Origin of the sequence: Mucilaginibacter ginkgonis, assembly GCF_009754905.2 — a bacterium.
GTDB lineage: Bacteria > Bacteroidota > Bacteroidia > Sphingobacteriales > Sphingobacteriaceae > Mucilaginibacter > Mucilaginibacter ginkgonis.
In genome coordinates this window covers 1,095,231-1,325,916 of record NZ_CP066775.1, presented here as the reverse complement: position 1 = coordinate 1,325,916, position 230,686 = coordinate 1,095,231, and the positions used below count along the sequence as shown (strand labels likewise).

At 42.8% G+C, this 230,686-nt stretch carries 215 protein-coding genes, 3 tRNA genes, 2 other RNA genes and 2 pseudogenes (2 of these 222 only partly in view); 107 read left to right on the top strand and 115 right to left on the bottom strand.

What is annotated here, in order from left to right; genetic code table 11:
- The 11 genes from GO620_RS06190 to GO620_RS06140 form a co-directional block, all read left to right on the top strand.
- Nucleotides 1-635, top strand: partial view of a hypothetical protein gene (locus GO620_RS06190; RefSeq protein ID WP_157523612.1) — the final stretch only. Its footprint begins 877 nt before the window's first position; only the last 635 of its 1,512 coding nucleotides appear in the window; the start codon falls outside the window, past its left edge; its stop codon occupies nt 633-635.
- Nucleotides 636-837: 202 nt separating this feature from the next.
- A complete protein-coding gene (gene hisG / locus GO620_RS06185; protein WP_157523611.1) occupies nt 838-1,689 on the top strand; it encodes an ATP phosphoribosyltransferase in 852 nt (283 codons plus the stop codon).
- A 96-nt stretch (nt 1,690-1,785) separates the two neighbouring features.
- Nucleotides 1,786-3,072, top strand: a complete 1,287-nt coding sequence (hisD, locus tag GO620_RS06180) for a histidinol dehydrogenase (RefSeq protein WP_157523610.1) — start codon at nt 1,786-1,788, stop codon at nt 3,070-3,072.
- A gap of 1 nt (nt 3,073) precedes the next feature.
- Complete coding sequence (locus GO620_RS06175; protein WP_157523609.1) at nt 3,074-3,769, top strand: hypothetical protein; 696 nt, start codon at nt 3,074-3,076, stop codon at nt 3,767-3,769.
- Between the two features lie 32 nt (nt 3,770-3,801).
- Complete coding sequence (hisC, locus tag GO620_RS06170; protein WP_157523608.1) at nt 3,802-4,848, top strand: histidinol-phosphate transaminase; 1,047 nt, start codon at nt 3,802-3,804, stop codon at nt 4,846-4,848.
- Nucleotides 4,845-5,993: a bifunctional histidinol-phosphatase/imidazoleglycerol-phosphate dehydratase HisB gene (gene hisB / locus GO620_RS06165; protein ID WP_157523607.1), complete on the top strand. Its 1,149-nt coding sequence runs from the start codon at nt 4,845-4,847 to the stop codon at nt 5,991-5,993. Before hisC ends, hisB begins: the two co-directional genes overlap by 4 nt.
- 103 nt (nt 5,994-6,096) lie before the next feature.
- Entirely contained in the window at nt 6,097-6,729 is a 633-nt protein-coding gene (gene hisH / locus GO620_RS06160) for an imidazole glycerol phosphate synthase subunit HisH (protein WP_157523606.1), read from the top strand.
- A gap of 3 nt (nt 6,730-6,732) precedes the next feature.
- Nucleotides 6,733-7,482, top strand: a complete 750-nt coding sequence (locus GO620_RS06155) for a 1-(5-phosphoribosyl)-5-[(5-phosphoribosylamino)methylideneamino]imidazole-4-carboxamide isomerase (RefSeq protein WP_157523605.1) — start codon at nt 6,733-6,735, stop codon at nt 7,480-7,482.
- Nucleotides 7,482-8,234, top strand: a complete 753-nt coding sequence (gene hisF, locus GO620_RS06150) for an imidazole glycerol phosphate synthase subunit HisF (protein WP_157523604.1) — start codon at nt 7,482-7,484, stop codon at nt 8,232-8,234. The genes GO620_RS06155 and hisF overlap by 1 nt, the downstream gene beginning before the upstream one ends.
- A gap of 8 nt (nt 8,235-8,242) precedes the next feature.
- The gene (hisIE, locus tag GO620_RS06145; RefSeq protein ID WP_157523603.1) at nt 8,243-8,854 is read left to right on the top strand and encodes a bifunctional phosphoribosyl-AMP cyclohydrolase/phosphoribosyl-ATP diphosphatase HisIE; all 612 of its coding nucleotides are present in this window, start codon (nt 8,243-8,245) and stop codon (nt 8,852-8,854) included.
- 6 nt (nt 8,855-8,860) lie between these two features.
- The gene (locus GO620_RS06140; RefSeq protein WP_157523602.1) at nt 8,861-9,763 is read left to right on the top strand and encodes a WD40 repeat domain-containing protein; all 903 of its coding nucleotides are present in this window, start codon (nt 8,861-8,863) and stop codon (nt 9,761-9,763) included.
- On the opposite strand, the gene GO620_RS06135 is transcribed toward GO620_RS06140, so the two are convergent.
- Nucleotides 9,760-10,530: a C40 family peptidase gene (locus tag GO620_RS06135; protein WP_157523601.1), complete on the bottom strand. Its 771-nt coding sequence runs from the start codon at nt 10,528-10,530 to the stop codon at nt 9,760-9,762. The genes GO620_RS06140 and GO620_RS06135 overlap by 4 nt on opposite strands.
- A 139-nt stretch (nt 10,531-10,669) precedes the next feature.
- Nucleotides 10,670-11,023, bottom strand: coding sequence for a 4Fe-4S dicluster domain-containing protein (locus tag GO620_RS06130; protein ID WP_157523600.1), 354 nt, complete (start codon nt 11,021-11,023; stop codon nt 10,670-10,672).
- A 90-nt stretch (nt 11,024-11,113) separates the two neighbouring features.
- On the opposite strand from GO620_RS06130, the gene GO620_RS06125 reads away from it, so the two are divergent.
- The 5 genes from GO620_RS06125 to dnaJ all read left to right on the top strand — a co-directional run bounded on the left by GO620_RS06125 (nt 11,114) and on the right by dnaJ (nt 15,136).
- Entirely contained in the window at nt 11,114-12,136 is a 1,023-nt protein-coding gene (locus tag GO620_RS06125) for an acyl-CoA reductase (RefSeq protein ID WP_157523599.1), read from the top strand.
- 19 nt (nt 12,137-12,155) lie between these two features.
- The gene (locus GO620_RS06120; RefSeq protein ID WP_157523598.1) at nt 12,156-12,359 is read left to right on the top strand and encodes a fructose-6-phosphate aldolase; all 204 of its coding nucleotides are present in this window, start codon (nt 12,156-12,158) and stop codon (nt 12,357-12,359) included.
- A gap of 1 nt (nt 12,360) precedes the next feature.
- Nucleotides 12,361-13,044: a cell division ATP-binding protein FtsE gene (locus GO620_RS06115; protein ID WP_157523597.1), complete on the top strand. Its 684-nt coding sequence runs from the start codon at nt 12,361-12,363 to the stop codon at nt 13,042-13,044.
- Between the two features lie 171 nt (nt 13,045-13,215).
- Nucleotides 13,216-13,830, top strand: coding sequence for a nucleotide exchange factor GrpE (locus GO620_RS06110; RefSeq protein ID WP_244139469.1), 615 nt, complete (start codon nt 13,216-13,218; stop codon nt 13,828-13,830).
- Between the two features lie 142 nt (nt 13,831-13,972).
- Nucleotides 13,973-15,136: a molecular chaperone DnaJ gene (dnaJ, locus tag GO620_RS06105; protein WP_157523596.1), complete on the top strand. Its 1,164-nt coding sequence runs from the start codon at nt 13,973-13,975 to the stop codon at nt 15,134-15,136.
- 102 nt (nt 15,137-15,238) lie between these two features.
- Here dnaJ and GO620_RS06100 read toward each other — a convergent pair whose 3' ends face one another.
- From GO620_RS06100 to GO620_RS06090, 3 genes are read right to left on the bottom strand one after another with little or no spacing between them, the layout of a single operon-like run.
- A complete protein-coding gene (locus GO620_RS06100) occupies nt 15,239-16,165 on the bottom strand; it encodes a Ppx/GppA phosphatase family protein (RefSeq protein ID WP_157523595.1) in 927 nt (308 codons plus the stop codon).
- Between the two features lie 4 nt (nt 16,166-16,169).
- Nucleotides 16,170-17,423: an ABC transporter permease gene (locus GO620_RS06095; protein ID WP_157523594.1), complete on the bottom strand. Its 1,254-nt coding sequence runs from the start codon at nt 17,421-17,423 to the stop codon at nt 16,170-16,172.
- 6 nt (nt 17,424-17,429) lie between these two features.
- On the bottom strand, nt 17,430-18,338 hold the full coding sequence (locus tag GO620_RS06090) for an ABC transporter ATP-binding protein (RefSeq protein WP_157523593.1): 909 nt from the start codon (nt 18,336-18,338) through the stop codon (nt 17,430-17,432).
- Between the two features lie 141 nt (nt 18,339-18,479).
- Between GO620_RS06090 and GO620_RS06085 the strand changes: the two genes are divergently transcribed.
- Complete coding sequence (locus GO620_RS06085) at nt 18,480-20,459, top strand: M1 family metallopeptidase (protein ID WP_157523592.1); 1,980 nt, start codon at nt 18,480-18,482, stop codon at nt 20,457-20,459.
- Here GO620_RS06085 and GO620_RS06080 read toward each other — a convergent pair whose 3' ends face one another.
- The 4 genes from GO620_RS06080 to GO620_RS06065 form a co-directional block, all read right to left on the bottom strand.
- Complete coding sequence (locus GO620_RS06080; RefSeq protein WP_157523591.1) at nt 20,460-21,806, bottom strand: lipopolysaccharide biosynthesis protein; 1,347 nt, start codon at nt 21,804-21,806, stop codon at nt 20,460-20,462. It lies immediately after the preceding gene.
- A 35-nt stretch (nt 21,807-21,841) separates the two neighbouring features.
- Nucleotides 21,842-22,630: a glycosyltransferase family 2 protein gene (locus tag GO620_RS06075; protein WP_157523590.1), complete on the bottom strand. Its 789-nt coding sequence runs from the start codon at nt 22,628-22,630 to the stop codon at nt 21,842-21,844.
- Between the two features lie 26 nt (nt 22,631-22,656).
- Nucleotides 22,657-23,544 carry a glycosyltransferase family 8 protein gene (locus GO620_RS06070; protein ID WP_157523589.1) on the bottom strand — a complete coding sequence of 296 codons (888 nt, stop codon included), beginning with the start codon at nt 23,542-23,544 and terminating at the stop codon, nt 22,657-22,659.
- Nucleotides 23,545-23,712: 168 nt separating this feature from the next.
- Nucleotides 23,713-24,561 (bottom strand): alpha/beta hydrolase, encoded by an 849-nt coding sequence (locus GO620_RS06065; RefSeq protein WP_157523588.1) that lies wholly within the window; start codon nt 24,559-24,561, stop codon nt 23,713-23,715.
- 101 nt (nt 24,562-24,662) lie between these two features.
- Between GO620_RS06065 and lepB the strand changes: the two genes are divergently transcribed.
- From lepB to GO620_RS06045, 4 genes are all read left to right on the top strand, one after another.
- A complete protein-coding gene (gene lepB, locus GO620_RS06060) occupies nt 24,663-25,763 on the top strand; it encodes a signal peptidase I (RefSeq protein ID WP_157523587.1) in 1,101 nt (366 codons plus the stop codon).
- Between the two features lie 91 nt (nt 25,764-25,854).
- A complete protein-coding gene (locus tag GO620_RS06055) occupies nt 25,855-26,043 on the top strand; it encodes a cold-shock protein (RefSeq protein ID WP_157523586.1) in 189 nt (62 codons plus the stop codon).
- A gap of 82 nt (nt 26,044-26,125) precedes the next feature.
- A complete protein-coding gene (locus tag GO620_RS06050) occupies nt 26,126-26,326 on the top strand; it encodes a hypothetical protein (protein ID WP_157523585.1) in 201 nt (66 codons plus the stop codon).
- A gap of 120 nt (nt 26,327-26,446) precedes the next feature.
- Nucleotides 26,447-27,556, top strand: coding sequence for a putative sensor domain DACNV-containing protein (locus GO620_RS06045; protein WP_244139468.1), 1,110 nt, complete (start codon nt 26,447-26,449; stop codon nt 27,554-27,556).
- On the opposite strand, the gene GO620_RS06040 is transcribed toward GO620_RS06045, so the two are convergent.
- Nucleotides 27,557-28,093, bottom strand: coding sequence for a DinB family protein (locus GO620_RS06040; protein WP_244139467.1), 537 nt, complete (start codon nt 28,091-28,093; stop codon nt 27,557-27,559).
- A 253-nt stretch (nt 28,094-28,346) separates the two neighbouring features.
- Between GO620_RS06040 and GO620_RS06035 the strand changes: the two genes are divergently transcribed.
- The 3 genes from GO620_RS06035 to GO620_RS06025 all read left to right on the top strand — a co-directional run bounded on the left by GO620_RS06035 (nt 28,347) and on the right by GO620_RS06025 (nt 31,428).
- Nucleotides 28,347-29,354: a glutamine synthetase beta-grasp domain-containing protein gene (locus GO620_RS06035; RefSeq protein ID WP_157523582.1), complete on the top strand. Its 1,008-nt coding sequence runs from the start codon at nt 28,347-28,349 to the stop codon at nt 29,352-29,354.
- 161 nt (nt 29,355-29,515) lie between these two features.
- Nucleotides 29,516-31,066, top strand: coding sequence for a PAS domain-containing sensor histidine kinase (locus GO620_RS06030; protein WP_157523581.1), 1,551 nt, complete (start codon nt 29,516-29,518; stop codon nt 31,064-31,066).
- Nucleotides 31,063-31,428, top strand: a complete 366-nt coding sequence (locus GO620_RS06025) for a response regulator (protein WP_157523580.1) — start codon at nt 31,063-31,065, stop codon at nt 31,426-31,428. The genes GO620_RS06030 and GO620_RS06025 overlap by 4 nt, the downstream gene beginning before the upstream one ends.
- An 11-nt stretch (nt 31,429-31,439) precedes the next feature.
- On the opposite strand, the gene GO620_RS06020 is transcribed toward GO620_RS06025, so the two are convergent.
- Both GO620_RS06020 and GO620_RS06015 read right to left on the bottom strand, forming a co-directional pair.
- Nucleotides 31,440-31,775 carry a gamma-glutamylcyclotransferase family protein gene (locus tag GO620_RS06020; protein ID WP_157523579.1) on the bottom strand — a complete coding sequence of 112 codons (336 nt, stop codon included), beginning with the start codon at nt 31,773-31,775 and terminating at the stop codon, nt 31,440-31,442.
- Between the two features lie 1,334 nt (nt 31,776-33,109).
- A complete protein-coding gene (locus tag GO620_RS06015; protein WP_157523578.1) occupies nt 33,110-34,165 on the bottom strand; it encodes a nucleoid-associated protein in 1,056 nt (351 codons plus the stop codon).
- A 578-nt stretch (nt 34,166-34,743) separates the two neighbouring features.
- Between GO620_RS06015 and GO620_RS06010 the strand changes: the two genes are divergently transcribed.
- Both GO620_RS06010 and GO620_RS06005 read left to right on the top strand, forming a co-directional pair.
- Nucleotides 34,744-35,016 (top strand): hypothetical protein, encoded by a 273-nt coding sequence (locus GO620_RS06010; protein ID WP_157523577.1) that lies wholly within the window; start codon nt 34,744-34,746, stop codon nt 35,014-35,016.
- Nucleotides 35,013-35,702 carry a hypothetical protein gene (locus tag GO620_RS06005; RefSeq protein WP_157523576.1) on the top strand — a complete coding sequence of 230 codons (690 nt, stop codon included), beginning with the start codon at nt 35,013-35,015 and terminating at the stop codon, nt 35,700-35,702. The genes GO620_RS06010 and GO620_RS06005 overlap by 4 nt, the downstream gene beginning before the upstream one ends.
- 69 nt (nt 35,703-35,771) lie before the next feature.
- Here the strand turns inward: GO620_RS06005 and GO620_RS06000 are convergent, their stop codons facing one another.
- Both GO620_RS06000 and GO620_RS05995 read right to left on the bottom strand, forming a co-directional pair.
- Nucleotides 35,772-35,912 (bottom strand): hypothetical protein, encoded by a 141-nt coding sequence (locus GO620_RS06000; protein ID WP_198173512.1) that lies wholly within the window; start codon nt 35,910-35,912, stop codon nt 35,772-35,774.
- A gap of 662 nt (nt 35,913-36,574) precedes the next feature.
- Entirely contained in the window at nt 36,575-37,120 is a 546-nt protein-coding gene (locus GO620_RS05995) for an REP-associated tyrosine transposase (protein ID WP_200230752.1), read from the bottom strand.
- A gap of 463 nt (nt 37,121-37,583) precedes the next feature.
- On the opposite strand from GO620_RS05995, the gene GO620_RS05990 reads away from it, so the two are divergent.
- Nucleotides 37,584-37,949, top strand: a complete 366-nt coding sequence (locus GO620_RS05990; RefSeq protein ID WP_157523575.1) for a hypothetical protein — start codon at nt 37,584-37,586, stop codon at nt 37,947-37,949.
- 110 nt (nt 37,950-38,059) lie between these two features.
- Nucleotides 38,060-38,435, top strand: an RNA gene (gene rnpB, locus GO620_RS05985) — RNase P RNA component class A.
- Between the two features lie 226 nt (nt 38,436-38,661).
- Here the strand turns inward: rnpB and GO620_RS05980 are convergent.
- Complete coding sequence (locus GO620_RS05980) at nt 38,662-39,444, bottom strand: class I SAM-dependent methyltransferase (RefSeq protein WP_157523574.1); 783 nt, start codon at nt 39,442-39,444, stop codon at nt 38,662-38,664.
- A 62-nt stretch (nt 39,445-39,506) separates the two neighbouring features.
- Here GO620_RS05980 and GO620_RS05975 point away from each other — a divergent pair, with 62 nt between their 5' ends.
- Entirely contained in the window at nt 39,507-40,388 is an 882-nt protein-coding gene (locus GO620_RS05975; protein ID WP_157523573.1) for a polyphosphate kinase 2 family protein, read from the top strand.
- An 8-nt stretch (nt 40,389-40,396) separates the two neighbouring features.
- Here the strand turns inward: GO620_RS05975 and GO620_RS05970 are convergent, their stop codons facing one another.
- The 4 genes and pseudogenes from GO620_RS05970 to proS form a co-directional block, all read right to left on the bottom strand.
- Nucleotides 40,397-40,816, bottom strand: a complete 420-nt coding sequence (locus tag GO620_RS05970) for an SMI1/KNR4 family protein (RefSeq protein WP_157523572.1) — start codon at nt 40,814-40,816, stop codon at nt 40,397-40,399.
- Between the two features lie 10 nt (nt 40,817-40,826).
- Nucleotides 40,827-41,966: a cystathionine gamma-synthase gene (locus tag GO620_RS05965; RefSeq protein WP_157523571.1), complete on the bottom strand. Its 1,140-nt coding sequence runs from the start codon at nt 41,964-41,966 to the stop codon at nt 40,827-40,829.
- 39 nt (nt 41,967-42,005) lie between these two features.
- Nucleotides 42,006-42,374: pseudogene (locus tag GO620_RS17475) on the bottom strand (four helix bundle protein).
- Between the two features lie 48 nt (nt 42,375-42,422).
- On the bottom strand, nt 42,423-43,895 hold the full coding sequence (gene proS, locus GO620_RS05950) for a proline--tRNA ligase (RefSeq protein ID WP_157523570.1): 1,473 nt from the start codon (nt 43,893-43,895) through the stop codon (nt 42,423-42,425).
- Between the two features lie 96 nt (nt 43,896-43,991).
- Between proS and GO620_RS05945 the strand changes: the two genes are divergently transcribed.
- Together GO620_RS05945 and GO620_RS05940 are read left to right on the top strand one after the other, a co-directional pair.
- Nucleotides 43,992-44,951 (top strand): hypothetical protein, encoded by a 960-nt coding sequence (locus tag GO620_RS05945; RefSeq protein ID WP_157523569.1) that lies wholly within the window; start codon nt 43,992-43,994, stop codon nt 44,949-44,951.
- A gap of 22 nt (nt 44,952-44,973) precedes the next feature.
- The gene (locus tag GO620_RS05940) at nt 44,974-46,464 is read left to right on the top strand and encodes an OmpP1/FadL family transporter (protein ID WP_157523568.1); all 1,491 of its coding nucleotides are present in this window, start codon (nt 44,974-44,976) and stop codon (nt 46,462-46,464) included.
- Between the two features lie 69 nt (nt 46,465-46,533).
- Here the strand turns inward: GO620_RS05940 and GO620_RS05935 are convergent, their stop codons facing one another.
- Complete coding sequence (locus tag GO620_RS05935) at nt 46,534-47,013, bottom strand: Dps family protein (protein WP_157523567.1); 480 nt, start codon at nt 47,011-47,013, stop codon at nt 46,534-46,536.
- A gap of 79 nt (nt 47,014-47,092) precedes the next feature.
- On the opposite strand from GO620_RS05935, the gene GO620_RS05930 reads away from it, so the two are divergent.
- From GO620_RS05930 to GO620_RS05915, 4 genes are read left to right on the top strand one after another with little or no spacing between them, the layout of a single operon-like run.
- Complete coding sequence (locus GO620_RS05930) at nt 47,093-47,848, top strand: DUF4905 domain-containing protein (RefSeq protein ID WP_157523566.1); 756 nt, start codon at nt 47,093-47,095, stop codon at nt 47,846-47,848.
- A gap of 15 nt (nt 47,849-47,863) precedes the next feature.
- Entirely contained in the window at nt 47,864-49,009 is a 1,146-nt protein-coding gene (locus GO620_RS05925) for a LysM peptidoglycan-binding domain-containing protein (protein ID WP_157523565.1), read from the top strand.
- Nucleotides 49,002-49,649 (top strand): uridine kinase family protein, encoded by a 648-nt coding sequence (locus GO620_RS05920; RefSeq protein ID WP_157523564.1) that lies wholly within the window; start codon nt 49,002-49,004, stop codon nt 49,647-49,649. Before GO620_RS05925 ends, GO620_RS05920 begins: the two co-directional genes overlap by 8 nt.
- Nucleotides 49,650-49,706: 57 nt before the next feature.
- The gene (locus GO620_RS05915) at nt 49,707-50,165 is read left to right on the top strand and encodes a hypothetical protein (RefSeq protein ID WP_157523563.1); all 459 of its coding nucleotides are present in this window, start codon (nt 49,707-49,709) and stop codon (nt 50,163-50,165) included.
- Here GO620_RS05915 and GO620_RS05910 read toward each other — a convergent pair.
- Together GO620_RS05910 and GO620_RS05905 are read right to left on the bottom strand one after the other, a co-directional pair.
- On the bottom strand, nt 50,162-51,256 hold the full coding sequence (locus tag GO620_RS05910) for an SGNH/GDSL hydrolase family protein (RefSeq protein ID WP_157523562.1): 1,095 nt from the start codon (nt 51,254-51,256) through the stop codon (nt 50,162-50,164). The two genes, GO620_RS05915 and GO620_RS05910, sit on opposite strands and share 4 nt — an antisense overlap.
- Before the next feature lie 80 nt (nt 51,257-51,336).
- On the bottom strand, nt 51,337-52,149 hold the full coding sequence (locus GO620_RS05905; RefSeq protein WP_157523561.1) for an energy transducer TonB: 813 nt from the start codon (nt 52,147-52,149) through the stop codon (nt 51,337-51,339).
- Nucleotides 52,150-52,303: 154 nt separating this feature from the next.
- On the opposite strand from GO620_RS05905, the gene GO620_RS05900 reads away from it, so the two are divergent.
- Nucleotides 52,304-54,475: a glutamine synthetase III family protein gene (locus GO620_RS05900; protein WP_157523560.1), complete on the top strand. Its 2,172-nt coding sequence runs from the start codon at nt 52,304-52,306 to the stop codon at nt 54,473-54,475.
- 31 nt (nt 54,476-54,506) lie between these two features.
- Here the strand turns inward: GO620_RS05900 and GO620_RS05895 are convergent, their stop codons facing one another.
- Nucleotides 54,507-55,904, bottom strand: a complete 1,398-nt coding sequence (locus GO620_RS05895) for a chloride channel protein (protein ID WP_157523559.1) — start codon at nt 55,902-55,904, stop codon at nt 54,507-54,509.
- Nucleotides 55,905-56,018: 114 nt separating this feature from the next.
- On the opposite strand from GO620_RS05895, the gene GO620_RS05890 reads away from it, so the two are divergent.
- Nucleotides 56,019-57,200 carry an AIR synthase related protein gene (locus GO620_RS05890; RefSeq protein WP_157523558.1) on the top strand — a complete coding sequence of 394 codons (1,182 nt, stop codon included), beginning with the start codon at nt 56,019-56,021 and terminating at the stop codon, nt 57,198-57,200.
- A 101-nt stretch (nt 57,201-57,301) separates the two neighbouring features.
- On the opposite strand, the gene GO620_RS05885 is transcribed toward GO620_RS05890, so the two are convergent.
- The gene (locus tag GO620_RS05885; protein WP_157523557.1) at nt 57,302-57,805 is read right to left on the bottom strand and encodes a hypothetical protein; all 504 of its coding nucleotides are present in this window, start codon (nt 57,803-57,805) and stop codon (nt 57,302-57,304) included.
- A 27-nt stretch (nt 57,806-57,832) separates the two neighbouring features.
- Nucleotides 57,833-61,153, bottom strand: coding sequence for a TonB-dependent receptor (locus GO620_RS05880; protein WP_200230736.1), 3,321 nt, complete (start codon nt 61,151-61,153; stop codon nt 57,833-57,835).
- Between the two features lie 304 nt (nt 61,154-61,457).
- Between GO620_RS05880 and lpdA the strand changes: the two genes are divergently transcribed.
- The 9 genes from lpdA to smc all read left to right on the top strand — a co-directional run bounded on the left by lpdA (nt 61,458) and on the right by smc (nt 72,064).
- Nucleotides 61,458-62,849, top strand: a complete 1,392-nt coding sequence (lpdA, locus tag GO620_RS05875; RefSeq protein ID WP_157523555.1) for a dihydrolipoyl dehydrogenase — start codon at nt 61,458-61,460, stop codon at nt 62,847-62,849.
- Nucleotides 62,850-62,955: 106 nt separating this feature from the next.
- Entirely contained in the window at nt 62,956-63,795 is an 840-nt protein-coding gene (locus tag GO620_RS05870; protein ID WP_157523554.1) for an MBL fold metallo-hydrolase, read from the top strand.
- Nucleotides 63,796-63,912: 117 nt separating this feature from the next.
- A complete protein-coding gene (locus GO620_RS05865) occupies nt 63,913-64,773 on the top strand; it encodes a sigma-70 family RNA polymerase sigma factor (RefSeq protein WP_078348167.1) in 861 nt (286 codons plus the stop codon).
- A 110-nt stretch (nt 64,774-64,883) separates the two neighbouring features.
- A protein-coding gene (locus GO620_RS05860) for an IS3 family transposase (RefSeq protein WP_200231067.1) occupies nt 64,884-66,121 on the top strand; the annotation gives its coding sequence in 2 pieces (ribosomal slippage) (nt 64,884-65,217 and nt 65,217-66,121; 1,239 coding nt in all).
- A gap of 103 nt (nt 66,122-66,224) precedes the next feature.
- Entirely contained in the window at nt 66,225-66,386 is a 162-nt protein-coding gene (locus GO620_RS05855; RefSeq protein WP_157523552.1) for a hypothetical protein, read from the top strand.
- Between the two features lie 5 nt (nt 66,387-66,391).
- Nucleotides 66,392-66,868, top strand: a complete 477-nt coding sequence (locus tag GO620_RS05850) for a nucleotidyltransferase (protein ID WP_200230735.1) — start codon at nt 66,392-66,394, stop codon at nt 66,866-66,868.
- Nucleotides 66,869-67,573, top strand: coding sequence for a deoxyribonuclease V (nfi, locus tag GO620_RS05845; RefSeq protein WP_157523551.1), 705 nt, complete (start codon nt 66,869-66,871; stop codon nt 67,571-67,573).
- 23 nt (nt 67,574-67,596) lie between these two features.
- Nucleotides 67,597-68,385, top strand: coding sequence for a PhzF family phenazine biosynthesis protein (locus GO620_RS05840; protein ID WP_157523550.1), 789 nt, complete (start codon nt 67,597-67,599; stop codon nt 68,383-68,385).
- Nucleotides 68,386-68,527: 142 nt separating this feature from the next.
- Nucleotides 68,528-72,064, top strand: a complete 3,537-nt coding sequence (gene smc, locus GO620_RS05835) for a chromosome segregation protein SMC (RefSeq protein ID WP_157523549.1) — start codon at nt 68,528-68,530, stop codon at nt 72,062-72,064.
- A 55-nt stretch (nt 72,065-72,119) separates the two neighbouring features.
- Here the strand turns inward: smc and GO620_RS05830 are convergent, their stop codons facing one another.
- The 4 genes from GO620_RS05830 to GO620_RS05815 form a co-directional block, all read right to left on the bottom strand.
- On the bottom strand, nt 72,120-73,685 hold the full coding sequence (locus tag GO620_RS05830; RefSeq protein WP_157523548.1) for a S41 family peptidase: 1,566 nt from the start codon (nt 73,683-73,685) through the stop codon (nt 72,120-72,122).
- Nucleotides 73,686-73,776: 91 nt separating this feature from the next.
- Entirely contained in the window at nt 73,777-74,394 is a 618-nt protein-coding gene (locus tag GO620_RS05825) for a haloacid dehalogenase (protein ID WP_198173509.1), read from the bottom strand.
- Nucleotides 74,391-74,693 carry an ATP-grasp domain-containing protein gene (locus GO620_RS05820; protein ID WP_157523547.1) on the bottom strand — a complete coding sequence of 101 codons (303 nt, stop codon included), beginning with the start codon at nt 74,691-74,693 and terminating at the stop codon, nt 74,391-74,393. Before GO620_RS05820 ends, GO620_RS05825 begins: the two co-directional genes overlap by 4 nt.
- Nucleotide 74,694: 1 nt before the next feature.
- A complete protein-coding gene (locus GO620_RS05815; protein ID WP_157523546.1) occupies nt 74,695-75,348 on the bottom strand; it encodes an ABC transporter ATP-binding protein in 654 nt (217 codons plus the stop codon).
- 122 nt (nt 75,349-75,470) lie between these two features.
- Between GO620_RS05815 and sucC the strand changes: the two genes are divergently transcribed.
- The 3 genes from sucC (at nt 75,471) to GO620_RS05800 (ending at nt 78,108) form a co-directional block, all read left to right on the top strand.
- Entirely contained in the window at nt 75,471-76,664 is a 1,194-nt protein-coding gene (sucC, locus tag GO620_RS05810) for an ADP-forming succinate--CoA ligase subunit beta (protein WP_157523545.1), read from the top strand.
- Between the two features lie 178 nt (nt 76,665-76,842).
- Complete coding sequence (locus GO620_RS05805) at nt 76,843-77,373, top strand: YceI family protein (protein ID WP_157523544.1); 531 nt, start codon at nt 76,843-76,845, stop codon at nt 77,371-77,373.
- Between the two features lie 114 nt (nt 77,374-77,487).
- On the top strand, nt 77,488-78,108 hold the full coding sequence (locus tag GO620_RS05800) for an L-threonylcarbamoyladenylate synthase (protein ID WP_157523543.1): 621 nt from the start codon (nt 77,488-77,490) through the stop codon (nt 78,106-78,108).
- 128 nt (nt 78,109-78,236) lie between these two features.
- Here the strand turns inward: GO620_RS05800 and trpA are convergent, their stop codons facing one another.
- From trpA to trpD, 4 genes are all read right to left on the bottom strand, one after another.
- Entirely contained in the window at nt 78,237-79,010 is a 774-nt protein-coding gene (gene trpA, locus GO620_RS05795) for a tryptophan synthase subunit alpha (RefSeq protein ID WP_157523542.1), read from the bottom strand.
- Nucleotides 79,011-79,116: 106 nt separating this feature from the next.
- A complete protein-coding gene (gene trpB / locus GO620_RS05790) occupies nt 79,117-80,298 on the bottom strand; it encodes a tryptophan synthase subunit beta (protein ID WP_157523541.1) in 1,182 nt (393 codons plus the stop codon).
- Nucleotide 80,299: 1 nt separating this feature from the next.
- Nucleotides 80,300-80,923 (bottom strand): phosphoribosylanthranilate isomerase, encoded by a 624-nt coding sequence (locus GO620_RS05785; protein WP_157523540.1) that lies wholly within the window; start codon nt 80,921-80,923, stop codon nt 80,300-80,302.
- Entirely contained in the window at nt 80,923-81,915 is a 993-nt protein-coding gene (trpD, locus tag GO620_RS05780; protein ID WP_157523539.1) for an anthranilate phosphoribosyltransferase, read from the bottom strand. The genes GO620_RS05785 and trpD overlap by 1 nt, the downstream gene beginning before the upstream one ends.
- Before the next feature lie 209 nt (nt 81,916-82,124).
- Here trpD and GO620_RS05775 point away from each other — a divergent pair, with 209 nt between their 5' ends.
- A complete protein-coding gene (locus GO620_RS05775; RefSeq protein ID WP_157523538.1) occupies nt 82,125-83,081 on the top strand; it encodes an ion channel in 957 nt (318 codons plus the stop codon).
- On the opposite strand, the gene GO620_RS05770 is transcribed toward GO620_RS05775, so the two are convergent.
- From GO620_RS05770 to recR, 3 genes are read right to left on the bottom strand one after another with little or no spacing between them, the layout of a single operon-like run.
- A complete protein-coding gene (locus GO620_RS05770; RefSeq protein ID WP_157523537.1) occupies nt 83,082-83,897 on the bottom strand; it encodes an SDR family oxidoreductase in 816 nt (271 codons plus the stop codon).
- Nucleotides 83,881-84,690 (bottom strand): glycosyltransferase, encoded by an 810-nt coding sequence (locus GO620_RS05765; RefSeq protein ID WP_157523536.1) that lies wholly within the window; start codon nt 84,688-84,690, stop codon nt 83,881-83,883. The genes GO620_RS05770 and GO620_RS05765 overlap by 17 nt, the downstream gene beginning before the upstream one ends.
- A gap of 4 nt (nt 84,691-84,694) precedes the next feature.
- Nucleotides 84,695-85,312 (bottom strand): recombination mediator RecR, encoded by a 618-nt coding sequence (gene recR, locus GO620_RS05760; protein WP_157523535.1) that lies wholly within the window; start codon nt 85,310-85,312, stop codon nt 84,695-84,697.
- A 96-nt stretch (nt 85,313-85,408) separates the two neighbouring features.
- Here recR and GO620_RS05755 point away from each other — a divergent pair, with 96 nt between their 5' ends.
- The 4 genes from GO620_RS05755 (at nt 85,409) to GO620_RS05740 (ending at nt 90,351) form a co-directional block, all read left to right on the top strand.
- On the top strand, nt 85,409-86,893 hold the full coding sequence (locus GO620_RS05755) for a sodium:solute symporter (RefSeq protein WP_157523534.1): 1,485 nt from the start codon (nt 85,409-85,411) through the stop codon (nt 86,891-86,893).
- An 11-nt stretch (nt 86,894-86,904) separates the two neighbouring features.
- Nucleotides 86,905-87,612 carry an LOG family protein gene (locus tag GO620_RS05750; protein WP_157523533.1) on the top strand — a complete coding sequence of 236 codons (708 nt, stop codon included), beginning with the start codon at nt 86,905-86,907 and terminating at the stop codon, nt 87,610-87,612.
- 172 nt (nt 87,613-87,784) lie between these two features.
- A complete protein-coding gene (locus tag GO620_RS05745) occupies nt 87,785-89,059 on the top strand; it encodes a TCR/Tet family MFS transporter (RefSeq protein ID WP_157523532.1) in 1,275 nt (424 codons plus the stop codon).
- A gap of 17 nt (nt 89,060-89,076) precedes the next feature.
- Nucleotides 89,077-90,351, top strand: a complete 1,275-nt coding sequence (locus GO620_RS05740; protein WP_157523531.1) for a TCR/Tet family MFS transporter — start codon at nt 89,077-89,079, stop codon at nt 90,349-90,351.
- Here the strand turns inward: GO620_RS05740 and GO620_RS05735 are convergent.
- Both GO620_RS05735 and GO620_RS05730 read right to left on the bottom strand, forming a co-directional pair.
- The gene (locus GO620_RS05735) at nt 90,320-90,916 is read right to left on the bottom strand and encodes a DUF502 domain-containing protein (RefSeq protein ID WP_157523530.1); all 597 of its coding nucleotides are present in this window, start codon (nt 90,914-90,916) and stop codon (nt 90,320-90,322) included. The genes GO620_RS05740 and GO620_RS05735 overlap by 32 nt on opposite strands.
- Before the next feature lie 14 nt (nt 90,917-90,930).
- Nucleotides 90,931-93,393 carry a bifunctional UDP-N-acetylmuramoyl-tripeptide:D-alanyl-D-alanine ligase/alanine racemase gene (locus GO620_RS05730; protein ID WP_157523529.1) on the bottom strand — a complete coding sequence of 821 codons (2,463 nt, stop codon included), beginning with the start codon at nt 93,391-93,393 and terminating at the stop codon, nt 90,931-90,933.
- A 58-nt stretch (nt 93,394-93,451) separates the two neighbouring features.
- On the opposite strand from GO620_RS05730, the gene GO620_RS05725 reads away from it, so the two are divergent.
- Nucleotides 93,452-93,931, top strand: coding sequence for a regulatory protein RecX (locus GO620_RS05725; protein WP_157523528.1), 480 nt, complete (start codon nt 93,452-93,454; stop codon nt 93,929-93,931).
- On the opposite strand, the pseudogene GO620_RS17205 reads toward GO620_RS05725, so the two are convergent.
- Nucleotides 93,864-94,043, bottom strand: a pseudogene (locus GO620_RS17205) (hypothetical protein); the annotation flags it as partial. The gene GO620_RS05725 and the pseudogene GO620_RS17205 overlap by 68 nt on opposite strands.
- A gap of 145 nt (nt 94,044-94,188) precedes the next feature.
- Nucleotides 94,189-94,392, bottom strand: a complete 204-nt coding sequence (locus tag GO620_RS05715) for a DUF2683 family protein (RefSeq protein WP_157523527.1) — start codon at nt 94,390-94,392, stop codon at nt 94,189-94,191.
- A gap of 131 nt (nt 94,393-94,523) precedes the next feature.
- On the opposite strand from GO620_RS05715, the gene GO620_RS05710 reads away from it, so the two are divergent.
- The 5 genes from GO620_RS05710 (at nt 94,524) to GO620_RS05690 (ending at nt 96,116) form a co-directional block, all read left to right on the top strand.
- Nucleotides 94,524-95,090: a dihydrofolate reductase family protein gene (locus GO620_RS05710; protein WP_157523526.1), complete on the top strand. Its 567-nt coding sequence runs from the start codon at nt 94,524-94,526 to the stop codon at nt 95,088-95,090.
- Complete coding sequence (locus GO620_RS05705) at nt 95,090-95,452, top strand: VOC family protein (RefSeq protein ID WP_157523525.1); 363 nt, start codon at nt 95,090-95,092, stop codon at nt 95,450-95,452. Before GO620_RS05710 ends, GO620_RS05705 begins: the two co-directional genes overlap by 1 nt.
- A 150-nt stretch (nt 95,453-95,602) precedes the next feature.
- Nucleotides 95,603-95,675: transfer RNA gene (locus GO620_RS05700), tRNA-Gly, on the top strand.
- A gap of 54 nt (nt 95,676-95,729) precedes the next feature.
- Nucleotides 95,730-95,814 (top strand) — tRNA-Leu (locus GO620_RS05695).
- A 128-nt stretch (nt 95,815-95,942) separates the two neighbouring features.
- Nucleotides 95,943-96,116: a CsbD family protein gene (locus GO620_RS05690; protein WP_157523524.1), complete on the top strand. Its 174-nt coding sequence runs from the start codon at nt 95,943-95,945 to the stop codon at nt 96,114-96,116.
- A 50-nt stretch (nt 96,117-96,166) separates the two neighbouring features.
- Here the strand turns inward: GO620_RS05690 and GO620_RS05685 are convergent, their stop codons facing one another.
- Both GO620_RS05685 and dinB read right to left on the bottom strand, forming a co-directional pair.
- The gene (locus tag GO620_RS05685) at nt 96,167-98,581 is read right to left on the bottom strand and encodes an AsmA family protein (RefSeq protein WP_157523523.1); all 2,415 of its coding nucleotides are present in this window, start codon (nt 98,579-98,581) and stop codon (nt 96,167-96,169) included.
- Between the two features lie 67 nt (nt 98,582-98,648).
- Nucleotides 98,649-99,827 (bottom strand): DNA polymerase IV, encoded by a 1,179-nt coding sequence (gene dinB / locus GO620_RS05680; RefSeq protein WP_157523522.1) that lies wholly within the window; start codon nt 99,825-99,827, stop codon nt 98,649-98,651.
- Nucleotides 99,828-99,903: 76 nt separating this feature from the next.
- Here dinB and GO620_RS05675 point away from each other — a divergent pair, with 76 nt between their 5' ends.
- The 7 genes from GO620_RS05675 (at nt 99,904) to GO620_RS05645 (ending at nt 105,630) form a co-directional block, all read left to right on the top strand.
- Nucleotides 99,904-100,476, top strand: a complete 573-nt coding sequence (locus GO620_RS05675) for a 2'-5' RNA ligase family protein (RefSeq protein ID WP_157523521.1) — start codon at nt 99,904-99,906, stop codon at nt 100,474-100,476.
- 77 nt (nt 100,477-100,553) lie between these two features.
- Nucleotides 100,554-100,653: signal recognition particle sRNA small type (gene ffs / locus GO620_RS05670), an RNA gene on the top strand.
- 86 nt (nt 100,654-100,739) lie between these two features.
- Entirely contained in the window at nt 100,740-101,018 is a 279-nt protein-coding gene (locus tag GO620_RS05665; RefSeq protein WP_157523520.1) for a GNAT family N-acetyltransferase, read from the top strand.
- A 6-nt stretch (nt 101,019-101,024) separates the two neighbouring features.
- Nucleotides 101,025-101,993, top strand: coding sequence for a YpdA family putative bacillithiol disulfide reductase (locus tag GO620_RS05660; protein WP_157523519.1), 969 nt, complete (start codon nt 101,025-101,027; stop codon nt 101,991-101,993).
- Nucleotides 101,994-102,090: 97 nt separating this feature from the next.
- Complete coding sequence (locus GO620_RS05655; RefSeq protein WP_157523518.1) at nt 102,091-102,513, top strand: response regulator; 423 nt, start codon at nt 102,091-102,093, stop codon at nt 102,511-102,513.
- A gap of 7 nt (nt 102,514-102,520) precedes the next feature.
- The gene (locus GO620_RS05650; protein ID WP_157523517.1) at nt 102,521-103,099 is read left to right on the top strand and encodes a TMEM175 family protein; all 579 of its coding nucleotides are present in this window, start codon (nt 102,521-102,523) and stop codon (nt 103,097-103,099) included.
- Between the two features lie 101 nt (nt 103,100-103,200).
- Nucleotides 103,201-105,630 carry a S9 family peptidase gene (locus GO620_RS05645; protein ID WP_157523516.1) on the top strand — a complete coding sequence of 810 codons (2,430 nt, stop codon included), beginning with the start codon at nt 103,201-103,203 and terminating at the stop codon, nt 105,628-105,630.
- Between the two features lie 593 nt (nt 105,631-106,223).
- Here GO620_RS05645 and GO620_RS05640 read toward each other — a convergent pair.
- The 3 genes from GO620_RS05640 to ppk1 form a co-directional block, all read right to left on the bottom strand.
- Complete coding sequence (locus tag GO620_RS05640) at nt 106,224-106,784, bottom strand: UbiX family flavin prenyltransferase (RefSeq protein ID WP_157523515.1); 561 nt, start codon at nt 106,782-106,784, stop codon at nt 106,224-106,226.
- Between the two features lie 175 nt (nt 106,785-106,959).
- Nucleotides 106,960-107,838, bottom strand: a complete 879-nt coding sequence (locus GO620_RS05635) for a Ppx/GppA phosphatase family protein (RefSeq protein ID WP_157523514.1) — start codon at nt 107,836-107,838, stop codon at nt 106,960-106,962.
- Between the two features lie 4 nt (nt 107,839-107,842).
- On the bottom strand, nt 107,843-109,894 hold the full coding sequence (gene ppk1 / locus GO620_RS05630) for a polyphosphate kinase 1 (RefSeq protein WP_157523513.1): 2,052 nt from the start codon (nt 109,892-109,894) through the stop codon (nt 107,843-107,845).
- Nucleotides 109,895-110,078: 184 nt separating this feature from the next.
- Here ppk1 and GO620_RS05625 point away from each other — a divergent pair, with 184 nt between their 5' ends.
- Together GO620_RS05625 and GO620_RS05620 are read left to right on the top strand one after the other, a co-directional pair.
- Nucleotides 110,079-110,570: a YajQ family cyclic di-GMP-binding protein gene (locus tag GO620_RS05625; RefSeq protein ID WP_157523512.1), complete on the top strand. Its 492-nt coding sequence runs from the start codon at nt 110,079-110,081 to the stop codon at nt 110,568-110,570.
- 58 nt (nt 110,571-110,628) lie between these two features.
- On the top strand, nt 110,629-110,931 hold the full coding sequence (locus tag GO620_RS05620; protein WP_157523511.1) for a GIY-YIG nuclease family protein: 303 nt from the start codon (nt 110,629-110,631) through the stop codon (nt 110,929-110,931).
- A gap of 170 nt (nt 110,932-111,101) precedes the next feature.
- On the opposite strand, the gene GO620_RS05615 is transcribed toward GO620_RS05620, so the two are convergent.
- Entirely contained in the window at nt 111,102-111,542 is a 441-nt protein-coding gene (locus GO620_RS05615) for an Hsp20/alpha crystallin family protein (RefSeq protein WP_157523510.1), read from the bottom strand.
- A gap of 361 nt (nt 111,543-111,903) precedes the next feature.
- Here GO620_RS05615 and GO620_RS05610 point away from each other — a divergent pair, with 361 nt between their 5' ends.
- The 3 genes from GO620_RS05610 to GO620_RS05600 all read left to right on the top strand — a co-directional run bounded on the left by GO620_RS05610 (nt 111,904) and on the right by GO620_RS05600 (nt 115,857).
- Nucleotides 111,904-112,602, top strand: a complete 699-nt coding sequence (locus GO620_RS05610; protein ID WP_157523509.1) for a 3'-5' exonuclease — start codon at nt 111,904-111,906, stop codon at nt 112,600-112,602.
- Between the two features lie 124 nt (nt 112,603-112,726).
- Nucleotides 112,727-114,865 carry a ribonuclease R gene (gene rnr / locus GO620_RS05605; RefSeq protein WP_157523508.1) on the top strand — a complete coding sequence of 713 codons (2,139 nt, stop codon included), beginning with the start codon at nt 112,727-112,729 and terminating at the stop codon, nt 114,863-114,865.
- 17 nt (nt 114,866-114,882) lie between these two features.
- Entirely contained in the window at nt 114,883-115,857 is a 975-nt protein-coding gene (locus tag GO620_RS05600; protein ID WP_157523507.1) for a polyprenyl synthetase family protein, read from the top strand.
- A 188-nt stretch (nt 115,858-116,045) separates the two neighbouring features.
- Here the strand turns inward: GO620_RS05600 and rpmA are convergent, their stop codons facing one another.
- From rpmA to GO620_RS05580, 4 genes are all read right to left on the bottom strand, one after another.
- Nucleotides 116,046-116,495, bottom strand: coding sequence for a 50S ribosomal protein L27 (gene rpmA, locus GO620_RS05595; protein ID WP_157523506.1), 450 nt, complete (start codon nt 116,493-116,495; stop codon nt 116,046-116,048).
- 32 nt (nt 116,496-116,527) lie between these two features.
- Nucleotides 116,528-116,836, bottom strand: a complete 309-nt coding sequence (rplU, locus tag GO620_RS05590) for a 50S ribosomal protein L21 (protein WP_157523505.1) — start codon at nt 116,834-116,836, stop codon at nt 116,528-116,530.
- 79 nt (nt 116,837-116,915) lie between these two features.
- On the bottom strand, nt 116,916-117,419 hold the full coding sequence (locus tag GO620_RS05585; protein WP_157523504.1) for a hypothetical protein: 504 nt from the start codon (nt 117,417-117,419) through the stop codon (nt 116,916-116,918).
- Between the two features lie 209 nt (nt 117,420-117,628).
- Nucleotides 117,629-119,026: a dicarboxylate/amino acid:cation symporter gene (locus GO620_RS05580; protein WP_157523503.1), complete on the bottom strand. Its 1,398-nt coding sequence runs from the start codon at nt 119,024-119,026 to the stop codon at nt 117,629-117,631.
- Between the two features lie 60 nt (nt 119,027-119,086).
- Between GO620_RS05580 and GO620_RS05575 the strand changes: the two genes are divergently transcribed.
- From GO620_RS05575 to GO620_RS05565, 3 genes are all read left to right on the top strand, one after another.
- The gene (locus tag GO620_RS05575; RefSeq protein WP_157523502.1) at nt 119,087-119,617 is read left to right on the top strand and encodes a hypothetical protein; all 531 of its coding nucleotides are present in this window, start codon (nt 119,087-119,089) and stop codon (nt 119,615-119,617) included.
- 591 nt (nt 119,618-120,208) lie between these two features.
- Entirely contained in the window at nt 120,209-120,706 is a 498-nt protein-coding gene (locus GO620_RS05570; RefSeq protein ID WP_200230732.1) for an RNA polymerase sigma factor, read from the top strand.
- Complete coding sequence (locus tag GO620_RS05565; protein WP_157523501.1) at nt 120,693-121,283, top strand: hypothetical protein; 591 nt, start codon at nt 120,693-120,695, stop codon at nt 121,281-121,283. Before GO620_RS05570 ends, GO620_RS05565 begins: the two co-directional genes overlap by 14 nt.
- Before the next feature lie 122 nt (nt 121,284-121,405).
- Here GO620_RS05565 and GO620_RS05560 read toward each other — a convergent pair whose 3' ends face one another.
- Nucleotides 121,406-121,981 (bottom strand): hypothetical protein, encoded by a 576-nt coding sequence (locus GO620_RS05560; RefSeq protein ID WP_157523500.1) that lies wholly within the window; start codon nt 121,979-121,981, stop codon nt 121,406-121,408.
- A gap of 76 nt (nt 121,982-122,057) precedes the next feature.
- On the opposite strand from GO620_RS05560, the gene GO620_RS05555 reads away from it, so the two are divergent.
- Nucleotides 122,058-123,278 (top strand): serine hydrolase domain-containing protein, encoded by a 1,221-nt coding sequence (locus tag GO620_RS05555; protein WP_157523499.1) that lies wholly within the window; start codon nt 122,058-122,060, stop codon nt 123,276-123,278.
- 3 nt (nt 123,279-123,281) lie between these two features.
- Here the strand turns inward: GO620_RS05555 and GO620_RS05550 are convergent, their stop codons facing one another.
- Entirely contained in the window at nt 123,282-124,961 is a 1,680-nt protein-coding gene (locus tag GO620_RS05550) for a DUF5060 domain-containing protein (protein ID WP_157523498.1), read from the bottom strand.
- A 112-nt stretch (nt 124,962-125,073) separates the two neighbouring features.
- On the opposite strand from GO620_RS05550, the gene GO620_RS05545 reads away from it, so the two are divergent.
- A complete protein-coding gene (locus GO620_RS05545) occupies nt 125,074-126,702 on the top strand; it encodes a M28 family peptidase (protein ID WP_157523497.1) in 1,629 nt (542 codons plus the stop codon).
- Here GO620_RS05545 and GO620_RS05540 read toward each other — a convergent pair whose 3' ends face one another.
- Nucleotides 126,703-127,125 (bottom strand): secondary thiamine-phosphate synthase enzyme YjbQ, encoded by a 423-nt coding sequence (locus GO620_RS05540; RefSeq protein ID WP_157523496.1) that lies wholly within the window; start codon nt 127,123-127,125, stop codon nt 126,703-126,705.
- Nucleotides 127,122-127,259: a hypothetical protein gene (locus GO620_RS05535; protein WP_198173508.1), complete on the bottom strand. Its 138-nt coding sequence runs from the start codon at nt 127,257-127,259 to the stop codon at nt 127,122-127,124. The genes GO620_RS05540 and GO620_RS05535 overlap by 4 nt, the downstream gene beginning before the upstream one ends.
- Before the next feature lie 100 nt (nt 127,260-127,359).
- Between GO620_RS05535 and fabF the strand changes: the two genes are divergently transcribed.
- Nucleotides 127,360-128,604: a beta-ketoacyl-ACP synthase II gene (gene fabF, locus GO620_RS05530; RefSeq protein WP_157523495.1), complete on the top strand. Its 1,245-nt coding sequence runs from the start codon at nt 127,360-127,362 to the stop codon at nt 128,602-128,604.
- A gap of 308 nt (nt 128,605-128,912) precedes the next feature.
- On the opposite strand, the gene GO620_RS05525 is transcribed toward fabF, so the two are convergent.
- The 6 genes from GO620_RS05525 to GO620_RS05500 all read right to left on the bottom strand — a co-directional run bounded on the left by GO620_RS05525 (nt 128,913) and on the right by GO620_RS05500 (nt 134,775).
- The gene (locus GO620_RS05525; RefSeq protein WP_157527017.1) at nt 128,913-129,785 is read right to left on the bottom strand and encodes an IS3 family transposase; all 873 of its coding nucleotides are present in this window, start codon (nt 129,783-129,785) and stop codon (nt 128,913-128,915) included.
- A gap of 2 nt (nt 129,786-129,787) precedes the next feature.
- Nucleotides 129,788-130,096: a helix-turn-helix domain-containing protein gene (locus GO620_RS05520; RefSeq protein WP_200229806.1), complete on the bottom strand. Its 309-nt coding sequence runs from the start codon at nt 130,094-130,096 to the stop codon at nt 129,788-129,790.
- Nucleotides 130,097-130,459: 363 nt separating this feature from the next.
- On the bottom strand, nt 130,460-131,815 hold the full coding sequence (locus tag GO620_RS05515) for a Gfo/Idh/MocA family protein (RefSeq protein ID WP_157526587.1): 1,356 nt from the start codon (nt 131,813-131,815) through the stop codon (nt 130,460-130,462).
- A 7-nt stretch (nt 131,816-131,822) separates the two neighbouring features.
- Complete coding sequence (locus GO620_RS05510) at nt 131,823-133,202, bottom strand: 3-keto-disaccharide hydrolase (RefSeq protein WP_157526588.1); 1,380 nt, start codon at nt 133,200-133,202, stop codon at nt 131,823-131,825.
- 59 nt (nt 133,203-133,261) lie between these two features.
- A complete protein-coding gene (locus tag GO620_RS05505; RefSeq protein WP_157526589.1) occupies nt 133,262-133,951 on the bottom strand; it encodes a Rossmann-fold NAD(P)-binding domain-containing protein in 690 nt (229 codons plus the stop codon).
- Nucleotides 133,951-134,775, bottom strand: coding sequence for a ThuA domain-containing protein (locus tag GO620_RS05500; RefSeq protein WP_157526590.1), 825 nt, complete (start codon nt 134,773-134,775; stop codon nt 133,951-133,953). The genes GO620_RS05505 and GO620_RS05500 overlap by 1 nt, the downstream gene beginning before the upstream one ends.
- Before the next feature lie 81 nt (nt 134,776-134,856).
- On the opposite strand from GO620_RS05500, the gene GO620_RS05495 reads away from it, so the two are divergent.
- Entirely contained in the window at nt 134,857-135,000 is a 144-nt protein-coding gene (locus GO620_RS05495; protein WP_157526591.1) for a hypothetical protein, read from the top strand.
- A 2-nt stretch (nt 135,001-135,002) separates the two neighbouring features.
- Here the strand turns inward: GO620_RS05495 and GO620_RS05490 are convergent, their stop codons facing one another.
- Entirely contained in the window at nt 135,003-136,442 is a 1,440-nt protein-coding gene (locus tag GO620_RS05490; protein ID WP_157526592.1) for a phytoene desaturase family protein, read from the bottom strand.
- A gap of 8 nt (nt 136,443-136,450) precedes the next feature.
- Nucleotides 136,451-136,966: a hypothetical protein gene (locus tag GO620_RS05485; protein WP_157526593.1), complete on the bottom strand. Its 516-nt coding sequence runs from the start codon at nt 136,964-136,966 to the stop codon at nt 136,451-136,453.
- A gap of 225 nt (nt 136,967-137,191) precedes the next feature.
- Here GO620_RS05485 and GO620_RS05480 point away from each other — a divergent pair, with 225 nt between their 5' ends.
- On the top strand, nt 137,192-138,685 hold the full coding sequence (locus tag GO620_RS05480; RefSeq protein WP_157526801.1) for a malate:quinone oxidoreductase: 1,494 nt from the start codon (nt 137,192-137,194) through the stop codon (nt 138,683-138,685).
- 470 nt (nt 138,686-139,155) lie between these two features.
- On the opposite strand, the gene argS is transcribed toward GO620_RS05480, so the two are convergent.
- The gene (gene argS / locus GO620_RS05475) at nt 139,156-140,922 is read right to left on the bottom strand and encodes an arginine--tRNA ligase (RefSeq protein ID WP_157526594.1); all 1,767 of its coding nucleotides are present in this window, start codon (nt 140,920-140,922) and stop codon (nt 139,156-139,158) included.
- Nucleotides 140,923-141,000: 78 nt separating this feature from the next.
- On the opposite strand from argS, the gene GO620_RS05470 reads away from it, so the two are divergent.
- The 3 genes from GO620_RS05470 (at nt 141,001) to GO620_RS05460 (ending at nt 144,088) form a co-directional block, all read left to right on the top strand.
- On the top strand, nt 141,001-142,440 hold the full coding sequence (locus tag GO620_RS05470) for an arginine deiminase family protein (protein ID WP_157526595.1): 1,440 nt from the start codon (nt 141,001-141,003) through the stop codon (nt 142,438-142,440).
- An 83-nt stretch (nt 142,441-142,523) separates the two neighbouring features.
- Nucleotides 142,524-143,438, top strand: coding sequence for a citrulline utilization hydrolase CtlX (gene ctlX / locus GO620_RS05465; protein WP_157526596.1), 915 nt, complete (start codon nt 142,524-142,526; stop codon nt 143,436-143,438).
- Between the two features lie 71 nt (nt 143,439-143,509).
- Nucleotides 143,510-144,088: a CAP domain-containing protein gene (locus tag GO620_RS05460; RefSeq protein ID WP_157526597.1), complete on the top strand. Its 579-nt coding sequence runs from the start codon at nt 143,510-143,512 to the stop codon at nt 144,086-144,088.
- Here the strand turns inward: GO620_RS05460 and gpmA are convergent, their stop codons facing one another.
- Nucleotides 144,089-144,778, bottom strand: a complete 690-nt coding sequence (gene gpmA, locus GO620_RS05455; RefSeq protein WP_157526598.1) for a 2,3-diphosphoglycerate-dependent phosphoglycerate mutase — start codon at nt 144,776-144,778, stop codon at nt 144,089-144,091.
- A 50-nt stretch (nt 144,779-144,828) separates the two neighbouring features.
- Between gpmA and GO620_RS05450 the strand changes: the two genes are divergently transcribed.
- Nucleotides 144,829-145,209 carry an SRPBCC domain-containing protein gene (locus GO620_RS05450; protein WP_200230719.1) on the top strand — a complete coding sequence of 127 codons (381 nt, stop codon included), beginning with the start codon at nt 144,829-144,831 and terminating at the stop codon, nt 145,207-145,209.
- Between the two features lie 68 nt (nt 145,210-145,277).
- On the opposite strand, the gene GO620_RS05445 is transcribed toward GO620_RS05450, so the two are convergent.
- From GO620_RS05445 to GO620_RS05435, 3 genes are all read right to left on the bottom strand, one after another.
- On the bottom strand, nt 145,278-146,777 hold the full coding sequence (locus GO620_RS05445; RefSeq protein ID WP_244139466.1) for an OmpA family protein: 1,500 nt from the start codon (nt 146,775-146,777) through the stop codon (nt 145,278-145,280).
- Nucleotides 146,778-146,918: 141 nt separating this feature from the next.
- Nucleotides 146,919-148,097: a trans-sulfuration enzyme family protein gene (locus GO620_RS05440; protein ID WP_157526599.1), complete on the bottom strand. Its 1,179-nt coding sequence runs from the start codon at nt 148,095-148,097 to the stop codon at nt 146,919-146,921.
- Nucleotides 148,098-148,111: 14 nt separating this feature from the next.
- Nucleotides 148,112-148,549: an OsmC family protein gene (locus tag GO620_RS05435; protein ID WP_157526600.1), complete on the bottom strand. Its 438-nt coding sequence runs from the start codon at nt 148,547-148,549 to the stop codon at nt 148,112-148,114.
- A gap of 124 nt (nt 148,550-148,673) precedes the next feature.
- Between GO620_RS05435 and GO620_RS05430 the strand changes: the two genes are divergently transcribed.
- The 7 genes from GO620_RS05430 to GO620_RS17360 all read left to right on the top strand — a co-directional run bounded on the left by GO620_RS05430 (nt 148,674) and on the right by GO620_RS17360 (nt 160,118).
- Nucleotides 148,674-149,153 carry a GNAT family N-acetyltransferase gene (locus GO620_RS05430; RefSeq protein ID WP_157526601.1) on the top strand — a complete coding sequence of 160 codons (480 nt, stop codon included), beginning with the start codon at nt 148,674-148,676 and terminating at the stop codon, nt 149,151-149,153.
- A 21-nt stretch (nt 149,154-149,174) separates the two neighbouring features.
- Nucleotides 149,175-150,413, top strand: coding sequence for a nucleoside recognition domain-containing protein (locus GO620_RS05425; protein WP_157526602.1), 1,239 nt, complete (start codon nt 149,175-149,177; stop codon nt 150,411-150,413).
- 258 nt (nt 150,414-150,671) lie between these two features.
- Nucleotides 150,672-156,491 carry a PKD-like domain-containing protein gene (locus tag GO620_RS05420; protein WP_157526603.1) on the top strand — a complete coding sequence of 1,940 codons (5,820 nt, stop codon included), beginning with the start codon at nt 150,672-150,674 and terminating at the stop codon, nt 156,489-156,491.
- A gap of 4 nt (nt 156,492-156,495) precedes the next feature.
- A complete protein-coding gene (locus GO620_RS05415) occupies nt 156,496-157,521 on the top strand; it encodes a PorP/SprF family type IX secretion system membrane protein (protein WP_157526604.1) in 1,026 nt (341 codons plus the stop codon).
- Between the two features lie 64 nt (nt 157,522-157,585).
- Nucleotides 157,586-158,380, top strand: a complete 795-nt coding sequence (locus GO620_RS05410) for a glycosyltransferase family 2 protein (RefSeq protein ID WP_157526605.1) — start codon at nt 157,586-157,588, stop codon at nt 158,378-158,380.
- Nucleotides 158,381-158,489: 109 nt separating this feature from the next.
- Nucleotides 158,490-158,894, top strand: a complete 405-nt coding sequence (locus GO620_RS05405) for a response regulator transcription factor (protein ID WP_157526606.1) — start codon at nt 158,490-158,492, stop codon at nt 158,892-158,894.
- Between the two features lie 6 nt (nt 158,895-158,900).
- Entirely contained in the window at nt 158,901-160,118 is a 1,218-nt protein-coding gene (locus tag GO620_RS17360) for a sugar transferase (protein WP_157526607.1), read from the top strand.
- A 4-nt stretch (nt 160,119-160,122) separates the two neighbouring features.
- Here the strand turns inward: GO620_RS17360 and GO620_RS05395 are convergent, their stop codons facing one another.
- The 3 genes from GO620_RS05395 to GO620_RS05385 are packed head-to-tail and all read right to left on the bottom strand — an operon-like array spanning nt 160,123 to nt 162,838.
- Nucleotides 160,123-160,746 carry an acyltransferase gene (locus tag GO620_RS05395; protein ID WP_157526608.1) on the bottom strand — a complete coding sequence of 208 codons (624 nt, stop codon included), beginning with the start codon at nt 160,744-160,746 and terminating at the stop codon, nt 160,123-160,125.
- Nucleotides 160,747-160,748: 2 nt separating this feature from the next.
- Nucleotides 160,749-161,921, bottom strand: coding sequence for a glycosyltransferase family 2 protein (locus tag GO620_RS05390; RefSeq protein WP_157526609.1), 1,173 nt, complete (start codon nt 161,919-161,921; stop codon nt 160,749-160,751).
- A complete protein-coding gene (locus GO620_RS05385; protein WP_157526610.1) occupies nt 161,921-162,838 on the bottom strand; it encodes a glycosyltransferase family 2 protein in 918 nt (305 codons plus the stop codon). The genes GO620_RS05390 and GO620_RS05385 overlap by 1 nt, the downstream gene beginning before the upstream one ends.
- 65 nt (nt 162,839-162,903) lie before the next feature.
- Here GO620_RS05385 and GO620_RS05380 point away from each other — a divergent pair, with 65 nt between their 5' ends.
- Genes GO620_RS05380 through GO620_RS05365 form a run of 4 tightly spaced genes read left to right on the top strand, consistent with a single transcriptional unit; the run spans nt 162,904 to nt 165,460 of the window.
- The gene (locus GO620_RS05380; protein WP_157526611.1) at nt 162,904-163,476 is read left to right on the top strand and encodes a hypothetical protein; all 573 of its coding nucleotides are present in this window, start codon (nt 162,904-162,906) and stop codon (nt 163,474-163,476) included.
- A complete protein-coding gene (locus GO620_RS05375; protein WP_157526612.1) occupies nt 163,455-164,597 on the top strand; it encodes a PP2C family protein-serine/threonine phosphatase in 1,143 nt (380 codons plus the stop codon). The genes GO620_RS05380 and GO620_RS05375 overlap by 22 nt, the downstream gene beginning before the upstream one ends.
- A gap of 3 nt (nt 164,598-164,600) precedes the next feature.
- Nucleotides 164,601-164,933 (top strand): STAS domain-containing protein, encoded by a 333-nt coding sequence (locus GO620_RS05370; protein ID WP_157526613.1) that lies wholly within the window; start codon nt 164,601-164,603, stop codon nt 164,931-164,933.
- Between the two features lie 8 nt (nt 164,934-164,941).
- Nucleotides 164,942-165,460 carry an ATP-binding protein gene (locus GO620_RS05365; protein WP_157526614.1) on the top strand — a complete coding sequence of 173 codons (519 nt, stop codon included), beginning with the start codon at nt 164,942-164,944 and terminating at the stop codon, nt 165,458-165,460.
- Here the strand turns inward: GO620_RS05365 and GO620_RS05360 are convergent.
- Nucleotides 165,450-166,796 (bottom strand): lipopolysaccharide biosynthesis protein, encoded by a 1,347-nt coding sequence (locus tag GO620_RS05360; RefSeq protein WP_157526615.1) that lies wholly within the window; start codon nt 166,794-166,796, stop codon nt 165,450-165,452. The two genes, GO620_RS05365 and GO620_RS05360, sit on opposite strands and share 11 nt — an antisense overlap.
- 85 nt (nt 166,797-166,881) lie before the next feature.
- Here GO620_RS05360 and GO620_RS05355 point away from each other — a divergent pair, with 85 nt between their 5' ends.
- Nucleotides 166,882-167,667, top strand: a complete 786-nt coding sequence (locus GO620_RS05355; RefSeq protein ID WP_157526616.1) for a glycosyltransferase — start codon at nt 166,882-166,884, stop codon at nt 167,665-167,667.
- A gap of 12 nt (nt 167,668-167,679) precedes the next feature.
- Nucleotides 167,680-168,462 (top strand): glycosyltransferase, encoded by a 783-nt coding sequence (locus tag GO620_RS05350; RefSeq protein WP_157526617.1) that lies wholly within the window; start codon nt 167,680-167,682, stop codon nt 168,460-168,462.
- Here GO620_RS05350 and GO620_RS05345 read toward each other — a convergent pair.
- From GO620_RS05345 to GO620_RS05315, 7 genes are all read right to left on the bottom strand, one after another.
- Nucleotides 168,457-169,665: a glycosyltransferase gene (locus GO620_RS05345; protein ID WP_157526618.1), complete on the bottom strand. Its 1,209-nt coding sequence runs from the start codon at nt 169,663-169,665 to the stop codon at nt 168,457-168,459. The two genes, GO620_RS05350 and GO620_RS05345, sit on opposite strands and share 6 nt — an antisense overlap.
- Nucleotides 169,662-171,236: an O-antigen ligase family protein gene (locus GO620_RS05340; protein ID WP_157526619.1), complete on the bottom strand. Its 1,575-nt coding sequence runs from the start codon at nt 171,234-171,236 to the stop codon at nt 169,662-169,664. Before GO620_RS05340 ends, GO620_RS05345 begins: the two co-directional genes overlap by 4 nt.
- Nucleotides 171,236-171,385 (bottom strand): hypothetical protein, encoded by a 150-nt coding sequence (locus GO620_RS05335; protein ID WP_157526620.1) that lies wholly within the window; start codon nt 171,383-171,385, stop codon nt 171,236-171,238. Before GO620_RS05335 ends, GO620_RS05340 begins: the two co-directional genes overlap by 1 nt.
- Entirely contained in the window at nt 171,375-172,586 is a 1,212-nt protein-coding gene (locus GO620_RS05330; protein WP_244139465.1) for a glycosyltransferase, read from the bottom strand. The genes GO620_RS05335 and GO620_RS05330 overlap by 11 nt, the downstream gene beginning before the upstream one ends.
- The gene (locus GO620_RS05325) at nt 172,555-174,720 is read right to left on the bottom strand and encodes a GumC family protein (RefSeq protein WP_157526621.1); all 2,166 of its coding nucleotides are present in this window, start codon (nt 174,718-174,720) and stop codon (nt 172,555-172,557) included. The genes GO620_RS05330 and GO620_RS05325 overlap by 32 nt, the downstream gene beginning before the upstream one ends.
- A complete protein-coding gene (locus GO620_RS05320) occupies nt 174,721-175,464 on the bottom strand; it encodes a TolC family protein (RefSeq protein WP_157526622.1) in 744 nt (247 codons plus the stop codon). It lies immediately after the preceding gene.
- A 159-nt stretch (nt 175,465-175,623) separates the two neighbouring features.
- The gene (locus tag GO620_RS05315) at nt 175,624-177,573 is read right to left on the bottom strand and encodes a polysaccharide biosynthesis protein (protein WP_157526623.1); all 1,950 of its coding nucleotides are present in this window, start codon (nt 177,571-177,573) and stop codon (nt 175,624-175,626) included.
- A gap of 234 nt (nt 177,574-177,807) precedes the next feature.
- On the opposite strand from GO620_RS05315, the gene GO620_RS05310 reads away from it, so the two are divergent.
- The 6 genes from GO620_RS05310 to GO620_RS05285 all read left to right on the top strand — a co-directional run bounded on the left by GO620_RS05310 (nt 177,808) and on the right by GO620_RS05285 (nt 183,098).
- Nucleotides 177,808-177,881 (top strand) — tRNA-Pro (locus tag GO620_RS05310).
- 76 nt (nt 177,882-177,957) lie between these two features.
- Nucleotides 177,958-178,881, top strand: a complete 924-nt coding sequence (locus GO620_RS05305) for a glycosyltransferase family 2 protein (protein WP_157526624.1) — start codon at nt 177,958-177,960, stop codon at nt 178,879-178,881.
- Between the two features lie 19 nt (nt 178,882-178,900).
- A complete protein-coding gene (locus GO620_RS05300) occupies nt 178,901-180,292 on the top strand; it encodes an O-antigen ligase family protein (protein WP_157526625.1) in 1,392 nt (463 codons plus the stop codon).
- Nucleotides 180,289-180,978 (top strand): acyltransferase, encoded by a 690-nt coding sequence (locus GO620_RS05295; RefSeq protein WP_157526626.1) that lies wholly within the window; start codon nt 180,289-180,291, stop codon nt 180,976-180,978. Before GO620_RS05300 ends, GO620_RS05295 begins: the two co-directional genes overlap by 4 nt.
- 1 nt (nt 180,979) lies before the next feature.
- Nucleotides 180,980-181,945: a GDP-mannose 4,6-dehydratase gene (locus GO620_RS05290; protein WP_157526627.1), complete on the top strand. Its 966-nt coding sequence runs from the start codon at nt 180,980-180,982 to the stop codon at nt 181,943-181,945.
- Between the two features lies 1 nt (nt 181,946).
- Entirely contained in the window at nt 181,947-183,098 is a 1,152-nt protein-coding gene (locus tag GO620_RS05285; protein WP_157526628.1) for a glycosyltransferase family 4 protein, read from the top strand.
- Here GO620_RS05285 and GO620_RS05280 read toward each other — a convergent pair.
- Both GO620_RS05280 and GO620_RS05275 read right to left on the bottom strand, forming a co-directional pair.
- Nucleotides 183,095-184,198 carry a glycosyltransferase gene (locus GO620_RS05280; RefSeq protein WP_157526629.1) on the bottom strand — a complete coding sequence of 368 codons (1,104 nt, stop codon included), beginning with the start codon at nt 184,196-184,198 and terminating at the stop codon, nt 183,095-183,097. The genes GO620_RS05285 and GO620_RS05280 overlap by 4 nt on opposite strands.
- Before the next feature lies 1 nt (nt 184,199).
- Complete coding sequence (locus GO620_RS05275; RefSeq protein ID WP_157526630.1) at nt 184,200-185,153, bottom strand: SDR family oxidoreductase; 954 nt, start codon at nt 185,151-185,153, stop codon at nt 184,200-184,202.
- 362 nt (nt 185,154-185,515) lie between these two features.
- On the opposite strand from GO620_RS05275, the gene GO620_RS05270 reads away from it, so the two are divergent.
- The 4 genes from GO620_RS05270 (at nt 185,516) to GO620_RS05255 (ending at nt 191,817) form a co-directional block, all read left to right on the top strand.
- Nucleotides 185,516-186,589: a glycosyltransferase family 4 protein gene (locus tag GO620_RS05270; protein ID WP_157526631.1), complete on the top strand. Its 1,074-nt coding sequence runs from the start codon at nt 185,516-185,518 to the stop codon at nt 186,587-186,589.
- Nucleotides 186,590-186,674: 85 nt separating this feature from the next.
- Complete coding sequence (locus GO620_RS05265) at nt 186,675-188,336, top strand: capsule assembly Wzi family protein (protein ID WP_157526632.1); 1,662 nt, start codon at nt 186,675-186,677, stop codon at nt 188,334-188,336.
- Between the two features lie 52 nt (nt 188,337-188,388).
- Entirely contained in the window at nt 188,389-190,740 is a 2,352-nt protein-coding gene (locus GO620_RS05260; RefSeq protein ID WP_157526633.1) for an SLBB domain-containing protein, read from the top strand.
- A gap of 9 nt (nt 190,741-190,749) precedes the next feature.
- Complete coding sequence (locus tag GO620_RS05255; protein ID WP_157526634.1) at nt 190,750-191,817, top strand: hypothetical protein; 1,068 nt, start codon at nt 190,750-190,752, stop codon at nt 191,815-191,817.
- Here GO620_RS05255 and GO620_RS05250 read toward each other — a convergent pair.
- The 35 genes from GO620_RS05250 to neuB form a co-directional block, all read right to left on the bottom strand.
- Nucleotides 191,814-192,707 carry a glycosyltransferase family 2 protein gene (locus GO620_RS05250; RefSeq protein ID WP_157526635.1) on the bottom strand — a complete coding sequence of 298 codons (894 nt, stop codon included), beginning with the start codon at nt 192,705-192,707 and terminating at the stop codon, nt 191,814-191,816. The genes GO620_RS05255 and GO620_RS05250 overlap by 4 nt on opposite strands.
- Nucleotides 192,704-194,146, bottom strand: a complete 1,443-nt coding sequence (locus GO620_RS05245; protein WP_157526636.1) for a flippase — start codon at nt 194,144-194,146, stop codon at nt 192,704-192,706. The genes GO620_RS05250 and GO620_RS05245 overlap by 4 nt, the downstream gene beginning before the upstream one ends.
- A 22-nt stretch (nt 194,147-194,168) precedes the next feature.
- Nucleotides 194,169-195,872 (bottom strand): capsule assembly Wzi family protein, encoded by a 1,704-nt coding sequence (locus GO620_RS05240; protein ID WP_157526637.1) that lies wholly within the window; start codon nt 195,870-195,872, stop codon nt 194,169-194,171.
- A gap of 2 nt (nt 195,873-195,874) precedes the next feature.
- Nucleotides 195,875-197,584: a capsule assembly Wzi family protein gene (locus tag GO620_RS05235; protein ID WP_157526638.1), complete on the bottom strand. Its 1,710-nt coding sequence runs from the start codon at nt 197,582-197,584 to the stop codon at nt 195,875-195,877.
- On the bottom strand, nt 197,581-198,243 hold the full coding sequence (locus GO620_RS05230; RefSeq protein WP_157526639.1) for a hypothetical protein: 663 nt from the start codon (nt 198,241-198,243) through the stop codon (nt 197,581-197,583). The genes GO620_RS05235 and GO620_RS05230 overlap by 4 nt, the downstream gene beginning before the upstream one ends.
- Before the next feature lie 22 nt (nt 198,244-198,265).
- Nucleotides 198,266-199,228 carry an MraY family glycosyltransferase gene (locus tag GO620_RS05225; protein ID WP_157526640.1) on the bottom strand — a complete coding sequence of 321 codons (963 nt, stop codon included), beginning with the start codon at nt 199,226-199,228 and terminating at the stop codon, nt 198,266-198,268.
- Between the two features lie 107 nt (nt 199,229-199,335).
- Nucleotides 199,336-201,972: an SLBB domain-containing protein gene (locus GO620_RS05220; RefSeq protein ID WP_244139464.1), complete on the bottom strand. Its 2,637-nt coding sequence runs from the start codon at nt 201,970-201,972 to the stop codon at nt 199,336-199,338.
- Between the two features lie 95 nt (nt 201,973-202,067).
- The gene (locus GO620_RS05215; RefSeq protein WP_157526641.1) at nt 202,068-202,979 is read right to left on the bottom strand and encodes an NAD-dependent epimerase/dehydratase family protein; all 912 of its coding nucleotides are present in this window, start codon (nt 202,977-202,979) and stop codon (nt 202,068-202,070) included.
- A complete protein-coding gene (locus tag GO620_RS05210) occupies nt 202,963-204,171 on the bottom strand; it encodes a glycosyltransferase family protein (protein WP_157526642.1) in 1,209 nt (402 codons plus the stop codon). The genes GO620_RS05215 and GO620_RS05210 overlap by 17 nt, the downstream gene beginning before the upstream one ends.
- Nucleotides 204,153-205,202 carry an NAD-dependent epimerase/dehydratase family protein gene (locus GO620_RS05205; RefSeq protein ID WP_157526643.1) on the bottom strand — a complete coding sequence of 350 codons (1,050 nt, stop codon included), beginning with the start codon at nt 205,200-205,202 and terminating at the stop codon, nt 204,153-204,155. Before GO620_RS05205 ends, GO620_RS05210 begins: the two co-directional genes overlap by 19 nt.
- 285 nt (nt 205,203-205,487) lie before the next feature.
- A complete protein-coding gene (locus tag GO620_RS05200; RefSeq protein ID WP_157526644.1) occupies nt 205,488-206,615 on the bottom strand; it encodes a glycosyltransferase in 1,128 nt (375 codons plus the stop codon).
- Nucleotides 206,616-206,628: 13 nt separating this feature from the next.
- Nucleotides 206,629-207,714, bottom strand: coding sequence for an acyltransferase family protein (locus tag GO620_RS05195; RefSeq protein ID WP_157526645.1), 1,086 nt, complete (start codon nt 207,712-207,714; stop codon nt 206,629-206,631).
- Nucleotides 207,683-208,876 (bottom strand): hypothetical protein, encoded by a 1,194-nt coding sequence (locus GO620_RS05190; protein WP_157526646.1) that lies wholly within the window; start codon nt 208,874-208,876, stop codon nt 207,683-207,685. Before GO620_RS05190 ends, GO620_RS05195 begins: the two co-directional genes overlap by 32 nt.
- Nucleotides 208,863-209,609 carry a glycosyltransferase family 2 protein gene (locus GO620_RS05185; protein WP_157526647.1) on the bottom strand — a complete coding sequence of 249 codons (747 nt, stop codon included), beginning with the start codon at nt 209,607-209,609 and terminating at the stop codon, nt 208,863-208,865. The genes GO620_RS05190 and GO620_RS05185 overlap by 14 nt, the downstream gene beginning before the upstream one ends.
- Nucleotides 209,609-210,736, bottom strand: coding sequence for a glycosyltransferase (locus tag GO620_RS05180; protein WP_157526648.1), 1,128 nt, complete (start codon nt 210,734-210,736; stop codon nt 209,609-209,611). Before GO620_RS05180 ends, GO620_RS05185 begins: the two co-directional genes overlap by 1 nt.
- On the bottom strand, nt 210,733-211,833 hold the full coding sequence (locus GO620_RS05175; protein WP_157526649.1) for a glycosyltransferase: 1,101 nt from the start codon (nt 211,831-211,833) through the stop codon (nt 210,733-210,735). The genes GO620_RS05180 and GO620_RS05175 overlap by 4 nt, the downstream gene beginning before the upstream one ends.
- Nucleotides 211,830-212,933: an N-acetyl sugar amidotransferase gene (locus GO620_RS05170; protein WP_198173609.1), complete on the bottom strand. Its 1,104-nt coding sequence runs from the start codon at nt 212,931-212,933 to the stop codon at nt 211,830-211,832. The genes GO620_RS05175 and GO620_RS05170 overlap by 4 nt, the downstream gene beginning before the upstream one ends.
- Before the next feature lie 38 nt (nt 212,934-212,971).
- Entirely contained in the window at nt 212,972-213,727 is a 756-nt protein-coding gene (locus GO620_RS05165) for an AglZ/HisF2 family acetamidino modification protein (protein ID WP_157526651.1), read from the bottom strand.
- Nucleotides 213,727-214,347 (bottom strand): imidazole glycerol phosphate synthase subunit HisH, encoded by a 621-nt coding sequence (hisH, locus tag GO620_RS05160; protein ID WP_157526652.1) that lies wholly within the window; start codon nt 214,345-214,347, stop codon nt 213,727-213,729. The genes GO620_RS05165 and hisH (GO620_RS05160) overlap by 1 nt, the downstream gene beginning before the upstream one ends.
- 149 nt (nt 214,348-214,496) lie before the next feature.
- Nucleotides 214,497-215,516 (bottom strand): Gfo/Idh/MocA family protein, encoded by a 1,020-nt coding sequence (locus GO620_RS05155; RefSeq protein ID WP_157526653.1) that lies wholly within the window; start codon nt 215,514-215,516, stop codon nt 214,497-214,499.
- 5 nt (nt 215,517-215,521) lie between these two features.
- Nucleotides 215,522-216,100 (bottom strand): acyltransferase, encoded by a 579-nt coding sequence (locus GO620_RS05150; protein ID WP_157526654.1) that lies wholly within the window; start codon nt 216,098-216,100, stop codon nt 215,522-215,524.
- Complete coding sequence (locus GO620_RS05145) at nt 216,100-217,254, bottom strand: DegT/DnrJ/EryC1/StrS family aminotransferase (protein WP_244139463.1); 1,155 nt, start codon at nt 217,252-217,254, stop codon at nt 216,100-216,102. Before GO620_RS05145 ends, GO620_RS05150 begins: the two co-directional genes overlap by 1 nt.
- The gene (gene lhgO / locus GO620_RS05140) at nt 217,235-218,437 is read right to left on the bottom strand and encodes an L-2-hydroxyglutarate oxidase (RefSeq protein ID WP_157526655.1); all 1,203 of its coding nucleotides are present in this window, start codon (nt 218,435-218,437) and stop codon (nt 217,235-217,237) included. The genes GO620_RS05145 and lhgO overlap by 20 nt, the downstream gene beginning before the upstream one ends.
- 6 nt (nt 218,438-218,443) lie before the next feature.
- Entirely contained in the window at nt 218,444-219,715 is a 1,272-nt protein-coding gene (locus GO620_RS05135; protein WP_157526656.1) for a nucleotide sugar dehydrogenase, read from the bottom strand.
- Nucleotides 219,708-220,805: a Wzz/FepE/Etk N-terminal domain-containing protein gene (locus GO620_RS05130; protein WP_157526657.1), complete on the bottom strand. Its 1,098-nt coding sequence runs from the start codon at nt 220,803-220,805 to the stop codon at nt 219,708-219,710. Before GO620_RS05130 ends, GO620_RS05135 begins: the two co-directional genes overlap by 8 nt.
- Before the next feature lie 518 nt (nt 220,806-221,323).
- Nucleotides 221,324-222,604: a lipopolysaccharide biosynthesis protein gene (locus GO620_RS05125; RefSeq protein ID WP_157526658.1), complete on the bottom strand. Its 1,281-nt coding sequence runs from the start codon at nt 222,602-222,604 to the stop codon at nt 221,324-221,326.
- On the bottom strand, nt 222,604-223,893 hold the full coding sequence (locus GO620_RS05120; protein WP_157526659.1) for a hypothetical protein: 1,290 nt from the start codon (nt 223,891-223,893) through the stop codon (nt 222,604-222,606). The genes GO620_RS05125 and GO620_RS05120 overlap by 1 nt, the downstream gene beginning before the upstream one ends.
- Nucleotides 223,894-223,915: 22 nt before the next feature.
- Nucleotides 223,916-224,653, bottom strand: coding sequence for an oxidoreductase (locus tag GO620_RS05115; RefSeq protein ID WP_157526660.1), 738 nt, complete (start codon nt 224,651-224,653; stop codon nt 223,916-223,918).
- A 30-nt stretch (nt 224,654-224,683) separates the two neighbouring features.
- Complete coding sequence (locus GO620_RS05110; RefSeq protein WP_157526661.1) at nt 224,684-226,009, bottom strand: glutamate-1-semialdehyde 2,1-aminomutase; 1,326 nt, start codon at nt 226,007-226,009, stop codon at nt 224,684-224,686.
- Entirely contained in the window at nt 226,009-226,779 is a 771-nt protein-coding gene (locus tag GO620_RS05105; RefSeq protein WP_157526662.1) for a cytidylyltransferase domain-containing protein, read from the bottom strand. Before GO620_RS05105 ends, GO620_RS05110 begins: the two co-directional genes overlap by 1 nt.
- The gene (locus GO620_RS05100) at nt 226,773-227,783 is read right to left on the bottom strand and encodes a Gfo/Idh/MocA family protein (RefSeq protein WP_157526663.1); all 1,011 of its coding nucleotides are present in this window, start codon (nt 227,781-227,783) and stop codon (nt 226,773-226,775) included. The genes GO620_RS05105 and GO620_RS05100 overlap by 7 nt, the downstream gene beginning before the upstream one ends.
- Nucleotide 227,784: 1 nt before the next feature.
- Nucleotides 227,785-229,227 carry an aminotransferase class I/II-fold pyridoxal phosphate-dependent enzyme gene (locus GO620_RS05095; RefSeq protein WP_157526664.1) on the bottom strand — a complete coding sequence of 481 codons (1,443 nt, stop codon included), beginning with the start codon at nt 229,225-229,227 and terminating at the stop codon, nt 227,785-227,787.
- Entirely contained in the window at nt 229,209-230,066 is an 858-nt protein-coding gene (locus tag GO620_RS05090) for a sugar phosphate isomerase/epimerase family protein (RefSeq protein WP_157526665.1), read from the bottom strand. Before GO620_RS05090 ends, GO620_RS05095 begins: the two co-directional genes overlap by 19 nt.
- The gene (locus GO620_RS05085) at nt 230,059-230,502 is read right to left on the bottom strand and encodes a GNAT family N-acetyltransferase (RefSeq protein ID WP_157526666.1); all 444 of its coding nucleotides are present in this window, start codon (nt 230,500-230,502) and stop codon (nt 230,059-230,061) included. The genes GO620_RS05090 and GO620_RS05085 overlap by 8 nt, the downstream gene beginning before the upstream one ends.
- A protein-coding gene (neuB, locus tag GO620_RS05080) for an N-acetylneuraminate synthase (RefSeq protein ID WP_157526667.1) crosses the window boundary here: on the bottom strand, nt 230,496-230,686 show its 3' portion. It continues 829 nt past the right edge of the window; only the last 191 of its 1,020 coding nucleotides appear in the window; its start codon lies off the right edge, out of view; it ends in the stop codon at nt 230,496-230,498. The genes GO620_RS05085 and neuB overlap by 7 nt, the downstream gene beginning before the upstream one ends.

Here is a 230,686-nt window from a genome sequence, read left to right as displayed (position 1 = left end):
GAAAAGCTAACAAATTAGTTACGCTGGCAACAGCATTCGCTGTTGTTTATGGTTTGTTTATCGTCGTGTCATCCACATTTTCAAGATACGAGCAGATCAATAACCGCTTGCTATCACCGATGTATATTTCACTATTTATCGCACTCACCTGGTGGATAATAAGCGTACCTGTTTCATGGAAGCCACTTTTAAAATGGGCGTTATATTTACCGCTGATAGCCATCATTTTATGGACAGAGTTTAGATTGTACCAAATAGATTACCAGCGTTATGATGATCAATACGATTATGGTATGCCGGGCTACACAGACGATAGCTGGAAAGAATCGGGAATGATCAATTATTTAAAAAGCCACCGTCAGTTCTTTAAAACTGATGTGCCGATCTATTCCGACGCGTACGAAGCGGTTTATTTCTTTACCGGCGAGCGCACTGTTAAATTGCTTCCGCATGTTTACTTTGATAACGACATCGATCAGTTTTACCAGTTGCCCCATTACTACCTTATTTGGTTTAAAGATTTGGCAAACCCCGAATTGATTGGCCTGAAAGATATTCGTCAAAAACAAAACTTAAAGCTCGTAATGCACTTTAATGATGGCGATATTTATCAGTATGATGTGCCCGAAAGGTAACAAGCCTGAAACATCATTTTGATTTAACGAATTACTGTATATATTTGCGGCAGCTCACCACAAGTTTGCTATAAAATGAAGGATTTATATACACACCAATTGCATCTGCATCATCACCACCATGTGGTGTTGAATTAATTGTGTTGTTTCTACGCGAAACGTGTATCCTTTATTTATTTTATAGCTTAATAATCTTCCAATCTTGAAAACATTAAAAATAGCGATCCAAAAATCGGGTCGGCTTAACGAGAAATCTGTTGAACTGCTAAAAAATTGCGGGCTCAACTTCGAGAATTACAAAAGTTCGCTGATATCACCTGTATCAAATTTCCCTTTAGAAATTCTCTTTCTTCGCGATGACGACATTCCTGAATATGTGCAGGATGGTATTGCCGATTTAGGCATCGTAGGCGAAAACGTGATCCAGGAAACCGAAGTCGAGGTTGCTTACCTGCAAAAACTGGGTTTTGGGAAATGCTCATTAAAGATAGCCATTACCAATAACAGCGATATTGAGGATATTAAGCAACTGGAGGGTCGCTCCATTGCTACCACTTATCCTGTTATCCTTGACAAATTTTTAAAGGATAACAGCATTAGCGCTGATATACGCACCATTTCGGGCTCTGTAGAAATATCACCGGGATTAGGTTTGAGCGATGCGATTTGCGACTTGGTTTCGACTGGCGGGACACTTAAAAGCAACGGATTAAAGCCATTTGCGGATGTAATGTCGTCGGAAGCGGTATTGATAGGCCGCAAAGGTTCTGAAAATGAATTGCTGATTCAGGAATTGATACAGCGCGTACAATCAGTATTGAGGGCGAAGGAAACTAAATATGTAGTGCTGAATATCAATCGCGACAATCTTGATAAAGTTTTAGACCTGCTTCCGGGCGTAAAAAGCCCGACGGTTGTTCCCTTGGCAGAAGCAAACTGGGTAGCAGTGCATACCGTTATCCCCGAACGCGATTTTTGGGAACGGATTACCGGTTTAAAACAAGCCGGTGCGCAGGGAATTGTAGTAATGCCGATAGAGAAGATAATATTGTAATTTTTGTCATTGCGAGGCACGAAGCAATCCCAGCATAAAATTGTCCTTTGAGATTGCCGCGTCGCTTCGCTCCTCGCAATGACATGATTGTTAATAATGAAAACATACAAATACAGCGACTTAAGCAAAACAGATATCACAACATTGGTTCAACGTAATGTTGATCCGGCTAACGAGATCCGCCAGGTTGTTGAAGATATCATTGCAAACGTACGCGACAACGGTGATGCTGCTTTGTATAGCTACGCCGCGCAATTTGATAAGGTGGATCTTGATAAACTGTACCTGGATGGTAGCGAGATAGCTGAACTGGCTTCGACGGTTTCCACAGAACAAAAAGACGCACTAAAGCTTGCTTACGATAATATTTACAAATTTCACCAAACCCAATTAAAGGCTGAAGAGAAGGTTGTGACCATGCCCGGCGTTATTTGCTGGCGCGAAAACCGTCCAATCGAAAAGGTTGGTTTGTACGTGCCGGGTGGCTCGGCGGTGCTGCCTTCTACCCTGCTGATGCTCGGCATTCCGGCGCGTATTGCGGGTTGCCGTGAAATTGTGGTTTGCTCGCCGCCGCAAAAGGATGGTAAGATAAACGCCTTCATTGCTTTTGTTTCTACACTTTTAGGGATCGACAAGATTTATTTAGTTGGCGGCGCCCAGGCTGTCGCTGCTATGGCTTACGGAACTGAAAGTATCTCGAAAGTTGATAAGATATTTGGCCCCGGAAACCAGTTTGTTACAAAGGCCAAGACCATCATCCAGTCAACCACGCTTGCGGCCATTGACATGCCGGCAGGGCCATCCGAAGTTTTAGTAATCGCCGATGAAACCTCAAACCCGATTTTTATCGCTGCAGACCTGCTTGCACAATGTGAGCACGGACCCGACAGTCAAGCCGTTTTGGTGGCAACTTCTCAGCAAATTATTGATAATGCAATTGCCGAAGTAGAAAAGCAGATTAGCACGCTTCCGCGTGCTGAGATAGCCGCAAAGGCTATCGCTAATTCGTATGCTATCCAGGTCGATGATTTGAGCCAGGCTATAGACTTCAGCAATCTATACGCGCCGGAGCATTTGATACTGGCGACTGAAAACTGGCAGCAAATAACTGATAAGATCATAAACGCAGGCTCGGTGTTTTTAGGTAACCTGTCGCCCGAAAGTGTTGGTGACTATGCATCGGGCACCAACCATACCTTGCCAACCAGTGCTTATGCAAAAGCCTACTCGGGTGTATCGGTCGACTCGTTTTTAAAGAAGATCACCTTTCAATATATCAATAAAGAAGGCATTATTAACATTGGTCCGGCGGTTGAACTGCTTGCGGAACTGGAGGGACTAGATGCGCATAAGAATGCGGTGAGTGTGAGGTTAAACAGTTAATATGAAAAGCATCGTGGTTATATTTTCATGTTTGATTATTTTATCCTGTAACAGGCAACCATCCAAAAATTTATCTAAGGTTCCGAGAAACATAAAACCACAACGGGGCAAATTAAAGACCTTCAAGCCATATTATTTGGCTGAAGGTTATTTAGTTATTGATACAGGAGAATTTGAAAATGGGCCGATGGGCGGAACGTACGCGATCGTAAGAAATCGTCAAAACATAGTAGACACGATATCTTTGGGGTATGGCATAGAAAGAGTAGCACCGGGCATTTTCTTTTATGAATTGTTAACGATGTCCAAGTATGATTTTGAGGCGTCAGATAAGCGGAAAAATTTTTTGTTTTTAAATCTGTCCGATTATGTCATTACAGATAAAAATATCAAAAAAAGATTAAAGGATATTGCTCCAAATTTCGACAATTATTTTTCATCCCCAAGCGTTATTAACGGCAATATTTACTACTGGCAACATACTAAAAGTGATTCTATTGGCAAGGAAAAAATTTTTGCATCAAAGCTGGATCTTGCAACCAGGCAAACCAAAAGTATTTATTTGTATGATGATGATATGGGAACTGATGATAGCGGTTATTTTCTCGATCCCTATCTAAAAAACGACACTATATATTATTACGGTGGCGACGACAAAATTAAAAAGTTCTCCGTCGATTTTAAGCCATACAATTAACGTCCTGCGACTTTCAATATTGGTAATTTATCATGTTCGACATAAATAAAATTCTTCGCCCAAACATAAAAAACCTGGTGCCTTACTCATCCGCACGCGACGAGTTCAAAGGCGAGGCCAGCGTTTTTCTGGATGCTAACGAAAATGCCTACGGTTCGCCGTTAGAGCAGCAATATAACCGCTACCCCGATCCGCTGCAGCATAAAGTAAAGCTGCGTTTAAGCGAGATCAAAGGTGTTCCTGCACGAAACATCTTTTTAGGAAACGGCAGCGATGAGGCCATCGACATTCTTTTTCGTGCGTTTTGTAATCCCGGCATTGATAACGTGATACTGGTACCACCGACTTACGGAATGTATGAAGTGTCGGCAAATATTAATGACGTTGCCACCAAGAAAGTGCACCTTACTGAAGAATACCAGCTTAACCTGGAAGGTATAGCCGAGGTTATTGATGAACATACCAAACTGATTTTCATTTGCTCGCCAAATAATCCTACAGGTAATTCCATAAATCGCGATGATATCGAAACCCTCCTCGCAAACTTTAATGGCATTGTGGTCGTCGATGAGGCATATATCAATTTCAGTCGGCAGAAGACCTTTATTCAGGAACTGACAGAATACGCCAATCTGGTAGTATTGCAAACATTATCAAAAGCATGGGGCCTGGCCGCCTTGCGTGTAGGTATGGCATTTGCTAGTCAAGAGATCGTCGAAGTGATGAATAAGGTTAAACCGCCCTACAACATCAATGAAGCTTCGCAGCAGCTGGCATTGCAGGCCTTACAGAATACTGATCTCGTAAACCTTTGGATCAAAGAAACTTTAGCGCAACGGGATAATCTTGTTCTTCAACTGAAAAACCTCGAATTTGTAGTGGACATCTACCCGTCTGATGCCAATTTTATCTTGGTTAAAACTACAGACCCTAACGGCATTTACCGGTTTTTAGTGGAGCATGGTATCATTGTTCGTAACCGTACTAGTGTGGAGCTTTGTGAAGGTTCGCTGCGAATAACAATAGGTACGCCCGATGAAAACAAAAAATTATTAGAAACTTTACAGCAGTATAGATGAGCGGCTTAAAGAAAATATTATTTATTGACCGGGACGGTACGCTGATAAAAGAAAGCGCAGACCAGCAGATCGATTCTTTTCACAAGCTGGAGTTTTACAATAAAGCCCTGCAATACTTGCCACGCATCGCTCAGGAACTGGATTTCGAAATGGTGATGGTAAGCAACCAGGACGGTTTGGGAACCATAAGCCACCCGGATGAAAACTTTTGGCCGGTGCAAAACCTGGTCATCAAAACGTTTGCAAATGAAGGCGCTGTATTTTCCGCCGTTCATATAGACCGCACTTTCCCAAAAGATAACGCCCCTACACGCAAGCCGGGCACGGGAATGTTGACCGAGTATTTTGACGATGCAAAATATGACCTGGCCAATTCTTTTGTTATTGGCGACCGTAAAAACGATGTGTTGCTGGCAAAAAATTTAGCCTGTAAAGCCATTTGGCTAAATAACAATAGTGGCCTAGGCAATGCCGAATTTTCTGCTGAAGAAAATGCGGCCATTAAGCAAACTGTAGCCCTGGAAACTACCGACTGGCAAAAGATATACGAATTTCTTAAGCTGGGTGAAAGGGTAGCCGAACGCCGTCGCACCACTAAAGAAACTGACATCTATATCAAGATAAATTTCGATGGCACCGGCGAGGCAAAGGCAAAAACCGGGCTGCATTTCTTTGATCACATGCTGGATCAGATCGCACGTCACGGCAGTATTGATCTGGAAATTGACGCCAAAGGTGACTTGCATATAGATGAGCACCACACTATAGAAGATACAGCAATTGCTTTAGGCGAAGTATTCGCTACTGCGTTAGGAGATAAGCGTGGTATTGAGCGTTATGGTTTTTGCCTGCCAATGGACGATTGCCTGGCGCAGGTTGCGATAGATTTTGGCGGTCGCAGCTGGCTGGTTTGGGACGCTGATTTTAAACGCGAAAAAGTGGGCGATGTGCCGACAGAAATGTTTTATCATTTCTTTAAGTCGTTTAGCGATGCGGCTAAGTGCAACCTTAATATCAAAGCCGAAGGACAAAACGAACACCATAAAATAGAGGCAATATTCAAAGCATTCGCCAAAGCCATTAAAATGGCCGTACGTCGTGACGCGAATAATATGGTAGTACCGAGTACAAAGGGCTTACTTTAGAAAGTCTAAACAAATTTGTCATTGCGAGGCACGAAGCAATCTCAGCATAAAATTGTCCTATGAGATTGCCCCGCCGCAAGCGGCTCGCAATGACAAGATGGATATGGAAAATATTAGAAACCATAATAAGGATTCCGCCTCTGGCGGCATAGGTATTATCAATTACGGCGCCGGTAATATCTTCTCGCTTACTTCTGCGTTAGACAGGCTGGGCATCAGCTATGGCATGATTAACCGCGAGGAAGATTTTGATCAGTTTGATCGCTATATAATTCCTGGTGTAGGTCACGCAGGTGCTGCCATGGCAAAGCTTCAACAAACAGGATTAGTGCCTAAAATTAAATCGCTCACCAAGCCAACTTTGGGTGTATGTGTTGGCATGCAATTGCTTACTGCCCACTCAGAAGAAGGTGACGCCGATCTTTTAAACATCATCCCTGTTAAAACTTTGAAATTTAAAGACACCGAAGGTTACAAAGTACCTCACACGGGATGGAACAACGTTTCGCAGCAACAAGACAATCCACTGTTTGCAGGCATACCCAACGGTACACATTTTTATTACGTGCATTCATATTTTATAGAACATACAGATGCATATACTTTAGCATCAACAAATTACATCGATAAATTTTCGGCATCAATTTGGTATAACAATTTTTATGGCGTTCAATTTCACCCCGAAAAATCGGGCGAGTACGGTGAAATGCTGTTAAAAAACTTTTCAAAACTTTAACCTATGTACATCATTCCGGCAATAGATATATTAGATAAAAAAGTGGTGCGCCTGCGCGAGGGCGACTATAACCAAATCACCAATTACGATGTCACGCTTGAAGAAATGATAGAGCGGTATCAATCGCACGGCACCAACTTTATCCACATCATAGATCTTAACGGCGCCAAAGGCGATTTCAGCAACCAGGAATATCTGTTTAATATCATCAAAAAAACAGATATGAAGGTACAATACGGTGGCGGCGTGCGGACAATCGAAAAAGTTAAAGAGTTGATCGGCGCCGGCGTCCACAGGGTTATTGTCGGCACTCAAGCCATTACAAACCCCGCTTTTTTAGGTGAGTTGAGTGAGGCGCTGTGTGTGAAAGAGAAACAGGCAAACCAGGTAGTTATCGCTATTGATGTGTTAGACGAAGTGATCAAATATTCGGGCTGGATGGAAAGTTCGCCCGTTAAATTGATCGATTATGTAGATAAATGCTTGTCTTTAGGCTTTTTTAGATTCTTATGCACCGATATTGACAAAGACGGGAAATTGGGTGGTGCCGGGATTGAACTTTACGAGAAATTGCTCGACCACTCCCCTTTTATAAAACTGATCGCGTCCGGCGGTGTGAGTTCTATGAAAGACATAGAACAATTAAACAAAATTAGGGTGGAAAGCTGTGTGGTTGGAAAAGCCATTTACGAAAACCGGATCACCATAGAAGAAGTGAAAAACTGGAACTTGCAGGCTTTGGTATCTATATAATGCTTGCCAAACGAATCATTCCCTGCCTTGATGTAAAGGATGGCCGCACTGTTAAAGGTGTAAACTTTGTTGACTTGCGCGATGCCGGCGACCCCGTTGAACTGGCATGGAACTATTCGCATCAGGGTGCCGACGAACTGGTATTTCTGGATATAACCGCGACCCACGAGCGCCGCAAAACAATGGTCGATTTGGTTAAAGCCGTTGCCAGGCAAATAAACATTCCGTTTACCATTGGCGGAGGCATCAACGAGATCGCAGATGCAGACGCGCTATTAAATGCGGGGGCGGATAAGATTTCGATCAATTCTGCAGCAGTACGCAACCCGCAATTGATAGATGATCTGGCAAAAGCATTTGGGGTGCAATTTGTAGTTGTAGCGGTTGATACCCGACACGACGGTAACAGCAATATTGTTCATCTAAACGGCGGCCGCGTGCCCACAGATAAAGAAACTTTAAGCTGGATTAGAGAAGCTGAGAATCGTGGTGCGGGCGAAATCCTGCTTACTTCTATGGATCACGATGGCACAAAAGCAGGGTTTGATAATAATCTGCTAAAGGTGGTTAATGACGCGGTAAATATTCCGGTTATTGCTTCCGGTGGTGCAGGCACCGTGCAACACTTTGTAGATGTGTTTGAGAAAACGAATGTGGACGCGGCGTTGGCTGCTTCTGTGTTTCACTACGGCGAAATATTGATACCTGACTTAAAGACCACGCTTAGCCAACACAACATTAATGTTAGATAATAATTTCAATGCAAATAGACTTTAATAAAGCCGGCGGACTTGTGCCAACCGTTATACAAGACGCGCAAACCTTAGAAGTGCTGATGGTGGGCTATATGAACGCCGAAGCATATGATCAAACGGTTAAAGAGCATAAGGTCACGTTCTTTTCGCGTACTAAGAACCGCCTGTGGACAAAGGGTGAAACAAGTGGTAATTTTTTGCATGTGCAAAGCATTGATATTGATTGCGATAACGACAGCCTTTTGATCAAAGTAAAACCCGATGGGCCAACCTGCCATACAGGGTCGCGCAGCTGTTTTAATACCGGTTATAACCAAAACTTTATCCTGAAATTAGAACACATTATTGCCGACCGCTTTGACAACCCGGTTGAAGGCTCCTATGTGAATAAGCTGCACGGCAAAGGCTTAAATAAAGTTGCGCAAAAAGTGGGCGAAGAGGCGGTAGAGACGGTTATAGCTGCGCTGGCAGAAACTGATACCGACTTGATCAATGAGTCCTCAGATTTGGTTTTTCACCTATTAATGCTCCTGCGCGAAAAGGGTTTAACCTTAGAGACCATTGCTAAGAACCTTGAGGCACGCCACGCTGTAAAGGCACCCAAAAGCGGGCACTGATCTTAAATGGAAGCCAAATTAGCCTTTGAGCTTAGCGGGCATCAGAACCCGATATTTGCTGCGTCACTTTCACAAAAGCCAGGCATCTTATTTACTGCAGGCAATGACAAAGGACTGGTAGAATGGAGCTTAGCTAAGCAACAATTTATTAAAGTGATGTTCCCGGTGCGGGCGTCTGTCTATGCTATTTGCTGCCCCGAAGGTTTGCCACTAATGATTACCGGGCTTCGCAGCGGCGAAGTTCTAGTTTTCAACTTTATTGAACAAAAGGTAGTTATGCAATTGAGGCATCACACCAAATCAGTATTTGATATTAAATACCTTGCCCACAAGAAAGAATTGCTGATCGCATCCGAAGATGGCACCGTTTCCATCTGGGATATTAACAAGCTAAATCTGCTGCACGTATTAAAAGTTTCTGCGGATACGGTGCGCTCAATCGCTATTTCACCTGATAATAAACTTATGGCTTTAGGCTGCCGCGACAATATTGTACGTATTTACCACACCGAAGATTATTCATCTGTGGCGGAATTAACGGGTCACACCATGGCGGTTTTTACAACAGAATTTAATAATACAGGCCAGTACATTCTTTCGGGGGCACGCGATGCGCAAATCAAGATTTGGGATGTGAATACTTTTGAGCCGGTTAAAAATATTCCTGCGCACCTCTTTGCGATAAATCACATAATGCAACATCCAACCCGGCCATATTTTGCCAGCGCCAGTATGGATAAAAGCATTAAGATATGGGGCAGCGACGATTTTAAACTATACAAGATCATCAGCCGCGAAAAAGGATATCCAAGTCACCATTTATCGGTCAATAAACTTGCATGGAACGGCGATCAGCTCATCTCTGTAGGCGACGACAAATTGGTAAAAGTTTGGGATATCGGCTTTTAAGCAAAACGTTTAATAATGCGCAGCTTGTGCGTATACTTCTTAAACTCTTCAGAATAGATGCCCTGCGTGTCGATATGCTCGATCTTAACACGCCCCGATGAATGTATGATCTTATCCTGGCTCATCAGGATGCCCACGTGGGTGATGCGCCCCTCATCATTGTCAAAAAATGCAACATCACCGGGCTTAACTTCGGCTAAAAAATCAACTGTTGAGCCTTCTTCGGCTTGCAGGTAAGCATCTCTTTTAAGGTTGATCCCTTGCTGACGGAAAACAGCCTGCACCAATCCCGAGCAGTCTATGCCAAAGTGTGTTCGGCCACCCCAAAGGTAAGGTGTGTTTAAGAATGTTTGCGCTAGCGATAAGACATCGCCTTTGTTAGCGTCAACGTTACTAACATCATACTGCTCAGTCGCCAATGCTAATTTATTTTCATTAAGCCCGGACAGAGAACTGCCAAAAGGGATATAGATCAACGAGCCATCGCTCTGTTTTACCAGGGCGCTAACCGGCTTTGTTGTAAGCACATTGCTATTTTGGTAACTATCATAAGCAACGGTATCAGCTAAAGTTACCTGGTTGCGGCTGATCCAGCCCTCGTACCCATCGTGCAGAGCACTCACGTACACCCAGTTCTTCTGCTCACCTTCTGTATGCGGAATTAGCTGGTAAATTTCACCAAAGAGCAGTTGCGAAACCATTTCGCTTTTCTCTGAAGGGGCCGCCCGCATCGGGATAATAGGTAATGTGCAAATGCCGTATTCCATAGGGCTAAGTTATAGAAACAAGAAGTAACGGACAAGAAGCAGGACAAAGGCAAACCTCGAGAAACAAAAAAGGGAACACAAATTGTGTTCCCTTTAAATATCAACTCCCTCTCTTTCGGAGACGGCTGAGGTGAGGCTATTACTCGCCCATGTGCAGCCAATCTTTCTTGGCCAGCAGTTCTTCCTTGCTTTCGCGAATATCTTCGTCGTCTACGCAGCAGTCAACAGGGCAAACAGCAGCACACTGCGGTTCGTCATGGAAGCCAACACACTCTGTACATTTGTCCGGAACTATGTAGTAAATATCGTCGCTTAACGCAGCCTGTGTCTCGCCGGCATCAAGGGTATTGCCATCGCCAAAGTCTATCACACCCCTTAAACCGGTGCCGTCAGAAAAGCGCCATGTAGCACCAGCATCATAGATGGCATTGTTAGGGCACTCGGGTTCGCAAGCTCCGCAGTTTATACATTCATCGGTGATTTTAATCGCCATATTATTCTTAAAGTCTTATATTCTCAGTTACCTTTGCAGCCGCAAATATAACAAAAAAGCCCGTTAAGGGTTTCAACATACTTCGCCGTAATGTCAGCCACAGATAAAAATTACCTCGTACAAGCCTTCAGCCAGTTGGGTAACAGGCTTTTATTGCCCGATGATAACTTGTCGTCGCTTATTCAAAACGAGGCTTTTCGTAATCCTTGGTTTACGACAGAAAACGTTGAGCATGCAATCACAGCAACAGGCAAAATGCTCAATGAAGCAGACTTGCAGCAATGGTTACACAGTTTCGATATAAAAGACCACGTACCTAAAAAAGTTGGCCTCATCCTGGCAGGAAACATTCCGCTGGTAGGGTTTCACGATATCTTGTGCGTATTGGCCAGCGGCAACACCGCGCTAATCAAACCATCATCGCAAGACGACCGCCTAATTAAATATGTTCTTCAGTTATTATTTGAGATCGCACCGTTACTAAAAGATCGTGTCATTTATACTGACCGGTTAACCGGTTTCGACGCCGTGATAGCCACCGGCAGTAACAACACCAGCAGGTATTTTGATTATTACTTCGGCAAAGTGCCGAATATCATCCGTAAAAACCGCAACAGTGTGGCTTTACTTACGGGTTTTGAAGCCGCCGAAGATTTTGCAGCGCTTGGTCATGACATATTCGACTACTTTGGTCTGGGGTGCCGCAACGTATCTGCCTTGTTGGTGCCTAAAGATTATAAATTCGATTCCTTTTTTGAGGGGATACAACAATTTGAGACTGTTGCTATGCACAGTAAATACAACAATAATTACGACTACAATAAAGCCATTTACCTGGTGAACCGCGACAAACATCTCGATAATGGCTTTTTGCTGTTAAAAGAAGATGAACGTATAGCCTCGCCCCTTGCGGTGGTTTATTTTAGGTATTATGAAACCCTTGACGATGCGATAACCATCCTTCGGGAACAGGAAGACCAGATCCAGTGTGTTGTGGGTAAAGTTGCAGGTGGAATTAGCAACCAGGTGGTCGACTTTGGTAACAGCCAGGCACCGCGTTTATGGGACTATGCAGACGGTGTAGACACCATGCAATTCTTGTGCAGTCTTTAAAATAACAATATCTTTGGGCATGTACATCATTAAAGTAAAAGGCGTAGCCAAAATACCTGATTATGTACAATTGCGCGACGACAAGTTCACTTTGCTGGCCTACTTTAGGGTAGACAGGCCCGAGAAATCGTTGGACAAGATAGGTTTGGCTGACAAGGCCGAGCAGATCATGAGCCTGGTGAATGAACTGCCATTTGGCCGCATATTAAAACTCGAATTGTAAGATGATTGGAAATTCTATTATAAAACTACAGGGCGTCGATATTTTTCAGCAAAAGCACCTGGTGCTTTCAAACGTCGACCTGCATATAGACAAAGGCGATTTTGTTTGGCTGATCGGTCAGACCGGCTCTGGTAAAAGCAGCTTGCTTAAAGTGATCTACGGTGACCTGCCTGTTTCTGCCGGCGACGCGCACGCGGGCGGCTATCAGTTGAAGAATTTACCATCAAAGGAGGTGCCGTTTCTGCGCCGCAAACTGGGTATAGTTTTCCAGGATTTTCAGTTACTGACAGACCGTACCGTTGAGCAAAACCTGGAGTTTGTGATGAAAGCCACCGGCTGGAAAGACAAGGCAGAAATTGCCAAGCGCACGCTCGACGTGTTGGAAAAAGTGGGCGTTCGTTCTAAATTAAAAAAGATGCCTCATGAGCTTTCGGGCGGTGAACAGCAGCGCGTGGTTATTGCCCGTGCATTGATCAATGACCCTGAAATCATCCTGGCTGACGAACCTACGGGTAACCTGGACCCTGATACATCCGAAGAGATCGTAATGCTGCTGAAACAGATCAGCCAGTCAGGCACCGCTGTGCTGATTGCCACACATGATTACCATATCATACGTGCTTTTCCATCGCGTATCATCAAATGCGAAAACGGTAAAGTATTGGAGGATGTTCAGTTTAATTAGTGGGAGTTTTTAATAGCAATCGTAATAAGACCAGTTTCCTGAACTGACACTACTACCTTATAGTTGCCAGATGGCATATTACTACTGCCACGCTGCCACTGCAACTTTTCTAACTCTGCCAACGTGGCAAGATTTACCCGGTGGCAGGAAACTTGATTAGCAACAATTACCATGAATTTTAAGGACATGCTTAACCGCAACAAAGCCGGTAAGGCATCAAATAAAAATACAGTGAATACAGAAAATAACGAATACGAACAAAACCCGGCAGAAGAAGAGTTGAACGTTGATCCGCAAGCACCTGTTGCTGATGAGCAACCGGAAACTGAGGGATTGTCTGCCGAAGATAAATTGAAAGCCGACCTGGTTAGCGCGAATGACAAATACCTGCGCCTGTATGCCGAGTTTGACAATTTCCGTCGCCGTACCAACAAAGAGCGTGCGGATGAAAGGCTTAATGCCGGCAAGGATACCATTACAGCTTTATTGCCGGTATTGGATGATTTTGAGCGCGCTATAAAAGCAATGGATACCGCGACAGACATCATCCCGGTTAAAGAAGGTGTGGCGCTTATTCAAAATAAATTAAAGAAAGCTTTAGCTGCAAAAGGCCTTACAGAGATGGAGGCCAAGGGTGTACCTTTTGACGCTGATATCCACGAGGCGATAACCAGCATCCCCGCCCCTTCTGACGACCTTAAAGGTAAAGTTGTGGATGAGTTAGAAAAAGGTTATTACTTAAACGAAAAGGTGATACGCTTTGCCAAAGTTGTTGTTGGAGCGTAGAAAATGAAAGAATGATTGAATTAGTGAATGATAGAATTTTCACTATTTATCATTTAAAGATACTGGAAAAGATGACTGATGTAGCGATGATAGCTTTTTAATTCTATCATTCTATCCTTCGCTCATTCTATCATTAAATAAGATGGCAAAAAGAGATTATTACGATATTCTTGGCATAAGCAAAGGTGCCAGCGCGGACGAGATTAAAAAAGCGTACCGCAAAATGGCTATAAAATACCACCCCGATAAAAACCAGGGTGATAAAGAAGCCGAAGAGCATTTCAAGGAAGCTGCTGAAGCTTACGAAGTGTTAAGCAACAACGATAAGCGCGCACGTTACGATCAGTTTGGCCATGCGGCAAACGCCGGCTCTGCTGCAGGTGGCGGTTATGGCGGCGGCATGAATATGGAGGACATATTCAGCCAGTTTGGGGATATATTCGGCGGCGGCAGTCCGTTTGGCGACTTTTTTGGTAACAGCGGCGGTCGCCAGGGCGGCGGCGGACGAAGGGTTGCCCGTGGCAGCAATCTGCGCATAAAGGTTAAGCTAACTCTGGAAGAAATTGCTAATGGTGCAGAGAAAAAGATTAAAGTTAACAAACAGGTTGTCTGTAAAACCTGCGATGGTACCGGTGCCAAAGATAAATCGGCATTTCAAACCTGTTCTACCTGCGGCGGCCAAGGTTCTGTACGCAGGGTGACCAATACTATTTTAGGCCAGATGCAAACTACCAGCACCTGCCCTACCTGTAATGGCGAAGGCTCCGTTATTACATCAAAATGTAATGTATGCCATGGCGACGGTGTTGTTCGCGGCGAGGAGACCATCAGCATAAACATTCCGGCCGGTGTAAGCGAAGGCATGCAATTAAGCATGAGCGGCAAAGGCAATGCGGCCCCACGGGGCGGTGTGCCGGGTGATTTGATCATCCTGATAGAAGAGATCCCTCATGAAACATTGAAGCGCGACGGAAACAATGTGATCTATGATCTGCATATCAGTTTTGTGGACGCGGCTTTAGGATCAAGCGTAGAGGTGCCAACCATCGATGGTAAAGCTAAGATCAAGATAGATGCCGGCACCCAGGGGGGTAAAATATTACGCCTGAAAGGTAAAGGCGTGCCTGAGGTTAACTCATACCATCGCGGTGATCAACTGGTACATATCAACATTTGGACACCAAAGGCACTGAATAAAGAAGAACGCGACCTATTGGAGAAATTGCAGGATTCGCCAAACTTTAAACCCGCGCCCGGCAAGAACGAGAAAAGTTTCTTTGAACGGATGAAGGAGTACTTTGAGTAGACTCAAGAATCAAGAGACAAGAATCAAGATGCGTCATATAGAGGCTCTTGAGATATAAGCATATTACAACTAAAACGCCCGCTGAATTAGCGGGCGTTTTAGTTATCGAAGCATCTCAGCCAACACGCCTTCTTTTAAGGAGTATACCGACATTGCTGTGCTTCTGATATTTAATTTTTGGATAAGATAACGCGTTACTACAGACGAAACCACTATCATGTCGGTGCGTACATGCGGAATGTGTTTGTTCGCGGCCCGTTCCGGATGCGTCGAACAAATAAGGTCGGCCAGCTGCCGCATCAATTCGTTTTGATCAAACCTACATGCTTTAATTGTCGCCATGTCGAAGTCATTGCCCTTTTGTGACTCAATCAATTCTGCAAATGTTTCAAACGCGCCTGATGATCCCACCAGATTGGTAACATTGTGTTCGGTTGTTGCAGCATACATATCCGGCAATACCTCATCCAGATACCTTTCCAGATCGGCGATCTCATCAGCACTGATCGGGTCTGAGTGATGAAATTGCTTCATCAGCCGGGCTGCTCCTATTTCGTAACTGCGTTTCCAGAAAATACTTTGGTTATCGCAAATGATAAACTCTATACTTCCGCCGCCTATGTCAAGTATCAGGCTAATATCAGAAGGCAAAATTCCGGTCGACCGTACCCCTTGATAGATATAACCGGCCTCTGTCTCGCCATCAACAGAAACGATCTCGATGCCGGTTTCGCTTTTTACTTGCTGGATAAAGTCAGTCCCGTTTTTAGCACTGCGTAACGCCGATGTGCCGATAGCCTTGATATCGGTTACACCAAACTTGTCGATTGCTTTCTTAAAGTTCACTAAAGCTGCAACGCCCCGTTCAAAAGCCGACGCTTTGATATAACCGTCGGGCATGCCATCCTCACCTAAACGCGTAGAGTTTTCCAGGTGGCACCGGGTTTTAAAATGGGCACCATCTTTTTCTGCAATAAGCAGATGAAAAGTGTTGGTGCCCAGATCCATTACGGCAATGCGGCGCGGCATGCTGCTATTCTTTGTAGAAGAACCATTTGCTTAGTTCCTTGTAGCTTGCTTTTTTGCCGTACATTAAAATACCTACACGATAAATTCGGGCAGCCACCCAAGCTGTAAATAAAAATCCGACAACCATTAAACACATCGATATGGCTAACTGCCATACCGGAACGTTAAATGGCAGACGTACCATCATTGCTACAGGCGCTGTAAATGGTATCATAGACAGCCATACTGCCAGCGGACTGTTCGGCGCCTGGAATAGCACAGACACAGATAAGAAATAGGTAAACAGCAATGGCAAAGTTATGGGGAACATAAATTGTTGTGTCTCTGTCTCGCTGTCTACTGCAGAACCAACGGCGGCAAATAAGGCACTATACAACAAATAGCCGCTTGTAAAGTAAAACAGAAAACAGCTTAATATATAACCAAATTGGATTGTTTTAAGTCCGTTGATTAAAGTCATGATGGCACCACCTTGCGGGCCAACCGCGTGGCCTGCAATTTTGCTGGCAACTACTGAAAGTACGATCCACGCCGCAAACTGCGTTAAGCCAACCAGACCTACGCCAATGATCTTGCCCAGCATTAATTGAAAGGGCTTTACCGATGAAATAATTACTTCTATAATACGGCTGGTCTTCTCCTCTATTACACCACGCATTACCTGCGCGCCATAGATGAATAAAGCCAGGTAGATTAATATCGAACACGCGATGGCCACGCCGACGTTTGCGCCGATGTTGGCATCTTTATCGCCGGTTTCTGTGATCTCAATCGCTTTTAACGAAATATCGCTTTTGCTGATCACCTGCACCAGCGACGCATCTATGTGATGTTCTGCAAAGTTGTGCTGAATGGCGATATCATTCATTTGCTTTTCAATAGATGAGGTCATCTTTACAGAAGGTTTCTTGGCAGAAAATATCTCCACAGAATCTTTCGCGCTATAGTTAGCTGGTATATATAATACACACACGCCTTCCTTTTTATAGGATTGCTTCTTAGCCTCTTTTAAAGACAGATTGGATTTCTCGAATTTGATGTTCGGCTCGTTGTGAAATTTATCTTTAAAAATATTGCTTTGATCTATTACCTTTACGGTTTGCTGGGTATCAAGGTCGCTGCTGTTTTTAGCAATAAATGCCGTTAACGCGCCCATGCCAATGATAAGAAGGGGCACAACGAAGATCATGATGATGAATGATTTTTTGCGCACGCGGGTAAGGTATTCGCGGCTTATGATAAGTAAGATTTTGTTCATGGGGTCTTAGGCTATTTGATTTACTTTCTGAATAAAGATCTCGTTCATGGTCGGTATCACTTCTTGCAGCATGCTTACACGGGCTTTAGGCATAAAATAACCCAATATATCGTTAGAGGTGCTGCCGGGTTTAAGCTTAAGCTTTACCGTGTACAAACCTTCGTCTTCAGATACGTTTTGCTGCAATTCAAAGGGCTCAGTCCCGTTAACTACAATTGGTTCTCCTGCATACTCTAGTAGGTACACATCATTACGGTACGACCGGCGGATAGCTTTAACCTTGCCGTCTAATATTTTATGCGATTTATTGATCAGCGCAATGGAATCGCAAAGCTCTTCTACAGACTCCATGCGGTGAGTAGAGAAAATAATGGTTGCGCCTTTTTTATTAAGGGCAAGTATTTCATCTTTTATGATCTCGGCATTAACAGGGTCAAATCCACTAAAGGGTTCGTCGAGGATCAGCAACTCTGGTTCGTGCAGAATGGTCGCAACAAACTGGGCCTTTTGCTGCATACCTTTAGAAAGTTCTTCTACCTTTTTATTCCACCAGCTTTCCATACCCAGTTTTTCAAACCAATATTTGATGCGAGTACGGGCTTTATCGCGGCTAAGGCCTTTTAATCTGGCCAGGTAGATCATCTGTTCGCCGATCTCCATCTTTTTGTACAAGCCGCGCTCCTCCGGTAAGTAGCCGATACGGTCGATGTGCGATTGATTAAGTTTTTCTCCGTTGAAAAGTACCTGCCCCGAGTCGGGCGCGGTAATTTGATTGATGATACGGATAAGTGAGGTTTTCCCTGCGCCGTTGGGCCCAAGCAGGCCAAACACTTTGCCGGTTTCTACTTCCAGGCTTACATCATCTAAAGCGGTATGGCCTGCATAACGCTTCACAATGTGATTAACACTAAGCATAATTGTGGGTCAAATAGTTTATGGGTTTTAAATTAGATAAAATTGTTCTTAAAATGTTACCGGCTATAAAAAAAATAGAATATCTACGCTTTAGACCGCTTTTGCGCAAATGCTCTATATTAGCTGATCTATCTGCTGCTTATGAAATTTATCTACACCTGCGTTTGCGTTGCATTGTTATTTTCAGGGACTGTAAACGCGCAACAGGCCAACCGTCAGGATACCGTGATCTCATCTTACAACCCGGCCGAACTGTTCGCACCTTTGTTTTATAAATATCGCGGCAGTCAAAACCATTCGGCCAATGGTGCGCCGGGGCCAAAATATTGGCAAAACCGTGCTGACTACATTTTAAACGCCACTATCGACACCATCGCTAACACGCTTACCGGCAATGCCACTATCAACTACAAAAATAACAGCCCGGACAAACTGGACTTTCTATGGCTACAGCTTGACCAAAACACCTACAAAGCAGACGCGCTTTCAAACAGCTTTACCAGCTATGTGGCGAAAGAGCGCACCAGGGGCTACGAAATATCTTCTGTAACGGTTACAGTAAACGGCAAGACACAAAAAGCCAATTACCTGGTAACAGATACCCGCATGCAGATTAAACTGGCCTCACCACTTAATGCAGACGGGGGTACAATTTCGATCAATATTGCCTACAAATACACCATCCCCGGAACATTTGGCAACCGCACCGACTGGAACCAAACTAAAAACGGTAAGATTTATGAAATAGCCCAGTGGTACCCGCGCATGTGTGTCTACGATGATGCACAAGGCTGGGATACGCTGCCCTTTTTAGGCTCGGGAGAATTTTATTTAGAGTACGGCGACTTTGATTACAAGGTTACAGTACCTACGGGAATGATCGTTGCCGGTGCAGGCGAACTGCTTAATCCGCAGGAAGTATTGAACGCCTTGCAACTTGCGCGCCTTGCAAATGCACGAAAGAGCGACAAAACTATAATGATCCGCACAGCGGATGAAGTATTAACGGCAACAAAAACATCATTAAAGGGCACTAAGACGTGGCACTTTAAAATGCTGAACACCCGCGACGTGGCCTTTGGTGCGTCGTCGGCATATATATGGGACGCGGCTAAAGTAAATCTGCCCAACAACAAGCCTTGCCTGGCTATGTCTGTCTATCCTGTTGAAAGTGCCGGCAATGATGCGTGGGGGCGGGCGACGGAATACCTGAAAGAATCCATCGAATACTTTTCAAAGAAATGGTTTGTGTATCCGTGGCCGGTTGCGATTAATGAAGCCGGAACCGCTGCGGGCATGGAGTATCCCGGTATAGTGTTCGATGGCATTACCGACAAAGGCAAAGAACTGTATTGGGTAACGGCGCACGAGATCGGCCACAACTGGTTCCCTATGATCGTAGGCTCAAACGAACGCCGCTTTGGCTGGATGGACGAAGGCTTCAATACATTTATTGATGTTTATGCCTCTGATAATTTTAATGGAGGAGAATATGCGCCGAAGCGCGACGATGAATATGCGCCTAAAGGTGGCTATCCTGCTGACGAAATTGTGCCTACAATTTTAGATCCTAACGCGCCTACGATTATGTCGATACCCGACGCCACGCCCGAGAAATACCGGCACCCGATCACCTATTTTAAACCCGCGTTGGGTTTGGTCATGCTGCGCGAGCATATCTTAGGGCCGGCCCGTTTCGATTACGCGTTTAAGCATTACATAGAAACCTGGGCGTACAAACATCCACAGCCTGAAGATTTTTTCAGGTCGATGGAAAATGCCGCCGGAGAAGACCTTAGCTGGTTTTGGCGAAGCTGGTACTATAACAACTATAAGCTTGATGTGGCGGTGATCGATGCACGGTATGCGGATAAAGACAAGAAGCGAGGACTTAACGTTACCATCGCCAATAAAGAACAAATGGCTATGCCCGTAAAGGTGGCTGTAAAATTTAAAGACGGCGGCATCATGTATAAACGATTACCGGTTGTTACCTGGATACAAAATAAGATTGCGGTGATAAACTTAGAGACCATAAAGGAAATCGCGTCTGTAGAATTGGACCCGGATCACGAGGTACCGGATATCAACCGTGCAAACAACTCGATAAAAGTGAAGTGATTAAACAGTTTGCTTTTTACGCAGCATATTTTTGGCGCCTCGCAATAACTTCAGCGTCTCGTCCCAGCCGATTTTGTAAGTGTCTTTAAGCGTGAACTGCGTGTATTTCTGAAGGTAAACGTAGGCTATGCCGTAGCCTATTAATACAGGGATAATGGTGCCAAATGCTATGCCGTACACGCTTTTAAAAATGTAGACACCAAGGAAATCGCCGACCAGGTTACCTATCACCATAAAGAACAGCTTTATCATATTAACCCTCGGCTGGTTTATGGCATCAAGCGTAAGTGCCATGTAACGTTCTATTGGATATAAAAGCGCGAAGCTCATGAAAATACGCAACACGTTGGCCGCCGGGGTGCTCAGGTAATGTTTGTCAACAATCCATACGCCTACTTCGGCAAAGGCCAGGGAGCCTGCAACAATAGGCAGCAGTAAAATAGTTGTCATGCCGGCATATTTTTTCAGCAGGTAGATACAGTACGACTTCTCTCCCCTGTTGTAAGCTGCTGCAAGCGGCGCGATGATAGTCGCGGCGAAACTGCGGAGCGGTATCTCCACCAGTTCCATTAGCCTTAAACCCAAATTGTAAATAGCTAATGCGCTCGGCCCAAGGGTAAAGTTTATAATGTAGGTATCCGTGGTGCTAAACAGGTTTGTCCCCAATGCCGTGCCAATGCTGTACTTACCGTAATTAAATAAAGCCCTTACTGTAGTGCCTGTTTTGTTGATCAAAGTATTAATACGCGACCAGCCTGTAACAACTGTCATCAACCCGGTAACACCGCCGGCCACAAACCCGATGTAGATCACGTTCATTAGTGTTACCTTTTTTAATGCGATGAAAACAATGATGAGAATGATAGAGATTGATGTGCTTACCGACCTGATAATCAATAACCTATCAAAACGCTGTTCTGCCTGCAGGACGCAGCTGGCAATAAACGATGGCAGGGTAATAATGAATACCACACCTATCCATTTAAGTATGAGGTCTGTACCTGCATCTTTCACATGCCAGGGGCTAAATATGTAGCCAATGTTCACCATCACAATAATGGCGGTTATAATGAGCGAAAGATACCATGCCGACCCGGCAACGTCTGCCGCACGTTCTTTAGTAGTGCCCGCGTAACTGGTAATAAAAGCCGTACTTAAAAACCCCGCGCGTGATGTATCCACTAAACTAATAGTCCCCTGGAAGAAAAACCAAATACCCATATCGGGCATAGAGAGATAGTTGAAGAGGATGGCTACCTGTATCATGTTAAGCAAAGACATAATGGCGTTGCCAACCAGGTTTATAAAGTGCGGGTTTCTTAATTTTTGAAGAACTGCTTTAAACACAGATGGTAGTTATAAGTTAAATATTTTGCGGCAGCCTATTTTTTAAACCTTAGTTTGTAGGTGCTGTTAATTACCTTTCCTTTTAGGTAAACATAACGCAAAAATCTTATAAAAGCAGAATTGCTTAACTTCCAGGCACTGCGTACCATAGTGCTTGGTTCAACCTCGTCATGTCGGTGGGTAAACAATTCGCCGCGGTTGTAAATGAGTGCGCGGCCTTTTGCACGCAAAAAGCGCAGGCACATGTTGTATTCCGTAATGTCGCCTTTAATGCCTTCATCATAGCGACCGAATTTCTCAAAGAAGTTAGCGCGCCGTATGTGTGGATGGTCGCTATATACCCTGAATTTTAAATGGTCTGTATGCCACAACTGCGGCCTGAAGATCATTTCAGCAAAACCTAACTTGTAATCTTTAAGGTAGGGAAACGGCGCCCAAGGGAAGGTGTAAAACCGGATGATATCCCATTGGTGCTCTTCATTCATCAATTTTACGGCGTTCCTGAAATTTGGCACAAAGTCTGGCGTGGGTTCAAAGTCTTCCTGTACATAAAGCGTGTACTCGCTTTTCACCGCGTCCTGCCCCTTGTTAAGGTTATTACCTAAGCCCTTGTTTACAGGTGTGGTTACTAAAGTAAAGTTGTATTTCTGCTGCAATTCTTTTACAATGTCCAGATGTTCGGGGCGGCTGCCATCGTCAGAAACTACAATGTCATGAAACTTAAGCCCTTCCTTTACTACATCGCCCAAAAGCAAGCCCAAAGAATTACTGCGGTTGTAATGCGTAATAAGTAGCGTTACCTGGTCGAATGTATTATCAGACATCTTATTAAAATGATTTGATTGCGTAGTTAACCGGTGATCTTCCTTATAAAACGCTTTACCATTTGTATTTGGCGCTGAAGTTTGGTTACCGGTTTGTGATCTTTAAGCAGGGTCTGATTTAAATAACTGAAGAAGATATCCTGGTACGCTTTACTGTAAGGATAATTATCGTAAATAGGTTTATTGCCTATGTAATGGATCAATTTTCCACCCGGATTATTATTATCCACCAGGTGGTTCCATTCCGGGTCTAAGTGTAGCCAGCGGTTAGCCAATACAACGTTCAAACAGTACTGGTCGCCCCATTTGATATAACGCTGATACTTGGCGGCAGCCTCGAGCGCTTTGCTGGTCACGTCAAACTCAACCCACTTTTTGAAGTTGATAAGCAGCAGCCCCGCGTTAAAATACGGGTCGTCTGACTGGTAGCCCAGCGCTTCCCAGTTTTGCACACCTCCACCCCAAGAGCAGCCTAAGGTTACGATATTTGGGTCTTGCACCGCACCAATTATGTGGTTGCTTAGGTCCAGATCAAACAACTCTTTCAGGTCGCCGAGAACGATCATGTCCGAGTCGAGGTACAAAACCTTTTCAGTATCTGCCGGCATAAAGCTGGCGATGAACAACCTGAAGAATGTGGTTACCGGTAATCGCGGATTGTTAAAATATGGGATGTTAACGTTCTTCCCCATTACATCCTTTACCAAATGAAAGTGAAGTATGATCTCTGGTGATGTAAATGACTGCTTTATCTTTTCAACGTTCTCCGGCTTAATGCCATCATCAATGATGTAGATGTTTTTTATGGAGCCGGGAGAATTTATTTCGACAGATTTTATAGACGCCGCCAGCAAAGGCGCAAAGTTGTTATCACAAGCGTAAACAATGTTGTACTGCGGTTTTTCAACTGCCATAAACTATGGTATCGGAGTTTAATTGCAAGCCTCATATATCTATCAGGCCATTTCAAATATATCGATTAATATAAGGAAATTTTGATAAGGTTTACTTTTTCGCCTGTGGGCATCCGCAAACGGGCACTTATAGCATAATAGTTAAAAAATTAATCGCGCAATAAAGTCCTATTGTTTAAAGTACTTGTAATCGGCAAACCAATTAGCCAATAACAATGGCCATTCTTTCAGCGATTTAAATTCAGAGCGTTTACCCATATTAAACGCGTGGTTTCCTTTTGCAAAAATATGCAGCTCAGCATGCGCTCCAACCGCGCGATAAGCATTCAGTATCTTGATCAGCGGCAGCGAGCAGCATTCATCATCATTAGCGGCTACCAAAAATGCAGGTGGTGCACCTTTGGTAACTTTTTCGGGCACATATAACGGGCCGGGATAAGTCTCAATTACAAAGTCGGGTTTAGAGCTTAGCCTGTCTACCGGCTCTGTAGCGTTTGGTTTAGAGGGTGTGTTATCATACGCCACCATATTTGTTATCTCGCCGCCGGCAGAAAAACCCCAGATACCTATTCTGTTCGCGTCAATCCCCCATGCCGCAGCATTACTGCGGATTAGCCGCATAGCGCGGTTGCCATCTTCACGGCCATGAACCTCTATCTTATAATATGGCGTAAGCGTATCGCGGCCAAGGCGGTACTTCAGAACAATAGCTGCCACGCCAATGCTATTAAGAAACTTTGCAGGGTCATGCCCCTCAGACGTCATCACCAGCATGCGGTGACCACCACCAGGGCAGATCAATACTGCCGCACCTGTGGCCTTCTCTTTTGGCGGCAGGTAAACGGTTACAGACGGGTTGTTAATGTTGCTTGCATACACCGGGCCTTTTTCGGGAATATCTTTCTTTGACTCAAAGCCGGGTGCCCCGTTTTTCCAAAGAGAAATTACTGTAGAATCGCCTTGGGCAAAGGCGCTGATAGTAACAACCGATAACACTATCGACAAGAGATACTTCATAACTGGTGGCTGGTTAAATTTTCAAGATAAATGTAACAAAAGCGACAACACAAAATCAAATAGCAACACATGTTGCTCACATTCAACCAAAAACAGCTTTTATGAAATTAAAAGATCTATTTAAAAAAAGAGACACCGGCGGCAAGCCAAAGAAAACAAAATTGCGTGAGTGGATAGACGCGTTAGTTTTTGCCGTGGTGGCAGCTACGATCATCCGCGGATTGCTTTTTTCGGCGTACGCCATACCATCGGGCTCTATGGAAGGCACGCAGATGACGGGCGACTACCTATTTGTAAGCAAGTTTGACTACGGCGCACGCATGCCCATCACTCCTATCACCATCCCTTTTCTGGAACCGACGCTTGCCAACGGAAGCGTTAAGACATATTGGGACGGTTTGCAGCTACCTTATTTTAGGCTGCCCGGATTTTCGCATATAAAGAATGGCGACATAGTGGTGTTTAACATTCCGACGGATTCGATAAACAAGCCAATAGATATGAAAACTACGCTCATTAAGCGTTGTCAGGCTATCCCGGGCGATGAATTGAAGATCGTAAACAGTCAGGTTTATATTAACGGCAAAGCCGCTAAAAACGCTCCTAAGGCGCAGACATCTTACATAGTTACAACAGATGGGACAGATCTTAACCCGCAAGTAATACAAGACCTGCACATCGAGATCTATCAGCAAGGGCAAGCCAACAGCTATTTGATGATCATTCCCACAGATAGCTACAACACCTTTAAGAGCTTCAGTAACATCAGGTCGATCACTCCGGTGGTTACACCCGGCGGGCAATACGATCCCAGTGTTTTCCCGCACAGTCCGTTATACAAATGGAGTATAGATAATTACGGGCCATTGCTGGTGCCGAAAAAGAATTTGACCATTGCGCTTAACGATTCTACCGTGGCCCTGTATAAAAGCATCATCACCAACTACGAGCATAATACACTGAGCGGTTCGGCAAATAATTATACCCTTAACGGGGCAAAGGCAACCACCTACACCTTTAAAAGTAATTATTACTGGATGATGGGCGACAACCGCCACAACAGCGACGACTCGCGTTACTGGGGTTTTGTACCCGAAGAAAATGTGGTAGGCAAAGCCATGTTTACCTGGATGAGCATAGACAGCAGCGCCACATTTTTTAACAAAATACGCTGGAACCGTGTGCTGCGAAAAATAGAATAACGGCCTGTGCGCATCGTATTGCAGGCTAGAGAATAATTATAGCAGATATATGGTTTTAATTGACTACCTTGCGAGCTTAGTAACAATATAAATGAATACAGGAACAGTAAAATTTTACAATGAATCAAAGGGCTTCGGCTTCATCAAATCTGAAGATGGCGAAGAGATCTTTGTTCACGTAACAGGTCTGGTTGACAAGATCAGAGAGAATGACAGCGTAACTTTCGAAGTAAAAGACGGCAAAAAAGGACTAAACGCGGTTAACGTAAAGTTAGCTTAACCTTTTATAAATCATTCATGGAGCATCCCGGCAATACCGGGGTGCTTTTTATTTATTACAAGAATTTAAAAGAGAATACGAAATGGCAAAGTCGCAGGCGACATTTATGAAGAAGCAACTGGAGAAAAACCGGTTAAAGAAAAGAGAAGAAAAAGAAGAACGCAAGCAACAACGCAAAGAGAATTCAGCCGGTGGCGGTTTAGAAAATATGATGGCGTATGTTAACGAGTTTGGCGAAATAGTTGATACCCCGCCCGAGCCTAAAAAGCCAGCAAAAGATTAACATTGTTTAGTTGCAGTAAAAATATGTTCTTGTAAGCCGGCCGTTTTGACCGGCTTATTTTTTTAATGATAGTTTTGTATACCAATTATGTTGTCAGAGCCGTCATACCTAGCCGCGCGCATGGTTGCTTCTACTATTGAGAAGCATTTTGAAGATAATTTAGCTACAGCCCGCGATACAGGCGCCGAATGCCTTGCCACTATGCCACCACTTCATATTATAGAAGCCGTTATAGATGCCGCCTTTTGGGCCAGCTTGCAAAAAGAAGAAGGGCATCCTCCAAAAATATCTATCGCTTTGTTGCACCCTTCACAGGCAAGATTGCACTTGAAGTTTGGGACGCCGCTAAGGCTTACGCCGCATAATTTGAAAAAGCTTGCGCCAGCTGTTGAACGCCCTGGTGTACACCTGGCAGTTTGGAATAAAAACGATGAAGCATTTATCTGGGGAACATCCCACATATTGCCGGGCATTTGCTTTGTGCTGGAAGTGGTAGAACCCGGACTCATGATCATTAAGCACAGCCGCGCGGATGGCTTCGGTAAATTTGTGAACGTAGCTATCCTTAACGGCGACCAGGTAAAGTTTGTTGCTCCCCAAACCGGGGAAATGGCCGAGTATCCGGCAATGTTATCATCGCTGTTAGGTAAAACACTACCATCTTATTTATCCAATAAAGTTAATGTGCTGATAGAACTTGCTGCGGTGATGCGTGCCCATGGTCGGGGCGGCATTGTCGCCATTGTACCCAGCCACTCTGACAATTGGCGCAAATCTGTAGTGCACCCTATCACTTACCCCGTTGAACCGGCATACGATGCTATTAACAAACTAATGGTGAAGTACGAATTACAGGAGAATGTAACCCACTGGCAGGATAAGCTATTACAAGCCATAGAAATTGTGGGCGGGTTTACCGCGGTTGATGGAGCCACGATCATCAATCAGGATAATGAACTGCTGGCTTTTGGCGCTAAGCTTACCCGGTCTGACGATTCGCAGCGTATAGAGCGTATGAATGTGACTGAGCCGGTTATAGGTGCCGAGCCAAAGGTGTTGCACCCGGCACAAAACGGTGGCACACGCCATTTGGCTGCCGCGCAGTTTGTGCATGATCAGCGTGATGCCATTGCATTGGTAGCTTCACAGGATGGCAACTTTACGATATTCGCGTGGTCAGCTAAGTTGAATATGGTGCACGCCAACCGTATAGATGTGCTATTAATGTAGCTATTCCATCGCCGGAAGGCCCATAAATTCCCACTCTTCTTTAGATGGGCCAAATATCCCCGGTACCGGCAATCCAACCATACGCATAACAACCGTCATCTGGCTGCGGTGGTGGGTTTGATGAGCGATAATGATCTGTAGAAAACGGCCTTTTTTCCAGGTTTCGCCATACATAGGGATACCATCTTCCAATGCAGAATCTGTCCATTTGCTGCGCAGCGCCTGCGCAAAAACGCCGCAATACTTTTGATAGAGTTCAGTAATGCCTGCCATGGTTTCAGGCATAGGAGTTTCGGCAAGCTGGTCAGTTTCCAAAATACCTGCCGCCGCCGCCATTTCTGTAATGCTGTGCGTAATGTGCCACGCCAGTTTCTCGATCGTACGCACGTTTACATTTATTTCTTTCGATTTGGTGTCGTGCGTTATTTCTGTAAAGATCTTTAACGTGTTTGCTTCTTCACTTTTCCAATCGTTCAAAAAATCTTGAATATGGCGGTACATAGGGTCGTTTAAAATGATAATTTTTTTAGCATTCAAATTTTATAAAAACAAACGATGTTCCGTTAATAAATTTATAAACATTTCAAGAGTGATATAAAATGAAGAAGTGGGACGTAGCGCAAAAACTTCGTTCAGCAGGCTTAATTAATTACGGCTATTTCAGTAAACTCAGTAAAAATTCCAATTTATATAAAATACATCTTCAAATATTTGAAATTTTGAATAAATTTGAGCCGAATTTTAGCTTTTAGTAATTTCAAAGAAGCAACTATCCCCTTTTCAATAAAAAATGGCATCAAAACTGGAGTACATTTGGCTTGACGGTTACAAACCCACACAAAGTTTACGCAGCAAAACAAAAATTGAACACAATTTTAGCGGAAAATTAGAAGATTGCCCGCTTTGGAACTTCGATGGCTCATCAACAGAGCAGGCACCGGGCGGATCCTCTGACTGTGTCTTGAAACCGGTATTTATTTGCAAAGATCCGCAGCGTAAGAAAGCTTACCTGGTAATGTGCGAGGTTTTAAATCCTGATGGCACCCCGCACGATAGCAACGGCCGCGCACACATAGAAGATGATGACAACGATTTTTGGTTTGGTTTCGAGCAGGAATACTTCTTATGGAACCCCGAGACTAATAAGCCATTAGGCTTCCCTGATAATGGCTACCCGGTGCCGCAAGGCCCTTATTACTGCTCTGTAGGTGCTAAAAACGCATATGGCCGCCGAATTGTAGAAGAGCATCTGGATGTTTGTCTTGAAGCGGGCTTGAACGTCGAAGGCATTAACGCGGAAGTTGCCGCGGGCCAGTGGGAGTTTCAAATATTTGCGAAAGGCGCCAAAGAAGCCGGCGACCAGATCTGGGTTGCACGTTATTTATTAGAGCGTATCGGCGAGGAATACAACGTAGCCATTAACTGGCATTGCAAACCATTGGGCACCTTAGACTGGAACGGATCTGGCATGCATGCCAACTTCTCTAACACGCTGCTTCGTACCGCTGCAAGCCAGGAGACCTATACAAAGGTATTAGAGGCTTTTCGTCCGGTAGTGAAAGAGCATATAGAAGTTTATGGTGCAGACAACCACATGAGATTAACCGGGAAACATGAAACGGCTTCGATAAATGATTACAGCTATGGCGTGTCAGACCGCGGCGCATCTATCCGCATTCCGTTGTTTACCGTACAAAAAGGCTGGAGCGGTTACCTGGAAGACCGTCGCCCTAACTCTGCTGCCGACCCATACAAGGTAGCAGCCAGAATTATCAAAACCGTAAAATCGGTGTTATAACAGCCCTTATTTTAGTTTTACTATACAAAGCCCGGTCAACAGCCGGGTTTTTTTTATTGAATAATTTACTTATTCAAACAGATTTCGCATTTTTACGCCCGAGCCGAAACATCCCTGACCCGATTTACATTTACCTATTTTGTTGATACAGTTTATTTTGAATGGATAGTTTGAATAAAGGCGCTTTTAATTTTTTTAGATCAGACACGCAGCGCGACCTTGCATTACTTACCAAAGCACTTGATGCTTCGATATCAGGCATTATTATAACAGATAATACCCTGCCCGATAACCCGATAGTTTATTGCAATAATGCTTTTCTGGAAATAAGCGGTTACGATCGCACCGACATCATCGGTCACAATTGCCGCTTTTTGCAAAAAAATGATCGCGATCAACCAGAACGTGAGTTACTAAGAAAAGCTATCGAAAATGGCGAAAGCTGCGTGGTTGATATCCGCAACTATAAAAAGGACGGTACGCTATTCTACAATAACTTATTTGTATCGCCGGTTAAGGATGAAAACGGTAATGTGCAATTCTTCATTGGTGTACAAAATAACGTAACTCAGCGCGTTAAGGCCGAGATAAAGCTTCGCGAGCAACAAGCGCTGATGGAAAAACGCATTGTCGAGCGTACGCAGCACCTTAAAGAGAGCAAAGATTATTTGAACAGTATCGTTCAGACAGTTAGGGAAAGCCTCATCGTTTTAGACCCAACCTTTAAAATCCTTAGTGTTAACGACCACTTTATAAAAGTATTTAAAGTTACCCGTGATGATACCATCGGCAAGGAAATGTATGAATTAGGCAACGGCCAATGGAACATTCCGCGTCTTAAGGAACTACTAGAGACAGTACTGCCCACCAATAACCCTGTAGAGGAGTTTGAGGTTGAGCACGATTTCCCGCGTATAGGCCACAAACTGATGGTATTGAATGCTTACCGGGTAGAACTTGAAGGCGAATATAAAGACCGCATCCTCATCGCCATTGAAGACATTACTGACCGACGCGAGATCGAGCGCCGTAAAGATGATTTCCTTTCTATTGCCAGCCACGAACTAAAAACGCCGCTCACCACTATCAAAGGTTTTATACACCTGATGAAAAGCACTGTGCCGGCTGAGGCGGATGGTAAATTTAAAGCCGCTCTTGAAAAGACGGATGTTTATGTAGAACGCTTGAACAGCCTTATTGCAGAACTGCTTGACGTATCTCGCATTCAAACCGGCAACATCGAGCTGCATAAAGAAGACTTTGAGTTCGACAAGATGGTTGCCGAAACTGTGGACGGCCTGCAAACCGCCACCAAATCGCACCAGATAACTGTCGACGGCGCCACTCACAGCATTTACAACGGCGACGAGTCGCACATTATACAGGTGCTCAACAACCTGCTGTCTAACGCCATAAAATACAGTCCCGGATCAGACAAAGTGCGTGTGCATCTGTCAGAAGTGGGCAATTACATCAAGGTGTCTGTAACCGACTACGGCCTGGGCATTAACCACCAGGACCAGAAAAAAATATTCGACCGTTTTTACCGCGTAGGCGAAATTCAGCAGCATTATCCCGGCATGGGCATCGGCCTGTATGTTTGCGACCAGATCATCAAAAACCACGGCGGATCGCTTTGGGTAGAGAGCGAACCTGGCAAGGGATCAACTTTTAGCTTCACACTGCCCGTACATACCGAGCATCAACAATGAATAAGACACTTTTAATTTGCGACGACGATGCCGGCATCGTTGATATGTTGGAAATGATGTTTGAAGGCACGGGTTACAATATCATTCCGGTTCTTGATAGTTTACAGGTAATGGACGTCATTGAAAAACAGAAACCTGACGTGTTGATCCTTGACCTGTGGATGCCCGTACTATCTGGCGACCAGGTGCTGAAGACACTGCGTAGTAACTCCGAAACTAAGGACCTGCCGGTTATTGTGGTATCTGCCAGCCGCGACGGCGAAAAAATTGCCCGTGAGGCCGGCGCTACAGATTACGTGTCAAAACCTTTTGATATGGACCTGCTGATGACCAAGGTTGATAAGTTTGCGGGTGCAGCTTAGCTTGCTTATTTTCAGGCTTTAACATAGACCCAGGTAGTAATGCCCGACGCCATTGTGGCGATAACACGCTTGTAATTACTGCCTTCGTAAGTGTCAACCTTTTCAAACTCGTGGTGCTCTACCTGGTAAACCATACCCTCTACCCGGTCGGTAACGTTGCCGGTATGTACTAGGGCCAGGTGTTCGGCTTGTCCGCTGGTTTCAACCACGCCTTCGTCGGCAATGGTAATGGTAGTCGTAACGTAACCCACCAAAGCATCTTTAAAGCCCTTAAGCTTCCGGCCGAATGTTGTCAGCTGCACAGCCTCTAACTGCAGCGTTCCATATGAAAATAGATTTTCTTCCATAAATGTAAGGGTGCAAGTTAGGGGTTAGTAATGGAAAACTGTCTATGATAAACAATTTTGAGAACAAACACAAAAGTTGTCATGCTGAGCCTGTCGAAGCATCGGGTGCGTGTGCTAAATTAAGTTTGTACAGTTGCCCCGCTTAGTGTTGTTACTTCTTTTGGCCGTCAAAAGAAGTAACCAAGAAAACTCGCGGCTGCACCCTGCGCTACAATAGTTTCTGCTGTTTCAAATGTTGTGGTTACCGCACAGACTGATGCCGCATTTTTTCGGTGTTCTAAATGCAGTGCCAACAAATCTACGCCAGAGCACAATTTGCCTCACCCCCCTTCCGATAGCTATCGGGACCGCCTCCACAAGAGAGGGGCTTTCAAAGTCCTCCCTCCCGGGGAGGATTAAGTGGAGCATATTAAGCAAACCCTAAGCGGCGAATGAGCGATGCTTCGACAGGGTCAGCATGACATAACGGAAATTTTGGTGAGAATACCTCTCCGAAAAGAAGGGCGTCCAAAGTCCTCCCTCCCGGGGAGGATTTAGGTGGGGCGTTTTAAACAAAGCCTTAGCGGTGAGTGAGCGGAAGATTGCTCACCCCAAACCCCTCTCCGAAAGAGAGGGGCTTAGAAGTCCTCCCTTTTGGGAAGGATTTAGATGGGGCGTATTAAACAAGCCTTAGCGGCGAATGAGCGATGCTTCGACAGGCTCAGCATGACATAACGGAAATTTTGGTGAGAATACCTCTCCGAAAAGAAGGGCGTCCAAAGTCCTCCCTCCCGGGGAGGATTTAGGTGGGGCGTTTTAAGAAAGCACTAGCGGCGAATGAGCGGAAGATTGCCTCACCCCAAACCCCTCTCCGAAAGAGAGGGGCTTAGAAGTCCTCCCTTTTGGGAAGGATTTAGATGGAGCGTAATAAGCAAAGCACTAGCGGCGAATGAGCGGAAGATTGCTTCACCCCTTTCGATAGCTATCGGGACCTCTCTCCACAAGAGGAGCTTTCAGTCTTTTGCCTCGGGTCAAGTTTTATAGAGGCATACACCTGTGGCTTTTAATGCCAGCGGGCAGCTTCGGATGGAAACGCGAGCCGCTACTGAGGGCATGTGTGATGAGGGCCATGCGAGCGTTTCGCAGGGTGGCGTGTGCGACAAGAAGCCTTTCGCTGGCTTGGCCTTTTTTGGACACTTTTGTGGCTAAGACAAAAGTGTCGAGCCTAAGCGGCGAATGAGCGATGCTTCGACAGGCTCAGCATGACACAGGGAGTTGAACGCTAAAATTGCCTCACCCCTCCCGATAGCTATCGGGACCCTCTCCGAAAGAGAGGGGCTTTAACATCGGAAAGATCAATTCTCTTCTTTAAAAAACACCTTGTAGTAATTCATACCCTTACCATCATCAAAACCCTTTTCTATTAGCTCCTTGTTGCCATGAATATAAATATGAAAGTTCTTATCCAGCTTAAGCACGCTTTTATAAACGCGCGACTGCTTTTTTACTGCCGCGTCTGAGATGTCGAAACTATCCGGGATGGGTGTCTCAAACTCGTCTTCGTAGCCCTTTTTGTAATTAAGGAACGAGGCTATACCCTGTTCATTTCCTATCACTTCCTGGCCAAACTCCTCGGTATCGAAACTATCCTTTTCCTTAAAATATTTCATCGAGCGGTTCAGCAGGTCGATCTTGTCGGCTTTGCTCATCTCAAACTCGTCGTCGAGTTTTTCTGTGACAAAGTTTTTGTAAACGCCCAGTACGTTAGTGGTTTGGTTGTAATTGTCGTTGCGGACGCGCAGTTTCAGGAACTCGTCTTTCCAGTACACCGCGTCCTGGCCGCGGTTGGTATTGTCTATTACCGCCACTTTGTAGCCCTCTTCCTTTTCGGTGTTAAAGATGAGGCAGCCTTTATCCAGTTTGCGGATGTCTATCGCGTCCTGCTCGTAGCTTAGCCCGAAGCCGTCTTTTTGCGGAAAAACTTTTAGATAAGTTTCCTTGGTCTCCGACTTAAAGATGCCTATCGCGTTGTGCAGTTCGCCGTCAACCTGCACCTGCTCAAAGTAGGCAATGTACAGTTCGCCGGGTTTTATTTTGGGGTGGTTCTGGCTTTCATACAGGTGCTTTGCCAGTTGCTTGCTGTTCTCTTGGAACGACTCAGGCTCATCAAATATGGCCGAAGCGAAATGGTACACCTCGTTAAGGTTAAGGTCGCCGCTGGGATGGTACAGGCGGAAGATCTCATTCACCTTGTCGAACCCGCTCAGGAAATATTGCATCAACAGCTGACTAAGCAACTGGTCTTGTAGGGCAACCGGCTCGTCCGAAAGTACAAAACGCTCGTTCCGCAGTTTGTTGCCGATATGGTGGATTGCTAAGCTGTTAAGGCCGGCTTCAAGAAATGCGATCATAGTAAATATTTATACTGACAACATTATGACACAATGTCAACATCTCGCAAATTAAGTTAATGTAAAATTTACATATCTGACATTTTCAAGACAGACTGTCAATCAGTTATCAACATTTGTTTATTTTTCAACATTATTAAGAGATATTAAATATTGGCAATAAGATTGCTCTACACCTTCGCCTTATAACGAGGAAAGCCAAAAGGAGTGCAATCCTAATGGCTTTCGGTAATGTCAAGCAATCGAACTGTGGCAACAGAGATATTACTGGGACATCTGTTTTTCAACGTGCCAAAAGTATAAAAAGTTTTTTAACCGAAAACTTTTTATACTTTTTGTTTCCTCACCGATTGCCGGTTATTCTTCTTACCGGTTAAAAGAAGTCATTTAAATTATTTGACTATGGCCACGAATGGCAAATCAGGTGACAATCACCGACAAGGAGCGGTACGCTCAAGATCTCAAACGTTTAACCCTCAATCTGAACAATGGGTTAAAAGAAATTCCTATACAGGAAAATTTATGGATGTGAAACAGGATGGTACACCTTTCAAAGGCGTAAGAAAGGAGAATAAGAAATGAGTGAGGTATACGTTGTGGGATATGATCTAAACAAACCTGGGCAAAATTATGCGGGCTTAATGGAGGAATTAAAAAAATCTCCAAGTTGGTGGCATTATTTAGATTCAACTTGGCTTATTTATACTAAGGAATCTGCAACTCAATTACGAGATCGAATTTTAAATTGCGTAGATAATAGTGATAGATTACTTGTTATGGAAGTTACAAAGAATTATTCTGGATGGCTCCCGCAAGAAGCATGGACCTGGATTAGCAATCACTTAATATGAACGGCACACCACAACTTCCAAACATTTCATTAAATAAGCTTGGAGAATTTCAAAATGCTACGCCAGCCAAAAAGCGTAGCATTTTGAAATCTATAAAATTTCCGAGCACGTTTAAAAACGCTCGCTATAGTTCCCCTAAAAGTGCTTTTACAAACTTTATGGCAGATAAACATCATGACTACTCTATATTCGAAACAAAAAAAAATCTCATTGCCAAACGGGTAGCTGATACAAGTTGGAAGATTAATAATAAAGTCTGTTGTATGGAAGCTGTTGATCATTTAAAGACTATTTCTGAAACTACAGTAGTACCATATCTTACTTTTAAATCTCAAAAAGGCTTGCAAAAAGAATTTTCCAATATAAATATCGATGGGGTAGAGATAAATTTAAATCCTGATATAGTTTTGTTAGATAATAGGGATTTATCGATTAAAGGTGTAGTTAAGCTTGTTTTCTCTAAAAGCAGGGAAGTTGATTTTACCGAAGGCCAAATGATTTCGGGGTTGTTAAAATATCATATAGACAAACACTATGGTTTGAATATAGATCCTGTAAACTGTATGTCTATCGACGTTTTTCACGATAAACACGCTTTAGCTCCAGTGCATTTTGATGAACAATATAAAAAAATCAAAATGTCTTGTAAAGAGATATTGGAACTATGGCCATCTATATCAGCATAGTATCCCCAGCTACCGCAAGAGTCCCCGCTTGTGGGCATCACGCAGTCAGGGTTAATACAGGCCCGGTATTTAACAATAATCACGGGCACTGCTGTACAGGTATTCGTGCGCATAGTCAACAAGACCTGCCTCTACCGGATTATTATTTAAATAGTCTAAACTTACAAAGTAAAGACCTTCGGGGTCAAGAAATTTGTAGTTGCGGCTCACAAATTAAATATAGTATATATTTTCCCATACCACAAGCTAGGACGCTTGCGGTAGCGCAGGGTGTTCGATAAACGGGAGAGGCAGTCAAAATCACGGCGTTAGTTTAGCCACCCCTGGCCACACCATGGGGATGCTATGGCGATGGCACCTTAATTAATGACTTATAAGTATGGTTATGGCAATATCTTGTCGGCATTGATTAACATAAACTATTGATTTACAGGTATGAGCGCATCTTGTCAGCGAAATAAAACACGCGCACCCGCTACCGCAAGCGTCCCTGCTTGTGGGCGTCACGCAATCAGGGTCAATACAAGCCCCCCGCTACCGCAAGCGTCCCCGCTTGTGGGCATCACGCAGTCAGGGTAAATATAAGCTCAGGTATTCCACAATAATCACGGGCACTGCTATATAAGTACTCGTTTGCATTATCGACAAAACCTGCTTCTACCGGGTTGTTATGTATATAGTCTATCTTTGTTCAATCCCCCCGATACCGCAAGCGTCCCAGCTTGTGGGCATCACGCAGTCAGGGTCAATACAAGCCCAGGTATTCCATAATAATCACGGGCACTGCTATATAAGTACTCGTTTGCGTTATCAACCCTCACTACCGCAAGCGTCCCCGCCCCCGCTACCGCAAGCGTCCCCGCTTGTGGGCATCACGCAGTCAGGGTCAATACAAGCCCAGGTATTCCACAATAATCACGCGCGCTGCTATATAAGTACTCGTTTGCATTATCAACAAAACCTGCTTCTACCGGGTTGTTATGTATATAGTCTATCTTTTGTTCAATCACCGCCGCGCTCCACAATTCTATTGGCTTATTGTGTTGCTGCCAGAATTGATTTTTAGAATTATTTGGATTTGCAGCACCTGCCTTTGCAAAACTTTTTAACAGCCATTCGCGACGGCTTTCTTGTATATTGCCGGCTATTAATGCAATCAATTTACGCGCAGTTACAGACTTAAACCCGCCAATCATTTCGTCCGGTTTAACCTTAACCGACCTGAATACCAAATGTACGTGGCTTGGCATAATACACCATGCATAGATTTCCATCCCCTTTTCTTTGACACAATAGTTAAGGTCATCTACCAGGCAGTCAAAGTACAAACGTCGCACAAATACATCTACCCAAAAGACGGTAGCAAAACTTACAAAGTAAAGACCTTCAGGGTCAAGAAATTTGTAGTTGCGGCTCACAAATTAAATATAGCATAATTTTCCCATCCCACAAGCGGGGACGCTTGCGGGAGCGGGGTCAAGAAATTTATAGTTGCGGCTCACGCTTAAACATAGCTTATATTTTTACATTACCACAAGCTAGGACGCTTGCGGTAGCGCAGGGTGTTTGATAAACGGGAAAGGCAGTCAAAATCCCAGCGTTAATTTACGCACCCCTGGCCACACCATGGCGATGCTATGGCGATGGCACCTTTATTAATGACTAATAAGTGTAGTTATGGCAATATTATGCCGGCTTTAATTAACGTAAACTGTTGATTTACAGCTGCAATGGCTATCTTGTCAGCGAAATGAAACACCCGCCCCCCTGGCAATGCCACCCACCCGTTCGCATACGTAAATCGGCCGCAAAGCTTTAGACCGTAACCGTGCGGCCAACAATAAATTAGGTATATTAGCCATACCATTTAATCAAGCTGTTATGAAAAGTCTGCTTTACTCTTTTGTTGTATTACTGCTCACGGTTAGCTCATGCAAAAAGAGCGACAGCCTTGCAGATATTATTCTGGGTAAATGGCAATTGTTTGCATCAGTTAACGTAAGCGCCAGTTCGGTTGATCCTGCTACCACTTACTTATATGTAAAATTCAATAGTGACGGCAGTCTGGGTGGCAATTTATACCCCAACTTCACCAATTACCAGTTTAATGCCAACAATGGCACTATCACATTTACAGGAAACGGTTCTTCTATCCTATACAATTATTCCTTTGTAAACAGTCAGCTCAATTTGTCGCTCCCCAACACGCTTACTACAAATTACCTAAGGTTTAAGAAGGTACCTTAGTGTCCAGTCCACGGTTGATAGCTAATAGACCATAGCAGCCTCTGTTTTCTCTGTTTACCATGGTCTATTGTCAATGGTCTATGGGACTCAACTAAAAACGTATCTTTGCTGCTGCAAACCGTTCTGTCGCTGCCGTTCATCCGGCAGAGGAAAGTCCGGGCAACACAGGGCATCCTGCTTCCTAACGGGAAGGGGTCGTACCAGCCGGCTACAGCAAGTGCCACAGAAAATAAACCGCCCGTTTCAGGATGGGTAAGGGTGAAAACGTGAGGTAAGAGCTCACGGCTTTTACGGGCGACCGTAATTGCGGTAAACCTCAGGAGTTGAAAAACCAAATAGGTCTCAATTGAAAAGCGGCCCGCTTTATGTGTTTCGGCACGGTTGAGATGGGTAGGTTGATAGAGCCGTGCAGCAATGTACGGACCAGATCAATGACAGAATATCCGCAAGGATACACAGAACCCGGCTTACAGGTTTGCTGCTGGTTTTAACCCTTTGACTTGATAGTCGGAGGGTTTTTTTATTAGCCTCACCCCAACCCTCTCCAACCGAAGAGGGAGTTATTGCTTGTCCTTTCAGCAAATGTCAAATGGTATTTTGGGCGTTGCCCTGCCTGCGGCAGCGCCGGGCTATCCGCTATAACTCCTCGTCCCCACGATACCGTGGCGACTGCGGGGTTTCCGCTTTTATCCCTAACGCGAACCGGCATCACCTACTTCGTAGCAACCGCAATACGGTAAGTGTTCTTCAGCATTACGCTGCCGTCCGCTTTTACGAAAGGCATAACCGCCGTACGCACGGCGTTGTAAACCTGCTCATACCCGCTGTTCTCGATAGCTCTTGCCGGCGGCCCTGCAGAAAGCATTCCTCGCATAGCGGTTTCCAAATTAGGGTATTCCCATGCGCCGGGAACATCGGTTACAATAATATCTTTAAAGCCGGAATCGGTGAGCAAATTCTTCAACACATCGGGCTCAGATAGCGCGTACGGCCCCGGTGCGCCCGGCGGTGGTGGCGGCAGCATACTGCCAACGGCTTTAAGGTATACCGCGGCTTCACAATCTTCCCTGGCACCCCACACCGTCGCTGTTAAAGTTCCGCCCGGTTTTAAAACACGCCGTGCTTCTGCAAGCGCATTGCCCACGTTAGCGGCATATTGAAAGGAATTGAATCCGGTGACAACATCGAACGACTCATCTTCAAATGGCAGTTCTTCCATCTCCCCTTCTACAAAAGTGCAGTCGGGGTAACGTGACCGGGCTTGTTCTATGAAATTTTCTGTGGCATCCAGGCCGGTTACCGTGAGGCGCAGATCTTTAGCCATTCCGCAGAATATGCCGGATCCGCAGCCTACGTCGAGCAAAGTGCCGGCCGACCTGATCTGCGATAATCCCGCGACATAATCGTATCCCGGCATGCCGGTAGCTTCCTGAATGTCTGCCCAGTCTTGCGGGCGCTGACCCCACAAGTGCGATTGTATAGCTTTTGATCCCATAAAGCAATTTACTAAACTTCGGCCATAACAAACATTCCTTTGGCAATTCTATTTAGTGTGTTATGACCAGCATTGCAAAAGAATTCCGTGTAACCAACGGCAAAAATTTCTCCCTCAAAGATTACAAAACAGATTATACTGCCGATTACAACAAAGAGGGTGCAGCCGAGACTTTAAAAGGCCTTATCGCTGAGATCTCGGATCTGCAGGAAAAACTTTACGCCGAAAAACGCTGGTCGGTGCTCGCCATCTTCCAGGCTATGGACGCGGCAGGCAAAGACAGCGCGATAGCACATACTATGAGTGGCATTAATCCGCAGGGCTGTCAGGTTTATAGTTTTAAACAGCCCAGTACAGAAGAGTATGAGCATGATTTTCTGTGGCGGCATTACAAGGCCCTGCCCGAGCGAGGTCGCTTTGGTATTCATAACCGTTCGCATTATGAGAATGTGCTGGTTACCAAGGTACACCCTGAATATATCTTAAATGAAAACCTGCCTGACATTACCGACACAAAAGACATCAGCGATGATTTCTGGAAAGACCGTTATAAAAGCATATGCCATTTTGAGAACCATTTGCACCGCAACGGTACCGTCATCATCAAGTTCTTTCTGCATCTGTCAAAAGATGAACAGCTAAAGCGTTTTATGAAACGCCTTGATGACCCGTCAAAGAATTGGAAATTTGCCGAAGGCGACCTCGCAGAGCGCGAGCGCTGGAAAGATTACATGCAGGCTTACGAAGACGCGATAACCCACACAGCTACTGAGCATGCACCCTGGTATATTTTACCTGCCGATAAAAAATGGTTTACCAGGATCGCTATCTCGACCATTTTATTGGAGACACTAAAAAATCTCCACCTACAATTTCCTAAACCCGCGCCTGAAGCCGAGACTAAGTTCGATGCTTTGAAAGCTAAGCTTTTGAGAGAGCAGTGATAAGTTATTTAGTAAATTTCATCTGAGCCGGCGTTTATCATCTTTACCGCATTCTCAAAAGTGTCAGTTAAGTAGTCTGTGACCTCTGTTCCTTTAAATTCATAATGCTTAAAGATCCCAAGTCTCGTTCTTGAAAATGCTATTATGTGGGAATTTAAAAGAAAATCACAGAATCCGATAATATCTTTATTCTGAATATCCTCCAATTCATCAATAATCCTCCCTAAGGACCAAAAAGAAAACATATGTTCCTGCCAATCCAATCCCTCAAAACCGTTAGCTGTGAGATACAATTGCCGAAAATCTTCCGGAAAAGTGAATTGAAGTTTTCTTTCGACTTCTGCTAATTGCGCTAAAGATGCAGGCGGGTTCAATTTTGTCTCAGATGATTCCCATTTTAAAACGGCCTCTTTGATCCATGTTTTCATATAGCATAACTTACGCTAATGCCTGTTTCAAATCTTCTAACAAATCTTCGATATCTTCTACCCCCACGCTCAGGCGCAGTAAATTATCAGTAACACCAACCGCCTCGCGCACATCTTTTGGTATAGAGCCGTGTGTCATCGTTGCCGGGTGATTGATCAGCGATTCTACCCCACCCAGCGATTCTGCAAGGGTAAAAACTTTAAAGCCTGATGATATGCGGAAAGTTTCTGCAAGATCGGCACCTTTCAGGGTGATAGAAATCATACCGCCAAAATCGCGCATTTGCTTTTTGGCAACTTCGTGGTTTGGGTGATCGGTAAAGCCCGGCCAGTAGATCTTATCCACGTGCGGGTGGGTCTTCAAGAATTCTGCGACCTTGCGTCCATTTTCGCAATGCGCTTTCATGCGCAGATGAAGTGTCTTGATGCCGCGCAGTACCAGGAAGCTATCCATCGGCCCGGGAGTAGCGCCGCAGGCATTGTAAATGAACCACAGTTTTTTATACAATTCGTCGTCGTTCATTACCAAGGCACCCATTACGACGTCTGAGTGGCCACCGATGTACTTAGTAACCGAATGCATTACCACGTCGGCACCCAGATCCATTGGGTTTTGCAGGTAAGGCGAAGCGAATGTGTTATCAACCACCAGCAGTAAGTTTTTAGCTTTGGCATGTTTCGCGATAGCTTCAATGTCAACCACTTGCATGGTTGGGTTAGTAGGTGTCTCTATCCAAACCAACTTTGTATTGTGGTTGGCGTACTGCTCGATTATAGCAGGGTCTGACAGATCAAGAAAATGAAACTTGATACCATATTCAGCATAAATCTTAGTAAAAATGCGGTACGAGCCTCCGTAAAGATCATTACCGGTGATCACTTCGTCGCCCGGCTTCAGCAATTTCATCACGGCGTCCGTCGCACCCATACCGCTTGAGAACGCTAGTCCGTGCTTGGCATTCTCCAGTGCTGCCAGACATTCTTCCAGGGCCTTGCGGGTTGGATTTGTGCCACGCGAATACTCGAAACCCTGGTTGTCGCCCGGCGCTTTTTGCGCATAGGTAGACGTCTGAAATATAGGGGTCATCACCGCCCCTGTTGATGGATCGGGCTCTTGCCCGGCATGTATAGCTTTTGTTGCGAATCGCATAGTTAGTGAATAGTTGATTGAGTGAGTAGAGAATGGTTCCTATTCTCCACCTTTTTTATTTTTTAAATAAAGTATATAACCGTTGATCAATTTCAAGCAGCTTTCATGTTCAATATAGTAAGCATCAAACACTTTACTGGTTATAATATTGTCATCTAGGGCAATTATTAAATGATCTGATGTTTCCGATAGTGAACCACGAGCGACAACACAAAATCTTATATTATCCTGATAGTTTTAACGGCCATGACCTTCTGCAAGATTATTACCGACAGAACGCGACGAGCGAATTATTTGGTCAGTAAGTCGATATTTATCTTCAATTGGAAATGACTTAACCAATCCGGAGATATAGATTCTTATCTCGCGAGCCTTTTTCCAAACATCTAAATCTGTAAATGACGCCATAAATTATTAAACTACTCACCACTCACAAATTCAACCATTCACTAATCGTCAATACGCCCTTGCAAACAGTACCCGTTCTTTAGACGGTTTGCCTGTAAGGATGCATTTGCCTTCTTCCTGTTTATTGTTTAAAGGAATACAACGGATAGTGGCTTTGGTTTCTTCTTTTATACGTTGTTCTGTTTCAGGCGTGCCGTCCCAATGCGCTGCAAGGAAGCCCGGCTTTTCGTCGAGCAGACGTTTAAATTCTTCCCAATCGTTTACCTCAGTTGTATTTTCTTCACGGAAGTCTAATGCCTTCTTAAAAATATTTTGTTGTATCTCTTCAAGCAAACCTTCAATGCGGTCTGCCAATCCGGCTTGCTCAACAGTTTCTTTAGTGCGCGTATCACGACGGGCCAGTTCAACTGTTCCGTTTTGCATATCGCGGCTGCCAATGGCAACTCGTAAGGGCACGCCTTTAAGTTCATACTCGGCGAATTTAAAGCCGGGGCGCTGCGTATCGCGGTTATCGAATTTTATAGAGATGCCTTTAGCCTTAAGTTCAGCGGTTAAACCTTTTACGTAGTTGGTGATGTTTTCCAGTTCGTCGTCGTGCTTGTAAATCGGCACAACAACCACCTGTATAGGCGCAAGCATTGGCGGCAATACCAGTCCCGCATCATCAGAGTGTGCCATGATCAACGCGCCCATCAAACGGGTAGATACACCCCAAGAGGTAGCCCAAACATAATCAAGCTTATTTTCCTTATCAGAAAACTTTACATCGAATGCCTTCGCGAAGTTTTGACCCAGAAAATGCGAGGTGCCGGCCTGCAAAGCTTTTCCGTCTTGCATCAGGGCTTCAATACAATAGGTATCCAGTGCGCCAGCGAAGCGTTCGTTCGGCGTTTTGCGGCCTTTTACCACGGGTACGGCCAGCCAGTTCTCTACAAAATCTGCATAAACCTCCAGCATTTGTTCTGCTTCTGCTACAGCTTCTTCAGATGTAGCGTGCGCGGTGTGCCCCTCCTGCCATAAAAATTCACTGGTACGAAGAAACAACCTGGTCCGCATCTCCCAACGTACAACGTTAGCCCATTGGTTAACCAGAATAGGCAAATCGCGGTAAGATTGTATCCAACCTTTGTAGGTATGCCATATGATGGTCTCAGATGTTGGCCGAACGATGAGTTCTTCTTCCAATTTCGCTTCATCGTCTACAATAATATTCCCTTCACCATCGTTCTTTAACCGATAATGCGTCACCACAGCGCATTCTTTGGCAAATCCCTCAACGTGGCTTGCCTCTTTTGAGAAGAAAGATTTTGGTATAAAAAGCGGAAAATACGCATTGCTATGGCCGGTGTCTTTGAACATCTTGTCGAGCACGGCCTGTATTTTTTCCCAGATGGAGTAACCATATGGCTTGATGATCATACAGCCCCTCACCGGCGAGTACTCGGCAAGGTCTGCTTTTATTACCAGATCATTAAACCATTGTGAATAATCTTCGTCTTTACTGACGATACCTTTGCTCATAGTGTATTAGTGGAATGAAATTTGACTGATAGAATACGTATAATTGCGGCCAAATTTATAAATTTAAACTTTAATAGAACTTTAACTTCTACATCAATGAAAATAAATATACTTAACGGATTGGTACTTATTGGGGCACTTTCCATCGCCTCATGTTCCACCCAAAAGTTAGCTTCGAATGGTACTATCGAAGATGACGTTTACAATACCAAAGCAAGGGCTGGCGACAAAGTTGATCTTCCTCCGCCCACTTATCGAGAAGACGTTTATACAGATGAACCCGAAACGGGTGATGGTCAGTATTACGACTCATACGGTAATGGCGCAGGCAGCGATTATTACTATTATGACAGTTATGCCTCGCGTATAAACCGTTTTGGTTACTCCTCTCCTTTTAACTTTTATGACGACTACTATTATGGCTATTCGCCCTATGGTTATGGCTACGGTAATGGCTGGAACGTTGGCTTAGGCATTGGTTACGGCTACGGCGGTTTTGGTTATGGCGGATATTATGGCTACACCGGATATGGATTTGGCTTAGGTTATGGCCTTGGGTACCCTTACGGTTATTATGGTTACTCGCCTCTGGGTGTTGGTTATGGCGGGGGCTATCCTTTTTGGGGTGTTTACTCTGCGTATGCGAATACACCACGCCCTTACCGCGGTTCAGGCGCGCCGGGCTTTGGCGGTTTAGCCAATCGTTTGCCACGCACTTCTGTGTATAATGGCGCATATCCCGGTGTTAACGCGTATCCCGGCAGGCCGGTTGGCGTTAATGGTTACCGCGGCCGTGGCGGCGTAGGTACAAATGGTTATGGTAACCGCGTAGGCACGAATGCATATGGCGGTAACAATAATAACTATGGTGGCCGTGGCAACGGTAACGGCAACAACGGTTATGGGGGCATGCGTGCGCCAAGAACAGATAATCAACAGCCGCAATATCAGCCGCGTACATCAAACTCGTTCCCGTCTGACGGTGGCAGCCGTGGTGGCGGCAGCGCACCGGCATCAAGCGGTGGCGGCGGCGGTGGCAGACCGGGCAGACCTTAATTTTTAATCTTACTACCTTTTTATGAAAATAAAATACCTTATACCCGTAATAGCCGGACTGGCTATCACACAACATAGTTATGCGCAATACGCGCAGGATGCTTTACGCTTTTCTACCGGTCAGCCCGGTGGTTCTGCGCGTATCAAAGCTTTAGGAAACGCAGGTACAGCCATCGGGGGCGATTTAAGTTCCATTGGTAATAATCCTGCAGGCTTGGGTGCTTTTACCCACTCAGAATTTAGCTTAACGCCTGAGCTGAACAGCTCTAAGGTGAGCGCCAATTATTTCGGCAGTAACAACGCCGCATCCAAAGATCAATTGAATTTGAGCAATGCATCATTAGTGCTTTACCAACGATTGAACACTGCTAAAGGTGCCGACAAATCGCAAGGTTGGTTAAGCCTAAACTTTGGTGTTGGTTATAACCGCACCAACAATTTTTATCAGAATACTTTTTACTCGGGCCGCAACCCTAATACATCTATTGCAAACTACTATGCCGAGCAAGGAAACGCTAATGGTATAGCAACCGGCTCTTTACAACGCGGCGCTTATGATCAATTGCTAATTGATAATTATGGCACCACTGCTGCGCCTGTTTACAGGAGCAACGTCGTTGGCGGCGGTCCGGTACAAACGAAGAATGCTTATGAAACGGGAGGCCAGTCTGAAATTGACCTCTCTATGGGTGCCAACTACAGCAACAAGTTGTATTTGGGCTTTGGTATCGATATAACTGATCTTCGTTATAACTCTACCCGTTTTCTTAATGAGCAAGGACTTGTTTCTGTTATAGAAAGTGGCGCGCCGGTTAATCGCGCGTACAATTCCACTTATGAACAAGACCAGGCAACACGAGGCACGGGTTTCAATGCACGCTTTGGTTTAATTTACAAACCTGTTGATGCGGTACGTATCGGCGCTTCTTTTACAACGCCAACCTGGTACAATATTGATGATGCTTACGCCGAAAGTTTAAATTCTACTGTAGCTAACCACAGTGTGCCGCAATACGGCCCTGCAAGCTATCCATTCAACTACAACTTACGTACCCCGCTTAAGGTAGCCGGCGGTATAGCCGTGTTTGTTGGTAAGTTAGGTTTCATTACCGGTGATGTCGAATATCAGGATTACTCTTCTATCCACTTGTCGGCGTCAGGAAACAGTGGAGTGGGTGATAACTATTTTAATGCTGATAATAACGACGTGAAGAATTTATACCGCTCTGTAGTTAATGCGCATGTTGGAGCCGAAATTAAAGCAGATCAGTTTTACTTGCGTGGCGGTTATGGCGTACAAGGCAACCCGCTTAGACAATATGGTGGTGAAGCAAATACCGTAAGCGGTGGCATAGGTTACCGTTTTGGCGGCGCTTACATCGACGCTACCTATAGCCATGTTTCGAGCACATCTACTGTATTCCCATACGAATTAACAACTGCTACAAATTACGGAGCCGGCCTTAAAAACACGTTTAACAATGTGTTTCTGACCCTAGGCTTCGCTTTGTAAAAATAAGAAATAGAGAAAAAGCCCCGCTCTAATAATAGATCGGGGCTTTTTTATGCAGGCCCGTCGAAGTTAATCTTCGTTAATAAATGAGCGCAGCATCCAGGTATTTTTCTCTTTGAATTGCATAAAACGGTTAACCATATCATTGGTACCATCATCACCGGCGTTAGCGGTAATGTCAAGTATATCACGTTCCAACTCAATTAAGGTAGCCATGTCGTTAATCAACGCCTTAACCATTATCACGTCTTCCATGCCAATGGTGTTCTCTTCTTTGATTTTGGCTGTCTTGATATAATCTTCAAAAGTGCTGATAGGCGGTTTACCTAAGGTAAGGATGCGCTCGGCAAGTTCATCAATAGTCAGTAATGCTTGATTGTAAAGCTCTTCGAACTTTACATGCAGCGTAAAAAAACTTTTGCCTTTAACATTCCAGTGGCAGCCTCTAAGTTTTTGGTAGTGTATATGATAGTTGGCCAATAGGTCATTCAGATGGTCTACAACAGGCTTCACCTGTCCTTCGTCTAAGCTTATCTCGTTTGCGTTCATAAAATTAAGTATAAATCGTTAACAGTTTTACTAACCATCTTGTTTAGGCGCTAAAAATGTTTGCCCATATTTGCAGGCGATGCAATTAAGCCCATACATCAACATTGAACTCACACACCCTGTATGGCGGATGCAGATCGATGAACAGGAAGATATTCTTTGTCTTGAAACGCGCGACGTTGCCAATAAAGCGGCTGCCTTCACAACTATAGATGTACGTCACGGGAGGATTCTCTTCAAAAACAAAACATTACCGAATGGCTGGCTATGCGGATTGGAAGTGGCGGCTTTCGGTGTGATGTTGGTGCACGGTTACCAGTCAGAAAATTTGCCGGTACGGAAAGGCTTGATGGCCATCGATGCTAAAACCGGTGACTTGCTGTGGGAAAACCATAACCTGAATTTCGAAAGCGTTGCAACCACTGACTTTAGGGTTTACGACCTGCGCATCCAGCCCAAGCGGATCTCTGTAATTGATGCAAAAGCAGGCACTGCCTTAAGCAATGCGCCAGTGATTGATGAGCAGGCATCTAGCATTCTTTTTCCTGAATCTGTAGTTGATGACACCGTCCACAAGCTTGGTATTCCGGATATCAGCATGCCACATACGGCGCTTTTGCTTAGCCATAATGGATACATAATTGTATCTTTGCACGCGCTTTCGGCGGGGGTTGTCAATCAATTTTTATATGTGATAGATAGCAATCGAAATGTGGTTTTTAAGGATATTATCGCAACAGATATACAAAAACTGCAACCCGAAGCGTTTATAGTGTTTAAGCAAAAACTGATCTGGTTACAGAACAGGTCGGTGGTTAAAGTTTTACATCTGTAATCATAAAACCAATTTATGAGGTCAAATTTCTTGCTGCTATCTGTTCTTGTATTACCCCTGTTATCTAAAGCAACTACGCCGGTCGACTCGATTGGGGTCGAAAATCAAAACGGAAAAAAAGTCATTCTTCATAAGGTCGATGCAAAGGATACCTATTATTCAATTGCGCGTCGTTATAATATTAAGCCACAGCTGGTTATAAAATTCAACAGCAGCGCTGCCTTACACATCGGCGATGTTGTTAAAGTACCTACAGAACTTTCTTTTGTACAGACCGCAACCGGCCAGCCGGCCGCTACGCAGGCAGTTGCTGATGGCGCTGTTATACAATATAAAGTGGCCCAGCATGAATATCTTTTTGGTATAGCTAAACGCTTTAACACAACTGTTGAGGATATTAAAAAGCTTAACAACCTTACAAAAGACGCGCTGCAGCCCGGCCAGATACTCAATATTCATCAAGGCGGATCTACAACTGTAATCGCGCAACAACAACAGCCGACTCAGACAACTGTCGTTACCAACAAGCCTGTTGTAGTAGCGCAGTCGGTTCCTGTTACTCCCGCTGCAACCCAGCCTGTAAACACAGGTCAGCCGGGCACAGCAATTCAGTATAAAGTAACAAAACGCGAGTATTTGTATAGCGTTGCAAAACGCTTTAATACAACTGTAGAAAAAATTAAAGAGGATAATCAACTAACCAGCAACGCGCTAAGGCCCGGCCAGGTATTGGTCATCACTTCGGGTGCTGCGCAGCAAGTTGCCACAGTAGAAACTGTAAAAACGGATACCATTCCGCCTGCCAAACGTGACACAACGCGTACCAACAGTATCGCCGACAGTTTAGCCGAACATAAAGCCCCCTCTCGTTACGGATTATTTGAGAAAAATGAACATGGGATCGCTACGTGGATGGACGACGCATCTTTCGACGCAAACAAAAAATTGGTATTGCACCGCACCGCCCCCATCGGCACTGTTATAAAGATCACCAACCCAATGACCAGTCGCACCACCTTTGCGAAGGTTGTTGGCCGTTTTACTGATAATGAATCAACAAAAGATGTTATTATTGTGATGACAAAAAATGTTGCAGAATCGCTTGGTGCGCTTGATAAGCGTTTCAGGGTAAATATCAGTTACGGGGTATCAAATGAATAAGCCTTATATTATAGGTGTGGCCGGCGGAAGCGGTTCCGGTAAAACTTTCTTTCTTAAATGCTTTCTGGCCCATTTTAAGCCCGAAGAGGTTTGTTTAGTATCGCAGGACGACTACTATTTCCCGGTTGCCCATGGCATGACACCTGAAGAGATAGCGCTATACAATTTCGATCTACCCTCCACCATCGATAACGAGCACTTTTTGAAAGACATTCAAAAGCTGTTCAACTACGAAACGGTCTATAAGCAGGAATATACTTTTAACAACCTTAACGCTGTGCCAAAAATGTTAGAGATAAAGCCGGCTCCGATTATTATCGTGGAAGGCTTGTTCATTCTGCATTTTAAAGAGATTGCCAACCTGCTGAATATGCGCATCTTCATAGACACCGAAGAACAGGTTGCATTACAGCGCCGTTTAAAACGAGACCTAGAAGAACGTGGCTACTCGCATGAGGATGTAATGTACAGATGGCATAACCACGTGCAGCCCGCCTACAAAGAATTTCTTTTACCTTACAAATCAGGCTGCGATAAAGTGATCACTAACAATTCGCACGTTGCTGATGATATTATTGCTATTACAGACGACATCTCTCAGCAACTAAGAGAAAGCGTATTGCAAAACTCTTCACGTTAACTTCTAAACTTCAAAACAAATTTTGGCACTGTCTGGTTTCTTAACAAAACAGACGCCATGAATTTCCCTGAAGAAAATAACGAAGAAAAACCACGTGCTTACCACGTGGACGACGATAACAACCTCGAAGAAAAAGATTTGAAACGTTCATTTCTTTTTGGACAGGATGAAGATGCCAACCCCGATCAACCCGGCTATGAAAGCCATGGCGCGGGAGGTCAAAATTTTGGCAAGACCAATGTAACTACATCGGGCGATGATGAAGCGAACCCCTCACAAAACGCAGGTTATAGTAACGCCTACTTTGCCCGTACAGAACCATCTGAGGAACACCCCGAAGATTTGAACTTTAAACCCGAAGATCAGCAAGGTGCACCGCATGAGGATGGTGCCAACGGCACTTCATCGAATGGAGAAAGAATTCAGGAAGGCACGGCAGATTATGATGGCGGAACCCAACACGGCGAGCGAGAGGATACAAATCCCGACCAGTCTAAAATGGAAAACGGTAATTAATTTTCCGCTTCCCAACCGGTATGTTGCTCAATGAATGCTTCTAACTGTTTTGCCATATCGGCTTGTTCTGCAACCTTTGGATGGCCGGGTGTATTTTTGTAGTTGACAATGAAGCTGAGTATTTTTTTATCGTGGAGCTGCTTAACTGCGATGGCTACATAACCCCGCCAGTCTGATCCCGGTTTGCTGATATCCATATTACCCAACATACAGACAATGGTGGCCTTAGGATATTTTGAGCGGATGTTTCGGATGAATGTTGTATAAGCATTAATAATATAAGCCGGATCGGGATAAACATCGGTAAAGCGAGCTTTATATTGCGCGTTATCCGGCAGCTTTGTAATCCAGGAATCGTTTTGCATTAAATTGACGACAACTACCTGGGGCTTGTATTTGCTAAAATCCCATTTGGAAAGTGAATCCGACGGATCTTGGCGATCATATAGTTCGGGCATGATCTGCGGAAACCAACTTACCATTATTCCAATGCCGCTTCGGGCAATACAGCTATACCGCGCATTAAAATACCTTGATGTAAGAGCAGCGTAAGACAAGTACCCGTCTTCAAACTCGGGCGTGCCCCTATCCTTTCCGCTGGTATCCAAAGTGCCGTATCCGCAAGTGATGGAATTACCGTAAAATTCTATCGCCCGCTTAGGCGCCTTGGGTGCTTTATTTACAACAGCGTTCGCGGGTAACTCAAATCCATAGAGCCAGGTGTCGCCGTGCACAAACTCTGTACGCTTAAATAATTGCAGCGTATGGTTATCATCTGAAAGTTGGCTTGCAAGTTGGTAGCCATGTTTCGTGCTGTCGGGATGGATGTCGGGCAAAGGCTTACCATCAAGTATTACTTTAAGATAATTAAGGCCACCCTCGTCTTTCAACACGGCGCCAATGCCGGTTCCTTTAAAACTAATCTGCACCGAATTTCCGGTCCATGATAATACGCTATGATCACCTTTATAAGTAATCCTACCCTGGTAGGTCAATTCCTTAGCGTTAGCGGCAATAAATTTACTTTGAGCGTTTGCCCACAATGCGATACCAAAAGCCAGGACAAGGGCAGGAATAACTTTAGCTTTCATGAAAGTAAATCAGATAGTTTATAAATGTAATAGAAAAGGCCGGTGTTTCATCCAGCCTTTCCATTCAGAAATATATCAATTTAGTTACTCAGTTGAAAATTTATAGGTATGGTGTACTGCACACGCACCGGCTTGTTTCCTTGCAGCCCGGGCTTCCATTTTGGCGCCATCTTTAAAACACGCAAAGCTTCGGCATCCAATTGGTTGTCAATGCCTTTGATCACTTTAACATCTGAAAGGCTGCCGTCGCGCTCAACAATAAATGATAATATCACGCGTCCCTCCACGTCGGTATTTGGATAGCGCATGTTCTTCTGCAAAAATCTGGACCAGCCGGCCATACCACCAAAAGGTTCGGGGGCTACATCTGTCAGTAAATGCACTGTATTATCCACCGGTGCAGCTTCGGTTGCGTTACCCACCCCTCCGCCGGTCGCGGGTATATCAACAGGTACGTTTACATTGGTGGAAGTACCTTTACTGGCCTCTGCCCCTACTGCGGCATGCTCTATTTCCGTAAGCGTCGGCGGGTCTGTTGGTATGTCTTCGCGCGAGGTGACATGCGTAGGAATAACAACCGTTCTGGCTGTTGACTGCGAAGCTAATGGCGGGTGTTCTATTACAGGTTTTGGTTTTGCCGGCGGCGGTTGCAGCACCTTGGTAAGGTCTACAACCGTGGTGTGTACAGGCGCGTCATCTTTTGTTGATCGTTTAGTTACAATGTTGATAATAAGTGCTGCGCCAACAACCCCCACTACAGTGCAGCCAATGGCCTTCGTCATAACCCTTCCGTAATGGTTTCTGAGTTCATATGCACCGTAATTTTTGTTGCGGTTTGCAAACACAAGATCAAGCCACTCGGTCTTGTAGAGATCAAATTTTGGAATTAGCATAGCCGTTTAGTTTAATTGGTTAAAAGTTTGTTTCTCTATAGATGATAATCGTCCACATTTTCCATAAACTATTTTTTAAATTTTGCATCTTTGGACATTTTAGTAGCGACTAATAAAAATCCGATCGATTATTAACTGAATTTTATTCCCTTTTATGTCAAACATCCGTTTTAAGGCACTTGAAGCCGTGATGACCCGTACAATTCCTGAAGTGAAACTTCCGGGCGAAAAAATTTCGGGCTATTTTGCAGCAAACGTTTTCGATAAAAAGAAAATGCGCGAGTATTTGTCTAAAGAAGCTTTTGAAAGCATTACCAATTCTATAGACAACGGCGAATCTATCCAGCGTGAAACTGCAGAGCAGATTGCTTCAGCTATGAAAGCATGGGCTATGAGCAAGGGCGCTACGCATTATACACACTGGTTTCAACCCTTAACCGGCACAACTGCTGAAAAACACGACGCGTTTTTTGAGCCAACAGCAGACGGCGCAATAGAGAAGTTTAGCGGTGAAGCACTGGCACAACAAGAACCTGATGCATCAAGCTTTCCTAACGGTGGCATAAGGAACACATTTGAGGCACGTGGCTATACCGCCTGGGATCCATCATCTCCGGCATTTATTATGGGCCGTACACTTTGTATCCCAACAATATTTGTTTCCTACACGGGCGAAGCGCTGGATTACAAAGTGCCGTTGCTTAAAGCACTTAGTGCGTTAGACAGGGCTGCTGTTGATGTATGCCACTACTTTGATAAGGGCATTGAGAAAGTAAACGCTTCTTTGGGTATAGAGCAGGAATATTTTTTGGTTGACCTGGCGTTGTACAACGCCCGCCCTGATATGTATTTGACCGGCCGTACGCTATTTGGTCACATGTCTGCAAAAAACCAGCAATTAGAAGACCATTATTTTGGATCGATACCTGAGCGTGTTTATGCCTATATGCAGGATTTTGAAACAGAAGCATTGCTGTTGGGCATTCCGTTAAAAACAAGACATAATGAGGTGGCACCCTCTCAGTTCGAGTGTGCGCCCATATATGAAGAGATCAACCTGGCGATCGACCACAACTCGTTGTTGATGGACCTGATGGATAAAGTAGCTAAACGCCACAATTTCAAGGTATTATTACACGAGAAACCTTACGCAGGTGTAAACGGATCGGGCAAGCACAATAACTGGTCTATGATCACCAATACCGGCAAAAACTTATTGTCGCCGGGCAAAACGCCGAAGAATAACCTGATGTTCTTAACGTTCTTTGTCAATACCATCAAAGCGGTTTCAGAACATGCCGACCTGTTACGTGCTTCTATCGCATCTGTAAATAACGACCACCGTTTAGGTGCTAATGAAGCCCCTCCTGCAATCATTTCTATATTCCTGGGTTCGCAGTTGAATGATGTTCTTGATGAGATCGATACATCACGTATCAGTAAAAAATTAAAGGATGAAGCGCTGCTATGGCAAGGCATTCCTAAAGTGCCGCAAATACTAAAAGACAATACAGATAGAAATCGTACGTCTCCGTTTGCGTTCACAGGTAACAAATTCGAATTACGCGCTGTTGGTTCATCTGCCAACTCGGCCAGTCCGATGACGGTCCTTAACCTGATAGTTGCCGACCAGTTAAAACGCTTTAAAGTTGATGTTGACAAACTGATCAAGAAAGGCGAAAAGAAAGATGTAGCCTTGATGACGGTGATCAAACGCTATATTAAAGAATCTAAATCAATTCGTTTTGAAGGTAACGGCTACAGCGGCGAATGGGAAGTTGAAGCAGAAGGCCGCGGTTTAGCAAACGTTAAGACAACGCCTAAAGCGCTTGATGCGTTGGTTACTGAAAAAACCGAAAGACTTTTCGAAGAAACCGGCGTGTACACCAAACGTGAAGCGCATGCCCGTCACGAGATCTTACTGGAAGAATACTACAAAAAATTGCAGATTGAAGCGCGTGTTATGGGTGAACTGGTTAACAGCCTGATCATTCCGGCGGCTATCGCGTACCAATCTAATCTTGTTGACAGCGTTGCCGGATTGAAGAATATTGGCTTAAAAGAAGACAGCTACGCCGCGCAACTAACCATCATTACTAAATTGGCAGAGCACATCAATTTCATTAAATCTAACACAGATCAAATGGTTGAAGAGCGCAAAAAAGCCAATAACATTGACGATACCCGCGAGAAAGCTATCGCCTATGACGAGAAGGTGAAAGCATTCTTTGAACCCATCCGCTACCACGTTGATAAATTAGAACAACTGGTAGATGATAGTCTATGGCCATTGCCAAAGTTCAGAGAATTACTTTTTATTAAATAGAGCTTAACGCCCCTCCTAAAGAGGGGCTTTTTTATGGTAGCGGTTCTGCAGGGGCGGCGCCTTCTTTAATGGCCGTTTTGTTTTGTTCGCCCTTAATTAAGTCGGTAACATATTGCAACTTTAAATGATCATAAAACGAGTGTTTATCTATGAGCACAGACGCAAGACTGGCCACCATGCCGGCAAGTATGAGATGGAAAATAAGGTTGTGCCTGTCGGTCATTTCCAGTACCAAGATCACTGATGTAAAAGGCGAACGCGTAACACCGGTTAAAAAGGCTACCATGCCGGCAAGTATCATAATGTTGGCATCCGCATCGTTAGCGGTAAACCAGCCTGCAAAAGTTGAGCCTATATTTGCACCTGCACTTAAGGCAGGCGCAAATACGCCACCTGCTCCCCCTGATGTGAAAGATAATATCGATCCGCCCATCCGCACAAACGCGTCATACCATTCAGAGTATTTATTGTGCGTAAACAAAACCCTTACCATAGTTTCCTTACCCGATCCGAGGGATTCTTTGCCGAGGAAATAGCCTATCGACGCAACAACGAACCCCACTCCAAGTGCATACAATAATTGGTGACGCTTAAATGGGAATTTCTTTTTCCATGCAAATATCCATAACATTACCTTAGTGGTACCACTGCCGGCCAAGCCGCCTAAGAGCGCCACTAACACCACGGGGAAAAAGACCCAGGCCGATAAGTGATCTATCTTGGGATACCCCAGGTACAGGTATGGGCCTAAGAATGCCTCAGCCGTTAAGCCTGCAATAATCACCGACGAAAATATGGCGGTTTTAAAGAAGCTTATATGTGTTTTGGTCAGTTCTTCAATTGCGAATACTATCCCACCCAAAGGTGTATTAAACGCGGCTGCAAGGCCGGCCGCAGCTCCTGTAACCAGCATGTTTTTTTTGGCGATCTTTGGCCACCAGTCCGGCAAAACGCCGTAAATTAACTTATAAACCGATGCTGAGATCTGGATGGTCGGTCCTTCGCGGCCTACTATGGCTCCTCCTATGGCCATCACAAGACTTGAAGCTACCTTAATAATGATGATTCGCCAGCTAAGCAGCTTATCTACCAGCCGATTAGTTTTGGGCGATGAAAGTTCAATGGCGGCCATCACTTGCGGGATACCACTACCTCTTGCATAAGGCGAATATTTGTTAACCAGCCACCAGGCAATTACAAAACACAATGGAGTGACAACAAACAGCAGCCACGTGTGAAAATGATAAATAATAGCAGTTAGGTTTTCGGCGTATAAGAACAACCGGGCATAAGCAACCGCGAACAAGCCGGTAATGACAGACGCTATCCAAAAAGGTATCGCCTGCAGCGCGTTTTTCTTTAATTTTTCATTATGAATACGATCAAAGATCCTTTTCAGAATCAGCCTTATGGCAGAAAACAATTTCATGCAGATGGTAGAATGGCACGCTATCTTGAGTAAGCGCGTACGCAGTAATTTAGGGGATGCGGCAAAGATACCAAACGTAAATTATAGAAACGAGATTAACGCTATATTTGAGCCATGAATTCTACGCAGCGCTATGACCAGCGGGGTGTTTCTGCCTCTAAAGATGATGTTCACAACGCCATAAAAAATATAGACAAAGGCATCTTCCCAAAAGCGTTCTGCAAGATCATCCCTGATGTTTTGGGTGGCGAAGATGATTGGTGCAACATAATGCACGCCGATGGTGCCGGCACAAAATCTTCTCTTGCTTACATGTACTGGAAGCAAACCGGCGACCTCTCGATTTGGAAAGGCATTGCCCAGGATGCTGTAATCATGAACATCGATGACCTGCTTTGCGTGGGTGCCGTTGACAACATTTTACTGTCGAGCACAATAGGGCGTAACAAAAATCTGATACCAGGCGAAGTAATAGCAGCTATTATCAATGGTACCGAAGAAGTTCTACAGGAACTGCGCGATCATGGTATTGGCATCTACTCTACCGGTGGCGAAACTGCTGATGTAGGCGATATCGTCCGGACTATAATTGTGGATTCAACGGTAACCTGCCGCATGAAACGCAGCGACGTTATTGATAATGCAAACATTAAGGCGGGTAATGTAATTGTGGGGCTGGCATCATACGGCCAGGCCACCTACGAATCTGAATACAACGGTGGCATGGGTTCTAACGGCTTAACGTCTGCCCGTCATGATGTATTTAATAAACAGTTGGCAAAAGATTTTCCTGAGAGCTACGATCCGGCTGTGCCAATGGATTTGATCTTCTCGGGAACTAAAAGCCTAACAGACAAAATCGATGTAGGCAGCGGAAAGTGGGTAGACGCCGGTAAACTGGTGCTCTCTCCCACCCGCACCTATGCGCCGGTTATTAAAGCAATCTTAAATAAATACCGTTCGCAGATCGACGGTATGGTTCATTGCAGCGGTGGCGCTCAAACTAAGGTATTGCACTTTATAGACAGCCTGCATGTAATAAAAGATAATCTGTTTGAAGTTCCGCCTTTGTTCAAACTTATTCAGGCAGAGTCGGGAACATCATGGCAAGAAATGTACAAAGTGTTCAATATGGGTCACCGTATGGAGCTGTATGTTTCACCAGATATCGCTCAGGATATTATTACCATTTCACAAAACTACGGCATCCCGGCGCAAATAGTTGGCCGTGTAGAATCTGCAGATCAAAAGCAGGTCATCATCCACTCAGAATTCGGGGAATTTACTTACCGATAACGATCCTTATACAGTAATATTAACAAAGAAATTAAAACCATCCTAAATAAAAAGAGCCCCGCAAATGCGGGGCTCTTTAGTTATCCTTAATTATCTAAGTATTACTGAACTTTAAATAATGAAGTAGTTGTAATGGTAGACGGTGTTGCGTTACCAGATTTATAAGCGTAAGCTTTAACTGTGTAAGTTTTACCTGCAGCCAAGCCTAAAGTGCTTAATTTAAGGTTAATAGTACCGCCATAAACCTGGGTGTTAGGATAGCTGGTCGGCTCTAACACATAGCTGATAGTATGGCCACCAGCCGCGTCATCACTTCCAGACCAGGTTGGGAAGTTTACGGTTTTGGTGATTGGCCCTGTTGCTGATGTAGCCGCGTAAAACTCAAGTTTAAAAGCTGCTGGAGCCGCATTAGTAGTGGTGGCACCAAACATAAGTGTTAAAGTACCACTTGAAATAGTTAGCGGGCTTATTTGCTGGGTACCTAAACTGCTGATCTGGATAGATGGCAGGTTTGGTTCAGTAGCAGCAACATCTGCTTGTTTTGTGCAAGAAAACATTCCTAATGAAATCACTGCCACAAATGCTGATATGATAAATTTCTTCATGTTTTTATTTCTTAAATGTGTTTGATCTTAGAATATGTATTTAGCACCGATCAATAAACTCCATGTAGTATTTGCAGTGGCGTTTTGGAAAGGTGAGCTTACCAAAGTACCGCCAATGTTACGCAGGTTATAAGTTGGAACGCCATTAGCATCTATAGATGTGTAAGTCAACGGGCTGGTTGTAACAGTCTGTTGTTGTATACCCCAATATTTGCTGATGAAGTTTGGAACGTTGATCATTACCGCGCTTAACTCTAGCGTGTGTTTGTGTCCACCTTTTGTTGTGATATAGAAATCTTGTAAGATGTTCGCGTCTACACGGTTATACCAAGGCAGGAATGAAGCGTTGCGTTGTGCAAACTGGCCTCTGTGGCTGCGCAGGTATGGCGAGTTGTTGATAAACTGCTCAAACGCGTCTTGTTGCTGTTGTACTGTGTAAGTTACACCGCCGGCAGTGTATTGAGCAAAGTTTACAGTGCTACCTGCTTTAGGGATGTACATCAAGTCTGATGATGCGTTACCATCGCCGTTGATATCGCCGTTAACTACATAGCTGAACGGGCTGCCGCCTGCAGAACCTTGATAGTAAACACCTACGCTGGTTGATACGTGGTTAGCATAGTTAAACTTGTAAGAAGCAGAACCTACTATACGGTGAGGAACATAGAAGCCGGTGTAACCAGACTCAATGTCGTTTGTTGTACCAACGTTTGCAGTTGTTGCCCAAACGCTTGCCGCTGTTGAACCTGCTGAAGAGAATGCCTCTTTCGCATCTGTAAAGGTATAAGCTAAGTTAGCGTTAAAGCCGTTAGCAAACGATTTGTTCAATTGTGCGGTTAGCTGTATTGCGTGACCAATATTAGTGTTTTCTAACACTATAACAGATGACAATGCAGGATAAATAGAGCGATCTGCAGCACCAACCGCGTTAGCTGTACCTGTACCTATGAAACGAGGGCGAGATACACCGTCAACCTCTTGAGTTACACCGGTAGGTGTTTTAAGGTTGGCGTTACGCATACGTGTAGCATTGATGTCTTTGGTGTATAAACCTTCAAATGTTGCTGTGAAACCGTTACCTAAGTTTTTCTCAACTGCTAAGTTAGCACGGAAAACCTGAGGGAATTTGAAGTTGCGGTCTAACACAACAGTTGAGGTTTGGATGGCGGTACCAGCAGCTGTAGGGAACAGGTTTTTGTAAACGCTTGGATCAGGGCTGAACCTGATAGTAGCTAGCTGTGCAGCAGTTGCAACCGCACCAAAGTTGTACATCGCACTGTTACTTGGTCCGTTGGTTAAGAACACATAAGGAACTTTACCTGTAAAGATACCAACACCACCACGAAGAACTAATGAATTGTCTTCAAGCAAGTTGGCTCTGAAACCTACCCTTGGAGAAAGGTAAGTTCTGTTTTTAGGATACAACCCGCTGTTATAAGTTGTGATGTTACCATTAGCATCAGGCAATTGCAACGCAGTGATTTGTGGGTTCTCAATAGGGTTTTCTAAAACGTTTGTTCTTTCCGCACGTAAACCGTAAGTCAGCTTAAAGTCGTTAGTAACGTTAAATTCGTCCTGAGCATAGATACTAAGCGTACCTGTCTTAAGATTTGCAGAGAAAACTTGGTCAACACCCGGTACCAAAGAATAGTTATAAGTAAATTGGATTGGCTGAGCGTTAGTTAAGAAATCATTTAATGAGTTGTAGATATAAGAACCTGCAGCACCTGGTAAAAACGCGTTGCCAATACGTTGGTATTCGTAGTTGATACCTGCTGTAATGGTATGTTTACCTGCATAATAAGTTACGTTATCGTAAATGCTTGTGGTATTATCAATAACCTCGTTATATTTTGTGTAAGGGTCAGAACCTGCAGTGATGTAGTTAGATCCGTTACCATTGAAGATATCAATGCTTGGGAAAATACCACCTTTAGAAGTTCTTGGGTTATCATAGTTCTTAAAGGTGAATAACAACTGGTTAGAAAGTTTTGAGCTGATAGAGCTATTTAACTCTGCTGTACCTGTTTTTACAACGTTTAAGAAACCGTAGTTAGAGTTTTCAAATGCGATAGATTGATTACTGTAACGGCCATTTGGTAAACCACCTGTACCACGAGTTGTAGTAGCGTTTGTTACTGCATTGCTGGTATAAGTATAAGCACCGTTATTAGGCGTACTGGTCGAGTTAACCTGTACATCGCTGGTTGCTTTTAAATAAGAATATTTAACGGTCAACTTATTCTTGGTGTTGATGTTCCAGTCTAACTTCACCAAATACTTAGTATTTTTTGGTTGGAAAGCCGGGAAGTTGTCAAAGCCACCAGCTTCATAACCATAATTATTTAACAGGTAATCGTGAACTTTTTGCAAGTCTGCAACCGGTGTAGCGGCAATAGTACCTGTACCTGAACCTCCTGTTGGAGAGTAGTTGATACCAGGGCTTGTAGACACTTCACGCTCGTAGTTACCAAAAAAGAACAATTTGTTTTTGATGATCGGTCCGCCCAAAGTAGCACCATATGTTTTTGTACTTGATTTTGCTACAGCAGCTGAGATGTCATTATCACCGATGTGCACACCGTTAAAAGATTGATCTTTGTAGTAAGTGTATGCAGAACCGTGGAAAGTGTTGGTACCGCTTTTAGTTGTAGCATAGATACCTGCACCGGTAAAGCCAGATTGACGTACGTCGAACGGTGAGTTATTAATAGAAAGTTCGTCGTAAGCTTCAATAGAAATCGGCTGTGCACCACCACCCGGGAAAAGGTCTGATGATGTACCGAAAGTGTTGTTTAGGTTTGCACCATCAACTGTTACACTATTTAAACGCGCATCGCGGCCTCCAAAACTTGAACCACCATTACTTTGTGGCGAAATACGGGTAAAGTCCGTAATGCTTCGGTTAAACGTAGGCAACGTTTGGATAGCTGTTCTGTTAATGTTGGTAGTAGCACCAGATTTAGCAGACACGATTTTTTTTGATGAAACAATGTTAACTGTTTGCAGGGTAACACCTGTTACAGACATCCTTAAATTTACGATGTAAGGCTCGCCCAATTTTAGAGTGATGTTCTCTAATGTAGATTTAGCATAACCTATGAAAGATACTGTAACGGTATAAGGGCCGCCTACACGCATACCAGGCAAGTTAAACAAACCATCTTTGTTTGTTGCTGCAGAGTATACAGTACCCGATGGTACGTGTGTAGCCGTTACAGTTGCGCCGGGCAAGGTCTCGCCCTTTTCGTCTTTGATTGTTCCTGTCATACTACTAGAGGTAACCTGTGCAAAGGTTGCGATGGTAGTAAACAAGAAAATGATTAAGAGAAGTAAGTGTTTTCTCATGTTCATGGATTTTCGTTATTTAATTTGCCGCAAAAGTAAGTAAAGTCTTCATAACCAATGTTAAGCAAATGTTAACACTGATTAAATTTTATTAACAGGCATAACCAAATAAGCGAAAAGCGTAGTGGTGAGGCATTTAACTTTGTGAGTAACTAAAAATGCCACGTTGCGGTGTCAAACTAGTTACAGTTTTGGTCATGTGTCGTAAGCTATGGAAGTTGTGACACAGGCCTCACAAGCAGGTTTCGCAATCCTTGCATTTTTGCATATTTTTGCACCACAAAAGTTTAACCATACAAACTACATGAATTACGATCTGATTGTTATAGGGTCCGGCCCGGGCGGTTACGTAGCTGCCATTCGCGCTTCCCAATTGGGTTTAAAAACCGCCATTGTCGAAAAGGAATCTCTTGGTGGCATTTGCTTAAACTGGGGTTGTATCCCTACTAAGGCATTGTTAAAAAGTGCCCAGGTTTTTGAATATATCAACCACTCTGCAGATTACGGTATCACTATAGAAGGCCAGGGCAAGGTAGATTTCGGCGCAGTTATAAAACGCAGCCGTAACGTTGCTGATGGTATGAGCAAGGGCGTGCAGTTTTTGATGAAGAAAAACAAGATCGACGTGATCATGGGTTTTGGTAAACTTAAAGGTGCTGGTAAAGTCGAAGTAAAAGCTGCAGACGGCACAATTGCAGAACACCAGGCAAAGCACATTATTTTAGCTACCGGCGGCCGTTCACGAGAATTGCCAAGCCTTAAACAAGACGGTAAAAAAGTTATTGGCTACCGCCAGGCGATGAATTTACCGCAGCAACCAAAGTCTATGGTGGTTGTTGGCTCAGGGGCTATCGGTATCGAGTTTGCCTATTTTTATAACTCCATCGGTACAAAAGTTACTGTCGTTGAATTTCTGGATAATATCGTTCCATTAGAAGACGAAGATGTTTCAAAAGGTCTTGCACGTAGCTTAAAGAAACAAGGCATCGAAATAATGACCAGTTCAACAGTTGAGTCTGTTGACAGTACCGGCGACTTGTGTAAAGTTAATATCAAGACAGATAAAGGTAACGTGGTGATAGAAGCCGAAGTTGTATTGTCTGCAATTGGTATCAGCACCAATCTTGAAGGCATTGGCCTTGAAGAAGTGGGCGTTAAAACCGACAAAGGAAAAGTATTAGTAGACGATTACTACAAGACTAATATTGAGGGCGTTTACGCTATCGGCGACATTGTTAAAGGCCAGGCTTTGGCACACGTCGCTTCTGCAGAAGGTATTACCTGTGTGGAAAAAATTGCAGGTTTACACGTAGAGCCAATTAACTATAATAATATCCCGGGATGTACCTATTGCTCACCCGAAGTTGCCTCTGTGGGTTACACAGAAAAGGCAGCTAAAGAAGCAGGCTATGAGATCAAAGTTGGTAAATTTCCTTTCTCCGCATCGGGCAAAGCAAGCGCCGCAGGTGCTAAAGATGGTTTTGTAAAGGTGATCTTTGATGCGAAGTACGGCGAATTCCTTGGCGCGCACATGATGGGCTACAATGTAACCGAAATGATCGCCGAAGTAGTAGCTGCCCGTAAACTGGAGTGCACCGGTCACGACATTATTAAAACCGTTCACCCACACCCTACTATGAGCGAAGCCGTTATGGAAGCTGCCGCTGATGCATACGGTGAAGTAATACACCTATAAGCTAAAAACATTTAGTCAGAAAGTCCGGAAGTAGTAAACTTTCGGACTTTTTTTGTTATGCATAAATCGATACTTTCGGGCTTTCTGACTTAACCGACTTTCGGACATGACGCTACACACCATCGACACCGGATTCTTTAAATTAGATGGAGGCGCTATGTTTGGCGTTGTACCCAAATCCATTTGGCAAAAAACTAATCCGGCCGATGAAAATAATATGTGTACCTGGGCAATGCGCTGTTTGCTGGTTGAAGATGGTAAAAGGCTGATACTGATCGATACTGGTATAGGTGACAAGCAAAGCGAAAAATTTTTTAGTCACTACTACCTTCATGGTGATGTTACTCTTGAAAGATCGTTAAACTCTAAAGGCTTCACTGCTGATGACATTACGGATGTGTTTTTAACCCATCTGCACTTTGACCATGTTGGAGGTGCTGTAAAACGCAACAATGAAAATCTTATCCTTGCTTTTAAAAATGCCACATATTGGAGCAATGCTAAGCATTGGGACTGGGCTACAAAACCAAATGAGCGCGAAAAAGCATCATTTCTTTCAGAAAACATTTTACCGATACAACAAAGCGGACAACTAAAATTTATTAATGTTTCTGAGCAAACTAATTTTTTAGATGGTTTTGATGTACGCTTTGTATCGGGCCATACAGAATCTATGATGTTGCCGCTTATTAATTATAAAGGCCAACAGATTTTGTACATGGCAGATCTGTTGCCTTCTGTTGGGCACTTGCCTATCCCCTATGTAATGTCTTATGATATGTTTCCGCTGACAACCATGGCAGAAAGGCATTCATTTTTTAACGAAGCTGCGGAAAAAGAATACGTGATGTTCTTAGAGCACGATGCTGTTAACGAATGCTGTACGGTGCAGCAAACAGAAAAAGGCATAAGGGTTAAAAACACATTTAAATTATCCGAGTTATAAGGTTGTTTTATAAGCCAAGAGCATATAAATCTGACACTGCTGTTTCAATTTTTAGGTAACTTTTTGTACCTTTGCACGTTCTAAGCTAAAATATTAGAATAGAGGTAATAAAATTAGATGAGACAACTCAAAATAACGCAATCAATTACCAACCGTGAGAGCCAGTCGCTCGACAAATATCTTCACGAAATTGGTAAGGTTGACCTAATCACTGCCGAAGAAGAAGTAATATTAGCACAAAAGATACGCGAGGGCGATCAGGCTGCCTTAGAGCGGTTAACAAAAACCAACCTCCGTTTTGTGGTTTCTGTTGCTAAACAATATCAAAATCAAGGACTCACATTGGGCGATTTGATCAATGAAGGTAACTTGGGTTTGATAAAGGCAGCTAAGCGTTTTGACGAAACCAAAGGTTTTAAGTTTATCTCGTATGCCGTATGGTGGATTCGCCAGTCAATTTTACAAGCTATTGCAGAACAATCACGTATTGTGCGTTTACCATTAAACCAGGTAGGTTCTTTAAGCAAGATCAGCAAGGCATTTTCAAAACTGGAGCAAGAGTATGAGCGCGAGCCATCTCCCGAAGAATTAGCTGACATCTTAGAAACTACTGTCGACAAAATTTCTGATACGTTAAGCAACTCGGGTCGCCATGTTTCTATGGATGCGCCGTTTGTACAAGGCGAAGAAAACACTTTGCTGGATGTATTAGAGAACCAGGAGCCAAACACAGACTCTATCCTTATCAATGAATCATTGTCAGAAGAGATCAAACGTTCACTATCTACGTTAACAGAGCGCGAGCGTGAGATCATCGTGTTGTTCTTTGGCTTGGGAAGCAATCACCCATTGTCATTGGAAGAGATTGGCGAAAAATTCAATTTAACACGTGAGCGTGTTCGCCAGATCAAAGACAAAGCATTACAGCGTTTAAGGCATACCTCAAGAAGCAAAATTCTTAAGTCATATTTAGGTTAATCCTTTCTTAAAGCATTTGAGAGCCCCGATTTCATCGGGGCTTTTTGTTTGTTTGTCTCGTCCTGAAAAAAGTTGACTAATAAAACGTCAACAAGATGAGTTACAAGGTAATTAAAGTAAAAGGAGAAGCCTCGCATTTAAAGTATAGCGAGGCATTCAGGCGATCTGTCGTCGCCGAGTATGAACGCGGGCTGCTGAACAAGGACCAATTGCAGGCCAAGTATGGAATAAAGGGTAATTCGAGATTATTGGAATGGTGCCGCAAGTATGGTAAATTGCACTACCCCAAAGCAGGAGCATTAGGCCGCCCAATGAAAGACCCGCAAAAGCAACGCATAAAAGACCTGGAGAAAGAGTTGGCTGACACTAAACTGAAGCTGATCGCTTATCAGAAGCTGATCGAGATCGCCGAACAGGAAGAAGGGATCAGCATCTTAAAAAAAGACGCAGCCAAACGATCAAAGAGCTTGCCAGGACCTACCCAAGAAAAGTAAGTACGTTCTGTGAGTTGTTTGGCTATAATAAACAATCTTATTATAAAGCACAAACCCAGTACTATTCGACAGAGAACAGGCAGAAGCAGGCAAAGGCCTTGGTTCTTGGGCTGCGACGGCAAATGCCGCGGCTGGGAACCAGAAAGCTGCACTACCTGCTAAAAGGTGAACTAAGCATCGGCAGGGACAAGCTGTTTAAGTTGCTCAGGACAGAGGGACTGCTGGTCGGCAAAAGAAGACGTTATACGGTCACTACCAATTCAAAACACTGGATGCATAAGTACCCTAACCTGGTCAAAGGAACAGCACTTACCCGACCTGAGCAGGTATGGGTAGCTGATATTACTTATATTGATACCAGTGAAGATGGCCATGGCTACCTGCACCTGATCACTGATGCTTATTCTAAGCAGATCATGGGTTATGAACTATGCGGGAACATGGAAGCATCATCTACATTAAAGGCGCTACAAATGGCGATAGCGAACAGGCAATACCATAGTCAGGCACTCATTCACCATTCAGACCGGGGGTTGCAATATTGCAGCAAACTTTACACTGACCATTTAAAAAGCAACAATATCAGCATCAGCATGACAGAGAACGGCAACCCATATGAGAATGCGATAGCTGAGCGTGTAAATGGCATCCTTAAAGATGAATTTGGGTTTTCAGATCAATTGAACAACATCAGCCAGGCTTTCAAGCTGGCGGCTCAAAGCGTACACATCTACAATAATAACCGGCCACACCTGAGTTGTAATATGCTAACCCCTGCTCAAATGCATCAACAAAACAAGATCAAATTGAAATCTTACAATAAAAAAGCTCAAACATCTTTGGTGGATGTTTGAGCTTTTTTTAATGTTTGTATATCAAAAAAATAGTCAACCTATTTCAGGACTACTCAGTTGATTTAAGAATTTAAATAAGTAATTTTGATTATTAACATTCCCAATGGCAACTCAAAAGCAATTTGAAGACGCTGAAATAAATTTGTTAAAAGAAGCGTTAAAACGTACTTATACAGAACGCTTTCTTTTTGCTACAAAACTTTACAAGATCCAAAAAACAATGGAAAAGGCTATAATTACTCATAAGCCTTTTATTGCCAAGTAAAAAACGTGGATATCTTCGACGAAGAAATTTTACGGTTTTGGAAAAGCCTGCAAGATAATAATGTTAGGTATATCATGATAGGTGGTTATGCCACAAACTTGCATGGTTATCCAAGATTTACAGGTGATTTGGATATTTGGATTGAAGACAACATTCCAAACCGTAAAAATTTAAGACAGGCGTTTTTTGATTGCGATATGGGTGATTACCCAATGGTAGAAACCATGCAATTTGTTCCAGGATGGACGGAATTTAATTTAAACAACGGGTTAGTATTAGATATCATAGTCGAAATGAAAGGACTTGAAGGTTACACCTTTAACGAATGTTTAGAATTAGCTTCTATAGCAGATATAGATAATATTAAGGTTCCTTTTCTGCATATCAATCAACTTCTCGCTAATAAAAAAGCTGTTAACAGACCTAAAGATCAACTTGATGTGATAAATCTTGAGCGAATTAAAAAATTAAGAGGAGAATAATTGAAATTAAATTCTCTTAATTACGACAGCCTCTCTCCTGCCCAAACAGTAGCGTTACAGCAAGAATTGCGCAAGCATATCCAAATTCGCCCTCTATATAAAGAAGTAAAAATCATAGGTAGCGCAGATATCTCTTTTAATAAAGGCGAAGAAACTGTTTACGCCGGGATAGTTTTATTTAAGTATCCTGAACTAACCGTAATTGGCAATTACACTGCAAAAGCAGAGACTAAATTTCCATGCATTTCGGGCTTATTGGCTTTTCGCGAACTGCCGGCATTATTAAAAGTTTGGGAACAGATAGAAACAAAACCCGATCTGATGGTACTCGACGGCCAAGGTATTGCGCATGAACGCCGTATGGGTATTGCCACACACTTTGGATGGTTAACGGATGTTCCTACTATTGGTAGCGCTAAGAGCCGCTTGGCGGGACGGTTTATAGAACCTGCTAATGAAGCTTTTGCTCAAAGCGAAATGACCGATAAAGGCGAAGTTGTTAGTATCGCTTTGCGAAGTAAAAAGAACTGTAATCCCATTTACATTTCGCCGGGACATCATATCGATATAGAGCAAAGCGTTGAAGTAATCAAAAATTGCATACGCGGTTACCGCATACCCGAACCAATCCGGCAGGCTCATAACCTGGTTAATGAATTCCGTATAAAAGATATCGGCAGCAATGCCCAGCAACTTTTATTCTAAAAAACAGTTAGTATTTTGGCCGGATGAAAACTATTCCCATCTACCAGGCCGACGCGTTTACTGATAAACTTTTTGGTGGCAACCCTGCTGCAGTCTGTCCGCTTACAGAATGGTTGCCGGACGAAATAATGCAGAAGATCGCCTTAGAAAACAACTTGGCAGAAACCGCATTCTTTATACAGACTGAAAATGGTTTTCACCTGCGATGGTTTACCCCCGAACTGGAAATAGACCTTTGCGGGCATGCAACCCTTGCAACTGCGCACATTCTTTATACACAATTGGGCTATGCAAAAAATGAGATCAGCTTTGAAACTCAAAAAGCAGGTGTATTGAAAGTTTATAAAGATGGTAATAAATACACCCTCGACTTTCCTTCGCGCCCGCCAATCGCGGCAGACATGCCTGACGGGTTGTTAGCAGCCCTTAATGTTAAAGCGCCAAACGCTGTCCTAAAATCGCGCGATTACTTTTTGGTTTACGATACTGAAGAAGATATCGTCGAAATTAGGCCTGATTTCTCTGCGTTGGCAAAGATCGATGCTATTGGCGTGATCATTACCGCGCCGGGGAATGATGTAGATTTTGTTTCACGGTTTTTTGCCCCTGCCGCCGGTGTGGCCGAAGATCCTGTTACCGGCTCGGCTCACTGTAATCTTATTCCTTACTGGGCAGATCAATTAAACAAAACTGAACTCCACGCCTATCAGCTCTCTGCACGTAAAGGAGAGTTATGGTGCGAGCTTAAAGGCGATCGGGTTTTGATGAGCGGAAACGCCATTACTTATTTAAAAGGTGAAATCTACGTGTAAGCAAACTGAAGACATCGTAAGTGATACCGAAATTTTACGGGATAACTTTATCAACATAACCCGTTTATATCTTTGCTTTATCCTTTCGCGTTTTTCATTTATCTTTTGATCCTAATTTATTGGTTGACCCGCTACCCCGTTAATGCAGCTTACCCGTTTAGAAATAAAAGGCTTTAAAAGCTTTGGCGATAAAATTACCATCAATTTTAATGAGGGTATTACTGCCATTGTTGGGCCTAACGGCTGCGGTAAATCTAACGTTGTTGACTCTATCCGCTGGGTGCTTGGCGAGCAAAGCACACGTATGCTGCGGTCAGAAAAGATGGAGAACGTCATCTTTAATGGCAGTAAAAGCCGTAAACCGGCAAACCTGGCAGAAGTTTCCCTCTCTTTTGATAACACGAAGAACGTTCTCCCTACCGAGTTCTCACAAGTAACCATTACCCGTAAATTATATCGCACCGGAGAAAGCGAATACCGCCTGAATGATGTGCAGTGCCGTCTTAAAGACATTACCGATCTGTTTTTAGATACCGGTATTGGTGCCGACTCGTACTCTATTATCGAGTTAAAAATGATCGAAGAGATCATCAGCAATAAAGAAGGGTCGCGGCGCAATTTGTTCGAAGAAGCATCGGGTATATCAAAATACAAGCTACGTAAAAAGCAAACTTTCAATAAGTTAAAAGATACCGAAGCTGACTTGATGCGTGTTGATGATCTGCTTTTTGAAATAGAAAAAAACCTTAAAACGCTTGAAAACCAAGCAAAGAAAGCAGAACGCTACAACCGCCTGCGTGAGCAATATAAATCGCTTAGCGTTTCATTGGCATCTTTCAGGGTTGTGAATTTTAGTAATTCACTAGCTAAGATAGAAGCGCGTGAAACAGCGCAAAAAATAGAGCGGGCAGGTATCGTCACTAAGATAGACACGCAAGAGGCGTTGTTACAAAAGCAAAAGTTAGAAAGTCTGACTAACGAGAAAAACTTATCGGTACAGCAAAAAGCTACAAACGACTTTATAGGAAAGATTCGTGCTTACGAGAGTGAGAAAAAAGTACGCAACGAGCAGCTAAAGTTTCAGAAGGATAAAGAACAGCGCCTTACGGAAGAGCTGGACCGCGACCGCAACCAGCTAAACCATGTGCTTTACAACATAAAACGTTTGACAGAAGAAAAGTCCGTTGAACAAGAGAATTTAACAACTTTAACCGCTACCGTCGAATCGCTTAAAAAAGAAGTTGATGAACTAAGGTTAAAACAAGCTTCGGCGAGAGATAAAATAAACCAGTTAAATTCGGTTAACAATCAGATCCAAAATCAAATCTACAAAACTGAGAAGGACAGCGATATATTAAAAATACAGTTGCAGGCCTTAGAACAAGAGAGCCTTCGCAATATGGAAGACACTGCGGGCAAAGAAACAGAGCTTTCTCAATTCAACCAGGTAATCGCGGAGCTGTCGCTCAGGACGGAAGCATTAGACGCAGAGCATAGTACGATGGCGGAAAACGAGGCTTATCTGCAACAACAAATCAAAAATGCCGAAGAAGACCTAGTTAAACTTAATCAGCAGGTTAGAGATGAAGGCCGGAAACTAGATGCTAAACAAAACGAGTATACGCTTACCAAAAGCATGGTGGACAACCTGGAAGGCTTCCCCGAATCGATACGGTTTTTAAAAAAGACTGTCGGTTGGTCTAAAGCCCCGCTCCTTTTCAGCGATGTGTTGTTTTGTCAGGAAGAGTATCGTGTAGCGATAGAAAACTATCTGGAACCGTTAATGAACCATTATGTTGTTGAAGATTTGACGGAGGCTGCGACAGCAATTAATCTGCTTAGCGACGCGGCGCGTGGACGCGCTCAGTTCTTCATTCTTAATACTTACAGTCAACCAGACTTTTTTAAACGCAACGTTCCTCAAAACTATATCGCTGCTATAGATGTGATACAGGTAGACGAAAAATATGCCGCGTTGTGCCACACGTTATTGAATGGGGTTTACCTGACAGACGAATCGGTAGAGCAAACGTTTAAAAATCGACCTAAAGATGATGTAGTCGTTATATCGCAAACCGGAAAATTCAATATCTCAAAGCACACAGCTGCGGGCGGTTCTGTGGGCTTATTTGAAGGTAAACGCATAGGCCGTACAAAAAACCTGGAAAACCTGGCTAAGGAAATAAAGATTACAGAGGCCTTATTGGCGAAGGCTAACGCTGCTGTTGCAGATCTGAACAACAAATTAACTGCATACAAAGCCTCGGCACGACCCGGCGATTTGATACAGAAGCAGCAGGAACTTAACAGGCTAAATACAGAGTTAGTCACCGTACAAACCCGTCGCGAGCAGTATCAAACTTTTATAGAAAACAGCCATAACCGCAAAGATGATATCGCTGCGAAAATGGTGACTATTGGGCAGGACATTGCCCTTGCTGAACCGCAACTCACCCAACTGCGAACGGAAAAGCAAATACAAGCCGATTTGCTCAATGCTAGTCAATCTGCTTTTAATGAACTAAATGAGCAATATAACTTGCGCTCTGCAATCTATAATCAAGAGAACATCAGGTTTCATCAGCAGCAAAATGCTGTTACAAGCTTAGATAAGGATTTGCAGTATCGCGAGGCGCAACACGAGAACACCAGTAAGCGAATTGGGGAAAATTCGGCGGCACTTGAAAAGGTGAAGCAGGAAATCCAAATTACACTGCAACACACAGACCATTCTGACGATGACCTGTTAGGCATGTATCAACAGCGGGAAGAGATGGAAAAAGGTGTTACAGAAGCCGAGAATCTTTACTACGCAAGCCGCGGCTTAATTACAGAAACGGAGAATGACATCTCGCTGCTTCGCCGCCAAAAAGAGCAAGCCGATTACATCGAGAACGAATTAAAAGATGAACGTAATAATCTTAAGATAGAGCTCAATGCCCTAAAAGAACGGCTATCTGTGGAATTTAACGTTGATATCGAGGACTTACTGGACGTTGCCCCACCTGATGGTGAAACCGAAGAAAACCTGCGCGACAAAACCGATAAAATAAAACGGCAATTAGACGAATTTGGTGCTATCAATCCAATGGCTATTGAGGCTTATAATGAAATGGATGAGCGCAGTAAGTTTATACATGCGCAAAAAAGAGACCTGCAGGAAGCTAAAACCTCGCTCCTAGAAACCATCAAAGAAATTGACGACACCGCCCGCGAAAAGTTTATGGAAGCTTTCATCAGCGTACGCGAAAACTTCATAAAAGTGTTCCGCTCACTATTTAACGAGGAGGATTCGTGCGACCTGATCCTAACCGACCCACATAATCCGCTTGATTCTGATATAGATATCATCGCGAAACCAAAAGGTAAACGACCACTGTCCATAAACCAGTTGTCCGGAGGCGAGAAAACACTCACTGCGACAGCGATCTTGTTTTCGCTTTACCTGCTTAAGCCGGCACCGTTCTGTATTTTCGATGAGGTTGATGCACCGCTTGACGATACTAATATTGATAAGTTTAATAACATTATCCGCAAATTTTCCAGCGACTCGCAGTTCATTATTGTATCGCATAACAAACGTACCATCGCCAGCACTGATATCATTTATGGTGTTACCATGGTAGAACAAGGCATATCCCGTGTGGTAGCGGTCGATCTTCGCGAACTGGCCGACTAACAAAAACGCCCTTACAATTTCTGCAAGGGCGTTTGATATGATCTGATAGTTAATCCTATTTATGTTTGGGATATTGGAACAACATCCCTTTAAACTGGTCTGCATCTATTACAGACGAGTCGTAGTTCTGTGAACCTATGCTTTGCACACCAACAGTGGAAGTTGAGTTTGATTTGTAAACACCACCATTTAGATAGTTTACCACGGCAGATAACAACCCTTCATTGCTGTCACCAAAATCGTGAGTAAGGTCGTCGGCAGTTGCATAACCAGGATATGTTGACGAACCCGGGGTCATGCCGTTATAGTAGTTACTGTCACCATTGGCATTTCTAATCTCAAATGCCGGCAGATACATAGTATACGTACCAATTTTGATGTCAATAAAACCGATGGGTTTTCCGTAGGTAGTACCACCAACCAACTGCACATTCATGTACGGCCTAAGCGCGTTTATTGTTGCTTCGCTTGACGATGCGGTTGCCCCGGTTGTAAGGAAAAATACACGGGTTAAATTTAACGGGTGTGTAGAACCAAATTTAAAAGTCTGAGAGGTCAGTGAATAATCAACCTGGCCATAATTAAAAGTTGTTCCGCTGGCATCTTTACGCAACTGGTTCTTTAACAACAGCTGTTTACCGCCTTGCAAAGCCGGGTTGTAAGTTGCTGTAAACATGGTATTGTTTGATGCGGTTGCCGGAGCGATAAGGTTCAACAGATATTGTGCAGTTTCTGTGTAACCACCACCGTTATAGCGTACATCAACAATCAGCTCGCTGATTCCGTCTACCACAAATTTGGCAAAGGCCGCGTCCAGTAATGGTTTAGCAGTTGCCTGCGTTACAAAACTATTGAACACAATGTAACCGGCTTTCTTTCCATTGGCAAGCGTAATAGTTTGTGTTTTTAGGATGGGGTTATCTGCATATATGGCCGCCGTTAGGTTGTAAGTAACTTTTGTACCATCGGGTTTTGTAGCGGCAACACTAATAATACTGCCCGCCATTGCGCTGTTAATAAAAGCTGTATTTGTACCATTGGCGCCATCATTGTTTAAGCTTGTGGTTCCGTTAATTGCAGTGATCTGCGACCCACGTACCATGCCCGCATTTGCAGCCGGCGAACCCGGATTTACATAAGAAACCCTTAAGTCTGTAGCATTACGATATGCCCTGCCGAAACCAAAATCGCCGCTAACGGCGTTAAGCCTTAAGGTGGTCTGGCCGGCGTCTATATAGAAATATTTCGCCTTGCCAACGTTTGTCGATACATACTCATAAGGCAAGCTTGTTGCGGAGTTAATTTTATACTGCGATAATTTATTGACCTCGTTTGTTAACGCAAGGATATCTGTTGTACCGTTGGCAGCGGTCCGCGGAGCAAAGGTGTTATAGTCAGGGATGGCATCTGCCCAGTAATAATCTTCTTTTGTGTAATAGTAAACAGAGTCTTTTATGGCATCAGCCACAACAGTAGAAGAGCCTGTTACAGTGCTGCCGGTTGTAGCGGTTGTACCGCCGGTGATACTGTTTAAGCTGCCATTAGTTGGATTGTTGATACCCTTAACGCAGCTGCTTAACACAGCAATTGCAGATAATAGATAGATAAAATTTCTATTCATGTAAAACTGGTTTAATCAATAGTATAAAGATGAGAAAAAATTATTAGGGCTTGTTAATCAGGGAGTAAAGGTAATAAAATTGCAGAAAATATTAATGGGTGGTTAAAAAACTTTCAACATCCATTACATTGACATGATGCTTTGCGGCTAGTTTCTCAATTGCGCCGTCTTTTCCAATCATAAGTACATCCTGTGCAACAAGGCCGTGTTTTTGCAATAGCATGGTTATAACATCTGTGTTAGCCATGTCTGTAAATTCGCTTTCAAAATAGCATGTAAGATATTTGTCCAGGCCGTGCCACTCGGTTTGCTTTATTTTATTTAACTGCAGTTGGGCATCCCCTGCTGTTACAATGGATATCTGTTTGCGGTCAATAACAATATCTTGCAATAGCGTCAGCATTGGTTCATACAGTAACAATGGCAATGGTAGTTTAGCATTTGCCATAAGATGCGTCAGGTTAGACCGGTATTTCCCCTCTATCTTAAATTTAGATTGTATTTCATCAAACACAGCATCAGGCCCTGCAGAGAAATATGTTTCTGTCATTAACTTCAGCAATACTTTCTCATCCAGCAATTCTGTATATTCCATAAATCCTGCGAACAGGTAGTACACCTGTAATAGATAATCTTTCTGCGGATAAAGAACGTCATCCAGTTCAAAAATAAAGGCCTTCTTAGTCCTATCCAGGTCGCTGTAAGTCATACTGTTCTATTAATACTGATGCCATATTCTGCGAATAACTGTTCGCTTTCGGCTAATGCATTAAACTCCTTTGCATCAAGCGGATATACAGCGTCAACCCTATTATCCAAACACAAAGCCAGCATCTGGTGCTGGTAAGAAGGCCCTGCAGGACTAGGCAGCTGAATGATTTGCTTTGATTTGATCATTACTTCAGGTACATCTGCATAATCACCCAATATGATTTCCGTATCAATTGGCATGGTCTTTTTAAGCTGATGTGCTTGGGCACCGAGTGCGCAGGTAATCAAAACAGTCATCCTATTCAACGATTAAGCCGTCCTTCATGGTTACCTTACGGTCAGACAAATTTGCCAGATCTTCGTTGTGAGTGACGGTAACAAATGTTTGATTAAAGTCGTTCCGCAAGCGAACAAACAACTCATGCAGATCTCTGGCGTTCGCTGAGTCGAGGTTACCGGATGGTTCGTCCGCGAAGATCAATGCCGGGTCGTTGATCAATGCCCTGGCAATAGCGACCCGCTGCTGCTCCCCTCCTGATAGCTGCGCGGGCTTGTGGTCCATCCGGGCTGATAGCCCGAGGATATCCAATAATTCTTTAGCTTTCTTCTCTGCTGTGGCTTTAGGTGTACCCGCAATAAAGGCCGGGATGCAAACATTTTCCAGCGCGTTGAACTCAACCAATAAATGATGAAATTGGAATATAAAACCTATATGCTGATTGCGAAAGTGGCTAAGCTGTTTGTTACCCAAGTGGCTTACATCGGTTCCGGCTATATAGATCTGACCGCTATCTGGTTTATCGAGTGTACCCAATATGTTTAACAGAGAACTTTTACCGGCTCCGGATGCGCCAACAATGGCAACTATCTCGCCTTTATTAACCTGCAGGTCTACACCCTTTAATATGTGCAGCGCACCAAACTTTTTCTGTATCCCTGTAGCTTGTAGCATGGCGCAAAAATAGCAGATTGCAAGGCAATTTTGTTGTCGCTGTTTATTTACACTTAAAATAGTTTCTGAGGTTTTGTAACAAGGCTTAAAATTGTAGCTTTACCGCAAATTCTACTGAAACAATGAATATTCACGAATATCAGGGCAAGGCTATATTAAAAAGCTTTGGCGTACGCGTTCAGGAAGGCATAGTTGCCGACACTGTTGAAGAGGCTGTAACCGCGGCCCAAAAAATGAAGGAAGATTTTGGGTCTGATTGGGTTGTTGTGAAAGCCCAGATACATGCCGGCGGCCGTGGCAAAGGCGGTGGCGTAAAGGTGGCTAAAAACATAGACGATGTTAAAGAAAAAGCAGGCGCGATTTTAGGCATGCAATTGGTTACACCGCAAACGGGACCCGAGGGTAAGAAAGTAAACAAAGTGCTTATAGCGCAAGACGTTTATTACCCGGGCGAAAGCGAAACCAAAGAATTTTACATCAGCGTATTGCTTGATCGTGCAAAAGGCCGCAACATAATCATGTACTCTACTGAAGGCGGGATGGACATTGAGGAAGTAGCGCACAGCACACCTGAGAAAATATTTAAAGAAGAGATTGACCCTAAAGTGGGTTTACAAGGTTTCCAGGCACGTAAGATTGCCTTTAACCTTGGTGTAAGCGGCGATGCTTTTAAAGATATGGTGAAATTTATCACTGCGCTTTATAGAGCTTATGATGCTACAGATTCTTCTCAGTTCGAGATCAACCCGGTGCTTAAAACATCTGACAATAAAATTTTAGCGGTTGACGCTAAGGTGAACATTGATGATAACGCATTATACCGTCATGCCGACTATGCTGCTTTACGTGATACTGATGAGGAAGACCCTACCGAAGTTGAGGCAGGCAAATCTAATCTTAACTATGTAAAGCTTGATGGTAATGTGGGTTGTATGGTTAATGGTGCTGGTTTGGCTATGGCGACCATGGACATTATCAAACTGGCGGGTGGCGAGCCGGCTAACTTCCTTGACGTTGGTGGTACGGCTAACGCGCAAACGGTAAAGGCCGGATTTAATATCATCCTTTCAGATCCGAACGTAAAAGCGATCCTAATCAACATCTTCGGCGGTATTGTCCGTTGCGACCGTGTTGCGCAAGGTGTTATTGATGCATACAATGAAATTGGCAATATCCCCGTTCCTATCATCGTTCGTTTGCAAGGTACAAATGCTAAAGAGGCCAAAGAATTGATCGATAATTCAGGCCTGCAGGTTTACTCTGCAATCTTGTTAAAAGAAGCTGCTGATATTGTGAAAGACGTTTTGTCTAAATAATCTAAATAAAGTTGATATATAGCGTCTCGAATAAAACCGGGGCGCATTTTTTGTGCTTGCGATTTACAAATGCTTAACGACTTAGGGCCCGTTCGTCTATAAATTGTAATCTTAAATGTAGTAGATATATGTTCAAACATATATCTACTACATTTGTTAAAACAAAAAATTTAAAAATATGGCAGCTACCAAATGGTCTATGGACCCAATGCACTCAGAAGTGCAATTTAAAGTAAAACACCTGGTGATATCTACGGTAACAGGTTCATTCAAAAAATTTGAGGGCGAAATTTCTGCAGAGAATGAAGATTTCTCAAACGCGGATGTTACGTTTTCTCTTGATGTTGACAGCATTGACACCAACCAGGAACAACGCGACGGTCATTTGAAAAGCCCTGAGTTTTTTGATGCTGCGCAGTTCCCTACCATTTCTTTTAAATCAACATCGCTAACAAAAGATGGCGACGATTATAAACTAACAGGCGACCTAACTATTAAAGATAAAACCAACCCGGTTACGCTTGATGTGGAATTTGGCGGCACAGCTACCGATTTCTATGGCAATACCAAAGCAGGCTTTGAAGTAACAGGCAAGATCAGCCGTAAACAATTTGGCTTAACCTGGGAAGGCGTTACCGAAGCAGGTGCTATTGTTGTTGGCGACGAAATTAAACTGATCATTAATGCGCAATTCGCTAAGCAAGCTTAATTGATATGCAGTTTTGCACAAGTTTAGTTGTGCAGATACATCTTTTTAAAGCCTTTCAAATCGAAAGGCTTTTTCTTTTTAAAACCAATTGGGCTGTTCATTTGCTCATTAGTCATGTTGCTGAAAATATACCCAGAAAATCCTAATTCTAAAACCATTGAACAAGTGGTAGATGTATTGCGTAAAGGCGGCGTAGTCATTTACCCTACCGACACAGTGTACGGTCTGGGCTGTGATATAACCAATCAGCGGGCTATAGAACGTGTGGCCCGTATCAGAAATATCAAATCCGAGAAGGCAAATTTTTCCTTCGTCTGCTACGATTTGAGCAATATTTCTGATTATACCAAGCCTATTGACAATACCGCATTCCGAATTTTAAAAAAAGCCCTACCGGGGCCGTTTACCTTTATTTTCAATGCCAGCCATAACGTTCCTAAACTGTTAAGTTCGAGCAGGAAGACGGTGGGTATACGTGTACCTGATAACAACATTGCCCGTGAGATAGTAAAGGTGTTGGGTAATCCAATCGTTTCTACTTCGATCCATGATGAAGACGACATCATTGAGTATTCAACCGACCCTGAATTGATCTACGAAAAATATCAGGACCTGGTAGACATTGTTATTGATGGCGGATACGGCGGTAATGTGGCATCCACCGTGGTCGACTGTACCACAGGCGAATTTGAGGTTTTGCGTGAAGGTAAAGGGGATTTGGAGCTATATTTATAATATAATCTAAAATTTGTCATTACGAGGAGCGCAGTGACGCGGCTCCCGATTTAAGTCGGGATCCAGCATAAAATCTTAAGAACATCCTCTGAGATTGCTTCGTGCTTCGCGATGACATGTTTGGCATTTTACTCGCATATCCCCTTCACAAACCCCTCAACTTTACTTAAATAATCGCTACCCTCGCCTAACATTTTTACAAACGCGCTGCCCACAATGGCGCCACGATTGTATTGGCAAGCCTTGGTAAACGAGGCCTTGTCGCCTATACCAAAGCCTACTATGGTTGGGTTTTTAAGGTTCATGCCTTGGATGCGCGCGAAATACGTGTCTACGTGGTCATTCAGTTGTAGTGCCTTGCCCGTAATTGATGCGGAGGATAGCAAGTATATAAAACTATTGCTCAGCTCATCGATCTTGCGGATACGGTCTTCTGAAGTTTGTGGCGTTACAAGAAAAATATTGCTGATGTTGTATCTGGCAAAGACATCCTTGTATAACATCTCATATTCATGCATCGGCAGGTCTGGTATAATGCAGCCATCGACCCCGACTTCTGCAGCTCTACGACAAAAATTCTCTACGCCGAATTGCATTACCGGATTGGCATAACCCATCAATAAAATGGGGATAGTTACCGATTTGCGAAGATCTTTTAACTGCTCGAAAATCAAGTTTAAATTCATACCGGCATCCAACGCCATTTGTGAACTATGCTGAATGGTTGGGCCATCGGCAACGGGATCTGAATATGGGAAACCTACTTCCAAAAAGTCTACTCCGGCTTTCTCCAAAGCTTCGGCAATGGCTAGAGTGCTATTCAGTTCAGGGTAACCCGCTGTGAAATACACACTAAGCAGGTTATCTTTTTTTGTATCGAAGAGTTGGTTAAGACGGTTCATTTGTTTGAAAATTACTGTCATGCCGAACTTGTTTCGGCATCTCACAGGACAGTTAAAACTTTTATACCGGGATCCCTAAACAAGTTCGGGATGACATTTCAGTTAATTAATACCCAAAATGTTTAATGTAAGTATCCAAGTCTTTGTCGCCACGGCCTGACAGGCAGATCACAACATTATCATTGGGCTTAAATTTCATTTTTTCCAAATAAGCAAAGGCATGTGCCGATTCAATCGCAGGTATAATTCCCTCTAATTGAGAGACTAATAGGCCTGCATTTAAAGCTTCATCGTCGGTGATGCTTACATACTGTGCACGGTTGATCTTATATAAGTGTGCATGCTGCGGGCCAATACCGGGATAGTCTAATCCGGCGGATATTGAATATGGTTCAACTACCTGACCATCCTCGGTCTGCATTAAAATCGTACGGCTGCCATGCAGCACACCTTCTTTTCCCAAAAACGTTGTTGCAGCAGAGTGCCCGCTTTCAACACCCTTTCCTGCCGCTTCTACAGCGATTAGTTTTACACTTTCGTCATCCAAAAAATGGTAGAACATTCCCATTGCATTGCTGCCGCCGCCTACACAAGCCAGGGCATAATCAGGAAGTTCTCTGCCGGTATGCTCTAAAAGTTGTTTTTTAGTTTCGAGAGAAATGATGGATTGGAATTTTGCCACCATCTCCGGATAAGGGTACGGCCCCACCACAGAGCCTATTATGTAGTGGGTATCAAGCGGATTGTTGATCCAATCTCGCATCGCCTCATTTGTTGCATCTTTAAGTGTCTTACTTCCCGATGTTGCAGGGACAACCTTCGCGCCCAGCATTTTCATACGTGCAACATTTGGCGCCTGGCGTTCCATATCCACTTCGCCCATGTAAACAACACATTCAATACCTTTTAAGGCGCAAACCGTAGCCGTTGCTACGCCGTGCTGCCCGGCACCTGTCTCTGCGATGATGCGCTTTTTACAAAGCCGTTCTGCTAATAAGATCTGCCCTATAGCGTTATTGATCTTGTGCGAACCTGTATGGTTGAGATCTTCGCGTTTAAGAAAAATGTTTGCGCCGTATTTCTCAGACAATCTTTCGGCAAGGTATAACGGAGAGGGCCTGCCCACATAGTCTTTAAGCAAACTTTCAAATTCTGCCTTAAATGAAGCATCATTTGTAATCGCCTGATACTGCTGCCTTAGTTCCTCAATATTAGGATACAGCATTTCGGGGATGTATGCTCCGCCGAAATCGCCGTAATAGCCTTGTTCATTAACTCCGTATCTCATATTAAACCGTTCTTCTTATCAGGTTAAATGCTTCTTTTAGTTTGCCGGCATCTTTTATACCAGGGCTAATTTCAAACTTGCTGTTCAGGTCAACAGCATAAAATTGCGGGTGCGAAATCTTTAGTGCAGCTTCCAAGTTATCAAGACTAAGTCCCCCGCTTAAAAAAAACGGCGCATTATGCGTGTAATTCTTCAAAACCGACCAGTCAAACGTCAGGCCGCTCCCGCCCGGTTTGTTACTACGCGTATCGAACAAAAAATAATCGACGTGCGGCAAATAAACGTCAAGGTCATCAAAATCAAATTCTTCATCAATGTTAAAAGCTTTAATCACCTTAACTCTTTTTTTTAATCCGGCACAAAACTCGGGGTTTTCTACACCATGCAACTGCACAGCGTCTAATTCGTATTCAGAAATCAAAGAGTTAATACTCTCAAAAGAATCGTTTACAAAAACGCCTGTTTTAACAATAGCTGGGCTAATCGCCTTTGTAACCGATGAGGGTAATCCATCAATATATCTGGGCGACCGCGGGTAAAATATCAAACCGATAAAATCCGGTCCGAGCGCCTCAATTGCCTTTATGTTGTTTGGATCTTTTAACCCGCAAACCTTTATCTTCATTAGTTGGCGTTAATTAAATTTGTGAAGCTCTTTAACGCTTTTTTGCCCAACAGTGACTCTTCAGCCTCATAAAAACAGTCACCAAAAGATTTTTCTGGGCTTATTGTTCTGATAGCGAGCGCAGCGTTACTTAACACCACATTGTTCTGCGCGTCGGCGCCATCGCCCTTTAAAACATTTGTAAAAATCGCAGCCGAATCGGCGACGGTATGCCCGCCCGTAATACTTGCCGGATCGAGCACATCGAAGCCTAAACCTTTAACGGTATTTATCTTTTCGCCTGCGGCAGAGAATGTTTTAAAATCGCAGGTGAGCGATACTTCGTCGTAACCGTCTAAAGCGTTCACAATGGTATAATTAGTCGACGATTTTTGGTATAAGTACGCATACAAACGCGCTAATTCCAAGTTATAGACACCTACGAGTTGATTTTTCGGCTTCGCCGGATTCACCAGCGGGCCAAGCATATTAAAGAAAGTTTTCACACCCAATTCGCGGCGAATAGGTGCCACAGTCTTCATCGCAGGGTGAAATAGCGGTGCATGCAAAAAGCAAATATTCGCAGCGTCGATAGTTGAGTTTAATTTACCGGTATCATTGGTGAAACTGTAACCCAGGTATTCAATAACGTTTGAAGAACCGCAACCCGAAGACACACCATAATTACCATGTTTCGCCACCTTGTAACCGGCACCTGCAACAACAAATGAGGCCAGCGTAGAAATGTTGAAAGTGTCTTTACCATCACCGCCCGTGCCGCACAGATCTATCAGGTCACCGGCTTCGATATTTACCGGAAGGCACAGCTCCAGCATGGCTTCACGAAATCCCTCTAACTCGTCAACGGTGATGCTACGCATACAATATGCCGTCATAAATGCTGCCATTTGCGAGGCATTATACTTCCCCTGACCGATGTCAGTCAGTATCTCTTTAGACTGCTGCCTGCTAAATGTCTTATGTTCAAAAAGGTGATTTAAAATTTGTTTCATGGCATAAAAAAAGGGTTGCTTATCAGCAACCCTTCCAATATTTAACAAACGAAAACAGGATTGCCTTACGATTTCTCGTTAGGCCACCAACCGTTTAAGTTTAATTTTTTCATTTGTTGTTATGGTGACAAATATGAGTATTGTTTTCACCAAAAACAAACCGATTTATATTTTTTGTCTATTTTAAACACCGTTTTAGCAGTTACGAAATGGCGATCAGAAAACATGCGGTAAACCCCGAAGACGACCTTGGTTTCGGCACCCAGGCCATAAGCCAGCGGGTTGTAAATAAAAACGGCACCATCAATGTAAAACGTGAGGGAATACCCTTTTTTAACACTACAAATACTTATCATAAGCTCATATCCATGCGCTGGCCACTGTTTTGGCTTATGGTATTATCCGGCTATTTAATTACCAATCTCATATTTGCAAGCATTTATGTTAGCATAGGCATACGCAACCTTAACGGTGCGGAGGGCAAGGATTTTCTGCATCATTTTCTTAGCGCTTTCTTTTTTTCTGCGCAGACGCTCTCGACTGTTGGATACGGCCATATTAGTCCGTCCGGTGTTGCTACCAATTTTATCGCGGCATTTGAATCTATGATGGGTTTGCTGGCATTCGCTTTAGCAACCGGTTTATTATATGGGCGCTTCTCAAGACCGACAGCGAGGATCGCATTCAGCGACCAGTTACTGGTTGCGCCATATCAGCTCACCAATGGCAAGGGACTAATGTTCAGGCTGGCCAATAAGCGTCCTAATCTGCTGCTGGAGGTAACTGTGGAGATGATATTCTCTTACAATGAAATGGTAGATGGCAAACCTATGCGCCGTTTTTATACCTTGCCGTTGGAACGCAGCCACGTGAGTTTATTAACGCTTAGCTGGACAGTAGTTCACCCGCTGGATGAGAACAGTCCGCTGCATAACGTAACCCGCGAGGACCTTAAGAACGGTAATGCTACATTTGCAGTGTTGGTACAAGCTTTCGACGAAACATTTTCCCAAACAGTACATGCCCGTACATCATATATGTACGACGAGATGGTGTGGGGCGCACGTTTTACTCCTACTTTCTACAATGACAACGAAGGAAAGGTACATCTGCACTTAGGCAAAATCAGTGATTACACAGAAGCAGAACTGCCTGCGTTAAATTGATCACTTCAGCAGCGAATCCTTTTCTTTAGCGAATACGTTATAAACCAATTTATCCAATAACCCCGGGACAAACTTGCTTAATAAGTTAGTTAGCTTGCCTTGAGTTGTCATAACCAGCGTTCTTGCTTTATTTTCAACGCCTGTAGCTATGCGTTTAGCTACTTCTTCGGCGGTCATCATTTTATCCTCTTCCAGGTTGCTTTCACCCTGCTGATTACCGTTTTTGTCTAATGCCACATTACGAATGTTAGATGCTGTAAAACCAGGGCAGGCTATCAGCACGTTCAATCCTGTATGGAGGTTTTCAGTCCTCAGTGAGTCTAGAAAACCGTTCATGGCAAACTTCGAAGCAGAATAAGCGCTGCGGCTAGGTAACCCTTTAATTCCCGATATTGAAGATATACCTACAACTGTTCCCTTATTAGCCAAGAGCTGAGGCATAGCATAACGCGTGCAATATACAGTGCCCCAAAAGTTGATATCCATAACGCTTTTGAAAACGCTTAGATCCATATCTTTAAAAAGAGCACGCATGGTGATACCGGCATTATTCACAAGTACATCTATCCGAGCAAAGGTAGCAACCGTCTGTTTGATCATCGATTCACAGTCGCCTTCTTTGCTTACATCGCACTGAATGGATAGGGCTTTAACCGGGTATTTTTTCTGTACGTCTTCGGAGATTTCGCAAAGTGTTACATATTGCCTTGCCGCGAGCACCACATTGGCGCCGCGCGAAGCAAACTCGTAAACCATAGCTTTACCGATACCGGAAGATGCCCCGGTAATCACGACAACTTTATCCTTTAAGTTCATATGCAGGGTACAGCTCCTGCAATGGTTTAACTTTTACAGCAGGCAAACTGAAGAAATATTTGATGACGAAGATAAACAACGCTCCGTAAAATCCTTTGAGATATTGCCAGCTAAATTTCGTGACAGCTTGTGCCTGCTCTTTAATGATATAAGTTTTTGGAAAGTAGTAATTTTTGAAACCGGCCAGGCGTAAACGATAAGAAATGTCGATGTTACTTCCATATTTACCAAAGCGCTCGTCGAACTTACCGACAGTGTCTAAGGCTGATCTGCGCAATAACATAAAACTACTGCCTAACACGTCCATCTCGATGGTATCAAACTCGTCTTCGTGGTGTGCAGCAAAGTTGTGGCGTAAACGCGATTTAGGGAATTGCTTGAGCAACCCGGTCAATTTGAAAAATGCAATCCAGCTATCAGGCAATACCTTTTTCGAAGATTGCAAATAATTGCCATCAGCATCCAGCATACGTACGCTTAACCCGCCAGCGTGCTGATGGTGATCCATAAACTGTACAGATCTTTTAATAGCGTCATACTGCAAAACAGCATCCGGCTGTAAGATCAAAATATACTCGCCGATTGAGTTAGCTATGCCAAAATTAATGTCTTGAGAGATGTTATCTACGTAAGATTTAAAATAACGGACTATTGGTTCGGCCTTCGAATTCTTAGTTTCACCAATCACAATAATTTCAGACTCGACTTTATCTGCAGCAGCGGACAGTGCAGTTAACGCGTAAGGCGACAACTTGCTCCCTTTATGGTTTACCACAATTACAGATACCTTCATGTACTTAGCCTGATAGTGAGTTTTCGTAGGGTACGCGTGTCGCTATTGACCTTCCGAGTGTAATCTCGTCAACGTACTCTAACTCACCACCAAAAGCTATGCCACGGGCAATGGTAGATATGTTTAGTTTAAAGTTTTTAAGTCTTTTGTTAAGGTAAAAAATCGTGGTGTCGCCTTCCATGGTCGCGCTCAATGCAAAGAACACTTCTTTTATATCTCCCCGGCTCACACGTTCTATCAAAGAATCAATTTCAAGGTCGGCCGGGCCTACCCCATCCATCGGCGAAATTAAACCGCCAAGTACATGGTACACTCCGTTAAACTGGTCAGTATTTTCAACTGCCATCACGTCGCGTGTATCTTCCACTATACAAATGATGCCGTGGTCGCGTTTGGGAGAACTACAGATGTCGCAAACAGGCTGGTCAGAAATATTGTGACAGGTTGAGCAAAACAGAATCTCGTTACGCAGCTTAACCATCGCGTCGCTAAAAGATTGCACCTCCTCTTTGTCCTGACCGAGCAAATGCAGCACTAATCTGAGCGCTGTCTTAGGCCCAACGCCCGGCAGCTTAGCAAACTCGGCAACGGCATTTTCTAACAGCTTGGAGGAGAAATTCATTCATCAAATTTAAAAAAAACGGCATCATTTCTTGTCAAGATACGGTCAACAGCCTATCTTTCGCCTTGTAACCAATTAACGATTTAATACAAAACTATGTCGCCGGCCGTATTACTCTTATTTATCATCGGGTACTTTGTAGTGCTGGTGGCTATATCATTCCTCACTGCCGGCAAATCTTCAGACAATGATACGTTCTTTGTGGCCAACCGCAACTCCAAATGGTATCTCGTTGCCTTTGGTATGATAGGTACCGCGCTTAGCGGCGTAACATTCATATCCGTTCCCGGCAAAGTCGGCGCACCAACCGGGGATCAATTCGCTTACTTTCAATTTGTTTTAGGGAATGCGGCAGGCTTTATTGTGGTGTGTACGGTTTTATTGCCACTGTACTACAGATTAAGGCTAACGTCTATTTACGGCTATATAGAAAGTGCATTGGGTTTATGGAGTTACAAGACCGCGGCTGGGATATTCCTGATCAGCCGAACCATAGGTTCTGCATTCAGGCTTTACCTCGTTGTAATTATTTTGCAAAAGTTCATTTTCGATAGCTATCACGTTCCATTCGCGGTCACAGTGCTTATATGCCTGGCGCTCATCTGGTCTTACACCTACAAAGGCGGCTTAAAAACTATCATCATCACAGATAGCTTGCAGACTTTGTTTCTGGTGGCATCAGTATTTCTGTCCATATTTTTTATCTGCCGGAGCTTAAATCTTGACGTAGTCTCTGCTTTTGAGACAGTGAAAAACAGCAATTACTCCAAAATATTTTTCTTCAACGAGTTTGTGATCAGCAAATTTCACTTCACAAAACAGTTCCTTGGGGGCATGTTTATCACCATCGCGATGGTGGGCCTCGACCAGGACCTGATGCAGAAAAACCTAAGCTTAAAAAACATCGGAGAAGCACAGAAAAACATGTTCAGTTTCACAGCCATCTTTGTAGTGATCAACATTTTTTTCCTAAGCGTAGGTGCATTGCTTTATATATACGCGGTTAAGAATGGCATCACTGTCGCTAAAACTGATTATCTGTATCCAACAATCGCGCTCAATTACCTGGGTACTGCCCCGGCAGTTGTGTTTATGTTGGGGTTAACTGCGGCAACCTTTGCTACCACAGATTCTGCATTAACTGCTTTAACAACATCCTTCTGCGTCGACTTTTTGAACTTTAATAAGCGTGCTGATTCAAATTCTAAACAAGCCATCGCAACCCGCCATTATGTGCATGTCGCATTTTCCGGGTTGATGTTTTTAACTATCGTCTTTTTCAACACTATTAACAATGATGCGGTAGTGAGCGCAATTTTCAAAGTTGCCTCGTATACCTATGGCCCGCTATTGGGTTTGTATTCGTTCGGCCTGTTAATGAACAGTCGCCAGGTGAATGATAAACTTGTTCCGTTTATTTGTCTCATTTCTCCTGCTATTTGCTATTTCTTGAGTACAGAGTCTGCACGGTTGTTTGGCGGGTATGTTTTTGATAACGAACTCATCATTGTCAACGGATTGATTACATTTGCCGGCTTATTGGCTACCTCGAAACCAAAACAGACGGTAGCTGTAATATAATAAATTACATTATGACTGGTGATGAAAAACTAACCAAGGCCTTCGCTAACCACGACTGGCACGAAATAAAAGTTACTGACTCCTGGCAGATCTTTAAGATCATGGCCGAGTTTGTTGACGGATTTGAGAAATTGGCCAAGATAGGCCCATGTGTGTCGATATTCGGTTCGGCGCGCACAAAAAATGAGAACAAGTATTACGAGATGGCGGTAGAAACCGCACGTTTACTGGCAGAACGTGGCTATGGCGTAATATCAGGCGGTGGACCGGGCATTATGGAAGCAGCTAATAAAGGTGCTTACGAAGCCGGCGGTAAATCTGTAGGTCTGAACATCGAATTGCCATTTGAGCAATTTCACAATAAATACATCGACCGCGATAAATTACTGGAGTTCGATTATTTCTTTGTGCGTAAGGTAATGTTCATGAAGTATTCTCAAGGGTTTATTGTGTTACCGGGTGGTTTCGGAACGCTTGATGAATCTTTCGAAGCAATTACACTAATACAAACCGGTAAAATTGCCCGCTTCCCTATCGTGTTTATTGGCGTAGATTATTGGAAAGGGTTATTTGAATGGGTGGAAGAAAAAATGCTGAACGCTGAACATAATATCAGCCCCGATGATTTGAACCTTTACCGGGTAGTTGACACGGCCGAAGAAGCTGTTGAACATATCTTCAGGTTCTATCAGAAATATCTTCTAAAACCAAACTTTTAAAAAGCCCCCTCCGGGGCTTTTTTATGCTCAAATATCAGGACTGTAAAGCCAAATGTAATTTGTATAACGTATTGGCTCATAATGTATTTCGCAAAATCAACAATATTTTCGTTAACACGAAATTAATGTTGTGAAATTAAGATGGGTTCAAAAATTTAATTAGTTTCGTTGCATGGACAACTCCAAACGCAGCCCCGCCCTTGGGTTTATCTTCGTAACTTTACTTATTGATATTACGGGTTTTGGTATCATTATTCCGGTTTTTCCTAAACTAATAGAGAAGCTGATACACGGCAATTTAAGCCAGGCTGCGCAGTGGGGCGGGTGGTTGTTATTTGCCTATTCAGTAATGCAATTCCTGTTCGCACCTGTATTAGGTAATTTGAGTGATAAGTATGGTCGCAGGCCGATATTGCTTGGTTCGCTTTTGGGATTTGCAATTGATTATACCTTTTTAGCTTTCGCGCCAAACATTTGGTTACTCTTTATAGGTAGAATCATTGCGGGTATCACCGGTGCCAGCTTTACCACAGCCGCTGCTTACATTGCAGATATCAGCACGCCAGAAAAGCGAGCTCAAAACTTTGGTTTAATAGGCGCCGCTTTTGGTTTAGGTTTTATCATCGGGCCGGTGCTTGGCGGTATTCTGGGACACATCGATGTTCGCCTTCCGTTTCTTACTGCAGCAGGTTTGGCGTTACTGAACGCCGCATACGGGTTCTTTATCCTGCCTGAATCATTAGCCATAGAAAACCGGAGGAAGTTTGAATGGAAACGCGCAAACCCTATCGGCTCACTTAAACAACTAAGGCGTTACCCCGCAATTGCCGGCTTAGTTGGCTCATTAACACTTATCTACATCGCTGCTCACGCGGTTCAAAGTACCTGGTCATATTTTACCATGTCACGTTTCGGTTGGAACGAATCTACGGTCGGTTATTCTCTTGGCGTAGTAGGAGTATTATCCGGTTTGGTACAGGGTGTTTTGATACGCTTTACCATTCCTAAGTTTGGGCAGAAGAAGAGTATCGTCATAGGCTTTGCGTTGTATACACTTGCGCTTTCGTTATTTGCCTTTGCCAATCAAAGCTGGATGATGTTCGCCTTTCTTATCCCGTACTGTTTAGGTGGTATCGCAGGCCCTGCGCTGCAAGGCCTTATAAGTACTCAAATACCGCCGAATGAACAAGGCGAACTGCAAGGCGGACTTACAAGTTTAATGAGCGCAACCTCTATTGTTGGCCCGATATTGATGACCAACCTGTTTGCTTATTTCACGAGCAAAAACGCGCCGGTTACATTTCCGGGTGCACCATTTTTGATGGGCGCTATCCTGATGGTATTAAGCACGCTGTTTGCTATCCGCAGCTTTAACCGTGCGAGAGAAAAAAATGTGATGAGCGAACCGGAAATGGAAGCAGCCGAGCAAACAATACAGCCCCATTAATTTGTTATAGCATTTCAATGGCTGATATTGTTGTAAAGAAGCGCCCTACCGCGGCTTTAGGTTTCATCTTTGTAACCATATTTATCGATGTACTGGGTTTAGGGATCATCATCCCTATCCTGCCCAAACTGTTAGAACAATTAGGCCACACAGACATTAGTACGGCTGGGCTTTATAGCGGCTATCTCACCTTTACTTACGCGCTGATGCAGTTTCTGTTTTCGCCTGTTTTAGGCAACCTCAGCGACAGGTATGGCCGAAGGCCTATCCTACTTGGCTCACTGTTTGGATTTGGTTTAGACTACCTGCTAATGGCTTTCGCGCCCTCGCTGGCGTGGTTGTTTGTTGGGCGGACCATTGCCGGTATTGCAGGAGCAAGCACAACAACAGCAACGGCATACATCGCAGATGTAAGCACCGGTGATAACCGCGCGGCAAATTTCGGGTTGGTTGGCGCTGCATCCGGTCTTGGCTTCATCCTGGGGATAGGTTTGGGCGGATATCTTGGTGCATTAGGGATAAGAATTCCATTTATGGTTGCTGGTGGCCTCGCCTTTTTAAACGCGGCCTATGGTTACTTTGTATTGCCCGAATCATTAAGTAAACGCAACCGCCGGGCCTTTAGCTGGAAGAGTGCTAATCCCATAAGTTCATTAATAAAACTGATTAGGTACCCAGTTATCACAGGCCTTATCGGTGCTTTCGCGTTGGTTTATGTAGCGCAAAAAGCAGTTGAAAGTGTGCTGGCATTCTTCGTTATTGCCAAGTTCGACTGGACATTACCCAGCATAAGCAGCCTGGGTATTTTCATTGGGGTTTTGTTAGTTTCCATCCAAGCAGGATTGATACGTTTGATCATACCAAAATTTGGTTTGGAGAAAACCATCGTATCGGGGCTTTTATTTTACGCTATCGGGCTTGCGTTGATCGCTTTTGCGGGTTATGGATGGATGATGTATGTGTTTATGATCCCGTATTGTTTGGGCGGCATATCAGGCCCAGCTTTGCAGGGCTTAATTACTGAAAAAGTAGCGGCGAATGAGCAAGGAGAGTTACAAGGCGCGCTGACCAGTTTGTCGAGCGTTACAACTGTGGTTGGACCATTATTAATGACCGCGGTATTCCATCATTTCACAATGAATAACGCGCCCGTACATTTTCCGGGCGCTCCCTTTTTTTTAGGGTCACTATTGATGCTAATAGCAACTTTTATTTCGATAGGAAACTTTAGAAACCAGCGCAGGCTAAACGCTCCGAAAGTTACTCCAGACCAGATACCCCCCCTGATATAACGAATTTCATCATTTCGGCGGCGCTTTTATTTATCGGTGTCACTTTATCAGCAGATATAATGACTACCTGCCCTGCAAATGAATAAGACCACGGGAAATAAACGGCAACCTGTCCTGGCAAACCCAACGCGCTCAGATCTTTTTGGGTGAGGAAGCCAATTTTCTTTAAACCAAATTCATTTACCTCGACCAGAACAGGCTCATTAAATTTCTTTTCTTCGCCAACAAAGGCTTCTGTCAGATCTTTAATAGAAGAGTATAGAAATTTTAAAAGCGGCAAGCGGTTTAGCCAGCGGGCAAACCATTGCTTTATCGGGTCTGTAACAATGTAAGTTAGTAGAATCCCTGCGAAAAGAATTACGATCAGTACACTTAAAATACCTAAACCCGGTATATAGATTGGCTTACCAGTTTTCGGGTTGATTAGCAGGATATCGCTAAGGTTTAAAGTTCTGTCCAAGCCGGCTATGGCCCAATATACCAGAAAGATGGCGGCCCCTAGCGGCACCACCACAATCAACCCTTTAAGAAAATATCTGATCAATGCGCGGGCAACCCTATTCATGTGTACTGCAAATTCTACTCATAAAAGTACACTCTTTTTACACGCTGCGAAATATTTGTTAGTATTTCGTATGGGATGGTACCGATCTCTTGCGCCATGTCTTCAATGCGGTGCTCGTGGTTAAAAACGATCACCTCGTCGCCCTCGTTCGCATCAATATTGCTTACATCTATCATGCACATATCCATTGCAATGTTGCCTACCGTAGGCACAAGATTGCCTTTCACCAGCATTTTGCCTATGCCGTTACCGAAAGCCCGCAGATAGCCGTCGGCATAACCAATGCGTACTGTTGCTATTTTTCCGTCGGCTGCCAATTTGCCCATGCGGTTATATCCCACAGTCTCGCCTGCAGTTATCCGTTTTATCTGAGAAATGTTGGTTTTAAGCGTAGCAACAGGTTGCAGTCCATTCATATGATCAGGTATTGATGCGTCAATACCATACAGACCGATGCCCAACCGCACCATATCGTACTGCGCCATGGGCCAGCGTATAATTGCCGAGGTATTGGAAATATGCCTGATGAACTTATAGTCTAACGCGCGCTCCAGTTTAAGGTAAGCCTTCTCGTACCGTTTCATTTGCTGCAGTGTAAAAGCATCGTGCTGAGGCGCGTCGCTGGCTACCAGGTGTGAGAATACCGATTTTACTTTTACACAATCCACCTGTTCCAAAAAGTCACAAAGTTCATCTACCTCCAGAACGTCAAACCCGAGGCGGTGCATGCCGGTGTCTATCTTCAGGTGGATAGGATATGCAGTGATCTTATTGCGGAAGGCAAACTTTACGAATTCATCCAGCTGGTTGAAACTGTATATTTCGGGCTCAAGGTTATGTTCTACCATTTTATCAAAAGCCGCAGCCTCGGGGTTGAGCACCATTATCGGCAGGTTAATGCCGCTCTCGCGAAGCGAAACCCCCTCATCGATATAGGCTACTGCCAGATAATCCACCTTTGCATACTGAAGCACATTAGCAATCTCAAACGTGCCGCTGCCATAAGAAAACGCCTTAACCATGGCCATCACTTTAACGCGTGGATATAATTTTGATCTATAAAAATTAAGATTATCAACCATAGCATTCAGATTAATCTCCATCAGCGTTTCGTGCGCCTTTTGGGTCAGCGCCTTGCTAATGCGCTCGAAACCAAATATCCTGGACCCCTTAATCAATATTGTTTCGTCCCGCAGATCAAGTTTGCCCAGCTGCTTTATGAACGATTGTGTATCGGTGTAAAAAAACTTTTTCGAAATATTGAAATAACGCTGATGCTCGGTTAAAGCTTCACCAACACCAATAAAGCGGTTGATGTTTTTTGTGCCGATCAGTGATGCAACCTGTTTGTAAAGTTCGTCGACCTGTAAGCCCGATTGGTAAATATCCGATAGTATAACCGTTTTATTTTTGTGCTGGTTTTGTTGACTTAGAAAGTTAAGGGCGATCTCAAGGGACTGTAAATCAGAGTTATATGAATCGTCAATTATCGTACAATCGTTGATACCCATTTTAAGCTCAAGCCGCATACTTACGGCTGTAAGATGTTCCAGGCGTTTGTCGCATTCTACAGCGCTGTAACCCAAAGCAAGCATGGTTGCCCAGCAGGTTATGGCATTTTCTACCGAGGCATCATCAAGAAAAGGAATAAGGCATTCAATTTCTTTACCCCGGTAGCGCGCACGCAAGTAATAGTTTTTAGATATTATGGTTTCGCTGAAAACATACAAGTCCGACTGTGAAAATTCACGGCTCCAGGTGAATTTGCGTGGTGCAGTAATTTCATCCTGAAAGGTGACGAGGGCATCGTACTGGTAGATGAGCAGTTGAACATGCTGAAATAGCTTCAACTTCTCTTTCACCTTGTCATCATAGCTTGCAAACCCTTCATTATGCGCCGAGCCCAGATGCGTCAATACACCGATCCGCGGCTTGATGATCTCTTCTAAAACCGCCATCTCTCCCGACGTTGATACACCCGCTTCAAAAATGCCCAGGGTGTTTTCATTAGCAATTTGCCATACGGATAAAGGCACGCCAATTTGCGAATTGTAACTACGCGGGCTGCGAACGATATTCTTATCAGGTGATAGTAGCTGGAAAAGCCATTCTTTGACTATAGTTTTGCCGTTGCTGCCTGTAATGCCAATCACCTCCAGATCAAACTTGTCACGGTGATTGATCGCCAATTGCTGCAAGGCCTTTAACACGTCGGGCACGATCAGAAAATTAGCGTTCTCGAAAACTTGTCGCGGTAATTGTTTTACTATGAAGTTGCGCACGCCAAGTTTATAGGCTTCATCAATAAACTCGTGGCCATCGCGACGGCTCCTAAGGGCAAAAAACAAAGCTTCATGCGTGTTCACCGCGCGGCGGCTGTCGGTCAGTAAAACGCTTATGTAAGTGTCTGTTATAACATTGCCCTCTGCGTTGAGTATCTGCTTAATTTCGGCTATCGAATAGGTATTATGGGGCATAGGTACTAATCTGGCATATTTATTCTGATACAAGAAATTTTACGTTATTTTAGTTTTGATGGAAGAGTCAAAACCGCGGAAAAAGATATACAGCGACGCTGAGGCGCTTAAAAAAGCAGAACATTATTGCGCTTATCAGGAACGTTCGCAGCAGGAAGTGCGCGACAAATTATACGAGTGGGGTGCCTATCCAAACGTGATCGAACAAACCATCAGCAAACTTATAGATGGCAATTTTTTGAACGAAGAGCGCTTTGCTAAAGCTTACGTGCACGGCAAGTTGCATATAAAGCATTGGGGGCGCATCAAGATAAAGCAAGGTCTTAAGCTAAAGCGTGTATCAGAGCCGCTCATAAAAAAAGCCTTGCTGTCGATAGATCTCGACGAATATGAAAAGATCCTGCGAAACCTGCTCGAAAAGAAAAAGCGATCGATTAATGAAAAAGAAGGTTACAAGCTAAATTACAAACTTATACAGTATGCGCAGAGTCGAGGCTTTGAGAGTGATTTAGTGAGGCAAGTTTTACAGAGTAGGTAAATTTATCGGTTAGAATAGTGACCCATGCCGAAATCACATAAACTGTAACAGTTGATTCTGCCACCTTATAAATGAGGCGGTCCTTAAGATTTATCCGCCTTGACCAAAATCCGGCAAGTTCATATTTTAAAGCTTCGGGTTGGCCGGTTCCGGTGTAAGGATGTTCCGTGAGTTCTAAAAAATTTTCTCAATCTTTTTAATGCTGGCTTTGTCGTCAGATCTAAAATGTTTGCGCAAATGCTGTTGAGCAAGTTCTTCTATCTTAAGTGCAAACTTCCCCATACATCATTTGCATCTATTGAGATGTAGTTGCCTCGTTTTTCAGCGTCCTTAATTGCAGCTACAAATTCCGTATCGTATCCGCTGCTTTGCGTTTCCACACTAATTTTTAAAGCTTTAGCCACAGCTTTGAGGGCAGCTACTTGTTCTTTATTTTTAGGATGCATGATTAGTGTTTCCATACTCAAATTTAATTAAAAATAGCTAAATCTCTAATTATTAATGCTCATTCTCCCCCGTCATTTGTCGTATTCGTACCTTGTATCGGGTAATTAATCGCCCGTTATTTGTGTAAACATTTAAAAACCACATTATGAGAAAGATCAAGATCATTGAGCACATTTCTTTGGACGGCGTGATAGAACATGACAATGAATACGTTTATGGCGCCTGGACAGTACCTTACCGTACGCCGGCGGGGATGGCTATGCTGATGGAGGCGCAGGGTCAAAACTTTGACTTGTTGGTTGGTCGACGCACATATGATGCCCTCGGCAGCTTTTGGCCTACGGCGCAAAGCCCTATCGCTGCGGGAATGAATAACGCCACAAAATATGTGGCTACGCATAGACCGAAAGGATTAGAATGGGGACCTGCAGAAAGTCTTGGCACAGATATCATTAATGCCATTAAAAACTTAAAAAACACATATGGTCCCGACCTGGTCATTCCCGGCAGTGCATCATTAACAACGCTTTTACTAGGCGAAGGCTTGATAGATGAACTGGTTTTGGTAGTGTCGCCGGTATTGTTAGGTAAGGGCAAACGTCTGTTCACAGACGATGCTTACGCGCAAGAATTAGAATTTGTGAGCACTAAAACCACTCCTACAGGCGTATTGTTAAACACGTATAAATATGTGGGCAAATTAAAAAGCTGATGAAAGATCTTGTCAAATCTATTCGCCCGTTTATAGGCGCCAAAGACTTTGAAATTTCGCGAAGCTTTTACCGCGATCTGGGTTTTGAAGAGGTAATTATATCTGCTGATATGTCGCTGTTCAAAACCGGCGACTTCGGTTTCTATCTTCAGAAATATTACGTCAAAGACTGGGTAGATAACACCATGATCTTTTTGGAGGTAACTGATGTAGACGCGCAATGGGATTATTTAGTAAGCCTAAACCTGCCGGCTAAATACAAAGGTGCACGGCTTACGCCTATTAAAACAGATTATTGGGGCCGCGAATGTTTTTTGCATGACCCTAGTGGCATATTGTGGCACTTCGGGCAATTTGCGTAATATGGTCTATGTCAACTTTTATTTGTGAAAAACAGGCACTTAACTGCGTTTTGATATTTTTTTAAATCAAACGTTTGCAGAATATTCAATTCTGTCTATATTTGCACCACCAAAACGCAAAACGGTTGTCACGGCAAACGTTTAACAAATGCGAAAGTAGCTCAGTTGGTAGAGCACGACCTTGCCAAGGTCGGGGTCGCGAGTTCGAATCTCGTCTTTCGCTCTAAGATCCCTTCCCACCTCGAGAAGGGATTTGTTTTTAAAAGGTTACTCACCTGCTCAGATGGTGGAACTGGTAGACACGCAGGACTTAAAATCCTGTTCCCGTTAAAGGAGTGCGGGTTCGATTCCCGCTCTGAGTACAAAAGCCGCTTTCGACGAAGCGGCTTTTTTTGTCGGTCGAACATCGGTTAAACATTTTCTTTCCAAAACATTTCTATCCCCCGTTCCTTTAATAATTAAACAATCAATTTTTAACCAAGGAGAAAATATGGATAAGGACAGAACAGACGGCATACTTGAGCAAGCGAAAGGTGCCGTGAAAGAAGCAGCCGGCAAAATAACCGGTGATGCAAAGCTGGAAGCTGAAGGTAAGACCGATAAAGCTGCAGGCAAAGTGCAAAACGCCGTAGGTGGAATCAAAGACGCACTCAAAGAAGACTAAAGTGTCAAAAAAGAAAGCCCCGGAACGGGGCTTTCTTTTTTGGTTAAATGTTATTGAAACCCAACCTTTATGCCGCCGGTTTCATTATTCCTCGCAGCCAGGTGAAGCACAATTCCTTTATAACGTTTCTTCAATCTTTCGGCGTTATCAGTAATCGTCGAATCGTTTTTAGGGTTACGTAATGGCACATCAAATTTGATGTCTGTATTCTTACCCTTCATATCGTAAGTGCCGGCTATGTCGGCGTTAATGGCGCTCGAACTTAGCTTAATAGGGTTAATCACGATATCGCTGCCTTTAATATCAAACACAGCATCTAATCTTGGAATAGTGATATAACCCATCCGCCTGAATGGGAACGCGTACTTCCCTACCGATTTTAAAACGCCGAAGTCTATCAGTGCGCCATTAACCAGGCTGATGCCCACCTTTCCGTTTATTGAATTTTTTACAATGCTGCCATCGCTTTTCATTACGCCGTTAATGTTAGTGCTGGCAGAAAGATGGCCTTTAAGGTTTTGATACGTCGGCGATTGCAGACCAAAATTGTCAAACGATTCAAAAAATTCGCGAACATCCACATTGTTAACAACGGTATTAATGGCAAACCTGTTTGAAACATCGCTTTTAATAAGGTTACCTTTTATCAGCAGCGATCCGTCGGCATGTTTTAGATTAATAGATTTAATGATGATGCCGTCCTCAGACATTAACAGCTCCGCATTCATATCTTTAGCCAAAAACTTTTTGTAATGCACATTAGCCACATGCATGTGCATATCTGCTTGTGCCCTATCAACAACGTTACTTAACTGGTCAATCACGTTTCCACTGTTACCCCGCGATGCTGCTTTAACAGAGGCTTTTTTATGCCCGCTTAAGAAACCCATAAACTCTGCCAGGTACATTTGCGGACTATTGATCTGCCAATCCACAATGATCTTTTCGGGCGCGTTGTAATACAAGTTTAAAAAGTTGTTGACATGGCCGTTCATCAGCACTATACTTCTTCCGCTTTGCAGGCGAATATTATTAAGCACCAGGTCATTCTTAATAAAATGCATAGCCAGAGATGTGTTCTTCAGATGCAGGTTTTCAGGCACGTAAACCATATCTGCATTTTTAAACGCTATATCACCCGCCACAACAGGCTTGTTCAAACGCAGGTTTATAATGTCGGCTTTATAACGCAAGTTCAATGCAGCAGAACCACTTGTAAAGCGCACTACTCTACCTGTTATATCATTCAAATTGGTAAGCGAAAATTTCGATACAAAATTGCCCGTTGCTATAGGCGTTTCCAGGTTGATGATACTACCGGTGTCGATACGGATCGGCAGATTTTTATAAGTGCCTGTAAACTTAGTGAGTTTGATAACTGAGTTTGGGTCGCCCAAAGGCTTGGCCTTATCTACTTGATTGGTAAACAGCACGTTAAAATTGCAGTTGGTAATTTCTGCTCCCGGAATAATAAGTTTGTTGTTTTGGATTACCGATGTAATGTATAACAAAGGGTCGCCGCCACCAAAGCTACCTGAAATGCGCGCGTCCAGGGGTATTGGTTTTTCAAACCCAAACTTGTAAAGCGTTTTGCTGATGTTAGCCGCGACTATCGATGAGGCGCTTTTCCAGGCTATGCCATCAGAAACTAAATGGAAAGAAAATTTGCGCGATGATCCATCCGGCGAAAACAATGCACGCAATTTAAATACATCGCCGCTAATGCTCAGGTTATCTGATGCGACGTTTATCTTACCACTTTTTTCATTGTAGCCGGCAGTCATATCAGCTTCTATGGCTTTATCTTTTAAAAACGCGCCTTTTTGCATATTGAAGCCCAAGCTGCGCGACATTACGTCCAAGTGGATCTTGCCGTTCCAGCCTGAATCAGGGAAATTCATTTCGCCGTTTAGTTTATGCACGTCAAACTTAAACAGCTTTTTTGCTTTGCGGTTGTCTATAGAGAGGTTTACGTTCGACAAATTGAATTTACCCAGCTCGGCAGACGCGCTACTGCCGTTTTTGTCATCGGCTTTCTTTTTATCACTCTTTTTAAATACCGATGCATTGCTGTAACCTGTGCTGTCTGTAAACAGATCAATGTCGGCATCGCTGATATCAATGTGGCTGACACTTAAAGTGCCGTGCAGGAGAGCCGCGGTATTTACAGAAACGTCTAATGTTTTGGCATTGAGCAACGTGTGCTTATGCTCGGCAAAGCGTTTGTCGCGGATAAGCACGTTCTTTAATATAAGCGAGTATCCCGGAAAGCTGGTAAAAAACGAAGAACTCATATCACCTATAACTATCTGCCCGTCTACATTTTTCTTTAACTCGGTGTTGATCAGCGCCAATACTTTGGCTTTATGTGTATTTACATATAACGTTAAGCTAATAAGCACTACCAACAGCAGAACGATCAGCAGGCCCAATATTTTAAGCGAAGTTTTTAACCACTTAGGCATATAAAAATTTAGTGTATAAGCCCATATACGTAGTTTTTGTTTGTGGGAGATGTTTTAACGCAATATGCTAACCATGAAAAGGGTTAAAATTCCGCGTGCCAACTTCCATTCCGGCGGCCCGGCAAACGGTTTTATCACCGTATTTAAAATTGATGGTGTCCATGGCCTGGTATAGCTTTAGTTGTTCCTCATTATCATCAAACAGGTTGATCTGGTAGTTGCCGCGCGCCAGCTGGCTTAACCGCACACCAATCAGCCGCACCTTTCTGTTACGGTTCCAGGTTTTTTGCAATAGGTTTTTAATACCGGGGATAAGGATGTGTTCGGCCGCGTTAAGCGGGATCTTCTCCTGTATGGTGTGCGTTTCAAAGTTGCTATAACGGATTTTGACTGCCATACAGCCTGCTATCTTATTTTCTTTACGCAGCTTATAGGCCAACTCTTCTGTCATAGAAACTAAAATGGTTTGCAGCGTACGCTCATCTGCTGTGTCGGCATCAAAGGTATGTTCAGTAGAAATAGATTTCCTTTCGGAATGAGGTATGATCTCGCTGCTGTCTATGCCCCTAGCCTTTTCCCAGATATATTGGCCGGCACTGCCAAATAGGGTCTGCAGAAAGCGCAGATCCACGTGTTGCAGGTCTCCTATTTTCTCTATGCCGTAAGTGTATAATTTTTCGCAGGTCTTTTCGCCCAGCATCGGGATTTTACGTACTGGTAGGGGCGCCATAAAAGCCATCTCCTTACCATGCGGAATGTATAATTGCCCGTTTGGCTTTGCCTGGTTGGTGGCCATTTTAGCAACGGTTTTGGTAGATGCCATACCGAAAGAGATTGGCAGGCCCGTTTCCTTGATGATACGTTGCCGTAAGTTGGTTGCCATTTGGTAACAATCGTAAAAGCGGTCCATTCCGGTTAGGTCTATATAAAACTCATCCACAGAAGTTTTTTGATACAAAGGGACTGAATCGTGGATGATCTCTGTTACCTCGCGCGAAGCTTCGCCGTAGCGGCCATGTGTCCCCCTGACGACTATCGCATCCGGGCAAAGTTTTAAGGCCTGTTTCATAGGCATAGCAGAATGCACACCAAACTTTCGCGTTTCGTAACTGCATGACGAAACCACGCCCCTGTCTGCAGAGCCACCAATCAGAACAGGCTTACCAATAAGCGCCGGATTAAACTTTCGCTCAACAGAAACGAAGAACGAATCAAGGTCGATATGAACGATATACCGCTTAGCCATTACATAACAAATGTGGAAAAATTAAATTTAAATTGCTAATATAATTAGCAATTTTGCGCATCTATCTATTACCGTCATGACCGGATGCAGGGACTACAATGTACTTTTAAGACCAGATGAGCTGCTGTGTTTTGAAATAAGCAACCTTAAAGGATTTGCCTACTCTTTAATAGGCGAGTACAAATCCAGGCAGTCTACCGCTCATATCTCTGTAATGATATATCAGCGGCAGAAACCTTATATAATGGAACAGGCTATTGATAATTTGAACATACGACTTCGGCAGATGCCCGCCGTGAAACTACAGCTGAATAACTTTAATTTCTTTATCCATAAAAATGATACGTTCGACATTTATGCGGCCATTGAACCTTCTGCTGTTAGTGATAAATGGTTTGCAGAACTGCGCAAACAATTCCGCATTTCCAAAAGTCAGTTGCTGCCGCATATTAGCATCGCGAGAGCGATAAGTGTTGATCAGTTTTACAGGCTGTGGCCTCGTTTCAGGTATATGAAATGCCGCATCACATTTCACATAAATTGCATCAGCATTCTAGAACGCGACTCTTTAGACAAGCGCCTAAAATGGAATATCTACCGGGAAGTGTTCCTAAAAACCAAAGATGAGCAGATGTTGCACGCAATTTAATTGACTGCAAGTCAGCATGTAACCGTGCGTATTTACTATAAATGCGCAATTTTATACCTTTTTGCTATATTTGCGGTGGGTAAGTCTTTTACGACCAGCTCCTCTTGAACTCCCCCAGGGTGGGAACGCAGCAAGGGTAGAGGGTTGTAGCGGTGCGATAAAAGTAGCTTACCCATTTTTTGTGCCTTATTGTTTCATTCCGCAGGCACGCCTTTTTACACAAGTGCTATAAACAAAAAGGCGCTCCAATAAATTATAGGAGTATGAAAATTCAGCATTCCCAATCAGGCAAAACAGGTTCGTTTTTTATTGGAGACAATGGCAGCCGCCTTGCCTTGCTTGAATATAAAATGTACGGCGATGTGCTGGACATTATCCATACAGAGGTTGATCCAAGTATGCAGGGACGCAGCATAGGCTACCAGTTAGTTGAAGCTGCAGTTATCTTTGCAAGGGACAATAAATTAAAGATAAGGCCATTATGCAGTTTTGCCAAGCAGGTCTTTGATAAGGAATTTAAAGACGTTCTGGAACAGGCCTAAACATCCATGTACGACATTATCATCATAGGCGGTGGCCCCATAGGATTAGCTTGCGGTTTGGCAGCTCAAAAGGCAGGCTTATCATCTCTAATATTTGAGAAGGGCACACTGGTAAATTCCCTGTACAATTACCCTTCTACCATGACCTTCTTTTCTACTTCAGAGAAGCTGGAAATCGGTAACGTACCTTTTGTAACTACGCATGTAAAGCCCAATCGTGCCGACGCGCTGGAATATTACCGCCGTGTGGCGCTATCCAACCAATTGCCGCTTAACCTTTTCGAAGAGGTTACTGACATACAAAAAGCAGAAGATGTGTTTACCGTAACCACATGTAAATCTGCCTATAAGGCTAAATACGTCATAGTTGCGACCGGCTTTTATGATATATCTGTAAACCTTGATATACCGGGAGAGAACCTGCCAAAAGTAAAGCACTATTATTTGGATCCGCATTATTACACCCTTCAAAAAGTCATTGTGGTGGGCTCGAGTAATTCGGCCATCGATGTGGCGCTTGAAACTTATCGTAAGGGTGCAGAAGTAACCTTAGTGATCCGCGGCAGCGAAGTAAGCAACCGCGTTAAATATTGGGTAAGGCCTGATATCATCAACCGCATTAAAGAAGGCAGTATTAAAGCCTATTTTAATTCGGAGTTGAAAGCAATCCGCGAAACCGAAGCAGATATACAAACGCCCGACGGCAAGATCACCATTGCTAACGATTTTGTAATGGCTATGACGGGTTACAAGCCAAATTTTGATTTCCTGCAACAAATTGGCATTCAATTATCTGAAGACGAAAGGTTTATTCCTACGTACAATAAGGATACTATGGAGACCAATGTTGATGGCCTATATCTTGCAGGGGTAGTTTGCGGCGGGATGGATACCCACCTTTGGTTCATAGAAAATTCACGTATACACGCCGATATAATCCTTGATGACATTGTGCGAAAAAATACCTTATCCTAAAATCTTTTCTTTAATAGGATAATAATTTTAACTTGCTGACATATTCGCCCGCGATAAGCGTTCGCGTTTTTTTGCCGGTCAAACTATTGATACCCTAATGTCTGAACTATCTTCCGGTCTGCCAGCTGCAGAAACTTCAAAAAGTGAGCAGCCTGCTGCCAGCCGTTGCGTATTACTGGCCGAGGATAACATGGTAAACGCGTTGGTTGCCACAAGGTTGTTAAGCAAATGGGGCATTACAGCAGACCACGTTGAAAATGGTTTGGAAGCAGTAAGGATGGCATCCCAAAAAAGATACGACCTAATTTTAATGGATATTCACATGCCCGAAATGAACGGATTTGAAGCTACCAAACAAATACGCAGCACTGCAAACCCTAACAGCACCACCCCCATTTTCGCGCTTACTGCCGACGTAACAGCCAGCGACCAGGCGGCGTACGCGAGCTATTTTACCGGCTTCTTGAACAAGCCTATCGAGGTAGACAAACTACAAAAAGCCGTTTTGAATAACATCTGACAAGGCCATGAAAAAGGGACGTTTAGAAGCTTTCAGCGATGGTGTTATCGCCATAATCATCACCATTATGGTACTGGAGCTTAAGGTCCCGCACAGTGCCGATATAAAAGCGCTCGAGGAGTCCGTCCCGGTTTTTCTAAGCTACTTGCTCAGTTTTATATATGTCGGCATTTACTGGAACAATCACCACCACATGCTTTATCTGGTGGAGAAAATAAATGGCCGGGTGCTGTGGGCAAACCTCTCGTTACTCTTCTTTTTGTCACTCATACCTTTTGTAACAGCGTGGATGGGCGAAAACCACTTTGCTAAATGGCCTGTCATCTTTTACGGTTTCGCGCTTTTAGCAAATGCCATTGCGTATTCCATCCTCGCCTTGTTCCTGGTTGCGGACAGCCATGCAAACTCTCCGTTGGCCGATGCGATTGGTAAAGACTGGAAAGGTAAAGCCTCTATCGTAATCTACATAACAGGCATTGTCGCCGCTTTCCAATGGCCAATAATAGGAATGGCTTGTTATATCATTGTCGCAATGATCTGGTTCATTCCAGACAACCGCATAGAACGCAGGGTATCAGAGCGATAAGGACATACTCAACTTAGATTGCATCTAAAATTTTACATCCTGATACGGGCAAGGCTGTCTGTTTATTACTACCTTTCAATTCTCACCACAAACTTTGCATCATGAAAAAACTTTACCTGTTTACTCTATTGGCCTTGCCATCTTTTGGCGCCTTTGCTCAAAACGCTGTTACGTACAAATTACCGCCAAAAGATATGGCAGATATGCTGTTGGCAAAACCAATACCTGCTGTAAGCGCCGATTCAAAAGGCGAATGGATACTACTTTCAGAGCGTAACTCTTATCCTTCTGTCGAAGAACTGGCACGCCCCGAGTTGCGTATTGCAGGGTTGCGCATAAACCCGGCAAACTTTTCATTAAGCCGCCAAACATTCATAAATAACTTTACGCTAAAAAATATAAGAACAGGGCAGAGTTACCCGGTTACCGGCTTACCTTCTCCCCTGTTTGCCGGCAACGTTCGCTGGAACCCTGCCGAAAATAAAATTGCGTTTACGCAAACAGGAGCCAAAGCGGTTGACCTGTACGTGATAGACGTTGCAACTAAAAGAGCGGTAAAGATCAACAAGAAACAACTGAATACTGTGCTGAACCCCAACCTGGTTTGGGCAGACAACAGCAGTCTGCTTTACCGCGTGGCTGTACAGCCGGTTACTATGGCCCCGCCGGAACCAAAAGTCCCTACCGGTCCGACTGTTCAGCAAAGCCTTGGTAAAAAGGCACCAAGCGCTACGTATGAGGACTTAATTAAAACGCCATATGATGAACAGCTATTCGCGTTTTACGGCACATCTCAACTGGTAGAAAACCACAATGGTATTGAAACCGCTGTTGGGAAACCTGCCATTAATACAACGATCACACTGTCGCCCGATAAGAAATACATGATGACCCGGACCTTAAGAAAACCTTTTTCTTACTTGGTTACGGCTAATGGTTTCCCATCTACAGTTAAAATCACCGACCTAAAAGGTAATACGGTAAAGGTTTTGGCAGAGCTGCCATCGAGCGAGGGTACGCCATCTGGGTACGATAACACACAAAACGTCGACCGCGCATTTGATTGGCGAGATGATGAGCCCGCAACCATTACGTGGGCGCATCCATTAGACAGCGGCCGCATCCGTAAGAAGATGGATTATCATGACGCAGTATATGCCTTAAGCGCGCCATTCAGCGGCCAGCCGATTGAGTTATTTAAAACGCAATACCGCTACCGTAACACCCAATGGGGCAACGCCGATTTGGCTTTAGTTACCGAAGGCTTGCGTTCTAAACAACTGGAAAAGGTTGACAGATATAGCACCACTGCAAACAAACTCGAGAAACTGTACGAACGTAACAATAACGATCAGTACGGCGATCCCGGCGACCCGGTTACTGTTAAAAATAAATTTGGCCGCGACGTAATTTATGTTTCTGACAACGGCACTAAATTGCTGATGAATAACCGCACAGGCGCTTCTAAAAATGGCGACCTGCCTTTTTTAGCTAAGTTTGATCTAAGCAACGCTAAAGAAGAAATTGTATGGCGCTGTCAGGAAGGCTATTACGAAACCGTAGTTGATGTGTTAGACCCGGCCAAGCTTGTGTTGTTAACCCGCCGTGAGTCGCAAACAGATGTGCCAAACTACTACATAAAAAACCTGGTGTTGAGAATGGCTGACCGCAAGATCACAGATTTTCAAAACCCGTATCCGCAGTTGGTTGGCGTGAGCAAACAAAAGATCAAATACAAACGTGCCGATGGTGTTGACCTCACCGGCGACCTGTATTTACCAAAAGGTTACAATAAGGACAAGGATGGCCCGCTCCCTGTATTAATATGGGCTTACCCGCGGGAGTTTAACTCGGCCTCTGATGCTGCACAGGTACGTGGTTCACAATCGAAATTTACAGTTATTGGCGGCGGCAGCCCGGTGTTTTACGTTACCCAGGGATATGCCATTTTAGATAATGCCGAAATGCCTATTGTTGCCAAAGAAGGTAAAAAGCCAAATGATACCTTTGTAGAGCAGCTGAGTCTAAATGCCGAAGCTGCCATCAATAAATTGGCAGAAATGGGCGTTGGTGACAGAAACCGTGTTGCCGTTGGCGGGCATAGCTACGGTTCCTTTATGACGGCGAACCTTTTGGCGCATACCAACTTGTTTAAAGCAGGTATCGCTGAGAGTGGTGCTTATAACCGCACACTTACTCCATTTGGATTCCAGAACGAAGAACGTACTTATTGGGAAGACCCGAAGCTTTATTACGATATGAGTCCGTTTAGTTTTGCCGATAAGATCAAGACGCCGATCCTGCTTATCCACGGCGAAGCCGACGACAACCCGGGCACCTTCCCTATCAACAGCGAGCGTTTGTTTGCCGCGTTAAAAGGTCTTGGAGGCACTGTACGCTTTGTTTACCTTCCGTACGAGGCGCATGGCTACCGCGGCAAAGAAAACCTCTTACATAAGATCTGGGAGACCAATGAGTGGCTTAACACTTATGTGAAGAATGCCAAACCGATTGAAACCGCAAGTAATTAATGATAAAGAGCCACGAAATGTGGCTCTTCTTGTATTATTACGAATGGTCATGCCACCTAATTATTATGCTGAGTATTTTAGTTTACTCTCAGACTTTCTTTCTTAAACGCTCAATCGCCGCTAAGGCTTATTACTTTTTCCTTTGATGAAAAAGTAACCAAAAAATCAAGGCAGAAAAACGGTTCAACCCGCTCTGTCGTTTTTTGACGCTTTTTCGGTTACAGCCCTAAAAAGCTAAAACGACATTCACGCTAACGCCGGCCCGCCTTTTCTGCCGGGGCCACCGCTTTTTAGTGTAAAAAGTTCAAACGTCAGCGCGCAGCTTCGGGTGAAGGCAGACAAAACAATGGTGGACTTGAGCGTTGGGAAGGGCATTGGAGATTTTCGCACAACATCTTACATGCTTTGCAAGTTAATCCGGCGAAAATATCCCAGCCCGTGGTTTTGTTTGGCTTGCAGGATAAGGCCATGTGCGGCGAAGAAGCCTTGCGCTGACTTGGCACTTTTGGTTCTTTTGTTGCTAAGACAAAAGAACATAGAAGAAAATTAAAGCGCCTTTATGCGATCAACTGCTCCTTTTAGTTTGAATGCGCTTACCCCTCGCTCCACCTGTAACTCTCATTATCCAACCCTGCAAGATCTATAACTCTGTTGATAACAGTTAGTGCCACGTCTTCGATGGTTTGCGGCAGGCTGTAGAATGATGGTACCGCGGGACAAATGATTCCGCCGGCAAGAGTAACGGTTTCCATGTTGCGTATGTGTACCAGGCTAAGCGGAGTATCGCGTGTAACCAGTATCAATTTGCGTCGTTCTTTTAGGATCACATCCGCCGCGCGGGTGATCAGGTCGTCAGATATACCTGCGGCTATTCGGCCTAAAGTCCCCATTGAGCATGGCGCTACTATCATAGAATCAAACCTGGCAGAGCCGGAGGCGAACGGCGCCATAAAATCGTGCTTGCCATAAAAATCGAAAGGATAATTGTTGTAGTGATCGTTCTGTAACTCAAACTTCCAAATGTCTTTGGCATTGTCGCTCATCACCACCGCAACGGCATCCATCTGCGCCTTCAGCTGAACAAGTTTATCCAGCAAAACCTTTGCATACACAGATCCGCTTGCCCCGGTTATGGCAACAACAATTTTCTTCATGGCTTTCTAACACTATTCGCGCTGTAATGTTACAGAAATAGGAGCATAAAAAAGGGTCGGTTACACTGTACCCGACCCTACATCTACCTATGAAAAACATGCCCTTGGAGGGCATAACAAACATAGTAATACTTTTTTAATTTATAAACAATTTTTTTAAAATAATTTAACATAATTATTCCTCGTTTTTTTCAATTAATGTCTGGATTATACCATCGACCATACCTACACTCGGTACATAAATATTGCGTATATCGGCCCATTTCATCACAGTAAGATATATTTCGCATGCCGGTATGATCACATCGGCCCTATCGGGATTCAAGCCTACAATGCTAATGCGGTCTTTAAGCGAATATGAATTTAAGTTGTTATACAGGTCGCGCAGTTTCGTTAGAGTTAAGGCAGAACCCTCTTTTTCGCCCGATAATTTGAACAATTTATTGATGTTGCCACCAGAACCGATCGCCGAAACGTTCTTTAATTTGCGCGCATTGGCAAAAATAAAATCCTTCATCTGGTCCCAGGTTTCTTCTTTATCCTGGTTATCCAGCATCCTAATGGTACCAATATTGAATGACTGCGACGCTACCAACTTACCTGCGGTAAAAATAGAAAGCTCTGTACTGCCACCGCCAACATCCACGTACATGTAGCTTTTTGTATTATCAAGGTTCATTTCGATATGGCTGGCGTAAATGATATTGGCCTCGCGCTCGCCATGCACTATCTCCAGGTCGATACCCGCTTCCTGCTTCACACGCGCCACTATTTCCTGTCCGTTCGAGGCTTCTCGCATAGCCGAGGTAGCACAAGCCATATATTCGGTCACCTTGTAAACGTCTATCAGGTTTTTGAACGCGGCCATGGTTTTCACCAGATCGTCGGCCTTTTTCTCAGATATAAACTGGTTAAGAAATGCGTCGTCTCCAAGTCTAAGCGGCACACGTATAAGGGTATTCTTTTTGAACGATACAGGGGAATTATGTTTATTAATGTCGGCAATGAGCATCCTCACCGCGTTTGATCCTATATCTATAGCTGCGTATCTCAATTTATCAGGTATTTTTTTCTTTTAAATAATTGTATATCTCTATTTGCGAGCGGTGTGGCTCTTCATCTTTTGTCTTTTTGTATTTGTTAGCACCGTCGCCGCTAAGTATGCGCGCCTTGGTATTATCGGCCAGTTGTATTTTAATGATGTCTTTAACAACCTGCTTTAATTTCTCGTCATATATCGGGAAGCCAACCTCTACCCTGTTGTCAATGTTGCGGGTCATCAGATCCGCAGAGGTAAGATAAACCAGCTCCTTACCACCATTACCGAAGATCAATGCGCGAGCATGTTCAAGATATTTATCTACGATACTGATGACGTTAATATTTTCGCTGTAGCCCTTCACACCCGGCACCAGACAACACATGCCGCGGACTATCAGGTCTATCTTTACACCCGCGTTACTTGCTGAATAAAGTTTTGCTACCAGGTCCTCGTCAGACAGACTGTTCATCTTCAGAATCATGTAGGCTTTTTTGCCGGCCTTTGCAATCTTTATCTCGTTATCTATCAGCTTGTAAACCGCAGGACGCGAATCGTAAGGAGACACGATTAAACTCTTCAATCCTTTGGGCAGTTGCCCTTTCTGCAGATCGCGAAAAACGCAGATCAGATCGTCTGTAATTTTTTTGTTTGCTGTAAATAAAGTGTGATCGGCATAGATAGAGGCGGTTTTTTCGTTGAAATTGCCGGTAGACAAACATGCGTAATAAGCGAGCTTACCTTTCTCCATACGGCTTACCAAACAAGCCTTAGCGTGCACCTTGTAGTTTGGTATGCCGTAGATAACGTTTACACCTTCTTCCTCTAACCGGTTGCTCCAGTAGATGTTATTTTCCTCGTCGAACCGCGCGCGTAATTCAACCAAACAAACTACCTTTTTTCCATTCTTAGCTGCGTTGATGAGTGCGTGCACTACACTAGAGTTCTCTGCAAGGCGGTACACACTGATATTTATCTCGCGTACTTTAGGGTCAATAGCCGCCTCGCGCAAAAAGTGAATGGTATAATCGAACGACTGGTATGGCGTGCTTACCAGATAATCGTTCAGCATGATCTGGTTAAGGATACTTTTGCCGAAAGACAGTCCCTTTGCCGGCAACGGTGTATAGCGAGAATATTCTAACTCGGGCTTATTAACGTTTGGGAACTTTATAAAATCCTTAAAATTGTGATAGCGGCTACCCGGGATAAGGTTCTCCGGCCTGGCGTTTAATTTCAGTACCAAATTGTTCACCATGTCTGCAGGCATATCTGCATCGTATAGCAAACGCATAGGCTTGCCCTTTCTACGTTTCTGCAGGCTTTTCGTTAAGGCATCTATAAACTTTTCGCTTACTTCTTTATCAAGATCAAGTTCGGCATCGCGGGTTAGCTGAATGGAGTATGCCTCAATAGAATCATATTCGAAAATGAAAAAAATGTCCTCAAGGCTGTAACGAATAATATCATCAAGCAGGATGATGAAATTCAGGTCATTGGTTTTAGGCAACACCAGAAAGCGGGGCAAATTTGCCGGGAACTCTATTAGCGCATACCTGATCCTTTTTTTGAGCGTAAGCTTTACAAAGAAATACACAGAACGGTCATTCAGCTCGGGGATGGCCGAGCTTTCATCGAGCATTACCGGTACCAGCGTGGTAAGCAGCTTGCTCCTGAAGTACTCTTTTACGAATGCACCACGTGTTACGTTAAGTTGTGTATCGCTAAGGATAAATATCTTCTCTGCCGCTAATTGCTTAATGATAATGTTTTCATACAGGTTATTAAACTTACGCTCCTGTTTAATAACGATGCTTTTTATCTGCGATAATACCTTTTTGGGATTGTAACCAAGTAAAGCTTTGGCTTTTTCGTTTAGATTGGCCAGGCGGCTTAATGTCGCGACACGTACACGGTAAAACTCGTCCAGGTTTGATGAAAATATGGCCAGGAATCGTACTCTATCAAGCAACGGTACAGTCGGGTCTGCCGCTTCCTGTAAAACACGGTCGTTGAAATATAACCAGCTTATCTCTCTGTTTATTAAGGGTATATGTTTGTCGGTCGGCATAAATAGATAGCAGCGATAAAGCGCGGTACGCAAAGCTGCCCATTTAATTGTTAATATAATATTAAACTAAATGTTTTACGGCTGATGTTAAGTTAACAGCAGCTTTTACGCACGGGCTTTTGTGCTACGCGCAATGTATATATTACTCGCATCAAAAAGCTACATTTGTTTTAAACATCATACCATGCCATCATTTGATATAGTAAGCAAAATAGACGGGCAGACGCTCGACAACGCGATCAACAACGCGAAAAAAGAGATATTGAATCGTTACGATTTTAACGACTCTAAGAGTACCGTTGACCTCGACAAAAAAAGCAATGAGCTAACGATTATTACTGAGAACGACATGCGCCTGAAGGCCATCGAAGATTCGATCATCAGCCGTATGATGAAACAGGGCCTTGACCCAAAAGCTTTAGATTTTGGCGACGAACAGTCGGCATCTGGCAATATGATCCGCAAGGCAATTAAAATTAAAGAGGGCTTAGATAAAGAAGCCGCTAAAAAAGTGGTTAAGAAAATCAAAGACAGCGGCTTAAAGGTTCAGGCTTCCATAATGGACGACCAGGTGCGTGTCACTGCCAAAAAGATAGATGATCTGCAAGCGGTGATCAGCCTTTGCCGCACCGAAGATTTTGGCCAGCCGCTACAGTATATTAACATGAGGAATTAGGGGCTATCAATTAAAAAGGTCATGCCGAACTTGTTTCGGCACCCCACATTCTCTACACATGGATTTAAACTCCGGCTATATATACATCATGTCAAACCAATATAGAACCACACTTTATATAGGCGTCACAAATGATCTCAGAACCAGAGTCTGGCAGCATACTAATCGACAAGGGTCAGCTTTTGTAAAATATTACAAGCTATTTGATTTAGTTTATTTTGAATATTTTGAAAGAATAACTGATGCCATTGATCGCGAAAAGCAATTGAAAAATTGGCATCATAAATGGAAAGAGAACCTAATCAGGACAAAAAATCCTACCATGAAAGATTTAAAAGAAGAACTCGAAATTCAATTTTGAGTACCGTTATGGGGTGCCGAAACAAGTTCGGCATGACAATTTGGTATGATACTTTGTTATAACAAAAACGGCCCCGGAAATCCGAGGCCGTTTTCAATTAAACTAAACCAACACTGTTATGAAAACAATCTTTCTTAAGCCCTCTCCTTCGGGGAGGGTTGGGAGGGGTATTATTTTACAGCTATTTCTCTGGTCTGGAATTTCGCTTCTTCTTTTTTAGCTACAGCCAATTTTAACACACCATCTGTATACTCAGCTTCGATGTTCAATTGGTCTGCGCTCTCAGGCAAGGTGAATGATCTTACAAACGAGTTGTAAACAAATTCTTTCTTGCTGTATTTTTTGCCCTCTTCAATATTCTCTGATTTTTTATCAACAGAAACGCTCAAAACATTTTTATCAAGGCTGATCTTAAAGTCTTCTTTGCTTAAGCCGGGAGCAGCCATCTCAATGTGGAAATGATTATCGGTTTCTGCAATGTTCACTGCTGGCGTTTTAGTAACCATCTTGTCGGTGAAATAAGTATCGTTCAGGATAGAATCAAAAACATCATTAAACCATGGATTTGCTACCCTATTTTTTTGTCCGTTGTTAAATTTTACTAGTGTCATTTTCTTAAGTTTTAAAGTTGTAAACCATTATTCAACTCGCATGCCGATTGAAAAGTAAAGTTCCATTAAAGACAAAATGTCCGATAAAATATTTTACAAACGACAAAATGTCGGTCTCTATTCCTTTTGTAGTGTCACTTAATTTTCGTGTAGTGCCAATAAGTTGACAGCGTTTTTGTGGAAATTATCAACGTACTGATATAATAACGAGTGCATATTAATTTTATAAGCGTCTGTAAATCAGTTAATAGCAACATAATCTAACTTGCTTAAAATTCTGCAAGGTGTTTCAGGTGTTTCAACTGTTTCATGCGAAACACGACACAGCAAGACCTAAAGCAAATGATTATCTTGCAACACCATGCTTGAGAATTACGACCTGCATAATTTATTGGTGCTCGATATAGAAACCGTTCCGCAATATGCCTCCCACGACGAAGTCCCCGATAACTTTAAGGAGCTTTGGGCGAAGAAAACGGTCTATCAGCGCAAGGAAGAAACACCGGAAGATTATTACCGCATGGCAGGCGTACTTTCCGAGTTTGGCAAGATCATCTGTATATCGGTCGGCTTTTTCACGCTTAACAATGGTTTCAGGGTTAAATCTTTTGCCGGACATGATGAAAAGGAACTGCTAATTAACTTCGCCGACATGCTAAATAAGCAAAGCCCCAACCTGATGCTTTGCGGCCACAATGCAAAAGAGTTTGATTTCCCCTACATCTGTCGCCGTATGTTAATCAATGGTGTAAGGCTACCTGTCCAGCTACAACTGAACGGCAAAAAGCCATGGGAAATTAATCACCTGGATACCATGGAACTTTGGAAGTGCGGCGATTATAAAAATTTTACGTCGCTGAACTTGCTGACAGCCATTTTTAACATCCCCACCCCGAAAGACGATATAGACGGCAGCCAGGTAGGCTATGTGTACTGGGTTGAAAACCGCCTTGACCGTATTTGTGCCTATTGCCAAAAGGACGTGATCGCCACTGCACAGTTGGTTAAACGTTTCAGGTTTGAAGAGCTGATACCCGAAGAGAATGTAATAATAGTTTGATTAGGTCATGGTTGATGGTCATTGGTTATAAATAAATCATTTTATCGAGCAATAAATTGCTATGGCTATGAACTATCGTCTATAGACTACAAAAACCCTACCTTAGCCCTATACACATCTACCCATGTCTAAAAAGAAACACGCGGCTAATTCCATAAAGCAGGTCCTTACCCGCATGGTGCTCGATATATTTGATAAAGACGGCAAACAGGCTCTTAATTACAAGCAAGTTTCAGCCAAGCTGAATATCCACGACGATGAGTCGCGCCACGCCATTCTTGAAATATTAAAAGAAGAAACCAAACGGAACATTCTGCGCGAGGTATCACCAAATAAATTCCAGGTTGTTGAATTAAAGACCTTTGTTGAAGGCCGCGTTGACATGACGGCGGACGGCTCGGCGTTTATTGTAACAGATGACGAATTTGAAAACGACATTTTTATTGCACCACGCAAACTGCGCACTGCGTTGCACGGCGACAGGGTGAAGATATACGTTTATGCCAAGGGAACAGGCAAGCGTAAAGAGGGCGAAGTAATGGAAATCATCAAGCGCGCCAAAACCGAGTTTACCGGTATTGTTAAACTTTCTGAAAGGTTCGCGTTTTTTGTGCCCGATGACCGCAAGATGCTGCATGACATCTTCATCCCGCTAAATGATATTAACGGCGCAAAAAATGGTGTTAAAGCTATAGCCGAGATAACAGATTGGCCGCCCGAGGCAAAGAATCCCATAGGACGCATTAAACAGGTGCTTGGTACACAAGGCGAGAATGATACCGAAATGAACGCTATCCTGGCCGAATATGGGTTCCCGTTATCATTTCCGAAAGAGGTTGAAGCCGAAGCTGAAGCAATTTCAGATATCATCTCTAACGAAGAGATTGCCAGCCGGCGCGATTTCAGGGACACGTTGACGTTCACCATCGATCCTTTTGACGCGAAAGATTTTGACGATGCCATCTCTTTTAAAATATTAGAAAACGGCAACTACGAAGTGGGTGTACATATCGCTGATGTTGCGCATTATATCATCCCCGATTCAGCGTTAGACAAAGAGGCATTTGATAGGGCTACGTCGGTATACCTGGTTGACCGTGTTATACCTATGCTGCCCGAGCGTTTATCTAACGGGTTGTGTTCTTTACGGCCAAACGAAGATAAATTATGCTTCGCCGCCGTTTTTGAAATGGACGAGAAGGCGCACATCATCAACGAGTGGTTTGGCAAGACGGTGATTCATTCTAACCGCCGCTTTACCTACGAAGAAGTGCAGGAAGTGATTGAAACCCGGCAAGGCGATTACACCAATGAGATCTTACAACTTAATGAACTGGCGCACATATTGCGTGACCGGAAGTTTAAGGCAGGCGCCATCAGTTTCGAGACTACAGAGGTTAAGTTTAAACTAGACCCGAAGGGTAAACCTATCGGCGTATACGTGAAGGAGCGCAAAGACGCTCACAAATTAATAGAAGACTTTATGCTGCTGGCCAACCGCAAGGTTGCCGAATATGTAAGCAAGCTTGGCAAAGGCAAACACAAGTATACGTTCGTATACCGTGCCCATGATTCGCCAAAGCCCGATGCGCTGGCATCTTTCGCCACTTTTGCAGCGCGGTTCGGCTACAAGATCAACACCCGCACAGATAAGGAAACGGCTAAGTCTTTAAACTACCTGATGACAGATGTGGAAGGTAAGAAAGAACAAAACGTACTGACGCATCTGGCAATCCGCTCTATGGCCAAAGCTATCTATACCACCAAAATGAGCAGCCATTACGGACTGGCTTTTGACCATTATACCCACTTCACGTCACCTATCCGTCGCTATCCCGACGTGATGGTCCACCGCCTGCTTTTCCACTATTTAAATGGCGGCCAAAGCGTTAATGCCGAGCATTACGAAAAGCTTTGCCAGCACAGTTCAGAAATGGAGAAGAAAGCCGCTGATGCAGAGCGCTCGTCGGTAAAATATAAACAGGCAGAATACCTGAAAGAACAGATCGGCACTATCTTCAACGGCGTAATATCGGGAGTGACGGAATGGGGTATGTACGTAGAGATCATCGAGAACAAATGCGAGGGCATGGTTCGGCTCCGCGATATATCCGACGATTTCTACACTTTAGACGAAAAAAATTATGCCATTATCGGCCAGCGCAAAAAGAAGGTTTACCAGTTGGGCGATGAGGTCCGCATCAAAGTAAAAAACGTGGATCTCACTAAAAAACAGATTGATTTTTCGCTGGTAGCTGATTAGCTTTGCCACCATTAGCTATGACCGAACTTAAAGACCTGCAGCTCATTATTGACGAGGCAGTAAAAAAATTAAACTACCCCGCTCAGCCGGCAGATCTTTACGAACCTATCACCTATATTCTTTCCATCGGCGGCAAACGGCTAAGGCCTGCCCTGTTGTTAATGGCTTGCGACCTTTTTGGCGGCGACATAAACGCGGCCATCCCGCCTGCTCTAGCAATCGAGGTATTTCACAACTTCACATTAATGCATGACGACATTATGGACAACGCGCCCCTGCGCCGCGGCCGTGAAACCGTGCACCACAAGTGGAACCAAAACGTAGGCATCCTTTCGGGCGATGCCATGCTGGTTGAGGGCTATAAGCTAATGATGCAGGTAGATGACCGCATTCTGCGCCCGGTTATGGAGATATTTAACACCACGGCAACGGCGGTGTGCGAAGGCCAGCAGATTGATATGCAGTTTGAAGAGCAGGATAATGTTGTCATTGGAGACTACCTGGAAATGATCCGTCTTAAAACCGCTGTTGTACTGGGCGGCGCGCTTAAGATCGGCGCACTGATTGGAGGCGCCGATAAGCAAGACGCTGATCTGCTTTACCGTTTTGGCGAACAGTTAGGTATCGCGTTTCAATTACAGGACGATATCCTTGACGTGTACGGCGACCCGGAAAAATTTGGTAAGCAGGTGGGCGGCGATATTATCGCTAATAAGAAAACTTTTTTGCTGTTAAAAGCGCTTGAAACTGCAAACAATACAAAACGCACAGAACTGGAAAGCTGGCTGAGTAAAAAAGACTTTAACGCCATTGATAAAGTAGCAGCGATTACTTCGATATACAACGATTTAGGCATTCAGAATGATGCCATTGCGGCTATGCAAACCTATGCGGATGAGGCATTCGCGGCCTTAGAGGCGATAAACCTTCCGGCCGAACGCAAGCAATACCTTAAAGATTTTGCCGACGATCTGCTGGTAAGGGAGAAATGATTGCCTCAACCAGTCAGACAACACTCTCACCACTTTGTCATTGCGAGGCACGAAGCAATCCGGGTATAAAATACCGCTATATCATGCCCCAATAGCCATTGCTAAGGCATGATCAACCCGGCCAAAAAAAATCCCCATCCGTTAGTTAACGGACCGGGATTTCTATATCATTAACGCTTCCGCGAAAATTATTCTTGATCAGCAGCAGGCTTAGCTTTAGGAGCTTTCTTTGCTTTAGGAGCAGCTTCTTCTGTAGCTTCAGCAACCGGTGCTGCCTCAACTGCAGGAGCTTCTGCAACAGAGGTTTCAGCTACTGGAGCAGCAGGTGCTTTTTCTGCTTTAGCTTTCGGTGCAGGCGCTGCAACTTCTGCTACAGGTGCTGCCTCGAAAGGTAATACAGAAACGTATGAGCGGTTATCTGCCTTTTTGCGGAAAACAACGTTACCGTCTATCAAAGCAAATAAAGTATGATCTTTACCGATACCTACGTTTTTATCAGGGTTGTGTTTGGTACCACGCTGACGTACGATGATGTTACCGGCAATTGCAGGCTGACCACCAAATATCTTGATACCTAAACGTTTACTATGCGATTCGCGGCCGTTTCTTGAACTACCGGCCCCTTTTTTGTGTGCCATTTCTTAATGTCTTTTTTGGGTTAAACCTTTAATTATAAAGTGATACCGGTAATTTCAATCTTAGTGAATTGCTGGCGGTGACCATTTTTCTTTTTGTAACCTTTACGGCGTTTCTTTTTGAAAACGATCACTTTTTCACCTTTAACATGAGACACGATCTTAGCTGAAACCTTTGCTTTAGATAAAGCTTCTCCTAAAGAGAATTTACCTTCGTTTTCAGCCAATAATACTTGGTCAAATTCAATACTAGCGCCCTCATCTCCTTGTAAACGGTGTACAAAAAGCTGCTGGTCTTTTGCAACTTTAAATTGCTGTCCGGCTATACTTACTATTGCGTACATTGGTTAATACTTTTGTTTGTTTAAAAATTCGAGGTGCAAATATAGGCATTAGCTTTGTGATTGGCAATGCCATACCAAATTATTTCTGCTGATTGATCTCGGCCTCATCGAGCACCTTTTGAATCTCTTTTATCAACCGCTGGTTAGCATCCTTGAGGCTCGGGTCGCCGTTGAACATGGCATCGAAATTTACGGTCTTACTCTTTTTCGCGTAGTTCAGCTGAATGAGATAGTGCGGTACGTTGTGAATTGTTGTATCGTCACCGCGCTCATCGCTTGGGAAGTTCCAAAATCCCAGGTCCGAAGCTTTGCGATGGATATACAACAGTTCGTCGTTGCTTAAGCGTACTGTTTTAGTCACCTGTTTACCGCTGGTAGTAGTGTAAACATATTCGCCGGTTTTAGAATTGTAGTGATTTACCAGGCTATCACCCTTGCCATATTTAAAAACTATCGACTTAAAATCTTTAAACCTGTATGGCGCGTTTTTAACCATCATGCCGTAGTAATACCCGCAATAGATCATAAACGGAACAATGATGGTGGCTGCAAGAAATATCTGCCGGGATTTGGTGGAACGCATATTTTAATGAGTGAATGATAGAATGAGTGAATGATAAATCTCCCTGTCTGTCATTGCGAGCTGCTGAAAGCAGCGTGGCAATCCGGGCATAAAACCACCTTAAAGGATTGCTTCGTACCTCGCAATGACAAGGTGGTTATTTTCGGATGCAAAGTTAGTAAAACAAAAAGAAGCAACTTCGAAATTGAACATTCGAAATCCGATATTCATCATTCTTCCTCAACCATTGGTTGCTCCTCGCCCAGCTCCCCCTCCCATTTGCTGACAACCGCAGTTGCCATAGCGTTACCCAGAACGTTGGTGGCTGAGCGGCCCATGTCTAATAATGGATCAATGCCAATCAGCAAGCCAAGACCCGCTTCGGGGATGCCAAACATAGCAATAGTCCCTGCAATGACTACCAGCGACGCCCGCGGAACGCCCGCCACGCCTTTACTGGTCAGCATCAATATCAGCAACATGGTTAGCTGCTGCACAAAACTTAAATGAATACCGTATGACTGCGCAAGAAACAGGGAAGCAAAGGTCATGTACATCATGGAGCCATCAAGATTAAATGAATAACCTAACGGCAAAACGAAGCTCACGATCTTGTTACTGCATCCAAAGCGCTCTAATTCAATAAGAACACGTGGGTAAGCCGCCTCACTGGTTGATGTACTGAAAGCTACCAGCATGGCATCTTTAATATTATTCACCAGGCGGAACGCGCGCTTGTTGAGGATAATAAAGCCTGCCGCGATGATCACCACCCAAAGTATTAGCAGCGACGTGTAAAACTCCCCAATGAAAATGGCGTAGGTAGATAAAATACTTAACCCCTGTTTTGCAACCACTACGGTTATGGCGCCGAAAACCGCTATTGGCGCCAGCTTCATTACGTAACCTGTGATCTTTAAGATAACGTGGGCAGCCGAGTCCATAAACTCGACAACAATATGCCCTTTCTCGCCTATCGCGCCGGTAGCTACGCCGAAGAATAACGCGAAGATCACAATCTGCAAGATCTCGTTATTAGCCATCGATTCGATGAAACTACGCGGAAAAACATGACTGATAAAGTCGCGCAGGGAAATAGCAGCCGCCTTTATATCCGTTCCTAAATGACTGTCGGGTAGCGGTAAATGCATCGCCTCGCCCGGGCGGAAGAAATTAACCAAAAGCATACCCAGAAGCAGCGAAACCAGCGTAGCACTGATAAACCAAAGCATAGTTTTACCACCGATACGTCCAACAGAACCTGCATCGCCAACCTTGGCCACACCTACCACAAGCGTGGTAAACACCAGCGGCGCGACCACCATTTTAATGAGCCGCAGAAAAATATCACTCAGCACGCTAAATCCGGTCAGTTTATCTTCGCGTTCGGTATCAGCTTTCTTTTTAGCTTTTTGCAGGTCGGCTTTTTGAAGTTTGAGAGCCTTAAATTCGGCAGTGGTGGTGTCCTTCACTTCTACCAGCCTCACGTCGGCAGCTTTGATCTGCTTATCTGCCTGGCTTATCTTAATGTTAAGCTGATCTACAACTTTTACGTTATAAACAGAGCCTACGAAGATGCCGGCAATAAGCGCTATGAATATGAAGAGGGTAAGTTTGTTTCGGCCCATAAATGCAATTGAGACAACGAAACTACAACTAAATAATATTTTGATGAAATTTACCGGCTGATGGCTAACACTACCTACGGACTCAAAGAAATAAAAAGCGAATTAAAACACCTCAGCAGTACGCAAATTGCAGATCTGTGCCTGCGCCTGGTGAAGTATAAAAAAGAGAATAAGGAATTACTGGCGTATCTGTTATTCGAGTCGCACGACCAGGATGCCTACGTAGCTGACATAAAAGCCGAGACCGGCTTAATGTATAGCCAATTGATCAGTCAGAGTTACCAGATGGCCAAGGGTGTACGCAAGATATTGCGTGTAATTACCAAGCAGGTAAAATTTATGGGATCTAAGCAAGCCGAGGTGGAATTGTTAATGCAGTTCTGCAAAGATTACCTGGATTATGTGAACTTGCGGTCGAGCTATAAACCATTGAGGCAGATATTGTTGAGGCAGCTCACTAAAATAAAAGCAGCAATAAATAAGCTTGATGAAGACCTGCAATTTGACTACCTGCAGGACTATAATAACCTGGTGCTGGATGCCGACAAGAAAACCAGTTGGGTGTATAAAGCGGAGTTTTTATTGGAGTGATATCTCAAGCATTTGTAAGCCTTGTCATGCTGAGCCCGTCGAAGCATCTTATGCATTAGGTGTGTTCTTACGCTCATTCGCCGCTTGGCTTTGTTCTTTTGTCTTAGCAACAAAAGAACCAAAAGTGCCAAGTCAGCGCAAGGCTTCTTTGCCGCACAAGGCCTTTGCCCTGCAATGCTTCGAGAGCCTCAGCATGACACCCCGCGCCCCCTCATCGCACACGCCCTCAGTAGCGCAAAATATTTATCACCGAAGCTGCGCGCTGACGTTTCGCGCACTAATATTCAAATTTGAATAGAAAATGCGTTAGGGACAAGAGCGGCATCCTGCGCAGCAGATAAGGTCCTTCACTATGTTCAGGATAAACTCCTGGCCCGACCCGACGAAGGAGGGTAACGCCTTAATAATTCTATTAAAACTACTCATTAAAAATAAAGCCACATCAATTATCCTTTTTTTAATTTCACTATCCCTCTCCATACTCACAATATTAAACCTTTCACTGTCAAAGCTTCAAATCAACCTATTATCTTTAACCGCCTTTGTAACAAATTTTCACCCGCACCGTCTAAACTTAAAAACTGACAACCTGTGGCCGCTAAAGAAGCAGCTTTTAAACAAATATTTGAGGCTAACTCAAAAAAGATTTACCACTTGTGCTACGGTTATACCGGCGACGATGACGCTGCTAATGACCTGCTGCAGGATACGTTTTTAAAAGTTTGGCAAAACCTGGATAAGTTTCGCAACCAGGCGCAAATTTCTACCTGGATATACCGTATAGCGGTAAATACCTGCCTTACTTATTTGCGCAGCGAAAAACGCCAGGCCAAAGACGAATTGACCCCATTAATAGCCGAGACCCGTCGCGAGGAGTTATCTGAAAAGAATGAACAGGTAGCCTTGTTGTACAAGTGCATATCTAAATTAGAAGAGACAGAAAGGATCATTATTACCATGGTATTGGACGAATTACCATACCCCGAAATCGCTGACATCTCGGGCATATCTGAGGGCAACCTGCGGGTTAAGATTCATCGTATTAAACAAAAACTAACCGACCTATATAATCAGTATGAAAGAATTTGATCATTTGATGTCGGTGTGGCAGGCGCAGCCTGCGAAGCAGCAACGTTCTGTTGAAGACGTGCTCAAGTCGGTTAAGAAAGGTATTGCCGGTATTACGGGGAAATTGTATTGGGGTATTGCAGCCATGATAGTGATGGTGATCTACGCTTTCGCGGTAATGTTTTTCTTTACGTTCAAGAACTGGCAAACTTACGCAGGCATTATGATCATGCTGGTTACCATGCTGCTTTATTTGTCGCTTATAGTACGGCACTATAGAATACTGCACCGCCGCGACCTCACAGTCAACCCAACCGAATATTTACAAACTATAAAAGATTACCAGAAGCAACGCTCTATGCTGGCGGGATGGTTCTATTATATCTACACAATCTTGATTAGCGCCGGGCTAGCCTTATATCTTGTTGAGATACTGGAGAATGCCTCTGTCACGAAGAAGATAGTGTTGTACGCGTTTACCATTATCTGGATACTATTCCTTACCTTTTATTTAAAACGCAGAATATTTAAAAGCGAAGAAGAAAAACTGAATTTGCTGATAGATAGGTTGGAACGGTTAGAAAACCAGTTTGAGTAATAATATTCAAGCGTCATTGCGATCCCGATTTATCGGGAGAAGCAATCCCCGACTTTTATTTCACCTGGGAGTAGTGAGATTGCTTCGTCACTATGTTCCTCGCAAAGACGACGTCTTAATATCTACCCCACCACCGGCGCGTATTTCTCATGCAGATTGTCAGCCATACGCTTAATGAACAGATAATTAGCCGTCCCGCCAATAACAGCGCCAACTATAGGTAGCAAGCGTTCAGCAGTTTTTGAGCCGATGCTTACCATTAATTTTTCCGCAACTTCTTCTATCAAGGTTTTAGAAACGGTCATCCGTGTATCCACTTTCAATGACGCCGCTACTATCTTTATAAAGTCGCTGAACGTGAATGTGCTTTTACCTGTGTAGTAGTAAGATATAGCCATAGTAACACGGAACTGCTGGGTCAAGAGGTTGATCATATCGACAGGTACACCTATCAGCATAGTAGCGATCCCGCCCAAACCGGTGATAGCGCCGGAGCCCGCCGCTAAAACCGCGCACTGCTGTATAAATTTATCTATACCCAAGGTATCCACACCGTGCTTAATGTTTAGCTGGTCTATCTGTTTAAAGATCTTCTCAAATCCACCCTCAGATAATTTGGCAAACGCTTTCTTCAAGTCTGCACCGGCTTTTTTGTATTTAAACTTTGGCAGTTTTACGGCAGGTAATTCTAGTTTCATGGTTGCTGAAATGATGCCATTATCATGCCAGTAATTTGTTACAGCAACGCGGACCTACATTGGCTATATTAGCCCCATGCTTAAACGTTTACTTTTTACATCTTTCATTTTAGGCGCGCTTTCGGCATCGGCGCAAAAGCAAGTTAAGCTTAACGACTATTTCCCCGCCCCGGGCAACTGGCAGCAGAAAACGCCCCTGCAATCCGGCCTTGACGATCAGGCGATACAGGGTGCTATAAAATTTGCTTTGAGCAGCGAAGCCAAATCATCTCACGACGGTGTACTGGCGCAATATCAAAGTTTTGGCAAGGAGCCCATGAGCGAAGCTGTAGGCCCGCTCACAGACCGTACCGGTGCTAACGGCGTGATCATTTATAAAGGTTATCTGATTGGCCAGTGGGGCGACCCGAATAAGGTGGACATTGTAAACAGTGTCACCAAAAGCATGCTGTCGACAGTTATAGGCGTAGCGGTTGACCGAGGCCTTATCCGCGCTACTACTGATACAGTTGCCGCTTACGTGCCATTTGTAGAACTTTATTCACCCTGGGCAAGCAACGGCTCTGAAAGTAATCAGAACGACATCATCTACCCCTTTGCGTCTGCACATAACCGCAAACTTACCTGGGAAGTAATGCTGCGCCAGACCAGCGATTGGGAAGGTACACTTTGGGGCAAACCAGACTGGGCCGACCGTCCGCAGGGAGACATTGAAGATTACAAGAACCGCAAACGTAACGAACCGGGCAGTACCTGGAAATATAACGATGTACGTGTAAACGCTTTGGCGCTTGCTGCCACCAACGTATGGCGCAGGCCATTGCCTCAGGTTCTTAAAGAAACCATTATGGACCCGATCGGCGCGTCAACTACCTGGCGTTGGTACGGTTACCGCAACTCGTGGATAGTGTTAGATGGTTTTGCAGTGCAATCTGTTAGCGGCGGCGGTCATTGGGGCGGCGGTGTGTTTATCAACGCTTTAGATATGGCCCGTTTTGGTTTGTTGACGATGCACTCGGGAAATTGGAAAGGAAAACAGTTGATAAGCCGCCAATGGGTAGACCAGGCACTTACACCTACCAAAGCCAACACCGGCTACGGTTATATGAACTGGTTTTTAAACACCGACAAAAAGATGCTGCCATCGGCGCCCGAAAAAGCGTGGGCACACATTGGCAACGGCACTAACATGATCTATTGCGACCCCGAACATGATCTGGTAATAGTTGCCCGCTGGATAGATAACAAAGCAATGGATGAGCTGGTTAAACGTGTTTTGAGCGCTATTGGGCAATAGTTTTTATCGCAAAATAAAAATTCTGTCGGTGTGAGCTGCGAGGTTTTCAACGTAAATATCCGTTTTACCATCGACGCTCTTTAATGGGGGAAGCATTTCGAGAATCTCTCCTTCAGGTTCATACACAGATCCCGGCGATAGCGATGACAGTTGAGCAGCCAGGGTTACGGTGCCCGTTATCCCGTTGTTACCGGCATTATAAACGTACACAAAATATTCCCTCCCACATTTGATCGCCGTTGTGTAAACATCCGTCATGGTAGTGTTTACAGTAGACTGTTTAAGCGGAGCATTATTTTTAAATATCCAATTATTTACCTCCCTAATTTTAGAAAAGTATTTATCTGTGCCCCGGTTGTCAAAATATTCCCACCACCAGCTCAGAGGCAATATCGGCGTTGGCGAAAATAAGCCGTACCACAAGCCGCGTTTAAAATCATCGTCCATATGCGGGGCAAAATCATCAAAGTTTTTGCTCCAATCCCATTCATAGCCATACTCACCTATAACATAAGGCTTTTTGTATAATGCTTCGTATTCAGTAATAGCCTTTGGAATGCCTGCCGTATTTTTATAAATGTGCTTTTGGTTAAAATCGATGTTGCGCAACGTGTTTAATCCTTTTAAATCGCGATGCGATATACTGGTGGTGACCATATGCCGGTAAGGATCTATGCTTTTGATGTATGTGCTCATCTCGTCATGCCAGGCGACTATCGAATCAGCACTTATCGGCTTATCTTTATCGCCAAACTGCACATTGTCTACCTCGTTAAATAATTCCCACGCGGCAATGTTGGTACTGTAACCCCAACGTGCAATGATATAACGCAGTCGGTCTTTATACCTTTCTTTAGATTTTGGATTCACAAAAAAGTCGGCAGCCGTTGGCGAAAATCCGCCGTCTTTAATCTCATAAGCGCCCATCCCAAGTGTCAGCATCATGTAGACACCAAGCGAGTCTGATAGGTTCACCAGCCTGTCCATCCGCTTAACAGCACTTGGATTGAAATATTTGTCAGAAGCAGTATATCTGCTATTATTAAAGTTGTCATGCCAGTCTATTGGCAGGTTCCAACGGCTGATCCAGGTACGAAAAAAGTTGCCGCCATGCTTTGCCAGCGACTTAAGCATATAATCATAATTGTACCTGGGCGACTGGTGCAACTTGCTGAAAAACTTTGAATCATCACTTGTACGAGATTCCCAACCGATATTTTCGCCAATGCCGCGAAACCTTTTGCCATTATCAAATTTGAATGTCCAGTTGTCATTTGGGTGCAGGAAGCCGGAGCGTTTAGATGGAGCAACAATAAACGAGTGCGTAATTGATTGGCTTTCCTTCGTGTTAAGACCTCTTAATCTGATGCCGTAAGTGTACTTGCCGGCCTCCCGTGGTGCAAAGCGTGCCTTCCACAAAGAAGGTTTGCCGCTCATCCCGCTTTCGTAATAACACGGCAGTACGATCTCTTTGCCCGATGGGCTTCGCAGCAGCATATCCAATGCAATATCATTTTGCAAATAGGGATTTTGCCAGTCTGCTATCAGCTTAATGTTGAATTCTATCTTGGCGTATTGACGTGCAGATGCACTAACAGGGGTAATGGAAAGGACCTGCCCGCTTACTTTTGCAGCGCATAGTGCAACTAAAATTAGCGTGATATAGTACTTAAATATTTTCATAAGGAAGTTGCCTTACATTAAAGCGATGGTTCGATGCTTAAGGAGGTTTAAATTTATGTAACAATTTGCTGATAGCCCTCACTTGCATGCTTTTATATTTTAAATTCGACACATGGGCAATAAATTAAATTTGTTATTCGCGGCGGCGACTTTGGTGACGGCAGCAAGCAACGTCAATGCACAAACCCTTAACCTTGGCAGCGATGTAAAACAAGCAATCGAGGTTGTCAAGGCTGACGAAATAAAGGCAGACATTGCTTACCTGGCTGATGACAAGTTAAAAGGCCGCGGCCCGGGCACCGGAGGGTATCAAATGGCGGTTGATTATGTGATCGGCCGCTTAAAATCCATGCATGTTCAGCCGGCCGGCGAGAATGGCTCCTGGCTGCAGGACGTGCACATTCGCCGCGCATTGACACAATCGCCTGTTTTGACTTTCAACAACGCGCCCCTCGCAGGTGCTTTTAATATTTACCCTAACCCCGTTACACCTGCGGTAAAAGGCTCCTCACAGATCGTATTCGCAGGTTACGGCATAAGTCAGCCCGCATTAGGGTATGACGATTATGCCGGACTTGATGTAAAAGGCAAAACGGTGATCATCATCCGCGGCACGCCCGATAAGTTTTCTTCATCGGTAGCTGCACACGTTGCCAACGGGCTGACCTTACTGAAAGCGGCAGCGGCGCATGGCGCGGTTGGGGTGATAGTTGCATCTACCGATTCTGTAGTCCGTAATCCTAACGCGGTTGCCACCCCGCTCGGCTCTAACAGCATCATGCGTACAGACGGTAAAGTCGCGGTATCGCATACCTATTATTCAGAGCAGATAAAACTTTACGGCACTATGAGCTACGCCGCTGCCAAAGCTGTATTTGCTAATTCCGAAAAATCATTTATTAATGTAGTCACCAAATTCAAAGCAGGTGAACCGCAATCTTTCGACTTGAAAGGCAAGATCGATTTTAGCTATGCATCAACTTACAAAGACATCCTGAGCTATAACATTGTTGGTAAAATAACCGGTAGCGACGCTAAACTGAAAAATGAATACGTTGTGCACAGCGCGCATCTGGACCACCTGGGCATCGGCCGACCTGTTGAGGGCGATTCCATTTACAATGGCGCGCACGATAATGCGTCGGGTGTGGCAAGCTTGTTGGGTATTGCAAAGGTTTATGATAACCTGAAGATAAAACCCAAACGTTCTATTTTGGTGGTAATGGTGACTGGCGAAGAAATGGGCGACCTGGGCTCGGGCTACTTTGCAAGCCACCCAACCGTTCCGGTGAAAAATATCGTTGCCGACGTTAATACCGACATGCCAACCATCATTGCCCCGTTGCTATCCATAGCAGCCTTGGGTGCAGAACATTCCACCTTGAATAAGCAGGTTGATGAAGCCGCCGGATATTTAGGATTAAGTGTCGAGCCCGATCCCGAGCCAAAACAGGCACGCTTTACCCGCAGTGACCAGTACAGCTTTGTACTGGAAGGCATCCCTGCCCTGCATATCAAATACGGCAGCAAAACCCCCGACGGCAAAAACAACCTGAATGATTTTGTAGCGATATGGCGTGCTAAGTACTACCACAAACCGCAGGACGATATCAACGGCATATTTGATTTTGAGGCCGGCAGAAAGTACGCTCAGCTAAACTTTTTGATAGGTTACCTAGTGGCCCAAGACCCAGCCAAACCAAGTTTTAACGCCGGTGATATTTTCGCATCCAAGCAGTAACTATTCGCCCCAAACGGTTACTACAATGCTGCGGCTGCCGCCATGGTTGCGGTGCTCGCACAGGTAGATTCCCTGCCAGGTACCCAGGGCCAACCTGCCGTTGGTTATGGGTATGGTTACAGAGCTGCCCAGCAAAGCTGCTTTAATATGAGCGGGCATATCGTCCGCGCCTTCATAGTCGTGCTCGTAATCGGGATCGTTCTCGCGCACGGTTTTGTTAAACCACATCTCGAAGTCTTGCCTTACTGTTGGGTCGGCATTTTCGTTGATGGACAACGAAGCCGAAGTATGCTGAATAAACACCTGGCAAATACCGGCTTTCATTGGCTCAAACTGCGCCAGTACGTTTATTATATCGTTAGTAATGATATGAAAGCCGCGCGAGCGCGCCCTGAGAGAAAGTTGCTGCTGGTAGATCTTCATCCTTTGATAATAGAGATAATGATGATACCCAAAACTATACCAACTATCATGATCACGTAGAGCAATATCTCGTTATCCGCAAAGTGCTTGTATTTGGTCCAAAAGTTAAGGTTTTGTTTGGGTTTGTTATCCATAATTAAGTTGCGCGTTGCACTTCCAAAATACATAATCTATAACGAAAGGTATCACGACCGATTTTATTATTTATTTACATTTGCGCAAAGTTTGAATAACATGTTTAAAAGAGTTGTAGTTACCGGCCTTGGTGCCTTAACCCCTATTGGTAACACCACTGATCTGTTTTGGGAGAACGCAGTTGCCGGTAAAAGTGGCGCGGCAAGGGTAAGCCGTTTTGACCCTTCGTTGTTTCGAAGCCAAATAGCCTGCGAACTGAAAGATTTTAAGGCAACTGACTATCTCGACCGCCACGATGCCAAGCGTACCGACCTGTTCGTTCAATATGCATACGTCGCTTCTGACGAGGCAATTAAAGATTCCGGGTTTGATTTTGCAAAGATGGACCCATTTGATGTGGGTGTGATCTGGGGCTCCGCGCAGGGTGGTTTAGAAACTTTGGAACATGAAGTGACCGACTATGCCAAAGGCGATGGGCACCCACGGTTCAACCCTTTTTTGATACCCAAATTGCTTATTAATATGGCTTCCGGCATGATATCGCTGCGCAACGGTTTTATGGGTATCAACTATTCTACCGTTTCGGCATGTGCTACTGCCAACACCGCTATAATGGATGCCTTCAACTATATACGGTTGGGAAAAGCCAAGATCATTATTACCGGCGGATCGGAAGCGCCTATTAGTCCGGCGTCTTTTGGCGGCTATAGTTCTATGAAGGCTATGAGTACCAACAATGTCGATCCGCAGCACGCTTCACGGCCGTTTGATGTTCACCGTGATGGTTTCGTAATCGGTGAGGGCGCGGGTGCTTTGGTCCTGGAGGATTATGACCATGCTAAAGCCCGTGGTGCAAAGATTTATGCCGAAGTTGTGGGTGCATCCATGACGGCAGACGCTTATCACATGACAGCTACACATCCCGAAGGTATCGGCGCTACGAAGGCTATGCAGCTGGCACTGCAAGAAGCAGGAGTTACCATCAAAGACGTTGATTACCTGAATATGCATGCCACTTCTACTCCTGTAGGCGACTTGTCCGAAACTAAAGCTATCCTTAACCTCTCTAAGGCAGAACAAACTAAAATGCGCATCAGCGCTACCAAATCCATGACCGGCCACTTACTTGGCGCGGCAGGTGCTATTGAGGCGATACTTTGTTTAAAGGCTATTGAAAAGCATGTAATACCGCCAACCATCAATACGCGGGAACTCGACCCGGCGGTTGACCCAAGCTTAAACATCGTACTAAAGGAAGCCATCGACTTTAAAGTTGATGTGGCCATGAGCAATACTTTCGGTTTTGGTGGCCACAATGGCATAGCGGTTTTCAAAAAAGTGTAGTGTTGTTGCCCATCATTTTGACGGCGAAATATCACGATTCTACTGACATAATCGCCCGGTTGTAACATGTTACACTTTCCCCACCAGATACTGACTTATTAGTATCTGGCAAGAAATTGTCAGCGAGATAACTGTCTGTATATCAGATGACGCAAGATCATGACACTGTTTCACGTTTGCTAATTTTCATTGAAAACTGTCACACATTGTCACAGGTGTTACACTTGACCTGTCCTAAAAAAAGTTGACACTTTTAATTGTTAATACTGAATTGAATTTACACTTTTTATTTTAGTCCTTAAAGGGGTTTACACTTGCTCTGTTATTTGTTGATGATTGGGATAATAGTTTCGCCATCGCCGCCTGAGGGGTCCGGATTCCCGGTGTGCTGCCTGTGGTGTCATCATATCTATACTGCTGTGCGGCCTTAAGTTGTTGTAAGTATTTATAGCGCTGCGTACCGCACGTGTTGCACCGCTCAGGTTTTTGTAAGCCTCATTTAACAGTTCAAGTTTAAGTATACCGTTTACACGTTCTGCAATGGCATTATCACGCGGGTTCCCGCTTTGGGTCATACTGATACCAATGCCTTCTTTGATCAAAAGTGCTGTATAGGTACCGCTGCAATATTGCGTGCCGCGATCCGAATGATGGATCAGCGGGGTGTCGGGTTGCTTTTGTGATAAGGCCATTTCAAGTGCTGTAAGGCAGCTGCCGGTAGAAAGATCATGGCTCAGACAGAAGCCAATGATCTTTCGGCTGTAAGCATCCGTGACCAGGCTCAGGTAAGCAAAGCCCTGCCCCACGCGGATGTAAGTGATATCGCTCACCCACAGCCGCCCCGGCGCTGCAGGCACCAGGCCGCCCGTCAGGTCGGGGTATTTCTTAAAGCGGTGGCAGGAAAAGGTGGTACGCGTACGGTATATTTTCCTGCGCACCAGCAAGCCGTTTTCTCTCAAAAGCTCAAAGAATGCATCCCGCCCTATGCCGGGCCGTATCAGTTCAAGCAGTTTCCTTGCACCCAGCCGCGGCTGGCGGCGACGGTGTGCCATTACTTGCTGAATGATTTCTTCTTGTTTAAAAGTCCGCATTTCTGTGGACCGGTGATGCTGGTAATAGGCTTGTGAACTGTAACCAAGCAGTCTGCATAACTCGCGCAGCCCGCGGCTGCGTTTTTGCATGCTTACTCCGACTGCCTGGTGCCAGACTTTTTTCTGATGTTGGTACCCAGCTCCTTATCTGCTATATCTATGATGTTATTCAGCAGCTCATTCTTTAGCTGCTCTGTCCGTAACATCGCTTTCAATAAAGACACATCATCGGGAAGAACTGTCTTCTTCGAACTTCTCAATGCCTTTTCGTTTAACTTGTCCTTGTTCACTATGCGGGAAATAGTTGTGGGTGATACGCCGTACTTTTTTGCTAAGGTACGCAAACTCTTACCCATGATCTCACGCTCATGTATGATACGCTCCGCTTTCCATTTGTCCATCTTGTTCCTCTACTTTTCTGTAAACTTATTTCAGGACAAGTCAACTGGCAAATTAATGTCATTTGTACGCAAATTACCCCATAAGGGTATTTTGCGAATGCGTTTGAAGTAATTTTCCATGCCTCGGTTCGGTTTGGGAGAGTCGGCCATTTTAAAGCCCCTCTACTTCGTAGAGGGGTTGGGGAGAGGTCGGTCTTGAAAGCCTGCTCCTTTAGGGAGGTCTTGGTAGAGGTCGGCCTGTAAACTTTTTCCTTTGAAGAGGGTTGGGGAGCGGTCGGCTTTTTAAGCCCCCTTCCTTTGAAATGGTTTGAAAGCTTGATTTAACCTCTCTCCTTCGGAGAGGGGTTGGGAAGAGTCCGGATCTTAATACTTGAAAACTTTCCCGCCAACCATCACTTCCTGCGTTGCTTCATCAAAAGTGGCTTTTATGCCGGTATGCGAAGCCGCGGTTGTCATGATGTTGGCTATTGAATGGGCGTAGCCTGCTTCAACAGGGGCATGCGGCGTTTTACGGTTCCGCACGCACTCCATCCAGTTGCGCACGTGGTTGTTGGTCAAAATGTCGCCGCCTGTATTGGCGCTGGCTACCACTTTTTCTTTGCTTCCCAGGTCCGTTTCTGGCAGCAGGTTGGCCTGCATGCCCATCTCGGCAGCCATCTTTGCGGTTAATCCACCTTTAGGTGAAATTTTGTTGGTGATGAGGTTTAACTCGCCGCCGTTTGAATAGTAGATCTCAGACGGATTTTCGTCGCCGTTATCCATTCGCGAAGCAAACGTTACCTGGAAACCTGTTGATGGGTCATCCTGCGGGCCGTAATCAAATACCGCGGTAAGCGTATCCCAATTGGTGCGTCCATCCTTCCACATGTAAATGCCGCCGTTAGCGGTTACGCTGCGCGGATGCTTTAAACCACTGAACCAGTGTACAGTATCTATCTGGTGGCTCATCCATTGACCGGGTAAGCCGGACGAGTAAGGCCAAAACAAGCGATACTCTAAATATTTTCTCGGGTCGAAATCTACGTAAGGGCGGTTCATTAAAAAGCGCTTCCAGTCGGTATCGCTTTCCTTTAATTGTGCCACTAAGGCTGGCCTGCGCCAGCGACCGGGCTGGTTCACATTCCAGGTTAGCTCCACCATCTTTATCGGCCCAAACTTACCCGACTGGATAAAATCAGCGGCGGCGATATAATTAGCCCCGCTCCTGCGCTGCGAACCTATCTGCACAATGCGGTCTGTAGCCTTTACAGCTTTTAAAGCCGCGCGGTTGTCTTCCATCGTTTCGGCAAAAGGCTTTTCTACATAGGCATCGCAACCCGCCTTAACGGCTTCTATGCAATGCAGCGCATGCTGAAAATCTGAAGTACCCACAAATACCGCATCGACCAGTTTCTTATTATATAATTCGTCGTTATTTCGGCAGGCGATAATATCATGGCCCATCTTTTCCTTCCAGATGGCTACGCCCTCATCGCGGCGCTTGTTCCACAGGTCAGATACGGCTACAATGTCAAAGTTCAACTCTTTATAATGGTTCATAAAAGCCGGCAGGTGCGAGTTTCTGTGACGGTCAGAAAAGCCGACCACGCCAACCCTCACCCTATCATTAGCGCCAATTATGCGCTTGTAGCTCTGCGCAGACCAGCTCACTTTTGATGCCAGCACGCCCGCGCCTAAGGCAACGCCTTGTTTAACAAACTTACGCCGTTGATTTTCCATCATCTGTTTAGTTAAGTTCTTTGATCTTTAAACTGCGGAATGATACCTGATTGCCATGGTCCTGCAAAAGGATGTGGCCCTTTGGTGCCATACCAAAGTTTGGCCAAACTACGTACTTGCTTATCTTCACCGCGTCGAGGTATTCCTGCGAGCCGCGTTTGTATTCCAATACTTTTACCCCGTTAAGGTAATGTTCAACACGGTTGTCGGGATAAACCACAATACGGCCATCATTCCAGGCACCTATCGGCCGCACAAAACGCGCCTGTTTGTTTGCAGGGAAAAGGTCGTATAACGATGCCTGTTTGCGGTCGCCGTTACGGCCCAGTTTTGCATCGGGGTGCAACTCGTCATCCAAAACCTGGTATTCCAGTCCAATGTTAGACCCATCGGTCTTTTCGGCAAGGGTTACAAAATACTTTACGCCGCTGTTGGCTCCGGCAGTCAGCTTAAATTGAAAAGACATGTCGAACGCGCCATACTGCGCGGTGGTGACAATGTCGCCGCCGTTTTGGGATTCTTTTCCTTCCGATGACAATACCGTCATGGTTCCGCGCTGGTAATCCCACCCTTTGGCCGGGAAAGATGAGCCTTTGCCGCTTACCCATCCATCCGTCGTTGAGCCGTTGTACATCAGCTTCCAGCCATCTTTCTGCTCGTAAGTGTTCAAATGGTTGGGCACGTAATCAACCACGTATATTCCCGCGGGAAATGGTTCGGGTTTTAGATTGACGGTTTTTATGCGGATGTTTTTGAAATAAACTTTTTTGCCCGCTTCTTCGGGCCTGGTAACCGCATGCACCTGCAAGCCTATAAACCCTTTATAATCAACAGTATCAACCACGTAAGCTATAGGTATATTGTTGACCCAGGTTTTGGTTTCGTTGCCGATGCATTCGATCCTGATGTGATTGTATTCACCCAATTTAAAAGCGGTTTTCGCTTCGGGATGCAGATCGAGCGGATAGAGCCATTCGCGGCGGGCTTCATCATACACACCGCCTGTCCACGCCCTTGCAGAAGGGTCTATCTCTACCTGCCTGCCGAAAACTTTACCAGGATGGGCAGGCGTGTTAAAATGGCTGCGTATTTGTATGCCCGAATTGCTGGTGATGTCGTCAACTTTGGCATCAAGCTCTAAAATGAAATCACTGTACTCTTTGTCGGTGATCAAAAATGTATTACCCGAGCCGGCAACGGATTTGCCGACTATCGCGCCTCCTTCGACGCTATACTCAGCCGCCCCTGCAACCCGGTGCCAGCCTTTAAGCGTTTTGCCATTAAACAGGTCTTGCCAACCTGCAGATTGTGCGTTAACGGATTTTGATGGCAACAAGTAAAGCGCGGCTATACCAATAGCCGGCAACATTCGCAAGAAGTTTTTCATTATCAGGTTTGCTTAAAGGTAGGTATTGATGTCATATCTTCCTAAACATCGCCTGTTAATCACACTTTTTCTTTTGCTAATTGCTTAATGTCGTTTGGCGTGATGATATGTGTCGGGTAATCAACATACATGAGATTGATCATCGACAAGCCCACTTCCTTTAGTGTGCAGGCAGAGCCGGGCGCGATTGCGGCGATGATTGGGTACAACCATCCCAGATATTTATAAAGCTTAGGCTGGTTCTTTGCACCTTCGGTTGCTTTCATAACTCCGGGCCGGTAAGCATAGACTTTTTTAAATGGCAGTTTGGCCAGATCATTTTCGGTCTTGCCTTTTACTCGCGCCCACATGGTGCCGCCTTTCTCGGTACTGTCTGTCCCCGCGCCTGATACGTAATCAAATACCATGTCTTTATTGACGCTGCTTACCGTCTCTGCAAAATGCATGGTAAGCGTGTAAGTTTTCTTGAAATACTCATCTTCTTTCATTCCTACGGACGATACACCCAGACAGAAGAAACAAGCGTTGTAGCCCGCCAATTGGTCGTTTATAGGTAAGAGGTCGAAAAAATCCTGATGGATTATTTCCTTCAACTTCGGATGTGTAATACCTGCCGATTTGCGGTTGACGATTAATACGGACTCTACCAGCGGACTTAACAGACACTCGTGCAACACGCCCTCGCCTACCATACCCGTAGCGCCGGTAACTATAACTCTTATCTTTTGGTTTTTTTGTAATGCTGCCATTATTCATGTTTTGTACCCAGCCAAAGCAGGGTATTTAAAATCAGTTGGCTTTCTTCGGGGCTGTCGAATGTAAACGACAATTCCTTATCCGTCTTGCCTTCATAGTCGATGTCGTTATGGCCCATGTTAAAATACACCATGCGGTAATTCTTGTTTGTCCAAACGACGGGGTAATAACCGCTGTGCCATATCTCGCTCTGTTTTGGCCCGGTGCCTAAAGGGAAACTGGTGGAATCGATCGCCAGTAAAATATCAATGTCCGGATTTTTACGCAGATCCATCTGCCAGCGGTACCATTCATTCGGCGCCGAGCGGATGATGTGTTTTAGGCCTTTAGTCGCCGGATATTTATTGGTTTCTACACGTAAGTTTGCAGAGGTAGGCCGCCAGGTATTGCTCACATATTGGCCCGAGCCCAGAAAGGTGTTGTGATACCAATCCCAGTTTTGCGGATAGGCGGAGTGATCAAGCGCGAAGGCGGAGAAGTGAAAGCCCATCCACGCACCGCCGGTGTTCATATAATCTTCAAAAGCTTTTCGCTGCGCGGGTTCTTCGGGGCGCGTATCCAGAAATAAAATCACCTGGTAGTTAGCTAAAAACTTTGCATTGAGGTTAGCCCAGTTGTTTGTCGAATCGTAAGTGAAATGATATTGCTTTGCCATCTGCGGGAACCTGCGGTTCGCCTCATGCACAAAACTAATATGCGCCTTATCGTTCTTTGCAGTGTAAAACGCTATCACATTAAACTTTGATACCGGCTGCGCGAAAGAATTAATAGACAGGAGAAAGGCAAATACAAATACAAACAGGTTCCTGATTTTCATAGACAATGGTTGTAATAATTTCTTAGATTCAAATAAACAAATGCAAAATGCATTAGTTAATATTTAATTAATACTTGCGTGATGAACAAGCAACCAGAAACCCCAAAAACGTCTCAGAAAAAGACTACAGCCGATCCCGAAATGGAAGGACCATTCGCTGAAAAAGACGAGGTAAAAAAAGCAGAAAATAAAATGCGTAAAGCAGCTGCTACGAAGACTAAATAAATTCAGTCGGCTATTTTAAATACATCTTTCATGGCTCTTTTTGCAGCATAATAGCCGCACATACCATGCACACCGCCCCCGGGCGGCGTTGACGCGGAGCAGATGTAAATTCCTTTTGCCGATGTGCGGTACGGCGATGAACGCAATGCAGGCCTTGTAAACAATTGGCTGATGTTCTGCAAACCGCCATTAATATCCCCGCCGATATAGTTTGCATTGTAATCCTGCATCTGCAGCGCATTGAACGTATGCCGGCCTATAACGCGCTCGCGGAAACCCGGAGCAGAGCGCTCTATCTGGTTTTCAATTACTTCCGTCATATCTTTAGTATTGCCAAAAGGCACATGGCAGTAGCCCCAAGCGGTATGCTTGCCCTGCGGTGCACGGCTTTTATCGAACTGGCTTTGCTGCGCTAATAACACAAATGGCCTATCAACCGCTTTTCCAAACGCGGCAGCCTTTTCAGCAAAGGCTATTTCTGCGAACGTTCCGCCGAGGTGCACCGTTGCCGCTTCGCGGCAATCGCTTGCTGTAAAAGGTATCACATCATCCAAAGCCCAATCTACCTTAAAGACACCCAATCCATATTTGTAGCGCTTTAATTGCCATTTATAAAATGCTGACAGCTTATGTCCGGCTATCTGCATCAACTGCTGCGGACCAGTGTCAAACAAAATTGCGTGCGCGGATGGCAGCTGATCTAAGGCGGTAATCACCTGCCCTGTTTCGATCTTTCCGCCTAAAGAGAGGAAATACCTTGCTAAAGCATTAGCCAGGTTTTGAGATCCACCGGCGATCATAGGCCAGCCTTTATGGTGCCCGCTTAACATCAATACCATCGCCACAGCTGGTGTCAGCGGCTGATCTAATGCTTGCATACTGTGCGCTGCCATGCCTGCGAATAACCCTTTGGCTTTTTCGGTTTTGAAATATTTGTCGGCTATAAATTTAGCGGATGGTAAAGCTTTTAACCCAAACTGTGCAAACTGCAAGGGGTGCTGCGGCCACTTTAACGATGATAGAACGTCGGGCAGCAGATCTTCCCAGTTTGCGGATAGTGGTCTGAAAAGCTTATTATACCCGGCAGCGTCCGCACCCAGACTCTCAGCAGTTTGCGATAATGAATTATGCAAGACTGCGGCTGTACCATCATCAAACGGGTGTGCCGCGACAATTGGCGAATGGATAAACTCCAGGCCATGATTTGCCAATGGCAAAGTATTAAAGAAGGGTGAGCTAATAGCAAGCGGGTGAATAGCCGAGCAGATGTCATGCTTAAAGCCCGGCAAGGTGAGCTCTGCTGTACGCATGCCCCCGCCAATCGTTTCCTTTCCTTCTATCAATAAAACGGACAGACCTTTTTGCTGCATGGCAATGGCTGCAGCCAGCCCGTTAGGCCCCGACCCTACTACAACCGCATCATAGTCGCGCTTTTCTAACAACGGAATTTTTATTTGTGCGACGCTACGCCCCAGTAACAGCCGTTGCGTAACCGCTTTGTCGAGATAGTATCGGCACCGGCAAGGGGCTGGTATTTGGCGCCGGCATCGTAATACAATTTGGCGTCTTCGTTATTATAAATGTAAGAGCCTAACTTGTTCTTATTGCCGCCCGTTTTTTCGTTTACTATTAATTCAATTCCGTTAGTGATCTTGCTGCCATTATCGCGGTCGGCGGGCGTTTCCGCTTTAACCCAGTTTACCACGTATACCAGGTTTTTAGCGTCTTTACCTGTGGTTAGCCTTTTAAAGTTTGGCGTATCCTGGATGATGGAAAGCAACGTTTTGGTACAAACATCAGGAATGGTTGAATTGCTGTAATTCTTCTGCGGATTATTGGTCACGCTGTCCTTTTTGCCGTTGACAATAACTACCGTTTTATTTACATTTTTTGAAATAGGTTTAGGCTTATTGTTACACGCTGATATCGTGACTATTAACGCGAGCGCAATCGGAAAGATCTTCATAACAGGTTGTTTAGCTACTCAACAGCATTCGCGTGGATTTGTGTTGAGTGCCCGGCCATGTATAACAGACGTACTAACCCTTGAAACATAAGTGTGGCTTGGCGGTTTATACACGTACCGCTTTTCAGCAACAATATTGTAAAAATAGCGCGGTGATAAGTCACCTATGCTAATATTTTGGTAAATATGCAGAGCGGTAGAATGCCTGCTGCACCTGCTTATAAAATGACGACCCAAACAGCTCAAAAAACAGAAACTGATATTATACTCATTGGCGCCGGTATCATGAGCGCTACGCTTGGTGTTATGCTTAAAACGCTTGACCCATCGCTTAATATCGAGATCTATGAGCGTTTGGATTCTATAGCTGCAGAAAGCTCAGACGCAATGAACAATGCCGGCACCGGCCACTCTGCTTTTTGCGAGCTGAACTATACACCACAATTGCAGGATGGCACTGTTGATATCTCTAAAGCCATTAAAATCGCCGAGCAGTTTGAGATATCTAAAGAATTTTGGGCATACCTGGTGGAGCAGAAATACATATCGTCTACAGAAACATTTATTACCCAGGTTCCTCATCTAAGTTTTGTTTGGGGGGATGAAAATGTAGATTATTTGAAGAAACGCCATGCAGCTTTGTCAAAGCACCATTTCTTTAAGGAAATGGAATACACCGAGGACAAGGCGACGCTCCAAAAATGGATGCCGCTTGTAATGGAAGGCCGCGAGGGCGAAGCACATGTATCTGCCACTAAGATGGATCTGGGTACCGATGTCAATTTCGGTTCGCTGACTAACACTATGTTCACGTATCTGAAAGCGCAGCCGGGCGTTACGATAAACCTGCAGCACGACGTAGAAAACATCAAACGCAAAAGCAGCGGGTGGAGTGTAAAGGTTAAAGACCTGCTAAGCGGACAGCGCAGAAAAGTGAGCGCAAAATTTGTATTCATCGGCGCTGGTGGCGGTGCTTTGCCCCTTCTGCAAAAATCTGGCATACCGGAGAGCAAAGGCTTTGGCGGTTTCCCGGTGAGCGGCCAATGGCTGGTTTGCACAGATGCAAGCGTTATTAAACGTCATAAAGCTAAGGTTTACGGTAAGGCATCAGTTGGTTCGCCGCCAATGTCTGTACCCCATTTGGATACACGCAATATCAATGGAAAAACAGCACTGCTGTTTGGGCCTTATGCGGGCTTCTCAACCCGTTTTTTAAAGAAAGGCTCTTTACTCGACCTTTTTGGCTCTATAAAATTGAATAACATCCGTCCGCTCATGGCAGCCGGATTAGACAATATCCCGTTGACACGCTACCTTATCGGCCAGGTAATGCAATCGCAGGAAGACCGGTTGGCTTCGCTGCGCGAATATTATCCTAATGCAAAAGCCGAAGATTGGAAACTGGAAATAGCCGGACAACGCGTACAAGTGATCAAGAAAGACCCCCGCCACGGCGGTGTGCTCGAGTTTGGTACAGAAATGGTTACCGCCGCCGATGGCACGATCGCCGCTTTGTTGGGCGCCTCTCCCGGTGCATCTACCTGCGTACCCATAATGGTGCAGCTGATAGAACGCTGCTTTAAGGACAAGGTAAAAACACCTGAATGGCAGGAGAAATTTAAGGCGATGATACCGTCTTATGGCCAGTCGCTGGCAAAAGATGCCACCCTGGCCAATGCTACCCGTGAGCGCACGACTAAGGTGTTGAAGATCGGATAAATCTGCATTCTTTTGTCTTAGCAACAAAAGAACCAAAAATGCCAAGTCAGCACAAGGCTTCTTTGCCGCACATGGCCTTAACCCTGCAAGGCAGGCAAAACCACAGGCCGGGATATTTTTGCCGGAAGAAATAAAAGTTGAAAAAGATTTTATGCAAAAATCTCCAATGCCCTTTCCCGCACACAAGGCCATCATCGTGTCGCCTGCCTTCGTCCGAAGCTGTGAGCTGACATTGCGTAAGAGCGGTGGCCACGGCAGAAAAGGCGGGCCGGCGTGGGAGTGAATGCCGTTTTAGCTTTTTCGGGCCGTAACCGAAAAAGCGTGAAGAAACGGCAGAGCGGGCTGAAGCGTTTTTCTGCCTTGATTTTTTGGTTACTTTTTCATCTAAGGAAAAAGTAACGAGCGTAGCGGCGATTGAGCGTAATACAGAATTTATAGTATCACTTATTGAGTTTTTCTTAATAAAATTTCTACATCCTTTCCGGCACATCGATTCCCAGCAAACACATACCTTTTTTCAAAACGTTTGCTGTGGCCGATGATAGCTGCAGTCTGAATTTCTTTTGCGTTTCGTCTTCCGCTTGCAGAATAGATTTTTCGTGGTAAAACTTATTGTATGCCTTGGCCACTTCGTAAACGTAGTTGGCAATAATGGCGGGGTTATGGTCGCGGGCGGCCATGCTAATGTTCTCGGGAAGTTTCGAGAGGATCAGGATCAGGTCACGCTCAAACGGGTCTAAATCTGTAGTATCGGTTTTGCTGCCAAAGTCCAAACCAGCCCTTGTAAGTACAGAGCGGATACGCGCGTGGGTATATTGAATAAACGGCCCTGTATGCCCCTGAAAATCTATAGACTCGTTGGGATCGAACAGCAAGCGCTTCTTAGGCTCAACCTTTAACAGAAAATATTTTAACGCGCCCATGCCTATCATGTGGTACAACGCAATCTTGTCGGCGTCACTAAAACCATCCGTTTTACCCAAGGCTTCGGTGGTGGTTTTGGCCGTCATGTTCATTTCGGCGATCAGGTCGTCGGCATCAACAACAGTCCCTTCGCGCGATTTCATTTTGCCCGATGGCAGGTCGACCATGCCATAAGATAAGTGATACAAACCTTTAGCCCAGCTTTTGCCCAGTTTATCAAGGATCAAGAAGAGCACTTTGAAATGATAATCCTGCTCGTTACCTACCACATAAATGGATTGATCCATACCAAAATCATCATACTTTAACTGAGCGGTACCCATATCCTGAGTGATGTAAACAGACGTGCCATCGGCGCGAAGCACCAGCTTTTCATCCAACCCGTCAGCGGTGAGGTCTATCCAAACAGAGCCGTCAGGCTTGCGGAAAAAAACGCCTGATGCCAAACCTTCGTCGACAATATCTTTACCTAATAGATACGTATCGGACTCGTAATAATATTTGTCGAAATCTACTCCAAGGCTATTGTAAGTAGCATCAAAGCCCGCGTAAACCCAACCATTCATGGTTTTCCAAAGGTTAATCACTTCCTCGTTGCCCGCCTCCCATTGTTGCAGCATTTGCTGCGCTTCTTTTATCAGTGGCGCGTTCTTCTTTGCTTCGTCTTCGGTTTGGCCTGTCTCTGTAAGCTGTTCTATCTGTTTCTTATATTCCTTATCGAATATCACGTAGTATTTGCCCACCAGATGATCGCCTTTTATCCCGGCCGATTCGGGAGTTTCGCCATCGCCAAACTTTTGCCAGGCCAGCATCGATTTACAAATGTGTATCCCGCGGTCATTCACCAGGTTGGCCTTGATCACCTCGTAGCCATCGGCCTTCAAAATCTCTGCTACAGAAAAACCCAGCAGATTATTACGTACGTGGCCAAGGTGAAGTGGTTTGTTGGTGTTTGGCGATGAATATTCTACCATCACCTTTTGGCCGTTCGGTTTTGCTACCGCGAAATCGTCTTTAAGTATCTGCGTGTTAAAGGCCTCAAGCCAATAAGTGCTTGACAATGATATATTTAAAAAGCCCTTTATTACATTGAATGAAGATACTTCGGCAAGATTTTGTTCCAGGTATTCGCCTATCACCTGCCCGGTTTGCTCGGGCGATTTTTTGGAGAAACGTGTAAATGGAAAAGTAACTATTGTCACCTGGCCTTCAAACTCCTTGCGGGTTTCCTGAAGGTTGATGTCGGCCGGGGTTATATCTGTGTCGAAGAGTTCTTTTACGGCTTTAACGGCCGCTTGGGTAATAAAATCCATTGCGCAAAATTAATAAATTGCCGCAACCTGCCTTAAACTATTATGTGGCGAAAATTCTGATAGCTTTGTGTACACGCTATGGTCAACAATAACCATTTAGAACTTAACGTAACCTCAGAAATAGGTACGCTTAGGGCGCTGCTCATTCACAGCCCCGATAGCGGACTGGGTAAGGTGGTACCCTCCAAGGCGCAAGACTGGCTTTTTGAAGACATTGTACACCTGGACACCTTGCGGGTAAACGAGTATGATTACTATGTGAAGTTGCTGATGTATTTCCTCGACGGCGACAAAATTAAAGGTAAGCTTAAAGACATTGATGCCGGCCGCGGTTTTTATAAACCTGATGATAAGGCGTTTCACGCGTCTTACAAGGTTATCGAAATGCAATTGCTGCTGTCGCAGATTTTAGAAGATGCTGATATACGCACAAAATTAGTGGCGGCCGTGTGCGCTATCGAAAATTGCAACTACCGCTTACAGGAACAATTGAACAGCACAGAACCTGTTGAACTGGCAAAGATCTTTATCTCGGGGTCTATTGATGATGCCAATCATATGATCTTTGCGCCCATACCTAACCTTATTTTCTCAAGGGATATCGGTATCATCATTGGCAAACACATCTTAATTAATAAACCGGCTAAAAAAGCACGCGCACGCGAGACCTTGCTGGCGCGATACATCTTTTTTAACCACCCGATGTTCGCGGCTTATCGCGGAAATATTTTGGAAATACCCGAAACGGTGCAACATTTTCTGCGCCCGGGCGATGAACAGGATGAGAAAACAACCCTTGAAGGTGGCGACGTAATGGTGGTGAGCCCTAAGCACGTTATAATTGGCTGTAGTGAACGCACCTCTGCCAGCGGCGCTAACGAGGCAATAAAGTTGCTGTTCCGGAACAACGTGGTTGATAAAGTAACTATCGTAAAGATTCCGCATAAGCGGGATTACATGCATATAGACACCATTTTTACGCAGGTAAAGCGCAACGTATGGGTGCTGCTGGGCTCGCTGGCCATTACACAGGCCGCGGTTGACGAGCAGGAACCGATTTCATGGTTCGTGGATAAGAAACTAAAACACCGGCCAGAGATCATTCAATTTTTTAGGGATGGCTCACAACCTAAAAATTTTAACAGCCTGGAAGATCTGCTGGATGACATTAGCCGGGTTGATTTGAAATCAACAACGCCTACAAAATTCATCTACTCGGGTGCTAATACCTTCCCGTATGATGCACGCGAACAGTGGACCGATTCGTGCAACCTTTTAGCATTAAAAGAAGGCGTTGTATTAGGATACGACCGTAATGATAAAACAGTAGAGGCTTTTAAGCAAAGCGGTTTTGAAACCATTAAGGTGGCAGAACTGCTGGAGCAATTGGAGAACGGATCGGCGTCAATAGATACGATTAAAGACACTTTGATTTTGATGCCGTCTTCGGAACTATCACGGGCCCGCGGCGGGTTTCATTGTATGAGTTTGCCGTTGATACGCGACATCGTCGCGTAGTTCATTAGTATCATTGGTTCATTAGTCATTAGGCTTTGAACTTGTACGAATGAACTATTGAACAAATGAACTAATAAACTAAAATGCAAACCACATCCACCCTCTTAATGATCCGCCCGGTGAGGTTTGGCTTTAACAAGCAAACTGCCGAAAGTAACGCGTTTCAAAATGCCGGTAGCGATATATTAGATGCGCAGTCGGCAGCTTTAGCGGAGTTCGACAATTTTGTGCAAGTGCTGCGCGACAATGGTGTGAATGTTATGGTTGTTGACGATACGCCCGAGCCGCATACGCCTGACTCTATCTTTCCCAACAACTGGATATCGATGCATGAGAATGGCAATGTACTGCTTTACCCTATGCAGGCCGAGAACAGAAGGTTGGAACGCCGTGAAGATATAATTCGCAAATTGGACGAAAACTTCGCAGTAAAGCATACCATTGACCTGAGCCGGTTTGAAACAGATAATAAGTATTTAGAGGGAACAGGTAGCATGGTACTCGACCGTGACAATAAGATCGCTTACGCTAGTTTATCCCCCAGAACTGATACTGATGTACTTAAAGCGTTTGCTGACGCTGAAGGTTATAACGTTCTGACGTTTAGTGCATTTGATCAGAATGACCAAGCTATTTACCATACCAATGTATTGATGTGTATCGGTCGGCAATTTGTTGTGATCTGCCTTGATAGTATTAAAAACGAAGAGGAAAAAATACGCTTAAAACAATCTTTCGCCGGGAATAATAAAGAGATAGTTGAGATCACGTTCGGCCAGATGAACCATTTTGCGGGCAATATGCTGGAGGTGCAAAATGCCGGTGGCGAACACATTTTGGTAATGTCGGCACAGGCGTTTCAATCACTGACCGGTGAGCAGATCGATCGCCTGGAACACTACGCGCGGATCGTCTATTCGGACATAAAAACAATTGAAACGTTAGGCGGCGGAAGCGCCCGTTGTATGCTGGCCGAAGTGCACCTGCCACAGAAATAACAGTGTCATTAATTTGCCATTCCATTCACTGATACTTAAACCGTCGCTTCGTTCGTTTGTCAATACAACAAATGAAACGAAAGATATTAGCGGGCTTAGCCCTTTTCATCATAACCATTTCTAGCTCGTTTACGGTAGCAAATGACGCTGTGCCGTCAGACGCGTTTAAACAAGAATTTTTATATCGCATTAACAAAGTACGCGCTGTTGGCTGCGATTGCGGTAATAAGCACATGCCGCCGGTGCCGCCTTTAACATGGAATGATTTTCTGACCGTATCCGCGGCCGGCCATGCGCAGGATATGAACTATCAGAACTATTTTAGCCACGACAGTAAGGACGGCCGCAACATTGAGGACCGTATTGTAATGGCTGGTTATATCTTTAAGGGCTACCGCAGTTTTGCCATTGGCGAAAACATAGCTTATGGCCAGCGCAGTATCGCTGAAGTGACTGACGGCTGGTTCCAAAGCGAAGGCCATTGCAAAAACCTGATGAACCCCTCTTTTAAAGAGATTGGTATAGCCCGCAACGGGCTATATTGGGTACAGGATTTTGGCGGCCGTGAAAGTTTTACACCCGAGGAGCAGAAAATGATGCGCGACCCAAACGTGAAGATGACTTTTAAACGCGTTAAAATTCACGACTGATCATTCTATGTAGTAATGTTTGGTGCTATTTAGCCGGTCGTCCAGTTCGTATACCCATGGCTTGGCGGTCGGGATATCAAGCCTGGTTACTTCTTCATCGCTTAAGTTTTCGATGTATTGTATCAGCGCCCTAAGGCTGTTGCCATGCGCACAAATGATCACCTTTTGATCAGACCGTAGCGCAGGCACTATGCGCTCATGCCAGAAGGGTAAAGCGCGGGTCATAGTCTCACTCAAATTTTCGGTCAAAGGTAATTCCCTGTAAGTGAGGTCGTCATAGCGCAGGTAATGTCCCGGGAAACGTTCGTCTTGGTCGGTAATGGGTGGCGGGCTTTCATGCGGATCGCGGCGCCATTTATGCACCTGCTCTTCGCCATAACGATCGATGGTTTCCTGCTTGTTCAGTCCTTGCAAGGCGCCATAGAAACGCTCATTTAGCCGCCACGATTTTTTAACAGGAATCCACAGGTGATCCATTTGATCAAGCACAATGTGCATGGTCTTTATCGAACGCTTCAGTACAGATGTAAAGCCAACGTCGAAAGTGAAACCGTTTCTTAACAGTAACTGCCCGGCCTGTTCTGCCTGGCGGAAACCTTCCTCAGAAAGGTCTACATCGGTCCAGCCGGTAAAACGGTTTTCAAGATTGTAAATGCTTTCGCCATGGCGCAGTAAAACTAATTTTTGCATGTTTTTACATAACCTCAAAATATCTAAGCGGGTTTTATAAATTTACCACCGTGAAAGATTTCAAAAAGTATTACTTGCTCCCCGCAACGCCTGCAGAGGTTTATGCAGCTATAACCAATCCTATAACCATAGAACTTTGGACGGGCGAAAACGCATTAATGTCTACCGAACCAGGGTCTGAATTTTCGATGTGGGACGGCAGCATTGTAGGTAAAAACTTAGAATTTGAGGCAGACAAAAAGGTAGTACAGCAATGGTATTTTGACGAGCAAGACGCACCCTCTATCGTTACTATCAAACTGCATGATGACAAACATGGCACGTCTGCCGAGCTGCGGCACACCAACATCCCTGATGAAGCTTACGAAGATATTAAAGAGGGCTGGACAAGCTCTTATTTCATGGGTCTGGAAGATTTCTTTAGCTTCTAAATCACATAGACACAAAAAAGCCGCGCTGGTTCCAGCGCGGCTTTTTTATTTTCACGTGTTGTTCGCTATTAATATAAAGTGAACTCTACACGGCGGTTTTTAGCACGACCTGCTGCTGTTTTGTTTGAAGCAATTGGTTGTGATTCTCCATAACCTGTAGCCTCAATTTTAGATGCGTTAACACCTTTGCTTACCAGGTAATTTTTGATAGACTCTGCACGTGCTTTTGACAGGATCAGGTTAGCTTTATCAGAACCAACTGCATCTGTATGGCCTGCAAGTTTCATGCTGAAACCTTTAGCATTTAACAGATCAGCAACCCTGTCTAAACGTGGTAATGAACGTGGTTTGATGCTTGATTTACCAAAGTCAAATTCAACGTTGCGGATCGCTTCGCCAACCAATCTCTTATCTTCGTCTGTAACAACTACCACAGTTCTTGCAGGTGCCAGAGGGCAACCAGAACCGTCTACTTTAGTACCGGCAGGTGTGTTAGGGCATTTATCATTAATGTCTAATACACCGTCACCGTCGCTATCAGCAGTTAAGCGTGAAACTTGCGCTGCCAATGCAGAAAGGTTTGAGTTAGTAGAATTCAGGTCATTACGCAGTTGGGCATTTTTTGCACGTTCTGCTTCTAACTGCTGTTGTAATTGTTGTTCCGCAGTTAAGTACTCAATGCGGATCGAGTTAACAGGGTTGTGAGAAGCCAGTTGGTTTTTCTTTCCACCGAAAGAGAATTCTAAACCCGCGTGTGCATACGAGAATTTGTCATTACGGCTGCCAACTGAATAACCATCAAAATTATCGCCGTCAACAAAGTTTACCTGGTAACCCAAGTCTAAGTTGATAGCCGGAGATAAATTGAATTTCAAACCTAAACCAACCGGAATGTAAGCAGCTTTAACGCTTGAATTGTCGGCGTGGTAAGGTGTAGCAGTACCGCTTTGAGCTGCGCCTGAATATAAAGTTGGCGTAAAGCCCATTAAACCAAAACCTGCAGAAACATAAGGCTGGATAAAGTTATGGTGGTTCATATAGCTGATGTTAGCTAAAGTGAACTCGCCGGCGATATCAGCAGCATAGTCGATTTGCGTTTTGTAGCTCTGACGGATTGAAGTAATACCACCGGCAACGGGGCCCTGTCCTTCAACCTGGCCGCGGAAGAAGCTTAATTTTGCGCCAAAAGAATGCATCAATTGTTTTTTGATGTACGCGCCGTAACCAAACTGGCTTTGCGGTCCGTAATCATCACCCGGGCCTCTGAAAATAGTGTATGGAGTTAATAAACCACCGTTAACACCAATAGACCACGTGTTGTACGCGCTTGAAGGCGAAAATGGTTGTACATAATCGGCACGGTTCATTGAATCCAGTTGAGATGAACTCATGCTGGTTGTTGTGACGGTTTGTGCCATTAATTGTCCTCCTGTAAAAGTAGCGGCAACTAATAAAAGTGTTTTGTTAAAATTGATTTTCATGTTTTTGTTTTTAGTAACAGATGGCAGGTTTGTGCCTGCACCTACCCCAATAGCAATTGATGTGCCATTGGACAAAAACGTAAACACGTGATAGTTCTAAATTGTTTCACTTGTGTAACAAACTTGTTATCGTAGGTTTTTATAGACAGCAAAACGCATCAGAAATAATAAAGCCGACATCTGTGCAACTGCCAAAAATGTGGCTTAACGCTTTTTGTTTTATAATGCTTAGCCGGCTGCGGAGAGCGCTTGTTCGATGTCAGCAATGATATCTTCTACCTTTTCCAATCCGGCAGAAATACGGATAAGCCCCGGCGTAATACCCACCGCGGCACGCTCGTCGTCGGTTAATTTAGAATGAGTTGTACTTGCGGGGTGCGATGCAATGCTTCGGCTGTCGCCCAGATTTGCGGTTACAGAAAGCATTTGCAATGAGTCCAGAAACTTACGACCGGCAACAACACCACCTTTAATTTCGAAACACAATACACCGCCCCCATTAGTCATTTGTTTGGTTGCAATCTCATATTGCGGATGGCCTTTTAAAAACGGGTACTTAACCCAGGCGACATTTGGATTGTTCTGCAATGCTTCGGCAACCTGCAGTGCGTTTTTGCAATGGCGCTCCATGCGCACATCAAGCGTCTCGAGGCTTTTGCTTAACACCCACGCGTTAAACGGCGACATGGCCGGGCCAGTATTACGGCAAAACAAGTAAATATCTTTAATGAGATCGGCACGGCCCACAACCACACCGCCTAGTACCCTGCCTTGTCCGTCTATCCATTTGGTGGCAGAGTGTATTACCAGGTCGGCACCAAAATCTATAGGCTTTTGCAATAAAGGTGTAGCAAAGCAATTGTCAACGTTGTAGATCAAGCGGTGCTTTTTGGCAAAGTTGCCTGCCCACTCCAGGTCTATAACCTCTAATTGCGGGTTGGTAGGCGTTTCCAGGTAAAGCATTTTGGTGTTAGGCTGCACGGCGGCTTCCCAGGCAGCGCGATCATTAGCCGGCACTAATGTGCAGGTAATGCCATACCTCGGCAGGTATTTGGTTACAATGGTAAACGTGCTGCCAAAAACGGAGCTGCTGCAAAGTAAGTGGTCGCCTTGCTTTAACAAGGCAAAGAATGACGAGAAAATGGCGGACATACCTGTCGCCGTAGCGAAACCATCTTCGGCGCCCTCAAGAACACACATCTTTTTTACAAACTCATCAACATTTGGGTTGCTAAAGCGACTGTAAATATTTTCATCATTCTCGTCAGCAAAGGCCGCGCGCATAGCTTCAGCCTCGTCAAAAACAAAGCTGCTGGTGATATATAAAGGTGTAGAGTGCTCCTGCTGCGGGCTGCGCGGCGTTTGGATTCGCACCGCCTGGCTTACAGGATCTAATTGTTTAGACATAGTAATGGTAAAATTTATTTGGTAGCGTTTGTAGCATGTACAAACACCTTTGTTTTGATTTTAGTACCCGATTTTTGGAGCGTGGCAGCTACAGAACAATATTTGCTCATGGCAAGGTCGACGGCGCGGTGCGCTTTATCTTCGTCGACAGTGCCATATAAATGAAACTCAACTGTTATATCTTTCCACAGTGAAGGCTCTTTACCAGGCTCGCGGTCGCCACTGATAGTCATTTTGTAATCGTCAACCTTTTGGCGCTGTTTCTTTAAAATGCTGATCACGTCTATACCGGCACAACCGCCGAGGCCCATCAGCAACATTTGCATCGGACGGACACCATAGTCCCAGCCCCCCGATTCCGGACTGCTGTCCATACGTACGGTATGCCCGTTCTCGTCTTTGGCATCGAAACCAAAATCGCCTTTAACTCTCTTAAGCTGTATAGTTGCCATTGTACCGGTAGATTAGATTGTTGCGAATTTAAGAGATAATGTGTTTAACGTACTAAAAAAACTATCTTCAAAAAGTATTTGACTCATTTATGAGGAAAGTTAAGTACACCAATAAAGTTTCGATATGATTTTTAGAACTGCAGAGCTGAAAGATATTCAGCAGATGCAAATAGTAAGACACCTGGTTAAGGAGAATACCTTAAGCGACCCGGCATTGGTAACAGACAGCGACGTGGCGTATTACCTTACGATAAAAGGAAAAGGATGGGTATGTGAAGACCAGAGACAAGTGGTCGGTTTTTCGATAGTAGATGTAAAGGACAACTGTGTTTGGGCTTTATTTGTGAATCCGGAGTTTGCGCAAAAAGGCATCGGCAAGCAACTGCACCGACTTATGCTCGACTGGTATTTTACTGAAACTGCTACGGCCATCGTTCTTGGAACCGCGCCGAATACCCGTGCTGAGCGATTTTACAGTTTACAGGGCTGGCGCCATATCGGAAATTATCCAAACGGCGAAATCAAGCTTGAAATGACCAAAGAAAGCTGGTTACGACAACGCGATTTTTTAACACTTTGGCCTTCATCCGATAAAAACTATTAAATTAACTGCCCAATAGATTATATGGCGTTAAATTATATCTGGATAGCTTTTTTCGTAGTGGCGTTTTTCTTCGGACTTATACGCCTCGTTTTCTTCGGCGACACCGACATCTTTAAAATGATGGTTGAGGGTCTGTTCGATTCTACAAAAGCGTCTGTGATGGATTTTGCCTTACCGCTTGCAGGCACAATGGCTTTTTGGTTGGGCATTATGAATATTGGCGAAAAGGCTGGTGCCATTAATTTCCTGTCGCGCCTGGTTGGCCCGTTCTTTAATCGGCTGTTTCCGGAAGTGCCGAAGGACCACCCGGCTAACGGCGCTATGCTAATGAACTATTCGGCTAATTTGTTAGGGCTCGACAGTGCCGCTACACCTATGGGTATAAAAGCCATGGAAAGCCTGCAGGAGTTAAACCCGCAGAAAGAAACAGCCTCAAACGCGCAGATCATGTTTATGGTGCTCCACGCGTCGGGTCTAACTCTTTTGCCTGTTGGGGTAATCGCCCAGCGATTTATCTTAGGTGCTAAAGACCCAAGCGATATTTTTATTCCCATCATCATCGCTACGTATGTGTCGACAATGACAGGTCTCATCATTGTAGCCATTAAACAGCGCATCAACTTGTTCGACAGGGTGATTTTGCTTTGGCTGGGCACGCTTACTCTATTTATAGGCGGCGTGGTTTTCTATTTTACTGAATATTTGTCGAGGGAGCAGATCAGCCTGGTTTCCAAAGTATTCAGCAACGTTACCTTACTGGTTATCCCTACCCTGTTTGTATTAGGCGGACTGTATAAAAAGGTAAATGTTTTTGAGACCTTTATTGAAGGGGCCAAAGGCGGCTTCGAAACTTCGGTCCGTATTATCCCTTACCTGGTCGGGCTTTTGGCTGCCATTAGCCTGGTGCGCACCTGCGGAATTTTAGACGCTGTGGCCGATGGTTTCCGTTACCTGTTTCATTTCTTTTTACCCGACACCCGTTTTGTTGACGTGATACCCATTGTATTGGTACGGCCAATGAGCGGCGCGGCTGCTAAAGCTATGATGATATCCCTGATGAAAAGCAAGGGTGCAGACGGCTTTGTTGGGCATTTATCAAGCATTCTCTATGGGTCTTCTGATACTATATTTTATATCATTGCCCTCTATTTCGGTGCCATCGGTATCAAGAAAACCCGCTACGCTTTGCCGGCTAGTTTATTTGCCGACCTGGCCGGAGTAATCACCGCTATTCTTGTGGGCTACTTGTTCTTTGGTTAAATTTATTGCCAGCGTAACAATTTGAAGGATAGAACTTTCCGACTTGTAAAATAAAAGTAAAATTACTTCGTTTGGGTTAATATTTAGAGCAGAAAGTTTTACCTCACGGATAATAATTTTCATCTTTGTAGCAACCTAATTGAAGTAAAACTCGTATACGGTGATTAAGGCACCGGTACCTGTCACGATTATCAATACCCCGGTACAGTGGTGTCCCGGTTTTTTTAATTATTGATTAATTATACAGGTACGTTGCGAATGCTTAAGAGCTTTAGTTTAGCTTTTCTGTCTACAATTCTTATGCTGCTTTCATTAAGCAGCTATGCGCAGGTATCTATTACCGAGCTTGATCCGGGGCCTTATACACCGGGCTCTTCTATAGCAGTCAGGATTTCCCTTCCCACAGGCAGTTGTCTTGACAAATCGAATAAATTTACCTTATATCTTTCTGACGCGAATGGCAGTTTTGCCACGCAAACGGCAATAGGTACCAATAGCGGTCTTAACTTCAACGGCTCCTTTGCAACTTTTATAAACGCGGTGATCCCTGCGAGCACACCGGCTGGCATTGGTTATAAAGTTAGGGTTGTTACTTCAAGTCCGGCCAGTACGGGTACAGGGTCGGCCGCTTTCAGCATCATTCCGGGCGCCGCGGTTACCGCAGCGGCAAGCACAACGCCACAGTTAGCAACCTCGCCCGAACCGGTCTTTGGTAATTGTATCGGCCAGCCATCGTCATCGTTTTATTTTCTCTCCGGATCTACGAATGCCGTTACTACCTCGTTAAGGCTCATAAACGATAATACCGGCAATAATGAAGCTTATACCACTGACCTTGACGCGAATGGCTCTGTTACAGCCATAAGTACTACCGATTTTACTGTATTTGTAAAAGCTACTGGGGCGCTATCTGTTGGTACCAAGGCTTATGTACTTGTAAACAACGTAACTAAAGCTATTTTTGGCAGCCAGGCACAAGCCCCTGTCTGTCTGCAAACAGCTAATGGTGCTACTACTGCCGCCGCGTTATTTGTTACGGACATAAATTCTCTGCAAAGCAATTACCCGGGGATGCTTTACACCATCAATTGGGGCGACGGATCTTCAAACACTTACACTTTTTGTGATATAAAGGCACTTAACGGTAATTTTTCTCATAACTACAGCCAATCTTCCTGCGGAAAGGCAAACAATGCTTACAGCGTTAGCTTTGCGGCAACTTTACCTTTCTGTAATACTATAGCACCGATTGTAACATCACAGGCAGTTTTGGCTCCGCCTTCAAATAGCTTAACAGGCCCCAATAACGTTTGTACAGGCACGGCTGCAACCTGGAAAAATACGTCTTCGCCGGGGCAGTCTCAAAATGGCAGCGGCACTAACTGTACAGACGCGAGTGCCAGGTATTCATGGCTGGTAGACGGTGTTGTAAAGGTCTCAGGCACCGCGGCTGGCTCAAACTTTAGCTGGACATTTACTACCCACGGTAATCATACTATAGCCATACACTACGATAACTCTAACACGGCAAGCTGTACCCCGGCAGATAAAGTGATCAATGTTTGTGTGCAGGACGCCCCGGTTGCGAAATTTAACTTGTCTACAAATACGGTTTGTAACCCGGGCCCGGTCACTATTACAGACGCGTCAACTATAGATGCTGTTTGTAATAATAACTACACTTATAGCTATACCGTAACACCAAATACCGGGTTTGGCATGGGAGGTGGCACCACGTTAGCCAGCCACTCGCCTGTACTTAACTTCATAACGGCCGGTAAATATGTTGTTAAACTTCAGGTCACTCCGCCAACGGGCGCTACCTGCCCATCTAACGTATATGTAGATACCATTTATGTAAACGGCCCGCCGGTTGCGCAATTATCGCCTGATTTTTCTGTGTGCGGCACCAACAAAACTTTTTTGTTTGACGCTACCGCCGGAAGCAAAACGCAAACTACATTAACGGGAACATTTCAAACCTTACCAACTACCTACCAGTGGACGGTTACGGGCGGTGCATACGTGTATGACGCGGGTTCTGCAACAAGTAAATACCCAACCATAACCTTTAAAGATTTTGGTACTTACACCGTTTCTGTTACACAAACCAATGGCTGTAGTGTAAGCACATCGGCGCCTCAACATATTACCTTCCAAAACGCGCCAACAATAACAGCCACAGTCCCCATATTGCCGATATGCCCGGGAAGCGTTGCCACGGTTTCTGCGGCGCTTAGCAACTCGTCAACGGCGACAAATCCTCCGCAATGGACAACCAGCGGCACGGGTACGTTTTCGGATCCGCAAAGTTTCAACTCGTCTTATACACCATCAGCGGCTGATATTGCTGCAGGTTCGGTGATGTTGACCATCACTCAAAATACAACTCTGGTGGGCAGCTGCGCTACGGTGTCTGACTCTAAGCAACTCAAGATATTTCCCGTTAATACGATCACCAGCCCGGCTACGGCGAGTGTTTGTAACGGCAATCCTTTTAACTATAACATTACATCGTCAGTTACAGGCAGCACTTATACATGGACAGCAACAGGCTCTGTAAACGCGGCAGGCTTTGCTTCGACAGGTTCGGGTTCATCGATAACAGATCAGCTTTCATCAACCACACCTACAACTAACGCGACGGTAACCTATACCATTACGCCACATGCAAATGGTTGTGACGGTACGCCGTTTACATTGACCGTAACTATTGCTGCGGCACCATCGCTTACCGCGACACCTGCCAATACGACCCTATGTAGTAACAGTCCCGCCGGGATAAGTTTATCGTCAAACGTTGCCGCAGCTACCATGACATGGACGGCAACGGCAAGTGCGAGTACATTAACAGGTTTTACACAACACACCACGGCATCGCAAGAAACTCAGATAAGCGACGTGCTGGTCAACACCGGCACTGCGGCAGCAACGGTAACCTATACTATTGTTGTGCACAATGGAGATTGTATAAGCCAGCAAGTGGTTACGCTAACTGTACAACCTCAACTTACTATTACCGCTAATGCACCAACAAAGGTTTGCAGTGGTTCGCCAGCGGCTGTTGTACTAACCAGCAACTTAAATACAACTTTTTATACCTGGACGGCAACTGCATCTGCAGCTAATATCACCGGGTTTGTTTCCAACAGCACGCCGTCGGGTTCGGGGCAGATACAGGATGTATTGGTTAATAATGGCACCGCGCCCGGGACAGTTACTTATGTCATTACCCCTACCGCCAACGGTTGTACAGGTAACCAGATCACCAAGGTCATTACTATTTCCCCTATCCCAACACTCACTGCCACTGCTGCAAATCCCGGCGTCTGCAGTAATAATACTATAGCAATTAATCTGGCGTCGAATATACCGTCTGCTACCTATACATGGACCGTGACCGGCGCTACAGCTGATATTTCAGGTTACTCGCAACCAACAACCGGTGTCAGTACAAATACAATCGCTGACAGGTTAGTGAACAAAGGAACTGCGCCGGTGACAATAACTTATACGATTACTGCCCATAATGATGGCTGTGACAGCCAGCCGGTAACGGTTGATATTACTATCCAGCCCGAACTGCGCGTAACAGGATCTGCCCCGTCGTCAGTTTGTAGTGGTGACGTTTCTAATATCAATTTGAGCGCAAACCTTAGCGGCATAACTTATACCTGGACGGCAACCGCTTCAGATCCTTCACTATCAGGCTTCTCCGGTAACACTACGCCGACCACCACTGGCCAGATACAGCAATTGCTCATCAACAACGGCACAGCAGTAGCTTCTGTAACCTATGTGATCACCCCGCATGGTGTCAGCTGCGACGGCACACCGCTTACCTATATTATTGCTGTGGCGCCGCTCCCCAATATGACGGCGACACCGTTAACGCAGGTTATTTGTAATGGGTCTTCAACAGCTATAAACCTGACATCGAACCTAACGACCACAAAATATACCTGGACTGCAACGGCGTCGGCCAATACTATAAAAGGTTTCAGTAGCCAAAATACACCTGTCGCTACCACTTCTATACAACAGGTACTTACTAACACCGGTACCGCGCCGGCAACAGTTACTTATACCATAACATCCCTTAATGGCGCTACGGCTTACAATTGCACCGGTAATTCGGCCACAGTAACAGTGACCGTGCAACCAGCAACAGTGCCGGCAAACGCAGGCGCCGATGAGCGCATTTGCGGACAAACCAGCTATAAGTTAAAGGGTAACGATCTGGGCGAAGGAGCTACAGGGTTGTGGACAGTGACATCGGGCCAGACAGGGGTTTCTTTTGCCGATGCAACCGCTTACAACACAACAGCAAATGGCCTGGTACCCGGCCAGACATACACCTTCCGCTGGACATCAAAAGGTGCGGTGCCCTGCGCGGATAGTTTTGATGAGGTAGTTATAGAGGACCAGGTTACAGATATCAAAGCAGCGTTTACCACTGACCATAACGTTGGCTGCAACAAATTAGAGGTAACGTTTACCAACACAACTACTCCTGAAACTGGTGTGAAATATTTGTGGAATTTCGGCAATGGCGTTACCTCTACACTTAAAGCACCGCCCGCGCAAACGTATATTACCCAAAGCAACGGCAAAGATTCAGTATATACTGTTACCTTAAAAGTAAGCAATGACTGCGCGGTAAATACATACACGCAGGTTATTACTGTCAAACCGTCTAAAATCATTGCGGCTATTAGCCCAGATAAAACGCTTACCTGTGCACCATTCACCCTTAATGTTGAAAACCTTTCGCCGGGTACAAACCAGACTTATACGTTTTTCCTGACAGATGCTGCCGGCACTTTGCTTAATAAACTAGTTAAAACTGATAAGACAGACGCCCAGTTTGCTATACCGAAACCTGGTAATTACAAAGTATACATGGTGGCGCAAAGCGAATGCGGCACTGCGCTGACGCCAACATTTACAATAACTGCTACTGCTGATAACGCGTTCCCACGGCTACTGGTTAATGGCACCGAGGGTACAGGTTGCGTGCCGCTCACAGTTACTTTTCATAATAATAGTACAGGTGTAACAGGTTACAGGTATGATTGGGGCGATGGTACAAGTAATCTGGTAACTACCAGCAGCGGCGTTGTAACACACACTTTTACAAAAGGTGGTACTTACGCTGTGGTACTGCATGCATCTAACGGTTGTACAGCCGATGCAGCTGCCGCTCCTATCACTATCAATGTTTTATATCAACCAACTGTAGCGTTTACGCCTGATATTGCTACAGGGTGTAAAAGCCTGAAAGTTCATTTCAGAAACGCGACCACAGACCCAAGCACAAGCGAGTTGCAGGATCTTAAATATGACTGGGACTTTGGTGACGGCTCTCCGCATTCGTCAGAAATCAACCCAACGCACGTCTATGATTATAAGCATTCGCCATATACCGTTACGCTTACTGCCACAAATGCCACGGGCTGCCCTGCAACGCTAAGTAAAGAACAACTCATCGTAGTACACTCATCGGCCATTACAGATTTTGTGGCCAGGCCGGATAGCGTGATCAATATTCCTGATTATCATTTCGCTTTTAATGATCTGTCAACCGGCGATCCGGTAAGCTGGAAATGGAATTTCGGCGACGGCTCGACCTCAACCCAGCGCAACCCTGAGCATACCTATGCTGACACCGGCCTTTATAAGGTTACACTTACTGCCAGCAATATTTACTGCGACAGTACTAAAGTGCATTACGTGCGGATAACCGGTGTACCTGGACAAGTTTACCTGCCTAATGCGTTTATGCCGAACAGCATCCATGAAGACCTGCGCACATTTAACATTAAAGGATCGGGCTTAAAGGCATGGCGGTTGCAAATATTTAACAATTACGGACAATTACTTTGGGAAACAACAAAACTGGACGAGAAAGGCCGCCCTACCGAATCGTGGGATGGCACATTTAATGGACAGCCGTTACCTCAGGGTGTATATGTATGGCAGGCAACCGGAACCTTTATAAACGGTAACGAATGGAAGGGTATGTCTTATAACGGCTCGCCGCCTAAACATACCGGTGTTATACATTTATTAAAGTAGATAGATGAAAAGATATTTATTAACGATAGCATTTTTCCTGGTGACGTTTTACGCATCGGCGCAGGATCATATGTATTCGCAGTTTTTTAATATGCCGGTATACCTTAACCCTGCGCTTACCGGGCAGTTTGAGGGCGACCTGCGCATGAATGCCATCTACCGTAACCAATGGTCAAATATTGGCGCGGGATTCAACTATTATTCGGCTTCGATAGACTACAAAGTGCCCCAATTTGGCGGAGGTATAGGGCTTATCTTTAACCGCGGGACTGAAGGTACAGCGTATCTCACTAAGAATAATGTTGCAGCCACGTACTCTTACAGTGTGGGTTCCGAAGATTACGTCTTATCATTTGGCTTACAGGCAGGTTTGACTAACCGGGTGATAGATTTTAGCAAACTGGTATTTAATGACCAGATAGACGCGCGTACCGGATACATGCCCGGGTCGGTGTCTGCAGCGGAAGCGCCACTATATGGCAACCGCATGTTCTTTGACGCCGGGGCAGGTGTAAATTTTGTCTCGGGTGATTTTATGATCGGTACCGCATTGCAGCACCTTAACCGCCCGGACGAATCTTTTAGCGGGGTAGTATCACGTTTACCTATACGTACTACCGCCCATGTGAGTTACCTGTTTAATCTGTCGCGGGGCGATGTAGATGTCGACGAGCGTTCATCTGTGGTTCCTTCTGTTGTGTATTATAAGGAGGCGACCTCTAATTCGATAAACGTGGGCATGCAATATAAAAGGCGTGGTGTAAACGCGGGCGTTTGGTACCGCAAAAGTTCTGGCTATGACGGGCCGAGCGCTTTAGTGTTATCTTTTATATTTGATCTGTACATCAACAGAGATGGCGGCGAGAAACTGCGTTTTGGTATCAGCCATGATGCAAGTACCACACGCCTCAACTATACAAATACGAGCGGTACAACAGAAGGCAGCATCGGCTATGAAACTACCTTAGGTAATAGGAATGACACTTGGGGTAAATTTCAGGGCGCCCGCCGTTGTTACGATTTCTATTAGAGGAACGTGCCCAATAAGTACCAATGTTTTGTTTTTCGTGGTGCTTTGCTAACTTGCACAGTAAATGAGGCCGGTACAAATTCCTGATTACTTAAACCGCTATATCAACGGGACGATTGACCCGGCTGAAGTGAAGGCAGCTTACCAGAAACTGCGCAAAAGCGGCACACCAGAGGTTACTATTTCTATCCCCGCTTATAACGAAGAGCAAACTATTGTGCAAACGCTTTGCTCGCTGGCAACGAATATAACAAACCGCAGTGTAGAGATCATTGTGGTTAATAACAATTCTAAAGACAAAACAGAGGAATTAGTTAACGCTTGTGGTGTTACCTGCGTGCGCGAGTTAACACAAGGCATTACTGTATCCCGCAACACCGGCCTGGCCAACGCTACAGGTAAATATATCCTTAACGCTGATGGCGATACGGTTTATCCCAAGTATTGGATAGAGGAAATGATAAAGCCGTTGGCCGATAGCGATAAATATGCCATCACCTACGGCAGGTTTTCTTTTATCCCGATTGGCAACACCGGCAGGTTTACCTATTTCTTCTATGAATATATTGCAGACCTGACAAGGGTTTATAATACACTCTTTAAAACAGAAGCTGTAAATGTTTACGGTTTTAATTCGGGCTTTCGCCGCGAACATGGTTTGCAGGTAGATGGTTTTAACCACCCGCCGGGAACTAACGAAGATGGATGGCTTGCCTTAAAGTTAAAAAACAAAGGTTTTGGGAAACTATATAAAGTGACCAGCAAAAGGGCTATTGTATGGACTACCGACCGCAGGATACAAATAGACGGCGGTTTGGGTAAAGCGGTGTGGAAAAGGCTGAAAAGAATTTTCAGTTAATGTGTGAAAGAAATTTTCGCACGTTAAAACAATTTGATATAATTACGTAATATATTAAACTATCATTGATCAGCATTAAGCGCCCTGCCGCTTACTTGGTAATGTTTTTATGAGTCTACCGGAAACCGAACGTACACGGATATTAGCTGTTGAAGACGATGCGTACATGCAGCTCATTATAAAGAAATTTTTAAGCAAGAACTACGACGTCGAGATTTGCCCTACTGCTATGGACGCGCTGTCATACGTGCAGAACGGCAACATCCCCGACCTTATTATATCCGATTTAAATACGCCTAATTTATCAGGCCTTGAACTGATAGCGCAGTTGCGTGCAAGCGACTTTTTTAAGTCTATCCCAATCATCATCCTTTCAGGCGAAGATAGCTCAGAGATGCGCATTAAATGCCTGGACAGCGGCGCAGACGATTTTGTTGTGAAGCCATTTAACCCTGCCGAAGTAGAAGCGCGCATAAGGGCCTTATTACGACGTATCGGAAAACTAAGTTTCTAATATTGTATGACCGACATTAAAGCAGCTGCGCCGGGGATCGAAGAAACAATTGCGGTAATACATGCATCTGAAGAAGTAGTGCTGATGTTAAGCACCTGCGATTTTGGCGGGCGCGCTTTGGTTGGCTTTAATAATGGTGTTGAATTGGTGAGCAGTTGGGAAAACAAAAGGCTGAATATCGTTGCCATTATATCGCAAAGCGAAATACTTGCCCCATCGGGTATTACACTACAAGAAGGCTTAAAAAACAAAGGATTGCCTAATGTTCCTTTCTTTTTGATATGCTCTCAGTTAAATGATAATCTACGCCGCTTAGCCTTAAACGCCGGTATAGGTGATGCCTTCAGACTACCGATCAAGATCAACAAACTTGAACTGCGGATTAATTTCCTGATCGCTAACTGGAAGGCTGTTAAAACACTGGACCATGATAAAGTAACAGAGCAATATACCATTCCAACAGGTAAACGCATTTTCGACGTCTTCTTTTCGGGATTGGCATTACTGATGCTGTCACCTGTTTTCCTAATCGTTTATATCCTCATCAGGTTAGAATCCCGCGGGCCTGCATTTTATTATTCGCTGCGTGTTGGTTCGGGATACCGTGTATTTAAATTTTACAAATTTAGGTCGATGTTTGTAAACGCGGATCAGCGGTTAAAAGACCTTACCCATTTAAACCAATATAATGCGAACGCGCCGCAGGGTGCCACCCCACGTGCAAATGGTGCAAATACCATTACGCAGGTATTGTGTAACGACTGTTTGTCTGCCGGAAAATGCCAGTTCCCGATTTATACCGACAAAAACACGTGGTGCGAAAAAGACTACATGTCTAACAAGAAAACTGCAGGCGGTTCGGCTTTCTTTAAGTTGAAGAATGATCCACGTATTACCCGTATAGGTAACTTTATCCGTAATACAAGTATTGATGAATTACCACAACTGTGGAATGTATTCATTGGTGACATGAGCATTGTGGGCAACCGCCCTTTACCGTTATACGAAGCTGAAAAGTTAACTACGGATAAGTATGCTATGCGCTTTAATGCGCCTGCAGGTATTACAGGTTTGTGGCAGGTGGAGAAACGTGGTAAAGGCGAAATGAGCGAAGAAGAACGTCTGATGCTTGACAACGTCTACGCAAAGAACCACAGCCTTAAGAATGATTTGCGCCTTATCTTTAAAACGATCCCTGCGCTATTGCAAAAGGAAAACGTTTAGAGAATTATTCCGCTTTCGGCTTCTCCCATTGCTGAGTTTCAAAGTTATATTGCCGGATTAGTTTAGCCGGGTTACCCGCGACAACGCTGTAAGGGGGTACGCTTTTGGTTACTATAGCTCCGCCGGCGACGACACTGTGCTTGCCAATTGTGACCCCCGCAGTTATCACCGAGTTTGCTGCTATCCAGCAATCATCTTCAATGGTAATTTGACTTGTTAATATTTTTTGTTGATTGATAGGCACGTCTACATCCCTATACTCGTGGTTTAAAGCACTGGCTACCACGTTTTGAGCAAAGATCACGTTGTTACCCACTTTTACAGGGCCAATGACGACATTGCCCATTCCAATGAGGCTGTTGTCTCCGATAAAAAGGTCGCCTACGCCGTTATTAATGGTACAGAAATCTTCTATGGTAGAGTTTTCGCCTAACTCGAACTTATTGAAAGGCAAAACATCCAAACGTGTACGACGCCTTATTTTAGATCCCTTACCCCTTTTGTGTACAAATGGATTAACAAACCATTGTACCCAAAGTCGCGGCCGCGCCTCGCCCTTGGCTATTAACAAGCGGTGCACAAAGGCTTTTAGCGCCGGGTTATTTTTGATCTTATCTTTTAATGACATGGTTATTTTCGTTTAGCCTTTTCCCAAACAGCACTTTGCTTGCCCGAGAAATAACGGAATATCCCTCGGATAACCGCGTAATTCATCATACAGAAATAGTAGGGAATGAATAATATCTTCACTTTTATTTGCCTTGCGGCCAGCAGCCAACCCAAAATTGACATACAATAGAAAAGTATTTGCGCTATCATCAGCACATCATAAACGGTGTTGTCGTATCCGCTGGCTACGATCAATGCGTTGAGTAGGAAGGCAAGGATCATCAAAAAAGGAACAACTGTCCATCTTAAGACGCGGTGACTTACATATTGAAAGGTAAGCACCGGCATATGGAAGGGGTTTAGCAATTGCTTAAGCCAAATGATTGACTGCATACCCCCCGCTGCGATCCTTATTTTGCGCTTTAATTCTTCACGTACGCTTTCAGATCCATTTTCTGTAGCGTAAGCCTCGGGCTCGTAAGCAACACGGTAACCATCTGCGGCCACCCACATCGACGTCATAAAATCTTCTATTATGCTTGTCGGCGGCACCTCCCGGTAAAGATTTATGCGCAGACTAAACAGCTCACCCGCAGCGCCAACAACCGAGTACAATTCAAAATCCCACGTCTTTAACTTCGACTCATATTTCCAGTAGAAACCTTCGCCAGCAGTCGCGTCGGCAGATTCATCGATGTGAACACGCTTCTCTCCTGCTACTGCTCCAATCTTCGGGTCCGCGTAATGACGGCAGATTTTTTTTATTGCATCAACATTTAAAAAGGTGTTAGCATCAGTAAAGACAACAACGTCGGTACCTAAGGTATGCATCACGCGGTGGACAGCTGCCAATTTACCTTTACGCTCGTCGCGATGCTCTAAACGTATTTGCGGATAGGCGGCAACCAACTCCGGGGTGCGGTCTGTCGAGCCGTCGGTGATGAAGATAATATCCAGTTTGCCATGCGGGTAATCCAGCTCAAGCGTGTTTTGTATCTTCTCTACAATAAATGCCTCCTCATTATAAGCCGCGATGATGAGCGTACAGGTTGGATAATCGGCATAGTTAACCTCAGGTGGCAACTGCTTGCCTTTAATAGCGCGTTTAATCTTTATAATAATAAAAAGTAAAATGCCGTATCCAAAAAAGGCATAAAAAACAATGAAGAGACTAAGCCAAAGTGTAAATTTCATTATCGGGCGATGGGATAACCAAGATTAGAACTGTTAGTGCTGTTAGTAACATTCCACCACATGGCTTTAAACAATAGCGAAGTAAATCCTTTTTGCTTTGCCTTTATATAGTTAAGAATATTACGTGGAGCTACGACCAGCGTAAAATAGAAATAAAAAAAGATCCGTGCTAAAAGTGGAGCATTCCGGCGTATGAACAATATGCGGTTGCGATTCATAAAATATTCTTTCAACCCGCTGGCGCGCCCAACAGAGACCGACTCTTTATGATATATCACTGCCTGCGGTACAAACCAGATATCATAGCCGGCACGCGCTATCCTATCGCACCAGTCCATCTCCTCATAATATAAAAAGAAATTTTCGGCCATTAATCCTGCCTTTTCAACCGCCTCGCGCCGGGCCATCATGGCGGCGCCATGGGCATATCCAGTTGGGCCTAACCTATCATCATACTGCCCGTCATCTTTCTTAAACTTCCCGATGGTCTCATTACGGCAGGTATAGTAGTTCATCGGTGTAAAACCCGCGTATTGCAAGGTATCCGGCTTGTCATAGTATAATATTTTAGGTGATGCCATGCCTATGGAATCGTCACCGTCCATTACTTCTACCAGCGACTGGACAAGACCCGGAGTAAATTCAGTATCGTTATTTACGAAGAATAAATAATCGCCTTTAGCAGCGTTCACGCCTACATTGTTGCCTCCCGCAAACCCCAGGTTGATGTCAGACCTTATGAATTTAATATCAGGATATTGCTGCTGCCATTGAGGTACAGGGTTATCCTTACTGCCGTTGTCTACAACGATGATCTCGACATCTGTATATGTATTTGTTACATTGATAGAGGCCAAAAGCTGCTCAGTAATGTAACTTTGGTTGAAGTTTACCGTAATAATAGATACCGGTTTCATCTATAAAATTTGAACTAAAATAGCATTAAACTGGTTAACTTAACCCTTGAAATTATTGATACCCGTTGGATAACAAAAAAACTATTGCCAAAGAGGTTTCAGACCTGCAGCAAATAGACGAACGGCAAACCAGTATTGAACAAAAGCTTGATGAGCTATTGATCTTGCTTGCCGAGAGCCAGCTTGATAGTGATTCTGTAAAAACATTTCAGGACCGTTTCAATAATGCTGTAGAATATACGGTAACCAACCGCGAACAGATCAAAGAATTCAAGAAGATCGATGGGATAAGCGATACATCATCGCGCGAAGAATTGCTCGATCAGTTTTCTGTTTTGTTGGTCAACAGCCGGTTTGATAGTAAGGTTTCTTCACGGTTTATCCGGCAGGAACGGATGTCGGCCATAGTTTTATTCTTGGTAGGCACAACCATGGTAACGCTTGGTTTTGCAATGATAGTGATGCCCGCACCGCCTTACTTCGAGATGTTTACCATTTATTATTTTAACCGCGACGACGGTGTTACCCTGATGGACTTAATATCCTTATGTATTATATTCGCAGGAGCGTATCTGATGATCAGGGCCTTTTACAAGAAAGTTATTAAAAGCAAAAAATGGCAGCCGATAAGGTTTTAAAAACAATTTTATTGGTTGATGATAATCTTCTTTTCCTGAAGATGATGCATCGTGCTTTCACTAAAGCCGGCTTTGACTGTGTCACTGCAGAATCTGCTAAAAACGCAATTGACATTTTGGCGAAAGAGATTCCGCAGGCTATTATCTCAGATTACCAAATGCCCGAGATGAATGGCCTTGAATTCAGGCAGTACTTGTTAGATCAGCCCGAATTAAAAGACATCCCTTTTCTATTTCTCACAGATTTCAATAACCATGATCTGGTCACTGCAGGTTTAAATCTTCAAGCTATTGATTACCTTATCAAAAGCACGCCTGTAGAAGTGGTGGTTGCTAAGGTTAATAACCTGGTAAACGCTGTAAGCAGCCAGAGAGAATTGTCTGAGTTGGAAATTAAGAAAGCGGTAGAAGCGCTAAACATCCGTTCGGTACCGCATAAAGCGCCTGAAGTGAACGGCTTTGAGATCAATTTTTGGCATCAATCATTTAAAGGGATTCCAGGAGGCGATTTTATAGATTTCATAGACGTTTCTGATGATTGCGCTGTAGCGGTCTTAGGCGACGTAATGGGTAAAAAATGGATGGCCTGGTTTTTAAGCTTTAGTTTTTTAAGCTACATCCGCTCGGCAGTTAGGTTTGGCGTATCTGAGCTTGGTTTTTCTGCAGCCGTAATCCTCCAAAAGATCAACAACATTGTCTATTCTGACGAAGCGCTAAAAGATATCCTTTCTAGCCTTTCATTGCTAATGATAGATCATAAAAAGAATACGGTTACTTACAGCGGCGCAGGAGATCTGCCCATAATGTTTTATAAAGCCGCCTCAAACTCTTTTCAGCAAATTAAAAGCTCGGGCTTGTTGCTCGGCCTGTTTAAAGACGGCGATTACAACGAGCATGCAATTGAAATGAACAAAGGCGATCAGCTTTTCATATTCACAGATGGCATAATCGATTACGCGCTGGAAAATTCTGCAAAAACAGATTATGCCTTGTTTGAATCTAAACTTAAAGAGATTACCACACCGGATAATAGTTTCAAAAAGCTTGAAACCTATTTAACGCAAAAACCTGCCGACAATCTGGTAGATGATTGCAGCATCATCCACATTTATAAAACCTAAAAAATGATAGACGTACTAAATAACCAAAACGACTACCTACTGGCCGACCTTAATTTAAAAGAGGCCAATATGTCAAACGCCGACGATTTTAAAGCCGAGGTAATAGACATCCTGAACCGGGAAAATAAAAAGTTGATATTGAGCATGCACAATGTGAACTATATCGACAGTACTTTTTTGGGTGCGATGGTGGCTGCGCTTAAACATGCTATTGGTAAAAAATTGGATATTATTTTAGTTGGATTGAACAAGGACATTTATGAGCTGATGGCGCTTATTCGCCTGGATAAGGTGTTTAAGATCTATGACAATTTTAATAGCGCTACCAGCAATTAAATTCTGATATGCCCGTCCAAAGATCCTACGAAATACATTTATTAGACCACGTTCCGCCTGCATTGCTCGAGGGAATGCTTACGTTTATAAAAGAGTCGATTCCGGTTGTAAAAGATGAAGCACATCTGCTATCGCGAAGCAAATTTATTCTTACTGAATTGGTTACCAATGCCATAAAACATGCCAACACCATGGTTAGCACGGTAACCGTTCGCTTAGATGCAAATTCTATAAGCTTTGTTAAGACAGACACCGGCGACAAGCTGGACGTACCGCAGATGAGTAGCGAATCTGTACCACATGGTAAGGTCATCACCACAGATATAATGCATACCCTGTATTCTGTGAATGAAAATGACCGAATTACATTTTATTGCCATGAGCACCCTGAGCCATCACTTGATGACGAGCATACTTATCCCGAGCACTTTGGTTTACTGATCATTACAAAGGCATCAGACGATTTTTACTATAGGTATGATCAAAGCAGCCAAACCAATATTTTCACGGTGACTATTAACTTCTAAACGGTGACTTACCCTGTGACACGTTTTTAACGAATAGTTTGGCTTCGTTAAAACCAACAACGTAAGTATCCCAGAACGAAAACTTCTGGTATTTGTTCATGTACCAATAACCTACAATCACTGCTATCAATACAGGGAATACGGTTGAGATAGCAATGCCATACACATTCTTAAACACAGCTACCCCGGCAAAATCAAATATGATATTGGCTGCCAGCATTATAAGTACCTTATAAAAATTCACCTGCGGGCGATGGATCACATCAAGTGACAAGGCGAAAAACCGGTCGGCCGGATATAATAGCGCAAACGTCATGAATAAACGGAAAACGTTAGCTGCTTCTGTATGCACGTATTTACCTCCGCCAATAAGTGAGATTGCAAAATCTGCAAATATCACGGCAAGAATTACAACCGGTATCAGTAACACGGTTAACATACCGGCGTATTTTTTCATGGTATAAATCAGCCAATTGCGATCATCAACATTGTAAGCTTCAGACAGCACAGGCATTCCCGAAGCAGCGAAGCTGCGCAGCGGAATTTCAACCAATTGCATAAGGCTTTGGCCCAGATTGTATATCGCTAAGGCTGCAGGCCCAAGCATAAAGTTAATTATGTACGCGTCAGACGTACCAAACATGTTTGAACTCAGCGTAGTGCCTACACTGTATTTGCCGAAATTGAAAATCTCCGCTACACCTTTGCGCGTGAATTTGAAAAGGGTACGGAACCTCGTCCACCGCATAACTAACGCGAAAGCACTGGTGATCGCCGCAGCGCCCATGTAACTAAACAATACGGTATGTAGTGAAAGCTTGCGCATCACGATGAGTGTGATGATAAAACTTATATAAAGCCCCTGGTTACATATCCGCAGGTAAAGCAAGCGATCAAAACGCAACTCTCCCTGCACAACGCAGCTGGCAATAAACATAGGCAAAGTGCATATGTAAGTAACACCAAACCAATGGAAAAATAGCAGCAGGCCTTCATCTTTCACATAGTCAGACAATCCGATCGCAGGTATATTTAACAATAGTAAAACACCCGTTATGCCGATACCGATGGCCCACGTCGAGCCGGCTATTTCAATCTTACGGCGCTGCTCAGAACCGGCGTAAAATTTTATGAAAGCAGTGGTTAAAAAACCTGATCGTATGTTGTCGATCAGCAGTAAAGTAGATAGGAAGAAAACCCATTTACCTGCCTCTGCCTTATCAAGATACCGGTAGATGATAGCGGTAGTGATCATACCCAGCAGGGACATAACGCCGTTGCCCACAAGCGATAATAAATGTTTGTTTTTAATGATCTTAAGAACTTTTTGCCACATGGATCAGTGTAACAGGATATATAACGAGGATAACAAATTAAATAAATTTTCTGCGTTAAAGTATTAAATTAGAACGCATATAACGATGGCTATTTACAACTTTTCGCAGGTTACGCTGTTGATAACCCATTACAACAGAAGCAAGTCTTTAGAGCGGTTGCTCAATACCTTTAAGTCTCAAGGTTTTACATTTGGCGGCATTGTGGTATCTGATGATGGCAGCAAACCAGAGCATCTTGATGTGTTAAAACAGTTAGCTCGGCAATTCACCTTCAACCTGGTGACAACACCTAAAAATAAAGGTTTAGGTAATAACATCAACAAGGGACAGGATGCAGTTATCACTCCCTACACATTATACGTCCAGGAAGATTTTGAGCCTAAAGAAGGCTTTGCCGAACATTTTACGGATGCATTAAATTACATGGAAGCAGACGCAGGCTTAGACATCGCTCGTTTCTACGCTTACTTCGCCTATCCTTATTTAAAATCATATGGCAAAGGATTTTCTGAAATGATATTTAAAAAGTGGCTGGTATATGGCAACCACTTAAAATTTTACGTTTACAGTGACCACCCGCATTTACGCCGTAAAAGCTTTTTTGAAAAGTTTGGGCGGTACAAAGAGGGTATTAAAGGTGATCGTACAGAGTTTTTGATGGCAGCATCATTTATCAAGCATAAAGGACGTGGGCTGTTTTACAATGACTTTACGGGCCTGTTCTATCAGAAAAACTCCTCAGATGAGCCGAGTACAATGAACCGGGCAACCTGGCGCGAAAGTAAAAATCCGTTTGCATTAGCGGCCAGGTATATTTACCTGCGCTTTAAATTACTGAAATGGACGATCGAGGTCAAGTTATTAAAATAGGGCCGAAACAATATGACGTATACATTCGATACGATTACCTTACTGGTGACGCATTATAACAGAAGTAAGTCGCTGGAGCGATTATTGAAATCTTTTGTTGATCGCAACATTACTTTCGGTGATGTTGTAGTATCTGATGATGGCAGCAACGAAGAGCACCTCTCTTACATGCGCGCCATGCAGGAGGTTTACAAATTCAGGCTGATCACCACGCCGCAAAACAGAGGATTGGGTAACAATATCAATAAAGGCCAGGATGCGGTTACTACTCCCCTTACCATTTATGTGCAGGAAGATTTTGAACCGGTTAAAGATTTTGGCAAGCATCTCGCAGACGCGCTGACGATTATAAACGAGCGCCCTGATGTAGATATCATACGTTTCTATGCTTATTTTTTATATCCATTTTTAAAGCCATATAAATTCGGGTTCTCTGAGATGATCTTTAAAATTTGGCTTCCGGGTTATCGCAAATTTCATGTTTATAGCGACCATCCGCACCTGCGTAGAAGCAATTTTTTCGAAAAATTTGGGCGCTACGCCGAGGGGCTGAAAGGCGACAAGACAGAATTTTTAATGTCAATGTCTTTCACCAAGCATAAAGGTAAGGCCATGTTCTACGAAGATTTTAAAGGCCTGTTTGAACAAATAAATACCGACGCAGAACCCAGTACAATGACGCTCACGCGCAGCAATTTCAGGCAGAGCAACAATCCGTTTATCGCATTCGGACGTGCTATTTACCGTAATGTTAAACACACTTACGACTATCTTACATTTAAGAGAAGATCATAGGGCCGGCGTGTTCGCTATAATGGCGCTGTAAATTTCCTTAACGCTATTCGCCCACGTGTGCCCTGCTGCAAAATCCCGACGGGCTTGCTCTCTCTGCGGAGAATTTTCTTCTAACGCTCTTGCGATAAGCGTTAAATAATCTTCCTTGCGTTTAGCAAGATAAACCTGATCTGCAAAAACCTCCATGGCATCTGTATGGGTGGCCACTGTTGGTTTGCCCATCGCGAGGTATTCGTCGATCTTACGCGGATAATTCCCGATAGTAACGGGGTTAACCACCTGAGGATTAATGCAGACATCAAAAGCATTTATGTAACCGGGCAGCTGTTCCGGACTTTTAGCGCCTGGAAAATGAACATTGCTTAATTGATGAAGGCCGCTTTTCTTGAACTCACCATCCTCCGGACCTACCAGGACGATCTGCCAGTCCGGTTTTTGCCTGGCAACCATCTCCAATAAGTCTAAATCCAGGCGAATGCTTTGTAACGCACCAACATAACCGATAATTGGCTTCGCGATAGGCTGCATATCTTTAGGGATGATGCTTTTATCGTAATCTGTAAAAATATCCAACTCGCAACCCTGCCCTACGTAATAAGATTTAGGGTTATATTTTTTACAGTAGTCTGCCAGGTAAGTAGAGTTGGCTACACAGACATCGCTCTTAGCAATGAGTTTAGGTTCCAGTCGCTCGCCATGATGCTTCCAGTAATCTACTGCCAGCATAAAATCACGGATATAATAAACACTGCTCACAGGGTGCAACAATTCCTTTAAATAGAAACAGCGGAAGATGTCATTGTCATTAAACAGAATGTAATCTTTGAAGCCTAGCATATCAGCCGCCGCCTTTATCGACTTAGCCAAACGTTTGTTGTTGATCTTATTAAAAAACGTATGGATAGCAGGATTCTTTATCCATGTTATTGATTCGATGATCTCGTCAGGGTAAAGGTTCCAAAGGTTATCACTAATTTTTATAACGTTCTCCGCTTTGGTCCGGAGCATCTCAATCCGTTTTTTTACAGCGGGCTCATCCTTTCGCCGCAGGTACTGTATCCTATCAAGCGGAGAGTTAACGTATAACACCCGGTTGTTTTTACTAAACTCAACGGCAATGTTCTTTGCGTTACTGCCAATTTCCGTATCCCAGGGCTGCTGCCCTACCATAATGATGTCTCTGTTCTTTATCAGATCTTTCATACCAGTGCCAGGTCTTCGTCTTCGTTAAGGGCTTGTTTTTCGGCAGCCTTCTCTGCTAGTTTTGCTTCCAATTTATTTTGATTAGCAGTCTTCTCATCGTCCAGTCTCTTGGTCACGATCGTTAACGCAACAAATAGATAAAACAGCAAATTTGAAGGATATTGCACTAATGCCTCCTGCGGAAAGTTAGCTATGTTGTAAGCAAATATAATGAGCAGAGATGCCATACAATACGTTTTAAGTTCGGGGTCTTTTATACTGTAAAAATTATCGATCCCCGTTTTCATAAACGTAAACATCATTACGCAAAATATAAACAACCCAATCCAACCATTTTCTACCGCAACGCGTATGTAGCCGCTATCCGGCGCAAAATGTGCCAGGTAAGAATTCGGGGCAAAGCGTTGCCCCCATGCGCCGGTAGATCCCAATCCCCCCCCCATTGGGTGTGTCAAAATGTATGGCTGTATGCGTTTCTGATTTATCTTACGCAAGTTATAAGACGCATCATTACTTGGATTAAACGCTGTTTGAAAGCGCAGTAAGTTTTGATTAGACGTAGGGATCTTAATAAGGATGGCAAAAAAGAAGGTGATGAATATGGAAAATATCAACACCTTTCTGTTAAAGTTCAAGATCGCGAACATGATTAGCGCTGCAGGCACCAACACGTTAGCACCACGCGTACCCGACGTCAATCCAGAGGTAAAGAATAGAATGATAAGCAAGAAGCTTACTATTTTTATCCAAGCCTTAAATTTGCCTGCAATAAGCGAGATGCACAAAATTACCGGCATAGACATGTTGTAGGCAAACGCTACAGGGTCTGAGAAGAAAGAGAATTTGCGCCAATGGCCGGCAATGAACAACAGCGAGGCAATCTCCGGGTCAGAGTTCAGGTAGGCCCATTCACCGTCAGAGAACCCTATAAACTCTTGCTTAAGCCCATATAAGGCGCCGGCAATGGTATAAACCAGATACAGCACCATAAGGTACCTGATGAATTTGATATCCCTTATATAGTAAACGAATATGAAAAAGGATAACTGCACCAAAGCTACTGTACGTACTGTATATAGCCACTGATTTAACGTAGGTGCGGATGGGTTAGCCACCTCAATAAGGTTGAAGCCCAGCCACATAAATATCACATTCGTAACCGGTGTTTTAAAAATCTGCCAGTTGTTCTCTTTCTTTTGCCGCGCTATTATGGTAATAAGCAGCATGGCCTGAAATGCATCGAGCGCGGTACCAACAGGTGCATCTATGCCAATACGCAAAATAAGGAACAAAAAATAGGCAACCGTGAGCTGCAGCGTAATAGCAAATATGGGAATTGAAAAGATGCCGTAAATAATTGGTGGTGCCATAACCGCGGCAAGAAACAGCACACCGAATACAATGCCGCTTTTAGATATTCCAAATGCAACTAAGGCCGCAAAAAAAAGAAATAAGCCTAAACCGAATTTGTTACCCAGTTTCTCAAGCAAAAAAGTTTTAGTAAACCAATCTGAAAACGCCTTGCGGCGGGTTGACTTTAAATGACCGCTATATTTATTATAGGTTGGCATTAAAAGAAAAGTATTTTAACAAATAACGCGAAAGTGCTTAAAAATGCCACTACGATGGCAACAATGCGGCTAACCCTTAGGATAACTTTCCTAAGGGCCATGTGCAACTCATGCGCCTTGCGTATCTTTTCTGCAGGTTCAACTCTCATTTTCTGCAGGTTTATCTGCCGCACTGTGAACATAGTGCGTGGTTGCTACCGAATGCTTGTTGGCCTTACGCACCTTTAGCAACGATAGTACCTGGTAAAAAATAAATTTAGGAATATTTACCAGTGATTGATAAATGCGTTTGTCTGTTTCAGATTTGGCCAACGCGATATAAAATCCCAAAACAAAAGCGATAAAAGCACAGAGCCATACTACTACTGCCGTAGCGCTGATGAAAATGTTTAAGAACATGAAAACAAGCGAAAGCAACAAGAATATGAACAATGGCGGGCGCAATAATATCAAACCAAAGACAAATTGGTTGCGGCTGCTTTTAAACAACAGCTTGAAACCGTAACCAAAGTATTTAAACCAGGTATTGATCCATCGTGAACGTTGTTTTACCAGTTGATCACTCTTGGACGTTTTTTCATCAAATACAATAGCATCCGCGGCAAATGCGATGCGCAGGTTGCGGCTTAGTATACGATATTGCAATACTTTGTCGAAACCGGCACCGATAACATCGTTATTTTCAAGGCAATCGCGGTACAACTGTGTTTTAAAAGCCATTCCGGAGCCGGCAAGTGTTGCAGACGAGCCGAGTTTGAATAATATTTTACCATCATAAAAATGGTAATAGATATCACGGGCGGCATCTAAGCGTGCAAAAGTTGTATTCAGGTTTTTCGCTTCCCTTACGCCTTGCACTGCTTCAAATCCTGCATTAAAATAGAGGTCTAATTCCGTCAAATAATTGGGCAGAACAAGGTTATCGCTATCTATTATGGTGACACATTCGTGCGGGCGTTTAAATCGGTTAATAGCATAAAAATGCGACTTCGTGTTACTGGCTAACGTTTCTTCGGGCCGAAAAATGGTAACGCGTCCGTCGGTAAAATGCAATCCCGATATATCGCATTTATCCGCAACAACATAGATGTGAAAGTTGCTGTGTTCAAGCTTGAGTAGAGATTCCACAACGTCGGGAATTGTGTAAACCTGCTCATATGAGGTTACAATAATTCCGTAATCAAACTCACGGCCTTCGCCAATTGGCGGATTGTATTTTCTTTTAAAAGTGGAGAAAATGTACAATACAAGGGGCAACACCAGGTTGTAGCCGATAATGATCTGTATCAGTAACCACAAATAAGCGATCAACACAATGTTATCCTCCTTTCTCCAGCTGGTCTTTGCCAACCATGTTCATTACCCAACCCACAAAATTATCTTCTAAAGATTTAAGATAATCCAAGCTCAACTGATATTCGGTGCTAAACGCCTGGCCCGCTTCAAATACGGTGACAACCTTGTTCCCGAAGATTGTCCACTCTTTGGCTTTGTTCAAAGCGCTAAGTGTAGGCGTTTCTACAATAATGATGTCAAATTCCTTTTTTAACTCATTGATCTTACGCTCAATGGTATCAGAATCAGCGGTTTCTAATAACGAATTGCCTCCACCCTGGTTACCAATAACGTTTACTTTAGAGTTATTTTGCTCGGCATCTTCAACACTTTGGCCGTTAAAGAAATCCTCAAGTGTAAGGCGTGGATTTACCAAGTCTGTTATGCCAGGGTTGTCAAAGTTACCATCTATTACCAGCACCTTTTTATTAATAGCCGCGTAAGCGTAAGCCAGGTTCATGGTTAGGTAGGTTTTACCTTCGCCTGGTTCAATACTATTTATCAACAGCATTTTGGTGCCCTTTAACTCATGCGATATCTCATACCTGATGGATTGCAGCAAATTTCGGAAGAGGACTACGTCCGGATTGTTATCCTTTTCCTGCCAAATCTTGTTTAAATCTATTGCCGACATCGGTAACAGGTTAAGATAGCCTACCACCGGCGTTTTGGTTTTATTGGCCAACTCGCGTGGGTTTTTAAGCGTACCGTCTAATAAAAATAGGATAAAGAATACGAACAAGCAGAACACAAACATCACGATACCACTTAAGATAACCAGCAGCATCTTTTTAGACGGCTGTGCCAACCCCGGCATCGCGCTGTCAACCACACGCAAGCGATTAGAGAAATTAGCTTCCAGCGTGGTCTCATTGTATTTTTCAAGGACCGTGAGGTATTCTTTGCTGCCAACTGTGATCTGATTTTCGAGAGATTGAATTACAGCCTCAAACGGCACCAGTTTATTTAGAGACGCATTAAGTTCGTCGACCTTTGACTGAAGAATTTTAACACTGCTTTTAGCAAGGTCAGTTTGTATCTGTAGCTCCAATTTACGGCCTATAAGCGCTTGTTTTGCCGCTAAAGGGTTAGTCGCTGCCTGATCAGAGGCGTAGCTAATCTGCGTTTTGATCAACCTATTAAGAGAGTCGATCTGACGCTGATACTGCGGCTGGAAGTTTGATGCGACTAATCGTCCCTGTAGTGTCTTAATCTGATCTTCTAAACCAACAATACGCGAGTTTGATCTTACAACTGTGCTTTCTATATACTGACGGTCTTGAGGATCAAACTTCGCGTCTATGCCATTTACGGCTGCCTGATTCGCGCCTACTTCCCGCTTGGCTTCTTGTAGTTTCGCGTCATATGATGACAATTCAGTATAGACGCCCGCTGCCTGTTGCGTTAAGTTTAAAATGTGATTGTTTATTTTAAAGTTTTTAAGCTCCTGCGTTTTCTTATCAAGCGTATCCTTTTTCTGTTGCAGCAAGTCTTTAAGAAAATTTGAAGCGCGGCTCTGGTTTTCTTTCAGTAAAATATCATAATACTCAATTACTTCCTGGCAAAGTGTATTAACAATAAAAGCAGCCAACTGCGGGTCGTCACTTTCAGTCGATATAGTTACAAAGTCGCTGCTTTCAGTTCTATAAACCGTAAGTTTCTTACCAAGGGTTTCCTGATCATAACCCATTGAGTGCATAACCTCATAAATCCCCTTCTGGTCTGAATTGAATAATGATAAGGCTTCACGTTTCTTATAATTTTGTTTAAAAACGTCAAGCATATGTGATTTCGCTTCGGGATTTAGCGTCACCATTAACTTGCTTGGTTTCCTAAAAGGCGTATTGGCCGTGAGATCGTGAATCATTAATGCATACGACACCTGGTCGAGCATTTTTTTTGATTTGATAAGCTCAATTATATTGGCAAACTGTTGCTGTATCTTCTGCTCACCACCACCCAAAAGTTCGGCAGTTATAGAAACCTGTTTGGTTTGATCAACGATGCCGGTAGCTATTTGGGCTGTAGAAACAAAAACACTAGGTTGATTGCGCACCAGAAAGTAGGTAATAATGATTGCAACCAGCGGAATTATAACCAGTAGGTATTTGTTTTTAAGAAGAAGTTTAAAATATCTGGTTATTTCCATCTATCTGATGTTTTCTATTTTCTCGCCTAGTAGAGCTTCAAGATCTGCTTTGGCGGCAAGGTAACCGCTCTCTGCGGCTATACGGGCTAATGTATTTGCAGAGGCGCCTGCAACGGCTTTACTGTACAATTCAAAAGTTTCTTCCCCCTTTTCAAAACGGCGCTTCTCCAATGTAAGTGTTTGATCGTCTAGAGACGCGTTCTGTATCTGCACCTTGAGTTCTGCCTCACGGGTTTTAAACACATAGTATAGTTTCTTAATGTCCGTACGCAACGTGATTAAGTATTCGGCCTGGTCATTATAAGCGATATTGAGCTCTTCTTTAGATTGCCTTACGTTGTGGGGCTTTATTAGAAAGTTTGTTGGATTAAAGAAGAAACCTACCTGTATGCTATTGAAGTAATTATAGTTAGATGCGATGGTAGTTGTTGCCCCTGTAGTTGTGCTTACAGGATTAGTAGCAGCAACACCGGTAGTGCCCTGACCCGCATGTGGGCTGTAAATGTATGACAGTGTAAACTCATCGAAATAGGAAAGTTTGGCCTTAGCCACGTTACCTTCCGCGATTTTGATACGGCTGTTATAAGTTTTTACACGTGGATAGTGTAAACGCGCTGTCTCTACCAATTTTGTCAAGTATACCTCGGAGATTTCTTGTATCAAGCCTGTTTGCGCCTTTGCAGATAGTGTGAAGCAAACCAATAATACTGCAGTAATTTTCAGCGTAATCAAATACTTTCTCATCACAGGAAATAATCTATGGCTCGTCAATAACACTCGTGCACTAAATTAGAGCAATAGACAGGCAACGGCAAACTATGTTGAAAACGCGGGGCAATTTTCTTTTAAGTTATCAAAACTACATTCCATTAGTTTATTCTTTAACTCATGAGAAAATAAGTGTTAATTACTTATTGTGGATTCCGTGTCCAGTTGCTCGTAAATTGAGTTGTTACTTTTAAATTCGGGTACTAACTCTTTCATTTTAGCAACCATGCGTAAACTATTGTTGCCTGCAGAAAGCTGGATGAGTTCGTCTATGTGTTTTAAGATACTCTCGAAGTGATATTCACGTACTTTTGCCACCATAATCTTATGATGGTGAGTGGGTAGCGTGTTTTCTTTATCGTTTAGCAATTCTTCGTATAATTTTTCGCCCGGCCTTAAACCAGTAAATTCTATGGCAATATCTTGATTAGGCACTAAACCTGACAGCCTGATCATTTTTGTTGCCAGTTCTGCGATTTTCACAGACCTGCCCATATCAAATATGAATATCTCACCGCCGTTACCCATAGATCCCGCTTCTAAAACTAGCCGGCAAGCTTCGGGTATAGTCATAAAATAGCGTGTAATATCTTTATGCGTAACCGTAATGGGCCCACCCTTTTCTATCTGAGCCTTAAAACGGGGTATAACAGAACCATTAGATCCCAGAACGTTCCCAAATCGGGTAGTGATGAAACGGGTTTTTTCAGGATTACGGTTACTGTTTAGATGACTAAGTCCGTTTTCGTAAATAATGCCAGATTGAGTAAATGAGTTAAATAGTGATTGGACATAAATCTCGGCAATGCGTTTCGACGCACCCATTATATTTGTTGGGTTAACAGCCTTATCTGTAGATATCATTACAAACTTTTGCACGCCATATTGAACAGACAGGTTGGCCATTATTTTGGTACCTAAAATATTTGTACGTATTGCTTCGGCGGGGTTATGCTCCATAAGAGGAACGTGCTTATAAGCCGCGGCATGATAAACATACTGCGGTTGAAAAGTCTTAAACATCGTCTCCATGCGGTTCTTATCGCGAACGTCGCCTATGAAAGCATGAAAAATTAAGTTGCTGCACTCTTCTTGGAGTTCAAGTTGTAACTCATGCAACGGCGACTCGGCCTGGTCAACCAAAATAATTAATTGCGGATCGAACTTGCTCAACTGGCGCACTATTTCGCTTCCAATTGAACCCGCGGCGCCCGATACAACAATTCTTTTACCTCTTAACTGCTCTTCAATTTCATCATTATGAATTTTTATAGGTTCTCGTTCCAGCAAATCTTCAATCTTAATTTGTTTTATCTGGCGCGAGTCTATGTGTCCATTTATCCAAGTTGTCACTGGAGGAAGCGTTAATACCCTAATGCCGTGTTTAAGGCAGATATCAACTATTTTATTCTTCCTATCGACATTCAAATGATTAACAGCAATGATAACATCATCTATTTTATCATGCGTGCCAATAAATTTTTCAAACGCATCTACACTGTAAATTTTAGCGCCATCCATCACTTTCCCTGTCTTACGAACATCGTCGTCTAAAAAACCGACGATGGACATATTTACAGCAGTGTCGTGATCTAGGTTTCGTTTTGCAGCCATACCCATGTCGCCGGCACCATATATTACAACTTTGCGTTTGTCTATCCTTATATTTCTAATATACAAAAAGAAATATTTGACCATTACCCGGTAGCTGATAAGCATGCTGCCGCTACAAAGGGCGTTTACCACCAATATTTGATTAGATAAGACCGGCCCTTTTCCATATGCTAATAAAACAAGATTTGCAATAAAAAAGATAGCGTTAACGGTAAGCACAGTCAAAACAATTCGATGTGCGTCTTGCAAACTCGTATATCGAATAATTCCAGAGTATGTTTTTACACTTAAAAAAACAATGGCGTTTATTCCAATAAAGAAAAGAATGTTTCTGCTAAAGGCCGCTACGTCAATATTGTAGATGTCGAAATTATATCTAATGAAATATGCCAGGCCTAATGAAAATACGCATATTATAATATCCAAAATGAAGATTATCCACCTGGGTACTATGTTTATTGATTGGAACATTTGCAAGAATTTATTTCACAGTTGATACAACGATCCTGGTTACAATATTAAAGATAATAATTTAAATATACGCGGTTGAATTTTAGTGATGTTACTGCGAACGTAAAAATAGCTGATACGCAACACATTAACTCATTTAGTTAATACCAGAGCGGAATGGATGTTCGTTTGAGACAATTTTTTTTAAAAAAAGTTTGCTTACGCAATTTAAAAGCATACTTTTGCATTCCCTTTCGGGATGTAGCGTAGCCCGGTATCGCGCCACATTTGGGATGTGGAGGCCGCAGGTTCGAATCCTGCCATCCCGACAAAATGCGGTACCAAGCATAAAAGCCTTAGAATAACTCTAAGGCTTTTTTATTAGATATTCCTACTTTGCAATGTATGCGGTATAAAACGGCAGTTATTTTAGTTAACTACAAAAAACCAGAACATACAATTGCTTGCCTAAGGTCACTGTTTGAACATTGTGACAGTAGGGAATTCGATGCGATTATAATTGACAACGCCTCGAATGATCAATCAATCGATAAAATAAGCAAACACTTTCCTAGTCTCACCTACATTTCTCAATCGAAAAATCTTGGGTTTGCGGAAGGAAACAACCGTGCCTTAAAGTTAAGCATTGAAAGGGGCTACAAATACTCATTAATAATTAACAACGATACCATTGTTAAAGACAACCTAATAATCAAGTTGACGAATCATCTTAAAAGCCATCCTAACACGGTAGCCGTACAGCCTGCAATTTATTGGATGCACCGACCCAAAGCACTATGGAACGGGCCGGGATATTTTAACAAATGGGTTGGTAAAACATACAATAAAAATGCGGATGGCGCGACAGGCCTGCATACTCCGTTGGAGCCGGATTGGCTAACAGGTTGTTGTATGCTTGTACGAAATGCTGCTTTGCAAAAGTCTGGTTTGTTTAATAGCAAATTTTTCCTTTACTATGAAGACGCAGATCTGTCCTATCGGTTAAAAAAAATTGGGCGGTTAGCGTATCTTCCAACTGCTAAGTTGTATCATGAAGCAGGTGCATCTGCTAAAACGTCGGTAAAAAATTCAGAAGGTACGCTTTCACCAGTTATACATTATTACGTTTGCCGCAATCATTTATGGTTTATCAGGCGTTATGGACTTCCTCTTTTATACCCTGTTAATTTACTTTATAATTTGAGTTATTATTTAGTATTGCTTTGCTACTTTATAATTCGCGGTCGCAAGCACAAAATCAAATTTTTATGGCGTGGATTAACAGAAGGTTTATTTACACCTTTGCGCATTATTTGGCCAAATCAATAAGGCAATATATATTTAAGCGATGTTTGTCTTTCCACTGATATTTCTGCTGTCTTTTGTAGCATCGCTTAAAGAAATTTTTTCGGGAAATAGGGCCGGCATTTTATTGTTCCTTATATTCGGGTTGTCTATCTACACCACAGCTATGTCTGCCGTCTTTTTGATGGGCTTGAGAGACGTGCTACCGCCGGCGCAATTTTTCAAAGAGTTTTTGATATTAATAGTGTTAATTATAGGTATTCTTTTAGTAAAGAAAGTACCACGTTTACATTTAATAGACTACCTGACATTAGCTTTCTTGCTGCTTACAATTGTTTACGCTATACTACCTATAGGCGGGCAAACATTTATACAACGGCTAATTGCATTAAAAAGCATTTCTTTCTTCATAGTGGTTTATTTTGCCGGTAGATTTATAGACATACGTACTGTATTTATAAACAAGTATTTTAACTACCTGCTTATTTTAACTATAGCCGCCGGCGTTGTTGTGATAGGAGAAGCTATTGCTAATCAAAATCTTCAGACTATAACAGGTTATGCTGATTACGTCTACTACTTCTTTAATATGGAGCCATCCGGTAACTTTGGGTTGAGTACAACTTTCGAATCTGATGGCGGGTACAGGCGATACGGCAGTTTTTTCTCAAACCCTTTAGAGCATGCCGCCGCCACTATTTTAGCACTGTCTGTTATACTAGCGTTGTTTACGAGTGATGATAACAAATTTAGGGCAAGTAAGATCGGATTGGCGGCATTGGTGGCTTCTGTATGTTCTATCGTTTTGGCTTTTTCGCGCGCGCCGTTAATAAGTTATTTGTTGGTAATTTACATCTATGCCCTCCTGACTAAGAAGAGGTTGATTACTAAAATCGTTCATTATTGCTTTATAGCCGGCGTCATTTATGTGGCCTATCTTTTTCTTAGGTTAGATAAAAAGCAAAATCCTTTTGTTGAAATAATCATCTCTACAATTGATTTTAGTAACCCGTCTAGTGTTGGCCACGTGTTGCAATGGGTACAAGGCATTACGGCGATTGCGGGTAATCCCATGGGTCTTGGCCTTGGCGCCACCGGCCGGGTGGCAGGCACATTGGGCGAAAACGTTGGCGGCGAAAACCAGTTCATCATCATTGGTGTACAAGCCGGCATAATCGCACTAATTTTATATTTGATTGTTTACCTGTTATTTATAAAGCAGGGGTTAAAGTGGTTTAAGTTGCTTAAAGGAAATGAACGTAAACTGTGCCTCGCGGTATTGCTTTTTAAACTTGGAATTTTAATTCCTTTATTCACATCAGAAATTGAGTCGTCTTCTTATATCTCATACATGAATTGGTTTCTGTCCGGCTTATTTATCAGTGTTGTTATGAAACAAGGCATTGAAAGCCCTCAACCTGCCCCTGCCTTATGATAGAAACTTTAATACGTAAACTAAAACGCGATCCTGATTACAAGTGGGAAAGCAAGCACTCAAACCGCGATATGTTAGTTATCTCGATACACAGGCTTTGTCAGTTGATACGCGGATGTTGGTTAAAATTGTTTCTAAAAAGCTCGGCCGGATTTGTTTTTTGCGGCAAGCGGGTTAACGTTCGTCACGGCTATAAGGTAACGGCCGGGAAAAATCTGATCCTGGACGACAACGTATCAATAAACGCGCTTTCTTTTAATGGCATTCAATTTGGAGACAACGTTTCCATCGGTCGCGGCTCAATTCTTTTTGCCACCGGAGTTGTTGCGTATAAAGGTGTAGGAATAAAAATAGGTAACCGTACCGGCATAAATGCCCGTGCATATTTAGCCGGACAGGGCGGCATCACCATTGGAGATGATGTAATCACAGGGCCGGATATCAGCATTTTCTCTGAGAATCATAACTTTGACCAGCCTGATAAAACCATAAAAGATCAGGGTGTCACAAAAGCCGCTACGGTTATTGGCAACAATTGCTGGCTGGGTGCAGGCTGTAAGGTCTTAGCCGGGGTAATCATTGGTGAAGGCAGTGTGGTTGCGGCAGGAAGTGTTGTGAATAAAATGGTGCCGCCAAATAGCGTGGTTGCCGGTGTACCGGCTAAAATCATTAAGACCCGAAATTGATATGGCAAAGATTGCAGTTATAACGGGCATAACAGGCCAAGACGGATCTTATTTAACGCAGCTTTTGTTGAGTGAAGGCTATAAGGTTATTGGTTTGGTTCGCAGTTATAACAACTTTAATAAACACGGCTTAATCTACTTAAACTTAATCGGTAAAGTTAAAATAGAAGAGTGCGATTTGCTGGATTTTTCGAGCATTATTAAGATTCTTTTAAAATACAAACCAGACGAATTTTACAACCTCGCGGCGCAAAGTTCAGTAGGCATATCGTTTGAACAGCCTATTGGTACCATAAATTACAACACACAATCGGTATTAAACATTTTAGAAAGTGTAAGGCTTTTAGCGATGCACACACGTGTCTATCAGGCATCAAGCAGTGAGATGTTCGGCAGTGTTAACACATTGCCGGTTACAGAAAGAACACCGTTACATCCATTAAGTCCTTACGCAATTTCTAAAGCCTCGGGCTATTGGATAGGCGTTAACTACCGTGAATCTTATGGTGTACATTGCGTAAACGGTGTGTTGTTTAACCACGAGTCCTATCTTCGGGGGCCTCATTATTTTATTAAAAAGGTTATAAAAACTTCGCTTGACATTAAATATGGCATTGCAGATGTTTTAAAAGTGGGCAATATCGACGTTAAGCGTGATTTTGGTTATGCACCCGATTATGTAAAGGCAATGTGGCTATCGTTACAGCAAGATATTGCTGATGATTATCTAATTTGCTCCGGTCAATCTGTCTACTTAAGAGAGATAATAACGCATGTTTTTAAAAGTCTTAATATTGACAATGAGCGGTTAGTGGAAGATCCGTCATTGTTCAGACCAACTGACATCGAAGATATATATGGCGACAATACCAAGGCTAAAACACAATTGGGTTGGCATTACAACAAGTCTTTTTTTGAAGTACTAGACATTTTAACTGCGGAAGAGGAAAAAAATCACATAAAATAGTTTGAGCGAAAATATACAAAGAAACGACAGGCCAATTATTGTTGGTGTTGATATCAGAGATCTTAAAAAAGCAAAGACAGGCATAAAAACTTACCTGGAGGAATTGCAGCGAGAATTTACGCACATGAACGATGACGGTATAAGTTTTCGGTTCATCGACACTCTCCTACCTGTTTATAGCGGCCCAAAAAAAATCTGGAAATGGGTTGAGCATTTTCGCTACCAATTATGGAAGCAAATAGTGTTGCCTTTAAAAGCGTGGGGTCAAAAATGCGATATTGTTTTTTGTGTCGATAATTGTGTACCCATTGTTCATTTAGGTTATAAAACCGTTCATGGTTTACATGATGCTTTTTGTTTTGAATCGCCCGAGAGTTACGGTAAGCTTTGGCTTTGGCTTTATAAAGCTACAACCGTACCTGGCGCCCGGCGATCGCCATTACTTGTCACTGCTACAGAATACGGCAAAAAGCAAATTGCCCATCACGTCGGTATAGATCCTTCTAAAATTGTGGTTGTCCCTGATGGGCCTAAGAGGATGAATTATAATGCCGATGACATTTCTGGCAACCATGTTCTCGATCGTTTTCCAATAAAGAAACACAACTACATTCTGCATGTAGGGTCAATGTTTAAACGCAAGAACATTCCTACACTGGTAAAGGCTTTTGTAGAATTGAAAAAGACTGGCTATCCCGATTTAAAACTCGTATTGGCAGGCTCATTTATTACCAATCAATATGACAATGATCATGATGTGATAAAGGAACTGATAGAGCAGAATGCGTTGCAGGAACAAATTATTACAACAGGATACTTAACAGACCAGGAAATCGGGCAGCTTTATGCAAATGCGTTGCTGTACGTATTTCCTTCATTCAATGAAGGTTTTGGATTGCCCGTTCTGGAAGCGTTTGAATATAACGTGCCTGTTATCGTATCCAATAATACCTGCCTGCCTGAGGTGGGTGGCGATGCTGTTCTAACATTTAATCCTTACAAAGTTGAGGAACTGGTTGCAAAGATTCAATCGGTTTTAGACGATCCGCAATTGCGAAAAGACATGATTGCTAAAGGCATAGAACGCTTAAAAAACTTTTCCTGGAAAAGAACTGCCAACGAAATTGTTGAAGTGTTTAAACGTGTTGGCTAGTATTTAGAAAATACTTGAACGTGCTCTTCGGCAACACGGTCCCAGTTAAAAACACTTAATGCCCGTTGTTGCGCTTTTCGGGCAAGTTTTTCCATCTCGTCATAATTTGCCTCACAAAAATCTATTTGTTCCGCTAGAGAAACAGCGTCGGCTTTTTTAAATGTGGTGACAGTGTCTTCCACAACATATAAATTTTCAGGTATATCACTCACAATCATCGGGACATTTAATCCCATCACAGTGAGTACAATAGGCGAAAGCCCTTCGACGTCTGATGGTTGAATGTAACAATAAGCGTTAGCGATCAGAGAATTGGCTTCGTCCCCGTATATATAACCCGGAAAAATAATCTGTTCGTTACCCATCGCGAGTATTTCTTTTTCATATTCTGATGAATTGGGCGACCCGCCTATTAGCACAAGTTTCTTATTTGAATTTGATTGTTTAAATCCGGGAATGAGATAATGCAGACCTTTATCTGGAATAAAACGCCCAATAAAAAGGTAATATCCGCCTTTTGTCAAGCTTAAACGCCGTAGTACGTTATCAGATATACTTGTCGTGTCAACTTCACTACCGAAAGGTATAAATGTAAACTGCTTTTTAAAACGATCTTCAAAAAGCCTTTTTGCAATTACATTATCAAAGATTACCTGGTTTGGCAGCGTCGCGGTTAAATAAGCAGAAAGCTTTAAATATAATTTTCCATACCACGGCCATTTATCGCGTTTCCAATCAACCCCATCCTGGCTGATAAAAACTTTTTTGCCGAACAATCTTAATGGTAAGGCCCAAATGCTATTGCCGCCATTTTGAATGTGAACAATATCTGCAGTGTTGTTGACTATGATATCAAAGGTTGCTTTGCAAGAGTGTAGTAGTGTGTCGAAACCGGATTTTGACACGGTTTTCAATGTCTTTATTGTGACGCCTTTAAATTCAGTGACATCTACAAAAACATCTTTGTATTGTCTGTTATAAGCAACAACAGAATGTCCTAATTTAACTAATCTTGGAAATAGTTCTAAAGCAAATTTGTCGGCACCCGCCGCCCCTTTTGCAGGAGGCAAGGTTCGAAACCCAAAAGCGGCAATGCGCATTTTATAAAACGGCGTTGGTACCTATACCGTCTTCTTTTACAGTATAAATATTTTCGGCAACGTAATCTGTATAGTAATCAGTAATATATTCGCTAAGCGCAACTTTCCAATCGCGCATGATATTCATATTACGTAATTCAAGCTTTTTATTTATCAAACGTTCTGATGGCGGGCGTGGTGCAAAATAAATTTCTTTAAAGTGGTCAGAGCTAACCTCATTAATATTCACGTCATCCTGTAAACCCAATATGTTAACAATTTCTTGTGCAACTTGAACGCGGCTTGTTTCGCCCGTGCAAACCAGATTGTAAAGTCCCCAATATTCATTTTCTAAGAGCAACTTAACGTTCTTAGCAAAATCCACTGTAAACGTTGGTGTGCCATCCTTATCGTTAACAATATGCAACTCTCTTTTACCGGATGCTAACTGCTTGATAATTTTATTGACAAACTTTTTATCTTTTTTTGGTCCGCCACCCATCATCCAACCTGCACGGCAGATAATATATTTTTTTGCATTTTCACGGACGTAACGCTCGCCCATGTATTTGGAACGCGCATAATGGCCAAGCGGGTTTGGCTCGTCCCAATCATCATAAAAATCTTTTTTTCCGTCAAATATCCCGGCAGTACTAATGTATAAAACAGGAATATTTAGTTCGTTTGCCAATAAAACAGCATTTTCAACTGATGTTGTATTGGTAAGATACGTATCATCGATGTTAGATTCGCATTCTTCCAGATTAGTTAATGCACCTATATGGAAAAGGTAATCGGGGTTATATTTCTTAACATCATTCTTATAAGCTTCGAAATCTCTAAAGTCTAGAAAATCAAGCCATTTTTCATTTACATCTTTATCTGTGCACTTAACATCATAATCATTTTTAAAGACACGATAAAAAGCCTCACCAAGCATTCCCCCACTACCAGCAATGTAAATTTTTTTCTTCATATTATTGTTTTATGTCGACAGCACGAATGCTATATAAGGTAGATAGTTTCGCCTCAAACAACTCTCAAAAATACTATTTTTAAGTAGAAAACCAATTTTATCCTTACGATGCTATTCTTATTATAACTATTTCCTATTAGTTATTTACTCGCTTTTAATAATAATATTGGCGACACAATCGCAATTGTATCATAAAAGCTACAAATTACTATCTACCCTATTAAACGCATAAATTATGCCATTGTTTATTAAAGCCGACAGCGCAATTATTTACCAGCCAACTTAAAATGTGAAACGTTGTGTTATGGAATTAATATCTAACTTCGACGAATTACTGCGATGTGCAGAGTTTAATATTGCGAATGAAAGTTGCTTTTATTACCCGTTTAAACCTTTATAAGATAGCAGGCGGGGATACTGTACAAATAGAACAAACTGCGAAACAGCTGAGAAATATTGGTGTAGAAGTAGACATACTTCGGTCTATTGACAATATCCCCTACCATGACTATGATGTATTGCATTTCTTCGGCATCCCTCGCCCCGGCGATATGGTCACCCATAGCCGTAAGGCTAAAATGCCTTTTGTAATATCTACAATTCACTGTACTTACGGAGACTATTATAAATACAATAGAAAAGGTATCGGTGCATTTTTTAGCCGGCTGAATTCTGATAGCATGGAATATTTTAAAACCATTGCGCGCTGGCTGGTGGGTAAAGATCATCGTCCGTCTCTTCATTACTTTTTAAAAGGGCAAAGGAAAAGTATCATAGAGGCGCTCGAGACTGCCAATTATATTCTTCCAAACTCAGAATCAGAATTAAATCGTTTGAAAGAGATTTATACACCCAATGTTCACGGCTTGGTAGTGACAAATGGTATCAACCCTGAAAAATTCCCCTATGATCCGTCTGTAAGAAAAGATGATAATTTAATTGTGTGCGTTGGCCGGATTGAAAACAGAAAGAATCAGCTTAATCTTATCAAAGCACTTAACAACACCCAATATAAATTAGTGCTCATTGGTGCGCCTTCGGCAAATCAAATGGATTACTATAAGAGCTGTAAAGATGTAGCGGCTCCTAATGTAATATTCGCGGGCAAAGCACCGCACGACAAAATGGTGGCCTATCTGCAAAAGGCCAAAGTACACGTACTGGCCAGTTGGTTCGAAACTACAGGCTTAAGTTCGTTAGAGGCCGGCATAATGGGTTGCAATTTGGTAATTACAGACAAGGGCGACACCCGTGACTACTTTAGAGACGATGCCTTTTATTGCGACCCTGCAGATCCGGCAAGTATTAAAAAAGCAGTAGATGAAGCATCATCGGCTCCCTTAAGTCAACTGTTGTATAACCGTATTATTAATGAATATACATGGCGTAAAGCTGCGGAGCAAACCTTGAATGCGTATGAGTTAGCTATTAAGTAATTTTCTTTTACATGATATGATGCCTGCTAAAATTGTGTTTATTAATTATAATTAACTTTGCACCCATTACATCCACCTCCTGCAAATGAAAATCAGTAATAGTAAGTGCATATTACCTATTATAATTGCGCTTGTTCTTGTCTCGGCTAATATTAAAGCCCAGGCAGTATTTGAAAACCCTCAGCATCCAATCTATCAATATCTTGCAAGGCAAGCCCAAAAAGGCCGTATACGTTTTGATGACCTGATACAACCGGTTAGTCGTAAGCAAATTGCCATCTTACTTCACCAACTTAAAGATGGCGCTAAGGGATTAACAGACGTTGAAAAAAAGGAGTTAGATTTTTACCTTAATGATTACAGTGAGTTTGAGGACAATCAACAAGACCAAACTAAGTGGCTTTTCAGTAAGGATCAGTTTGGTGTACGCCGTGCAGTAACTGTTACTAAACCTGGTTTCATCCTTCGTGCCGACCCTGCCATCACTCTGGAAAACACAATTGGCAGCGGCGGAAAAAACGTATTTAAGCAAGCCTCCGGATTGGTCTTTTGGGGCCAGGCTGGTAAACACTTTAGTTTCCAGGCTTACTTTCAAGATGTTAATGAAAAAGGTAAAGGTGTAGACAGTTTAAAGCAGTTTACACCTGAGACCGGTATACAGCGCACCGCCAACCTCGATTTTAGATCTACTGCTGTAAATTACAGTGATGTACGCGGAAATATTACCTACTCGTGGGACAACGGCTTAATTAGCGTTGGCAAAGATCAGGTATTGTGGGGTTATGGCCAAAACGGCAGGCTGGTCATGTCTGATAAGGCACCGTCATACCCTTTTATCAGGTTTGACTATAAGCCTTTAAAATGGCTTCAGTTTAATTACGTTTTTGCGTTCTTGCAATCGGCGTTAATAGACTCAGCACGTACCTATAAAACCGGTACAAACTTGTATAGCGGAACGCGCGAATTGTACATTCAAAAATATCTGGCGTCACACAGCCTTACATTTTTACCTGGGAAAGGGATATCGCTCAGTATAGGAGAATCAATGGTGTCGAGCGACTATCTTGACGCAGGATATCTCATACCGATCCTTTTCTTCAAGGCCTATGACCAATATCAGAGCCGCTATAAGATCACAACCGGCTCTAACGGGCAAATATTTTTTCAGGCAAGTTCCAGGAATAACATTCCCAACACACATCTTTACGCTACTTTGTTCATTGATGAGATTCGCCTTGAGACGGCGTTTGACCCGGCACGTAGCCGTAATCAGTTGGGCTACAATATCGGTGGTTCTGTAACAGATGTATTCATCCCTTATTTAACTGTCGGCGCGGAGTATACGCGAATCAATCCGTTCGTTTACGCCAATTTAATTCCGGCGCAAACGTACGCCAGTCAAAATTATCTATTAGGAGATTGGATCGGTCAAAATTCCGATCAATTTTTAGCATGGCTGTCATACAATCCTTTTCCAAGATTAACTACAAGCGCGCAAATTAGCCATATACGCAAGGGTCGGAATGGAAGTGTACTTGATCAATATTTTGCAGAACCACAACCAAAGTTCCTACAACAAGGCCCGGTAGAAAGCCAAACGCAGTTTACTGTGTCGGCAAGATATGAACTTATACACCGTTTATATCTTCGTGGTATTTACCAACATCAGACCGGTGTAATACGCCCTGCATTGCAAACTAACGCGGTACCAAACCAAATTACTGTTGGGGTTAATTATGGGTTCTGAGCTGTTTATTTAATTTATATTTGCATATTCAACTGTATTATATTTTCTCTAAATGCGACTAAGATTTCTGTTCTGCATACTTGTGTTACTATCATTTGCTGTCCCCGTAAAAGTGATGGCGCAAGATGTATCCGTTGGCAACCTGTCGAGTTTGAAAGTTAGCGACCTTTCTGACGACAAGATTACCGCTATATGGAACAAATTAGAAGAAAGCGGATTATCGGAAACAGAGGCTTACAAGCTTATGATTCAGAAAGGTGTACCACCAGATGAGGTGCAAGCCTTTAAGGACCGGGTAACCTTACTGGGCTTAAATGGCAAAAAAAATAAAACAAGTATTTCAAATAAAGCACGTAAGCAATCTGTAGATTATTCCAGAGACAGCTTGACCGTTGTGAAAAAGCCTACCGGCGTGATTAATGCCACCCCGAAAGCACGCGACACAACACAGGCCCTTCAGGTTTATGGGTTAGATTTCTTTAATCAGTTTGATATTACCTTCGAACCCAATGTTAACATGGCTACGCCAAAGGGTTACGTGTTAGGCCCCGGTGATAATGTTATAGTGCTTGTTACTGGTTTAAATGAAAGCTCGCAAACTTCTAAGGTAACCCCAGAGGGTAACCTTGTTTTGAGCTACGCCGGCGTTGTATACGTAAACGGTTTTACTATAGAACAGGCTACCGCACTTATCCGCAATAAAATGACGCGCATCTACCCTGGCTTAAAAACCGGGCAAACGCAAATTACCGTAAACCTTGGCAACACCCGTAGTATTCGCGTCACACTTACCGGCGAGGTAAAAACTCCGGGTTCATACACGCTATCTTCCCTTACAACGCTTTTCAACGCGCTTTACAATTCCGGCGGACCAAGTATAAACGGTTCTTTGAGAAACATTGAGATCATTCGCGCTAATAGGGTATATAAAACGGTTGATTTCTACGATTTTTTACAAAAAGGTATTTTATCCGGCAACGTCCGTTTAGAAGACCAGGATGTGATACGCATTCCGGTATATAAAAAACGCGTATCAATAAAAGGTGAGGTTAAACGGCCGGCTATCTATGAATTGAAGGATGATGAGCAACTGGAAGACCTTATAAATTATGCAGGCGGATATACAGATATCGCTTATAAAGGTATTGCTAAGGTTGAACAAATTAACGCTCTGGAACGAGAGATAAAAGATGTACCCGCCAACCTGTTTAACAATTTTACACCGCGTAATGGCGATGTAATTACTATAGGTGCAATTACCAACAGATATGCCAATCGCGTGGTATTAGAAGGTGCTGTATACCGCCCCGGACCATATGAACTAACCGCAGGCTTAACCTTAAGCTCGCTTTTAAAATCTGCCCGGGGATTAAAAGCAGAAGCATATATGGTACGTGGTTTTATTAAACGTACCCTACCCGATCTTCAAAAACAATTTATTTCATTTAAACCGCAGGAAGTGGCTAGCGGTGCTGGTGACATTCCCTTAATGCGCGAAGATACTGTTGTGGTTCTTGATGAAAGCACTTTTATATCGCGCCGTATGGTAACCGTAAATGGAAACGTACGTACACCAAGTAGCTTTGTTTACCGAAAAGGCATGAAACTTAGCGATGTGATCGCAATGGCGGGTGGTTTTACAGATGTGGCCGCCGAGCGCCACGTAGAGGTGTCGCGAATTATACGTAACGAGCAAGACAGTGTAGCCAACCAGGTTGTGCAAAGTTTCAATATCGATATGTCTGCAGGTACCAACAACGACATACCGTTGGAGCCAATGGATTACATTTTCGTACAAAGATTGGTTAACTACCGCTCATTAGGTAATGTTAGTGTGAAAGGCGAAGTATTATTCCCGGGAGATTACGCAGTACAGCGACGCGATGAAAGCGCGCGCGACTTTATTCAACGCGCGGGGGGCATTACACCTTACGGTTCATTAGAAAATGCTCAGGTTTTTAGAAAAGGCGTTCGTGTAAATCTTGACCTTACTAATTTGAGTAATGATAAGCTTAATCGCGAAAGCCAGATACTTTTAGAAGGTGACAGCATTTATGTACCCAGGGTAATCACATTTGTTGATGTGACGGGGGCGGTTAACAACCCCCAGTTGATCAACTACGATAACAGTAGTTTCAAATATTATATTAATGCCGCAGGTGGTACAACGTCAAAGGCATACCTCAAAGGTGCCTACATAAAATACCCCAACGGCTTAAACAGGCCTGTAAGACATTTCCTGTTCTTTAGAAATTACCCATCTGTTAAGCCGGGCAGCAAAATTATCGTTCCGGAGAAAGATCCCAGCTTAAAATTCAGATTAAGTGTTGGTGATATCACCGGTATTGCGTCAGCGCTCACTGCGTTGATAAGTTTAATTGCTATACTCAGAACTAAAAACTGATAATATTTGATGGAGCATTATCCTTACGAGTCTGAGTTTTCATTTAAGAAATTGTTAAATGACAGGAAGAAAGATGTGCGTTATATACTCACGTTTAAACCGCTGCTGTTAGTAGCAATTTTAGTTGGCGGACTGTTAGGGGCCGCATTTGCTTATTTAAAAAGGCCAACTTATACAGCCCGACTAACCTTTGTAGTAGACGACTCGAAATCGAGCGGAGGCGGCGGCTTAGCCTCATTGGCCGGCCAATTAGGCTTCGATTTGAACGGCATTGGCGGTAACAGCGGTGTATTGGCGGGCGACAATGTTGAACAATTATTAGTTAGCCGCAAATTAATCCAGCAAACCCTGTTAACACCATATGACTCAGTAAAACGCACTTCACTTGCAGACAAATATGCTGAAGTATCAAAATTAAACAAACGCTGGGAGGAGTTCGCTGTAAATGGTAAGCCCATCGCTTTTCCGTACAATGCATCAAATTATACTCGCCTGCAAGACAGTTTGCTGCATGAAATGACGGATCAAATTTTATCGGGCGATTTTGGCATTTCTAAAACGGATAAAAAGCTAGGCTTCTTTGAGGTAAACACCACCATGAAAGATGAGCTTTTAGCCCAACTTTTTTGTAAGCGTATGATCAACGCTGCCACGCAATTCTACATCACTTCAAAAACTACCCGACTGCGGAAAAACGTTGCCCGGTTACAATTACGTGCAGATAGTATAGGCGCGATACTTAACAGGCGTACTTATGCATTATCATCTGCCAATCAAAGTCTATTAGATCTTAACCCTGCCTATACTACAGTAAACGCTAACGTGGAAGTTAAAGAGCGCGATAAAATTGTACTTAACACAATTTTTACTGAAACAGTTAAAAGTCTTGAAAGCAGTAAAACTTTGCTGGCCCAGGAAACACCAACCGTACAAATTGTTGATGAGCCGCAATTGCCGCTTAAGAAAAACAAGATGAAGTATTTTACAACTGTTCCCGCCGGTATTCTTGCCGCTTTACTTTGCGTGATTATTTACATACTGATTTTTAAAGGCCGTAAAACGACAGTAGCCGTTTAAAACTTGTTCCGCCTTACAATTAGCATATAGTTAAGCTTTTTTGCTAAATATGAGCGGTTGCTTAATTTCAGAAAACGACTAAATATCCTTTTATTTTCCTCTGTCAGACGGTTATCGTTTAATTCATAAAACTGCCGCACTGCCCCTATTTGTTCTGTTAAGAAATCATCTTTACCACGTAATGCTTTTAACAAGCTTACGTAATTAGCGTAGTATTTGTTGGGCAAGTCATCATTTACAGAGATGCTGAAATTTGCGTCGTGCCGTTTGTATCGCACCATTGAGTTGCGCAAATATTCCCCCTTACCAAAACTATATACAGCCAGCGCGAGCCACTCATCATGTGAGCGTACGCCGTCCGGCATCTTAAGAAACTCTGCTTTGGCTTGGGAGTTCATAAGCACCGTGCAGCCGTTAACAAAATTAGCGCGTAACAAGGTTTCAAGGTTATGATGATATTTATTATGACCAAGCAAATCCCTAAAAGACGGACTGATCACTGTATCATACTCATCAACAAATATTAGGTCGCTATAAACCATGCACGGCACAGTATTATCATTTATAGCTTTAAGCCGCTGTGCTGACTGTTCTAGCTTTTCGGGAATCCACTCATCATCCTGGTCGCACAGTGCAACAAAATTTCCGGGCTTTGTCATTGACACAGCTTTCTGAAAGTTTTTTGCTACACCAAGCTGGTTGACATTCACAACAAATCTCAGACTACCCTGCTCCTGGTACTCTTTTAAAATATTGATAGTACCGTCCGTAGAGTTGTCATCAGTTACGATCACTTCATCAGGCGCTAAAGTTTGATTAAGTACAGAATCTAGCTGCTTCCTTAAGTATTTAGCGCCATTGTACGTAGCCATAGCGACGGAGACTTTCATGCGCTTATATTAAGTTTTGATTTCGCTAAAGCAAAAAATTGGTACGCCAGCCTATTCTTGAAGACCCACGTTTGCGTTGTGATATAAACCACAGCACAGGATACGGCCGCACAAATAATTATGCCTATAGGTATAATATGGGCTTCTTTAATTGCCCATATGATAGGTACGAAAAGAGCAGCACTTAATAGGGCTTGAGGTATAAGCACCCAATTGTACTTAAAAGCATAACGCTGTCTTATAATGTGGAAATACAACCCGCTAACCGCTATTTCTGCGCAAATATTTGCAACTGCACAGCCGGTTGCCTGGTAACGCGGTACTAGCAAGAAATTTAACAGCACGCTTACGGCCACACCAGATAACACGCAAAAAAACATAGCCCTGTTAAGTCCCGCCGGAACCATCACCATAAATAGTAGCATATGAGCAAACCCAATTATCAATGGCAATAAGGCCAAAATACGCATACCCTGTGCCGCCGGCAAAAACTCCCGGCCCGAAAACAGGCTGATTAATTCTGGCGCTAACATTATGAGGCCAATAACCAGCGGAACGCTAAAAAAAACAAGGAATTTGAAAGTTTGATCAAGGCTCCGCTGAACGGATTCCAGGTTTCGATCGGCAAAATCCTTACCCGCTTTTGGCAATAGGATAACCCCCATTGAAGTTACGAAGGGTATGCTAATCTTGCTGAATTTAACAGCTGCCGTGTAAAGGCCTACTGTTTTGCTGTTTGAAAGGAAGCCAAGCAAAACGGTATCCATTTCTGCATACATGCTTCCGGCCAGCGTTGTAGCAAAAATATAAAGCAGAGGTGTGATGTGATGACGTAGCTTGAGGTTTGTAAACGATAATTTTACCTTACCTTTTAAAAGAAAGATGCTAAGCAGGTTATTGCCTATAAAAGCGAACATCATTAAGTATAAATACACCCTAAAATCTGCGGGTGTTTTTACAAGCATAAACAACAAAATCAGATTTAAAAGTTTAAATGCTACGGATCGTAAGGCAATAGACTTAAAATCCTCCATTCCGGTGTATATCCACTCGACGGAACAAAAGCTGGTGAATACCAATATCCCGGCAGCACGATACGTTAGCGGATCACCGGTAAAATATGGCACAAAGGATATGATCAGGAAATAACAAGTAGAAAAGATGATACTTGAAATGAAGTATATGGTTACAAGCTCTGAGAAAACCTTAGCGCGTCCCGCCGGGTCGTCCCGGTGCCGGGCCACCTCTTTGGCACCATAAATTGGTATCCCTATGGCGGCAAGCATACAAAAATAAAGCGCGAAAGAAAAAGCGAATTGAACTTTGCCGATACCAGCCGGCCCAAGTATGCGCGATACATAAGGAAAGCTTACGATTGGAAACAGCACGTTAGCCAGCGTAAAAATTAAATTAAAAAAGTAATTTTTAACAACCGTCATTACACAATCTAGCTAAAAGTCCTTAAAACCGATAACTTACACCAACCTGCGCATGCAGGTTGAATACATTATTATTAGGCTGGTATGACAGCGTTGGCTGATAATTTTTTAACAGCCACTCATAGTTGACAGACTGTACGCCCTCTAACTTGGCATTGAAAAGCAAATTCTTGTAGTTCCAGTCGCCTTGAAATCCAAATCCAAAATCAACCCATTTACGGCTATTACCGTTTATGTCCTGGCTAAAATAAACGTTAGAAAAGTCTACATTGTGTTCATATCTTTCAAACAGGATACCTAATTTTTTAAGACCTTTAACCCAACTTACATCAACAGACTGCAAGTTGCCGCCCGTCCCTGTTCCTGCGCCAATTATTTGCCCGTCATTTGTCATTCCTTGTCTCACTTCGCTGTGAACATACCATCCGCCGGCATCACGTACATAACGATCAACAGTTTGCGATAACTGCGTTATTTCCCCATTAAACATTATATTGCCACCCCAATTATTGTTTAAAGGCACCAGTTTTCTAATCCCAATAATATATGCTCTTGAGTGTTGGGGTGAGCCGGCAAAATCTGTACGATTGTAGGAATTGTCGTTTAGCCCATATTCAAAATATATCTCTGCATGCGCCTTGGTAAATAGCCAACGTGAATAAACAGATGTAACCTGATCACGCGCAATAGGATCGCCACTATTCCCGATTGACGCCTTAGTATAAGAAACAAAAAAGGGCAAATAATTATTTAATCCGCTTATGTCTGATTCATACGCGTTGAAACTTCTTATTAAACCTAAAAATAATCCAGGCACCCACCTTGGCTGATATACAAGATTAAATCCGGTGTAATATCTCCAATCGTCTCTTTTAGGTATAAATAAATTTGCGCCGTTGCTATTTACAGTAGTGATTAATGGTGTATACCCCGAATTATTTAAGCGCGCCCCAATTACCTGCCACTCAAAAGATCCCAAAAAAGTCTTAACCGGCTTAGTTGTGTTGAACGTAACATGTGCAAAGCCGGGAGCGTTATTTGTTAGTATCAAAGCATTACGCACACCGGGGCCCCACCAAATATTTTCCGTCGATAACCCTAATGAGAATGCACCCACATTGAGCCTTATTGCGCTTTGACCAAGGTAAGCTTTACTATAAGCAGAAGTGCCAAAACGTTCCGGAGCGTCTATTCTAAAGTTTGCTTCATAATAATTAAACAAATCGTAATCATTGTGCCCTGAATCGAAACCGTTGAACGATGGATTAGCTGCAAATACGTACTCCGGACGAAGTTGAATACTTAAAGGTCCATATCTTGCGTAAAAACCTGTACTAAAAACTGTTTGATACCCTTTGGAAGGAATCATAGGCCCATCATTCCATCCATATGGGTGGTCACTATTGAATTGTTGTTGCCAACTAACCGGCAGTAATTGAAACTCTCCCTTTCCGTTGGCAAAGCTTTTTTTTTCGACCATCTTCCAATTCTGAGTTTCTAAATCATGTTCCGGATCAAAAACATTTGAATAATTTGTGGATTTAGTTGGAAATAAGGGCCTTACGGTAAAAGACAGGCTTGAATCTATTTTACCTAACAATTGTTGCCGTCGATAGAAATCTTCTAATACGGGTGTTCCAACGGGCAAAGTCTGTGCTTTTAAACCTATTGTAAGAAACAAGAACCCTGTGGCCAGGATCAGCTTTAGAGTAACTTTCTTTACCATTGTCAGAATCGATAGCTTATGCCTGCCTGTGCATGGAGATTATTTGCTGTTATACCATTAACAAAATATGACTGACCCGGAATCTCTAATGCCGGATCTAAATAGTACTGATAATTGAGAGAATGTACGAATTGCAGTTTTGCAGTAAAAATTAGATGATTATAGTTCCAAACCCCGTTTAAGCCAATACTTAGATCTACCCAATGACGTCTAAAATCTTCACTCCCTTCATACAAATAGTAGTATAAATCATCATTATGGAGAAAGCGTTCAACCTGTAGACCTAACCTTTTTACGCCACGCACCCAACTAACATCAATAGTTTGGAAATTACCACCCGGACCAATACCTGCGCCTAGTGACTGACCATTATTGGTATATCCTTGTGTGATATATTTATTTACATACCAGCTGTCCAAATTACGAATTTTCTCGATCGATGTTTCCCCTAGTTCTGTCCCTTCCACACTAATTACCAAGTCTTCGTGTCGGGCCAAATTGAAAGGTATAATCTTTCTTAAGCCGATTGTATAAGCGCGATTAGTTTGAGGTGCTATCGCAGCATCTGCAAGTGTATTATAATTATTGTTATGGCCATACTCAAAATAAACTTCAGCATGCTCGGCCGGCCACAACCATCTGGCGAATATAGAACTTCGATAATCTTTCTTTTTAAATACCGCGTTATCCGCAGAAGTGCCGGAAAATTCGTTAAAAAACGGAAGGTAATCGCTAAGTCCTTCCACGTCCTTGTTGTATAATTGCGAACTGCGTGTAAACCCTAAAAATAAACCGCTCACCCATTTTGGTTGCCAGGTAAAAACCAAACCCGATATATGTCTTGGCAAATCTGGCTTGGGAATATATAAGGAAGATGAAAAATATTCGCGGGTTGGTGTAAGTGGTGGATAATTAGCATTGTTCAAAGATCCTGCTACTATCTGCCATTCAAATGAGCCGATAGGCGATTTGATAGGTTTAATGGTATTAAAGGTAAAATGCCTAAACCCCGGAGCATCATTGCCCATAATTAGCGCGTTATACATTCCGGGGCCCCACCATAAATTTTCTGCAGATATTCCGAAAGATAGATTCGCATAATTAAGTCTTATGCTGCTTTGGCCCCAATAAGCGTTATTATAGGCTGATGTGCCAAATCTTGAGGGAAGCTCGATAAGGTTATAAAAGTCATAATATCGAGCGGTTGTTACACCAAATGTTTTGGTGTTAAGGTCATCATAGTTTTTATTTTGCGCTAAGACGAATTCCGGTTGTAATTGGATGCTTAATATGCCAATCTTTGCAAAGATGCCCGCGCTCAAATACGTTTGCAGACCTTTTGCTGGAATTATTGGACCATCATTCCACCCATATGGATGATCAGAATTAAGCTGTTGAAGTATTGTAATTGGTAATAAAGTTGCTGTTGCCCCTATGTTATTATTATAAGGCAGAGCATACTTAAAATATTTACCCGAGTACGAATCGCCATCTGCCTCTGTTGCAAATACCGAAGCGGCCTTAAATTGCTCAACAGGATAAAGGGGTCTTACAGTAAAAGAAATGTTTGAATCAATTTTTCCGGCTAATTGTGCACGGCGGTAATAATCCTCTATCCCAAGTGTACCAACGGGTAAACTTTGCGCTAAAATATTATCAGCAAATAAGCCGAGTCCTGTAATTAACAACAAAAGGCGCGCGAATTTTATCACTTTATGAGGGTTACTTTTAGATTATCGACGGACCAACTTTCAGAACAAAGCCTATCAGCAACTCCATTTTCTTTAAGGTAGTCTGCACATTTTAACAACACAGTAGATTTTGTGTGCGCAATGGTTTTATTAATTGTGTAGACGCTTGTTCCGTCCGGCGTACCCTTGTTTAAACACGCAGCCGGTAGATTGGCATATGATCCGGTACGTGGGTTGTTTGTTGCAGGATAGGTACCTGGATATGACTGCGGGGGACATATATAACCTACCGGACAAGACACGTTAGAAAATGTGGTATAAATATATGTTGCCGAGTCCACAGACATCTTCCATAGATCCGGACCGTTATAATTATTAGAATAGTTTGCATTCCCATCCCAACTGTCATGTATATATAAGTCAAAAGAGATGTTGACTTGATTATGAACCGGCAGGTCTTTCAAGTTAAGCTCGAAATATCCATTAAAATATCGCCCCAGAACATGATTACCATTAAAAATCTCTACGTAGCCATTGTTGATATTTGTGAGATCGCTTTTTTCAAAGTCATTGCTATAAATAACGGTGTCGCCAGTTAAATCTTTTTTACAAGAGCTAATCAACAACGCAATAGAAGCGATGATAGCAAACATCTCGAATTGTGATTTTAACCAGTTCATAATCATATTAAGGTGATTCAGATTAAGGGGTCATCAAACGCTTTTTTCCTTCAATTATGAACCTGGCAATAAGAAATACTACAAAAAAAATTGTGAATACCAGCACAAATACAGGTACTGCAGACATTGAAGATTTTATAACAGCAATGTTAACTATTAATTGTATCAAACCATATAAGCTCGCTACAATTAAATGCGGAATACTTTTTCCATTAGCAAGATATTGGTAAAAGTGACTCCTGTGAGCGTCAGTTATTTTTTCTTTCCTTATAACTCTAAAACCTATAGTTGTTGAGGTGTCTAAAACATATAATGCTATAAATAACAGATAGCTCAGGTTGTTGGTCTTAATTATAAGTTGGAGTAGAAAGAACAGAATTATAAAAGAAATAGCCACGCTGCCAACGTCTCCGGCAAAACAGATCGCTCTTTTGCGAAAGTTAAAAAAATTGAATACAAGGACCGCAATGATAGCAACTAGCAAATAATTACTGTTAGTAAAAGTTATAGTCAGATTTAAATAATAAAGTGTAGCTAAAACCACTGTTGCATATAAGCCCGTTATACCGTTTATCCCATCCATAAAGTTGACAGCATTTATAGTTGCAATAACTAAAAGGAGCGTTCCGATAATTAGGTAAAAAGGACCATATATCATGTTCAACTGCATTAATAGTAATAATGCTGAAATTACATGGACGACAATCCTTATATTACTGCTTATAGGTTTCATATCGTCTAAAAAACTTATAACCGCTAATAGCACTAACCCAATTAAGAAAAAAGGATATTTTAAACCAAAAGCAAGCGAACATAAAAGCATTGCTATAGTGAAAATAATACCGCCGCCCCTTATAGTAATTTTGGTGTGAGAACTGCGATGGTTGGGTTTGTCAACTATGTTAAAGTGGCTTGCGATTTTAAAATAGATTACTTCGCAAATAAATAATACCACAATAGTTAGTGCTATAATGGTTACGCTCATATAATTAACATGATCCATTCCAATATTATCTGCTATTATAAATCCGCATAACTAAGTCATCAAAGCTTATTCTGATAGTACTCTAAAAGTTTGGGTAGAGGAATCTTTTACTTTTTAAAAAGAGTAATGACTATTACCGCAAGTGATGCTAACGCCGTTGATATACCAATAATGCCTTGTATGCCGAGGGGTACTTTAGGCGCACTTTTGGGCACAAATATCTCCGACCCTGGTTTTACACCTGGATAATTATAGAAGAATAACAATTTCTTAGTGGCTTTAACAGATCCGTTTGGATATACCACATAAGCGCCTCTTTTATTTGCGTTGTCCGTAAAACCACCGGCCTCATTTATATATTCCTGCATGGTTTTTCCGGGCGCGTATACAATGTTTGTTGGTCTTAACACAGATCCCGTAACGCTCACTGTTTGAAATTGACGTGGAACTGTTATAATATCGCCGTCTTCTACTAATAAATTTTCTCTCGATGTAGAATCTCTTAATATTTTAACCAGGTTCATGCCAATATAATCGCTTTTCTGAACGGCTATATCTTCACTGCTAACTCCCGTAGTATCTTTTAGTCTTTGTGCCAATGCTAGCCTTTTAAGATTTTTAGTTTTGTCTAACTCTATTTGGGCAGTGTCGATATCTCTTCCATTACCCGAGTTGCCAGCGCGGTTGCGCCTTCTTAAAGATGCTCCCTCAGGAAACGCAGATACAGTTAGCCCTCCTGCACGTTGCAGAATATTAAGAATCTTGTCGTTATTTGATTTAACGGCGTAATTGCCCGGGTACAGTACCTCGCCTTGTATCAGTACTGATTTTTGACGCTGGAAGCCTTCAGCGCTACGTATCGACACAATATCAAACGGTTGCAAAATAAAAGGGGCTCCAACTAGTCTTAAATCCTTATCCACACTAACCGTAAATATTTGGGCGGTTGGCGAATTTTTAGAAAGTGGGTCGCTATTTTGCACGCGTCTGGCAATCTCAATACGGCTTGGCGTTGCCCCTTGTTGAAACCCACCTGCTTCCTGTATAAGGTTTTCAAGATTCATACCTTCTCGAAATTTAAACTGGCCCGGCGCGCGTACTTGTCCCTGGATATTGACAGTATACTCATCTCGCAGATCAAAAATAGAAGAAATGATTACTTGGTCTTCACGTTGTAACACAATATCCGGATCGGCACCGCTCACTGCGCGCCGTACGTCAAAAGTTATAAGCGAAGGTGTATTATCAGCGTTGAGCCTGTTGATATAACCCCGATTTAAAAACGCATCTTCCTTTAATCCGTCTGCTTTTAAAATCAGTTGTTTTAATGTAAACCCTTTGTCAAGTTCATACTTACCGGGCCTAAAAACAGCTCCTTCTATCGACACTCGATTTTCATATCGCTCTAGTATTTGCTCTGCAATAACTTTATCTCCATTAAGTGGATGATAATCTCTAAACCTGTTAGCGGCAATATCTACAATTTTACGTTCTCTGCCAGTGCTTTGTAATATCTTAAGACCTGCTGTATAAGCCGCACTTGTGAAGCCTCCTGCAAAATTTATTGCGTCCTGAAGCGTCTCTGCTAACGTTATTTCATAAAGCGCCGGTCTTTTAAATTCGCCGTTCATTTCGATGCGAGTTTTATAAACCGGAATATTAATTACATCCTGATCCTGCAGCCTGATATTTTTTTGAACGCCGTTAAGAAGAAAATCGTAAACGTCTACAATTGCTATAATTTTGCTATTTCTTACAACTTGTATACTTCTAAGTGAACCGTTATCGTTTGGTCCGCCGGATGCATATAGGGCATTAAATACCGTCGATAAAGAAGACAAGGTATAAGAGCCCGGCCTTGTAACTTCACCAACTATATTAACTTTGATGCTTCTTATATTACCAAGATTAATGGAAACACTTGTTCTGCCACTTCTTATTCCCGGATAAGTTTTTGCTAATGCAGCACGTATCTTAGAACTGGCCGCTTCCACTGTTAAACCGCCGACAGATATTAAGCCGGCATATTGAATCGCTATGGTACCGTCAGGTGATACTTTTGGTTTGTAACTAACCTCGTTGTCGCCGGTTATATCTATAAGAAGTACATCATCCGGCCCAACAACATAATTTTTTGGTGTTGCAATTCGCAAATTGGGTTCAAAAGTATTGCGACCGTTATTTTTGAATAAATCCTGGCCAAATATCTTTGGTATTAAATTACCAAGTGCATCTCGTAGCTGGTCTTTCCTTTTAGTTTCTAGATTTCTACGGGAGATCTTAGAAGTGTCAGAATTAAGCGTATCAGTGAATTCATTATAAGAACGGCTACGGTCATCGCCAGAATTATCTGCTGGTAAATTTTTATTAGACGTCGCATCTTGTTTTTTGATTTTATTAATGCGGTCAGTTAATTTTTGCGCCTCTGCCCTGTTTAGTCCCTGGCTTATGGCCACCTGCGCAATTTGTTCATCAGAGGTATATCCTACAGACGCTGCCCGCGAAATTATTTGCCTAATTTGGGTATCGGTAAGATCATCTACTTTTACTTTTGATAAATCTGTTGTTTGAGAAAATGCTAGATGAGAGAGAATAAGGAAGCAAATTAAAGCAACAAATTTTATGGCTTTGTAAAACTTTTTTGTCATATATAATTTAAGATCAAAGATTAAGAGATCTAGAATTTCAAAATTATGTCGCTCCAACCTGATAGCAAAGATATGAGTCCCCAACTTATAACCCAAAAATTAAAAGGATTAAAATACCTTATAAATAGTACAACATTTAATATTATTAATAAATGTTAAACTAAATCAAATGGAGGGAAAACCAATGAAAACTACCGCGATTTAAACATAGAAATAGTTTTTAAAAGCCCCTCGCGAGACGTTACAGGTAGTTTTTTACCAATCATCTTCTGAATTTTATCATTGCTTACAACATAGCTTTCTGTTAGTTTATCTAATCTTTCTGAAGTTATTGACAAATCCAATAAATCTCCTACTTTCGCTAGCAGTGTTACCATGCCAACAGGCACTTCCCAAAGTTTTGGCCGTTTATTTATGGATGCAGACAGGATACTTATAACTTCATTTGTTGAAAGTGGCTCATCATCTGCTACCTGATAGACCCCGGATGGCACATCGCTCCTTTGTATCAGCTCGTTTATTATGAAACATAGATTTTCTACACTAAGGAAAGATCTTTGATTTTTAAATCTTGCCAAAGGGTACGGAATTCCTTTCTTTACAAAATTGAAAAGTAAGTTAAGATTTCCTTTATTACCGGGTCCATGAATCATGCAGGGGCGTAATATGTAGTAAGCCTTTCCTTCCGGTAATGGCTGATTTTGAATGTATTGCTCTGCTAAAACTTTAGATTTACCGTAATCCGTTTTCGGATCAGGCGTAACCTCTTCTGTCAGTGTACCTTTAACAGTATCAGCAGCGGCTTTTACAGAACTTATAAAAATAAATTTTTTTGCTTCAGAAGCTAAGAAAGCATCGTAAAGTTTTTTTGTGAGCTCAAAATTAACTCTATAATACTCTTGTGGGTTTGAAGCCTTTCTTAGATCATGCGCTTTGCCAGCCAGATGAATTACCGTACCGTGCAGCTGCACTTCATTGTTTGTTAAAGCGCTATCCAAGTCTCTTGGCAAAGAATGTACTTGGATGTTAGAGAGGTAATCTTTAAGGTTTTGACCAACAAAACCTGTAATACCTGAAATATATACACTATTTAACGGTAACATCTTGAATGACCTTATGCCAATGTTTACTTAAAACATCAATATTGAAGTTTTCTCTTATACCATAAAAGGCATTTGTTCTTTTCTCGGTCAATAGAGCATTGTCCTTCAAATAACTTTTCAATCCGTTGTAAAAGTCCCGGGTAATTTCATCAATTGGTCTAAGCGCAACTATATTCTGCCTATAGTCAGAGTGTAGATCTTGTTTTGTTTTATATGGCGAATTATTAATTATCATTCCTGCATCTAAGCGCTTTACAAGAGACGCAAGATCAGACCAAGCCGGACATATAGCCATTATAGCCATTCCACCCGCCATCATGCCGTAGGTTTTACTCGGCAAACAAACACTTGCTCCACCAGGGCTTAACGACACTAAACCAATATGAAAAAAGCGAATATCTTCTCTCCACTGATTGCTTGGAACAGCTGAAATAATTTTTACAGGATACTCTTTTAAGTTTTCTCTAAGCATATCTGCCTGCGCGCCGCTTACGTAAAAGTTAAATTCAACCAAATCAGCTATGTCAGATGCAGATATATACTTTATACATTCTATAATCGAAACAGCATCATGAAGATGGCCTAACTGACCGCCATAATGAATAATAAGTTTATGGTTATCCTGTAAATTGTCAAAACTATTTTTATATAACGCCAGATCAGTTGAAATGTCAATTACGTCAGATACTTTGGCGTTAGTCCAACGTTTTTCCGCATGTTCTTTCAAGAATTCGCCTAAATAGACAGTGGCATCACATTTTCGCTGATTTAGCATTGTGATCTTACCTATTGTTTTGGATGCTATAGAGTTCACATTTATTACACCGGCAATCTCAATCGCATCCGGATATAAATCATATAACATGTGGATCACTACGCCTTTTTTAAAGCCCACAATTTTTTTGAGCAGCAAAGGCGCATAAAATGTATTGCTAGAAACTACGAAAATGCTATTTTGGGCACTTGCTAATCCTTTGTATATCAGATATAAAGGGTAAAAGATATACATCTGCACCCTTAACCATATCTTCTTAAAACTTGAAGATTTTGAAAGCTTTCTATAATTAACCTCAGTAATAAGGTATAATGGTGTTACATCATAGCCAGCTCTCTCTATAGTTTTGCATAAGAAGAAGAAATAATCAACACCGACGTTACTAGCTACATATACTTTTACTGTCTTTTCACCCATGATTGATGAATTTCTTCAAAAGTTTCTTTAAGTGATTTTGTTATACCCCAATTTGGGTAATGTGCTTGCATTTTTCTTAAATCGCTGTAATAGCAAATATGATCACCAATACGATTAGTTTCATCGTATTTATAATTCATCTGCTTTCCGCTAATATTCGATATGAGGTCAAAGGCTTCTAAAATTGAACATGTATTGTCTTTTCCACCACCTAAATTATATACTTCTGCAACTCTTGGAGCATTTATAAACTCCTCAATAAATCTGGCAACATCGTAAGAGTGTATGTTATCTCTCACCTGCTTACCCTTATAACCAAATATGGTGTATTGTTTTTCTTCAAGATTACATTTTACCAGATAGCTCAAAAATCCATGAAGTTCAACACCTGTATGATTTGGACCGGTTAAACACCCGCCTCTCAGACAAGCGGTCGGCATATTGAAGTATCTGCCATACTCTTGTACAGAAACGTCTGCAGATACCTTGGAAGCACCAAAAAGAGAATGCTTAGTTTGATCGATGCGGAAATTTTCCGAAATACCATATGAATATTCCGGATCATCATAATCATATCTTTTTTCGAGTTCCACCATTTTAATTTCATTCGGTGCATCTCCATAAACTTTATTAGTTGATAAGTGAACAAATGGAATTGAAGTACTAAACCGCCTCGTAGCTTCCAGCATATTAAATGTTCCAACTGCATTAGTATCAAAATCATCAAAAGGAATGGCTGCGGCTCTGTCATGGCTAGGCTGAGCAGCAGTGTGCACGATAGCATCTGGCTTAATTTTACTAATCAACTGTATAACCCCGTTACGGTCGCGAATGTCAAGCTCGTGGTGGTTAAATTGGCTTATATTTTCTTTTAACCTATTTTGATTCCAACGAGTATCACCGCTAGGCCCGAAAAAAATTGCACGCTGGTTATTGTCTACACCATGGATTTCCCAACCGATATTCGCAAAATGTATACAAACCTCTGAACCTATTAGGCCAGATGAGCCCGTAACAAGTAATTTCTTCATATTTAGTAATTTTTAGGCACTTTCTATTTTCGGCAAAAATACATATTCGAACTGCTGATTGCCTACGTTTAACAAATTTATTTTATCGTATTATTACAGATATCTTAAAATGGAATATTTGCACAACTGCGATTGATGTTAAACTTGATCGACCAAAACTGTAAAACAAATAATCTAATTGGTGAATTAGAACTTAAGGAGAATATCTTGCCGACGTTTTCCGGCATCATAGCTGTGTTGTTTGCCAATCACTTAGGTAAAGTTAAAAGTGCGGTGTAGGAACTATCAACTCAATAGCAAATCAAATAACTCTTTCCATCCGTTTGCAAAGGGGAGTGATATTTTCATTTTACTTGTTAAGTCAAATGTTATGCTGTTATGTATTACACCTTTCATAGCTTCTACCAATTGTTGTACTTCACCGGGATCGAAAAAGCAAACTTTATCGTAGTCACTAACCGTTTCCTTAGCATATGGTAGGTTTGCCGCGAGTATAGGCTTATTGAATAATTTAAATTCCGTAATGGGTAAGCCCCAGGTTTCTAAAGTAGATGGAAAAATCAAACAATCACTTGCCGCATAAAGCTTAAATACATCCTCTCTTTTTAATTTCCCTAAAAAGCCTAATTGCCTTAGTTGGCCATATTTAGAGAATATCTCTTTGGCATATTCATTTTCAGTACCATCAATTGTAAGTAATACTTTAAAGTTTGTTACACCACTTTGTACTAAAAGTTGAGTAGCAGCTGCAATAAGTTCGATATTTTTAAAAGGTCTTGCAAGAGCAGGAAAACAGAAAATCGTTTCTGAGCCGTGCTTTTGGAATTCACCGGGGTCTGATTCATGGATGCTTAAATTCCCAACTTTAGGTGGCGAAACGATTATTTTTTTTGCATCAAGCTTAAAAAGCCTGACAAAGCCGTCTCTGATCCAATTTTGCTGTACTACAACGTAATTATTGCGATGGATATTTATTTTATACAGGTATTTGTAAAACAACGTGAAAAAAAAGACAGAAGGCTCCATTCTTAAGTCTTTAAAATCAAGTTTTTTGAAGGGCGTTGGATTATGACAATATACTGCTCTTCTTTCTGCCGTAACACTCGAAGACATGTCATTTAAGGAGAACCATAAATACGGAGCTATCTCTTTGGACAGTTTTTTATAATAGCCGTATTCTAGTTTTAAACGTTGGAAATAGCTGTCGCGCGCGTGTGTAAACTCTCGAAATTCAATATTATAGCAACCGCTATAGTAACTGGCGCTGTGCACTAGTGCAATTATTCTATAATTATCTGTCAAATTATCATTAAGATAATTAAGGCAATCTTGCATTATGGATAGTGTGCCGCCACTAAATAGATTAGCCCCACTTATAACAATAGTCTTTTTTCCTTGAAGAGTATTTTGCATTAATTGAGATAGTCTATTTAAAAATCTTTTTACTCGCTTTAATAAAAGGAGCCTCTACAAAACGATATAAAAGCCATGATAATAAAAATGTACAAGACAGAATGCTTAACAAGGCTAAACCTCTTGTAGCAAAATCGTTTACGATAAACGCGGCCCGTAAATAATTGAAAAGTATAGGCGCTAAAACCAGTATAAAAATGAAGTGGCACAGATACAGTGAATAAGAGATCCGGCCCAAAAATTCCAATGGCTTAACAGCTAATACTTTTTGGATTCTTTCTGACGATATAAAATAGACAAGGAACATCCCGTTGGCAACCTTAATCAACGAGTCAGCAGATGTAGCAGTCAAATGGAACAAAAATTGACTAACAAATAAAACTATCGCAACAAGCACAAACATGACCCGAAGCAACAAATTTGTTCTTTTATAATAGTTTTTTATTACATCAATATTGGCGGCTATGATGACCCCAATCGAAAAATCGACTATCCAATTTAACGTGTGCACTCTTAGTAAGATGCCTACCGCCAATATCAGCCAAAGGTTACCCCTTTTACAAATGAGAACTAGAACCGGGACTAACAATGAAGTTATAAGTTCGATAGTAAGAGTCCAGTCTTGATTTATTAGACGCTTTTCGGGTTCTTGAGGAATCCTGACTATCAACAATCCTTCTTTTAACATTTGAAAAACTGACTTTTTCTCAGTCCAAAACAATTTTATCCATTCTGTCGCTTCGGGTAGCGATGCAAGTTTGGATATGTCAAAAACGTAACGGACGCAAAGCCAACTTATAATAAGTGTGGCCAGGAAAGCTGGATAAATTCTGAAAAACCTTTTTAATATGTAAACAGGATAATTGAGGTTGTTAATAGCATCGATGTTTTTAAAATGAGAAAAAGATAGGACGAAACCGCTTAAAACAAAGAAATAAGAAACAGCTCCCGCCCCATTCCAAAACATGTGAAATATACTTGAATTTAAGTAAGTTACAGATGAGGGTATGTTGAAGGCGCCTATAAAATGCGAAAGCAATACGCAAAGTGCGGCTAATCCCCTAGTACTATCCAGAAATTCTAATCTGTGCGCTTTCATTGGTAAAATGTTTTAATACTTTACTGGTTTTGTAGCTGAAGAAATATGCAAAAACGTAAAAGTACATTTCAGGAGAGAAATAATGTCCTTCTCTTAATAGCTTGCAAAAGAAGTAGAGCAAAATTGCTCTTGAAAGATATATCATATTTACATCTGGAGAATGTGTGGGATAGTTTCTTATGATAAACCAAAAAATACAAAAGACACCAAATAATCCCATATCCGAAATGGTTCGTAATAGTAAAGAGTTGGCATCTTTAGCGTTTAGGTTTTGATCTTCTTTAAAATCTTCAAAGCCGGTTATGTCACCTAAATATTTTATATGAGATAATTCATGAGATCCCAAACCAGAGCCCAATATCGGATTATGATAAAAACTTGAATAAGTGACGAAAGCATTTGAGACAAAAGCGTAAGTACTTAAATTAGCCCCACCTACATCTTGTGTAGCAAGGGATCTAACGGTATCATCAATTCGCAGTCTGAAATTTGGATAAACAAAATAAAGGCCTGTTATAAGACCGCAAACAATTATTAAAGGTAGTACTAACCTCATTACCTCTATTTTCTTTGGTAACATTAGTATTGAAATACCTATTCCAAGCAAACCTACACTCGATCCTGTTAATACCAGACTCGCAAGTAAAACCTTATAAATATATCGAGGTAATTCCTTGGTCTTCAAACTATAAAAATAGGCAGGTAGAATGACCGTTGCATAGTGTGCAGGCTCATTCATAAAACTATAGAAACCTTCAAATCTACCAAGTAAAAATCTGTAAGGCATTAATATAAATCCCATATAGGCTACAGCCAAAGCGAAATACACAAAATGTATAAATAACACTTTAACATCCTTTACGTAAAATCTATAAAAATTATAGAAATATACCGATACGAATAATATACCCAGATACTGAGCAAGAAAATGGGATACGTTGTCTGTCTGTAATAAAATTGTAATGATGCCCGTAACAAGAAGACAGCTATAAATAATGAGTAAACTTTTAGAAACGGCAAACTTTCCAGACAAAATCATCAACACGAAATTGATGATAATGATGAAGTAGAATAGTTTTATATCTATTACAAAGCGCGTAACGAATGCTTCTGTAAACACAGATAACAGTGTGCTATAATAGATATATTTACTTACGCTCATAAATAAATCTTCTTACAATAAGGCGGGCACATGCATCAAGGTGCTCTATAAAGGCTTTAAATTTCGGCACCTTACCACTGACAATTTTGGCTTTGTAAGTTTCCTTAAGGCCTACTAAGCCTGCACTAGTACCTCCATATTCCATGAAAGCCGTTAACTTATCTAGAAAGCCGGCTTTAAGATTATCGCCGGCCCGCAATAAAAGCTCATAATCGCCGCTGCTTTTATAAGTTGTATCGTACAGCCCACATTCACTATACAATGATCTATGATGCATTGAGCCAACGTGTGCAACGGTCATGTATTTCTTAAATGTTTTTTTATGCCATGGCTTGCCGATTATACCAATTTGCCTACCTGCAGTGGTTACTAAACAAACCTTAGAAGAAACGTAATTTAATTTAGTTGATGAATTTGTAATGGCATTATGATAACTTTTAAAAGCATCTTTTTCAAAATAATCGTCAGACCCCAAAAAACATATCCATTCACCCCTTGCAACATTAACACCTTTATTCCATGCGTCATAGATGCCACTGTCTTTTTCTGATAATATAATTCCAAAGTATTTGGGATCGAAACTTTTTATAATAGACATTGTATCATCTTTACTTGCACCATCGGCAATCACAATTTCAAAGTCTGTAAAAGTTTGTTCTATTATACTGTCTAAAGCTCTTTTCAGCGTTTTTTGACTGTTGTAAGTAGCAATTATTACTGAAAAAAAAGGCATTATTTAGTTATATCTTTTATAAAATTGGTGAACGTCTGCTGGAAATGTACAGTAGTAAATTGCGAACCTTCAACATACAGATTTTCTCTTTTAACGGCTAGCTCACTGTCAGAAGTTTTAACTGCTTCGGATACCACTTCAGTAATGGTAGGTATATCGACCCGATTTATTGAGAAACCATATTTGTCAATGTCAACAAAACCAGTTTCTGGTGTTATCACAGGCAACAAGCCGTGAGAAATAAAGGTTAAGACCGACCCCGATTGCCCCTCTGAGACTGAAGGCAAAATACCGAACGTACAGTCATCAATAATAGATGCAAAATCTGCAGACGTTTGATCAACAAACCCTTTTAAGATAATATTGGGGCAAGAAGTTAATTCATGCGAAAAGTGCTTTAAAAAGGCTGCTTCCTTATAAGGACCGCATATGTATATCTTCTCTTTTCGGTCTTTAAAAATTTCGAGGATTATGTCTAACCCGCGACGTAACTGTCCCGTACTAGATAAGTACAAAAAATTATTGGTGCGGTTGAATTTTTTCTGAAAGGTAACGTTGGTTAAATTGTTATAAAAATAAACGTTTTCTTTTGGTATCGGCGGCCAAGTTTGCCTTATGGTATCGTTTCCTATCATAAAAGCATAATCAGCTGCGCTAAAATTTTTCTTTGCCCATTCCGTATTTTTTATGGGTTCATAAAATGAGTCATCAGTGTTTTTAAGTTGCTGAACGGCTAGTTCCCTTTTAGCCAATACCTGATTATCATACATTGGGCTTGAACCCGTGGTAAGAATTATTTTTTTACAACTTGACGGAAGTTTATTTGCGATCAAGCTAAAATTTATATTATGACCGATAAAGAGTGCATAATCAACATTGTAATTAATATTTGTGTCTTGATAATCATATAGATCAACTGTGTATCCTAACTGCTTTAATACCTTGCACATCACATAGCTGCATAGATACCTGTTATGTGAAATATCAAAGAAAAATTTAAAGTTGAATGGTTCAAAGGGAAACTTTACGTAGCTTACTAATGCTCTTTTATCACCTTCGGCTCTAATTGTAAGTTTATTTGTTGCTGACAATATCTTATGCAACACCTTTGTGATAAATGTTTTCATGAAATGAATTGCAAAAAGGTGTTTACGTATTCGTTTGTATTACTTAACAATTCTCTGTTACCGTCAGGTTGTTTACACAACTTTAAAAGTAATTTTTTTAAGTCTTGCCCGTCCCTTGGTAAGTAAGAGTGAAAACCAGATGCAAATTTATTAAAATCTGTCATACTGTTTTTATAATACTCTTCAGAGCCTGGTAATATCACACCTAAACCCGAATATAGTGCTTCATATACGGTGCGCCCGATGCAAGGGTATCCCTCCCCCCTTATAACGAAATCAGCTACGAGAAATATAAAATTGATGTCTGAGCTTTCTTCAAGAAACAAAACATTGGAAGGGGCCTTTGCCTTAAGCGCGTCTACATACCCCTTGGCACCACCCCCAATAAAAAGTAGCACTACGTTCTGTAATTCGCTGTCTGCAAATGTTTGTATCAAAAACTCGGCGCCCTTATCCTCAGTCAACTTGCCTATTGCCGCGATACACAGCCTTTCGCCAACTGCTTCTTTCAACGGTGCATAACGCTCATTAAGGTGGGCATTGACAACTCCCACCATTGAAAACGGATTGTTTAAAACTGTAGACAATGGGAGTTGAAATGATTCAAAGGCATTTTTTGTGGCTTTATCAATAAAAATAATTTTTTTTACGCTCGAAATTCGTTTTTGAAGCCATGCGTGATCCGTTAATTTTTGAAGTATTTCTCTAACGTGTAACACTATATTAAAATCGTTACTAGCCAAATCAACAAGCGTTAAAGAATTTAAGTGAATAGCATCAAATTGTTGCTTTTTTAAAAAACTAATGAAACTGATTTTTTCGATTCGATAACGGAAATTAAAAATAATGTGGAATACTGACTGCCTGTTACCTTTATAATTATTATAGAAAGGCAATGCAAATTCATGTATGTGTTCCTTTGGTATCCCAAACCACGCAGAAAGACTAGTAAAATCGTTTCGAGACTTTAGCCTCTTGGGGACAACTACGTGTATCCCGATTTCAGGATTTGATAAACTTAGTTCATTCAGTAATGTTTTTAAACTGCGAGAGGCTCCATAAAAACTTATATCGTTTGTTACAAACAGAAGTTTCATCTTAAGAAACTCATTATTTTATGATGAATGCCGTCGTATGACAAGTAGTCGTAATGAGATTTTGGCTTATCGTTCATGATATTATCAAACTCCTCTCTCGTTATGCCAAACTTTTTACAAATATACTCTATCTCTTCTTCGCGCTCATAATCGCTATATAACGGCTTTTTGATATCTTCTAAAGCCTGTTCTCTTGTCATTTGCCCGGATAGTATAAGGCAAGAATAAAAAGCCCTGCGTTTATCTATACCAAACTTTTGAGGTAAAATATAAGCTTGATAAAATTTTGTGAAATTTGATTCGTAATGCTTACCCGCGTATTTGGTATAATTAATTTCCTTGACTAAAAAGTCTGCAGCTTGTTCTTTATCATAATCAATGTAGTTTAATAACGATATAGATTTTATACGAGCAAGAAAACCAAATTTTTTGAACCTGCTGGTTCCGGTTATATACCGATAGATAATAAACGGGATAAATTTGAATAACGGAAAAGACGGAATTTTTACACCCCTGCCAAATTTCTTATAGATGGCCTTAATGTTTAAGGTATCATATTTAATGTTGTACAACCACGTTCTTGGCATTATTGCCTCAGAAGTAACATTGGTACCCACCAAATAGTACTTTATTTTGAATTGCTTGGCAAGCTTATTAATAATTACACCAATGGCATTATCTGTAAGCATTTCTATATCCACAACAGATGCTTTTAAGAAGGCCAGCTGCAGCTCTTTAAATTCTTGCCAGTTTATAACATATGTGTACAGGTCAAGGTCAAGCTTTTTTACAATTCGTTCTATATTCCTTACGGCAAGTTCAGAATTCCAGCCATTGTCCAGATGTATTGCAAGAGGGCGTAGTCCTAATTTTTTAACCAGATAAGCAACATAAGAACTATCAATTCCGCCGCTAAGTCCTATTATACAATCATATTGTTGGTCGCGTCCATCTGCTTTTATCTTGGTAACAAGTTCTTTTAACCTTTCTTCCCTCTCATGCGGTGGCACAAGCAACTTGTCAATTGCTTCTTGATATAACGCTACGTGATTACATACGCCATCCTTATCAAAAACAATTTCAGAATCACTAGTATCCATAATTGTTTTAGTACAAATTTGATATGGCCTATCCTCTGTCATATATGCAAGTTTTCTAGTTCTTCTTTTTCGGGGTAAGTGATCAACACGGCGTTGTGTCTCCCATAAAATACAAACATACTGCCCGCAGCAGCAGCGGTACAGGCTGTTTCATTAAACACCTTCTCTATATCGGCAAGATTTTTAGCCCCACCACAAGCAACAACCGGTATATCTACACTATGTGAAATTTCATTCAATAACGCAATATCGTATCCGGTGTACATTCCATCGCGATCTACAGAATTAACCATCAATTCTCCTACGCCTACCTCCTCAATCTGCTTAATATAATCAAGAACCGGCGCATTTAAGGTTGCTCGTTTTTTATGTGTATATACAAAGTTGCTCCCATTCTTGTTAATGATGTCGACAGATGCAACAATTGTGCTGGTACCAAATATGTCAACTGCTTCTTTAACAAAAGCTATATCTGATAAAGAAGTGTTAAGAATAATTTTTTCTACCCCTATCCGTAGCAATTTTCTTATCTGCTCTATACTTCTAATTCCACCGCCGTACCCGAAAGGCATAAAAGCCTCAGAAGCGATATCTGCTATCAGATCATATTTAGGATCGCTATCATTTTTAGACGCTTCTATGTCTAAAAATATAAGTTCGTCAACCTCTTTTAGGTTGAATATTTTAACAGCGTTGATTGGATCACCAACGTATACAGGATTTTTAAATTGTTTGGTTTTTACCAGGTCTAGCCCTCGCAGCAGCAGAACCGGTATCACTCTTGATCGTAACATTAAATATTTACAAAATTTTTAAAAACATCCATTCCAAACCTGTGACTCTTTTCTGGATGAAACTGCATACCGTAAATATTATCCTTTTTAAACGCCGAAACGAAAGGTTTACCATAATTGCTATATGCCGCTACCTCTTTAGCATTTTTTAGTTCAACGTAAAATGAATGAACAAAATAAAATCTTAGTTCTTCCTCTTTTGATGAAAATATCCCTGATTGAAAACCATCTTCGGGTTTTATAACGTTCCAACCCATGTGCGGTATCCGCAATTTTTGGTCATCACTGCCAACGGTAAATTTTTTAGCCTCCCCTTCTATCCACCCTAATCCCGATAAGCTGCCTTCCTCGCTCTTTTGGGTCATTAATTGCATGCCAAGACATACACCAAGTATGGGGGTTTTATCTTCCAGCACTTTTTTATTAAGCAGTTGTGTCAGGCCTCTTTCATGGAGTTTCGACATGCCATCATCAAAAGCACCAACTCCCGGAAGTATTAATTTTTCGGCGCGCTCAATTTTTTCAAGGTCATCTGTAATTTCAACTGTGGATCCTACTTTTTTCAGCATGTTCTTTATGGAACCTAAATTGCCAAGGCCATAATCTACTATTGTTATCATACTATCAGTATTGTGCTAAAACGTCTTAAAAAAATATCCTAAACTTGATAGGCTTGAAGTAGTATCAGAGATGAATAATTGTTTTACTTAGATATGCCGGAATAACAAATTTCACATTAGTCCCTCGCTGAAATTTGTGATCACACTTATTAAACATTTACTTTCTCATAGATCCTCTCGATAATATCCACAACCTTTAAACCTTCCAAAGCGTTTGTAGATATTGCAGCCCTATTTTTTAGAACGTCAACTACGTTTTCTATAACGTAATGATGGTTAGCTGCCGAGCCCTTATAAGCGCCGTAATCATTACCGGGATTTGTAGCCGCTAGTTGCGGCATCTCATAATCTTTTATATTGCACACTTCTACTTCGTTCATATATTGTCCGCCTATCTTGACACTTCCATTTTCGGCAATAATAGTCATAGAGCTTTCAAGGTTTTGGTTCCAAACAGATGTAGAATAGTTTAAAGATCCCATGCCCCCATTAACGAAGTCGAAATTCACAAAGCCACTATCTTCAAACTCTGTAAGTTGCTTATGGTTAAAGTCTGCAAATCTCCCATTTATATTCTCGATATCGCCAAACAACCAATACATGATATCTATAAAGTGCGAAAATTGAGTAAAAAGCGTCCCTCCGTCTAAATCTTTTTTGCCGTGCCAGCTATCAGCTTTATAATAGCGGTCATCGCGGTTCCAGTAACAGTTTAATTGTACCATGAAAATCTTTCCAAGCTTGCCCGACTCTATTAATTCTTTAATCCATACAGAAGGTGGCGAATACCTATTTTGCATAACCGCGAACAGGTGCTTGTGCACGTGCAGTGCTTTAAATATTATTTTCTCGGCATCGTTTCTTGTAAGTGCCATTGGTTTCTCAACAACAATATTTTTTTTTGCTTCGAGGCAAGCAAGTGCATGGCTTGCGTGAAAACCATTAGGCGATGCAATGTTGACAACATCTACATCGATACCTGCGGCGAAAAAATCTTCTAAATTGCTAAAAAATGGCACCTCATAGTTGTCAATATTAAGCTCAGATTTTGCTTTAATGTCTATCAGTGCTACAAGTTCAGATTCGGAATTTCTTTCGATCATTTCCGCATGGCGCTTGCCGATGTGACCACAACCAATAACTGCAAATTTTATTTTATCGTTGACCATTGTGTCTATTTTATTCTTGTTACCTGGTTATTTTTGAGTGCGTATTCCTGCTCACTTTCCCAACAAGTTGCTTTACCGCCTTCATCAAAAGATAGTCTATGACCATATTCACTAACCCAGCCTAATTGTTTAGCAGGATTACCAACTACAAGCGCGTACGGCGCTACCGTTTTGGTGACCACTGCCCCTGCGCCAATGAATGCATAAGCTCCTATATCATGGCCGCATACGATAGTTGCGTTAGCGCCAATTGAAGCACCTTTACCAACATGCGTTTTGGCGTATTGGCCTCTTCTGTTTACTGCACTGCGGGGATTGGTAACATTAGTAAATACCATAGAAGGGCCTAAAAAAACGTCATCGTCGCAAATAACCCCTTCGTATATGGAAACGTTATTTTGAACCTTAACATTAGCCCCCAATTTAACTCCAGGTGATATGACAACATTTTGTCCTATGTTGCACTTGTCGCCTAATTCGCACCCGGTCATTAAATGAGAAAAGTGCCATATTTTTACACCTTCACCTAAAATTGCACCATCGTCAATTATGGCTGTTTCATGTACAAAATAATTGCTAGCCATTAATGGAAGAAACTTATTATATTGTCAATAATATATTGTTGAACGTCTTCTTGCATTTCCGTGTGAATTGGTAAAGATATCACTTCTCTACATAGTTGTTCTGACACAGGAAAGTCGCCCTGTTTATGACCATAAGTTTTATACGCTTCTTGAAGATGTACCGGTATTGGATAATAGATCATTGTAGGAATTCCTTTTTCTGCAAGATAATTTTTTAAATCGTCTCTCTTTCCATTGAGTACCCTACACGTATACTGGTTAAAAACGTGAGTACTGTATGATGCACGAAAGGGTAGGATCAATTCATTAATACCGCCTAAATGACTATCATACTTTTGTGCAACCTTTTGTCTTGCCTCGCTGTAGCTATCAAGATATTTTAATTTAACATCAAGTATAGCAGCCTGTACTGTATCTAAACGTGAATTAACGCCAACAACCTGATGATGGTATTTTTTCTCCTGTCCGTGATTGGCAATCATATTGATTTTGTTGCCAAGAATGATATCCTGTGTTAATATTGCACCTCCATCGCCAAAGCAACCCAAATTTTTTGATGGGAAAAATGATGTTGTACCCACAGTTCCAATAGTACCTGCATATGCCGTTGTGCCATCAACGTATGTGTATTTAGCACCAATAGCTTGAGCGGTATCCTCAATTACAGCAATATTAAATTTTTTCGCCTCGGCCAGAATCATTTCCATATTTGAGCACTGACCGAAAAGGTGAACTGGTACTATAGCAACAGTCTTTTCTGTAATCAAAGCCTCAATCTGGGTACAATCTAATTCAAACGTATCATCTTTAACATCTATAAACACCGGTTTTAATCCGAGCAAAGCAATTACTTCTACGGTGGCTATATAAGTAAAAGCAGGTACGATAACCTCATCTCCGGGCTGAAAATCCAGTGCCATCATGGCAATTTGTAGTGCATCTGTACCATTAGCACAGGTTATTACCGTATTAGATTTTGTGTAGTTTCTAAGATTCTCTGCAAATTGCTTTACCTGGGGTCCGTTTATGTAGGCGCCTTCTTCAACAGCAACCATTAAGGCCTGATCTATCTCCGATTTAATCTTGTGGTACTGACTTTTAAGGTCGACCATTTGTATCTTATCCTGCATAAAGTCAATCTGTAATTTTTTCACTTATAAGTTTTCCGATCGCTAAAGAAGATGTCGCTGCGGGCGATGGGGCATTTCTGACATGGGTTATCCTTTTACTTTGGAGTATATTAAAATCATCGATGAGAAAGCCGCTTCTGTTACATGCTTGCGCCCTAACTCCGGCCCCACCTTCTTCCAAATCATCTGTTTTGATTTCCGGAACTAACTTTTGCAGCGCTTTTACAAATGCGTCTTTAGATAACGATCTGTATATCTCTCCAATTCCAATACTCCCGTATTTGGCTATTATTTTCCAAAATCCCGGCCAAGTAACTGTTTCAGCAATATCTTTCAAATTAACGTCGCTAAATTTATAACCTTCTCGCTTAAAAGCTAGTACGGCGTTGGGCCCGGCTTCTACACCCCCGCCGATCATGCGCGTAAAGTGTACCCCAAGAAAAGGAAATTCGGGGTTCGGAACAGGGTAAATCAAATTCTTTATCAAGTACTGCTTGTCAGCCTTGAGTTTATAATATTCACCTCTGAAGGGAATTATGCGCAAGTCATTGTACTTCTCCGTTAAGTTTGCAATCCTATCAGAAAAAAGTCCGGCGCAGGTTATTATTCTGTCGGCCGTATAGGTGCCGTCATTTGTTTCAATAACTATATGATCATTATAGTCTGTGATTTTATTTACTTTGCTATTAAGCTTTATGACACCACCGTATTGATTTTGGAAAAGATCTTGTAATGTAACGGCAAGTTTAGGATAATCTATTATACCTGTTTGGGGCACATGAATACCCGCAATGGCCGCACAATGAGGTTCCAGTTCCCTACTCTGATCAGCGTTTATCTTTCTGATACCAACCAGTCCGTTTTTAACACCTCTATCGTAAATATTATTTAATGACTCAATTTCGTTTGCTGAAGTAGCCACAATTATCTTTCCGCAAATTTCGTACGGAATCTCATTTTTTTCAGCGAAATGCAGTAAAGATGTGTAACCGGAAATACAAGTTTGCGATTTTAAACTACCTGGCTTATAATAAATTCCGCTATGTATTACGCCACTATTGTTACCTGATTGATGTTGAGCAACTTTACCTTCTTTTTCAAGGATAAGAACTTTCAGTTGTGGATTGTTAAGTTTTAAATGGTATGCAGTTGACAGACCAACCAAACCAGCTCCAATGACAATAATATCGTATTTTTCGGATTGCATTTTGAACTATAAGCGCGCGTCAATAACAGTACGGTCAAGACATGACTTGGTATCGAAAATTACTGCGTGCTCTCCGTTTTTAAGGTCCTTTAAGTTTAAATCTAAAAACTCTTTGTGACTTACCGCCAGAACTATAGCATCATATTTAGCAGAAATATTATCGAGCAAGTTAATATGGTATTCGTCAGCTACTTCCTGCGCATTTGCATGTGGGTCATAAACATCTATCATAACACCATACTGCTCAAGTTCTTTATAAATGTCAATCACCCTTGAGTTTCTAATATCCGGACAATCTTCTTTAAAGGTTACACCTAAAATTAGTGCCTTAGCGCCTTGAATTTTTTGCCCCTTGCTAATCATTAATTTTATGACTTTGCTGGCTACAAACATACCCATGTTGTCATTCACCCTACGACCGGAAAGTATTACCTGGGGATGATAACCCAATGATTCTGCTTTGTGAGCGAGGTAATAGGGATCAACACCGATACAATGCCCGCCCACAAGGCCTGGTTTATATTTCAAAAAATTCCACTTTGTACCGGCCGCTTCAATTACCTCAGATGTATCAATGCCAATGCGATCAAATATGAGCGCCAACTCATTTACAAAAGAAATATTTATGTCACGCTGGGCGTTCTCGATCGCTTTAGAAGCCTCGGCAACTTTTAAACTGGACGCTTTGTGCGTTCCGGCAGTAATGATACTTTTATATAAAGTATCAACTATTTCGGCAACTTCATCGTTGGAGCCCGAAGTAACCTTTTTGATTTTAGTTAGGGTGTTTACCTTATCACCCGGATTGATCCGCTCCGGAGAATAACCGCAGTAGAAATCACTGTTGAATTTGAGACCAGAAAACTTTTCCAAGACCGGCACGCAGTCCTCTTCTGTACAACCGGGATAGACAGTTGACTCATATATAACTATATCACCTTTTTTTAACACCTTCCCTAACATCTCTGATGCTTTCAGTAAAGGGGTTAAATCCGGCGCTTTAAATGTATTGATAGGCGTAGGAACTGTTACAATAAAAACGTTACAATGTTTAATATCTAAAATATCACATGAGAAGGTTATCAATGAATCTTTAGCCGACAGTTCTGAAAGGAAGCTATCTTCAACCTCTTTGGTTCTGTCGTACCCATTGTTTAATTCATTAATCCTGCTTTGGTCAATGTCAAAGCCTACTGTCTTGTAAAGTTTGCCAAACTCAATAGCAAGAGGTAGTCCAACATAACCAAGCCCTATAACAGCAATTTTATGATCAGTCATTTTTTAGAATATCGGTAAACACAAATCTTATACTTATTAAAACCAAGGCAAATACAATACCTATAATGAATCCAAATATCACTCCGAAAAGCCGAGCAAGCTCCACGGTCTGCAACGGATAAACCGGTTTATCAATTATTTGAATTAATGGAGTTTCTTGCCGTAGCATCATTCTCGACGCTTCCAGGTTTTTAACCATCTCTGCCAGCATTGCTTTATTGGCATCGGCGTTAACCTGTGACCTTTGAATAGGGACACGTAAAACCTGCTTAGTAGGATTTAGATTGGGAGTTGCATCTGTAACAGCAGCAACATTATATAAAGAACTATTTAAAATGTTCCTTACAGAATCTGCTTGTTGTTTAAAGACCGTAACACTTTGTAGGGCTTTAGACGTCTTAGTTTTTATATAGAAATTGTTGACATTCTCAACCAACCTGTCATTAAATTCCTTTGAAAAAATTTCATCTGTGGAACTAACAGAAATGTTAATCACGCTGCTTTTTTTATTTGGCTTATCAACCGTTAAACACTTCGCATCAATATTAGATGCCATAGCTGTTATGAGCCTGTTAAGCACAACCTGTTTTTTAGGTGGTAAGCTATCCAGATTTAATGCATCGCGAAAGTTCACAGATACCGAATCTGATTTCAAAAGCTTTTCCCAATGGTTAATTCTTACAAACCTATCGCCTATTAAAGAAGATGTGTCACTTTTTAGCGGACTCAATAAAGTTTCCTTTAACATCTTTCTTGACCTGTAGAGTTCAAGGATGTTATCGGCCTGAAATAAGCCGCCAATGTTTCCGCCTACATCCAGCCCCGCCATAGAAGCAATACCGGCAAATTGGCCCAGATTACTACCGCCGCCTTCCGGGGACTCCAAGACAAAAGTTGTGGTAGCTACATATTTTTTACCTTTTAATAGGGAGTATCCATACCCCAATCCGGCAAATATAAATGCACAGATAAAAATAGTGATCCAGCTTTTTAAAATGCGGATTTTCAACAACTTCAGTTTCGCGAAAATTTCTTTGAAAGAGATCTCGTCTTTGCTTTCAAAATTTTTAGGATAATTTATGTCAGGCATTTAAAGAAACCTAATTCCAGAAGCTCATTAATAAATTTTGTTAACGCTAAATGAGTTTGCAAATCTAATAAAACGCTCTTAAGTCTGAAATTTAAATTTTTAAGTATTACCTCATTAAATGATGCTTACTCCAGATTAAATAACTTTTCATTATTATAAAAATAACGGCTAACTAAACGCCGTTATTCGTGGCTAAGGCTCAAATAATATTTATAAAAAACAACCAACTTGTACCATTGAGATTATAATAGCGTCATAAAGTAATTGCTAAATATGATTAGCTATGCGGGATTTGTGCTGATGACTTTGCAAAAATCGGGGGCGCTAAACGCCTGTGGTTTATAAAAGTCAGCTTTAATAGTCGATCCTGAAAGCAATTAAGGACGTAGGCGGTCGCGAAATATGACCTTAGTAGCACCCAAAGAAATGCGGGCTACCTATAACGAGTGATTTGAAAAGATAGGATAACAAAATCATTGCGTTATAAATTTAAAAATGCAATTTTTAGACACCGGACGTTAAGCCACCGGAACTCTCTTAAATAAAAGCCACGGCATTTTATAAACCTTATTAGACAAGATCCAGGTTAGTACGAAAAAGAAAATGCTAACAAAAGCGGTAGCCATCGCAGAGCCTACAGCGCCATACCTTTTAATAAGAAAATAATTTAAAGGCAAATTTACCGCCGCGCTAGAGAATGTGATCCACGCCAGGTAACCGGTTTTTTGGGTGTAAAAAATGTAGTTTACCACCATTTTATACATCCCACTAAAGGCAAAACTCATTGCAATCCAAAATACAAAGATTGTCGCTCCCTTAAATTTTTCTCCTACAAAAAAACTTAAGAAATAAGGTGCTATAAATGACATTATGAGCGCCAGAGAAATGATGATTCCAAAATATAGGTAGGTGAATTTTACAATTTTTCTTTTGAACTGGTAATCAACATAATTCAGTTTATCGTACAACCATGGTATGTATGCAAGATTAAAAGAATTTTCAACAAAGCCGATTATATTGCCTAAAGCGTATCCAACAGCATATAAACCGGTAGCGTTAAGCCCTACCATTTTAGTGATAAATACACGATCTGACATTGTCATGATAACTGCGCCTAACGTGTGTGGAATTAAAGGCATGCCAAACTGCAACGCGTTGTTAAAATATTGCTTGTTGTATTCAAATTTGAACCATTTATTTCTATATAAGATGTAAATGGATATAACAGCGAAAATAATGCTGGTAAAGACCTGTGCAAGTATCCTGCCCTGCCAACTCCACTTTAATAATAACACAAAAGCTAAGCTAAAAAGTACGTTGATAAATGTATTAGAAATTTGAAACACCCCATATGGGATCGATTTGGATTGAACTTGCCACAGAGTTGTAGTAATGGAACTTATAAACGTACAGAAAGAGGTCAAAATAACGTACCAAATCCATGTTTTGGGAAATTCCGAGAGTTTGGCTATAGGCCCTGCGAAAACTAGAAAAACAACTGCGACAACAAACGTGCTAACAAATAATATCAAAAAGCAGTTGACAATATAAACCTTCAAATCAACCTGATCTTTATTAAAATATTGCCTTCCTATAGCTGCGTTAGCAGATACGCCAATAAATGGCGCGGTAAAACTTAGCAGAACACTAAACATTGCGACAACACCGTAATCACTCGGGTTAAGCGCGCGGGTCAATATCGGCATCATTAAAAAAGGTATGGCAGCATTGATGATATTGGTGCCTCCGTATATTCCCGCAGATTTAAAAAGTGAGGATTTTATCAGTTTCTTAACCATTATCTCTCGGTCAATCTTTTAGGTTTCATTTCCATAAGTAAAGAATTCCAGCTCTCCGCAGTGGAGTTAGTAAAAGAAAAAGGCTTACCCTTTTTAACATTTGCAACCCACTTGCGAATAACTTCAACATTCGGTTCAGCTTTGATCAAATAACCCGATTTTTCCAGATCCGGAAAAAAATCGCCATTAATATTGCCTTCCATCGCCGTGGGACAAAGCATCAATGATTTTACACCTACTGCGGCAGCTTCATAAACCGTCATACTAAACATAGCAATGTTTCCGTCGCATACAGGCAGAATCGAATGCAACGTACTATTGGTGCTTTCCTCCCACTCGCAGTTTGGACATTCAGCGACGAGTTGATTAAGAAAAGGTATTTGGTAATCATATTTCTTATTTCTTGATTGGACGGGATGCCGTCTGATACACCAAAACACATCATCTCTGGTCTCTCTAATAACTTGTAAGACTTCGTCGTAAATCAGGCCATTGGGTAGAATATTAGCAAAATGATCATAAGGGCCATGATCCCCATCATAACCCCAGGTTAGTGACAACAGAATTATCTTTTTATCTTTAGGAATGCTGGTTGGTTTTTCTAGCCATTTAGGGTCGATATTTTCCTGACTTTCCGCGTCCTCATTAAATCTAATATACCAAGGGTGTGGAATTTCAATGATTTGGATGCCTTTTTCCTTTAATGGTGAAAATGACTCTGAACTTACAGGGTCAAGAGATAAAATATGTGTCGGCAGATTTCCTACCGGTTCCTTATCCCAATTCCATTTAATGCCCACATAACCAATTCCGTGGAGCAATTCCATTACCGGAATGCTTAGTTTCCTTGCCTCTTGACAAAGTGCCGCAGGAGCACCAATTACAATGACCATTTGAGGCCTTGTCATTTCTAACACCTTTTTATAAATGTATCTCTCAGCGTAACCTGCAGGAAGTGTGCTTTTATTGGATATCTTGTTAAACAGGTTTTTTAGTTTGCCGGAAAGATAAACTGATAAAAAAAGCCTGGTGGCCGAATATGGCTTTGCCCAAGCCAAATCTCCTACAATAGTTGACAACGGAGGTGCAAACTGCTTGCAATTATAACCTCTTGCGGTAAGATCTTCCTGAACGGAGTCTAACAGTTTAGAATATGGAAGCCCAAACTTTAAGTCGCCCCTGTCCGCATCGTTACAAAGTAACAGCACATCACAAACTGTCATTTCATCGATGGTATCTTTCGCCTTTAAGGCAGGAACAAGCTTTTTAAGCTTTGAAGTAAACCCCATAACTATCGTTTGTAATTCAATATTAAATTACGCTCCACCCACCATCAACTATCAAGTTATGGCCCGTAACATATGACGCCTCATCAGACAATAGGTAATGCACTGCCGCCACAATATCTTTTGGGCTTCCCATTCGTTTCATCGGCACTTTAGATTCATACTTTGCCACAAATTCTGTTGGTTGGTTGTTAAAAATCCCTCCCGGAGACACTGTATTCACCCGTACCTGAGCAGGACCGTAATATGAGGCCAGATATCTTGTTAAATTAGTCAATCCACCTTTTATTGCCGCATATGCAGCGGGCATTGTCATTTCTGTACCCTCATAAACCGAAAAGTCCGGACCAACCAGTCCATAAATTGATGACATATTGATAAGGGAACCAAAGCCTTGTTGTTTCATTGCTTTCAGCACCAACTGGCAGCACAAAAAATAACCATTCAAGTGCATATCCACATTACTTCTCCATGATTCAAAAGCAATATCCTCCAATTTATTACCCCAATCTTGAGTTCTGGGATAAGCGTTATTTACCCAGCCATCAAGCCTGCCATACTTTGAATAAATTGAAGCAATGCATTCTTCGATAGTGTCTTTATTAGTAATATCAACAACTACATCGTTTTCCGTTATTTTATTGAAATGTATATCGGCACTGATTACTGTAGCGCCCTCTGCTCTCAAGCTCATAACTATTTGCTGACCCAGAAGCCCGTTACCCCCGGTAACAACTACAACTTTGTCTTTTACAGAAAACATTGAATATAGGAGATATCTACTTTAATACTGTTAATTGAATTGACGGAAAACCGGTTTGATCGACGGCCCAACGAGGTATTTTTCCAAGCCCTCATTCAAAGCCTGTTTAACGACTTTAAGTGATTTTTCTGCAGCGTCCATCGTAAAATCTAATTCCTCTTCTCTATGCATAAAGCTTGGGGCTATCCAAGGAATAAGCACTCCGTTCTTAATCATTTCTTGTGAGAATAGGGTTCTAAATCCTAAAGAGACGGCACCCTCGTTATCTTTTGCAACGTAGTTCATGGAGACAGGGTTTCCATCCATGTAAAAGAAATCTTTGATATTTAAACCGGCACTAATTTGATTGATGCCATTGAAAAGCTTTTCTCCAAAATTCCAAAGATGATCAATAACATTTTGTTCTCGGTAAGTTTTTACTGTTTCTAAAAATGCGCCTAAACCGCACATTTCTGCCCCGTGAGTAGTAGAAAGTAAAAATGTGCGCTCAGAGCCCAACTTATTAATACTACCTACATCCATAAGCTCACGTTTGCCAACAAGGGCCGCTACTGCAAATCCATTTGCCATTCCCTTGCCAAAGGTTGAAATATCTGGTTCAATACCATAATAGGCTTGTGCACCATTTAGGTGCCATCTGAAACCGGTAATCATTTCATCAATGATAAACACAGTGCCATTTTTATTACATATCGATTGTACTTGTTTAAGAAAATTAGTTTGCTTACCATCAATTTCGCATACTGTTGGAAGCAAGGTAGTGGCAGGCTCCATAATTACAGCAGCAATTTCACCCGGATGTGCATCAAATAATGCCGCCAGGGATGCGATGTTATTGTATTCAAAAACCAGTGTTGTAGAATGATGTTCTGCCGGGATACCTTTTAAAATAGGCGTGGTTCCTATAAACCAATCATCAAACGAGAAAAATGGCTGCTGTTTAGGCACACATACATATTTTCTACCAGTATAAGCTCTGGCAATTTTAACTGCGGCTGTGGTTACATTTGATCCATTTTTTGCAAACTTAACCATGTCAGCTCCTTTAACTAGACCAACCATCGTCTCGGCAGCCTCAAGCTCTAAAGTGGTTGCCCTGGTAAGGTTAACGCCTTTTTCCATTTGTGCAAAAGCGGCCATGTTCACATTTTCGTCGGCGTATCCTAATGTTACGGCTCGCAAGGCCATTCCATAATCCAAATATTTTTTACCCGACGGGTCCCAAACGTAGGCTCCTTTTCCGCGATCCAAAATTGCAGGCGCATTACTTGGATATTGGTCATCGCCCCTGCTGTAGGTATGTGCCCCACCCGGTATTACACTATTTAATTTTCTTTTGTAATCTTCGTTTTCCATCACGCTTCGCGTTGCTCTTCAGCTTTTAGTGAATTAAAATTGTCCCAATAAATATCGAATAGATGATTGTTTATCTCATCAAATTTGTTCGCTTTAATACCGTCAATCAATTTTTCATCTTTGATATCAAGGATTTTATCTCCAAAAAAATCAATAACGGTTGCAAAAAACACTCGGTCATCCTCATAGTCAAGTGTTAAACGCAGTTTATCATATATATCATAATTTCCACATCTTATAACTTCCTTTTTTGGATTCACAAAGACGCGTCCCCACCCGGTTTCAATCTTTTTTTCCTGCTTGTAGTTCTTTAACGATTGATCAAGATAGGCCACTGTATAGCCGGAACAATTCATTCCAAGCGGAAGACCGACCGCTTCTATGATGTCGGCGGATGTAACATTTACAAATGCCTGAAAAACTTGCCGGGCCGCATATGTTGAACATAAAATATCATCTCCATCGATCGAAATGATTTGATCCATGTTAAATTTTTGCGCGCAACTTAAATGCCGCTGAGGAATATTTGAATTTGCTCCATAAAACACTTCGACGCCCAATGGTTTCAATACTTTTTCAAAAGCAGTATTCTCCGGCTCGCTGGATGTAGCCAAAACCAATTTAACTTCGCCATTTTCAATTTCCGTCCGAAACTCGTTGGCGAAGCGCCCGGTCAACCATTCAATGAAAGTGCGGCTATTCGCCTCAAATAAATGCTTTTTAGATAACCTGCTTGAACCTAGCCTTGCTGTAAATAAAATACCTACCACTCTATTTTAACAGTTTTAGCGTTATTACCAGACTCCTCTAATGCATATAAAAGTTTTAAGACTTTATGATCTTGCCTCAAATCGTTAACGAATGGCCGGTTTTGATTTATCGATTGAATAAATGCGTCCATCTCTTCGATATACATTTGCTCTGTGATGTTTTTGTTGTACCCCGCTTGAGCATCTATTAAGCTGAAATGATGTTTTAAACTACCTTGATCGGGTGTGTAAACCGTTATATAATCATCGTTCCAGTCCCATTGTAATTGACCTTCAGACCCGTTGATAAGTAATTTCCTCGTAGCAAGCCTTGAAACAACATCTATACTTAGGTTAAGGATAAATGATCCATAATCAAACAACGCATTGTATGTATCATCTATTTCTTCAGCACCGGTTATTTCAATCGTTTTTTTGAATAAACCGGTAACAGCTGCAGGAAACCCTAAAAGCTTAACTAACCATGTAAGTTCAAAAGGGACAATTTCTCTCGCCCCGCCGGTAGATTTATTTGACACATAAAATTCCTTTACTGTTTCATAGGTGTGCCAATCTGGTAAATATTGTCCTGAATGATAGATTACGTTTGTTATTTTTCCTAAAACTCCTTCAGTAACAAACGACATTATTTTTTTAATGGCCGGATGAAAAGTCATTGTTGACGATGGTGCAGCAAGTATGCCTGCTTGCTCAACATCTTTAATAATGCTGTCCATATCGTCATCGACTACACTTGCTTCTACAAAAAAAGGCAATTGCTCTTTTATTGCGTGCTTCATGTAAACATGATGGATATCGGGCGGGACAGAAATAACAAGTGCATCAACCTTTGTAGCTAAAGCATCTTCAAATGTTGAATAGGTTTTGATGCCATATAAATCTTCTGCTTCCTTTCTCCTGTCGGCACGTTGGTCAAAACCGCATATGTCTGAAATATTTAACGCTTTGAGGTTTCTTATTCTACGTTTCCCCATAGAACCAAGACCAATTATCAATATTTTCATTTTATTCAAATTTCTTTACAAACTCGTTTATCGAATTACAAATATGATTAAGCTCTATGTCTGTTAAGTTTACCGAAGAAGGTAAACTCATACCACATTCAGACACGTGGATAGAAACCTTTAAATCTTCTGGTTTTCCAAAATTTAAATAAGGTGGCATTTGATGCATTGGAAAAAATACAGGTCTTGTTTCAACGCCGGTATTATTTAGATACTCCATTAGTTCTTCCCTTTTAAATGGAGCTGATTCATTAACGAGAAATGTGTAAAGCCAATAAGAATTAACGGTATTTTCTTTCTCTGCCGGAATCTGAAAATAAGGGCTCCTAGCCAGTGTTTGGTTATAGGTTTTGGCGATATGTCTTTTAGCCGCTAAAAATTCGTCAATTTTTTCGAATTGTGCCACACCTATAGCAGCTTGTATATTAGTTAATCTGTAATTGTAACCAACCTCTGCATGCCAGTATCTTTTGGTCTTTTGCATACCATGATCTCTAAGCATGGCAGCTCTTTCTGCAATAGCAGAGTCTTTAAAGACAACCATTCCACCTTCGCCGGTAGTAATTGTTTTGTTTCCATAAAAACTATAAGTAGAAACATCACCGAAAACCCCTACAGGTTTACCGTTATAAAAACTTCCTAAAGCCTCTGCACAATCTTCAATTACTAATAAATTGTATTTTTTTGCAAAGGCTGCAACAGCATCCATATCACAAGGGTGCCCATATAAGTGTACAGGCATAATAGCTTTAGTATTTGCTGTAACTTTTTCCTCGGCCTTAGTTAAATCTATATTCCAGGTATCAGGTTCAATATCTATCAATACAGGCGTAGCACCGGTATATATTATCGAATTAACTGATGCGGCGAAAGTAAGATCTGCTACGAGCACCTCGTCACCCTTGGTAATGCCTAAGGCGTCAAGTGCAAGGTGCAAGGCTACCGTACCATTGCTAACAGCCAGGGCAGGCATTCCACCATGATAATCAGTAAAAATTTTTTCGAACTCGCGTACGTACTTTCCTTGAGATGATATCCAACTAGACTTAATGCAGTCAGTAACATAAGCCAATTCATTGCCATTAAGTAGAGGCGACGCAACTGATATTCTTCTTATCTTGTTGATAGAAGCATAATCAACAAGTTTACCAGCCACATCAACTAAAGGAATAATCTTAACTTTATTTGTAATAGCGTCTAGTATAACGCTGTTGTCGGTATCGACAGGAAGTGAAGTATAGTCCAGGTTCATCACATCCTTAATTGCAGAACTAAGTTCTTTACCTGCTAATAGGGCGCGTCTTATATCACCGTCTGTAATTATGCCGGATAAAATATTATTATTGTCAGTTACAAATAGTATGCCCAATCCCGTGGTATTCAGACCTTCAAGGGCACTTTTAATATTCTGGTCACACTGTACTGTTAATTCTTTAACATCCATTGAGTTAATAGTTTGATTTGCTCGTTTATTTCGTTTATAGATATCTTTTTTACCTCAATCACATGAGCAATTTGTTTAAACCGGCTCATATACTTTTGAAACCAGTAGCTTTGACTAACAGGCATATTAGTATCCGTAGTGCCATCATTATCGCTATGATGTACAGCGCGAATAAATGTTTTTATCGAGTCCACTTCCAGATTTAAATCTAATTCTAGAGTAGCACAGCTCACCTTTAAATGCGCAGTATCCAATAACAAGCCAAACCTGTTGTTTTGTAATTCTGTAAAAAGCCAATCAATATCGTTATGCTCACAACACAAAAGTGGATTCTTACCCTCACTTGTTAAGTTAAATCTGGTGATAACATTGTTTTCGATCAGGAAATCAACGCCTAAGTTTTCGGCTTCCGACAAAATGAGTTTAACGGATTCAACAAAAAGCTGTTTATGAAGATTTACATCAAATTGGATATCAACTTTAAGCTGATTTCCAAGATCTGCGGGATTTGGGTCGATACAAAATCCGGCATGCGCTGAAAAGAAGGGTGCATTAGATTTCTTTGACATTTTTAAGCCATCAATACAATGTTGGACAGAACGTTGTCTGATTGCGTCATCCTTGCTTGCAAGATTTAAAACAAACGGAACCTCCGGAGCGGGAAAATAATTATGCGGCATTCTTTTGATAGCCGCATTTTCATAAATCTCTGACATATCGACTCGGAACGGCATTCCTGAACTGAATTCAATAGCAAAATCATTTTCTTTAGCTATTTGGATGATGTTTTCAGGAGTGTTTCCCAGAAATGCCAGTGAACTAATATAGATATTATGCATGTGAGACTTCAAGTTCCATTAATAAGCAACTATCTTTAACATTACCTGCAGCTTTAAAACCAAATTTTTGATATAAATGGATTGCTGCAATGTTGGTATCATCAACCGTAAGCTTAAGTTTGGCAATTTGATTTGTTTTAGCGCTGGCTATCAGATAATTCATAATCCGTTTTCCTAAACCCTTACCTTTATGTTTCTCTGAAACGGCTATACCCAACCAAACAGTGTCTTGGCCTTGATCTTTATCTAAATGCCCATATCCAACAGGCTCATTTCCTTCCATCAATAAACACGTTGTTATATGATTATTCAACACAGTGTAAGGTCTGCTTTGAAAATATCGGAAAGTTTGAAGAGAAGATCCGGCATTGGCAATGAACAAGTCTAACAGAGTTGTTTCTGCTGAATTGATAACTTTTATGGTGCGATCTACCATTTGATAGCGCTGTATTGAAGTGCTTCGTCTTCTTTCACATCAGTAAGCAATTGTTTACCGAGGATATCGTCTACCATGTTAGGGCTTAATCCATTCGCCGGCCGTTTATAACCGATATGTTTTTCTTCGAGCACAGTTCCTGCCGCCAAATCAGATAAAGCTACCAGGCTCCTCTTCATACCAT

Coding starts and splice junctions, on each gene's coding strand:
- rnr (WP_157523508.1), top strand. CDS start 112,727: ATGTCTAAAAAGAAACACGCGGCTAATTCCATAAAGCAGGTCCTTACC.
- GO620_RS05320 (WP_157526622.1), bottom strand. CDS start 175,464: ATGAGAAAGTATTTGATTACGCTGAAAATTACTGCAGTATTATTGGTT.
- GO620_RS05210 (WP_157526642.1), bottom strand. CDS start 204,171: ATGGGTGAAAAGACAGTAAAAGTATATGTAGCTAGTAACGTCGGTGTT.
- GO620_RS05560 (WP_157523500.1), bottom strand. CDS start 121,981: ATGAAACTAGAATTACCTGCCGTAAAACTGCCAAAGTTTAAATACAAA.
- GO620_RS05600 (WP_157523507.1), top strand. CDS start 114,883: ATGACCGAACTTAAAGACCTGCAGCTCATTATTGACGAGGCAGTAAAA.
- GO620_RS06120 (WP_157523598.1), top strand. CDS start 12,156: ATGTACATCATTAAAGTAAAAGGCGTAGCCAAAATACCTGATTATGTA.
- GO620_RS05540 (WP_157523496.1), bottom strand. CDS start 127,125: ATGAAGATCTACCAGCAGCAACTTTCTCTCAGGGCGCGCTCGCGCGGC.
- GO620_RS05755 (WP_157523534.1), top strand. CDS start 85,409: ATGTCGCCGGCCGTATTACTCTTATTTATCATCGGGTACTTTGTAGTG.
- GO620_RS05565 (WP_157523501.1), top strand. CDS start 120,693: ATGAAAGAATTTGATCATTTGATGTCGGTGTGGCAGGCGCAGCCTGCG.
- GO620_RS06035 (WP_157523582.1), top strand. CDS start 28,347: ATGGCATCAAAACTGGAGTACATTTGGCTTGACGGTTACAAACCCACA.
- dnaJ (WP_157523596.1), top strand. CDS start 13,973: ATGGCAAAAAGAGATTATTACGATATTCTTGGCATAAGCAAAGGTGCC.
- GO620_RS06025 (WP_157523580.1), top strand. CDS start 31,063: ATGAATAAGACACTTTTAATTTGCGACGACGATGCCGGCATCGTTGAT.
- GO620_RS05255 (WP_157526634.1), top strand. CDS start 190,750: ATGGAGCATTATCCTTACGAGTCTGAGTTTTCATTTAAGAAATTGTTA.
- GO620_RS05775 (WP_157523538.1), top strand. CDS start 82,125: ATGGCGATCAGAAAACATGCGGTAAACCCCGAAGACGACCTTGGTTTC.
- GO620_RS05495 (WP_157526591.1), top strand. CDS start 134,857: ATGAACAAGCAACCAGAAACCCCAAAAACGTCTCAGAAAAAGACTACA.
- GO620_RS05920 (WP_157523564.1), top strand. CDS start 49,002: ATGAATAAGCCTTATATTATAGGTGTGGCCGGCGGAAGCGGTTCCGGT.
- GO620_RS05865 (WP_078348167.1), top strand. CDS start 63,913: ATGAGACAACTCAAAATAACGCAATCAATTACCAACCGTGAGAGCCAG.
- lpdA (WP_157523555.1), top strand. CDS start 61,458: ATGAATTACGATCTGATTGTTATAGGGTCCGGCCCGGGCGGTTACGTA.
- GO620_RS05260 (WP_157526633.1), top strand. CDS start 188,389: ATGCGACTAAGATTTCTGTTCTGCATACTTGTGTTACTATCATTTGCT.
- GO620_RS05185 (WP_157526647.1), bottom strand. CDS start 209,609: ATGCCTTTTTTTTCAGTAATAATTGCTACTTACAACAGTCAAAAAACG.
- GO620_RS05395 (WP_157526608.1), bottom strand. CDS start 160,746: ATGTCATTAAAAGATAAGATCAAAAATAACCCGGCGCTAAAAGCCTTT.
- GO620_RS05725 (WP_157523528.1), top strand. CDS start 93,452: ATGGAAGAGTCAAAACCGCGGAAAAAGATATACAGCGACGCTGAGGCG.
- GO620_RS05675 (WP_157523521.1), top strand. CDS start 99,904: ATGACCGGATGCAGGGACTACAATGTACTTTTAAGACCAGATGAGCTG.
- GO620_RS05470 (WP_157526595.1), top strand. CDS start 141,001: ATGGTCAACAATAACCATTTAGAACTTAACGTAACCTCAGAAATAGGT.
- smc (WP_157523549.1), top strand. CDS start 68,528: ATGCAGCTTACCCGTTTAGAAATAAAAGGCTTTAAAAGCTTTGGCGAT.
- GO620_RS06140 (WP_157523602.1), top strand. CDS start 8,861: ATGGAAGCCAAATTAGCCTTTGAGCTTAGCGGGCATCAGAACCCGATA.
- GO620_RS05375 (WP_157526612.1), top strand. CDS start 163,455: ATGGCAGCCGATAAGGTTTTAAAAACAATTTTATTGGTTGATGATAAT.
- GO620_RS05270 (WP_157526631.1), top strand. CDS start 185,516: ATGAAAGTTGCTTTTATTACCCGTTTAAACCTTTATAAGATAGCAGGC.
- GO620_RS05170 (WP_198173609.1), bottom strand. CDS start 212,933: ATGGATACTAGTGATTCTGAAATTGTTTTTGATAAGGATGGCGTATGT.
- GO620_RS05215 (WP_157526641.1), bottom strand. CDS start 202,979: ATGTTACCGTTAAATAGTGTATATATTTCAGGTATTACAGGTTTTGTT.
- GO620_RS05925 (WP_157523565.1), top strand. CDS start 47,864: ATGAGGTCAAATTTCTTGCTGCTATCTGTTCTTGTATTACCCCTGTTA.
- GO620_RS05580 (WP_157523503.1), bottom strand. CDS start 119,026: ATGGGCCGAAACAAACTTACCCTCTTCATATTCATAGCGCTTATTGCC.
- GO620_RS05830 (WP_157523548.1), bottom strand. CDS start 73,685: ATGAATAGAAATTTTATCTATCTATTATCTGCAATTGCTGTGTTAAGC.
- GO620_RS05665 (WP_157523520.1), top strand. CDS start 100,740: ATGAAAATTCAGCATTCCCAATCAGGCAAAACAGGTTCGTTTTTTATT.
- GO620_RS05575 (WP_157523502.1), top strand. CDS start 119,087: ATGGCTAACACTACCTACGGACTCAAAGAAATAAAAAGCGAATTAAAA.
- lepB (WP_157523587.1), top strand. CDS start 24,663: ATGAAATTAAAAGATCTATTTAAAAAAAGAGACACCGGCGGCAAGCCA.
- GO620_RS05520 (WP_200229806.1), bottom strand. CDS start 130,096: ATGGACAAATGGAAAGCGGAGCGTATCATACATGAGCGTGAGATCATG.
- recR (WP_157523535.1), bottom strand. CDS start 85,312: ATGAATTTCTCCTCCAAGCTGTTAGAAAATGCCGTTGCCGAGTTTGCT.
- GO620_RS06135 (WP_157523601.1), bottom strand. CDS start 10,530: ATGGAATACGGCATTTGCACATTACCTATTATCCCGATGCGGGCGGCC.
- GO620_RS05230 (WP_157526639.1), bottom strand. CDS start 198,243: ATGAACTGGTTAAAATCACAATTCGAGATGTTTGCTATCATCGCTTCT.
- GO620_RS05710 (WP_157523526.1), top strand. CDS start 94,524: ATGAGAAAGATCAAGATCATTGAGCACATTTCTTTGGACGGCGTGATA.
- GO620_RS05225 (WP_157526640.1), bottom strand. CDS start 199,228: ATGAGCGTAACCATTATAGCACTAACTATTGTGGTATTATTTATTTGC.
- GO620_RS05820 (WP_157523547.1), bottom strand. CDS start 74,693: ATGACTGTTTTGATTACCTGCGCACTCGGTGCCCAAGCACATCAGCTT.
- GO620_RS05410 (WP_157526605.1), top strand. CDS start 157,586: ATGAGGCCGGTACAAATTCCTGATTACTTAAACCGCTATATCAACGGG.
- GO620_RS05135 (WP_157526656.1), bottom strand. CDS start 219,715: ATGACTGATCATAAAATTGCTGTTATAGGGCTTGGTTATGTTGGACTA.
- GO620_RS05090 (WP_157526665.1), bottom strand. CDS start 230,066: ATGCATAATATCTATATTAGTTCACTGGCATTTCTGGGAAACACTCCT.
- GO620_RS05965 (WP_157523571.1), bottom strand. CDS start 41,966: ATGCGATTCGCAACAAAAGCTATACATGCCGGGCAAGAGCCCGATCCA.
- GO620_RS05765 (WP_157523536.1), bottom strand. CDS start 84,690: ATGAAGGTATCTGTAATTGTGGTAAACCATAAAGGGAGCAAGTTGTCG.
- GO620_RS17360 (WP_157526607.1), top strand. CDS start 158,901: ATGACCGACATTAAAGCAGCTGCGCCGGGGATCGAAGAAACAATTGCG.
- GO620_RS05415 (WP_157526604.1), top strand. CDS start 156,496: ATGAAAAGATATTTATTAACGATAGCATTTTTCCTGGTGACGTTTTAC.
- GO620_RS05505 (WP_157526589.1), bottom strand. CDS start 133,951: ATGGCAGCATTACAAAAAAACCAAAAGATAAGAGTTATAGTTACCGGC.
- GO620_RS06100 (WP_157523595.1), bottom strand. CDS start 16,165: ATGCCGCGCCGCATTGCCGTAATGGATCTGGGCACCAACACTTTTCAT.
- GO620_RS05525 (WP_157527017.1), bottom strand. CDS start 129,785: ATGCAAAAACGCAGCCGCGGGCTGCGCGAGTTATGCAGACTGCTTGGT.
- GO620_RS05250 (WP_157526635.1), bottom strand. CDS start 192,707: ATGAAAGTCTCCGTCGCTATGGCTACGTACAATGGCGCTAAATACTTA.
- GO620_RS05300 (WP_157526625.1), top strand. CDS start 178,901: ATGTTTGTCTTTCCACTGATATTTCTGCTGTCTTTTGTAGCATCGCTT.
- GO620_RS05640 (WP_157523515.1), bottom strand. CDS start 106,784: ATGAAGAAAATTGTTGTTGCCATAACCGGGGCAAGCGGATCTGTGTAT.
- GO620_RS06070 (WP_157523589.1), bottom strand. CDS start 23,544: ATGGCAGTTGAAAAACCGCAGTACAACATTGTTTACGCTTGTGATAAC.
- GO620_RS06075 (WP_157523590.1), bottom strand. CDS start 22,630: ATGTCTGATAATACATTCGACCAGGTAACGCTACTTATTACGCATTAC.
- GO620_RS05715 (WP_157523527.1), bottom strand. CDS start 94,392: ATGGAAACACTAATCATGCATCCTAAAAATAAAGAACAAGTAGCTGCC.
- GO620_RS05280 (WP_157526629.1), bottom strand. CDS start 184,198: ATGCGCATTGCCGCTTTTGGGTTTCGAACCTTGCCTCCTGCAAAAGGG.
- GO620_RS05815 (WP_157523546.1), bottom strand. CDS start 75,348: ATGCTACAAGCTACAGGGATACAGAAAAAGTTTGGTGCGCTGCACATA.
- sucC (WP_157523545.1), top strand. CDS start 75,471: ATGAATATTCACGAATATCAGGGCAAGGCTATATTAAAAAGCTTTGGC.
- GO620_RS05970 (WP_157523572.1), bottom strand. CDS start 40,816: ATGAAAACATGGATCAAAGAGGCCGTTTTAAAATGGGAATCATCTGAG.
- GO620_RS05110 (WP_157526661.1), bottom strand. CDS start 226,009: ATGGAAAACGAAGATTACAAAAGAAAATTAAATAGTGTAATACCGGGT.
- gpmA (WP_157526598.1), bottom strand. CDS start 144,778: ATGCAAAAATTAGTTTTACTGCGCCATGGCGAAAGCATTTACAATCTT.
- GO620_RS05770 (WP_157523537.1), bottom strand. CDS start 83,897: ATGAACTTAAAGGATAAAGTTGTCGTGATTACCGGGGCATCTTCCGGT.
- hisF (WP_157523604.1), top strand. CDS start 7,482: ATGCTTGCCAAACGAATCATTCCCTGCCTTGATGTAAAGGATGGCCGC.
- GO620_RS05825 (WP_198173509.1), bottom strand. CDS start 74,394: ATGACTTACAGCGACCTGGATAGGACTAAGAAGGCCTTTATTTTTGAA.
- GO620_RS05385 (WP_157526610.1), bottom strand. CDS start 162,838: ATGAAACCGGTATCTATTATTACGGTAAACTTCAACCAAAGTTACATT.
- GO620_RS05370 (WP_157526613.1), top strand. CDS start 164,601: ATGATAGACGTACTAAATAACCAAAACGACTACCTACTGGCCGACCTT.
- GO620_RS05305 (WP_157526624.1), top strand. CDS start 177,958: ATGCGGTATAAAACGGCAGTTATTTTAGTTAACTACAAAAAACCAGAA.
- GO620_RS06110 (WP_244139469.1), top strand. CDS start 13,216: ATGAATTTTAAGGACATGCTTAACCGCAACAAAGCCGGTAAGGCATCA.
- GO620_RS06125 (WP_157523599.1), top strand. CDS start 11,114: ATGTCAGCCACAGATAAAAATTACCTCGTACAAGCCTTCAGCCAGTTG.
- GO620_RS05325 (WP_157526621.1), bottom strand. CDS start 174,720: ATGGAAATAACCAGATATTTTAAACTTCTTCTTAAAAACAAATACCTA.
- GO620_RS05905 (WP_157523561.1), bottom strand. CDS start 52,149: ATGCTAATTCCAAAATTTGATCTCTACAAGACCGAGTGGCTTGATCTT.
- GO620_RS05690 (WP_157523524.1), top strand. CDS start 95,943: ATGGATAAGGACAGAACAGACGGCATACTTGAGCAAGCGAAAGGTGCC.
- GO620_RS05555 (WP_157523499.1), top strand. CDS start 122,058: ATGCTTAAACGTTTACTTTTTACATCTTTCATTTTAGGCGCGCTTTCG.
- GO620_RS05240 (WP_157526637.1), bottom strand. CDS start 195,872: ATGGTAAAGAAAGTTACTCTAAAGCTGATCCTGGCCACAGGGTTCTTG.
- GO620_RS05645 (WP_157523516.1), top strand. CDS start 103,201: ATGAAAAAACTTTACCTGTTTACTCTATTGGCCTTGCCATCTTTTGGC.
- GO620_RS05990 (WP_157523575.1), top strand. CDS start 37,584: ATGAAAAGTCTGCTTTACTCTTTTGTTGTATTACTGCTCACGGTTAGC.
- trpB (WP_157523541.1), bottom strand. CDS start 80,298: ATGAGATACGGAGTTAATGAACAAGGCTATTACGGCGATTTCGGCGGA.
- GO620_RS06010 (WP_157523577.1), top strand. CDS start 34,744: ATGAGTGAGGTATACGTTGTGGGATATGATCTAAACAAACCTGGGCAA.
- GO620_RS06055 (WP_157523586.1), top strand. CDS start 25,855: ATGAATACAGGAACAGTAAAATTTTACAATGAATCAAAGGGCTTCGGC.
- GO620_RS05980 (WP_157523574.1), bottom strand. CDS start 39,444: ATGGGATCAAAAGCTATACAATCGCACTTGTGGGGTCAGCGCCCGCAA.
- GO620_RS05165 (WP_157526651.1), bottom strand. CDS start 213,727: ATGTTACGATCAAGAGTGATACCGGTTCTGCTGCTGCGAGGGCTAGAC.
- GO620_RS05175 (WP_157526649.1), bottom strand. CDS start 211,833: ATGAAACTTCTGTTTGTAACAAACGATATAAGTTTTTATGGAGCCTCT.
- ppk1 (WP_157523513.1), bottom strand. CDS start 109,894: ATGCCGACCGACAAACATATACCCTTAATAAACAGAGAGATAAGCTGG.
- GO620_RS05705 (WP_157523525.1), top strand. CDS start 95,090: ATGAAAGATCTTGTCAAATCTATTCGCCCGTTTATAGGCGCCAAAGAC.
- GO620_RS05195 (WP_157526645.1), bottom strand. CDS start 207,714: ATGAAAGCGCACAGATTAGAATTTCTGGATAGTACTAGGGGATTAGCC.
- GO620_RS05120 (WP_157526659.1), bottom strand. CDS start 223,893: ATGGGGTTTACTTCAAAGCTTAAAAAGCTTGTTCCTGCCTTAAAGGCG.
- GO620_RS05840 (WP_157523550.1), top strand. CDS start 67,597: ATGAAAACTATTCCCATCTACCAGGCCGACGCGTTTACTGATAAACTT.
- GO620_RS05785 (WP_157523540.1), bottom strand. CDS start 80,923: ATGAAGATAAAGGTTTGCGGGTTAAAAGATCCAAACAACATAAAGGCA.
- GO620_RS05290 (WP_157526627.1), top strand. CDS start 180,980: ATGGCAAAGATTGCAGTTATAACGGGCATAACAGGCCAAGACGGATCT.
- fabF (WP_157523495.1), top strand. CDS start 127,360: ATGTTTAAAAGAGTTGTAGTTACCGGCCTTGGTGCCTTAACCCCTATT.
- GO620_RS05535 (WP_198173508.1), bottom strand. CDS start 127,259: ATGGATAACAAACCCAAACAAAACCTTAACTTTTGGACCAAATACAAG.
- hisH (WP_157523606.1), top strand. CDS start 6,097: ATGGAAAATATTAGAAACCATAATAAGGATTCCGCCTCTGGCGGCATA.
- GO620_RS05800 (WP_157523543.1), top strand. CDS start 77,488: ATGTTGCTGAAAATATACCCAGAAAATCCTAATTCTAAAACCATTGAA.
- GO620_RS05435 (WP_157526600.1), bottom strand. CDS start 148,549: ATGGCAACTATACAGCTTAAGAGAGTTAAAGGCGATTTTGGTTTCGAT.
- GO620_RS05880 (WP_200230736.1), bottom strand. CDS start 61,153: ATGAGAAAACACTTACTTCTCTTAATCATTTTCTTGTTTACTACCATC.
- GO620_RS05885 (WP_157523557.1), bottom strand. CDS start 57,805: ATGAAGAAATTTATCATATCAGCATTTGTGGCAGTGATTTCATTAGGA.
- GO620_RS05895 (WP_157523559.1), bottom strand. CDS start 55,904: ATGAAATTGTTTTCTGCCATAAGGCTGATTCTGAAAAGGATCTTTGAT.
- GO620_RS05945 (WP_157523569.1), top strand. CDS start 43,992: ATGAAAATAAATATACTTAACGGATTGGTACTTATTGGGGCACTTTCC.
- hisIE (WP_157523603.1), top strand. CDS start 8,243: ATGCAAATAGACTTTAATAAAGCCGGCGGACTTGTGCCAACCGTTATA.
- GO620_RS06015 (WP_157523578.1), bottom strand. CDS start 34,165: ATGATCGCATTTCTTGAAGCCGGCCTTAACAGCTTAGCAATCCACCAT.
- GO620_RS05745 (WP_157523532.1), top strand. CDS start 87,785: ATGGACAACTCCAAACGCAGCCCCGCCCTTGGGTTTATCTTCGTAACT.
- GO620_RS05910 (WP_157523562.1), bottom strand. CDS start 51,256: ATGAAAGCTAAAGTTATTCCTGCCCTTGTCCTGGCTTTTGGTATCGCA.
- GO620_RS05335 (WP_157526620.1), bottom strand. CDS start 171,385: ATGAGAGTTGAACCTGCAGAAAAGATACGCAAGGCGCATGAGTTGCAC.
- GO620_RS05940 (WP_157523568.1), top strand. CDS start 44,974: ATGAAAATAAAATACCTTATACCCGTAATAGCCGGACTGGCTATCACA.
- hisH (WP_157526652.1), bottom strand. CDS start 214,347: ATGATAACAATAGTAGATTATGGCCTTGGCAATTTAGGTTCCATAAAG.
- GO620_RS05610 (WP_157523509.1), top strand. CDS start 111,904: ATGCTTGAGAATTACGACCTGCATAATTTATTGGTGCTCGATATAGAA.
- GO620_RS05870 (WP_157523554.1), top strand. CDS start 62,956: ATGACGCTACACACCATCGACACCGGATTCTTTAAATTAGATGGAGGC.
- GO620_RS06095 (WP_157523594.1), bottom strand. CDS start 17,423: ATGAACAAAATCTTACTTATCATAAGCCGCGAATACCTTACCCGCGTG.
- GO620_RS05740 (WP_157523531.1), top strand. CDS start 89,077: ATGGCTGATATTGTTGTAAAGAAGCGCCCTACCGCGGCTTTAGGTTTC.
- GO620_RS05935 (WP_157523567.1), bottom strand. CDS start 47,013: ATGAACGCAAACGAGATAAGCTTAGACGAAGGACAGGTGAAGCCTGTT.
- GO620_RS05180 (WP_157526648.1), bottom strand. CDS start 210,736: ATGAAAACATTTATCACAAAGGTGTTGCATAAGATATTGTCAGCAACA.
- GO620_RS05805 (WP_157523544.1), top strand. CDS start 76,843: ATGGCAGCTACCAAATGGTCTATGGACCCAATGCACTCAGAAGTGCAA.
- GO620_RS05155 (WP_157526653.1), bottom strand. CDS start 215,516: ATGGTCAACGATAAAATAAAATTTGCAGTTATTGGTTGTGGTCACATC.
- GO620_RS05340 (WP_157526619.1), bottom strand. CDS start 171,236: ATGCCAACCTATAATAAATATAGCGGTCATTTAAAGTCAACCCGCCGC.
- hisD (WP_157523610.1), top strand. CDS start 1,786: ATGAAAACATACAAATACAGCGACTTAAGCAAAACAGATATCACAACA.
- GO620_RS05460 (WP_157526597.1), top strand. CDS start 143,510: ATGAAACGAAAGATATTAGCGGGCTTAGCCCTTTTCATCATAACCATT.
- GO620_RS05655 (WP_157523518.1), top strand. CDS start 102,091: ATGTCTGAACTATCTTCCGGTCTGCCAGCTGCAGAAACTTCAAAAAGT.
- GO620_RS06065 (WP_157523588.1), bottom strand. CDS start 24,561: ATGAAGTATCTCTTGTCGATAGTGTTATCGGTTGTTACTATCAGCGCC.
- GO620_RS05200 (WP_157526644.1), bottom strand. CDS start 206,615: ATGCAAAATACTCTTCAAGGAAAAAAGACTATTGTTATAAGTGGGGCT.
- GO620_RS06045 (WP_244139468.1), top strand. CDS start 26,447: ATGGTTGCTTCTACTATTGAGAAGCATTTTGAAGATAATTTAGCTACA.
- GO620_RS05510 (WP_157526588.1), bottom strand. CDS start 133,202: ATGAAAAACTTCTTGCGAATGTTGCCGGCTATTGGTATAGCCGCGCTT.
- dinB (WP_157523522.1), bottom strand. CDS start 99,827: ATGGCTAAGCGGTATATCGTTCATATCGACCTTGATTCGTTCTTCGTT.
- hisC (WP_157523608.1), top strand. CDS start 3,802: ATGTTCGACATAAATAAAATTCTTCGCCCAAACATAAAAAACCTGGTG.
- GO620_RS05100 (WP_157526663.1), bottom strand. CDS start 227,783: ATGAAAATATTGATAATTGGTCTTGGTTCTATGGGGAAACGTAGAATA.
- lhgO (WP_157526655.1), bottom strand. CDS start 218,437: ATGCAATCCGAAAAATACGATATTATTGTCATTGGAGCTGGTTTGGTT.
- argS (WP_157526594.1), bottom strand. CDS start 140,922: ATGGATTTTATTACCCAAGCGGCCGTTAAAGCCGTAAAAGAACTCTTC.
- GO620_RS05625 (WP_157523512.1), top strand. CDS start 110,079: ATGCCATCATTTGATATAGTAAGCAAAATAGACGGGCAGACGCTCGAC.
- GO620_RS05620 (WP_157523511.1), top strand. CDS start 110,629: ATGGATTTAAACTCCGGCTATATATACATCATGTCAAACCAATATAGA.
- GO620_RS05685 (WP_157523523.1), bottom strand. CDS start 98,581: ATGCCTAAGTGGTTAAAAACTTCGCTTAAAATATTGGGCCTGCTGATC.
- GO620_RS05730 (WP_157523529.1), bottom strand. CDS start 93,393: ATGCCCCATAATACCTATTCGATAGCCGAAATTAAGCAGATACTCAAC.
- GO620_RS05440 (WP_157526599.1), bottom strand. CDS start 148,097: ATGTCTAAACAATTAGATCCTGTAAGCCAGGCGGTGCGAATCCAAACG.
- GO620_RS05115 (WP_157526660.1), bottom strand. CDS start 224,653: ATGTTTTCTGTAAAAGACAAAGTTGTAGTTGTTACCGGGGGTAACGGG.
- GO620_RS05345 (WP_157526618.1), bottom strand. CDS start 169,665: ATGAAAGATCTGATAAAGAACAGAGACATCATTATGGTAGGGCAGCAG.
- GO620_RS05350 (WP_157526617.1), top strand. CDS start 167,680: ATGACGTATACATTCGATACGATTACCTTACTGGTGACGCATTATAAC.
- GO620_RS05365 (WP_157526614.1), top strand. CDS start 164,942: ATGCCCGTCCAAAGATCCTACGAAATACATTTATTAGACCACGTTCCG.
- GO620_RS05650 (WP_157523517.1), top strand. CDS start 102,521: ATGAAAAAGGGACGTTTAGAAGCTTTCAGCGATGGTGTTATCGCCATA.
- GO620_RS05915 (WP_157523563.1), top strand. CDS start 49,707: ATGAATTTCCCTGAAGAAAATAACGAAGAAAAACCACGTGCTTACCAC.
- rplU (WP_157523505.1), bottom strand. CDS start 116,836: ATGTACGCAATAGTAAGTATAGCCGGACAGCAATTTAAAGTTGCAAAA.
- GO620_RS05405 (WP_157526606.1), top strand. CDS start 158,490: ATGAGTCTACCGGAAACCGAACGTACACGGATATTAGCTGTTGAAGAC.
- GO620_RS06050 (WP_157523585.1), top strand. CDS start 26,126: ATGGCAAAGTCGCAGGCGACATTTATGAAGAAGCAACTGGAGAAAAAC.
- GO620_RS06115 (WP_157523597.1), top strand. CDS start 12,361: ATGATTGGAAATTCTATTATAAAACTACAGGGCGTCGATATTTTTCAG.
- proS (WP_157523570.1), bottom strand. CDS start 43,895: ATGAGCAAAGGTATCGTCAGTAAAGACGAAGATTATTCACAATGGTTT.
- GO620_RS05125 (WP_157526658.1), bottom strand. CDS start 222,604: ATGGTTAAGAAACTGATAAAATCCTCACTTTTTAAATCTGCGGGAATA.
- GO620_RS05360 (WP_157526615.1), bottom strand. CDS start 166,796: ATGTGGCAAAAAGTTCTTAAGATCATTAAAAACAAACATTTATTATCG.
- GO620_RS05085 (WP_157526666.1), bottom strand. CDS start 230,502: ATGGTAGATCGCACCATAAAAGTTATCAATTCAGCAGAAACAACTCTG.
- GO620_RS05585 (WP_157523504.1), bottom strand. CDS start 117,419: ATGCGTTCCACCAAATCCCGGCAGATATTTCTTGCAGCCACCATCATT.
- GO620_RS05265 (WP_157526632.1), top strand. CDS start 186,675: ATGAAAATCAGTAATAGTAAGTGCATATTACCTATTATAATTGCGCTT.
- GO620_RS05245 (WP_157526636.1), bottom strand. CDS start 194,146: ATGACGGTTGTTAAAAATTACTTTTTTAATTTAATTTTTACGCTGGCT.
- GO620_RS06030 (WP_157523581.1), top strand. CDS start 29,516: ATGGATAGTTTGAATAAAGGCGCTTTTAATTTTTTTAGATCAGACACG.
- GO620_RS05420 (WP_157526603.1), top strand. CDS start 150,672: ATGCTTAAGAGCTTTAGTTTAGCTTTTCTGTCTACAATTCTTATGCTG.
- GO620_RS05485 (WP_157526593.1), bottom strand. CDS start 136,966: ATGAAGATCTTTCCGATTGCGCTCGCGTTAATAGTCACGATATCAGCG.
- GO620_RS05130 (WP_157526657.1), bottom strand. CDS start 220,805: ATGCCTGACATAAATTATCCTAAAAATTTTGAAAGCAAAGACGAGATC.
- GO620_RS05150 (WP_157526654.1), bottom strand. CDS start 216,100: ATGGCTAGCAATTATTTTGTACATGAAACAGCCATAATTGACGATGGT.
- GO620_RS05430 (WP_157526601.1), top strand. CDS start 148,674: ATGATTTTTAGAACTGCAGAGCTGAAAGATATTCAGCAGATGCAAATA.
- hisB (WP_157523607.1), top strand. CDS start 4,845: ATGAGCGGCTTAAAGAAAATATTATTTATTGACCGGGACGGTACGCTG.
- GO620_RS06175 (WP_157523609.1), top strand. CDS start 3,074: ATGAAAAGCATCGTGGTTATATTTTCATGTTTGATTATTTTATCCTGT.
- GO620_RS05735 (WP_157523530.1), bottom strand. CDS start 90,916: ATGAATAGGGTTGCCCGCGCATTGATCAGATATTTTCTTAAAGGGTTG.
- GO620_RS05190 (WP_157526646.1), bottom strand. CDS start 208,876: ATGAGCGTAAGTAAATATATCTATTATAGCACACTGTTATCTGTGTTT.
- GO620_RS05975 (WP_157523573.1), top strand. CDS start 39,507: ATGACCAGCATTGCAAAAGAATTCCGTGTAACCAACGGCAAAAATTTC.
- ctlX (WP_157526596.1), top strand. CDS start 142,524: ATGCAAACCACATCCACCCTCTTAATGATCCGCCCGGTGAGGTTTGGC.
- GO620_RS05750 (WP_157523533.1), top strand. CDS start 86,905: ATGACTGGTGATGAAAAACTAACCAAGGCCTTCGCTAACCACGACTGG.
- trpA (WP_157523542.1), bottom strand. CDS start 79,010: ATGAACCGTCTTAACCAACTCTTCGATACAAAAAAAGATAACCTGCTT.
- GO620_RS05295 (WP_157526626.1), top strand. CDS start 180,289: ATGATAGAAACTTTAATACGTAAACTAAAACGCGATCCTGATTACAAG.
- GO620_RS05205 (WP_157526643.1), bottom strand. CDS start 205,202: ATGAAGAAATTACTTGTTACGGGCTCATCTGGCCTAATAGGTTCAGAG.
- GO620_RS05615 (WP_157523510.1), bottom strand. CDS start 111,542: ATGACACTAGTAAAATTTAACAACGGACAAAAAAATAGGGTAGCAAAT.
- GO620_RS06020 (WP_157523579.1), bottom strand. CDS start 31,775: ATGGAAGAAAATCTATTTTCATATGGAACGCTGCAGTTAGAGGCTGTG.
- GO620_RS05425 (WP_157526602.1), top strand. CDS start 149,175: ATGGCGTTAAATTATATCTGGATAGCTTTTTTCGTAGTGGCGTTTTTC.
- GO620_RS05890 (WP_157523558.1), top strand. CDS start 56,019: ATGAATTCTACGCAGCGCTATGACCAGCGGGGTGTTTCTGCCTCTAAA.
- GO620_RS05515 (WP_157526587.1), bottom strand. CDS start 131,815: ATGGAAAATCAACGGCGTAAGTTTGTTAAACAAGGCGTTGCCTTAGGC.
- GO620_RS06085 (WP_157523592.1), top strand. CDS start 18,480: ATGAAATTTATCTACACCTGCGTTTGCGTTGCATTGTTATTTTCAGGG.
- GO620_RS06090 (WP_157523593.1), bottom strand. CDS start 18,338: ATGCTTAGTGTTAATCACATTGTGAAGCGTTATGCAGGCCATACCGCT.
- GO620_RS05275 (WP_157526630.1), bottom strand. CDS start 185,153: ATGAAGAAAAAAATTTACATTGCTGGTAGTGGGGGAATGCTTGGTGAG.
- GO620_RS05550 (WP_157523498.1), bottom strand. CDS start 124,961: ATGAAAATATTTAAGTACTATATCACGCTAATTTTAGTTGCACTATGC.
- rpmA (WP_157523506.1), bottom strand. CDS start 116,495: ATGGCACACAAAAAAGGGGCCGGTAGTTCAAGAAACGGCCGCGAATCG.
- GO620_RS05480 (WP_157526801.1), top strand. CDS start 137,192: ATGACGACCCAAACAGCTCAAAAAACAGAAACTGATATTATACTCATT.
- GO620_RS05855 (WP_157523552.1), top strand. CDS start 66,225: ATGGCAACTCAAAAGCAATTTGAAGACGCTGAAATAAATTTGTTAAAA.
- GO620_RS06155 (WP_157523605.1), top strand. CDS start 6,733: ATGTACATCATTCCGGCAATAGATATATTAGATAAAAAAGTGGTGCGC.
- GO620_RS05095 (WP_157526664.1), bottom strand. CDS start 229,227: ATGGATGTTAAAGAATTAACAGTACAGTGTGACCAGAATATTAAAAGT.
- GO620_RS05355 (WP_157526616.1), top strand. CDS start 166,882: ATGGCTATTTACAACTTTTCGCAGGTTACGCTGTTGATAACCCATTAC.
- GO620_RS05545 (WP_157523497.1), top strand. CDS start 125,074: ATGGGCAATAAATTAAATTTGTTATTCGCGGCGGCGACTTTGGTGACG.
- trpD (WP_157523539.1), bottom strand. CDS start 81,915: ATGAAACAAATTTTAAATCACCTTTTTGAACATAAGACATTTAGCAGG.
- GO620_RS05315 (WP_157526623.1), bottom strand. CDS start 177,573: ATGTTCCAATCAATAAACATAGTACCCAGGTGGATAATCTTCATTTTG.
- GO620_RS05500 (WP_157526590.1), bottom strand. CDS start 134,775: ATGAAAATCAGGAACCTGTTTGTATTTGTATTTGCCTTTCTCCTGTCT.
- GO620_RS05660 (WP_157523519.1), top strand. CDS start 101,025: ATGTACGACATTATCATCATAGGCGGTGGCCCCATAGGATTAGCTTGC.
- GO620_RS06005 (WP_157523576.1), top strand. CDS start 35,013: ATGAACGGCACACCACAACTTCCAAACATTTCATTAAATAAGCTTGGA.
- GO620_RS06130 (WP_157523600.1), bottom strand. CDS start 11,023: ATGGCGATTAAAATCACCGATGAATGTATAAACTGCGGAGCTTGCGAA.
- GO620_RS05390 (WP_157526609.1), bottom strand. CDS start 161,921: ATGAAATTTACACTTTGGCTTAGTCTCTTCATTGTTTTTTATGCCTTT.
- GO620_RS05930 (WP_157523566.1), top strand. CDS start 47,093: ATGCAATTAAGCCCATACATCAACATTGAACTCACACACCCTGTATGG.
- GO620_RS05900 (WP_157523560.1), top strand. CDS start 52,304: ATGTCAAACATCCGTTTTAAGGCACTTGAAGCCGTGATGACCCGTACA.